Annotated in this window: 218 protein-coding genes, 2 tRNA genes, 1 pseudogene, 1 riboswitch and 3 other annotated features; of the genes and pseudogenes, 35 read left to right on the top strand and 186 right to left on the bottom strand. The window is 40.9% G+C overall.

What is annotated here, in order from left to right:
* Window positions 1-299, top strand: a 299-nt coding sequence (locus HMPREF1518_RS03750; protein ID WP_156025210.1) for an IS3 family transposase, incomplete at its 5' end; no start/stop codon positions are given.
* A 29-nt stretch (window positions 300-328) separates the two neighbouring features.
* Here HMPREF1518_RS03750 and HMPREF1518_RS03745 read toward each other — a convergent pair.
* The 12 genes from HMPREF1518_RS03745 to HMPREF1518_RS03690 all read right to left on the bottom strand — a co-directional run bounded on the left by HMPREF1518_RS03745 (window position 329) and on the right by HMPREF1518_RS03690 (window position 10,857).
* Window positions 329-1,132 (bottom strand): hypothetical protein, encoded by an 804-nt coding sequence (locus HMPREF1518_RS03745; protein ID WP_050589083.1) that lies wholly within the window; start codon window positions 1,130-1,132, stop codon window positions 329-331.
* Window positions 1,125-1,610, bottom strand: coding sequence for a Panacea domain-containing protein (locus HMPREF1518_RS03740; RefSeq protein WP_033584222.1), 486 nt, complete (start codon window positions 1,608-1,610; stop codon window positions 1,125-1,127). Before HMPREF1518_RS03740 ends, HMPREF1518_RS03745 begins: the two co-directional genes overlap by 8 nt.
* A gap of 325 nt (window positions 1,611-1,935) precedes the next feature.
* Complete coding sequence (gene rlmD, locus HMPREF1518_RS03735; protein WP_033584220.1) at window positions 1,936-3,297, bottom strand: 23S rRNA (uracil(1939)-C(5))-methyltransferase RlmD; 1,362 nt, start codon at window positions 3,295-3,297, stop codon at window positions 1,936-1,938.
* Between the two features lie 75 nt (window positions 3,298-3,372).
* Complete coding sequence (locus HMPREF1518_RS03730; RefSeq protein ID WP_033584218.1) at window positions 3,373-4,347, bottom strand: DUF1002 domain-containing protein; 975 nt, start codon at window positions 4,345-4,347, stop codon at window positions 3,373-3,375.
* A gap of 74 nt (window positions 4,348-4,421) precedes the next feature.
* Complete coding sequence (gene pmp23 / locus HMPREF1518_RS03725; RefSeq protein ID WP_033584216.1) at window positions 4,422-5,036, bottom strand: cell wall hydrolase Pmp23; 615 nt, start codon at window positions 5,034-5,036, stop codon at window positions 4,422-4,424.
* Window positions 5,036-6,010, bottom strand: coding sequence for a nucleoid-associated protein (locus HMPREF1518_RS03720; protein WP_033584214.1), 975 nt, complete (start codon window positions 6,008-6,010; stop codon window positions 5,036-5,038). The genes pmp23 and HMPREF1518_RS03720 overlap by 1 nt, the downstream gene beginning before the upstream one ends.
* Window positions 6,011-6,017: 7 nt before the next feature.
* On the bottom strand, window positions 6,018-7,274 hold the full coding sequence (gene glyA / locus HMPREF1518_RS03715) for a serine hydroxymethyltransferase (protein ID WP_033584212.1): 1,257 nt from the start codon (window positions 7,272-7,274) through the stop codon (window positions 6,018-6,020).
* A 61-nt stretch (window positions 7,275-7,335) separates the two neighbouring features.
* Window positions 7,336-7,767 (bottom strand): GNAT family N-acetyltransferase, encoded by a 432-nt coding sequence (locus HMPREF1518_RS03710; RefSeq protein WP_033584210.1) that lies wholly within the window; start codon window positions 7,765-7,767, stop codon window positions 7,336-7,338.
* A gap of 1 nt (window position 7,768) precedes the next feature.
* A complete protein-coding gene (locus tag HMPREF1518_RS03705) occupies window positions 7,769-8,371 on the bottom strand; it encodes an L-threonylcarbamoyladenylate synthase (protein ID WP_033584208.1) in 603 nt (200 codons plus the stop codon).
* Window positions 8,355-9,191: a peptide chain release factor N(5)-glutamine methyltransferase gene (prmC, locus tag HMPREF1518_RS03700; RefSeq protein WP_033584206.1), complete on the bottom strand. Its 837-nt coding sequence runs from the start codon at window positions 9,189-9,191 to the stop codon at window positions 8,355-8,357. The genes HMPREF1518_RS03705 and prmC overlap by 17 nt, the downstream gene beginning before the upstream one ends.
* Complete coding sequence (prfA, locus tag HMPREF1518_RS03695; protein WP_001028815.1) at window positions 9,191-10,270, bottom strand: peptide chain release factor 1; 1,080 nt, start codon at window positions 10,268-10,270, stop codon at window positions 9,191-9,193. The genes prmC and prfA overlap by 1 nt, the downstream gene beginning before the upstream one ends.
* The gene (locus HMPREF1518_RS03690; RefSeq protein WP_033584205.1) at window positions 10,267-10,857 is read right to left on the bottom strand and encodes a thymidine kinase; all 591 of its coding nucleotides are present in this window, start codon (window positions 10,855-10,857) and stop codon (window positions 10,267-10,269) included. Before HMPREF1518_RS03690 ends, prfA begins: the two co-directional genes overlap by 4 nt.
* Before the next feature lie 122 nt (window positions 10,858-10,979).
* On the opposite strand from HMPREF1518_RS03690, the gene HMPREF1518_RS03685 reads away from it, so the two are divergent.
* Window positions 10,980-11,162 (top strand): 4-oxalocrotonate tautomerase, encoded by a 183-nt coding sequence (locus HMPREF1518_RS03685; RefSeq protein ID WP_001117401.1) that lies wholly within the window; start codon window positions 10,980-10,982, stop codon window positions 11,160-11,162.
* A gap of 134 nt (window positions 11,163-11,296) precedes the next feature.
* Window positions 11,297-12,670: a tRNA uridine-5-carboxymethylaminomethyl(34) synthesis GTPase MnmE gene (mnmE, locus tag HMPREF1518_RS03680; RefSeq protein ID WP_033584204.1), complete on the top strand. Its 1,374-nt coding sequence runs from the start codon at window positions 11,297-11,299 to the stop codon at window positions 12,668-12,670.
* A gap of 46 nt (window positions 12,671-12,716) precedes the next feature.
* Here mnmE and dapA read toward each other — a convergent pair whose 3' ends face one another.
* The 4 genes from dapA to HMPREF1518_RS03660 all read right to left on the bottom strand — a co-directional run bounded on the left by dapA (window position 12,717) and on the right by HMPREF1518_RS03660 (window position 15,862).
* Entirely contained in the window at window positions 12,717-13,652 is a 936-nt protein-coding gene (gene dapA, locus HMPREF1518_RS03675; protein ID WP_033584202.1) for a 4-hydroxy-tetrahydrodipicolinate synthase, read from the bottom strand.
* Window positions 13,653-13,708: 56 nt separating this feature from the next.
* Window positions 13,709-14,785, bottom strand: coding sequence for an aspartate-semialdehyde dehydrogenase (locus HMPREF1518_RS03670; RefSeq protein ID WP_033584201.1), 1,077 nt, complete (start codon window positions 14,783-14,785; stop codon window positions 13,709-13,711).
* A gap of 389 nt (window positions 14,786-15,174) precedes the next feature.
* A tRNA-Thr gene (locus HMPREF1518_RS03665) sits at window positions 15,175-15,247 on the bottom strand.
* A 105-nt stretch (window positions 15,248-15,352) separates the two neighbouring features.
* Window positions 15,353-15,862, bottom strand: coding sequence for a QueT transporter family protein (locus tag HMPREF1518_RS03660; RefSeq protein WP_000737309.1), 510 nt, complete (start codon window positions 15,860-15,862; stop codon window positions 15,353-15,355).
* Window positions 15,860-15,956: riboswitch (PreQ1 riboswitch) on the bottom strand. (Overlaps the previous gene by 3 nt.)
* 28 nt (window positions 15,957-15,984) lie before the next feature.
* Here HMPREF1518_RS03660 and HMPREF1518_RS03655 point away from each other — a divergent pair.
* Together HMPREF1518_RS03655 and mscL are read left to right on the top strand one after the other, a co-directional pair.
* Entirely contained in the window at window positions 15,985-16,431 is a 447-nt protein-coding gene (locus HMPREF1518_RS03655) for a GtrA family protein (protein WP_033584234.1), read from the top strand.
* A 70-nt stretch (window positions 16,432-16,501) separates the two neighbouring features.
* Window positions 16,502-16,882, top strand: coding sequence for a large conductance mechanosensitive channel protein MscL (gene mscL / locus HMPREF1518_RS03650; RefSeq protein ID WP_033584199.1), 381 nt, complete (start codon window positions 16,502-16,504; stop codon window positions 16,880-16,882).
* A 41-nt stretch (window positions 16,883-16,923) separates the two neighbouring features.
* On the opposite strand, the gene hemH is transcribed toward mscL, so the two are convergent.
* From hemH to pitA, 6 genes are all read right to left on the bottom strand, one after another.
* Window positions 16,924-18,018, bottom strand: a complete 1,095-nt coding sequence (hemH, locus tag HMPREF1518_RS03645) for a ferrochelatase (protein WP_033584197.1) — start codon at window positions 18,016-18,018, stop codon at window positions 16,924-16,926.
* 77 nt (window positions 18,019-18,095) lie between these two features.
* A complete protein-coding gene (gene srtG2 / locus HMPREF1518_RS03640; protein ID WP_081730796.1) occupies window positions 18,096-18,968 on the bottom strand; it encodes a PI-2 pilus system class B sortase SrtG2 in 873 nt (290 codons plus the stop codon).
* A 73-nt stretch (window positions 18,969-19,041) separates the two neighbouring features.
* The gene (gene srtG1 / locus HMPREF1518_RS03635; RefSeq protein ID WP_033584195.1) at window positions 19,042-20,043 is read right to left on the bottom strand and encodes a PI-2 pilus system class B sortase SrtG1; all 1,002 of its coding nucleotides are present in this window, start codon (window positions 20,041-20,043) and stop codon (window positions 19,042-19,044) included.
* An 18-nt stretch (window positions 20,044-20,061) separates the two neighbouring features.
* A complete protein-coding gene (locus HMPREF1518_RS03630) occupies window positions 20,062-21,306 on the bottom strand; it encodes a DUF7601 domain-containing protein (RefSeq protein WP_033584193.1) in 1,245 nt (414 codons plus the stop codon).
* Window positions 21,306-21,857 (bottom strand): PI-2 pilus system signal peptidase SipA, encoded by a 552-nt coding sequence (sipA, locus tag HMPREF1518_RS03625; RefSeq protein ID WP_007516429.1) that lies wholly within the window; start codon window positions 21,855-21,857, stop codon window positions 21,306-21,308. Before sipA ends, HMPREF1518_RS03630 begins: the two co-directional genes overlap by 1 nt.
* Window positions 21,857-24,409: a PI-2 pilus tip adhesin PitA gene (pitA, locus tag HMPREF1518_RS03620; protein WP_033584190.1), complete on the bottom strand. Its 2,553-nt coding sequence runs from the start codon at window positions 24,407-24,409 to the stop codon at window positions 21,857-21,859. The genes sipA and pitA overlap by 1 nt, the downstream gene beginning before the upstream one ends.
* Window positions 24,410-24,767: 358 nt before the next feature.
* On the opposite strand from pitA, the gene pepT reads away from it, so the two are divergent.
* On the top strand, window positions 24,768-25,991 hold the full coding sequence (gene pepT, locus HMPREF1518_RS03615) for a peptidase T (RefSeq protein ID WP_033584188.1): 1,224 nt from the start codon (window positions 24,768-24,770) through the stop codon (window positions 25,989-25,991).
* A gap of 36 nt (window positions 25,992-26,027) precedes the next feature.
* On the opposite strand, the gene HMPREF1518_RS03610 is transcribed toward pepT, so the two are convergent.
* From HMPREF1518_RS03610 to HMPREF1518_RS03590, 5 genes are all read right to left on the bottom strand, one after another.
* Window positions 26,028-29,081: a pneumococcal-type histidine triad protein gene (locus HMPREF1518_RS03610; protein WP_033584186.1), complete on the bottom strand. Its 3,054-nt coding sequence runs from the start codon at window positions 29,079-29,081 to the stop codon at window positions 26,028-26,030.
* A 7-nt stretch (window positions 29,082-29,088) separates the two neighbouring features.
* The gene (locus tag HMPREF1518_RS03605; RefSeq protein ID WP_033584184.1) at window positions 29,089-30,006 is read right to left on the bottom strand and encodes a metal ABC transporter substrate-binding protein; all 918 of its coding nucleotides are present in this window, start codon (window positions 30,004-30,006) and stop codon (window positions 29,089-29,091) included.
* A gap of 195 nt (window positions 30,007-30,201) precedes the next feature.
* Complete coding sequence (locus HMPREF1518_RS03600; RefSeq protein WP_033584182.1) at window positions 30,202-32,721, bottom strand: pneumococcal-type histidine triad protein; 2,520 nt, start codon at window positions 32,719-32,721, stop codon at window positions 30,202-30,204.
* A 258-nt stretch (window positions 32,722-32,979) separates the two neighbouring features.
* A complete protein-coding gene (ptsP, locus tag HMPREF1518_RS03595) occupies window positions 32,980-34,713 on the bottom strand; it encodes a phosphoenolpyruvate--protein phosphotransferase (protein WP_000138125.1) in 1,734 nt (577 codons plus the stop codon).
* A gap of 5 nt (window positions 34,714-34,718) precedes the next feature.
* On the bottom strand, window positions 34,719-34,982 hold the full coding sequence (locus HMPREF1518_RS03590; protein ID WP_000146948.1) for a phosphocarrier protein HPr: 264 nt from the start codon (window positions 34,980-34,982) through the stop codon (window positions 34,719-34,721).
* A gap of 361 nt (window positions 34,983-35,343) precedes the next feature.
* Here HMPREF1518_RS03590 and nrdH point away from each other — a divergent pair, with 361 nt between their 5' ends.
* From nrdH to HMPREF1518_RS03570, 4 genes are all read left to right on the top strand, one after another.
* Complete coding sequence (nrdH, locus tag HMPREF1518_RS03585) at window positions 35,344-35,562, top strand: glutaredoxin-like protein NrdH (protein WP_000259240.1); 219 nt, start codon at window positions 35,344-35,346, stop codon at window positions 35,560-35,562.
* Window positions 35,563-35,642: 80 nt separating this feature from the next.
* Window positions 35,643-37,802 (top strand): class 1b ribonucleoside-diphosphate reductase subunit alpha, encoded by a 2,160-nt coding sequence (gene nrdE / locus HMPREF1518_RS03580; protein ID WP_033584179.1) that lies wholly within the window; start codon window positions 35,643-35,645, stop codon window positions 37,800-37,802.
* 194 nt (window positions 37,803-37,996) lie between these two features.
* Window positions 37,997-38,959, top strand: a complete 963-nt coding sequence (nrdF, locus tag HMPREF1518_RS03575; protein ID WP_000451378.1) for a class 1b ribonucleoside-diphosphate reductase subunit beta — start codon at window positions 37,997-37,999, stop codon at window positions 38,957-38,959.
* A gap of 139 nt (window positions 38,960-39,098) precedes the next feature.
* Window positions 39,099-39,866: a DeoR/GlpR family DNA-binding transcription regulator gene (locus tag HMPREF1518_RS03570; RefSeq protein ID WP_000917592.1), complete on the top strand. Its 768-nt coding sequence runs from the start codon at window positions 39,099-39,101 to the stop codon at window positions 39,864-39,866.
* A gap of 39 nt (window positions 39,867-39,905) precedes the next feature.
* On the opposite strand, the gene lacG is transcribed toward HMPREF1518_RS03570, so the two are convergent.
* From lacG to HMPREF1518_RS03485, 17 genes are all read right to left on the bottom strand, one after another.
* Window positions 39,906-41,312 carry a 6-phospho-beta-galactosidase gene (lacG, locus tag HMPREF1518_RS03565; RefSeq protein WP_033584177.1) on the bottom strand — a complete coding sequence of 469 codons (1,407 nt, stop codon included), beginning with the start codon at window positions 41,310-41,312 and terminating at the stop codon, window positions 39,906-39,908.
* 84 nt (window positions 41,313-41,396) lie between these two features.
* Complete coding sequence (locus tag HMPREF1518_RS03560) at window positions 41,397-43,091, bottom strand: lactose-specific PTS transporter subunit EIIC (RefSeq protein ID WP_001037312.1); 1,695 nt, start codon at window positions 43,089-43,091, stop codon at window positions 41,397-41,399.
* On the bottom strand, window positions 43,091-43,408 hold the full coding sequence (locus HMPREF1518_RS03555) for a PTS lactose/cellobiose transporter subunit IIA (RefSeq protein WP_001078324.1): 318 nt from the start codon (window positions 43,406-43,408) through the stop codon (window positions 43,091-43,093). Before HMPREF1518_RS03555 ends, HMPREF1518_RS03560 begins: the two co-directional genes overlap by 1 nt.
* A 35-nt stretch (window positions 43,409-43,443) precedes the next feature.
* On the bottom strand, window positions 43,444-44,280 hold the full coding sequence (locus HMPREF1518_RS03550) for a PRD domain-containing protein (protein ID WP_000285741.1): 837 nt from the start codon (window positions 44,278-44,280) through the stop codon (window positions 43,444-43,446).
* A gap of 235 nt (window positions 44,281-44,515) precedes the next feature.
* On the bottom strand, window positions 44,516-45,496 hold the full coding sequence (gene lacD, locus HMPREF1518_RS03545; RefSeq protein ID WP_001229129.1) for a tagatose-bisphosphate aldolase: 981 nt from the start codon (window positions 45,494-45,496) through the stop codon (window positions 44,516-44,518).
* A 1-nt stretch (window position 45,497) separates the two neighbouring features.
* Entirely contained in the window at window positions 45,498-46,427 is a 930-nt protein-coding gene (locus HMPREF1518_RS03540; RefSeq protein ID WP_000604257.1) for a tagatose-6-phosphate kinase, read from the bottom strand.
* A gap of 10 nt (window positions 46,428-46,437) precedes the next feature.
* Window positions 46,438-46,953: a galactose-6-phosphate isomerase subunit LacB gene (gene lacB / locus HMPREF1518_RS03535; protein ID WP_001216921.1), complete on the bottom strand. Its 516-nt coding sequence runs from the start codon at window positions 46,951-46,953 to the stop codon at window positions 46,438-46,440.
* Between the two features lie 30 nt (window positions 46,954-46,983).
* Complete coding sequence (gene lacA / locus HMPREF1518_RS03530; RefSeq protein WP_000029276.1) at window positions 46,984-47,409, bottom strand: galactose-6-phosphate isomerase subunit LacA; 426 nt, start codon at window positions 47,407-47,409, stop codon at window positions 46,984-46,986.
* Window positions 47,410-47,700: 291 nt separating this feature from the next.
* Window positions 47,701-48,597 (bottom strand): aldose 1-epimerase family protein, encoded by an 897-nt coding sequence (locus HMPREF1518_RS10595; RefSeq protein WP_000234165.1) that lies wholly within the window; start codon window positions 48,595-48,597, stop codon window positions 47,701-47,703.
* Between the two features lie 102 nt (window positions 48,598-48,699).
* The gene (locus tag HMPREF1518_RS03520) at window positions 48,700-50,175 is read right to left on the bottom strand and encodes a PTS galactitol transporter subunit IIC (protein ID WP_000382526.1); all 1,476 of its coding nucleotides are present in this window, start codon (window positions 50,173-50,175) and stop codon (window positions 48,700-48,702) included.
* A gap of 55 nt (window positions 50,176-50,230) precedes the next feature.
* Window positions 50,231-50,536: a PTS sugar transporter subunit IIB gene (locus tag HMPREF1518_RS03515; RefSeq protein WP_000590551.1), complete on the bottom strand. Its 306-nt coding sequence runs from the start codon at window positions 50,534-50,536 to the stop codon at window positions 50,231-50,233.
* Between the two features lie 37 nt (window positions 50,537-50,573).
* Entirely contained in the window at window positions 50,574-51,050 is a 477-nt protein-coding gene (locus HMPREF1518_RS03510) for a PTS sugar transporter subunit IIA (protein ID WP_000521983.1), read from the bottom strand.
* A gap of 191 nt (window positions 51,051-51,241) precedes the next feature.
* Window positions 51,242-51,931, bottom strand: a complete 690-nt coding sequence (locus HMPREF1518_RS03505) for a sugar phosphate nucleotidyltransferase (protein ID WP_000643949.1) — start codon at window positions 51,929-51,931, stop codon at window positions 51,242-51,244.
* 11 nt (window positions 51,932-51,942) lie between these two features.
* Window positions 51,943-52,821, bottom strand: coding sequence for a DMT family transporter (locus HMPREF1518_RS03500; RefSeq protein WP_000791835.1), 879 nt, complete (start codon window positions 52,819-52,821; stop codon window positions 51,943-51,945).
* A gap of 1 nt (window position 52,822) precedes the next feature.
* Window positions 52,823-53,680 (bottom strand): phosphotransferase family protein, encoded by an 858-nt coding sequence (locus tag HMPREF1518_RS03495; protein ID WP_000413106.1) that lies wholly within the window; start codon window positions 53,678-53,680, stop codon window positions 52,823-52,825.
* Between the two features lie 16 nt (window positions 53,681-53,696).
* Window positions 53,697-54,719, bottom strand: coding sequence for a ribitol-5-phosphate dehydrogenase (locus HMPREF1518_RS03490; protein WP_033584173.1), 1,023 nt, complete (start codon window positions 54,717-54,719; stop codon window positions 53,697-53,699).
* Window positions 54,720-54,723: 4 nt separating this feature from the next.
* A complete protein-coding gene (locus HMPREF1518_RS03485) occupies window positions 54,724-55,431 on the bottom strand; it encodes an IspD/TarI family cytidylyltransferase (protein ID WP_000638514.1) in 708 nt (235 codons plus the stop codon).
* 423 nt (window positions 55,432-55,854) lie between these two features.
* Here HMPREF1518_RS03485 and HMPREF1518_RS03480 point away from each other — a divergent pair, with 423 nt between their 5' ends.
* On the top strand, window positions 55,855-56,154 hold the full coding sequence (locus HMPREF1518_RS03480) for a YbaB/EbfC family nucleoid-associated protein (protein ID WP_000981516.1): 300 nt from the start codon (window positions 55,855-55,857) through the stop codon (window positions 56,152-56,154).
* A gap of 38 nt (window positions 56,155-56,192) precedes the next feature.
* Here HMPREF1518_RS03480 and HMPREF1518_RS03475 read toward each other — a convergent pair whose 3' ends face one another.
* The 7 genes from HMPREF1518_RS03475 to glmU form a co-directional block, all read right to left on the bottom strand.
* Complete coding sequence (locus tag HMPREF1518_RS03475) at window positions 56,193-57,956, bottom strand: glycerophosphoryl diester phosphodiesterase membrane domain-containing protein (protein ID WP_033584171.1); 1,764 nt, start codon at window positions 57,954-57,956, stop codon at window positions 56,193-56,195.
* Window positions 57,957-57,964: 8 nt separating this feature from the next.
* Window positions 57,965-58,558: a 3'-5' exonuclease gene (locus tag HMPREF1518_RS03470; RefSeq protein WP_033584169.1), complete on the bottom strand. Its 594-nt coding sequence runs from the start codon at window positions 58,556-58,558 to the stop codon at window positions 57,965-57,967.
* Between the two features lie 82 nt (window positions 58,559-58,640).
* Window positions 58,641-59,135, bottom strand: coding sequence for a chromosome segregation protein RocS (gene rocS / locus HMPREF1518_RS03465; protein ID WP_000021248.1), 495 nt, complete (start codon window positions 59,133-59,135; stop codon window positions 58,641-58,643).
* A 76-nt stretch (window positions 59,136-59,211) separates the two neighbouring features.
* The gene (locus tag HMPREF1518_RS03460) at window positions 59,212-59,904 is read right to left on the bottom strand and encodes a 5'-methylthioadenosine/adenosylhomocysteine nucleosidase (RefSeq protein ID WP_033584167.1); all 693 of its coding nucleotides are present in this window, start codon (window positions 59,902-59,904) and stop codon (window positions 59,212-59,214) included.
* Between the two features lie 16 nt (window positions 59,905-59,920).
* On the bottom strand, window positions 59,921-60,232 hold the full coding sequence (macP, locus tag HMPREF1518_RS03455; protein WP_000517856.1) for a cell wall synthase accessory phosphoprotein MacP: 312 nt from the start codon (window positions 60,230-60,232) through the stop codon (window positions 59,921-59,923).
* 11 nt (window positions 60,233-60,243) lie between these two features.
* Entirely contained in the window at window positions 60,244-60,789 is a 546-nt protein-coding gene (locus tag HMPREF1518_RS03450) for an NUDIX hydrolase (RefSeq protein ID WP_033584165.1), read from the bottom strand.
* A 9-nt stretch (window positions 60,790-60,798) separates the two neighbouring features.
* Complete coding sequence (gene glmU, locus HMPREF1518_RS03445; RefSeq protein ID WP_033584163.1) at window positions 60,799-62,178, bottom strand: bifunctional UDP-N-acetylglucosamine diphosphorylase/glucosamine-1-phosphate N-acetyltransferase GlmU; 1,380 nt, start codon at window positions 62,176-62,178, stop codon at window positions 60,799-60,801.
* A gap of 155 nt (window positions 62,179-62,333) precedes the next feature.
* Between glmU and HMPREF1518_RS03440 the strand changes: the two genes are divergently transcribed.
* From HMPREF1518_RS03440 to lysS, 5 genes are all read left to right on the top strand, one after another.
* Window positions 62,334-63,134: a glycoside hydrolase family 25 protein gene (locus HMPREF1518_RS03440; protein ID WP_033584162.1), complete on the top strand. Its 801-nt coding sequence runs from the start codon at window positions 62,334-62,336 to the stop codon at window positions 63,132-63,134.
* 105 nt (window positions 63,135-63,239) lie between these two features.
* On the top strand, window positions 63,240-64,082 hold the full coding sequence (locus tag HMPREF1518_RS03435) for a DUF368 domain-containing protein (protein WP_033584160.1): 843 nt from the start codon (window positions 63,240-63,242) through the stop codon (window positions 64,080-64,082).
* A complete protein-coding gene (locus HMPREF1518_RS03430; protein WP_033584158.1) occupies window positions 64,082-64,564 on the top strand; it encodes a YbaK/EbsC family protein in 483 nt (160 codons plus the stop codon). The genes HMPREF1518_RS03435 and HMPREF1518_RS03430 overlap by 1 nt, the downstream gene beginning before the upstream one ends.
* A complete protein-coding gene (locus HMPREF1518_RS03425) occupies window positions 64,564-65,187 on the top strand; it encodes a histidine phosphatase family protein (RefSeq protein WP_033584157.1) in 624 nt (207 codons plus the stop codon). The genes HMPREF1518_RS03430 and HMPREF1518_RS03425 overlap by 1 nt, the downstream gene beginning before the upstream one ends.
* Window positions 65,188-65,324: 137 nt before the next feature.
* A complete protein-coding gene (gene lysS / locus HMPREF1518_RS03420) occupies window positions 65,325-66,815 on the top strand; it encodes a lysine--tRNA ligase (protein WP_033584156.1) in 1,491 nt (496 codons plus the stop codon).
* Between the two features lie 74 nt (window positions 66,816-66,889).
* On the opposite strand, the gene HMPREF1518_RS03415 is transcribed toward lysS, so the two are convergent.
* The 6 genes from HMPREF1518_RS03415 to HMPREF1518_RS03390 all read right to left on the bottom strand — a co-directional run bounded on the left by HMPREF1518_RS03415 (window position 66,890) and on the right by HMPREF1518_RS03390 (window position 73,703).
* Complete coding sequence (locus HMPREF1518_RS03415; RefSeq protein WP_033584155.1) at window positions 66,890-67,729, bottom strand: amino acid ABC transporter substrate-binding protein; 840 nt, start codon at window positions 67,727-67,729, stop codon at window positions 66,890-66,892.
* Window positions 67,730-67,738: 9 nt separating this feature from the next.
* Window positions 67,739-68,368 carry an amino acid ABC transporter ATP-binding protein gene (locus HMPREF1518_RS03410; RefSeq protein WP_033584154.1) on the bottom strand — a complete coding sequence of 210 codons (630 nt, stop codon included), beginning with the start codon at window positions 68,366-68,368 and terminating at the stop codon, window positions 67,739-67,741.
* A 10-nt stretch (window positions 68,369-68,378) separates the two neighbouring features.
* Window positions 68,379-69,020 (bottom strand): amino acid ABC transporter permease, encoded by a 642-nt coding sequence (locus tag HMPREF1518_RS03405; protein ID WP_033584153.1) that lies wholly within the window; start codon window positions 69,018-69,020, stop codon window positions 68,379-68,381.
* Window positions 69,021-69,167: 147 nt separating this feature from the next.
* Window positions 69,168-70,397 (bottom strand): tetratricopeptide repeat protein, encoded by a 1,230-nt coding sequence (locus tag HMPREF1518_RS03400; protein WP_033584152.1) that lies wholly within the window; start codon window positions 70,395-70,397, stop codon window positions 69,168-69,170.
* On the bottom strand, window positions 70,387-71,553 hold the full coding sequence (locus HMPREF1518_RS03395) for an AI-2E family transporter (RefSeq protein WP_000400294.1): 1,167 nt from the start codon (window positions 71,551-71,553) through the stop codon (window positions 70,387-70,389). Before HMPREF1518_RS03395 ends, HMPREF1518_RS03400 begins: the two co-directional genes overlap by 11 nt.
* 173 nt (window positions 71,554-71,726) lie before the next feature.
* Window positions 71,727-73,703 carry a peptide ABC transporter substrate-binding protein gene (locus HMPREF1518_RS03390; RefSeq protein WP_033584148.1) on the bottom strand — a complete coding sequence of 659 codons (1,977 nt, stop codon included), beginning with the start codon at window positions 73,701-73,703 and terminating at the stop codon, window positions 71,727-71,729.
* A gap of 176 nt (window positions 73,704-73,879) precedes the next feature.
* On the opposite strand from HMPREF1518_RS03390, the gene HMPREF1518_RS03385 reads away from it, so the two are divergent.
* A complete protein-coding gene (locus HMPREF1518_RS03385; protein WP_033584146.1) occupies window positions 73,880-74,893 on the top strand; it encodes a lactonase family protein in 1,014 nt (337 codons plus the stop codon).
* 43 nt (window positions 74,894-74,936) lie between these two features.
* On the opposite strand, the gene HMPREF1518_RS03380 is transcribed toward HMPREF1518_RS03385, so the two are convergent.
* The 11 genes from HMPREF1518_RS03380 to HMPREF1518_RS03330 all read right to left on the bottom strand — a co-directional run bounded on the left by HMPREF1518_RS03380 (window position 74,937) and on the right by HMPREF1518_RS03330 (window position 83,950).
* The gene (locus HMPREF1518_RS03380; RefSeq protein WP_000940837.1) at window positions 74,937-75,356 is read right to left on the bottom strand and encodes a F0F1 ATP synthase subunit epsilon; all 420 of its coding nucleotides are present in this window, start codon (window positions 75,354-75,356) and stop codon (window positions 74,937-74,939) included.
* A 10-nt stretch (window positions 75,357-75,366) separates the two neighbouring features.
* Window positions 75,367-76,773 carry a F0F1 ATP synthase subunit beta gene (gene atpD / locus HMPREF1518_RS03375; RefSeq protein ID WP_000094371.1) on the bottom strand — a complete coding sequence of 469 codons (1,407 nt, stop codon included), beginning with the start codon at window positions 76,771-76,773 and terminating at the stop codon, window positions 75,367-75,369.
* A gap of 85 nt (window positions 76,774-76,858) precedes the next feature.
* Complete coding sequence (locus HMPREF1518_RS03370) at window positions 76,859-77,737, bottom strand: F0F1 ATP synthase subunit gamma (RefSeq protein ID WP_000301227.1); 879 nt, start codon at window positions 77,735-77,737, stop codon at window positions 76,859-76,861.
* Between the two features lie 15 nt (window positions 77,738-77,752).
* Window positions 77,753-79,258 carry a F0F1 ATP synthase subunit alpha gene (atpA, locus tag HMPREF1518_RS03365; RefSeq protein WP_033584144.1) on the bottom strand — a complete coding sequence of 502 codons (1,506 nt, stop codon included), beginning with the start codon at window positions 79,256-79,258 and terminating at the stop codon, window positions 77,753-77,755.
* A 14-nt stretch (window positions 79,259-79,272) separates the two neighbouring features.
* Window positions 79,273-79,809: a F0F1 ATP synthase subunit delta gene (locus tag HMPREF1518_RS03360; protein ID WP_033584142.1), complete on the bottom strand. Its 537-nt coding sequence runs from the start codon at window positions 79,807-79,809 to the stop codon at window positions 79,273-79,275.
* On the bottom strand, window positions 79,809-80,303 hold the full coding sequence (atpF, locus tag HMPREF1518_RS03355; protein ID WP_033584140.1) for a F0F1 ATP synthase subunit B: 495 nt from the start codon (window positions 80,301-80,303) through the stop codon (window positions 79,809-79,811). The genes HMPREF1518_RS03360 and atpF overlap by 1 nt, the downstream gene beginning before the upstream one ends.
* An 18-nt stretch (window positions 80,304-80,321) precedes the next feature.
* Window positions 80,322-81,038: a F0F1 ATP synthase subunit A gene (gene atpB, locus HMPREF1518_RS03350; protein WP_000392938.1), complete on the bottom strand. Its 717-nt coding sequence runs from the start codon at window positions 81,036-81,038 to the stop codon at window positions 80,322-80,324.
* Window positions 81,039-81,070: 32 nt separating this feature from the next.
* A complete protein-coding gene (locus HMPREF1518_RS03345; RefSeq protein WP_001054551.1) occupies window positions 81,071-81,271 on the bottom strand; it encodes a F0F1 ATP synthase subunit C in 201 nt (66 codons plus the stop codon).
* A 231-nt stretch (window positions 81,272-81,502) separates the two neighbouring features.
* Window positions 81,503-81,814, bottom strand: coding sequence for a CHY zinc finger protein (locus HMPREF1518_RS10590; protein ID WP_081730795.1), 312 nt, complete (start codon window positions 81,812-81,814; stop codon window positions 81,503-81,505).
* Window positions 81,815-81,828: 14 nt separating this feature from the next.
* On the bottom strand, window positions 81,829-83,115 hold the full coding sequence (locus HMPREF1518_RS03335; protein ID WP_033584135.1) for a peptidase U32 family protein: 1,287 nt from the start codon (window positions 83,113-83,115) through the stop codon (window positions 81,829-81,831).
* A gap of 136 nt (window positions 83,116-83,251) precedes the next feature.
* Window positions 83,252-83,950 carry a GntR family transcriptional regulator gene (locus HMPREF1518_RS03330; RefSeq protein ID WP_033584133.1) on the bottom strand — a complete coding sequence of 233 codons (699 nt, stop codon included), beginning with the start codon at window positions 83,948-83,950 and terminating at the stop codon, window positions 83,252-83,254.
* A gap of 140 nt (window positions 83,951-84,090) precedes the next feature.
* Here HMPREF1518_RS03330 and guaA point away from each other — a divergent pair, with 140 nt between their 5' ends.
* Entirely contained in the window at window positions 84,091-85,653 is a 1,563-nt protein-coding gene (guaA, locus tag HMPREF1518_RS03325; RefSeq protein ID WP_033584131.1) for a glutamine-hydrolyzing GMP synthase, read from the top strand.
* Window positions 85,654-85,726: 73 nt separating this feature from the next.
* Here the strand turns inward: guaA and ffh are convergent, their stop codons facing one another.
* The 5 genes from ffh to HMPREF1518_RS03300 form a co-directional block, all read right to left on the bottom strand.
* Window positions 85,727-87,298, bottom strand: a complete 1,572-nt coding sequence (gene ffh, locus HMPREF1518_RS03320) for a signal recognition particle protein (RefSeq protein ID WP_033584129.1) — start codon at window positions 87,296-87,298, stop codon at window positions 85,727-85,729.
* Between the two features lie 17 nt (window positions 87,299-87,315).
* Complete coding sequence (locus tag HMPREF1518_RS10985; protein ID WP_000535219.1) at window positions 87,316-87,531, bottom strand: hypothetical protein; 216 nt, start codon at window positions 87,529-87,531, stop codon at window positions 87,316-87,318.
* A gap of 2 nt (window positions 87,532-87,533) precedes the next feature.
* Entirely contained in the window at window positions 87,534-87,866 is a 333-nt protein-coding gene (locus HMPREF1518_RS03310; protein WP_000402066.1) for a putative DNA-binding protein, read from the bottom strand.
* 140 nt (window positions 87,867-88,006) lie between these two features.
* Complete coding sequence (gene tuf / locus HMPREF1518_RS03305; protein WP_001040717.1) at window positions 88,007-89,203, bottom strand: elongation factor Tu; 1,197 nt, start codon at window positions 89,201-89,203, stop codon at window positions 88,007-88,009.
* 227 nt (window positions 89,204-89,430) lie between these two features.
* A complete protein-coding gene (locus HMPREF1518_RS03300; RefSeq protein WP_000489825.1) occupies window positions 89,431-90,540 on the bottom strand; it encodes an AI-2E family transporter in 1,110 nt (369 codons plus the stop codon).
* 103 nt (window positions 90,541-90,643) lie between these two features.
* Here HMPREF1518_RS03300 and pbp3 point away from each other — a divergent pair, with 103 nt between their 5' ends.
* Window positions 90,644-91,879, top strand: a complete 1,236-nt coding sequence (gene pbp3 / locus HMPREF1518_RS03295; RefSeq protein ID WP_033584128.1) for a D-alanyl-D-alanine carboxypeptidase PBP3 — start codon at window positions 90,644-90,646, stop codon at window positions 91,877-91,879.
* Between the two features lie 34 nt (window positions 91,880-91,913).
* On the opposite strand, the gene sdbB is transcribed toward pbp3, so the two are convergent.
* From sdbB to HMPREF1518_RS03250, 9 genes are all read right to left on the bottom strand, one after another.
* Complete coding sequence (gene sdbB / locus HMPREF1518_RS03290; protein WP_033584127.1) at window positions 91,914-92,459, bottom strand: thiol-disulfide oxidoreductase-associated lipoprotein SdbB; 546 nt, start codon at window positions 92,457-92,459, stop codon at window positions 91,914-91,916.
* Window positions 92,460-92,471: 12 nt separating this feature from the next.
* Window positions 92,472-93,179: a thiol-disulfide oxidoreductase-associated membrane protein CcdA2 gene (gene ccdA2 / locus HMPREF1518_RS03285; RefSeq protein ID WP_009730076.1), complete on the bottom strand. Its 708-nt coding sequence runs from the start codon at window positions 93,177-93,179 to the stop codon at window positions 92,472-92,474.
* Window positions 93,180-93,310: 131 nt separating this feature from the next.
* Window positions 93,311-94,171, bottom strand: coding sequence for a methionyl aminopeptidase (locus HMPREF1518_RS03280; RefSeq protein WP_000631555.1), 861 nt, complete (start codon window positions 94,169-94,171; stop codon window positions 93,311-93,313).
* A gap of 15 nt (window positions 94,172-94,186) precedes the next feature.
* Window positions 94,187-95,464, bottom strand: coding sequence for a CBS-HotDog domain-containing transcription factor SpxR (gene spxR / locus HMPREF1518_RS03275; protein ID WP_000033801.1), 1,278 nt, complete (start codon window positions 95,462-95,464; stop codon window positions 94,187-94,189).
* A complete protein-coding gene (locus tag HMPREF1518_RS03270; RefSeq protein ID WP_033584124.1) occupies window positions 95,457-96,008 on the bottom strand; it encodes a GNAT family N-acetyltransferase in 552 nt (183 codons plus the stop codon). Before HMPREF1518_RS03270 ends, spxR begins: the two co-directional genes overlap by 8 nt.
* Window positions 96,009-96,023: 15 nt before the next feature.
* The gene (locus HMPREF1518_RS03265) at window positions 96,024-97,283 is read right to left on the bottom strand and encodes a UDP-N-acetylglucosamine 1-carboxyvinyltransferase (protein ID WP_033584122.1); all 1,260 of its coding nucleotides are present in this window, start codon (window positions 97,281-97,283) and stop codon (window positions 96,024-96,026) included.
* A gap of 157 nt (window positions 97,284-97,440) precedes the next feature.
* Complete coding sequence (pyk, locus tag HMPREF1518_RS03260) at window positions 97,441-98,946, bottom strand: pyruvate kinase (protein ID WP_033584120.1); 1,506 nt, start codon at window positions 98,944-98,946, stop codon at window positions 97,441-97,443.
* Window positions 98,947-99,010: 64 nt separating this feature from the next.
* The gene (gene pfkA, locus HMPREF1518_RS03255; RefSeq protein WP_000820879.1) at window positions 99,011-100,018 is read right to left on the bottom strand and encodes a 6-phosphofructokinase; all 1,008 of its coding nucleotides are present in this window, start codon (window positions 100,016-100,018) and stop codon (window positions 99,011-99,013) included.
* An 81-nt stretch (window positions 100,019-100,099) separates the two neighbouring features.
* On the bottom strand, window positions 100,100-103,201 hold the full coding sequence (locus HMPREF1518_RS03250) for a DNA polymerase III subunit alpha (RefSeq protein ID WP_033584118.1): 3,102 nt from the start codon (window positions 103,199-103,201) through the stop codon (window positions 100,100-100,102).
* Between the two features lie 386 nt (window positions 103,202-103,587).
* Here HMPREF1518_RS03250 and HMPREF1518_RS03245 point away from each other — a divergent pair, with 386 nt between their 5' ends.
* Window positions 103,588-105,861: a Xaa-Pro dipeptidyl-peptidase gene (locus tag HMPREF1518_RS03245; protein ID WP_033584116.1), complete on the top strand. Its 2,274-nt coding sequence runs from the start codon at window positions 103,588-103,590 to the stop codon at window positions 105,859-105,861.
* Between the two features lie 18 nt (window positions 105,862-105,879).
* A complete protein-coding gene (locus HMPREF1518_RS03240; protein WP_007519472.1) occupies window positions 105,880-106,350 on the top strand; it encodes an arginine repressor in 471 nt (156 codons plus the stop codon).
* A 35-nt stretch (window positions 106,351-106,385) separates the two neighbouring features.
* On the opposite strand, the gene HMPREF1518_RS03235 is transcribed toward HMPREF1518_RS03240, so the two are convergent.
* From HMPREF1518_RS03235 to ybeY, 31 genes are all read right to left on the bottom strand, one after another.
* Window positions 106,386-106,550: a hypothetical protein gene (locus HMPREF1518_RS03235; protein WP_000502578.1), complete on the bottom strand. Its 165-nt coding sequence runs from the start codon at window positions 106,548-106,550 to the stop codon at window positions 106,386-106,388.
* A gap of 9 nt (window positions 106,551-106,559) precedes the next feature.
* Window positions 106,560-107,870 carry a GTPase ObgE gene (gene obgE, locus HMPREF1518_RS03230; protein WP_033584114.1) on the bottom strand — a complete coding sequence of 437 codons (1,311 nt, stop codon included), beginning with the start codon at window positions 107,868-107,870 and terminating at the stop codon, window positions 106,560-106,562.
* Between the two features lie 71 nt (window positions 107,871-107,941).
* Window positions 107,942-108,076 (bottom strand): DUF4044 domain-containing protein, encoded by a 135-nt coding sequence (locus HMPREF1518_RS03225; protein WP_000863851.1) that lies wholly within the window; start codon window positions 108,074-108,076, stop codon window positions 107,942-107,944.
* A 30-nt stretch (window positions 108,077-108,106) separates the two neighbouring features.
* Window positions 108,107-108,295 carry a PspC domain-containing protein gene (locus HMPREF1518_RS03220; RefSeq protein WP_000735791.1) on the bottom strand — a complete coding sequence of 63 codons (189 nt, stop codon included), beginning with the start codon at window positions 108,293-108,295 and terminating at the stop codon, window positions 108,107-108,109.
* Between the two features lie 20 nt (window positions 108,296-108,315).
* On the bottom strand, window positions 108,316-109,641 hold the full coding sequence (locus HMPREF1518_RS03215; RefSeq protein ID WP_033584112.1) for a glycosyltransferase family 4 protein: 1,326 nt from the start codon (window positions 109,639-109,641) through the stop codon (window positions 108,316-108,318).
* 8 nt (window positions 109,642-109,649) lie between these two features.
* Window positions 109,650-110,693: a glycosyltransferase family 4 protein gene (locus HMPREF1518_RS03210; RefSeq protein ID WP_000428259.1), complete on the bottom strand. Its 1,044-nt coding sequence runs from the start codon at window positions 110,691-110,693 to the stop codon at window positions 109,650-109,652.
* Between the two features lie 112 nt (window positions 110,694-110,805).
* Window positions 110,806-111,135 carry a metal-sulfur cluster assembly factor gene (locus tag HMPREF1518_RS03205; protein ID WP_033584109.1) on the bottom strand — a complete coding sequence of 110 codons (330 nt, stop codon included), beginning with the start codon at window positions 111,133-111,135 and terminating at the stop codon, window positions 110,806-110,808.
* Window positions 111,136-111,149: 14 nt separating this feature from the next.
* Entirely contained in the window at window positions 111,150-112,259 is a 1,110-nt protein-coding gene (gene rpoD, locus HMPREF1518_RS03200; RefSeq protein WP_000201893.1) for an RNA polymerase sigma factor RpoD, read from the bottom strand.
* Window positions 112,260-112,261: 2 nt separating this feature from the next.
* Complete coding sequence (gene dnaG, locus HMPREF1518_RS03195) at window positions 112,262-114,022, bottom strand: DNA primase (RefSeq protein WP_033584106.1); 1,761 nt, start codon at window positions 114,020-114,022, stop codon at window positions 112,262-112,264.
* A 193-nt stretch (window positions 114,023-114,215) separates the two neighbouring features.
* Entirely contained in the window at window positions 114,216-114,647 is a 432-nt protein-coding gene (locus tag HMPREF1518_RS03190; RefSeq protein ID WP_000222726.1) for a hypothetical protein, read from the bottom strand.
* Window positions 114,648-114,915: 268 nt separating this feature from the next.
* Window positions 114,916-115,674, bottom strand: coding sequence for an ABC transporter ATP-binding protein (locus HMPREF1518_RS03185; protein ID WP_033584104.1), 759 nt, complete (start codon window positions 115,672-115,674; stop codon window positions 114,916-114,918).
* Complete coding sequence (locus HMPREF1518_RS03180) at window positions 115,671-116,537, bottom strand: ABC transporter permease (protein WP_033584102.1); 867 nt, start codon at window positions 116,535-116,537, stop codon at window positions 115,671-115,673. The genes HMPREF1518_RS03185 and HMPREF1518_RS03180 overlap by 4 nt, the downstream gene beginning before the upstream one ends.
* Before the next feature lie 65 nt (window positions 116,538-116,602).
* On the bottom strand, window positions 116,603-117,598 hold the full coding sequence (gene trpX / locus HMPREF1518_RS03175; protein ID WP_033584100.1) for a tryptophan ABC transporter substrate-binding protein: 996 nt from the start codon (window positions 117,596-117,598) through the stop codon (window positions 116,603-116,605).
* 116 nt (window positions 117,599-117,714) lie between these two features.
* Window positions 117,715-117,930, bottom strand: a binding site (T-box leader).
* Between the two features lie 96 nt (window positions 117,931-118,026).
* Window positions 118,027-120,723, bottom strand: coding sequence for a phosphoenolpyruvate carboxylase (gene ppc, locus HMPREF1518_RS03170; RefSeq protein ID WP_000058163.1), 2,697 nt, complete (start codon window positions 120,721-120,723; stop codon window positions 118,027-118,029).
* 23 nt (window positions 120,724-120,746) lie between these two features.
* On the bottom strand, window positions 120,747-121,970 hold the full coding sequence (ftsW, locus tag HMPREF1518_RS03165) for a cell division peptidoglycan polymerase FtsW (protein ID WP_000703343.1): 1,224 nt from the start codon (window positions 121,968-121,970) through the stop codon (window positions 120,747-120,749).
* A 187-nt stretch (window positions 121,971-122,157) separates the two neighbouring features.
* Entirely contained in the window at window positions 122,158-123,099 is a 942-nt protein-coding gene (gene prsA, locus HMPREF1518_RS03160) for a peptidylprolyl isomerase PrsA (RefSeq protein WP_000728080.1), read from the bottom strand.
* Between the two features lie 67 nt (window positions 123,100-123,166).
* Window positions 123,167-123,880 carry an O-methyltransferase gene (locus tag HMPREF1518_RS03155; protein ID WP_000230412.1) on the bottom strand — a complete coding sequence of 238 codons (714 nt, stop codon included), beginning with the start codon at window positions 123,878-123,880 and terminating at the stop codon, window positions 123,167-123,169.
* Window position 123,881: 1 nt separating this feature from the next.
* Complete coding sequence (gene pepF / locus HMPREF1518_RS03150; protein WP_033584098.1) at window positions 123,882-125,684, bottom strand: oligoendopeptidase F; 1,803 nt, start codon at window positions 125,682-125,684, stop codon at window positions 123,882-123,884.
* Between the two features lie 18 nt (window positions 125,685-125,702).
* The gene (locus HMPREF1518_RS03145; RefSeq protein WP_033584097.1) at window positions 125,703-126,659 is read right to left on the bottom strand and encodes a competence protein CoiA; all 957 of its coding nucleotides are present in this window, start codon (window positions 126,657-126,659) and stop codon (window positions 125,703-125,705) included.
* A 76-nt stretch (window positions 126,660-126,735) separates the two neighbouring features.
* A complete protein-coding gene (locus HMPREF1518_RS03140) occupies window positions 126,736-127,884 on the bottom strand; it encodes a DUF1887 family protein (protein WP_033584095.1) in 1,149 nt (382 codons plus the stop codon).
* Between the two features lie 186 nt (window positions 127,885-128,070).
* On the bottom strand, window positions 128,071-128,931 hold the full coding sequence (tehB, locus tag HMPREF1518_RS03135) for an SAM-dependent methyltransferase TehB (RefSeq protein ID WP_033584093.1): 861 nt from the start codon (window positions 128,929-128,931) through the stop codon (window positions 128,071-128,073).
* Window positions 128,932-128,945: 14 nt separating this feature from the next.
* A complete protein-coding gene (gene smpB / locus HMPREF1518_RS03130; protein ID WP_001051742.1) occupies window positions 128,946-129,413 on the bottom strand; it encodes an SsrA-binding protein SmpB in 468 nt (155 codons plus the stop codon).
* The gene (gene rnr / locus HMPREF1518_RS03125; RefSeq protein WP_033584092.1) at window positions 129,376-131,730 is read right to left on the bottom strand and encodes a ribonuclease R; all 2,355 of its coding nucleotides are present in this window, start codon (window positions 131,728-131,730) and stop codon (window positions 129,376-129,378) included. Before rnr ends, smpB begins: the two co-directional genes overlap by 38 nt.
* A 96-nt stretch (window positions 131,731-131,826) precedes the next feature.
* Window positions 131,827-132,060 carry a preprotein translocase subunit SecG gene (secG, locus tag HMPREF1518_RS03120; RefSeq protein ID WP_000282517.1) on the bottom strand — a complete coding sequence of 78 codons (234 nt, stop codon included), beginning with the start codon at window positions 132,058-132,060 and terminating at the stop codon, window positions 131,827-131,829.
* Between the two features lie 39 nt (window positions 132,061-132,099).
* Window positions 132,100-132,249: a 50S ribosomal protein L33 gene (gene rpmG / locus HMPREF1518_RS03115; protein WP_007519517.1), complete on the bottom strand. Its 150-nt coding sequence runs from the start codon at window positions 132,247-132,249 to the stop codon at window positions 132,100-132,102.
* A complete protein-coding gene (locus HMPREF1518_RS03110; protein ID WP_033584091.1) occupies window positions 132,249-133,448 on the bottom strand; it encodes a multidrug efflux MFS transporter in 1,200 nt (399 codons plus the stop codon). Before HMPREF1518_RS03110 ends, rpmG begins: the two co-directional genes overlap by 1 nt.
* Window positions 133,435-134,040 (bottom strand): dephospho-CoA kinase, encoded by a 606-nt coding sequence (coaE, locus tag HMPREF1518_RS03105; RefSeq protein ID WP_033584090.1) that lies wholly within the window; start codon window positions 134,038-134,040, stop codon window positions 133,435-133,437. Before coaE ends, HMPREF1518_RS03110 begins: the two co-directional genes overlap by 14 nt.
* Window positions 134,040-134,864: a DNA-formamidopyrimidine glycosylase gene (gene mutM, locus HMPREF1518_RS03100; RefSeq protein ID WP_033584089.1), complete on the bottom strand. Its 825-nt coding sequence runs from the start codon at window positions 134,862-134,864 to the stop codon at window positions 134,040-134,042. Before mutM ends, coaE begins: the two co-directional genes overlap by 1 nt.
* A gap of 48 nt (window positions 134,865-134,912) precedes the next feature.
* Entirely contained in the window at window positions 134,913-135,812 is a 900-nt protein-coding gene (gene era, locus HMPREF1518_RS03095) for a GTPase Era (protein ID WP_033584087.1), read from the bottom strand.
* 16 nt (window positions 135,813-135,828) lie between these two features.
* Window positions 135,829-136,224 (bottom strand): diacylglycerol kinase family protein, encoded by a 396-nt coding sequence (locus HMPREF1518_RS03090; protein ID WP_009730050.1) that lies wholly within the window; start codon window positions 136,222-136,224, stop codon window positions 135,829-135,831.
* Window positions 136,205-136,702 (bottom strand): rRNA maturation RNase YbeY, encoded by a 498-nt coding sequence (ybeY, locus tag HMPREF1518_RS03085; protein WP_000275169.1) that lies wholly within the window; start codon window positions 136,700-136,702, stop codon window positions 136,205-136,207. The genes HMPREF1518_RS03090 and ybeY overlap by 20 nt, the downstream gene beginning before the upstream one ends.
* A 104-nt stretch (window positions 136,703-136,806) precedes the next feature.
* On the opposite strand from ybeY, the gene pavA reads away from it, so the two are divergent.
* Window positions 136,807-138,462: an Rqc2 family fibronectin-binding protein PavA gene (gene pavA / locus HMPREF1518_RS03080; RefSeq protein WP_033584085.1), complete on the top strand. Its 1,656-nt coding sequence runs from the start codon at window positions 136,807-136,809 to the stop codon at window positions 138,460-138,462.
* Window positions 138,463-138,669: 207 nt separating this feature from the next.
* On the opposite strand, the gene HMPREF1518_RS03075 is transcribed toward pavA, so the two are convergent.
* From HMPREF1518_RS03075 to HMPREF1518_RS03030, 10 genes are all read right to left on the bottom strand, one after another.
* Window positions 138,670-139,401 (bottom strand): NAD-dependent protein deacylase, encoded by a 732-nt coding sequence (locus tag HMPREF1518_RS03075; protein ID WP_009730048.1) that lies wholly within the window; start codon window positions 139,399-139,401, stop codon window positions 138,670-138,672.
* Window positions 139,402-139,554: 153 nt separating this feature from the next.
* Window positions 139,555-140,265: a purine-nucleoside phosphorylase gene (gene deoD, locus HMPREF1518_RS03070; RefSeq protein WP_025171735.1), complete on the bottom strand. Its 711-nt coding sequence runs from the start codon at window positions 140,263-140,265 to the stop codon at window positions 139,555-139,557.
* A 221-nt stretch (window positions 140,266-140,486) separates the two neighbouring features.
* Window positions 140,487-141,197 carry a type 1 glutamine amidotransferase gene (locus HMPREF1518_RS03065; protein ID WP_033584082.1) on the bottom strand — a complete coding sequence of 237 codons (711 nt, stop codon included), beginning with the start codon at window positions 141,195-141,197 and terminating at the stop codon, window positions 140,487-140,489.
* A 4-nt stretch (window positions 141,198-141,201) separates the two neighbouring features.
* Window positions 141,202-142,011, bottom strand: a complete 810-nt coding sequence (locus HMPREF1518_RS03060) for a purine-nucleoside phosphorylase (RefSeq protein ID WP_033584080.1) — start codon at window positions 142,009-142,011, stop codon at window positions 141,202-141,204.
* On the bottom strand, window positions 142,008-142,568 hold the full coding sequence (locus tag HMPREF1518_RS03055; RefSeq protein WP_033584078.1) for a DUF1697 domain-containing protein: 561 nt from the start codon (window positions 142,566-142,568) through the stop codon (window positions 142,008-142,010). Before HMPREF1518_RS03055 ends, HMPREF1518_RS03060 begins: the two co-directional genes overlap by 4 nt.
* A 1-nt stretch (window position 142,569) precedes the next feature.
* On the bottom strand, window positions 142,570-143,781 hold the full coding sequence (locus tag HMPREF1518_RS03050; RefSeq protein ID WP_033584076.1) for a phosphopentomutase: 1,212 nt from the start codon (window positions 143,779-143,781) through the stop codon (window positions 142,570-142,572).
* Window positions 143,782-143,804: 23 nt separating this feature from the next.
* The gene (rpiA, locus tag HMPREF1518_RS03045) at window positions 143,805-144,488 is read right to left on the bottom strand and encodes a ribose-5-phosphate isomerase RpiA (RefSeq protein ID WP_033584075.1); all 684 of its coding nucleotides are present in this window, start codon (window positions 144,486-144,488) and stop codon (window positions 143,805-143,807) included.
* Between the two features lie 105 nt (window positions 144,489-144,593).
* A complete protein-coding gene (locus tag HMPREF1518_RS03040; protein WP_033584073.1) occupies window positions 144,594-145,523 on the bottom strand; it encodes a peptidase U32 family protein in 930 nt (309 codons plus the stop codon).
* Between the two features lie 124 nt (window positions 145,524-145,647).
* Entirely contained in the window at window positions 145,648-146,328 is a 681-nt protein-coding gene (locus HMPREF1518_RS03035; protein ID WP_033584071.1) for an ABC transporter ATP-binding protein, read from the bottom strand.
* A 13-nt stretch (window positions 146,329-146,341) separates the two neighbouring features.
* Entirely contained in the window at window positions 146,342-147,397 is a 1,056-nt protein-coding gene (locus tag HMPREF1518_RS03030) for an ABC transporter permease (RefSeq protein WP_033584069.1), read from the bottom strand.
* A 384-nt stretch (window positions 147,398-147,781) separates the two neighbouring features.
* On the opposite strand from HMPREF1518_RS03030, the gene HMPREF1518_RS03025 reads away from it, so the two are divergent.
* Complete coding sequence (locus HMPREF1518_RS03025; RefSeq protein WP_001111515.1) at window positions 147,782-148,066, top strand: DUF3270 domain-containing protein; 285 nt, start codon at window positions 147,782-147,784, stop codon at window positions 148,064-148,066.
* 63 nt (window positions 148,067-148,129) lie between these two features.
* On the opposite strand, the gene HMPREF1518_RS03020 is transcribed toward HMPREF1518_RS03025, so the two are convergent.
* From HMPREF1518_RS03020 to HMPREF1518_RS02910, 24 genes are all read right to left on the bottom strand, one after another.
* On the bottom strand, window positions 148,130-149,467 hold the full coding sequence (locus HMPREF1518_RS03020; protein ID WP_033584067.1) for a sensor histidine kinase: 1,338 nt from the start codon (window positions 149,465-149,467) through the stop codon (window positions 148,130-148,132).
* A complete protein-coding gene (ciaR, locus tag HMPREF1518_RS03015) occupies window positions 149,457-150,131 on the bottom strand; it encodes a two-component system response regulator CiaR (protein WP_000590630.1) in 675 nt (224 codons plus the stop codon). The genes HMPREF1518_RS03020 and ciaR overlap by 11 nt, the downstream gene beginning before the upstream one ends.
* Window positions 150,132-150,240: 109 nt before the next feature.
* Window positions 150,241-152,787 carry a M1 family metallopeptidase gene (locus tag HMPREF1518_RS03010; protein ID WP_033584065.1) on the bottom strand — a complete coding sequence of 849 codons (2,547 nt, stop codon included), beginning with the start codon at window positions 152,785-152,787 and terminating at the stop codon, window positions 150,241-150,243.
* A gap of 120 nt (window positions 152,788-152,907) precedes the next feature.
* A complete protein-coding gene (locus HMPREF1518_RS03005) occupies window positions 152,908-153,348 on the bottom strand; it encodes an ASCH domain-containing protein (protein WP_033584063.1) in 441 nt (146 codons plus the stop codon).
* The gene (locus HMPREF1518_RS03000) at window positions 153,345-154,193 is read right to left on the bottom strand and encodes a putative PEP-binding protein (protein ID WP_033584228.1); all 849 of its coding nucleotides are present in this window, start codon (window positions 154,191-154,193) and stop codon (window positions 153,345-153,347) included. The genes HMPREF1518_RS03005 and HMPREF1518_RS03000 overlap by 4 nt, the downstream gene beginning before the upstream one ends.
* Before the next feature lie 43 nt (window positions 154,194-154,236).
* Window positions 154,237-154,842 (bottom strand): DUF6707 family protein, encoded by a 606-nt coding sequence (locus tag HMPREF1518_RS02995; RefSeq protein WP_033584061.1) that lies wholly within the window; start codon window positions 154,840-154,842, stop codon window positions 154,237-154,239.
* Window positions 154,843-154,903: 61 nt separating this feature from the next.
* Window positions 154,904-155,275, bottom strand: a complete 372-nt coding sequence (locus HMPREF1518_RS02990) for an Imm51 family immunity protein (protein ID WP_000568346.1) — start codon at window positions 155,273-155,275, stop codon at window positions 154,904-154,906.
* 242 nt (window positions 155,276-155,517) lie between these two features.
* Window positions 155,518-155,673 (bottom strand): hypothetical protein, encoded by a 156-nt coding sequence (locus HMPREF1518_RS10890; protein ID WP_197018556.1) that lies wholly within the window; start codon window positions 155,671-155,673, stop codon window positions 155,518-155,520.
* Between the two features lie 17 nt (window positions 155,674-155,690).
* Window positions 155,691-156,113 carry an SMI1/KNR4 family protein gene (locus HMPREF1518_RS02985; RefSeq protein ID WP_033584059.1) on the bottom strand — a complete coding sequence of 141 codons (423 nt, stop codon included), beginning with the start codon at window positions 156,111-156,113 and terminating at the stop codon, window positions 155,691-155,693.
* Between the two features lie 17 nt (window positions 156,114-156,130).
* Window positions 156,131-156,466: a hypothetical protein gene (locus tag HMPREF1518_RS02980; protein WP_033584057.1), complete on the bottom strand. Its 336-nt coding sequence runs from the start codon at window positions 156,464-156,466 to the stop codon at window positions 156,131-156,133.
* Between the two features lie 42 nt (window positions 156,467-156,508).
* On the bottom strand, window positions 156,509-157,207 hold the full coding sequence (locus HMPREF1518_RS02975; protein WP_033584055.1) for a 3-oxoacyl-ACP reductase: 699 nt from the start codon (window positions 157,205-157,207) through the stop codon (window positions 156,509-156,511).
* Window positions 157,200-157,436, bottom strand: a complete 237-nt coding sequence (locus HMPREF1518_RS02970) for a DUF2829 domain-containing protein (RefSeq protein WP_033584053.1) — start codon at window positions 157,434-157,436, stop codon at window positions 157,200-157,202. The genes HMPREF1518_RS02975 and HMPREF1518_RS02970 overlap by 8 nt, the downstream gene beginning before the upstream one ends.
* 114 nt (window positions 157,437-157,550) lie before the next feature.
* Window positions 157,551-158,366, bottom strand: a complete 816-nt coding sequence (locus tag HMPREF1518_RS02965; RefSeq protein ID WP_033584051.1) for a hypothetical protein — start codon at window positions 158,364-158,366, stop codon at window positions 157,551-157,553.
* Between the two features lie 114 nt (window positions 158,367-158,480).
* Window positions 158,481-159,530 (bottom strand): DNA/RNA non-specific endonuclease, encoded by a 1,050-nt coding sequence (locus tag HMPREF1518_RS02960; protein WP_033584049.1) that lies wholly within the window; start codon window positions 159,528-159,530, stop codon window positions 158,481-158,483.
* 167 nt (window positions 159,531-159,697) lie between these two features.
* Entirely contained in the window at window positions 159,698-161,767 is a 2,070-nt protein-coding gene (locus HMPREF1518_RS02955) for a glucosaminidase domain-containing protein (RefSeq protein ID WP_033584047.1), read from the bottom strand.
* Between the two features lie 110 nt (window positions 161,768-161,877).
* On the bottom strand, window positions 161,878-162,864 hold the full coding sequence (locus HMPREF1518_RS02950; protein WP_197018554.1) for a dihydroorotate dehydrogenase: 987 nt from the start codon (window positions 162,862-162,864) through the stop codon (window positions 161,878-161,880).
* Window positions 162,827-163,627: a dihydroorotate dehydrogenase electron transfer subunit gene (locus HMPREF1518_RS02945; protein WP_001070094.1), complete on the bottom strand. Its 801-nt coding sequence runs from the start codon at window positions 163,625-163,627 to the stop codon at window positions 162,827-162,829. Before HMPREF1518_RS02945 ends, HMPREF1518_RS02950 begins: the two co-directional genes overlap by 38 nt.
* 245 nt (window positions 163,628-163,872) lie before the next feature.
* A complete protein-coding gene (gene gloA, locus HMPREF1518_RS02940; RefSeq protein ID WP_000157153.1) occupies window positions 163,873-164,253 on the bottom strand; it encodes a lactoylglutathione lyase in 381 nt (126 codons plus the stop codon).
* A gap of 57 nt (window positions 164,254-164,310) precedes the next feature.
* Complete coding sequence (rplT, locus tag HMPREF1518_RS02935) at window positions 164,311-164,670, bottom strand: 50S ribosomal protein L20 (protein ID WP_000124830.1); 360 nt, start codon at window positions 164,668-164,670, stop codon at window positions 164,311-164,313.
* Between the two features lie 51 nt (window positions 164,671-164,721).
* The gene (gene rpmI, locus HMPREF1518_RS02930; RefSeq protein WP_001125942.1) at window positions 164,722-164,922 is read right to left on the bottom strand and encodes a 50S ribosomal protein L35; all 201 of its coding nucleotides are present in this window, start codon (window positions 164,920-164,922) and stop codon (window positions 164,722-164,724) included.
* Window positions 164,923-164,954: 32 nt separating this feature from the next.
* A complete protein-coding gene (gene infC / locus HMPREF1518_RS02925) occupies window positions 164,955-165,485 on the bottom strand; it encodes a translation initiation factor IF-3 (protein WP_000848184.1) in 531 nt (176 codons plus the stop codon).
* 15 nt (window positions 165,486-165,500) lie between these two features.
* Window positions 165,501-165,632: a sequence feature (ribosomal protein L20 leader region), on the bottom strand.
* A gap of 73 nt (window positions 165,633-165,705) precedes the next feature.
* The gene (locus tag HMPREF1518_RS02920; RefSeq protein ID WP_033584043.1) at window positions 165,706-167,946 is read right to left on the bottom strand and encodes a DNA internalization-related competence protein ComEC/Rec2; all 2,241 of its coding nucleotides are present in this window, start codon (window positions 167,944-167,946) and stop codon (window positions 165,706-165,708) included.
* Complete coding sequence (locus tag HMPREF1518_RS02915; protein ID WP_033584041.1) at window positions 167,930-168,583, bottom strand: helix-hairpin-helix domain-containing protein; 654 nt, start codon at window positions 168,581-168,583, stop codon at window positions 167,930-167,932. The genes HMPREF1518_RS02920 and HMPREF1518_RS02915 overlap by 17 nt, the downstream gene beginning before the upstream one ends.
* 66 nt (window positions 168,584-168,649) lie before the next feature.
* A complete protein-coding gene (locus tag HMPREF1518_RS02910; RefSeq protein WP_033584039.1) occupies window positions 168,650-169,219 on the bottom strand; it encodes a GNAT family N-acetyltransferase in 570 nt (189 codons plus the stop codon).
* A 176-nt stretch (window positions 169,220-169,395) separates the two neighbouring features.
* Here HMPREF1518_RS02910 and ald point away from each other — a divergent pair, with 176 nt between their 5' ends.
* Window positions 169,396-170,508, top strand: coding sequence for an alanine dehydrogenase (ald, locus tag HMPREF1518_RS02905; protein ID WP_033584037.1), 1,113 nt, complete (start codon window positions 169,396-169,398; stop codon window positions 170,506-170,508).
* 49 nt (window positions 170,509-170,557) lie between these two features.
* On the opposite strand, the gene HMPREF1518_RS02900 is transcribed toward ald, so the two are convergent.
* The 17 genes from HMPREF1518_RS02900 to HMPREF1518_RS02820 form a co-directional block, all read right to left on the bottom strand.
* Window positions 170,558-171,544 (bottom strand): PhoH family protein, encoded by a 987-nt coding sequence (locus HMPREF1518_RS02900; RefSeq protein ID WP_033584036.1) that lies wholly within the window; start codon window positions 171,542-171,544, stop codon window positions 170,558-170,560.
* Between the two features lie 80 nt (window positions 171,545-171,624).
* Complete coding sequence (locus HMPREF1518_RS02895) at window positions 171,625-171,840, bottom strand: YozE family protein (protein ID WP_001232084.1); 216 nt, start codon at window positions 171,838-171,840, stop codon at window positions 171,625-171,627.
* A 23-nt stretch (window positions 171,841-171,863) separates the two neighbouring features.
* A complete protein-coding gene (locus tag HMPREF1518_RS02890) occupies window positions 171,864-172,442 on the bottom strand; it encodes a GrpB family protein (protein ID WP_033584034.1) in 579 nt (192 codons plus the stop codon).
* A gap of 11 nt (window positions 172,443-172,453) precedes the next feature.
* On the bottom strand, window positions 172,454-173,308 hold the full coding sequence (gene cvfB / locus HMPREF1518_RS02885; protein WP_033584032.1) for an RNA-binding virulence regulatory protein CvfB: 855 nt from the start codon (window positions 173,306-173,308) through the stop codon (window positions 172,454-172,456).
* A gap of 59 nt (window positions 173,309-173,367) precedes the next feature.
* Window positions 173,368-173,925, bottom strand: coding sequence for a ribosome recycling factor (frr, locus tag HMPREF1518_RS02880; RefSeq protein WP_001262236.1), 558 nt, complete (start codon window positions 173,923-173,925; stop codon window positions 173,368-173,370).
* 7 nt (window positions 173,926-173,932) lie between these two features.
* Entirely contained in the window at window positions 173,933-174,670 is a 738-nt protein-coding gene (gene pyrH, locus HMPREF1518_RS02875; RefSeq protein ID WP_000002996.1) for a UMP kinase, read from the bottom strand.
* 83 nt (window positions 174,671-174,753) lie between these two features.
* Window positions 174,754-176,088, bottom strand: a complete 1,335-nt coding sequence (gene trmFO / locus HMPREF1518_RS02870) for a methylenetetrahydrofolate--tRNA-(uracil(54)-C(5))-methyltransferase (FADH(2)-oxidizing) TrmFO (RefSeq protein ID WP_033584030.1) — start codon at window positions 176,086-176,088, stop codon at window positions 174,754-174,756.
* A gap of 145 nt (window positions 176,089-176,233) precedes the next feature.
* Window positions 176,234-177,100, bottom strand: coding sequence for a 16S rRNA (cytidine(1402)-2'-O)-methyltransferase (gene rsmI, locus HMPREF1518_RS02865; RefSeq protein WP_033584028.1), 867 nt, complete (start codon window positions 177,098-177,100; stop codon window positions 176,234-176,236).
* 2 nt (window positions 177,101-177,102) lie between these two features.
* Window positions 177,103-177,420, bottom strand: a complete 318-nt coding sequence (gene yabA / locus HMPREF1518_RS02860; protein WP_000358227.1) for a DNA replication initiation control protein YabA — start codon at window positions 177,418-177,420, stop codon at window positions 177,103-177,105.
* Between the two features lie 36 nt (window positions 177,421-177,456).
* Entirely contained in the window at window positions 177,457-178,347 is an 891-nt protein-coding gene (locus HMPREF1518_RS02855; RefSeq protein ID WP_033584026.1) for a DNA polymerase III subunit delta', read from the bottom strand.
* Window positions 178,344-178,982, bottom strand: a complete 639-nt coding sequence (gene tmk, locus HMPREF1518_RS02850) for a dTMP kinase (RefSeq protein ID WP_033584024.1) — start codon at window positions 178,980-178,982, stop codon at window positions 178,344-178,346. The genes HMPREF1518_RS02855 and tmk overlap by 4 nt, the downstream gene beginning before the upstream one ends.
* Before the next feature lie 113 nt (window positions 178,983-179,095).
* Complete coding sequence (gene proC, locus HMPREF1518_RS02845; protein WP_033584022.1) at window positions 179,096-179,893, bottom strand: pyrroline-5-carboxylate reductase; 798 nt, start codon at window positions 179,891-179,893, stop codon at window positions 179,096-179,098.
* 3 nt (window positions 179,894-179,896) lie between these two features.
* Window positions 179,897-181,159 carry a glutamate-5-semialdehyde dehydrogenase gene (locus HMPREF1518_RS02840; RefSeq protein WP_033584020.1) on the bottom strand — a complete coding sequence of 421 codons (1,263 nt, stop codon included), beginning with the start codon at window positions 181,157-181,159 and terminating at the stop codon, window positions 179,897-179,899.
* 9 nt (window positions 181,160-181,168) lie between these two features.
* Window positions 181,169-182,278: a glutamate 5-kinase gene (gene proB, locus HMPREF1518_RS02835; RefSeq protein ID WP_033584018.1), complete on the bottom strand. Its 1,110-nt coding sequence runs from the start codon at window positions 182,276-182,278 to the stop codon at window positions 181,169-181,171.
* 101 nt (window positions 182,279-182,379) lie between these two features.
* Complete coding sequence (locus HMPREF1518_RS02830) at window positions 182,380-183,279, bottom strand: RluA family pseudouridine synthase (protein ID WP_033584016.1); 900 nt, start codon at window positions 183,277-183,279, stop codon at window positions 182,380-182,382.
* A complete protein-coding gene (lspA, locus tag HMPREF1518_RS02825) occupies window positions 183,263-183,730 on the bottom strand; it encodes a signal peptidase II (protein ID WP_033584015.1) in 468 nt (155 codons plus the stop codon). Before lspA ends, HMPREF1518_RS02830 begins: the two co-directional genes overlap by 17 nt.
* Window positions 183,727-184,635, bottom strand: coding sequence for a LysR family transcriptional regulator (locus HMPREF1518_RS02820; RefSeq protein WP_001025717.1), 909 nt, complete (start codon window positions 184,633-184,635; stop codon window positions 183,727-183,729). Before HMPREF1518_RS02820 ends, lspA begins: the two co-directional genes overlap by 4 nt.
* Here HMPREF1518_RS02820 and HMPREF1518_RS10980 point away from each other — a divergent pair.
* Window positions 184,628-184,699, top strand: a pseudogene (locus HMPREF1518_RS10980) (AraC family transcriptional regulator); the annotation flags it as partial. The gene HMPREF1518_RS02820 and the pseudogene HMPREF1518_RS10980 overlap by 8 nt on opposite strands.
* Before the next feature lie 165 nt (window positions 184,700-184,864).
* On the opposite strand, the gene rpmA reads toward HMPREF1518_RS10980, so the two are convergent.
* From rpmA to HMPREF1518_RS02800, 4 genes are all read right to left on the bottom strand, one after another.
* Complete coding sequence (gene rpmA / locus HMPREF1518_RS02815; protein WP_000916509.1) at window positions 184,865-185,158, bottom strand: 50S ribosomal protein L27; 294 nt, start codon at window positions 185,156-185,158, stop codon at window positions 184,865-184,867.
* 16 nt (window positions 185,159-185,174) lie between these two features.
* The gene (locus HMPREF1518_RS02810; protein ID WP_033584014.1) at window positions 185,175-185,519 is read right to left on the bottom strand and encodes a ribosomal-processing cysteine protease Prp; all 345 of its coding nucleotides are present in this window, start codon (window positions 185,517-185,519) and stop codon (window positions 185,175-185,177) included.
* A 16-nt stretch (window positions 185,520-185,535) separates the two neighbouring features.
* Window positions 185,536-185,850 carry a 50S ribosomal protein L21 gene (gene rplU, locus HMPREF1518_RS02805; protein ID WP_000109141.1) on the bottom strand — a complete coding sequence of 105 codons (315 nt, stop codon included), beginning with the start codon at window positions 185,848-185,850 and terminating at the stop codon, window positions 185,536-185,538.
* A 34-nt stretch (window positions 185,851-185,884) separates the two neighbouring features.
* Window positions 185,885-186,004: a sequence feature (ribosomal protein L21 leader region), on the bottom strand.
* Window positions 186,005-186,068: 64 nt separating this feature from the next.
* Complete coding sequence (locus HMPREF1518_RS02800; protein ID WP_033584012.1) at window positions 186,069-186,755, bottom strand: YoaK family protein; 687 nt, start codon at window positions 186,753-186,755, stop codon at window positions 186,069-186,071.
* A gap of 155 nt (window positions 186,756-186,910) precedes the next feature.
* On the opposite strand from HMPREF1518_RS02800, the gene HMPREF1518_RS02795 reads away from it, so the two are divergent.
* Window positions 186,911-187,888, top strand: coding sequence for a Gfo/Idh/MocA family protein (locus HMPREF1518_RS02795; protein ID WP_033584010.1), 978 nt, complete (start codon window positions 186,911-186,913; stop codon window positions 187,886-187,888).
* On the top strand, window positions 187,885-188,967 hold the full coding sequence (locus HMPREF1518_RS02790) for a DEAD/DEAH box helicase (RefSeq protein ID WP_033584008.1): 1,083 nt from the start codon (window positions 187,885-187,887) through the stop codon (window positions 188,965-188,967). The genes HMPREF1518_RS02795 and HMPREF1518_RS02790 overlap by 4 nt, the downstream gene beginning before the upstream one ends.
* 24 nt (window positions 188,968-188,991) lie before the next feature.
* Here HMPREF1518_RS02790 and HMPREF1518_RS02785 read toward each other — a convergent pair whose 3' ends face one another.
* Entirely contained in the window at window positions 188,992-189,369 is a 378-nt protein-coding gene (locus HMPREF1518_RS02785; RefSeq protein WP_081730791.1) for a DUF1934 domain-containing protein, read from the bottom strand.
* A 71-nt stretch (window positions 189,370-189,440) separates the two neighbouring features.
* Here HMPREF1518_RS02785 and HMPREF1518_RS02780 point away from each other — a divergent pair, with 71 nt between their 5' ends.
* The 3 genes from HMPREF1518_RS02780 (at window position 189,441) to HMPREF1518_RS02770 (ending at window position 191,888) form a co-directional block, all read left to right on the top strand.
* The gene (locus HMPREF1518_RS02780; RefSeq protein WP_033584005.1) at window positions 189,441-190,745 is read left to right on the top strand and encodes an HD domain-containing protein; all 1,305 of its coding nucleotides are present in this window, start codon (window positions 189,441-189,443) and stop codon (window positions 190,743-190,745) included.
* 12 nt (window positions 190,746-190,757) lie between these two features.
* On the top strand, window positions 190,758-191,564 hold the full coding sequence (gene yidA / locus HMPREF1518_RS02775) for a sugar-phosphatase (protein ID WP_033584003.1): 807 nt from the start codon (window positions 190,758-190,760) through the stop codon (window positions 191,562-191,564).
* A gap of 144 nt (window positions 191,565-191,708) precedes the next feature.
* On the top strand, window positions 191,709-191,888 hold the full coding sequence (locus HMPREF1518_RS02770; protein WP_033584002.1) for a hypothetical protein: 180 nt from the start codon (window positions 191,709-191,711) through the stop codon (window positions 191,886-191,888).
* A gap of 376 nt (window positions 191,889-192,264) precedes the next feature.
* Here the strand turns inward: HMPREF1518_RS02770 and HMPREF1518_RS02765 are convergent, their stop codons facing one another.
* From HMPREF1518_RS02765 to HMPREF1518_RS02735, 7 genes are all read right to left on the bottom strand, one after another.
* Window positions 192,265-194,034 carry a DUF4365 domain-containing protein gene (locus HMPREF1518_RS02765; protein WP_033584000.1) on the bottom strand — a complete coding sequence of 590 codons (1,770 nt, stop codon included), beginning with the start codon at window positions 194,032-194,034 and terminating at the stop codon, window positions 192,265-192,267.
* Window positions 194,035-194,340: 306 nt separating this feature from the next.
* A tRNA-Arg gene (locus tag HMPREF1518_RS02760) sits at window positions 194,341-194,412 on the bottom strand.
* Between the two features lie 42 nt (window positions 194,413-194,454).
* Window positions 194,455-194,802, bottom strand: a complete 348-nt coding sequence (gene rplS, locus HMPREF1518_RS02755) for a 50S ribosomal protein L19 (protein WP_001068669.1) — start codon at window positions 194,800-194,802, stop codon at window positions 194,455-194,457.
* 118 nt (window positions 194,803-194,920) lie between these two features.
* Complete coding sequence (gene crcB, locus HMPREF1518_RS02750; protein ID WP_033583998.1) at window positions 194,921-195,250, bottom strand: fluoride efflux transporter CrcB; 330 nt, start codon at window positions 195,248-195,250, stop codon at window positions 194,921-194,923.
* Window positions 195,244-195,618, bottom strand: a complete 375-nt coding sequence (gene crcB, locus HMPREF1518_RS02745) for a fluoride efflux transporter CrcB (protein WP_000712109.1) — start codon at window positions 195,616-195,618, stop codon at window positions 195,244-195,246. Before crcB (HMPREF1518_RS02745) ends, crcB (HMPREF1518_RS02750) begins: the two co-directional genes overlap by 7 nt.
* The gene (locus tag HMPREF1518_RS02740) at window positions 195,615-195,881 is read right to left on the bottom strand and encodes a chorismate mutase (protein ID WP_033583996.1); all 267 of its coding nucleotides are present in this window, start codon (window positions 195,879-195,881) and stop codon (window positions 195,615-195,617) included. The genes crcB (HMPREF1518_RS02745) and HMPREF1518_RS02740 overlap by 4 nt, the downstream gene beginning before the upstream one ends.
* Before the next feature lie 117 nt (window positions 195,882-195,998).
* Window positions 195,999-196,442 (bottom strand): flavodoxin, encoded by a 444-nt coding sequence (locus HMPREF1518_RS02735; protein WP_001162125.1) that lies wholly within the window; start codon window positions 196,440-196,442, stop codon window positions 195,999-196,001.
* 103 nt (window positions 196,443-196,545) lie between these two features.
* On the opposite strand from HMPREF1518_RS02735, the gene HMPREF1518_RS02730 reads away from it, so the two are divergent.
* Both HMPREF1518_RS02730 and HMPREF1518_RS02725 read left to right on the top strand, forming a co-directional pair.
* On the top strand, window positions 196,546-197,481 hold the full coding sequence (locus tag HMPREF1518_RS02730) for a DHH family phosphoesterase (RefSeq protein ID WP_033583994.1): 936 nt from the start codon (window positions 196,546-196,548) through the stop codon (window positions 197,479-197,481).
* Window positions 197,482-197,576: 95 nt separating this feature from the next.
* Window positions 197,577-197,819 (top strand): type B 50S ribosomal protein L31, encoded by a 243-nt coding sequence (locus HMPREF1518_RS02725; RefSeq protein ID WP_000710762.1) that lies wholly within the window; start codon window positions 197,577-197,579, stop codon window positions 197,817-197,819.
* A 113-nt stretch (window positions 197,820-197,932) separates the two neighbouring features.
* Here the strand turns inward: HMPREF1518_RS02725 and HMPREF1518_RS02720 are convergent, their stop codons facing one another.
* The 7 genes from HMPREF1518_RS02720 to HMPREF1518_RS02690 all read right to left on the bottom strand — a co-directional run bounded on the left by HMPREF1518_RS02720 (window position 197,933) and on the right by HMPREF1518_RS02690 (window position 207,089).
* Window positions 197,933-199,267 carry an Nramp family divalent metal transporter gene (locus HMPREF1518_RS02720; protein ID WP_033583992.1) on the bottom strand — a complete coding sequence of 445 codons (1,335 nt, stop codon included), beginning with the start codon at window positions 199,265-199,267 and terminating at the stop codon, window positions 197,933-197,935.
* Between the two features lie 220 nt (window positions 199,268-199,487).
* Window positions 199,488-202,664 carry a carbamoyl-phosphate synthase large subunit gene (carB, locus tag HMPREF1518_RS02715; RefSeq protein WP_033583991.1) on the bottom strand — a complete coding sequence of 1,059 codons (3,177 nt, stop codon included), beginning with the start codon at window positions 202,662-202,664 and terminating at the stop codon, window positions 199,488-199,490.
* A gap of 448 nt (window positions 202,665-203,112) precedes the next feature.
* Window positions 203,113-204,192 carry a carbamoyl phosphate synthase small subunit gene (locus tag HMPREF1518_RS02710; protein ID WP_000166847.1) on the bottom strand — a complete coding sequence of 360 codons (1,080 nt, stop codon included), beginning with the start codon at window positions 204,190-204,192 and terminating at the stop codon, window positions 203,113-203,115.
* A 34-nt stretch (window positions 204,193-204,226) separates the two neighbouring features.
* Window positions 204,227-205,165, bottom strand: coding sequence for an aspartate carbamoyltransferase catalytic subunit (locus HMPREF1518_RS02705; RefSeq protein WP_033583988.1), 939 nt, complete (start codon window positions 205,163-205,165; stop codon window positions 204,227-204,229).
* An 18-nt stretch (window positions 205,166-205,183) separates the two neighbouring features.
* Window positions 205,184-205,705 (bottom strand): bifunctional pyr operon transcriptional regulator/uracil phosphoribosyltransferase PyrR, encoded by a 522-nt coding sequence (gene pyrR, locus HMPREF1518_RS02700; RefSeq protein WP_000850018.1) that lies wholly within the window; start codon window positions 205,703-205,705, stop codon window positions 205,184-205,186.
* Window positions 205,706-205,916: 211 nt separating this feature from the next.
* On the bottom strand, window positions 205,917-206,546 hold the full coding sequence (gene nth, locus HMPREF1518_RS02695; RefSeq protein WP_000244435.1) for an endonuclease III: 630 nt from the start codon (window positions 206,544-206,546) through the stop codon (window positions 205,917-205,919).
* The gene (locus HMPREF1518_RS02690) at window positions 206,547-207,089 is read right to left on the bottom strand and encodes a YceD family protein (protein WP_000773191.1); all 543 of its coding nucleotides are present in this window, start codon (window positions 207,087-207,089) and stop codon (window positions 206,547-206,549) included. It abuts the gene before it with no gap.
* A 168-nt stretch (window positions 207,090-207,257) separates the two neighbouring features.
* Between HMPREF1518_RS02690 and HMPREF1518_RS02685 the strand changes: the two genes are divergently transcribed.
* Complete coding sequence (locus HMPREF1518_RS02685; RefSeq protein WP_033583983.1) at window positions 207,258-207,587, top strand: hypothetical protein; 330 nt, start codon at window positions 207,258-207,260, stop codon at window positions 207,585-207,587.
* Window positions 207,588-207,916: 329 nt separating this feature from the next.
* Window positions 207,917-209,476, top strand: coding sequence for an ATP-binding cassette domain-containing protein (locus HMPREF1518_RS02680; RefSeq protein WP_033583980.1), 1,560 nt, complete (start codon window positions 207,917-207,919; stop codon window positions 209,474-209,476).
* Window positions 209,477-209,665: 189 nt separating this feature from the next.
* Here HMPREF1518_RS02680 and HMPREF1518_RS02675 read toward each other — a convergent pair whose 3' ends face one another.
* From HMPREF1518_RS02675 to HMPREF1518_RS02665, 3 genes are all read right to left on the bottom strand, one after another.
* Window positions 209,666-210,265 (bottom strand): CPBP family intramembrane glutamic endopeptidase, encoded by a 600-nt coding sequence (locus HMPREF1518_RS02675; protein WP_223326387.1) that lies wholly within the window; start codon window positions 210,263-210,265, stop codon window positions 209,666-209,668.
* Window positions 210,266-210,372: 107 nt separating this feature from the next.
* Window positions 210,373-211,272, bottom strand: coding sequence for a zinc metalloprotease HtpX (gene htpX / locus HMPREF1518_RS02670; protein ID WP_033583979.1), 900 nt, complete (start codon window positions 211,270-211,272; stop codon window positions 210,373-210,375).
* A 1-nt stretch (window position 211,273) separates the two neighbouring features.
* On the bottom strand, window positions 211,274-211,834 hold the full coding sequence (locus HMPREF1518_RS02665; RefSeq protein ID WP_033583977.1) for a LemA family protein: 561 nt from the start codon (window positions 211,832-211,834) through the stop codon (window positions 211,274-211,276).
* A 93-nt stretch (window positions 211,835-211,927) separates the two neighbouring features.
* On the opposite strand from HMPREF1518_RS02665, the gene rsmG reads away from it, so the two are divergent.
* Window positions 211,928-212,641 (top strand): 16S rRNA (guanine(527)-N(7))-methyltransferase RsmG, encoded by a 714-nt coding sequence (gene rsmG, locus HMPREF1518_RS02660; RefSeq protein WP_033583975.1) that lies wholly within the window; start codon window positions 211,928-211,930, stop codon window positions 212,639-212,641.
* Window positions 212,642-213,040: the final 399 nt, after the last annotated feature.

Below are 213,040 nucleotides of genomic sequence, written 5' to 3'. Positions count from 1 at the left end.
AAAAATTCGTTTACAAAACGAACGATTCTTATCATCGGTTCCTAGAGAGTAAGGGAATCCAACCATCTATGTCACGCAAGTGCAACAGCTCAGACAATGGTATGATGGAGTCCTTCTTTGGCATTCTTAAGTCTGAGATGTTTTATGGATATGAGAAGAATTTTAGGTCTTTAGAAGACCTTGAAGAAGCTATTGTAGACTATATTGATTACTACAACAATAAACAAATTAAGGTAAAACTAAAAGGACTTAGCCCTGTACAATACAGAACTGAATCCTTTCAATTATTATTTTTCTAACTTTTTGGGGTCAGTACATAGACGAATGGTTATGATTTACTCCAAGGTAAAAACTGAGAAATAAAGTCTCGAATCTGGTTTGCATTGAGTGTCCATGAAATCACAATAATTATAGCAATAGCTAAACATGCAATATTCAACGCCTTAATATTAAAGAGCTTTGCATCCTTCTCGTTAATTGTAAAAATAAATTTTACCAAAATATATATTACATTAATAAGAACAAATGCCAAGAAATCAACTACCAGCAGTAGTCTAAATACGCTTACCACAGAAATATTCTGCAGAACGGATGTTGAAAATGTTATTCCTCCAACAAATGCCAATACAATTGCGGCGAATATCCCAAGTATGGAGATATATTCTTTTTCAACACCTTTTATTTGCTTTTGTAGGTTCTCTTTTGCCTCTTCAATACTATTAGCAAAAATATTATTAACGTTTTCAATCTGATGTAATGCCAGCTGAAAATGGTCGTAAATCTTTACAATCATCTTCTTACAGTCATCATTTACATCATTTTTATCATCAAGTGAATAAAGCAACAACTTTTCTAAATTTGTAGCAAAAATCCCTCGTTCTGACATTTCCAATGAATAGACATAATTACTTATCTCCGAATAAAGGATTCTGTCTAACTTGTTGCTTGATGAAATATATGATTCTATATTTTCGACTGTTTTTTGTGGCTCGTAATTCTGAGTCTTTAGAGACAATGCTTTACAAATACTGTTAATTTTTCTTTTGGTGTATGTAAATTTTTTTGACTGCTCCAGCGATATTATTGTATTATCTGTCGTTCGGAGCAATACATCCAAATTAGCATCAGCCATTAAAATACTCCCTTATTGTCTTGATTGTTATCTCGTTATTCTGATACGGAGTGTATGCGTCGATCCATGGCGATTGTCTGTGCGTCAATGACACAAGGTCTGTCGCTGAATAATCTGCAAATTTATCTACGACTTTATCAATAAGAGATTTATCATCATCCGAAATTGCTGTGTCCTCAAACTCAACTCTTTTAGAATTCCAAACATCATCTTCATCAAACATAATAAAAGATTCTATCGTAGGAATATCTCCACTTCCATACTGTTTATATTCATGGTATGCTTCTGGCACAACTGGTCCAAAATCCCATGCTTCAATTTTCTCATCAAAACAAGGAGTGTGGTCTTTCTTTTTTGTCAGAAAATAAGCCTGAATAAAATAAAGTACCTTCTGAAGTTTTAAATTTGAGATTCCGTAGTCGTGCTCATTGCTATAATTAATCACATGACGACATACATCTAAAACTTTATAGCTCATTGTCTCTACCTCCCTCCTTTATAACTATTTATTATATCACTATTTATATGTTTTGGGTGAACATTTTTAAAATTTTGTTGTCATCTATTCCACTGCCGAGGCTACCCCTTAATATAGAGTGGCTTGAACTACGGTCAGCCTTGTTATCCAAATCACTATCACAACTCCTGACATCTAATCCACAGCCTAAACCGTACCACTTATTTTTGAGCCTCGGCAAATTCGATTAGTAGATATATTTCCATATAAGAAAACCGAGCTTCCCGTCAGGCTTCTCTGATGATAACAACCTTACAAAAAACGAAAATACGCCACTTTTCAGCCTTTATTTATCCTCCCTTGACATCAACGCTACTGCCTCCACATGGTGCGTTTGCGGAAAAAGATCAAACGGCTGGACTTTCTTCAACTCATATCCCAACTCTTGGTAGAGTTTGATGTCACGCGCCATGGTTGCGACATTACAGGAGATATAAGCAATACGGTCAGCTCCTGTTTGGCTACTTGCCTTGATAAAGCTTTCGGTCAAACCCTTGCGTGGTGGGTCGACCAAGATAACGGTTGGTTGAATACCTTTCTTGAGCCAGTTCTTCATGGCATTTTCAGCAGTGTCACAGACATAGTGGGCATTTGTGATATTGTTTAATGCAGCATTCTTCTGGCTATTCCCTACTGCTTCTGGGATGACCTCAACTCCATAGACTTCCTTGACGTGCTTGGCGACTGATAAGCCAATGGTTCCAATACCAGAATAAGCATCGATCACCACATCATCTGCTTTTAATCCTGCAAAATCAATAGCTGTTTGATAAAGTTTTTCAGCCATTTCAGTATTTACTTGATAAAAAGCTGGCCCAGCGATTTGGTAGTCATTTCCCAACATCTGGTCGGTAATATAGTCTTGACCATAAAGAGTCTTCCACTCCTTACCAAAAATCGCATTGGTATTTCGGTCGTTGATATTTTGCATGACAGACACAATCTCTGGGAACTGCTTGATAAGTTGTTCAATCAACTGCTCCACTCGGAAAACTTTTGGACGAGTTGTTACTAAAATGACCATGATTTGTCCTGAATAGTGCCCACGTCGCACCACAAGATTCCGAATCAAGCCAGACTGTTCCTTTTCGTCATAAGGTTTCAAATCATAACGACGGAGCATGTCTCGAAGAGCTACTACGACTTGGTCAATGACAGGATCCTGGATAAAGAAATCTTCAAGAGGCATGAGGTCGTGCGAATTTTTACGGAAAAAGCCAGTTTCCAAGACACCATTCACTCGACGAACGGGAACCTGAGCCTTATTTCGGTACTTGACTGGATGTTCCATACCGAGCGTTTCGGCGACCTCTACATCGGTAATACCAGCAATCTTGTAGAGACTGTCTTTGACTTGCTTGGTTTTAAACTTGAGCTGCTCTGGATAGGCAAGATGCCCCAAGTCAGCGATGCCTGAACGCAGATAAGCTAGGTCAAGGTCTTGGTTACGGTGTGGAGAGTAAGTAAGGTATTCTTCAACTTTCCCGTAGCCAATCTTTTTATTGACCTTAAGGACACGCATGAGGATTTTCTCAGTTGGTAGAGCATTTTCTACAAAGAAAACCAAACCATCTACCTTAGCAACCCCAGCACCTTCATAGGTCAAATCGACAACTTCAACTTCTACAATATCATTTTTCTTTAACATATTATTCACTTTCTATCAGCCGACAAAAAAAGGACGGCAACATTTCTGTTACCATCTATTATATCATGAAATGACCTAAGCACCAAAACTCTTGAAGAAGTTGACAATGGCTTGCCAAAGAGAACTCAAGAAATTGCCACCGTCTTCTAGCGCTTTATTGGCATCAAAGTTGAGGTTGATATTTTTGAAGCTATCTCCAGCTTGGGAGACAATGCTTTGCTTAAGGTCATTTAGGGTTTTAGTGAAATCAGCATTATTCAAGATGTCACTCTTTGAGAGGTTGAGTGCAAAATTGATGATGATATTGACCTGGTTTCCTGTTATAACCTGATCGAGTTTGTAGTTTTTTAGTGTGTCTTCTACAATTTTGCGGACATCCTCTTCTGTCAAATTACCTTTGGCTTCTTTTGCTTTTGCGATTCCTGTCTTGATATCTGCCAAAGCGACATTGAGTTTATTGGCATCGTAGCCTGATTTGTCCTTATTTTCAGCATTAATATCGGATAGGGCTTTTAGTTCCTCTTGGGCCAAGTCTTTATTGGCTTGCGGTACTTTAGCACCATTGGCCTCTAACGAGTAGTAAATCCCTGCCAGGGCACTTTCACCTGTAACTGGAATAGGAGCTGCGACTGTGATTTTAGCATGCTCTACTCCCAAGGTCACCGCTGCATTACGATACATATCCTGCGTCACCTTGGTGATATTTTCAGGCGTTTCAATCTTGACTTCTAGAGGCGACTTATCACCTAGCTTTTGAATCTTAGCTGATGAATAGAGCTGTAGACTAGCATCATTAGCCACATTCATAATTTTCGAATAGATATCAGGTGTCATAGTTTTGATATCTTTGGTGTCTTTTGATGCGTCATAGCCAAGTTTGCTAAGAGTTTGATTTTTCTGGTCTTCAGATAGAGAAGAACCTAGAACATATTCAGGTTGTACATAGGTTTCATCGATTACTTTTTGAACATCGGTTGCTGCGTGGACGCTCGTCATAGCTGTTGCGGCCCACAATACTGCAGCACTTATTAGAAAGAATTTCTTTCTCATGGGATATTCCCTCCTTTACCTTTCTAGATTAATAAAACAATCTTAAAGAAAACTTATAGCAAAAAACACCTGGTCTAACCAGATGTCGAAAAGAAAGTGAAACATTTTATGATATAAAGGTTCAGTTGTACCTGTCTAGAATAGTAATAGTTTCCACCATTTACATAGAGTTCAGCTCCGTGAAAGATAGAAATAGGGTGAATATAACTATAGGTCTTTCCAGTGGTATTGCCAAGGATTGGGGCAACAGTCTCACGGGAATAACGCTTGGCCAGCGCTAGTGTATTTTTCTTGCCATTCTGAGCGATAAAGTCTATATAGGCAGGTCCAAAATTATAGGCTTGAACGGCAGTCCAGATATCTACCCCCTTGCTCTGAGCCAGATAGAGGTTATCTGTTAGAGTTTGAATCCCTTGACGAATACTGGAGGCATTGTCATTGATGGTGTTGGTTGAGCCACTTGCAGACTCACTAGACTGCATGACATCCCCTTCTTTTCCTTTTGTTTCGGTATAAATCATGGCAAGCACCAACTCTTCATTGGCTGGAGTATCTTTTTCACTCAAGATTTCTCGAACCATGGGTTGGTAGGTCATGACTTGTTTAACATCCTGATGGATATGATAAGCTTTATATCCTGCGAAAAGGAAGACTGCTAGCACAAGCACTCTTCTTATAAATTTAAACATTATTTACTTTGAATATCCTCGATATTTTTGATTAAGATAGAGTAGGTTCCATTGTCATTTTGGATAAACTCGACCGATTCTGCGTCTTGATAGACGTTATTGGGAACGATGAGCTCGATTCCATTTGACAAGGAAAGCTTTTGGTTTTCAAATTTCTTGAGCTGACGACTGGCATCAATTTCATCGAACTGGACTGGTTCTGGTACGGCTTCCTTTACTTGGTCGATAAAGCTCAAACGAGCTGTCAGATTGTTGTCAAAAAGGTCATTAGCCAATTTCTCAGGAGACAACTCATTGTTTTCTTCAAGATTGTTGAAAATCGCTGATTTGACCTTGGATTGAAATTGAAAATCATCTGTGTTAAAAGATTCAGCAATTCTCTGGGCCGTTTTTTCCAGTTCCTTGATGGATTTTTTTGGCGAAATCTTAGGAGCAACAGCTAAGAGATTATCTGAAAAATAGTTCAAAAAAGTCCCATTGTACTTGATGCGTTTTTCGATGAGATGGTACTTGCGACTTTGAAGATTGACCACCAAGGCCTCATCAGCCCCCGTTCCAAATCCAGGAAGGTTATTCTGAGTTAGCTTGATTGGGTTATCAACTTCTCCACCAAGGTGAGTCAAGGTCTCACGTAGAGCAATTCGCAAGAAAGCAAAATGTTCAACGCCTTCTTTAGAAAACTGAACAAAAACCAAGTCATTGGTCTTGAGATTTTCAGAAATACTAAACTCCTTTTTCCAGAGATTAGCCAGTGTTACTGATGTCTCCAACAAATCGTCTGTGATGTGATTGAAGAAGGGATTTTCTTCTTCGAAAATCCCAGTCTTAGCTTCATCTGAATACACACGTTCGATTTTTTTGCGCAAGTATTCCTCGATTTTTGGAGTAATATTGAGAAACTTATCCGCTAGGAACAACTCCGTATCATCTGGGCTGAACTGATGGATAATAGCTTTCTTAATATAAATGTCCATAAAAGTATTAGTCCTCGTATAATGGGAAGGCATCTGTCAACGCTTTGACTTCACTTCTCACTTCTTCTAATACAGCTTCATTTTCTGCATTCTTAAGAGTTTTAATGATGAGTTCAGCCACTTTACGGCATTCTTCTTCACCAAATCCACGTGCAGTGATGGCTGCTGCTCCGATACGAATCCCACTTGTCTTGAATGGTGACAAAGTTTCGTAAGGGATTGAGTTTTTATTTAGGGTAATATTAACCTCATCCAGCAAGTTTTGAGCCACTTTTCCGTTTTCAACAACCTTAGTAACATCGACTAAGAAGAGGTGGTTTTCAGTACCGCCAGAAATGATACGGAAATCAGGGTCTTGCAAGAAGACAGCTGCCATAGCCTTGCTGTTTTTGATGACATTAGCAGCATATTCCTTGAAGGCTGGATCTAAAACTTCTTTGAATGACACAGCCTTGGCAGCAATAACATGCTCCAAAGGTCCACCCTGAATACCAGGGAAAATAGCTGAATTGATTTTCTTAGCAAGTTCTTCGTCATTAGTCAAAATCAAACCACCACGTGGTCCACGAAGGGTTTTGTGGGTCGTTGTTGTTGTGATATGAGCGTATGGAACTGGGCTTGGATGTAGACCAGCAGCAACCAAACCAGCGATATGAGCCATATCTACCATGAGCTTAGCCCCGACAGCGTCTGCGATTTCACGGAATTTTGAGAAGTCGATAATTTGAGAATAGGCTGAAGCACCTGCTACGATTAGTTTTGGTTTTACTTCTTGGGCTTGTTTCAAGATAGCATCAAAGTCCAAAAGTTCTGTTTCAGGATCCACGCTATAAGAAACAAAGTTGTAGGTTTGACCAGAGAAGCTAACAGGAGCTCCGTGGGTCAAGTGCCCACCAGCAGCCAAATCCATTCCCATAACCGTATCACCTGGCTCAATCAAGGCCATGTAAGCAGCACAGTTGGCTTGGCTCCCTGAGTGAGGTTGGACATTGGCAAATTTAGCCCCGAAAATTTCTTTCGCGCGTTCAATAGCTAAAGTTTCTACAACGTCTACCACATCTGTACCACCATAATAACGGCGTCCTGGGTAACCCTCGGCATATTTGTTTGTCAAGATAGACCCTTGAGCTGCCATAACAGCCTTGGAAACCACGTTTTCCGAAGCAATCAACTCGATATTGTTTTGTTGGCGTTCTTCTTCTTTGGCAATAGCATTCCAGAGATCAGCATCGTATGCTTTAAAATCGTCTTTATCAAAAATCATAGGTCTTCTCCTTTTTAGTGTGACTGGTCCTTTAGTTTGTTTTTACAAGGAAGAAAATAAACTAAAGAATGCGAATAAACCGTTTCTGCACTTTATCACAAGTATAACCAACTTTTTCATAAAATGCATGAGCACCCTGACGGTGATCGGCAGAATTTAAGCGGATAAACTCATAACCCCGTCTTTTTGCTTCTTGATCCAACCCTTGCAACAAGGATTTACCGATACCTCGCCCTTGTGCTTGAGGTGAAACCGCTAAGCCTAAGATATTAAATCCTGCTTTGGAATAAAGGGATTCATAAACTTCAGCATGGACATATCCAAGTAGGACATGGCTGGCTGCATCCTCATAGCCAAGTAGGAAATGATGGGAATCCTGAGATAGTCTAGCTAGTTGACTAGCTGTGTCCTCTGGACTAAAAGAATAACCCAAAGCCTCTTGGTTAATCTCACATATAGCATTCACATCTGTTGCTTGCAAATCTCTTAGCATCTCATTCCTCCTCAAAAGAAATCTCTGGCAACCGAGCAAGAATATCCTCTCGCTTAATGGCCCCTTGGCGCAAGATTTTCACCTTGTCTCCAGACAAATCCAAAATAGTTGAATCCTGTCCAGTTAGAAAAGCATCATCCTCCAGACCCAGAACCTCTTGGTCAAAATCCTCTAAAATTTGAGCAAAGGTCACTCCACTTGCCTGACCTGAGATATTGGCAGACGGACCAATCAAAGGACCTGTCTCTCGAATCAAATCAAGTGTAATGGGGTGACTCGGCATCCGAAATCCCACCGTTGCAAGACCAGAGTTGACCCAATAGGGAACTCGGTCATTAGCTTCGAGAATAATGGTCAAGGGACCTGGTAAAAAGGTTTCTACAAGTTTTTGTAGATAAGTTGGCTGTTTCTTTGAAAAGTGCAAGATGTCCTCTAGAGAAGCAACATTAAGATTGAGCGCCTTATCTCTGGGACGACGTTTGAGTTGGTAAACATGGTCGACAGCCTTTTCATCTAAGGCCTTAGCAAATAGGCCGTAAACCGTCTCTGTAGGCAAAACAACAGCTCCGCCCTTTTCCAACTCTTGTCTAATCCTGTCCATCATCAACTACAACCATCCTATCTTGACCAAATTGGTCCTTGAGTGTTCGTACCCGTTTTTCAGGAAGATGTTTCCTAAAAAGCGCAGGAACACTTTGACCTTGCTTGTATCCAATTTCAAGGTAAATCTTACCACCATCTGTGAGATAGTCTTTTGCATCTTCCGCAATTCTGCGATAAATAGCTAGGCCATCCTCATCTGCAAAGAGAGCTAGATGAGGCTCCGAATGTAAAACATTCAAACCGACCTCTGACTCATCTTCACGAGAGATATAGGGTGGATTGGATACAATTATATCATATTTTTCAGAAATTTCTGCAAAACAATCAGATTTTTTAAAAAATATATTAAGATTTTGATTTTTAGCATTCTCTGATGCAAGCTCTAAGGCATCTTGGGAAATATCTGCTGCTGTCACTGACCAATCTGGTCTATTTTTAGCTAATCCAAGAGCTATAGCACCACTTCCAGTCCCGATATCAAGAACTGAAAGGTTCGTCTCAAGATTTTCGGCTAGGATGAGTTCCACCAACTCTTCTGTTTCTGGACGAGGAATCAAAACCCGCTCATCTACTTTTAACTGCATTCCAAAAAAATCTGCGTGACCAATGATGTACTGTGCCGATTTGTGAGCCACTAACTGCTGGTAAATTTCTTCTACAAATTGTTTTTCTTCCTCTGTTACCTCTTGTTGAAGAGCAAAGACAAAGTCCGTAAAAGAGAGATTTTTTAAGCTACGATAGACAAAAGAGAGGCTTTCTGCTTCCTCTCCTTGTCTTATCAACTCTTCTTCAAAATCTGAAAATAATTGAGCTAATTTCATTATTTGTTTAATTCTTCTAATTTTTGTGTTTGGTCATAAAGAACCAAGGCATCCACAACTTCATCCAATTTACCAGACAAAATGGTATCTAGTTTTTGGAGAGTCAAGCCAATACGGTGGTCTGTGACACGGTTTTGTGGGAAGTTATAAGTACGGATACGTTCAGAACGGTCACCAGTACCGATAGTAGACTTACGTTCAGCGTCTTGTTCATCTTGAGCAATCTGAGCAAAATGGTCAGCAACACGGGCACGGATGATCTTCATGGCTTTCTCACGGTTTTTCTGCTGGGTACGTTCTTCCTGCATCTCAACCTTGATATTGGTTGGCAAGTGAACGATACGAACGGCAGTCGCAACCTTATTGACGTTCTGTCCACCAGCACCTGATGCGTGGTAGATATCAACACGAAGGTCTTTTGGATCAATATCGTATTCTACTTCTTCCACTTCAGGCATGACAAGGACTGTCGCTGTCGAAGTATGTACACGGCCTTGGCTTTCTGTCACAGGGACACGTTGCACACGGTGGGCACCAGACTCATACTTGAGTTTAGAGTATACAGATTGACCAGAAACCATAGCAACCACTTCTTTGAATCCACCGACACCATTCATAGAGGCTTCCATGACTTCAAAGCGCCAGCCTTGGGCTTCCGCATACTTTTGGTACATAGTTAACAAATCTCCAGCGAAAAGTGCTGCTTCGTCTCCACCGGCTGCTCCACGGATTTCAAGGATGATGTTCTTATCATCGTTTGGATCCTTTGGAAGGAGCAAGATTTTGAGTTTTTCTTCGTATTCTTCTTTTTCAGCCTTGGCATCTTTGAGTTCTTGCTTGGCCATTTCCTCCAAGTCCGCATCTCCACCTGATTCCTTAATCATCTCTTCGGCGTCAACGATGTTTTGAAGGACTTGTTTGTACTCACGGTAGGCTGTTACCGTATCACGAGTTGAAGCTTCTTCTTTTGAAAGCTCCATGAAACGCTTGGTGTCAGACACTACATCTGGGTCACTGAGCAATTCTCCTAATTCTTCATAACGGTCTTCTACAGCTTGTAGTTGATCATAGATGTTCATTTTTCTTCATTCTCCTTATTGATTTCAGGCGCAAAATAATGTTTTCGGCAGACTGAGATATAGGTTTCATTTCCACCGATCTGAATTTGTTCGCCATCATAGACTGGCACACCATCTTGAGTTCGCAACACCATAGTCGCCTTTTTCTTACAGTACTGACAGATGGTCTTGATTTCTTCAATCTTGTCTGCTAAGAGCAAGAGGTATTTTGAACCTTCGAACAAGTCATTGCGAAAGTCATTCTTCAAACCAAAAGCCATGACAGGTATGTCTAGCTCATCAACAACACGAGCTAGGTCATAAACATGGTGACGCTTGAGAAACTGGGCCTCATCGACCAACACACAGTAAGGTTTTTCAGGTAAGTCTCGGATATAACCAAAGATATCCGTCGTTTCCTCAATCGCAATGGCTGGGCGTTTCATACCGATTCGACTCGACACATAGCCAACACCGTCACGCGTATCCAGAGCCGAAGTCATAATCACAACTCCCTTTCCTTGCTCCTCGTAGTTATAGGCCACCTTAAGAATCTCAATCGTCTTACCAGAGTTCATGGTCCCATAACGATAATACAACTGTGCCATGCTTCTATTTCACGTCCATTTCTAAATTTTTGCTACATTCTAGTATATCATAATTTTCTGAAGCTTTAAACGGCAAAATGTGGTAAAATAGAAGAAATAAAAAACTAGTGGAGGAAGCTATTATGCCATTTGTACGCATCGATTTATTTGAAGGTCGCACGCTCGAGCAAAAGAAAGCTCTTGCTAAGGAAGTAACGGAAGCTGTTGTCCGTAACACTGGAGCACCTCAATCTGCCGTTCATGTCATCATCAACGATATGCCAGAAGGAACTTACTTCCCACAAGGGGAAATGCGTACCAAATAAGCTAGCTTAAGCAGAATTGCTTAGGCTTTTTCAATCTCCAAGTAGCATCCATTGAAGAAATAACCTAAATTTGTTACAATTTGAAGAGATGCTTGGATACATGTCCTAAGAAAAGAAATACAAAAGGAATTAGTATGATTACACGTGAATTTGATACCATCGCTGCTATCTCTACTCCACTAGGTGAAGGGGCTATCGGTATTGTCCGCCTGAGCGGAACTGACAGTTTTGCCATTGCGCAAAAGATTTTTAAAGGAAAAGACTTGAGCAAGGTTGCTAGCCACACTCTCAACTATGGTCACATTGTTGACCCTTTGACTGGTAAGGTCATGGACGAGGTTATGGTTGGGGCTATGAAGTCTCCAAAAACCTTCACTCGTGAGGATATTATCGAGATTAACACCCACGGTGGGATTGCAGTGACCAATGAAATTCTCCAACTAGCTATCCGTGAAGGAGCTCGGTTGGCAGAACCCGGTGAATTTACCAAGCGCGCCTTTCTAAACGGTCGTGTGGACTTGACTCAGGCTGAAGCGGTGATGGACATCATCCGTGCCAAGACAGACAAGGCCATGAATATTGCAGTCAAACAATTGGATGGTTCTCTTTCCGACCTCATTAATAATACTCGCCAAGAAATCCTCAATACACTTGCCCAAGTTGAGGTCAATATCGACTATCCTGAGTATGACGATGTTGAGGAAGCCACTACTGCAGTCGTCCGTGAGAAAACTATGGAGTTTGAGCAATTGTTAACCAATCTCCTTAGAACAGCTCGTCGTGGTAAAATCCTTCGTGAAGGAATTTCCACTGCTATCATCGGACGCCCCAACGTTGGGAAATCCAGTCTTCTCAACAATCTCCTTCGTGAAGACAAGGCTATTGTAACAGATATCGCTGGTACGACACGAGATGTTATCGAAGAATACGTCAACATTAACGGGGTTCCTCTCAAATTGATTGATACTGCTGGTATTCGAGAAACAGATGATATCGTGGAACAAATCGGTGTTGAGCGTTCGAAAAAAGCCCTTAAAGAAGCCGACTTGGTACTACTAGTACTAAATGCCAGTGAACCACTGACCGCCCAAGATCGCCAACTCTTAGAAATCAGCCAAGATACCAACCGCATTATTCTACTTAATAAAACTGATCTGCCTGAATCGATTGAAACTTCGGAACTACCTGAAGATGTCATCCGTATTTCAGTTCTTAAAAACCAAAACATCGATAAGATTGAAGAGAGCATCAACAATCTCTTCTTTGAAAATGCTGGTTTGGTTGAGCAAGATGCTACTTACTTGTCAAATGCCCGTCATATTTCCTTGATTGAAAAGGCCGTTGAAAGCTTACAAGCTGTTAATGAAGGTCTGGAACTGGGGATGCCAGTTGATTTGTTGCAAGTTGACTTGACTCGTACTTGGGAAATTCTCGGAGAAATCACTGGAGATGCCGCACCTGATGAACTCATTACCCAACTCTTTAGCCAATTCTGTTTAGGAAAATAAGAAAAATCCATGATCGTTCTTGCGGTCATGGATTTTATTGTCTTTATTAGTAATCTGGTCTAAGGACGCCTGTTACAGTTGCCTTAGTCGCCTCGTAGTCGCCATCTACGACAACCTTGATAATGCGTTTAGCATCTTCTTCTGGTGCTGGAACAAGAGGTAGGCGAGTTGGACCAGCTTCAAATCCCATGTAGTTCAAAACTGCCTTAACAGGTGCAGGACTTGGATAAGAGAAGAGGGCATTGACTTTAGGGATGAATTTACGTTGAATAGCTGCTGCTTTCTTCATATCGCTTTCTGCAATGGCAGTGAGCATCTCGTGCATCTCATCTCCATTTGTATGGGAGGCAACAGAAATAACCCCATCCGCACCAAGATTCATAGCATGGAAAGCGTCTCCATCCTCACCAGTATAGATCAAGAACTCTTCTGGCTTGTGCTCAATCAAGTAAGCCATATTTGCCAAGCTGGTACATTCTTTAACACCGATGATATTTGGATGGTCAGCCAAGCGAAGCATGGTTTCTGGAGTTAATTCCACTACTACACGCCCTGGAATGTTATAGATGATAATAGGCAAGTCAGAAGCATCTGCAATCACTTTAAAGTGCTGATACATGCCTTCTTGTGAAGGTTTGTTATAGTAAGGTACGATTGCAAGCCCAGCAGCGAAACCGCCAAAGTCTGCGACTTCTTTGACAAACTCAATTGAGTCTCGGGTATCATTGGTACCTACACCCGCAATCAAAGGAACACGTCCATTAACAATCTTTTGTACAGCCGCAAAGAGTTCCAACTCCTCATCGTGGGTCAAGGTCGGACTCTCAGCAGTCGTTCCAGCTAGAAGAATGCCGTCTGTGTGATGGGCCAATAAATGCTCAATCAAGGCTGGAATGGCATCAAAGTTGATGGAACCATCCTCATGAAAAGGGGTAATAAAGGCTGTGATGATTTTACACTCTTTTAAATCTTGATAAGACATGAGAAACACCTCTCTATTTCAAAGAAGGAGTTCATCTGAACTCCTAAACGATATGACTATTTTAATTCAAATTTCAACTCAGCTGTTGGACGAACCAATCCACGTTCGTGAAGCGTTTCTGCAATCTGAACTGAGTTCCAAGCAGCACCTTTGAGAAGGTTATCTGAAACAACCCACATGTGGATTCCTTTTTCTGCATCTAGGTCTTTACGGATACGACCAACAAAAGTATCACGCGAACCCACTGCATTGACGGCTTGAGGATAGATTTGGTGCGCTACGTCATCCTCAAGAACAGCACCCGGGAAGGCTGCGATAGCTGCTTTCACTTCTTCGATTGGAGCCACTTCTTTTGTTTCGATATAAACAGATTCAGAGTGAGCTGACAAGACTGGAATACGTACACAGGTTGCAGATACCGCAATGCTATCGTCTTCCATGATTTTCTTCGTTTCCTTGGTCATCTTCATCTCTTCGTATGTGTAGTCGTTGTCAGTGAAGACATCGATTTGTGGAAGAGCGTTAAAGGCGATAGGATAGTGTTTCTTATCACCACCTGAAGGCAAGATTTCCGCATGCAAATCACGTGGATTCACACCGTCATTCAAGACTTCACGAAGTTCACGTTGTGTTTCAAGGATCGCTCCCATACCAGCACCTGAGACCGCTTGGTAAGTTGAAACGATGATACGATCCAAGCCCCATTTTTGACGAACTGGCTCAAGAGCCACCATCATTTGGATTGTTGAACAGTTAGGGCAGGCAATAATCCCGTTGTGGGCATCAAGTGCATGAGCATTGACCTCTGGAACAACCAAAGGAACATCTGGATTTTGACGGAAATAAGATGTGTTATCTACTACTACCGCTCCAGCTTGAACTGCGTATGGTGCATACCTAGCTGATGTCGAACCACCTGCTGAGAAGAGTGCAATATCAACACCCTCAAAAGCTGTCTCAGTTGTCTCTTCAATCGTAATATCTTGGTCTTTAAATTTCAAAGTCTTGCCTGCTGAACGTGCAGAAGCAAGGTAACGAATTTTATCGATTGGAAGTGTTGATTCTTCCAACATTTTTATCATCTGAGCTCCGACAGCACCTGTCGCGCCGACTACAGCAACTGTATATCCCATAAATAACCTCTTTCGGAATTTTCTAAAAATTTCTATAATAGATGTATTATACTACTTTTTCCAGAAATTGAAAAGCATTTTTGGGTTATATTTTCTGAAAATTAAAAATCCCTAGTCATTGACCAGGGACTAAGAGGCATCTTCATGTGATGAGCAGGTTCACACAACTCATCAAGGTCCGCTCCTGCGTTATGACCTCCTTATGTTCAATAGTAGTCCGAAGACTACCTATCGACTCATCGCACCTACTATTCTACTAGATAGAGTCACTTTTGTCAACAGACAAAACTCTTTGCTTCATTTATACAGGTGCATAAGAAATATCTTTGAAAAATTTGGGGCAGACATAACAAAAACCCTTGTAAATCAGGGTTTTTTCGTCTCTATCATGCTAATTGCCGGGATTGAACCGGCGACCTCATCCTTACCATGGATGCGCTCTGCCAACTGAGCTAAATCAGCTTACCTAAAAAGTATACTATAGTTCCTAGTTCTTGTCAAGCGCTCTCTTTTAATTTTATGGAATGAAAAAAGCTAGATTTAGCAAGAATCTAGCTTATAAACTTCTTATCTTGTTAGATCAATTCGGCGTCCTAATTTTCCGATTAAAATAGCACCTACGATGAGTGATGCAAACTCACCAATCCCCGTAGAGAACCATGTAAAGAAGAATGGAGCTTCTGCAACAATATAGAGTTCTGCTGCAATGGTAATCATTGAAATAGAGAAGAGAATTGAAAAGAAGAAATGGTCTTTTCGAATCAAACCATTGAACAGATAGTCTTTCTTGTACTTGCTAAAGAGCCATACACCTAGACTTAGGAAAACTAGGGTAGAGCCCCCTCCGACAAAGACATCTATTGGACCAAAGCTAAAGAAATTTGCAATCATACAACCAATCGTCACACCGATGATATATTTTGGATTGTAAAAGGCCAAGAAATTCATCATCTCTGAAATACGGAACTGGTAGGCGCCGTAGCTAATGGCATTCAGTGGTGGGGTAATGGTCAAAACCACATAAATAGCAGCGACAATAGCGATATCTGCCATATCACGAACAGTTAATTTTTTCATGTTTTCTCCTTTAGCGGTTTCCCGCGTAAAATATGCTTGGTGAAAGAAGTTAAGCACCAAGGGTTGAGATTATCAACCTTACTAGTATAGCACAATATATGACATTATGCTATACTAAAACCATGAAAAGAATAATAAAGGCATTCTTCGATAACGAAATTCTCTCCTATCTATTTTTCGGTGCTGCTACTACTTTGGTTTCTATTTTATCGCGCTTGGTTATTTACCACATCAGCCACCAGGAAATCCTAGCAACTGCACTCGCAAATTTTATCGGGATTCTCTTTGCCTTTCTCACAAATGATACAATCGTCTTTAAACAAGAGAGAAGGAATTGGTCAACTCGGCTGGCTAAGTTTTTCTTAGCTCGTCTCTCTACACTTGGACTTGACGTTCTTTTAACTTATATCTTCGTTACAACCTTTCCTGATCTTATTGGTCAGTTTGTCGAATATAATATAGATAGGGTTAATACGGTTGAAACTATCTTAGCACAAATCTTGATTATTGTGCTTAATTATATTTTCAGTAAAATCTATATTTTTAAAAGGAGTAACCGACTTCCTTAAGCATCCAGGTTGCTTTTTGTCACAATTTAGGATATAATTAGTTAGAAAATTAGAAAAGGAAATTATGAAAATGTTAAAGGACCTAAAAGAATTCTTGCTTCGCGGTAATGTTGTTGACCTTGCTGTCGGTGTAATCATCGCCTCTGCATTTGGTGCTATCGTAACTTCACTCGTTAACGATATCATCACTCCACTTATCTTGAATCCAGCCTTGGAAGCTGCGAAAGTACAAAACATCGCTGAGCTTGCATGGAATGGTGTTACATATGGTAAATTCTTGAGTGCTATTATCAACTTTCTCGTTGTAGGTACTGTGCTTTTCTTCGTTATTAAAGCTATGGAAAAAGCGCAAAACCTTCGTAAGAAAGAGGAAGTGGTTGAGGAAGCACCTGCTGCTCCAACTGAACTTGAAGTTCTTCAAGAAATCAAAGCTCTTCTTGAAAAAAAATAAGACAAATAAAGGATCTAGCTTAAAGCTAAATCCTTTTTTCTTTACTCTTTTGGTAACTTCCCAGCCTTTTCTAGCATTTTCTTAATTAAGTACGGCATCTTCACATTTTCACGGCCTTTTTTCTCAATGAGTTTTTTGACAAATTCTGGCATCTGAAGGTCGTCTGTCTCCTCCATAATGTCCTTGGTAGTTGCTGAAGGCGCTAACTCATCAAAGGTTTCTTCTTCTGGGAGAAAAGCTTTAAATTCTTTGTCTTCATTGGCTCTTACAGTAGCAACTAAAGCGTCAATTAAACGGCTATCCGTATTGGGCATAGGTGGACGATGGTAGGTGACACCTATTTCTTGACACAAATCATAACATTCCACATCATTATCAAACAAGACTTCGATGTGCTCACTGATAAAGCTAATCGGGACAAAAATATAATGCTCTGGATGTTGCTTTTGATCTCGTAAATATTCTAAGACATCTGGCTTGATCCAAGGGATTCCAATATCGCTTTCGCTCTGCCAAGTATTGGTATACTGGTCTGTCATTAGGCCGAGTTGTTCAGCAATTAGCTTGCTATTATCAAAAATCTGGTCAATATAAGGATCTCCATAGTCTAAGGCAAAAATGGGAACACTGTGAGCTGAAAAGATTACCTTGAAAGATTCTTCTCCCACATGGTTTCGTAAAATTTTTCTAATCTCATCTGTCCAGAAGTCCAGCAAAGCCTGTTGTTGATACCAGTCCTTAATGACTAAAAATCGTATCTGCTGACTTTCCAGAAACTTTTCATATCCCATGACTGAGTAAAAGGAATAATGAGGTTCCAAAATCAAACAGATACATTCTTCGACACCATCAGTTTCCATCTGTTTGATCACATCTGGAATAAAGGGACGAGAAAATTTGTTGGCAAAATAGATACCGTACTCCTCCCCTAATCGTTCCTTGACTAAATTGACCTCCTCACGTGTAATCCGCTGCAAAGGCGTCCCACCGATAAGGACGTAGTTGTCATAGAGGGTCTGGATCTCGTGGTCTTGGGGTCTAACTCCACGACGAATGTTTGTAAAAAATTCTGATACTCCTTCAAAACTAATCTCCTCTGGAGATCCAAAGGTCATCATTAACAGGGCTTTTTTCATATTATCATCCTTATGATATTATTTTCACCATCCATTCTATCATGAAAAACAAAAATAGTAAACGCTTCCGACGTCTACTATTTCTTTTGTTCTTTTGTATTTCTATCTCGTCTTATGATTAGAATAATAACTATTAGAAGCAAAATGACAATGATAAGAAGGAGTAAGGTTAGGATATAAATCCAATGCGTTGGAATCCCTTGGTCAAAATAACGTGTTCCTACGCTTTCTCCACTTTTATCCTGTGCTGCTTTTACTGGTGCATCCGTTATTTTTGCTAAAAGAATATGGCGGCCGTTGGTAATATTAAGAAAACAGGTGCTTAATAAAACAATCTTGTCCGTTGAAGTCAAGGAAACATCTCGCTTGTACTTGGCTTTACTCAACAGATACTGATAATAGGCCTGGTGTTCCTCATCGTTGGAACTCAAGGTTCGGTAAATTTCCGTATCATAGGCATCCACTTCTAAAATCCCAAAAATCTCAAGACCACGTTCTCGACCATTATAGTAGATAGAACCATAGCGATGCTGGTCGAAGAATTCCTTATCAGCAAATTTCTTAATCTCACCGAACATAGCCCCTGAAGCCATAGAGTGACCGTAGATGATGGTATTAAAATCAGTAAAGTTGGGATTAAAGCGATAGTCGAGAAAAATTGATCCTGTTATCGTATAATCGCCAAAGGCATTGCGGTCAAGGTATTTGACATTATCCTGACTTTGTAGAAGTGGATAGTCCACCTTTGTCCCATCAAGGCTAATCCAACCGCAAACATCATGATTAAGCTGTTGCAGGGTTTCAAATCCTGTGCTCGAAGCATCCTTTTCAATAGGATTATAGTGATCATAGTCACTCGCTTCCACTCTCTGCCAACTAAAAAGAGCTACAAAAACACAGAAGAATACCAGAAACACGTTTTTAAATCGCGCTCTTTTTTGAACCGTCATCGGCACTCCTTTCTATGCGAGATTTCTTAAAAGGAAAGGAGGCGGGACAAAACCGCCTCTTTTCTATTCACCCTTAGTCAGTAAAAGGGTCTGCTTCTTGCATTTTTTTACTCTCTCTTCTACGACGTAGGATCAAATAGAGGACAAGGAGTAAGAAAATCAAGAGCAAGAACAATACAAACAAGATAAGGTACCAAATCCATAGTGGGATTGATGAGAGGAAACGTCCAAGAGACGAGTCATCAAAGACACTGTATGGGAATGGTTTTGATTTTTTTGTATGGAAAGTATTTTTAGGGACGGTGTCTGTAATCTTTGCGGCCACAATATGACGACCATTGGTCACATCGAGAAAACAGGTACTGAGTAGGATGATACGATCACTTGGTGAGAGTGAGATATCCCGCTTGTGCATGGCGACTGAGAGCAGGTGGTCTAGATAGGCCTGCTGACGGTCCTCACCCTGTATTCCTAGATCATAGATGTTAAAGTCATAGGCATCGACCTCCAACATCTCAAAGATCTCGAGCCCTTTTTCCACACCATTGTAATATATACTACCGTAACGATGCTGGTCAAAAAATTCCTGATCAGCAAACTTAGCCACATCACCAAACATGACCCCGTTTTCTACGTGGTGCCCGTAGATAATGGTATTAAAGTCTTCGAACTTGGGATTATTTCGTGCATCGAGAAAGATAGCGCCTGTCGCTGCAAACTCACCTTTGGAGTCCTTGTTGAGATACTTTTCATTGTCCTTGGCTTGGACTAAGGGATAGTCGATATTGGTACCATAGACATTGATCCAACCGAGGACTTCGGGATTGAGTTCTTGGAGTTTGCTGAAGCCTGAAAAGCTAGCTAGCTCATCCTGTTGCGTCGTAACAGGTCGATAAGCTTCGTACTCACTTGACGAAGCCAAGGAGTAGACTTGGTTGGAATCCCAAAGGGCATAGAAACCAAAGAGAAAGATCAAAGCTGCAAAAATGAGCAACAAGTGATTGATCGTCCCATCTACAGCAAGAACGAGACGCCTAGACAGACTCTTTTTTGGCTTCTCACGCTTGGTTTTCATCGTCTATCCCCCAACCGTTTAGGCTTCTCTACGTTTTTTAGACAAGACAACAAATCCAGCTAAACCAAGACCAATCATCAAGATGAATGGAAGGTTATCAATCAAGAGACCAGTAGGAGTCACGTCATTAATTTTGTTGGTAACGGTGTTGTTGTTTGTTTTTTCACCAAGAAGGATATTCTCAACTTTATAATCTTGACCCAATTGTCCAGCCGCACCATTAGTTGATGTCCCGTTTGTCAAATATACTGATGATGCTGTATATCCTGGAACGCCAGTTTCTGTTACTGTGTATTTTGATCCCGCTGGTAATTGAGTGACTGTGAATGTTTCACCATGTTTCAAAGTAAAATCATAATCAACCGACTCTGATGCAGCAACAACAGCTAACTCATGTGATGCATTCCCATGTTGAACAACAATATTTTTTATTGGTTCTGCTGCAGTTTTATTTGTTGATGGAAGTTGAATACGAATATGGAAGTGGAAATCTTTTGTTTTATCCCCTGAGGCTCCGTCGACTTTTTTAGTAATTGTTAATGCGTTTGCAGTAGGGTCTACTTTACTAGGATCATCAGGCTTAGGGTCTCTGCTAGCATCTTTTGTATAGGTGTTGTCAAAGAGATTATAAACCCCTGTTTCACTCGGTTGAACCTTTGCTGTGTTGGATTGTTTATTTTCTTTGAAGTATACTGATGAAATATAGACACCACCATTGGCTTTATTTTTGACAATAACATGCATTTCATATGTGCGCTCATCATATCTCATTGCATCAATTTTTTTACTATCTTTTTCAATGGCTGTCCAACCTGATTTATCTTCTCTGACATCATAAACATATTCTCCGGCATGTTTATATGTTGTGTTGCCAAAAATATTTTCAGTCGTTTTTTCGATTTTATCATTTACTTGATTATCTGTTTTAGAATAAGTAACTGATATATCTGGGATATTCACTCCTTTCTCATAAGGAGCTCCATTAGAGGATGTACCAGACTTTTCAGTAAATTTAAAAGTAAATGTCGCATTCGGTGTTGTAATACCTTGTGCAATATTCAAGGTTTTTCTAATTTTCACAACAGCATTTGCTTCACCAGTTGCCATTGTTGTTGCTGAAGTATCATCCGCAAAGGTCGGAACACCTCTGAATACCGACAAAGCGGTTATAGCTGCAATACTTGCAGTGAATAGCTTTTTAAAGAATGTTTTTTTCATGATTATTCCTTTTGTTTTTTTATTTTCTTTTTTCATTATGATCATCAAAAGCCTCGTCTTCTAATGACTGTTACAACTTTGCCTTGAGTATCCTGTATAGGGATGGTTCCAAAAGCACGACTGTCTACAGCCGTTGTTCGATTGTCCCCGAGGACAAAGAGTTGTCCTGCTGGGACTTTCATCGGGAAGGTTGCCCCTTCCTTATAGAGCAGCGTTTCTTTGTAGATATCTTGCTCTTGTTGAGGAGAACCGTTGATGATGAGACCATTTTCGTTTATATCGATTGTACTTCCTTCGGTTGCGATGACACGCGCCACTCTTTCCTTGCCTTTATAACTATAGACTAGCAAATCACCAATCGAATAGCGTTTATCCAACCTATAATAGACGACCAGGTCGCCATCTTTTAAGGCTGGCTTCATGCCATCGTCATTGTATCTTAATAGTCCAAAGACGAAAAAGTAAAGGGTGGCTAGTACAAATCCAACCATCAGAAGTTTACTGACTAAGTATAGGATATCTCCCCAGACACTCGGCGGAGACTTATCCCGATTGACTTGCGTTACTGGTTTCTTATGTTTCTTTTTAAGCAGCATCACTTCCTCCTATTCACCACAAGGTGACCAAGTAAGATGATAAAGAAGATTCCTCCTAGAGGAAGAACAACTCCAAGCATGAGAGTGCTACTCAAGAAGTCAATTCCCGTTTCAGGTACGCTGTTTTTATTATTCGTGACTGTCGCAGACTTATCCCCATCAAGCTTGCCTTCTTTATTTTCATAAGAAACCCGATATCCACGAGACGAACTTGCTTCTTCTTCGATACTGTAACGAGCATTTAGAGGAAGGTCAAGAATCTTAACAGTTTTATCTTTCTTTAGATCGACTGTCGCCTTACCATTTGTAAATTTCAGGGTTGTTTTTTGATTATTTACTATTGCACTATACGATCCATTCAATGGTTTATTTTGCGCATCCTTTACGTTAATGGTAATCTTAAAGGATTGCAGAAGATTAGCAAAGGCACCTGTAACTTTTTTTGTAACTGAAAGTGTCGGAAGTCTGTGGTTGGTGACGATTGTTTGAACATCCTCTGACAAGGTCCCCTCTTGTTTTTCATAGGTAACATGATATCCCGCTCTAGATGTCTCTACTTCTTCTACCTTATAGTGGGTATCACGAGGCAGGTATTTGAGGACAGTTTCCTGACTATTTTTGAGAGAAATCTGCGCTTTCCCATTAGTCACTATTGTATTCCCAAACTTGCCGTCAATCGGATTGCCATCCTTATCTGAAAGGGTAACATTAATTGTGAAAGATTTATTAGGTGATTGTTCCCCTTCTAGGATTTTCTTTATGGTGAGGCTTGGAAGCTGTCGGTAAATAACTTTGAAGGATGGTTTCTCTTTCGTACCTGTATTTTGAACTTCGACTGTGTATCCCGGAGCGTCTGGTGCTTTCAGTTCGTAGTCATATCCCTTGGCTACCTTTGCAAAACTAGTATTTTCAGTAAAACTATTCGTTTGAACTGGACTAGTGACCTTTCGATAGGAATCCTTTGTACTTCCATCTTTCTTTTGGTTTAAGTTTAATTCGACACTAGGTGGACGATTTGCTGATGGATTTGATTTCCCATCCACACCTTTCCACTCAACTTCAACCGGAACTGTCAATGGATCTGACGGCTTGAAAGTGGGCTTCTCAGAATAATCTTTTGTCTTGGTATGTGAGGTCCCAATACCATAGGAGTAGGTAACACTAGCTCCCTTGTTGGAGTAGAGTTTAGTAGCATCGGCCCCTTCGGCATCACCACTAGTCAGTGTCTTATCACCCGCAATCGCATCAAAGGCCTCTTGGGTAGAGGTGACAGTAAACTTGAGAACGTACTTGGCATCATCCTCTAAAGTATAGCTCGGATTAAACTTGGCTGTTACTTCCACTAAGCCCTGTTCGTTCTTCTTACTCTCAACCGTAACTTGATTAGTTATCAGCTCTTCCTCATTACCATCCTTGATTTTGACGACACGAAAACCTGAAGAACCATTAGGTAATAATTGAACATATTTGGATAGTACATCCTTAATAGTCACATGGTGTACGCCTAAAGGTAGAATTTTATCAGTGATGTCTTTAAATTTTTGTTGCAAGTCATTTTCATTATTTGCAGAAAATATTTCGTTAGGAATATTGGGATTATATTGCCCTATGTATGATTTAATATTGGAAATACTGTCTCTATTATTAGTATACCTAAACTTAATCGAGTAAAATCCATCAATTCTAGGTGCTAAGCTTGATGAAAGCCCTAATACGAATTGCTTGAGATAGTCATTAAACCAGTCGGGAGCTGTTTCTGTTTTAGCATCGATATTATTCCAGTTATATATTGTATATCCTTGATTATCGTAATACATATTAGCGAAACCATCTGATAGTAAAATAACAACCTTTTTCGCATTGCTTCTCGCATTATTAAGGAGTGTATCTGCCTCCCACAAACCAGCTCCAATGTTTGTTCCAGTACCAATTCCTTGAGAAGCATTTTGAGGTATTGACATGTCATTTACTGAAGATATTGCCGCATTTCTATCACTACTCCATCCTAAAATTTGTTTAGAATCATCATATTTAGCAGCCCAACTATAATATCCAGCAAAGTCATCTGGCCACCTATAATATCGGCGCAAATTATAATTGTAACTTTCATATTGATTATCTATCTTTCCAGCAAAACCAACTATAGATAGACGGTTTTGAGAATTAGAAAGAATTGTATCAATTAAACCTTTTTGATTATTTGTGCCACGAAGTGTGTTTTTTAACGCTTCAATCCTACTGATGTATCTTCCACTAGAGTAAGACCACACATCTTGATTTTCCATACTTCCTGAAAGATCGGCGACTAGGACAACATCCAAGGGTTCTGACTGGGTCTCCGTCCCCAGTTTAGATGTGATATCCAGTGACAATTCATACTGGTCTTCCTGCCCTGATATCGGAGTAATCGTTTTGCGAAGGGTTGTCTGAGGTTCGGTTGTTGAATCTGCATGTAAAGAATTAATCGGTGCACACAAAAAAAGAATAGCTAGAAAGATAACTAAACGACTAGTGAAACATTGAATTTTCTTAAAATCATATTGAATGTTCATGCTATCTCCCTTACTAGAATATGTTTAAATCTGTTACTATATAAATCTGAAACATCCATAGGTTAATTATATAATAATGTTGAACTCATGTCAATCAATGTGTTTGAAAACATGTTATTATAAATCGCAAAAAAGTATGATTCTTCTTTGTTTTTCAATGTTTTCTGTGGTAAAATGGAAAAAATAGTAAAAAATTTCATAAAATAAAGATGCATATATTTTATTCTAATTGTTCGAAAATTTCTTTTGAAAGTCTTCTGAATTTGAATTATTATATTTTTTCAAAATTCATGAAATTTCTCAAATCATATTTTTCCGAAGTTTTGCATTCTATTTTATGATAAAAAAAGGAGTTTTTATGTCTTATCCGAACCTTTTGGAACGCTTTTTAACCTACGTTAAGGTCAACACGCGTTCTGATGAACACTCTACTACTACTCCAAGTACGCAGAGCCAGGTAGATTTTGCGACCAATGTTCTTCTTCCTGAAATGAAACGTGTCGGCCTGCAAAATGTTTACTACCTACCAAATGGTTTTGCTATTGGGACCTTGCCAGCTAATGATCCGAGCTTGACACGTAAGATTGGATTTATCTCCCACATGGATACAGCTGACTTTAATGCTGAGGGTGTTAATCCGCAAGTCATCGAAAATTACGATGGTGAAGCTATCAACTTAGGTGATTCTGGATTTAAACTAGATCCGGCTGACTTTAAGAGTCTTGAGAAATATACAGGCCAAACGCTTATCACAACTGATGGCACGACCTTGCTGGGGGCTGATGACAAGTCAGGGATTGCTGAAATTATGACTGCTATCGAATATCTGACTGCTCACCCTGAAATCAAACACTGTGAAATCCGTGTCGGTTTTGGACCAGATGAAGAAATTGGTGTCGGTGCTAATCAATTTGATGCAGAAGACTTTGATGTTGACTTTGCCTATACTGTTGATGGCGGTCCGCTAGGTGAGCTTCAATACGAAACTTTCTCAGCAGCTGCTGCTGAACTCCATTTCCAAGGGCGCAATGTTCACCCTGGTACTGCTAAAGGACAGATGGTCAACGCTTTACAGTTAGCGATTGATTTTCATAATCAACTTCCAGAGAATGACCGACCTGAACTGACAGATGGTTACCAAGGTTTCTATCATCTTATGGATGTGTCAGGTAGTGTCGAGGAGGCGCGTGCAAGCTACATCATTCGTGACTTTGAAAAGGATTCCTTTGAAGCACGTAAAGCAGCTATGCAGTCTATTGCTGACAAGATGAATCAAGAACTTGGGAATGATCGCGTGACCTTAACTCTGACCGACCAGTACTACAATATGAAGGAAGTCATTGAGAAAGACATGACGCCTGTTACCATTGCTAAAGCTGTTATGGAAGATTTAGGGATCACGCCTATTATCGAACCAATCCGTGGCGGAACAGATGGCTCTAAGATTTCCTTTATGGGTATCCCAACTCCAAATATCTTTGCAGGTGGTGAAAACATGCACGGACGTTTTGAATACGTCAGCCTTCAAACTATGGAGCGTGCGGTGGATACCATCATTGGCATTGTATCTTATAAAGACTAAAAAAGACGAGGTAGCTCAGCTACTTCGCCTTTCTTTTTATTCGTTTGGTTGAGCATTTGGCTCAGACTCACTTTGTGCTTGCTTTTCTGTTGGTTGAGAAGCAGCTGTTTCACTGTCTTTCTCGGACTTAGATTGGCTATCAGTTTCACTTGCTTTTGAACGGAGTTCCTGGTTCAAGCTAATGATTTCTTTAGCTAGAGTGAGGAGACCTTCTTTATCACTGCTTTTGGCTGCAAGTTGATCAAATAGGGCATCAACACGTTCAAAGTCAGCATCTGTTCCTTTGTTATCCTCTAAGTACTTGTGAAGAGAGAGCAAGACATTATAGAGTTTTTGGTAGATGATCACCGTTTGTGGATCTTGTTCCGCTTCTTTTTTCTCTCGTTGGATAGTCGCTGCAATACGATTCAAGAGATCCTCAAGTTGTGTTTTAGCTTCGTCAAGGTCTGCATTTTCCTTTTCAGTAGCCGCTTTGATATTAGCTGCTTCTTCAGCTAGGGATTGTTTGACACCATCTTCTTTGACACGTGCTAGGAGTTGGGCAGCTTTAGTTAGGAGAGCATCCACTTCTTCCTTCTTAACATGGCTAACCCGCTCTTCTGGCATAAAATCACCGTAGAGTTCTTTTAGGAATTCATAGATGGCTGTCTTAGCAGTTTGACTATCTACTTTTTCCGTATCTAGAATAGTCTTACCAGCTTTTGTAGATACGGGTTCTTCTTTGAGAGCTTCTTCTACTTCTAGCTTAGTTTGGTAAATAGTTGGGAATAGCTTGTTCAAGTCGGTTGCTTTGAGGAAAGATTGTGACTGGTAAAGTTCCCATGTCAACTTGGCAACACGGTTCCGAAGTTCTTCTCTCAAACGACCATCAGACACATGTTCATAGAAATACTTGATGTACTCTACTGTTGTAACCCCGGTCCGATCTCGGAAATCTTGCAAGGCCTGCAGTTTCGCTTCAATGGCAGCCAACTCTGTCTCATCCTGTGCTAGTTTTGCTTCCTGCAAATGTACCAAAAGATCTTTCTTAGGCAAGCCATAAGTATCTGTATCCAATGTATTGATCTTATCTACTAGAGCTTGGTACTTCTTATCTAAAGGTGAAGTTTCAACCGGTGCCACACTTTGATCCACATGGATATACTGTTTATCAAAGAGATCCAAGGCTGCTAGGTATCCAGCAGTTGAGTTTGTTGCCAGTTTTTTCATATTTTCGGTGAACTGCCCCAAAGCAAGTTCAACACGTCTCTGCATGATTGGCTGGTCTTTGTAGAGACTTCTGCTATCTGCTAACAGTTGATCCACTTTAGATAGAACAGTTTGTTCATCAAATGCTCCAGGTTGATAGGTCGATTGTAGGGCCGGAATCTTATTTTTCAAAGCTACTTCATAGCCCTTAGTTTGAACCTTGATGTAGTGATTGTGGTCTCCGTGAGGAATCACAAAACTACCATTTTCTACTTGCAAACTATAAGGAGACACCCCATCACGTAGGGCAGTCGTATAAAGTTCATTTAGGAAATCCAGTTCTGGATTTCCAGTTTGGAGAGGAATACGAACATGTTCTTTTCGAACGGCATAGGGATGGATATGGGTTGGATCATAGGCTTGATCCGGATTTCCAAAGACAAAGAATCCATTTGAAATACGAATCGCTTCGAGCGGAACCCCGTAGGTCTGTGAGATATACTTGATTTTTTCTTCATCGCTAGCATCTCTTGAGAAACTTTCCACAGTCTTTGCAAGTGGTTGAACGTGCTGCGGCTGATGATTTTCTTTCAAGTGATCTTGGGCAGCTTTGATTTGGGCTGCAGTCAAGTCCTTCTTAAAGAAATAATGAGCGTGATCTCCATGAGAAACTACAAAACCTTGCTCATCTTCACTAATAACACGGTCAGCTGCAAAACCATGATCATGTTCTTCACCGTGATGATGGTCATGCTCCTCTCCATCATGTTCATGATCTTCATGGTTGGTATCCTGACTTCCATGGTCACCGTCTTGGTCATGAGGATGTTCTGGTTGAGCTGGATGTTCTGCTGGTTTGCTTGGATTTTCCAAAGGTGTTGGCTTCCCACTGTCGCTATTTAAAGGAATCATACGAGCAATCTTTTCTTCCAAAGCAGAAAGCTTTGTATATGGAATAAAATGATAGTGATTTCCATGAGGAATCGCTACGCCACTCGGTGTTCTACTTGAAATCTTAGCAGGATCAAAAATCAAGCCATCTGATTCAGCATAACGTTGAGTGCTTGGAAGAGCATAGAGCTGTTGCAATAGACTCTGAAGACTCTCAACTTGATTACTTGGTGCTTCAGCCTGTTGACTTGGGTTGGTAGTTTGACCAGTTTCGTTTGGACTAGGACGATAGTTAGTCACACTTGCTTGTTTTCTAGTTCCAGAGAGGTAGGCTTGGGCAGCAGCCAATTCGCTAGCAGACAAGGAACTCTTTGGAATGTAGTGGTAATGTCCACCATGAGGAACGATATAAGCATCACCAGTATCTTCTATAATATCAGATGGATTAAAGATGTAGCCATCATCTGTAGTATAACGACCTTGAGATTGAGCAAGCGCCACTGCACTGTTAGAAGTTGGTGCATCATGAGTATGACCTTGTTTTTGGCGCTCAATTTCGTCCTTCGTACGAATATTATCAGCATGAGCCGCATCTTTAAGGTAGACATAATACTTGCCATCCACCTTGATAATATAACCACCTTTGATTTCGTTGACAATGTCAGCGTCTTTCAGTTGATAATTGGCATCTTTCATCAAAAGCTCTTCGCTGAAAATCGCGTCAAAAGGAACTTTCCCATTGTAATAATGGAAATGATCACCGTGTGAAGTCACATAACCTTGATCGGTGATTTTCACGACAATTTGCTCAGCCTGAATATCTTCTTTTTTGCTAACTTGATCTGGTGTCTGGGTCTCTGTTTTTTGAGAGTCTTGCTTCCCATCAACATAAGACACACGATTATTATCTTTGTTTCCTTCTAGCTGGTGTCGGTTCAGTGTATAGATGCAAAGACTCAGGGAAAGGACTAAAGCCGATCCTGCTGCAAGATATTTTTTCTTAATTTTCATAATCTCCTCATTTTAATTCTTCTGCAAGAACATTCATATTTTCTTCTAGATTTTCTAAGTAAGTTTTGTCATTTTCAGGGTCTGCTTCCAAAGGATTGAGAGTTTTCAGACTAACTCCTGTTGATTTGACTAAGGTTTCAGCAACTTTAGAGGACGCATTGCTCTCAGTAAAGATGGTTTTGACATTATAAGTTTTGACAAATTCTTGGATTTCTGTCAACTGTCTCGGACTTGGCTCTTGTTCAGGGGAAATCCCTGCTATACCAAGTTGTTTCAATCCAAACCGTTTAGCGAGATAAGAAAAGGCTGTGTGTTGCGTAACAAAGGTCTTTTGACTCGCTTTTTCAAAAATAGGCTGGTACTTCTTAGTCAATTCTTGGGATTTAGTAATAAAGTTTTTAGCATTCTTTTGATACGTTTCCTTATTGGCACTATCAAGTTCCGAAAGTTTGTCTGCAATAATCTGTGCCTCTTCACCTGCTTTTTCTGGATCTAACCAAGTGTGAGGGTCGTAGAGTGTTTTTTCATCGATGCCGTCACCAGCTTCAACATCTTCCAAACCTGGTACACGCTCCAACGTCATTCCTTCAGAAGCTTCTAAAACCTTAACTTTTGAGTTTTTTAAGTTTGGATCTAGACTTCCCGCCCAAGATTCGAGCGTATGAGAATGGTAGACAAAGACATCCGCGTCATAGATAGCAGCAATGTCATTTGCTGACGGTTCAAAGGAGTGAATCCCACTACTTGACTGAATCATCCGTACGTCATTCAAGTCACCTGATACCTCTTTGACCATGGCATAGATTGGGTAAAAACTTGTTACAATCTTCATTCCTTTTGCTTCTTGTTTTTCTTTTTGACTACATGCTCCTAAGACAAGAACCAAGAGACCTACCACTAATAATAGAAATGTTCTTTTTTTCATTGTTACTCCTTAACTAGTATTTAACCATTCAATTAACTAGTAAATAGTTTATCTTTATTTACACTATATGTCAAGATATTTTACATATTTTCATGAAAAAAATGAGAACTAGAACTTACATTCTGTTCTCATTTTCGATTTTAACTTTTCTAGTTCTCCTATCCTGTTTTTAGGATCTAGAAAATGCTACTACCTTTACTTGCTCTCCTTTAATAAAGCCAACAACTTTTCAGCTTCAGCCATAATGGTATTGTTATCCTGAGCACCAAATAGCAGGTTATTTTTTAAGCCAGTGAGAGTTTCTTTGGCATTGGACTTGATAATGGGGTCTTGGATCTTTGCAAGTAGCTCTTCAGCCTCTCTCAACTTCGCTTCAACCTTTTCAGTCTCGACCTGAGGTTCTTCTGGTTCCTCTGGTGATTCTTCCTCCGGCTTCTCAGTTGGTTTTGGAGATTCTGGTTTCTCACTTTGAGGCTTCTCTTCGCGAGGTTTTTCTTCCTCAGGTTTGTCTGTCCGAGGTTTCTCCTCTGATGGTTTTTCCGTTTGATTGGTATCAGCTTGACCGTTTTGGTTTCTTTGAACATGGTCACTTGCATTTCCCCAACCACTATCTGAATGCGGACGTTCGTTTGGATGTTCGACATAGTACTTGACAGTCGCAAAGAGATCCTCTAGACTATAACCCTTAGGTGCCTCATAAAGTCCTTCGTCAAACCACTCAAATTTGATGTTATGGTAATGATCATAATGAGGAATGATTAAACTACCGTTTTTAACTTCCACGGTATGTTGGAGATTGTAAGGCATACGATCAAGCGGCACCTTCTTAGCTGCTTTCACGCGGTTGTAGATAGCTTCTGCTCCTTTAGCTTCAGTATTTCCTGGATTCTGATGGTCTGTTGAAGGAGGAGTCAAACCTTTCTCTTTAGCATAAGCCTGGGCTGCCGCTCTTTCGGCTTCAGACAAACTATCTTTCTTAATCCAATGACTATGGGTCATATGCGGAGTTACATATGCATCCCCCTCATCACTGGTGATATCATGAGGATCAAAGATATAGCCATCTTCTGTTGTATACTTGCCTGCCAACTTGGCTACCTGAATCTCATCATCAGTGTAGGTAATTTGCGCATTTGGTTTTCCTAGACGCTCTGGATGACGAATCGGCGCCAGAAAGGCCAAGATATCATCCACCAACTGGACTTTATCACTTGAGGCATCATTGAGACGTTCCAACAGTTTATCTAATGCATCAAAATCAGCTTGGCGCCCTCTATTATCAAGTAAGTCTTGATGAATTTTTGCTAGTAAATCATAAGCCTTATTGTAAAATCCTCGATCACTAGACGAGAGGTTTGTTTTCTTAACTCCTAGCTTATGAACTAAACTTTCTTGCTTGGCTAGTTTACCATCAATGGCTGCTGCTGTTTCTGCTGAAAGTTCCTTGGCAGGAATATAACGTGAGATTCCATTCTCCTCAAATACATAGCCATCAGCTACTTTTCTAACCGCCTGTTTGACCAATTTTTCGTCAATTGGATTGCTTGGAGCTGGTTGAGGATTTGGTGCAGGTTGCGGAGTCGGTTGTGGACTTGGTTGTTCTGGTCTTGAATCCGGCACCCAATGGTTCGAACGATAGCGAAGTGGGATGATGCGAGCGATTCGTTCTTCCAATTCAGACATTTGTTCGTAAGGGATGAAATGGTAATGGTTTCCATGAGGCACAGCAACTCCTCTGGCTGTTCGACTTGTAATCTGCGCTGGGTCAAAAACAAGGCCATCAGATTCTACGTGTCGTCGACTGAGTGGCAAGGCATAAAGTTGTTTCAGAAGGCCATCAATATCCTCATCACTTTGATTGACTTGACTGTTAGTGTTGCTGTTGTTGGTTGTGTTCGTATAGCTATAGCTGTTGCCTTGATTATTATAGGATGGGGTCCATCTATCTACATCGCTGCTAGCACTGTTGTTATTGGTACGGCGATAAGTAGGCGTATTTGATTGACCACTTCTACCAGATAGGAAGGCTTCTGCTGCAGCCAATTCGCTGGCTGATAACTCACTCTTAGGAATGTAATGGTAATGGTTCCCATGAGGGACGATATAAGCATCACCAGTATCCTCAATGATATCAGAGGCATTAAAGATATAACCATCATCTGTGGTGTAGCGTCCCTGTGAACGTGCCAAGGCTACCGCACCATCGTTTGCTGAAGTTCCTCCTTCACGATGCTGACTATGCTCTTGTTTTTGTCGATTGATTTCTTCTTTCGTACGGACATTATCCGCATGGGCCGCATCCTTAAGGTAGACATAGTATTTCCCATCTACCTTGATGACATAACCACCCTTGATTTCACTGACAATATCCTCATCTTTTAGTGTATAGTTTGGATCCTTCATCAGCAACTCTTCACTGATGATAGCGTCGTAAGGAACCTTACCATTGTAATAATGATAGTGGTCACCGTGTGAAGTGACATATCCCTGGTCTGTAATCTTGATGACGATTTGTTCGGCATTGATGCCTTCTTTTTTGCTGACCTCATCAGGAGTCAGATTCTCTGTTTTTTGCACAGCCTGTTTTCCATCAACGTAAGACACACGGTTATTTTCTTTGACCGTTCTGGCTTGATACAGTCCCAACTCGTAAGAGCAAACACTTAAAATTAAAGCTGCCGCAGAAGCAGCAAGGTATTTTTTATTAATTTTCATCGAAACTCTCTTTCTTTTTGATATTTCTAGTTGCAATTCATTTCTAAATTGCAGAAACTCCTCTCTAAAAGTTAACTGGTTAATAGTTTACTCCTAAATTTTCAACTTGTCAAGAATTTTATGAACCAGTTAATGATTTTTTTGTTTTCTACACTATCTTCTATCTGAACAGTCTGATTTGAGAATCCTATATTGAAAATCAATCACCAAATTTTTAAAACAAAAAATCCCTGCAACTGAGTTGCAAGGACCTTTCAATTAATCAAAGTCAACGTATTCTTTTTGAAGTTCAAGAACTTCTTCCATTGTTGAGCATTCTGTAAGGGCACGGTTTGCGTACTCTTCCATCTTAGCTGTGTCGAGTTTCTTCATCAAGCTACGTGTACGAAGGACAGATGTTGCTGACATAGAGAACTCATCTAAGCCCATTCCGACAAGAAGTGGAACAGCTTTTTGGTCACCAGCCATCTCACCACACATACCTGCCCATTTACCTTCAGCGTGAGCTGCTTTGATAACGTTGTTAATCAAACGTAGGATTGATGGGTTATATGGTTGGTAAAGGTATGAAACTTGCTCATTCATACGGTCTGCTGCCATTGTGTATTGGATCAAGTCGTTTGTACCAATTGAGAAGAAGTCAACTTCTTTTGCAAATTGGTCTGCAAGCATTGCTGCTGCTGGGATTTCGATCATGATACCAACTTGGATATTATCCGCAACTGCAACACCTTCAGCAAGAAGGTTTGCTTTTTCTTCGTCAAAGACTGCCTTCGCTGCACGGAATTCTTTCAAGAGCGCAACCATCGGGAACATGATACGCAATTGACCGTGTACAGACGCACGAAGAAGAGCACGGATTTGTGTGCGGAACATAGCATCTCCAGTTTCAGAAATAGAGATACGAAGGGCACGGAATCCAAGGAATGGGTTCATTTCATGAGGCATATCGAAGTAAGGAAGTTCCTTATCTCCACCGATATCCATTGTACGAACAACAACAGGCTTACCGTTCATTCCTTCAAGTACAGCTTTGTATGCTTCGTACTGCTCGTCTTCTGTTGGGAAGTCTTGAGAATCCATGTACAAGAACTCTGTACGGTAAAGACCAACAGCTTCGGCACCGTTGACATTGACACCTTCAACGTCTTTTGGAGTACCGATGTTAGCAGCCAATTCAAAGTGTTTACCATCAGCAGTTACTGTCTTAGCATCTTTCAAGAGAGCCCATTCAGCTTTTTGTTTCGCATAAGCTTCACCAGCTGCCTTGAATTCTGCCGCTTGCTCATCAGTTGGGTTGATAATCACTTCACCAGTGATACCGTTAACAGCAAGGATATCACCATCTTTAACAATTTCAGTGATGTTGTTTGTACCCAATACTGCAGCTATTTCAAGTGTACGCGCCATGATAGCTGAGTGGCTCGTACGTCCACCGATGTTGGTTACAAAAGCTTTTACAAAGTTTTTGTCCAATTGAGCTGTATCTGAAGGAGTCAAGTCATGCGCAATCACGATCACTTCTTCATTGATAGAAGCTGGGTTTGGCAATTTCTTACCAAGGAGATTTGCCAATACACGTTTCGTCACGTCGCGGATATCCGCTGCACGTTCTTGCATGTATGGGTTGTCTTCCATACCTTCAAAGATAGTGATAAACATGTCTGTCACTTCTTTCAGACCTGCTTCTGCATTCACTTTCTTCGCACGGATTGTTTCCTTAATTTGGCTGATCATTTCTGGGTCAGCAAGAACCATTAAGTGAGCGTCAAAAACTTGAGCAGCTTCTTCACCGAGCGTACCTACTGCTTTCTCACGAATAACAGAAAGCTCGTCTTGTGATGCTTTTAGAGCGGCATCAAGGCGAGCTTCTTCTGCGTTTGTATCTTCGACTGTAATAGTCTCAAATGACAAATCCGGTTGAACGAGTAGATATGCTTTTGCAACTGCAACACCGTCTGATGCTGCGATTCCTTTAAGCATTTCTGTCATTTTCCTTATGCCAATCCTTCTTTTTCCATAGTTTCAGTGATAGCAGCGATTGCGTCGTCAGCATCTGCACCTTCAGCTGAAATTGTAACGTCAGCACCTTGGCCAACACCAAGACTCATAACACCCATGATAGATTTAAGGTTTACTGATTTACCTTTGTATTCAAGAGTGATATCTGAAGCAAATTTGCTAGCTGTTTGAACCAACAATGTTGCTGGACGTGCGTGAATACCTGTTTCTGCCACTACGTGGAAATCTTTAGAAGCCATAGTTTGACTCTCCTTTAGTTATTTCTTTTTTGGATTATATGTGATAACCCTTACAAGACTGTATTATATCACCTTCTAGATAATTTTTCAAGTATTTTATGGATTTTCTTCGTTTTCCTTTCTGATAACTTGCTGAAAATCTTCTATTTATATTGCCAATATACAGTATGTAGTTTTTTTATTTTGAGAAAGTTTGACAGTTCAACGGAAGTCAAAATTTATGTTTCAAAAAACACTATATCTTGTGTTTTGATTTCAAAACTGTAACTTTTTAGCACAAGATTTAGTTTAAAAAGTTTGACAAAGTTTTTTTTTCTGATATACTAAGAAAGTAATCTATTTTGAAAGAGGAGTTACGAAAATGGTAACCGTTTATTCTAAAAATAACTGCGTCCAATGTAAGATGACCAAACGTTTCTTGGACAGCAACAATGTCGCTTATCGTGAGATCAATCTCGACGAGCAACCAGAGTACATAGATCAAGTTAAAGAGCTTGGTTTCAGCGCTGCTCCTGTTATCCAAACACCAACTGAAGTCTTTTCAGGTTTCCAACCAGGAAAACTGAAACAATTAGCATAATCTTAGTACATCATCCAGAAGAGATTGCTTCTAGGGCTAACTTAGAGGCCTTTCTTTTGTAATTAGATAAAGGAAATTTTATGGGATTAAAACATCTTGAGGACGTGACTTACTTCCGTCTCAATAACGAAATCAACCGTCCTGTCAATGGACAAATCATGCTTCATAAAGATAAAGAAGCCTTGGATGCCTTCTTTAAAGAAAATGTAGTTCCAAACACTATGGTTTTTGATTCAATTACTGATAAAATCAACTACCTTATTGAACATAACTATATTGAAACTGCATTTCTCAAGAAGTACCGTCCAGAGTTTTTGGAAGAACTGCATCAATTCATCAAAGACCAAAACTTCCAATTCAAATCATTCATGGCAGCCTATAAGTTTTACAACCAGTACGCCTTGAAGACTAATGACGGTGAATATTACCTTGAAAGTATGGAAGACCGTGTCTTCTTTAATGCACTTTACTTTGCTGACGGGGATGAAGCGATCGCGACTGATATTGCCAATGAAATCATCCACCAACGCTACCAACCAGCTACTCCTTCCTTTTTGAACGCAGGCCGTGCTCGTCGTGGGGAGTTGGTCTCTTGTTTCTTGATTCAAGTAACTGATGACATGAACTCTATCGGACGTTCTATCAACTCTGCTCTTCAACTTTCACGTATCGGTGGTGGTGTGGGAATTTCCCTCAGCAACCTTCGTGAAGCTGGAGCTCCTATCAAAGGTTATGAAGGTGCTGCTTCTGGTGTCGTACCAGTTATGAAGCTTTTTGAAGACAGCTTCTCTTACTCAAACCAACTCGGGCAACGTCAAGGTGCCGGGGTTGTCTACCTCAACGTCTTTCACCCAGATATCATCGCTTTCCTTTCAACTAAGAAAGAAAATGCCGATGAAAAGGTTCGTGTTAAGACCCTCTCACTTGGAGTTGTGGTACCAGATAAATTCTACGAATTAGCTCGTAAAAATGAAGAAATGTATCTCTTTAGCCCTTACTCTGTAGAGCTTGAGTACGGTGTACCATTCAACTACATCGACATCACTGAAAAATACGATGAATTAGTCGCAAATCCAAATATCCGCAAGACAAAAATCAAGGCGCGTGATTTGGAAACTGAAATCTCTAAATTGCAACAAGAATCTGGTTACCCTTATGTAGTCAACATTGATACAGCCAACCGTGCTAATCCAGTAGATGGTAAGATTATCATGAGTAACTTGTGTTCTGAGATTCTTCAAGTTCAAAAACCAAGCTTGATCAACGATGCTCAAGAATTCCTTCAAATGGGAACAGACGTTTCATGTAACCTTGGATCAACCAACGTGGTCAACATGATGACTTCACCTGACTTTGGTCGTTCTATTCGCGCGATGGTTCGTGCCCTTACTTTCGTTACAGATAGTTCACACATCGTAGCTGTCCCTACTATCGACCACGGAAACAGTTTGGCTCACACCTTTGGCCTTGGTGCCATGGGACTTCATAGTTACCTTGCCCAACAACTGATTGAGTACGGATCACCTGAGTCAATTGAATTTACAAGCATCTACTTTATGCTTATGAACTACTGGACCTTGGTGGAATCAAACAATATCGCACGCGAACGTGGTATCACCTTCCACAACTTTGAAAAATCAGACTATGCTAACGGTAGCTACTTTGACAAGTATGTGACAGGCGAATTTGTTCCAAAATCAGGCCGTGTTAAAGAACTCTTCAAAGATGTCTTTATCCCAAGTGCTGCTGATTGGGCTGAACTTCGCGAAAAGGTTCAAGCAGATGGACTTTACCACCAAAACCGTCTAGCTGTTGCTCCAAATGGTTCTATCAGCTACATCAACGATGTTTCTGCTTCTATCCACCCGATTACGCAACGTATCGAAGAACGTCAGGAAAAGAAAATTGGTAAGATCTACTACCCTGCCGCAGGTTTGTCAACAGATACTATCCCTTACTACACTTCTGCCTACGACATGGATATGCGTAAGGTGATTGATGTTTACGCTGCTGCAACTGAACACGTGGATCAAGGGCTTTCACTCACTCTCTTCATGCGTAGCGACATTCCAAAAGGTCTTTACGAATGGAAGAAAGAAAACAAACAAACGACACGTGACTTGTCTATTCTTCGTAACTATGCCTTTAACAAGGGTATCAAGTCTATCTACTACGTCCGTACCTTTACAGACGACGGTGGGGAAGTTGGTGCTAACCAATGTGAAAGCTGTGTGATTTAATTTTTGCTTGAGGAAACTACATTTTCTCAGACTACTGATTAAGTTACCCGCCAGACAAAACTTGATAAGTATCTTAAATACCATGAAAAACTAAAAAGTCGGGCTTCCGACTTTTTGTGCGATACTCTTCTCAGACTATGATAAAATAGAGATGATTCGACAATCGCATTATTACATACAGAAAGAGATTTCAAATGGAAACTTACTACAAAGCCATTAACTGGAATGCCATCGAAGATGTCATCGACAAATCAACTTGGGAAAAGCTAACGGAGCAATTCTGGCTCGATACGCGTATTCCCTTGTCAAATGACCTTGATGACTGGAGAAAACTATCAAACAAGGAAAAGGACTTGGTAGGAAAAGTCTTTGGTGGTTTAACGCTTCTTGATACCATGCAATCTGAAACAGGGGTTCAGGCTCTTCGTTCTGACATCCGTACACCGCATGAGGAAGCTGTTTTTAACAACATCCAATTTATGGAATCTGTCCATGCAAAATCTTATTCTTCTATCTTTTCAACCTTGAATACCAAGGCTGAAATTGAAGAAATCTTTGAATGGACCAACACTAATCCCTACCTACAAAGAAAAGCGGAAATTATCAATGAAATCTATCTCAATGGTAGCCCACTAGAAAAGAAAGTTGCCAGCGTTTTCCTTGAAACCTTCCTCTTCTACTCTGGTTTCTTTACACCACTCTACTATCTCGGTAACAACAAACTGGCCAACGTTGCGGAAATCATTAAACTAATCATCCGTGATGAGTCTGTTCACGGAACTTACATTGGTTACAAATTCCAACTTGGTTTCAATGAATTGCCTGAAGAAGAGCAAGAAAAACTTAAAGAATGGATGTACGATCTGCTCTATACCCTCTACGAGAACGAAGAGGGCTATACTGAAAGTCTCTATGACGGTGTTGGTTGGACCGAAGAAGTTAAAACCTTCCTTCGTTACAATGCCAATAAGGCCCTTATGAACCTAGGACAAGATCCTCTCTTCCCAGATTCAGCTGATGATGTCAATCCTATCGTCATGAACGGTATTTCAACAGGAACTTCTAACCACGACTTCTTCTCTCAAGTCGGAAATGGTTACCTCCTTGGTGAAGTTGAAGCCATGCAAGACGAGGATTACAACTACGGTTTAGACTAATTTGACCAATCATTCAAAATATCATGGTCTGTTTAAAACAGCCATGATGTTTTTGTTTTTGTTTTATTTTGTTTTTTTCTATTTGATTGATTGAGCGTTTTATGGTAAGATAATAATAGTAGAAATCGAGGTGATAAGGATGCTAAAGCAAGAAAAGCTAGATAGTATTTTAGAAACAGTGAATACTAAAGGAACCATTACTGTAAAAGAGATTATGGAGAGTCTTGATGTATCAGATATGACTGCTCGTCGCTACTTACAAGAATTGGCAGATAAGGATTTGCTGGTTCGTGTGCATGGTGGTGCTGAAAAACTTCGTACAGGTTCTCTCTTAAACAACGAACGCTCAAACGTCGAAAAACAAGGCTTGCAGATTGCTGAAAAACAAGAAATTAGCCGTTTTGCAGGTCATTTGATTGACGAAGGTGAAACCATTTTTATCGGACCAGGAACAACCTTAGAATGTTTTGCTCGTGAGCTCCCTATCGATAATATTCGTGTTGTAACAAACAGTCTTCCAGTTTTTCTCATCCTAAACGAACGAAAACTAACAGATTTGATCTTGATTGGCGGAAATTATCGCTCTATCACTGGTGCTTTTGTAGGGACACTTACCTTACAGGATTTGACAAACCTTCAGTTTTCTAAGGCATTTGTTAGCTGTAATGGTATTAAGGATAAGGCAATTGCTACTTTCAGTGAAGAAGAGGGCGAGGTACAACGAATCGCCCTGAATAATGCCAATAAAAAATACTTACTGGCAGACCACAGTAAGTTTAATAAGTTTGATTTTTACACTTTTTACAATATCTCAGAGATTGATACCATCGTTTCAGATTCCAAACTGAGTCAGGAGACATTTGAAGATCTGTCGAAACAAACAACCATTCTTTTATCAAAACCATAAAAATTCCCCTGCCTTTTGGCGGGGAATTTTTGTTGAATTTTAATCAATAAGTTGTGTCTCAGCTAGTTTCTTGTACCAGTGAGCTGATTTCTTTGGATAGCGCTCCTGGGTTTCAAAATCAACATAGAAGAGGCCGTAACGCTTTTCGTAACCATTTGACCAAGAAAAGACATCCATCAGAGACCAGATAAAGTAGCCTTTGACATTGGCTCCATCAGAGATTGCATCTGCAATCACTTCCATATGTTTCTTAACATAATCAATCCGTCCATCATCGTAGACTGTTCCATCCACAAACTCATCTTTGTATCCGAGACCATTCTCTGTGATGTAGATTTTCTTGTAATTTGGGTAATCTTTCTTCACGCGCATGATTTGATCATACAAACCTTTAGGATAGATAATCCAGTCCCAGTCCGTACGTGGGACATAGTCAGGCGCCACTCGACGTCCAACTCCCTTAATCTGATATTTAGAACTTCCTTTTTCACCTTTTCCATTGTGGATGATTTCCGTCTCTCCGTCAAAGGCTTGCATCCAATCACTCATGTAGTAGTTAATGCCGAGGAAGTCATTCAAGTCTTTTGCAGCTTCTAGCACGGCGAAGTCTTCTTCACGCAGATCTAAGCTTCCACCGTTGACGGATAAAATATGGTTGACGCCTTCCATGGTTTCTTCGGAATATCGTCCTAGATAAGTCGCATCCAAAATAAATTTATTGTGAATGATATCTTCTAACTCGGCTGCACAAACATCTGCTGGATTATCTGGATCCAGAGGATACTTAGTAGGCAGGGCATGAACAACACCAATTTCCCCTTTATAGCTTTTCTCTTTGTACAATTTTACCGCGCGTGCATGCGACACCATCATATTGTGATGAGATTGGAAGACTTTGGCAAGGTCGTACTGAATACCTGGAGGGAATTTCCCAACCAAGTATTGACCATCTCCTATCGGCCCAATTTCATTAAAGGTTGTCCAAAAGTTAACTTCAGGAAATTCTTCAAAACAGAAGGCCGCATAATCCACAAAGTGATCAATGTTTTCTCTGTTCAGGAAATCTCCGTTTGAATGAAGCGCCTCGGGTGTATCAAAGTGATGAAGAGTTACAAAGGGCTCAACATGCCGTTTGTGACATTCTGCAAATAGATTATGATAGAACTCAACCCCCTTGTCATTAACCTTCCCATAACCAGTTGGAAAGATACGTGACCAAGCGATTGAAATACGGATACCATTGACACCATACTCTTCTGCTAGTTTGAGGTCAACTGGGTATTTGTGATAGAAATCACTGGCTGGTTCAGCAGTGTACCAGTAGTTATCTTTGAGGTATTTGTCCCAGGCAACTGGTCCTTTACCATCGGTATTGGTCGCACCTTCTGCTTGATAGGCGGCTGTTGCTCCGCCAAAAATAAAGTCTTTTGGAAGTGTTTTTGTCATTTGATTCACCTTTCAAGAAATAGAAATGAGATGGGGGTATAGTTGGGAGGAGTTCCTCCATCTCACTTCTTCGCTATTTACATTTTATTCTTCGAACTGCGCTTGAACAAAGGCAAGAGCGCCTTTTCCATCGCGAGTCAATTTAATGTATTGGCCACCTTCTGTCTTGGCAAGTTTGATACCAAGTTTGTCGGTTTCGGCCTTCATGTCTTCAAAGTTTGAAGCAACTTGAGGAGCAAGGATGACCAGATCAAACTCAGGCAACATTTCACGGTGAGCACCATAGCCACCAGCTGCTGCTTTAACAGGAACTTTGTACTCTGCAGCTGCCTTGTTTAGAGCATTTGCAAGAAGACCACTTGTACCTCCTCCTGCACAGAGAACGAGAACATTTGTTTCTTCTGTGATTGTGTTTTGCGCTGCTTCTACACCTGCTTTTTCAAGAATAGCATCTGCTTTGGCAGTATTGAAGTTTGCAGCTACTTTTTCTTTTAATTCATCATTAACTTTACCAGAACGCTCTTCTTCAAGGATTTGTTCATCATAGACTTTAAGGAATGGATAGTAAATGACAATGTCAACAACGATTAGAAGGGCAGCAAGGATGAACGATAGAACTTGGAAGTTTGTACCGAGAACAATACCGAGCGGACCTGGTGTTGTCCAAGGAAGGTTGGCAGTAAATGAGTTCATGCCGAGCGTTTCAATGAAGAATTTAAAGATCCATACGTTTGCGATTGGAGCAAAGATGAATGGAATAAAGAAGATTGGGTTCAAGACTAGCGGAGCACCAAACAGGATTGGTTCGTTCACACCGAAGAAGGTTGGTACTACTGACGCACGTCCGATTGCACGGTTTCGTTTCGATTTGGTCAACCACATGAACATGAATGGAACAACCAGTGTCGCACCAGTACCACCCATGGTAACGATAAACATTTGTGTACCAGAAGTAAGGATCTTGTCAGCGTGCATCCCTTGTTGGAGAAGGTTCAAGTTGACTTCAGCATTTGCATAGGTAATAGCTGCGATTGCTGGCTCGACGATTGAAGGACCGTGGATACCAACAAACCAGAAGAAGGCAAAGGCACCAAAGATAATCGTAATACCTAGATAACCATCAGCAGCAGAGAATAATGGTGCAAAGAATTTACCGATTGATTCAGCTACGCTTGCACCAACAAAATGACGAGCTAGTAAATCAAGAGCATAAAGAGAAACCACTGATAGAGTGAATGGAATCACATCTTTAAATACTTGTGAGATATTTGGTGGAACTTCGTCAGGCATACGAATAGTGACGTTGTTCTTAACACAAACCTTATAGATGGCTACAGTAACAAAGGCAGCAAGGAAGGCTGAAAGCAAACCTTTTGTCCCCAAGAATCCAGTAGCTAGGCCATTTTCGATAGGATCAGCTGCCAACATCAACAAACCAACAATTGCTGCCAAAAGTGTTGACATATAGTTGATTTGATTGGTTTTCTCCATGCTACGGTTTACTGAGTCGGTCAATGACTTAGCTGTTGTACCAGCTACCAAGAGAGCTAGAATCCCCATTGAATAGCTATAAGGTTTCATGAGGAGATTAACAACATCATCAGACCATTTAAAGCCCCATGAGTTTGGTACAAAAGCAATCAAGATAAAGATACTTGAGAAGAGAATAACAGGCATACCTGCAATGAAACCATCACGAATAGCACGAAGATAGATATTACGAGATAATTTCTCAAAGAAAGGTTTTCCTTTCTCAATAAATGCAATTAATTTATTCATTACTTAACTCCTCTCTTATAGAGTTCGATTAAATGGTGCATCAAATCTTTTAACAAGATAGTTGTCATCAAGTGGTCTTGGCCATGCATCATGGTTACACTATAAGCTAAGTCCTCACCTGAAGCTTCCTTAGTTAATAGACTTGTTTGCGCGTGGTGAGCCTCTGCAATGCAAGAACCAGCTTCCTCGACTAAGCTATCTGCTTTCGCAAAATCGCCAGCTTCAGCAGCCTTCAAGGCTTCCAATAGTTTTGAACGAGCATCGCCAGCATAGGCTACGATTTCAAAACCTAACAATGTTACTTCTTCTCTATTCATGATAGAATTCTCCTTATGTATTTTTAATTAAATTTTTATGACAATAAACGTTGGATATGTAGAACTAGATAAACTCGTTCACTTTTATACAGATCAAGACCCGTATGTTGCGTAATCACATCATAGATCTTGGAACCAATCTCGAACGCTTTTGGATAGGATTGTTTAATATGATCTTCCATATCCAGAAGTGATTGGTTATCATCTCTAGATCTGTCTAAATAATCCAAGAAATAATTCAAATGAATCATAAAACGATCATAGAAATGATTATTCTCTTTGGTTCGTTGAATTGCATAACCCTTTAGCACTTCTTCGACATTCCTGAGAATTTCTTTCCTCTTATCAATCGACTCCACAAGTTCCACTTCATTTTCACCTTCGGCATTGATGAAATGATAAGCAATCCGAATAATTTCATCCTCAGGGAAATGATCTGTCAACTTCTGACGATAGATTTCAAAGGCTTCCTTTGCGATTTGAAAAGCGACAGGATACTTAGTGGAAATATCTGGTAGATTGCTATCCTTGTACCTTCCTTGTGTTAGAGCTTGATAGGAACAGTAAATATGATCTGTCAAGGTCACATAGAGATATTCTTGAATCGGATAGTGATATTTCTTAGAAAGATTATCAATGATCTCGTAGGTCACTGTGATAAAATCAAGCGGAACATCTTTGAGAAGAGCCATAAAGTTTTCTCTGGACTCTTCGGTCTTCATCCGAAAAATTTTCTCAACCTGATTTTCAGCAATCAAATCCCCCTTCTTCTTTCCAAATGTAATCCCTTTACCAATTACAATCACCTCTTCTCCTTTATCATTTCTGACAAGTGAAACATTGTGATTCATTGGATTTAGAATTCGATACATGTCAACCTCCTTTTATATATTAAAGGTATATAAGTACAAAAAATGACCACAAATGAACTAGAAAATCCTTTGATTTCTAATCCACCTGTGATCATGCCTAATATTACTTAGTAACACTCACCTTGTATTAACTTGTGATTTAAGTATAGCACAAGTAAGTTATTTTGTAAACCTTTACATGTAACTTTTTTTAAAAATTTTTTTAGATTCATGTTCCTAAACTAGGAGAAAGATTTTACACGCGTTCTTTCCATGAAGTCGCTGTTGTTTGAAGAACCTTGTTGAGTTCGTCAATGTTCTCAAATCCAGTTGTACGCAACCACTCACGAGCTGCTGCTTCACCGTCTTTGATGTAGGCTTCAACTGATCCAGCCCATGTAGCACGGCCACAAAGAACTCCGTTGAAGTTTGCGCCTGATTCATGAGCAAATACAAGAGTATCTTGGAAAAGTTTAGCTGATACACCAGCACTCAAGTAGATGTATGGCAAGTTAGTCGCTTCATCTTGTGCTTTGAAGAAGGCTGCAGCTTCTTCACGTGTATATACTACTTCACCTTCAGCGAAGCCTTCAACATATTTAATGTTAACAGGAACTTCTACTTTCAAGACATCGATGTTAAAGCGTGGGTCTGAGAAGACCTTCATAGCACCAATAACCTTGTGTGGTTTTACTTTGGCGTATTCTGCAGAACCTGCGTCAGCAATTTTTTCATCGTAAGCGAGGATTTCAAGGAAGAATGGGATATCTTCAGCCACACACTCAGAACCAATACGTTCGATGTAGGCTTGTTTTTCTTGGTTGAGTTCGTCAGCGCTGTCTACGTCATAGTAAAGCAAGAACTTCACAGCGTCTGCACCTTGCTCCTTGATACGTTTTGCAGACCAAACATCCAAGCAGTCAGGCAAGCGTTTGGTGCTTGTTGTATCGTAACCAGTTTTCTCATAAGCAAGGAGAAGACCAGCATTTGGATCAAGCGCTTTTGTAGCTGGAAGTCCATACTCTGGGTCAAGAAGCATAGAAGAAGCGTATTTAGTCAATTCATCTGCAACCAAGACTTTGAGTTCTTCCATTTGAGCTACTGTTGGCTCTTCCGTTTGGTATTGAGCCATGAGGCGTTTCAAAGCACCACGTTGGTCAAAGGCAAGAGCTGAAATGATTCCATTTTCATCTGAAAGTTTTTCTAAGCGTGCACGTTTTTGTTCTGTTAAAGCCATTTTATACCTCTTTTACTATTAATTGATCATATAGAGCTTGATAGTTGGTCATGTTGACATGACCAGTCATTTTTTCTTGAGCATTGAGCATACCAAGGACATTTGCCTTGATGAGGAGTTCTGCATCTGATTCTTTGTGAAGAAGACCTGAAGAAATTCCTGCAACAGTAGAATCTCCAGACCCGACAGGATTGACTACCTGAATTCTAGGAATATCTACCTTGTAGAAAGTATCACCATGTTTTGCAAAAGCACCATTTGCACCAAGTGAAACAATTATCCACTCAATCCCTGCAAATAAAGGCTCTTGAAGAACTTCTTTTAATTCATCCAAATCCTCAGAAACTTCTTTCCCAAGAAGCTGAGACAATTCTTCGTTATTTGGTTTGATTACTGTTGGTTTATGTGGTGATTCAAGAACCTCCTGAAGGGCAGCACCTGAGCAATCCAGAACAACTGGTTTTCCTGCGCGATTAGCAAGTTCTACTAAGCTCGCATAGTAATCAACTGGAAGACCTGCTGGCAGACTACCAGAGATAGCAACTACTTCCACAGTGTCAAGAAGATTTTCGAAATGAACCAAGAAATCTTGCCCTTCTTGTTCAAGAACTTCGGGACCTTTTTCAAGGATTTCTGTTTGGTTTTCACCGTGTAGAATAGCGATACAGTTACGAGTCTCTCCTTGAATGGAGAAGAAACGTTTCGTTACTTTATCGTCAATATGCTCTACTAAAAACTCACCAAGTTTACCACCGACCAAACCAGTAGCAGCAACAGAATCACCAAATTCTGAAAGAACTCGTGTAACATTGAGACCTTTACCACCAGCTGTCTTGGTCACGTCCACCACACGGTTGACAGTGTCAATTTTTAATTCATCCAAAGGATAAGAAATATCAATGGATGGATTCATTGTGACTGTTAAAATCATGCGTCACCTCTTAGTCGTGGTATTCACCGCGATCCCATTTTTCAAGGAATTCTGTAAAGAAGTTTGCATCTGCTTGATGAGCATTGTGAGTTTCAACGTGCTCAATTTTCGCAATCAATTTTTTGTTTTCTTCTGATGGTTTGTATTCAGCATTGATGAAAGCTTCAATGATGTCGCACATGAGCAATTCACCAGTGATTTTACCACCAAAACCAATAACGTTGGCATTCAATTGTTCTTTTGCATAAAGAGCTGTTGTCATATCACGAACCAAGGCAGAACGAACTCCTGGAACTTTATTTACAGCGTTGTTGATACCAACACCAGTACCACAGATACATACCCCAAGATCAGCTTGACCGCTTGTAACGGCTTCACCAACTTTTTTACCAAAGATTGGGTAGTGAGTACGTGTGTGGTCATAGGTACCAAAGTCGATGACTTCATATCCTTTTGATTTCAAAAATTCTGAAACCGCCATTTTTTCATCTGTTACGATGTGGTCACATCCAATTGCAATTCTCATTTTTAACTTACCTTTCTTACTGTAATCTAATTAGCACATTTTGTTCAACATATCCACACGAATTTGGTGACGTCCACCGTCGTATTTACCGTTAACAAAACCTTTAGCAATGTTCTTAGCCAATTCATCACCAACGATTTCTGCACCCATAGTGATCATACGTGAGTTGTTGTGACCACGAGTCATATAAGCTGAACGTTCATCTGAAACTTCTGCAGCAACCATTCCTTTGATTTTAGTTGCGACCATGAATGGACCAGCCCCATAAGCATCAATCACGATACCAAGATTTTGTTCTTCTTTGTTTACTTCTGCAGCAACAGCAAGAGTCACATCAACAAAGTCTTGACCTTCAGCTGTAACATCCACAACGTGGAAGTTTTCTTTTTCCAAGAAGTCTTTCACAACTTCTTTCAATCTCAAACCTGCAGCATCTGCACCGATAACAATAGACATATTGTTTACTCCTTTTTATTATTCTAGGCTAGTAAAGACTTTTATAGCTAGCAGTTTACCTACAAAAGATTTTCTAGCAGTTTATTGACAAATTTGATTGAATGAGATGAATAACACCTTATCCAAGTCCAGGAAATCAAGTTCCTAGAAACAAACTTTCTCCTCGAAAGAGAATATAACAAGTGATTTTTTGTTTGTTATAAACATCATTTGTTGTTTACAAACATAATATACTCCTATTTTTAGAAAAAGTCAACACCTAATGTTTGTTTTTGTGTTTTATTTTTTAATCTAAAAGATTTCAATATCAAAGCCAATCTGATCGAATTGGCCTGGTTCCAAGAGCCGAACATTCTTCTTATCTTCTAGATGATCTCCTTCTTCAAGTGAAGTTGATAAGCCTGACCAGGGTTCAAAAGCGATGAAAGGTCCCTTATTCAAAGTTGACCAAATGATGAGATTTGAGAACTCTTGGAAGTGTACTTTTAATCCCTTCTCATGCTTACGAGAACGAAGGGCAATTGTTCTGGATTGCAACTCATCCAAAGTCACTGCATCTGTGCTAAACAAATCATAGCTAAGGTCCAATTCTTTTTGCCCATCTAGCCATGGACTTCTATCTTGAAAATCCAACATACCTGTTTCTGGGAATGGACGCGGAACAGAGCAAGTCTCTTCTTTCTCAAACTCTAAATAGTAATCTTCATAAGTTTCGCCATCTAGCAGAGGACAATTAAAGCCTGGATGTCCTCCTATAAAGAATGGCATTACTTTATTGGTTTCTTTATTAAAGACTTTGTATTGAGTACGAACTGTCTTGCCAGTAACCTTATAAGTGATTTCAAGGCGGAAATGATAAGGATAGTTTTGATAAGTATTCTCATCATCTTCGATAGCAAAGGTTACGCTGTTTTCTGTTTGATCAACCAAGTCAAATTCTTTTTTGCGAACCAAACCATGACGAGGAATGTTTCCTTTCGTCTCCGTTCCATCTGCATAACTGTATAAGGCTGTATCTTCTCTTAAAGAGCCACAGATTGGGAAAAGTACTGGAGCTTGCCCACTCCAATAGGTGGCATCTCCTTGCCATAAGTACTCAACGCCATCTCGATCCCTGATCGACGACAAGGCACCACCAAAAGTTTTAAATTGGACCGTCAATTGCTCTGATTTTATTTCAATTACCATTATTTTCTCCGATTTCTTGATAGTTTATAAAAAACTAGGCTGTCACTCCCTATTAGGAAACTGACAACCTAGTTTTCACAATTTACATTTTATAGGAGCGAATTATTTAGCATTTGCTGCGTATTCTTCATTACGTTTAATCATTTGTTTTCTATACCAAGCAAAGATACCTACATAGAATACAAGGAATACTACTGCGCCAAGGATTGCTTTGATATCACCTGTTGTGGCATTACCAATTGCCCAACCAAGAAGTTTTTCGATTGGTCCTTCAAGAGTTGAGTGAGTAATCAATTGAGTTTGACTCACACCTTCTGGGAAGGCACCTACACCTTTAGCAAGTTCAGTTGCAAATGGTGCAATAAGTGTACCTGATAGAAGGAAGAGTGGCAACAAGAGAGTTCCGAAGATGATCATACGGAGCAATTTACCACGAGTAACAACCAAGAGAGCTGGAGTTACACCCATTGCGATGATACCTGCAAGTGGCAAGATACCATTTCCGACTTTAGAAAGAAGTACAGCTTCTACTAGCATGATTGGAGCAAGTACGTTGGCACAAGCCCAGATTTCAGCACGACCAGCGATGAAAGGCCAGTCAAGACCGATGTTGAATTTACGTCCTTGGAGACGTTTAGTAGCAACGTTTGTAATACCTTGTGAAAGTGGTTCTACGGCTGCAATGAACCAAGATCCGATAAGTGAGAAGAGCTCCAAGGAGACACCGGCTGTCAAACCAAGGCTCAACCAACCTTTAATAACAAGTTCCCAAGATGCTGCTTCTTCTACTCCAGCAACTGGATGTGGAGTTCCCATCAAACCGATAACGATACCAAGGATGAAACCGATGAAGAATTTAGATCCCCAGAAACCGATTTTTTTGTTCAATTTAGCAGCGTCAAAGTCGTATTTATCAAGACCAGGCAATACTTTATCAAAAATCTTATCCAAAACCATGATAACTGGGTTCATCATGTAGTTCATGTGAGTTGAAGTCATTGGAGATGAACTTGGTGCGTTAAGAAGGTCGTCGAATGTTGGTTTCATCAGGTCAGAGTTGATGATTTTCAAAACACCTACAAGGACAACTGCTGCAGTTGCGATGAAAAGTGAAACCCCTTGGCTAACTCCATTGTTGTCTGCGTACCATTTAATCAAAAGACCAGTGATTGACAAGTGCCAGATATCGAAGATATCAACGTCAAGTGTGTCTGTTTTCTTCATTGCAAGCATCACAACGTTGACAATCAACATCACAAGCAAGAAGTAAAGTGTCCAGGCAGATCCCCAAGTGATGGTAGCAAGTGGTGCCCAACCAACGTCAGTGATGTTCAATTGAATACCAGTGTTTTCAACGAATTTCGCAAGTGATGCTGAGAAAGCTCCGTTGAGCATACCGATAATAGCACCGATACCAGTAAGAGCGATGGCAAGTTTGATACCACCTTCAAGCGCTTTGGAGAATTTCACTCCAAAAAGTAGGGCCAATACTGTCAAAATGATCAGCATGATGATAGGGCCACCCATAGCCAAGATAGGTTTGAAGATATCGTTGGCCAGATTGATAATGACATCCATAATAGTTCCTCCCGTTTTTCTAAGTTATATGAATGTTAACAAGATAAAGGATAAATTAGCTTAGTCCATGTTCTTTGATAGCTGCTTCAATATTGTCAAATACTGGAGCACTCATCGCTGGAATACGGAACAAGATTGGTCCAGCTTCAATTACTGGAATTCCTGGTTCAAAACCAAGGTCAGTTGCAGCGATTGGCGTGAAGATATCGTATCCCTTGATAAGGTCTTCGTTTACATCTTTCACCATGACTGCATCACAGTGAACATCATAACCACGATTTGATAGTTCTTCTTCTAGAGCACTTTTAATTTGGTGACTTGAGTTAACACCTGCACCGCAGGCAGCAAGAATTTTAATCATTTGGATTTCCTCCGATTTTATATTTTAATAGACAAGATTAAGCTGTTGCTTCAGCAATATAAGCATAAAGTTTTTCTGGTTCAGAAATTTTTGATAGATCTTCTAGATGATCCTTCCCTGTAAAGAAATCCATCAACTGAGCCAGAATATTCGTTTGACTTGAACTTGAATTGTTAATGATAAAGAAGAGCAGTGAAACTTCAACCTCTCTATCAGGAGCAATCATATTGTGAAAAGTTACTGGTTTTTCTAATCGAACAACCACTACTTTCTCAGCTAGATTATGGACAATATCTGTATGAGGAATCGCAACATTTGGTAGATCTTTCCCCAAAAATTCCATATCTAAGCCAGTTGGAAATGACTTCTCACGCGCGATCAAGGCTTCACGATAAGTTGGAGTAACGATTTCTCGTTCTTCCAATAAGGTTGCCACCTGATTAAACAGTTGTTCTTGATTATCCGCTTCTAAGCAAAACACCAGGTTTTTGTCAAAGAAATGATCTAATCCCATAACCTTTTCCCTTCTTTCAATTATCTTTTATGGTATAAGTATAACACTATATGAAATCGTTGTCAATATTTTTTTGTTTTATTTTGTTCATTTTTTTGTAATTTTTGTTTTGTTTAAAGAATATAATCAATATCAAACATTTCTATTTTAAAATCTACAAAAAAAGAAGGCTCAAGCCTTCTTCTCTTTCCTTACTCAATAGTAGATAAAATCTCTTCTAACTTATGGTAATCTTTTACACTATCAATTTCATAAATGCTATTGTCTTCTAATTCTTCAACATACACATCTAATTCTTTGATATTATCCTTAACCATGTTGTCCCAGTAGAGATCTACAAATTCACCACTTGCATATGCTTTGTCAATAAAGCCAACAATCTTCTCTGCAGTTGGAGCATCCCAGAATGAAACCCCACTCAAAATGCGACCAGCTTTGCTGTCAACAATGATGTCTTGAACCTTATAGTCATCACCATAAACCAAGAACCACTCGTTCGTACAGTCTTCACGATAAACGCTGAAATAGGTAGAACGTTTGAGATCGTTTCTAAACATATTTTTGAAAAGATAGTTATCTGCATCGATGACGTAGCTGTTAGCCAAATCTTCTTTTACTAGATAAAGTGAGTAAAAGTTATTGTAATCAGCATACTTGTCGTTAAAGACTAAACGGACACCATATTTTTCTTTTAGGTAGTCAAATTGTTCTTTGAGGTAACCGACAACGATGATAATCTCATCAATTCCTCTCTCTTTCAAAAACTCGATTTGGTATTCTACCAAAGGTTTTTGATTAACCTTAACCAAAGCTTTTGGGGTATTTTCAGTCATAGGGCGCAGACGAGTTCCTAATCCCGCTGCTAAAATAATCGCTTTCACATGAATCTCCTTTATTCTTTAATAATAATATAAACACCAGCCATAACAATAAGTGAAGTGATAATTGTCAGCATATCTAGCGGTGCACCTAAGAAAATAGCTGCAAATAAGACAGTCCAAACTACATAGCTCACATTCAAACCTGTTGCTTTCGCAGGTTGCAAACGATTAATAGCGATATAATAAGCTAAGTAGGAAATCATATCAAAGGCCGCAAAGACAATCAAGAGGCCGAATAATTGCCCATCTGCCACTTCTGCAAATGAATGGTGAGAAAAGAGCACAATCACAAGATAGGACAAGAATGAGGTTACTTGTCGGATTAACAAGGCTTCAATTTCACTTAATTCACTTTCCATGGCGTAGGAACTAAGAACACTTTCACTCCCCCAGGCAATGGCACAGATAAGGGCACAAAGAATCCCAATGTAAAACGAGTTTACTTGTTCAACCTTGTAAGTCTGAGCAATGATCGCTGCAATAATCAAGAAAACACCGAATACTGTATTCTTTGAAACCTTGTGTTTCAAAATGAAGAAGGCGAGCAAAACTGAAATTGCTGGGTAAATAGCCGATACAGATGAAGCTAGAGAACTACCGATATATTTAACCGCATAAAGATTGGCCTGCATGCCTATTGGTCCTGCTAGTAAAGCTCCGATAATTACACTTACATTTCGAATATTTAAGAAAATCGAGAGGCGAACTTTTCCTTCTTTTACCAAAAGAAAAGCTAACAAGATAAAGATACTCAAGAAATCATGAGCAGCAGCCACCACAAAAGGCGAAAGATTTGTAAAAATTGAAAAGATATAAGCACTAATCGTTAGACCTAATCCCCAGAAGATACCAGAGAGCAGACCAAAGGAAACACCATTTTTATTCTTCATCCTAACCTCCATAATAAGTCAAACCTTCGACAGCTCTTTGGTAACGGTTGATACCATAATCTCCAAAATCAGCTCCTTGAGCTTCTTTGTACACTGTCCACAAACTCCAGATAGTATCTTGCAAGATTTTATAGATACGAATCTTCTCACGTGATACAGGCGTTTTGTCACTTTCATAGTAGGAAAGGAAATCATCTTCCTCTTGCTTTGTAAATTCAGACTCTAAGAAAAGAGCTGCCAAATCCCACATCGGGTCATTCATAGAAGAGTATTCCCAGTCAATCAAATACAAACGACCTTGTGGTGACTCGATAAAGTTTTCTGGTACCAAATCGATATGACAGGATTTTCTATCAACACCCAAATCAGCCAATCTCTTTTCTAGTGAAAATACATCTTTTCTTACAGCTTCATAGTTTTCATAAGGGATAGCTCCCTCAATCAAGGATTCATATTTGCTGATTTCCTCAAAAGGAGCAAACTCTCCTCTTAATTCTTTCCCTGAAGCATGGATGGTTTGTAAAATTGGTGCAATCTTTTCAAACTTGGACTTGATTGATGTTGAATCAAGAGTTACTGCTGATTCGATGTACTCATTTACTTTAATCCCTGACTCAATATCAAAAAGATAATTTTTGACATCTAAATCTAAATCCTCTAAAAGTTCAAGATTGTACTTTTCATTTTGACGATTGATGAGTTTTTCAGTCCCTTTACCAAAAAATTTCACAATATACTGTTTGTTGGTTGTTTTAACCAAATAGTTTTGATTGGTCATGCCTCCCAGCTGTTCAACACTGAGTACTTCCTCTTCATTAGATAGCAAAGAAGAAATTTTTTCTCTGATGAGTTTCTCCACAATTAACCTCCATCTTCTACACTTCCCACTTAAATACTGTTTTGAAAGCAGTATTTAAGTCTGTAGCAAAGACACGGTGAATGTCCTTGATTTCTCTCACTGGTTCTTCGATATAAAGGATATTCTTCAGACGATTAGCAAACTTTTTGACTTCCATCATTTGAATGGCCTTCTCAAAATCGACGCGTCCTGAGCGAGACGATCCCACTAATAACAATCCTTTTTCCAAAGCATCTCGTGTATTGATATTAACCTTGTATTCGCTCACTCCCATCATGAGAATCGTTCCCTGTGGACGAATATAGCGAATCAAGTCATTGATAGCTGGGCCTGTTCCATCGCCACCACAACATTCAAATCCATGATCAAAGGTCAGATCCTCGGGAATATTATCCGTGATGTAGCACTCTTTTGCAAAAGAGAAAAGCTCCAATTTTTCCCAATGACGGCCAATCACGATAATCTCTGCTTCTGGTAGAGTGTAATTGATAACATTGGCAACCACAAAGGCCAAACTACCATCTCCGATAACAGCAATGCGCTCTCGCTTGCTATGAGCGAGATTCAAGAAACGATCCATGGCGTGCATACCAACACTTACAAACTCGGTAATGGCAGCAACTGTGTCCTCAATGGAATTATAAGACACGACACGATCTTTTGGAAGAGAGACAAATTCTCGCATAAAGCCATCATAACCACTAGATAGGAAGTAGGTCCCTATCATGTAGTTTTCGTAGAACTCCTTGTCACTCTGCATAGGCGGTTGATTAGGAATCATAACTACCTTTTGACCGACTTCATAAGTCCCGGTTGGATCTGAAATAACAGTTCCACAAGACTCGTGAATCATAGCCATAGGAAGCTTTTTAGCCAATATCTTTGGATCGCGTTTCCCTTGATAGTAACGTTGATCCGCATGACAAACCGCCATAAAATTTGGACGGATAAGGATATGATTCTCTTGATCAATGTCCTCTTCTTGGTATTTTACATTGATAAACTTTGGTTTGGTCAGTTGATAAATTTGATTAATCATAGCCTTAGTCTTTCTCAATCATACTTTTCGCGATTTTCAAGTCTGTTACAGTTGTGATTTTAAGGTTTGAGTATTCGCCTTTAGCTAGGGCAACGTCTTTCCCTTTGATAACAAAAATCTTACATGCATCCGTCAGGATTTCCTTTTCTTGATCAGATAGGGAACCATACAAATCCATGAAATCCTTGCAGCGGAAGGTTTGAGGTGTTTGACCCTGATAGAGGTGAGCACGATTTGGAATATCCGTGATAAACTGACCATTAGTACTTTCAACAATGGTATCAACTGCTTCTACTACTGTGTCAACCGCATCATGATTTTGCGCCAGTTTGATATTGTCCTGAATCATGCGAAGTGTGATAAAAGGACGAACAGAGTCGTGGGTAATCACAATATCTTCTGGAGTGATTGGACGATAGGCATCAATGGCTTCTATAATCTTCTCGATACTGGTATTGCGATCAGCACCACCCTTTGTAATGATGATGCGATCCTTGTGGAGAGAAAGATACTTGTCAACTAGGTCCTCAGCGTGTGACACCCAGTCTCCATGAACTCCAACTACAATTTTTTCAATACTTGGTTCCAAAACAAATTTTTCGATTGTGTGGATCAAAATAGGTCGATCACCCAACTCCAAGAATTGTTTTGGTAAATTACTGATTCCCATGCGCGTGCCAGTTCCTCCGGCTAGGATTCCTGCATAGATCATTTATATTCTCCTTTAGTTTATTCTAAAAAACTCATTACTATCTATTATATCACAATATATGCCTATCATGAAGAAAAGATAAAGAACCACCATGTGAATCGGCTCATTATTTAGGATGAAAAATGAACAATATTCAACAAAGTCTGAAAAATTATAATAAATTAAGAAATAAATTTAGGTTATTCTCTATATCCCTCATTCAACGTTCGGTTAATATAGAGTTCTTTAGAATATAATAGAAACCTTAAAGAAAACTTAAACATATTTTTAGAAATACAAAGAAAAGCTAGGAGAATTGTGGCATCCATTTTTGTAAATTTAAGAAAGCAATCTCTACGATGTTTTAAACTATTGTTAGACTTTTGCTCCTAAAATTGGTAAAATAAAAAAGAAAATAATAGAAAAAGGAAACTATAAACCGCTATGATGAACATGCAGAACATGATGCGCCAAGCACAAAAACTTCAAAAACAAATGGAACAAAGTCAAGCAGAACTCGCTGCCATGGAATTTGTTGGAAAATCAGCTCAAGACCTTGTCCAAGCAACTCTAACTGGTGATAAGAAAGTGGTCAGCATTGACTTTAACCCAGCAGTTGTAGATCCAGAAGATCTTGAAACCCTTTCTGACATGACTGTTCAAGCGATTAACGCTGCACTTGAACAAATTGATGAAACGACTAAGAAGAAACTCGGTGCTTTCGCTGGAAAATTGCCTTTCTAATCCACAAAAAAAGAGAAACATCTGTTTCTCTTTTTTTCTTAGAAATCAAAGAATTCCATTGCTTTCTTTAAGAGTAATTCCGTGTATTCCGGATCATCTTGAGCCATTGTGACTTGTGACTGGACCATTTCAAGATCATCCGTTATCATTCCATCTGCTCCAAGTCTGACTGCCTTATCAAAGGACTCAGAACTATTCACAGTCCAAACATATAGTTTCTGATCTGTTGTCCAAAGTTTATTGACAAAGTATTCATCCAAAGTTGAATATTCCATGGTATAACCAGTCGCCTTGGTTCTCGGAAACACACTATTATATGGCAGGATGAAGTACACTGGAATTTCAGGATCGTAAGCCAAGACCTTATCAATCACATGATAGTCTAGTGACTGCATCTGGTGGCCATATTTCTTGATCGTCGTTCCATACTTTTCAAGGAAATGGTCCATCATTTGTGGGCTATCTTTTTTACTGGTTTTAATCTCAATCAACAATTTTTGGTTTAAAGCATTTGCTCGCCCTAAATAGGCATCAAAACTTGAAATCTTTGTTTGATAACCATTCTCGTAAATATCTGTATTTGTTAATTCATCCAGAGTTAAGTCTTGCGGTGTAGCATTAATTCTTGCAAGCGATTTAAGGTTAGCATCGTGCATCATCACGAACTGACCGTCTTTCGTTTCCTGAACATCCATTTCAATGAGATCTGGTTTTAGTTGAGCTGTCTTTTCCAAAGACTGCACAGTATTTTGAACACCATTTTTATTACTTACTCCTCTGTGCGAAATCACTAAAGGTGTATTGGTATCCGGAGACTCCAAATAGATGTAACCTTCTAAAGCAAAGAAGATACTTGCACACCCCATGACTCCCCACCTCATCAAATGGTCTTTCTTTCGCCTTGGCATGATCTCCAACTCTTCTCCTGTCAGGAAGGAAACAAACTTCACTAGGAAATAAGTCAGAGTCATGTAATGGAGGTTTTTAATCAAGACAAAATTAATCACACCAAGAATCAAGGATTCTTTTTGAGTAAAATTATCCATTACTGCCTGAGCAAAGAGCAAGGGGATTAACAAGACAAAGAAGAAGAGATAGGTTTTAATGATAATGAGTAGGAGATGCCAAGAGAAGAAAAGGACGTTTTTCTTCGTCTTTTGGAGACTATATTTCACACTTTCTCTTACTGTCTTTCTTTCAAAGAGAATCTTAGGAAGGGCAAACATGAAGCGAACAGAAATGTAGAGAAAGATCCAAGCGGATGCTATGATCAACAGCCCTACCAGCCAGTTCTTATCTTCTAGGTATGTAACGATAAAATCAGGGATAATAATCTTATTGAGATAGTAGATTTTTAAAATTTTCCTAATAAAAGGAAAAAGTAGAGCTACATAAAAGAAGACAAAGGCCATCTTACAAAAGCTCAATCGTTTGACAAATAGAAAGCTCTGGTGAAAGACTTTTCTACTATACTCAATCAAGGTTCTCTTTTCATGGTAGAGAAGGTGCCGCGCCCCGATAAACAAAAGACAAATCTGGAAATAGGCGACCAGGAGATTGATTGCAATTAAGATGAGAAAGGCTAAACTGATAAAAGGCGAGCCTTGTATAATCGCCCAAAAGTTATTGTAGGAGATAAACAAATAACCAGTTTGTCTCAGAAGGATGCCAGCAATCCATGAATTTAATGGTAGCCAGACAAACTCAACCATCATAAATATCAAGAAAAATAGAAATAAAATCTTATCTAGGTTATAGTATATCTTCCTAAAACCTAGCTTTTTAGGTTTTTCAGGTTTCATAAGCACTCCTAGTCTAAAAATTGGGATAAATCTAAGCCATCGAAAGGATTATTCATCGAAAAACTACTCTGGTCTTCTATTAATAGCTTTCCGTCATCCGAGTCCAAAAAGGCTTCGTAAACACGCGCCGTCATGCGGGCGTCTTCTAAACTGTTATGAGACTTCCCGTGAAAGCCTAAAAAATTTGCTACAGTTTGTAATTTAAGATTGGCTATGCCGTGTAGATCAGAACTACGGCGTTCAAAAGCCTCCTCATATAGATCAACCTTATACCGGTCACGATAATCAATACCATGCTCCAAAAGAATAGGCAAATCACTCTTAGCCGCATTGTAACCAACGATAGGTGATTTACCAACAAAGGCCTGAAAGTCTTTTAAAACTTGCTCGACTTTCGGCGCATCTTTCAATGTCTCGGCTGTAATTCCAGTCAAACCATTGATAAAACTCTTTAAAGGTACTGTAGTATGGACATAAGAATCAAAAGCTGCACTTTCTTTACCATCTTGAAAACGGACTGCTGACACTTGAATTAAATGGGTAACCCCTTCGTGTTGATTGAATTCTAAGTCAAAGGCAATATAATCTCTTAATTTTTCCATCTTTTCCCTCAATTTCAACTCGATTTAAAACTATAAATAATAAAAGAAGCCATTAGGTTAGTGAATAACCCAAACAGCTTCTTTATTTTCCTCCAAATAGGCGAGCAAAAAAGCCTTTTTTGGTTGCTTGGACTTCTTCTTTTGCTTGATCCAACTCTAGTTTCAAGGTTTCTTGATCCTTCATAGCTTGAAGAGTTAACTGTTGCTGTTGGTCCAACTGTTTGTCCTTTTCTGCAATCTGACGGTCTTTGATGCGCATCTGCTCATCTTTTTCTGCCAACTGCTGGTCCTTGGCCTTGAGTTGCTCGTACAATCGAAGAATTTCAGCATTTTTCTCATCGACCAAGATTTCCATCAGTTCACGTTGTTTGACATCATCACTGACTGGTTCATCTTCAAAAATCGTTTTTTTATAGATTTCTTCTAGCTTGATTAAGCCACTTCGAGTAACTACAGTTACACCTTTGTCATTTTTTTTCGTGTCCTCTTCGGGAAGTTCTTTGACACGATTGTTGATTGCCTGACGAGATAGGCCTAAGACCTCTGCAATCTCACTGACGGTCATTTCTATACTCATAATATCCTCTGAAACGTTTTCTAGCTTTTCTTTATTTAAATCTTATCATAAGCTAGATAAACTGTCAAATTTCCGCTTAATCCATAACCTTTAAAAAGGCCAGTAAAACTTGGGCAGAACGACGTCCAGCTTCAATGATAAACTCATCAAAAGAGATAGAAGCCTCGTGATTGGCATTGTCGCTCATGGCACGAATGACTAGGAAAGGTAGGCCAAGAGCCTGAGCTGCCTGTGCAATCGCTGCCCCTTCCATTTCAACTGCTAAAACATCCGGAAAGTGGGATTTGATACTAGCAATCTTATCATCTCCAGCTATAAAGCTATCCCCTGTGGCAATCAATCCTAGGTGCCAGGTCTGTTCTAATTGAGATAAATTCTCTTTAATCCTAGCGATAAAGTTCTTATCGGATTCAAAGTAAAGAGGTTGACCAGCCATCTGACCATAAGCATAGCCAAAAGCAGTTACATCCACATCATGGTAAGCCAATTTATCCGCAATCACTACATCTCCAACGGCAATCCCTTCTGCAACTGCACCTGCTGATCCTGTATTGATAACGGCATCCACTTGGAAATGGTCAGCTAACACCGCTACACTCATAGCTGACATGACCTTTCCAATCCCACTCTGAACCAGAACAACTTCTGTCTTGCCAACAGTGCCAGTGTAGTAAGTATTTCCGAGGACTTGGACTTCTTGCGCTCGATCTAAATTCTGAGTCAAGTGTAGGAGCTCTTCTGGCATTGCTGCAATGATTCCAATTTTCATTTTATTTCCTTTTCTATTACAAAAGTTTCATCGCCAACACAAGTAAAATCAAGAGAAGGATGACTGTAAATAAGATTCTGTTTAGTTTCGAGTTAAAAACATTCCTCTTAGTATTCTCAATGCGACGGCTCTTATGAATCGTTGGCTCTACTTCAATTGTTAAAGTATCTTGAATAGAATTATAGTCTCTAGAACGTGAATAACCAAAGTTTTGTGAAGAAGTTGATAAAATTTTAGTTTCCTCATCATCTTGAAGAGGTGGCCCAGAGATTTTCTCCCCACGATTGGCACGTTCGATTATTTCATCTGTTAACAAAGGTTTTCCCATGGGCTACTCCTCTATTTCTTTTGCAATTCCCAGTACTGGATTGCCATAATCGTCTTAGCATCACAGATATGGCCAGACTGAATTAAGTTTTTTGCTTCCTCAAGGCTGACCTCTAGAACTTCCAAGGTTTCATCATCATCTTGCGGACGAGGATTTTCCACCTTAGTTAAATCTCTTGCAAGATAGAGTTTTAATTTTTCATTACAAAAACCAATAGCAGAGTAGAAATCATATAGAAGCTCTAACTTACCCGTATGGGCAACTTCCTCCTCCAATTCACGAAGAGCCGCCGACATGGGATCTGCATTTTCACCAATTTCCAGTTTACCAGCAGGAATTTCATAAGAGATAGCTTCAATAGCTTTCCGGTATTGCTTAACAAGGACGATTTTATCCTCAGCTGTCACAGCTAGAACACATACGCCTCCATTGTGAAAAATCAGATCACGTTGGGCAGTTCCCTTCCCTTCGGGTAGTTCCACCTGATCTTGCACTAGCTTAAAAATAGGACCTTGATAGATTTCCTTCCGGCTAATCGTTTTTTCTTCAAATTCCATGATAGACTCCTACTGATTCTTAGGATGATGAGGCAAACGTAATGCATATTCATCTTTATTAACTTGACGTCCACGTCCAATAGCAATGGCGTCAGCTGGAACATCTTTTGTAATCGTTGAACCAGCTCCAACTAGTGAATTATCACCAAGTTCCACTGGAGCAATGATAGTTGAGTTTGATCCAACAAAGACATTGTTACCAATGACAGTCTTGTACTTATTCTTCCCGTCGTAGTTAACTGTAATCGTGCCTGCGCCAAAGTTAACATGGCTACCTACCTCACAGTTTCCGATATAGGTCAAATGACCTGCCTTGGTATTTTCACCGATTGAAGATCCTTTTACTTCAACAAAGTTTCCAATGTGAACTTGGGAAGCTAGACTTGAGCCTGGACGAATATGAGCATACGGACCGACTGTCACACCATCTGCAACTGTACTTTCCTCAATCATGGAATTCGTAATCACAGCTCCAGCTCCGATAGCACTATCCACGATATAAGTTCCATTTGTTAAAACAGTTTCCGCCCCAATCTTCGTTTGACCTTTCAAGGTAACGTTGGCTTCGATTTGGACTTCAGGAGCAATCTCAACATCAACATCGATGTATGTTGCTTCAGGATTGACAAAGCTAACACCATTAACCATATGCTTTTGGTTGATACGACGGCGCATCACTGCTTCCGCAGTAGCAAGAGCTACACGGTCATTTACCCCAAGACTTTCATCAAAATCCTTGAGAGTATAGGCGCCAACCTTCTCACCCGCATTACGGAAAATACCAATCACATCAGTAATATAGTATTCACCTTGGGCATTGTTGGTGTTGATGTTTTTAAGAGCCTCAAAAAGACGTTGGTTATCAAAAACGTAAGTTCCTGTATTGATTTCCTTGATTTGTTTTTCAAAATCTGTGGCATCTTTCTGCTCAACAATTCGAAGGACTTCTGCGTTATCGTTGCGGACAATTCGACCGTATCCAAAAGGATTTGCCGCTTCAGCTGTCAGGATAGTCGCAACATTTTTGTGATTGATATGGAAATCCAAGAGATTTTTCAAGCTTTCACCCGTAATCAGAGGTGTATCACCAGCGATAACCAAGGTATGGCCAGTCAGGCCTTCTAAGATTGGCTCTGCCATCATAACAGCATGACCAGTTCCTAATTGTTCTGACTGAGTTACAAAGTCTGTCTGTCCAGCCAAGACTTGCTCAACTAACTCTGCCTTGTGTCCCACTACAGTAACAGTTTTTTCAGGTTGAATAGCTTCAACACTACGAAAAACGTGTTCCAACATCGAAATTCCTGCTACTTTATGAAGTACCTTTGGAAGATCTGATTTCATGCGAGTACCCTTACCCGCTGCTAAAATAATGGCATAATTTGACATACTATTCTCTTTTCTGTGAAAATTCCCTTATATTATACCATAATTTACCTCCTTAGGAGTAAACAAACAGAGAAATAGGGGAAAACATGCTAGTTCATTCATCTTTTCAACGTTTTCTTTGATTTTTTTATCTATTTACGTTAAACTAATTAGATATGAGAAAAGAGATTCATCCAGCTATTATTTGTAGTCTATTCACCATTGTTATAGCTATTTTAATCTTTAATAAACCAGCTTATGAAGACCATTCGGTCAAGTCAAAAAGCAACACTGCTCAAGTTGAAAACCAGGCCTTGCATAATCTTGATAAACCCATTATTGACATTTCTGGTTGGCAAAGACCGGAGGAGATAAACTACGATATTTTATCTCAAAACATTTCTGGTGTTATCGTTCGCGTGCACAATGGGGCACAGCACACTGAAACAAATGATGCTGCCTTTATCAATGGGGTCGATAAAGCCTATAAAAATCACATTGCAGAATTTCAAAAGCGCAATGTCCCCGTAGCCGTTTATGCTTATCTAGCTGGTACGAACAAAGAAGAAATGGAGAAAGCGGCTGAAGTTTTCTACAATTCTGCTTCTCCATACAATCCTAGTTATTACTGGCTTGACGTTGAAGAAAAAACAATGTCCAATATGAATGAAGGTGTTGAAGCTTTTCGTGCCAAACTGGAATTTTTGGGTGCTAAAAACATTGGCATCTATATTGGAGTTTACTTCATGCAAGAACACAGTATCAATACAGATAAGTTCACTGCTATTTGGATTCCTTCCTATGGAACTGACTCTGGTTATTTTGAAACTAAGCCAAATACTGATTTAGATTATGACCTCCATCAGTATACTTCCAAAGGAAAAATTGCAGGATTTGAACATCACCTAGACATCAATCTCATTTCTACTGATAAGGAAAAAGAAGAAACCTTCAGAAAGCTATTTTTAAGACCGTAAAGCAAGTGAAAGTCGCAACTTTTTCACTTGCTTTTTCATTTTTTTGCTGTCTGTGTTATAATTGATGGGATAGAGAAAGAAATTTATGAAATTGAGGAGTCTAATATGTTTTCATGGATTGCAAGAGTTATCAAAGGAATCGTCATTGCCTTAGGATTTATCCTACCTGGAATTTCTGGTGGTGTTCTGGCTGCAATTTTGGGTATCTACGAGCGAATGATTGCTTTTCTAGCTCATCCTTTTAAGGATTTCAAATCAAATGTCCTTTACTTTATCCCAGTAGCTATCGGGATGCTACTCGGAATTGGGCTATTTTCATATCCAATCGAGTATTTATTAGAAAATTACCAAGTCTATGTTTTATGGAGTTTTGCTGGAGCTATCATTGGTACAGTTCCTAGCCTCCTTAAAGAATCTACTCGAGAATCTGATCGTGATAAGGTTGACCTAGTCTGGTTCTGGACTACCTTTATCCTTTCAGGACTAGGGCTCTACGCACTAAACTTTGTTGTTGGATCTCTCAGCGCCAGTTTCGCTAGTTTCATCTTGGCAGGTGTTCTTTTAGCTCTTGGTGTCTTGGTGCCTGGTTTAAGTCCATCAAATCTACTCTTGATTTTAGGACTGTACGCTCCAATGCTAACTGGCTTTAAGACCTTTGATTTATTTGGTACCTTCCTTCCTATCGGGATTGGTGCAGGAGCAACTCTCATTATCTTTTCAAAATTAATGGACCATGCCTTGAACAATTACCACTCCCGTGTTTATCACTTCATCATTGGGATTGTGCTATCAAGCACCCTCTTGATTTTGATTCCAAATGCTGGAAGTGCTGAAAGTATCCAATACACTGGACTTTCTATCGTGAGTTATGTTCTCATCGCCTTCTTCTTTGCACTTGGCATTTGGCTTGGTATCTGGATGAGTCAATTGGAGGATAAGTATAAATAATGGCAAAAAAAGTAAAGATTAAAAAAACTCTTGTCGAGCAAATTTTAACCAAAGCAGGAATTGAGCACACAGGGATTCAAATCAATGCGCTTGAGGGAGAACTTCCTTCGGAATATGATCGAACACATATCTTTAAAACCTTGACTCTGCTGGGTGATAAGACGGGGCCAATCATCGGAATCATTCCCATAACAGAACACCTCGCTGAGAAAAAACTAGCAAAGGTTTCTGGTAATAAAAAAGTGAGCATGATTCCACAAAAAGACCTAGAAAAAACGACAGGCTATATTCATGGGGCTAATAACCCCGTCGGCATTCGCCAAAAACACAATTATCCTATTTTTATTGATCAGACTGCTTTGGATTTAGACCAAATGATTGTCTCTGCTGGAGAAGTCGGGCACAGTATCATCATCCAACCTCAAGACTTAGCCAGCTTTGTAAAAGCAGATTTTGCTGACATCTTGGAGGAAAACAACTGATGAAACTCTATTTTGTCCGTCATGGTCGGACTGTCTGGAATCTTGAAGGACGTTTCCAAGGTGCCGGAGGGGACTCACCTCTTCTTCCTGAGTCTATTGATACCTTAAAGGCTCTCGGTCAATATCTCAGCAATATTCCTTTCGATGAGATTTATTCAAGTGATTTACCAAGGGCGGTCAAATCTGCTGAAATTATCCAAAGTCAACTCCAGATACAATGTCCTTTAGAGACTATTCCTGACCTGCGTGAATGGCATCTCGGAAAACTAGAGGGATTAAAAATTGCAACATTAGAGGCCATATACCCACAACAAATCAAGGCTTTTCGTACGAACTTAGCTAAGTTCGATACGAGAATGTTTGAAGCGGAATCCCTCTACTCTACAACTCAACGCACCATTCAATTTATCAAATCTCTGAAGAAGAGTCAGGCTGAGAGAGTTCTAATTGTTGGTCATGGTGCAAATCTCACTGCTAGTCTTCGTACCCTTCTAGGTTATAAAGAGCCCCTTCTTCGAAAAGATGGTGGTTTAGCCAATGCTAGTCTAACAGTTTTAGAAACCAAGGATTTTGAAACCTTCACTCTGGAAAGGTGGAATGACATTTCCTATCAGGGAAAATAATGGAACTTGATCTTAATGGTCAAGTTCTTTTTAGTTTTCAAAGAATATCCGTGAATTTCTTGACTATTTATGATAAAATGGGAGTATCGCAAAAAAGACTCATCGTATCAAATTTTGAGTAAAATTAGGAGGATTTCATGTCTACAGAACATATGGAAGAACTAAATGACCAGCAGATCGTTCGCCGTGAAAAAATGGCTGCGCTCCGTGAACAAGGAATTGATCCTTTCGGTAAACGTTTTGAACGTACTGCTAACTCTCAAGAACTAAAAGACAAATTTGCAGAACTCGATAAAGAACAATTACATGAATTAAACGAAACTGCTACTATCGCTGGACGTTTAGTTAGTAAACGTGGTAAAGGTAAAGTCGGCTTCGCCCATCTTCAAGACCGAGAAGGTCAAATCCAAATCTACGTTCGTAAAGATGCTGTTGGTGAAGAAAACTACGAAATCTTTAAGAAGGCTGACCTCGGTGACTTCCTCGGTGTCGAAGGTGAAGTCATGCGTACAGATATGGGAGAGCTCTCTATCAAGGCAACTCACATTACACACTTGTCTAAAGCACTTCGCCCACTTCCAGAGAAATTCCACGGTTTGACTGACGTTGAAACCATCTATCGTAAACGTTACCTTGACTTGATTTCTAACCGTGAAAGCTTTGAACGTTTTGTCACTCGTTCAAAAATCATCTCTGAAATCCGTCGTTATCTAGACCAAAAAGGTTTCCTTGAAGTGGAAACACCTGTTCTTCATAATGAAGCCGGTGGTGCTGCTGCTCGTCCATTTATCACTCACCACAATGCACAAAACATTGACATGGTGCTTCGTATTGCGACTGAGCTTCACTTGAAACGCCTTATCGTTGGTGGTATGGAACGTGTTTATGAAATTGGCCGTATCTTCCGTAACGAAGGAATGGATGCTACACATAACCCTGAGTTCACTTCTATCGAAGTTTACCAAGCTTATGCGGACTTCCAAGATATCATGGACTTGACGGAAGGTATTATCCAACACGCTGCTAAAGCTGTTAAAGGTGACGGCCCAGTCAACTACCAAGGAACTGAAATCAAAATCAATGAACCATTTAAACGTGTTCACATGGTGGATGCTATCAAAGAAATTACTGGTGTAGATTTCTGGCAAGACATGACTTTCGAGGAAGCCAAAGCTATCGCTGCTGAGAAGAAAGTTCCAGTTGAGAAACACTACACTGAAGTTGGTCACATCATCAACGCTTTCTTTGAAGAGTTTGTCGAAGAAACCTTAATCCAACCAACCTTTGTCTACGGACATCCAGTAGCTGTGTCTCCACTCGCTAAGAAAAATCCTGAAGACGACCGCTTTACTGACCGTTTTGAGCTCTTCATCATGACTAAGGAGTACGGTAATGCCTTTACTGAGTTGAACGACCCAATCGACCAACTTAGCCGTTTTGAAGCCCAAGCAAAAGCCAAAGAACTTGGTGACGACGAAGCAACTGGTATTGACTACGATTACATCGAGGCCCTTGAATACGGTATGCCACCAACAGGTGGTTTGGGTATCGGTATCGACCGTCTCTGCATGCTCCTTACTGATACAACTACTATCCGTGATGTATTGCTCTTCCCAACAATGAAATAAACTCTTATCCTCTGGTACTTGCCAGAGGATTTTCTGATGCAAAAAGAGATTGAGTTTCTCCTCAATCTCTTTTCTTATTCTTGATTTTTAACTTGACTGGTGGCTACATCTTCCCCAAACCATTTTTGGCTGATTTCCTGGAATTTTCCTTCTTGGTATAGTGAGATAAAGGCTTGGTTCAAAGTGGCTAACAAAGTTTTATCAGCAGGTCTAACACCCACTGCAAAAGCTTCACTTTCAAATCCAGCTGAAAAGACATTGTAGTCACTTAATATCCCTTCAGACTGGAGATAATAATTAGCATATACCCGGTCAATCAACAAGGCATCAATCCGGTCATTTTTCAAATCAATTAAGGCTTCATTGAAACTTTGGTATTGATTAGCCTTCTGGTCTTTCACTCGGTTCTTGAGTAGTTCTGGTTGTCCTTCAAAATTCAAATAGCCAGAAGATCCAGCCTGGGCCCCTAAAATTTTGTCTGTCATATCCTGAATTGAGTGGATATTTTGAGACTTTTTAGAGACCAAAACTTGTTGATTTTCCATGTAAGGAATAGTAAAGGCAACCTTCTCTTTCCGTTCATCTGTTGCTGTATAGCCATTCCAGATGGCATCAATGGTACCATTTTGTAGTTCGGTTTCTTTCATATCCCAGTCGATGGGTTGAAATTTAATCTGAATTCCTAGCTTTTCAGAAACAGCTTGGGCTAGGTCGATATCAAAGCCCGCATACTGGCCATTCTTTTCCTCAAATCCCATGGGAACAAAGGTATTGTCAAAGCCAATGGTAATGCTTCCCTGTTTTTGATATTTGGCCCAATTATCCTGATTTGGATCACTTGCCTTCTGAGTACAAGCCGTCAGGACGAAGCTAAAGAACAGAGCAAGTACAAGGGCAATTTTCTTTCTCTTCATAGGCACCTCCTACTTTGGATCAACCTTAAGGATCTGATCAGCAATGTTTTCCGCAAACTGAAGATCGTGGGTCACAACAATCTGAGTCATCCCACGCTCTTTATTTTGAAGGATAAGTTTTTCCACTTCCAATCGTAACTCAGGATCTAAGGCTGATGTCGGCTCATCATACCCGATAATTTCGGGATCAATCATCATGGCACGCGCTAAGGCGACACGCTGCTTTTGTCCACCAGATAAGGAAAACGGATAAGCATCCGCATGTCCGGCTAATCCAAGCTGTTCTAGCAAACCACGCGCCTTCTTCTCAGCAGCTTCCTTATCCATATCCATAGTTTTAATAGGTGACAAGGTTAAGTTTTCGAGAACTGACAAATGCGGAAAGAGTTGAAAGTCTTGGAAAACAAATCCTAGTAGATTACGCTTTTCCAATTCATCTATAGCTAGAGATTCACCATTATAGTAGATTTCTCCAGAATCGATGGTCTCCAGTCCAGCTAGCATACGTAACAAGGTGGTCTTTCCGCCTCCTGATGGACCTACGATTGCGAGGATTTTCTTTTCAGGAATAGATAGACTGAAATTTGTTAAGATTTGTTTGCCGCCAAAGCCTTTATTGATCTTTCGTAATTCTAACATAACAATCCTCCTATCTGTAATAGCTGTACTTCTTCTCAAGTTTTTTCGCTACAATGGTTACAAGACCAATCATAATCAAATAAATCGCCCCGGCTAAGAACATAGGAACAAGACTAGCATCTCGATTGGCTGCTGTCCGACTTGCCAAAATCAAATCTGAAATCCCAAGGGCATAAACCAATGAAGTATCCTTGACCAAACTCATAATTTCATTAAAGACACTCGGTAAGACAATCTTTGTAACCTGAGGAAGAATGATATAACGAACTGTTGCAAAGGGGCTAAATTTTAACACTTTTGCAGCTTCATACTGCCCTTTGGGTATGGTTTCAATCCCACCACGAAAGATTTCAGCAAAGTAGGCTGCATAGTTCAATACAAAAGCAATCACAGCAGCAGGCAAACGATCTAAACGTATCCCAATGCTAGGGAGAACATAGTAAATAAAGATTAATTGCAAGAGCAAGGGAGTGCCTCGCATCACCCAGATATAGAGATTAATCAGATAATGGAGGGGTTTCCAATGGACTTGCAAGGCAAAGGCGATGATAATCCCTAAAGGAATAGAAAAGATTAAGACAAGAGCAAAGACTTGAATTGTCATACTTGCACCGTTTAACAAACTTGGTAAAATCTCGAATATATAAGACATACTAAACCTCCTAAAAATAATTATTCCCATTATAGCATAAATAAACAATTTAGCAAGAGAAATAGGGGAATAATTCTATTATTTTCAGAAAAAGAAAAACTGTATCTTTCAAAAATGATGAGATACAGTTTTGTATTCTAACAAAGTTTAAAGTATTTCCAGGAGTTCTTGCATCTGAACATCATCTGGAACGAGTTTTAAATAGGCTTCAACTTGTATCTTGGCCTCTTCAAAATATCCCAATTCACGCAATAGATAGCTATACTGCTCCAGAAACTCTGGATTGTCTTTAAGGTCAGATGACAATTCTTGATAGAGCTCATGAGCCTTATCTAAATCCTCGATTTCCTGGTAAGAACGGGCAATCATCCACTTAGTAAGGAGATTTTCAGGTTCTTGACTTTGAAGAGCGATGATATCTTCATACCGCTCTTGTTCCATATAAATCGTTGCAAGGCGAAGGAAAATTTCTTCTGTATCCTCTGCATCTTCTTTTGCAGTAAGGAGAAACTGCTCAGCACCACTAGGATCATGCAATTCATACGAAAACTGAGAAGCAGCCAGTAAGAGCCGAGTTTCAAATGGATTTTTCTCCAAACCTTGTTTAACGATACGAAGGGCCTCTTCCACCTGATGTTCCTTGTGCAATGCTTGACTATAACCATATTCATATCCTTCAAAATCAGGTGAAATGGTATCAATTTGCTTAAAGTAAAGAACAGATTTTTGATACTCTTCTTGGTCAAAGTAAAGGCTAGCCAGTTCAAAGGCAGTTTGGTCATCGTATTCCAATTCTAAAGCTTTTTCTAAGAATTCAGTTGCGGCTTCAAACTTGCCTAACTGGGCATAAGCGTAACCAATTCGTTGATAGGTTGAGACACCCGTTTGCTCATAGATGGAGCGATTGTCTAATTGAGCATAGCCCTGAATAGCTTCCTGATAATTCCCTAACTCGCTATCCAACTCAGCCAAACCAAAAACTAATAAGGCATCATCTGAGTAATTTAAGGCTTCCAGTAACTTTTCACGCGCTACATCTGTCAATCCTTCCAACTGATAGAGGTCAGCCTTCAAGGCCAAAGCCGACACGTACCAGTCACTTTCGGGTGTGATTTCCTCAAGGTAAGCAAAGGCTTCCTCAACATTGCCATCCTCACTAGTAATGCTTGCTAAATTCAGATTCACTTCTGGAAATTCTGAAACGATATGTTGGTAAATTTCTTTTGCTTGAGGATAAAAGCCAATTCCCTCTAGATAGCTTGCTAGTTCATAGAGAACTTCACTTGAATCTGTTTCGAGGGCTTTGTGAAAATACTGATCCGCTTTGGTTAAATCCTGTTCATCCAAAGCCTGGAGCATGCGTTGACTATTGTTCACTCTTGATTTCCTCCCCTTCTTCTTCATACAGACCGCTGACTTTTTTATACCAGTTAAAGATAGCTGAGATAACGACCTTGGCAGAAGCATAGACAGGAATTCCCAGCAAGACTCCCCAAATACCAAACATAGAACCTGAAGTTAGGAGAACAAATAGGACATTTATCGGATGGATGTTTAACTGACTACCTAAAATAAGCGGAGAAACGAAGCGACCTTCAATCGTTTGTTCAACAATAAAGACAATAATTACTTTCAAAAGCATCACAGGTCCTGCTATCAAGCCCAAAACCAAAGCAGGCAACATCGCTAGAAAACTACCTAGATAAGGTACTAGATTAAGGATACCAGCCGTGATCCCTAGAGTCACAGCATATCTGAGACCAATAATCTTAAAGAAGATAATAAACATAATTGCCACGATAATAGCAACTGTAACCTGCCCTCTAACATAGTTTGACAACTGTTTATTAACATCTGACAAAACTTGTCCGACAGGTTCTTTTAACTTGTTTGGGATGAATTTAGTCAGGTAATCTCGCAAGCCTTTCCCATCTCTCAAAAGATAAAAGAGCATGAAGGGTACGATAATAACCGCAACAATGACCTGGGAAACGCTACTGATAAAGGCGCTAACCCAGTTAACAGCTTGAGAAGAGATTTTGCTGGCCCACATGGTCGCCTCACTAGAAACATTGGAAAGAACCTGCTCCAACTGTGGTCTAAAATCATCTGGCAAGCGTTTGGTTACAAGGTCATTGATCACCTTATCAGCATCTTCCAGGTATGTCGGCACATTCTTCGCAAAATTTAAGACTTGACGTTGCAGATTAGGAATTGCGACTGCCAGCCCCCAAATGATAAAGAGTCCAATAATAACAAAAACAATACTAATGGCAAGGACACGATTGATCTTGTGCTTCTCCATCCAGTCCACAATCGGATTGAGGAGGTAATAAAGTAAACCAGATAAAATAACTGGCAACATGACAACTCCTAGAAAATCCAAAACTGGTAAAAAGATAAAACTAATCTTACTTAGAATAAAAATGTTTAGCCCCAGTAACAAGGTTACTAAAAATACAGTGATGGCTTTATTATCCAAAAACCACTTGAAGAACCAAGATAGGCTAAAATGTTTCTCTTTATGTTCCATAAATACATCCTTTCTGTCATCCTCTCATTATACCATTTTTAGACTAAAATAACTCTTTTTTAAAGTGCTTACATGAATAGACAAAAAGAAAAATCTCCTCTATTGAACTGCACCCCAAAAGTTAGATTTTTCTGTCTAACTTTTAGGGTGCAAATCAAATTGAGGAGATTTATTTAATCTTTAATATGACTTGATAGTTGTTTTTGGTATTCTTCGTTTGATTTTGCTTTTTCTTCAGCAAATTTCTTGCGGAATTCTTCCATTTCTTTACTTGTCACAATCTTATCTTGAATCTTCAGATATTTATAACTGTTTTCGCCTGTTTTATCGCCGACCCAACCATCTGCTCCTGTTCCTGGAACTTTCTTTGTAACAAGCATTTGGGCACCATCAGAGTTAACAGGGATGATCAAAGCACTGTCTGTCAACCATGCTTGAGCTTTAGCATATTTTGAATAGCGTTTTTCGAGATCTGTTTTCTCACTGTTAGCATCATCAAGTAATTCTTTGTATTTATCCAATCCTACTGCCTTAATGGCTGAACTATCTGATCCTGGTGCAATACCAAGTGCTCCAAGAAGAGTTGGTCCAGATGTTGGATCAAATGCATCAAGATAGGTTGATGGATCTGCATAGTCTGGGCTCCATCCACTGTTTGGATTGATATCCCAGTCGATATTGTCTTTTGAAGTTGCAAGAACGGTCATACTTCCCAATTCATCATCAGAAACTTGTTGGATATCAACCACTACATTTTCAGCTCCAAGAGCTTCCTCTATTGATTGTTTATACGATTGAGCTTGACGTACAAAATCTGTTTGAGTAGAGGATACTGGCAAGTCCAAATGAATAGGGAACTGAACACCGTCGGCTTGAAGAGTTTTCTTAGCCGCTTCAAGTTTAGTTTTAGCTTTCTCTACATTATGAAGTGAATCTTGTGCATCATCTAAGCTAACATCGCTCCAAGCAGTATCCAACTTGTCAAGTTCTGTTTTTGTTACTTGACCAAAAGATTGATCCCCAATTTGAACAAATGTTGGAGGTGTAAAGCTAGTACGTAATTTACGAGGGGCAACTTCATCACCAAATACTTGAGAGACAGCAGCCTTACGATCTGCTCCAAAAGCCAAGGCTTGGCGGAAATCTTTGTTCAACAAAGCTTTCTTAGTAGATGTCTTTTCTTCGTCCGTTGTTTTAGAAGTATGGTTATAGGCTACACGGTCAATATTAGTTGAAATGTAGTAGCTACCTCCTCTTTGTTGACCATACACAATGTTGTCTTTGTATTTTTCTTTGAATCGCTCATAGTTTGCAGAATTCTTAAAGAGGGGAGCTGCTGGGTAGTGGCCTTCATCAAAACCACGACCAAGAGAGTCTGCATCTTGACCATCAAAGAAGGTCAATTTTATATCATCAATGAAGACATTTCCTTTATCCCAATAGTTTTGGTTTTTTGTCATCTCGATTGAAGATTTCGATGTGAGACCTTTCAGAAGGTAAGGACCATTGTATAGAATACTTGTAACATCAGTAGGTTTACCAAAATCATCCCCCTTAGAGGCTAAAAAGTCTTCATTGATTGGTGCTAAAACACCCATCGTTGTCTTGGAATTCCAGAAAGATTCAGGATTATTAAGCGTATAAACAAGAGTATAATCATCTGTCGCCTTAATTCCAACAGTAGAAAAATCATTTGTTTTTCCGTTAATATAATCATCCAACCCTTTGATTGAATCCTGTACGAGATAGAGGGCTTGTGATTTCTTAGCGACAGCATGTTTCAAACCTGTCACGAAATCCTGAGCCTTTACTTCACCATATTCTTCGCCTTCATTAGTGTACCACTTAATCCCTTTCCGGATTTTATAGGTGTAAGTCAAACCATCTTTAGAAACACTCCAGTCCTCTGCTACAGAGGGCACAAGATTTCCATATTGGTCATTCTCAAGCAAACCATCGATGACATTCCCAGTCACCTGTTTGGTACTGGAATTTCCAGAAACTGTATAGTCCAAAGTTGCAGGATCCGATGAGAAGACATAAGTATAAGTCACAGGTTGGTTGGCATTTTTACCACCAGACGAACAAGCTGCTAGTAGTGCTGATGACAACACTGCTACTGCAGCCGTTAGAAAAATACGTTTTTTCATAAGACACTCCTTTAAATCAAATATATGATTATTATATCACTTTGATTTTTGAAAGCAAGGTAAAAACTAAATAAATCTTCCTAAGATGTTTTCTGTAATTTTCAAAAAATGATGAAAGTCAGTTAAGAATTTCATTTTGTGGTATAATAAATTTATCATTATTAAGAGGTATGGACATGAAAGAAACTGTTTATTTTGGAACTTACACTCGTCGCTTATCTAAAGGGATTTACAAAGCTGATTTTAATACAGAAACAGGCCAGCTTGCAAATCTTGAACTCTTTGCTGCTGAACCAAGTCCGACCTACCTTGCCTTTGACCAACAGCAACACTTATACACCGTAGGGAGTCAGGATGGTTTGGGTGGAATCGCTGCTTACAAGGCAGATGGCACTTTGTTAAATCATGTAGTGGAAGAAGGCGCTCCTCATTGTTATGTGGCAGTAGATGAAAAACGTGGTCTCGTTTATGGGGCCAACTATCATAAAGGTCAAGTTCTAGTTTATAAACGTCAATCGGATGGTAGCCTCATCCAAACAGATCTAGATCAGCATAGCGGACAAGGTCCTCATGAAAACCAATCTTCCCCACATATACACTTTACGGATCTAACACCTGACCAATATCTCGTCACATGTGATCTAGGAACGGATGAAGTAACGACCTACGATGTTAGCCCAGAAGGAAAACTAAGTAAACTCTACACTTATCACAGCCAAGCTGGAGCAGGTGCTCGCCACATCGTTTTCCATCATCATTATAAGATTGCCTACCTCATCTGTGAACTCAACAGTACCATTGAAGTCTTGATTTACGATGGTGTTGGTGAATTTGAACGCATGCAAGTCATTTCGACTTTGCCAGATGGATATGAGGGATTTAATGCTACTGCTGCCATTCGTCTTTCAAAAGACGGTAAATACCTCTATGCATCCAACCGAGGTCATGATTCCATTGCAGTATTTAGCATCCTAGCTGATGGTAGTTTGGAATTATTAGAGATCGTTCCAAGTCATGGTAAAACACCACGTGATTTTGATATCACACCTGATCAGGAATTTTTGATTGCTGTTCACCAAGATTCTGATAATGCAACGGTCTTTAAGCGCAATCCTGAAACTGGTCGATTAGCTGAGCTTTCTAACGATTTCCAAGTTCCCGAAGCCGTTTGCATCACATTTAAACATTAATGTAAAATAAAAATGAACTTGCTTAAGCAAGTTCATTTTTATTTTATAGTTTATTTCCGACATTGATACGGTTAATGGCACGTTGTAAAGCAACCTTAGCTCGCCGTTCTTGGTCAATCAAGTGTTTATCTTGTGCTTCTTCAATCTCACGTTCAGCACGAAGTTTAGCACGTTGGGCACGGCTAATATCGATATCACGAGCACGTTCTGCTGAGTCTGCTACAATAGTAATGATGTCATTGGCAATCTCGATAATTCCTCCGTTCACTGCAATCCAGTTCACATGAGTATCGTCATCGATTCGTTTTACCTTTACTTCATCAACCGCTAAAACCGCAATCATATTTTCATGTCGTGGCAAGATCCCCATCTCACCATCCAGAGTTCGTACCGATACAAAGCTGGCATGGTGATCATAGACGAGGCCATCTGGTGTCACGATCTGGACAGTTAAATGAGCCATAGATCACCTCTTAAAATCCCATTTTCTCAGCCTTAGCAATGACGTCTTCGATTGAACCGACACCACGGAAGGCATCTTCCGGTAGATGGTCATGTTTTCCTTCAAGGATTTCCTTAAAGCCGCGAACTGTTTCCGCTACTGGTACATAAGAACCAGGTTGACCAGTAAATTGTTCGGCAACGTTGAAGTTTTGAGACAAGAAGAACTGGATACGACGGGCACGAGCAACCAAAGTCTTTTCTTCATCAGAGAGTTCATCCATACCAAGGATAGCAATGATATCTTGCAATTCATGGTAACGTTGAAGGACACGTTTGACTTCAGCAGCAACTGCATAGTGCTCCTCACCAACAATCTCAGGTGCCAAGGCACGAGAGCTTGAAGCAAGTGGGTCAACGGCTGGGTAAATCCCCAACTGTACCAACTTACGTTCCAAGTTAGTTGTTGAATCCAAGTGAGCGAAGGCCGTTGCTGGCGCAGGGTCAGTATAGTCATCCGCTGGCACATAGATAGCCTGGATAGAAGTTACAGAACCCTTCTTAGTTGAAGTGATACGCTCTTGCAATTGACCCATTTCCGTAGCAAGGGTTGGTTGGTAACCAACGGCTGAAGGCATCCGACCCAAAAGGGCAGATACTTCTGAACCAGCTTGGGTGAAACGGAAGATATTATCGATAAAGAGAAGCACATCTTGGCCTTCTACATCACGGAAATATTCGGCGATTGTCAAGCCAGTAAGGGCAACACGCATACGTGCTCCAGGTGGTTCATTCATCTGACCAAATACCATGGCTGTTTTCTCGATAACACCTGATTCTTTCATTTCCCAGTAAAGGTCGTTCCCTTCACGAGTACGTTCCCCAACACCGGTAAATACTGAAATACCACCGTGTTCTTGGGCAATATTGTGAATCAATTCTTGAATCAAGACGGTTTTACCAACTCCGGCACCACCGAAAAGTCCAACTTTACCACCTTTTAGGTAAGGGGCAAGAAGGTCGATAACCTTGATCCCTGTTTCCAAGATTTCAGATGAGGTAGACAATTCATCAAAAGTTGGAGCTTTCTTATGAATTGGCTGACGCTCAGCGTCTTCAGCGAAAGGAGCATCCAAGTCGATGGTATCTCCCAAAACGTTGAAGACACGTCCCAAAGTTTCTTTACCTACTGGAACAGAGATTGGACGGCCTGTGTCCAAAACTTCCATACCACGAGTCAAACCATCTGTTGATTCCATGGCGATGGTACGAACCATACCATCACCTAACTCCAAGGCTACTTCAAGGACGATTTTTGTTTTTCTTTCGTCATTTTTGTAGACGACAAGTGCATTATTAATCTCAGGAAGTGTTTCCCCTGCTGCGAACAAGACGTCGACAACGGGTCCAATAACCTGAGCAATTTTACCTGAACTCATCTCCTTCTCCTATTCTATATAAGATACTGTCGGTTCCTAGTTCAACTAGGGCCTAAGTTCATTTTGATATGAGGGAGGCAAAGCCTTATTCTAAGGCACTAGCCCCCGCTACAATTTCTGTAATTTCTTGTGTAATCGCCGCCTGTCTGGCACGGTTATACTGGATTGTCAAATCATTGATGACTTTCTTGGCATTATCAGTCGCCGTTTGCATGGCTGTCATACCTGCAGCATTCTCAGCTGTCTTGGCATCAATGATAGCCCCGTATATCATACTTTCTGCAAACTGAGGTAACAACTGCTCTAGAATCTCATCACGACTCGTTTCCAACTCAAATGTCAAGCTATACTCTTCATCCGCTTCATTTGGATCTAAGTCAACGATTGGAAGCATTTGTTCTACACGCATTTGACTTGTGAGAGTATTGACATGATGATTGTAGCAGACGTATAATTCATCAAAAAGTTCGTTTTGATACATTTCAATCGTTTTTGAAATAATTTTACGAACTTCATCAAAACTAGGTTGATCTGCCAAGCCACGTAGTTCATAGATTGGCTGAATACCACGAGCCTTAAAGAAATCAGCTCCCATCCCACCGATACAGATGATCTCAAAACCTTTACCATCTGGATGGTATTCATCTTTCAACTCCATAACGGCTTTAAGGATGGAAGCATTATAACCTCCAACCAAGCCACGGTCTGAAGTGATAACGATATAGCCTGTTTTCTTAACTGGGCGACTGATGAGCATCGGATTGGTTGAACCACCAGATCCGTTACCATGCAGAATATCCGTCAAAAGCTTACGAACTTTCTGAGCGTAAACTTGGAAGTTGCGCGCTGCTTCTTCAGAGCGACCTAGTTTAGCAGCCGATACCATTTGCATGGCATTAGTGATTTGACTAGTATTTTTTGTTGAGGCGATTTTTGTTTTAATATCATTTAGAGATACTGCCATCTGACACCTCTATTCTTATTGGAAGCTGGATTGTTTGAGAAACTCTGTAATCGCAGCATCCAAGACTGCTTCTTCTGGCAAGTCTTTTGTTTCACGAATAGTTTCCAAAATCTCTGGATGTTGTGCATCAAAGAAATCATGAAACTCTTCCTCAAAACGAACAATGTCATCTACAGGAATCGTATCCAAGAAACCATGTGTCAAAGCATAGAGAATGGTTACTTGTTTCTCAACAGGTAGTGGTTTATGAACAGGTTGTTTCAATACTTCTACAGTACGACGTCCACGGTTCAACTTAGCCTGTGTTGCTGCATCCAAGTCAGAACCAAACTTAGTGAAGGCTTCCAACTCACGGTATGAAGCAAGGTCGATACGAAGTGTACCAGCAACCTTTTTCATGGCTTTGATTTGTGCAGAACCACCTACACGGGATACAGATGAACCCGCATCGATGGCTGGACGAATACCCGCATTGAAGAGACCATCACCGAGGAAGATTTGACCATCTGTGATTGAAATCACGTTGGTTGCGATATAAGCAGAGATATCTCCTGCTTGTGTCTCGATAAATGGTAGAGCTGTGATTGAACCACCACCAAGTTCATCAGAAACTTTAGCTGAGCGCTCAAGCAAACGGCTGTGGAGGTAGAAAACATCCCCTGGGAAGGCTTCACGACCTGGTGGACGACGAAGCAAGAGAGAAAGTTCACGATAAGCGACCGCTTGTTTTGAAAGATCATCATAAACGATCAAAACATGCTTCCCTTGGTACATAAACTCTTCTGCCATGGCAACCCCAGCATAAGGAGCTAGGAAGAGCAATGGAGAAGGTTGTGAAGCAGAAGCTGTCACAACGATTGTGTAGTCCAAGGCACCGTACTGACGAAGTGTTTCAACTTGCGTACGAACAGTTGACTCTTTTTGTCCAATCGCTACATAGATACAGATCATATCTTGACCTTTTTGGTTCAAAATAGCATCAATAGCGATGGTTGTTTTCCCTGTCTGACGGTCACCGATAATCAACTCACGTTGACCACGACCAATCGGAACAAGGGCATCAATAGCTTTCAAACCTGTTTGCAATGGTTCTGATACAGACTTACGTTGCATAACACCAGGAGCCGACGCTTCTACTGGACGAGACTTATCAGTATGGATTTCTCCAAGACCGTCAACTGGACGACCAAGTGGATCCACAACACGTCCAATAAGGCTCTCACCAACAGGAACTTCCATGATTTTACCTGTACGACGAATGGTATCGCCTTCACGAATATCTGTAAAGTCACCTAGGATGATAATCCCAACGTCTGTTGACTCCAAGTTTTGCGCCATCCCATAAGAGCCATTTTCAAAAATCAACAGCTCTCCACTCATGGCATTTTCAAGGCCGTGAGCACGCGCAATTCCGTCCCCGATATAGGTTACAACACCTGTTTCAGATACATCAAAATTGGGTTTGAAATTTTCAATTTGTTGCTTAATTAAAGCGCTGATTTCTTGTGCGTTAATTGCCAAAAGAACACCACTTTCTATTTCAAATTTTCTTTAACAACTCGAAGTTGTTGTTTAATACTCACATCAATTGTCTTGTGATTAGCAAAAATGACAAAACCACCAATGAGTCCTTCATCAATTTGTTCTTTGACGCTCCGCACTTTCAGAGACATTTTTTTCTCTATCAATGGGAGCAGACGTTCCTTCTGTTCATCTGTTAAAGGATGGGCTGAAGAAATAGTTACTACAAAACGATTGGTCTCTTTTTCAAGGCGATTCAAACAATCTGCAATTACTTCATAAAAAAGATTTGCTCTGTGATTGTAAACCAGAACTTGAATAAAGTTTTGCATTAAAGGTGAGACAGAGTCTTGAAAGAAACCAACTGTTTTTTCCTTATCAGACTCATCAACTGCCACCTGAGCTAAAAAAGAAGGTAAGCCCGTTTCTTCTGCGACTTGCTTGATTTGATCCAAGTCTGAAAAAATCCGGTCCTCTTCTCCTTTTTCAATCACTAATTGGACAAAAGGCATGCTGTATTTTTCAATTACCTTTGCTGTCTTCTTGTCCATTAGGCTTCTCCTAGCTGATCGATATACTGATCAATGAGTTCCTTATGGGCATGACTGTCAAGGTTTTGTGAGATGATTTTCCCAGCTAGACTAACTGTCAAATCTGCCACCTCGCCCTTAACACTTTGTAAAGCATCAGCTTTATTTTGAGCAATTTCTTGGTTGGCTTTTTCTTTTAAGCGCCCTGCTTCAAGTTTAGCTTCGGCTAAAATATCGGCTTTACTTTTCTCAGCAGTTCCCTTTGCATTCTCGATAATCGTTTTAGCTTCGGTACGGCTACCTGCTAACTCAGCTTCACGTTTGTTAGCTAGTTCCTCAGCCTTTTTACGGGCTTCCTCGGCACCATCAATATCTGAAGAAATCTTTTCAGCACGTTCATCCAAGATGCTGGAAATATTTCCCCAAGCATATTTTTTCACTAAAAAGATCAATAAAAGGAAGGAACCAGCGATAAGAATAAAGTCACCGATAATGGTACTAATAGTTAAATCCATCTTCTAATCCTCCTCTACTTACTCTTCCCCTTCATTTATTTTTTTACCAATGTACATAGATGACAACATGGTAAATACATAAGCCTGAATACATGAAATGAAAATTGAAAAGGCTGTCCATAACATGTTTGCGATAAAGGCAAAAGGATACCAATACAAAGCATTTTGTGACAAGGCTAATAGCAATCCAGCTAAGACCTCACCGGCAAAAATATTTCCGTAGATCCGAATCGCCAAGGAAGCAAAATTGGTGAACTCTTCTAAAATGTTCATCGGAGTCATAAAGCCAGGTGTAACAAATGCTCTCAAATATTCTTTAACGCCTCTACGACGAACTCCTTCTACATGGGCGATCAAAGTGATCAAGAATGATAGGGATAAATCGTATCCAAGGTTGGCTGTTGGGGAAGTCCACAAGTTATAACCGTTTGTTGTTTGTACTTTTGCCATTAAGCCGATATTATTGGCAACCAAGATAAACAGAAATAGAGAAAACAGAAATAAGGAATAATCCTTGATGTATGATTCTCCAATGTTTGGTTTGGTAAAACCAATCACAAAGTCGTAAATCATCTCAAGAGCATTTTGTTTGCCCTTTGGACGGATGGTCATTTTACGACTTGCCCAGTAGACAAAGGCAAAAACCATCAAAACAGTTACAAGAGACATGGCAAGCAGGGTCAAATCAAAGGATATTGGTCCAATATTAACGGTTGGATTCAAACTTTCTTCCATGGTTTGACACCTCCATTTCTAAATAGAGTTGTCTATTTAATGACAAATGACATCGCCAAGGTTACAAAGAATGTTCCTTCGATAAAGGCAATCCCCATGATCATCAAACTACGCAATTGTGGGATGATGTCTGGTTGGCGTGCTGCAGACTTGAACAAACCGTTCATCAAAAATCCTTCTGCAAGAGATACACCCATACAGGCAAGACATAGACCGAAAAATGTTAAATTCATGATGAATTCTCCTTTTATTTAAAATTTACTTACTTAGTTTAGTCCTAAAATTTGTTTTTGTCAACTTTTTACTTACGTTGGAAGCGTTTCAGATGATTTATTTCTATTTTTGCTATTTTTATACCACTGTATAGATAAGTTTCTCATTTTATGATGAAATGTGTTTCCACTTTTTCTATATTTTCCGAAATAAATTGAAAAATCTAAGTTTAGAACTTGGATAGATTCATTTTATTTGAAATGGTAGGAATAGTGTTGTTTACACCCTGGATTAAATGGAGCGCTACAATAAGGACAAGCTATCTGTTCTTGATATTCTTGAAAAGTCATTGTCCTTTTACAGGCCCCACATAAAATCGGTTGATCCTCAGAAAGCGCCAAGGGGTAGGGAGAAAATACATGTGTTTCCAGAGCATTGTGACACTGATAGCATGCGTAATATTTCTTGCATTCATAACACTGGAGTGAAACAATATCCCTTTCACTATGATAATGAACACATCTGCTTTCATCATCTACCAATAAACCTTGAGCTTGAATCATTCCCTTTTCCTTATCTAAGCACGAACTGTGACACTTGTCCCGTCTTCCTTATAGAGGTTGATAAGCCCTTCTTTCAGAGCACGTACCATATCCCCAGCTTGTACAGGTTGCGGAACCTTGATTGTCAAGAGTTCCATTGGATTTGGAGCGCGATCGATTTTATTTCCCTTGGCATCGTGAAGATCCTCGATATAGGTTTCAAAATGACGGAAACCTGGTCCATAAAACTCCACTTGGTCGCCTTCGTTGATGACATTCCGTTGACGAATGGTTGCCGTTTGAGTCGTATCATCGTACGCAACCACTTCAGCGACAAACTTGTATTCAGGGATTTTACGACGTGCACCAAACAACTGTTCATTTTCTGTAGGTGTACTATAGTAGAAACCTGTTGCCAATTCACGTTGGGCAACCTTCCACATCTCATCTACCAGGTCTTGTTTAATAGCTTCAAATTTTTCTGGGCTTTCAAGGTAAGCATCCACAGCCGCCTTGTAACAGTTGGTTACAGTTGAAACATAGTGGATTGACTTCATACGACCTTCAATTTTTAGACTATCCACACCATTTTCAATCATATCTGGAATATGGTCAATCATGGACATGTCAACGGCTGACATCGAAAATTCTTCAGGAATTTCACCTTTAAGACTCTTGCGTTCTTGACCAAAAGGCATGTCGTAAAGGTCGTATTTCCAACGGCAAGACTGCGAACAACCACCACGGTTGGCGTCACGCATACTCATGTGGTTTGAAAGCGTACAGCGACCTGAGTAAGAAATACACATGGCTCCATGGACAAAGGCTTCAATCTCTACGTCTGTGCGTTTGCGAATCTCTGCCAATTCTTCCATTGAAACTTCACGCGCCAAAACGACACGAGTCAAGCCCAGTTCTTTCCAGAACTCTAGCGTTTCATAGTTCGTCGCACTGGCTTGGGTAGAGAGGTGGATTTCAAGACCTGGTGCTTCTGTTGCTGCAATCATAATCAAGGCCGGATCTGACACGATAACTGCCGCAATACCAATGTCACGCAACTTACGGAACCACTCACCAGCCCCAGCTTCATTTCCTTCGTGCATAACCATGTTGGCAGCTACATAGACCTTGGCACCATACTTGGCAGCGAATTGCACACCTTCTTCCATCTGTTCAAAGGTGAAGTTTCCTGCACGGCTACGAAGACCATAAGCCTGTCCACCTATAAAAACAGCATCAGCTCCATACCGAACAGCCACTTTTAGTTTCTCTAAAGTCCCTGCAGGCGATAAAACCTCAGGACGTTTTAATGTTTTTGTCATTTTTTCTCCTATTTGCAATATAAAAGTTTGACGTTTTTCCTTCTCATTTTATAGTAAATAAAGGATAAAATCAAGCCTAGACAGATTGTTTTGACAATTCTAATCTTTTAAAAAACAAAAAACTAGCCTTTCTAAACTAGTTATTTTCAAGATAAAATTCAAAGCGTTCGCCCACGTATTGACTCTTTACATATTCGAAAGCTGTCCCATCTTCAAGATAAGAAACCTGAGTCAAAGCTAAAATGGCATGCCCCTTTTCAACTTCCAGATAGTGAGCAATTTTTTCCTTAGCTAATCTCGCATAAATGGTCTGTTGGGATTTGCCAATCCGGTAGCCATACTGCTGCAAGGTTTGAAAGAAGTGACTGGTGATTTCTTCTTTTTTGAAATCCTTAATGAATTTCTCAGGAATGGATGCGACTTCATAGACTAGCGGAACTTGGTCAGCGTAACGCACCCGTTCCATACGGATAATATTCTCTGTCGGAGTAATCCCTAGCTTTGCGACCTCTTGCTCATTTGGAATGGTTCTTCTGTAAGAAATGAGTTGACTAGAAGGGACTTTCCCCTGAGATTTGACAATCTCCGTAAAACTGGTTGTCCCCCGCATTTTTTCTTGGACACGAGTGCTAGAGACAAAAGTCCCACTTCCTACACGACGCTCCAAAACTCCTTCCTCAACCAAGAGAGAGATAGCCTGGCGTAATGTCATCCGGCTAACTTGAAACTGTTCAGCTAAATCTCGCTCACTTGGAAGCCTCTCACCAATTTTCCAATGATGCTCATCTATATCCTTTTTGATCTGATCGTGGATTTTCATATAAGCTGGTAACATGATTCTCACTTCTTTTCTTTATTTTCTCCATTGTACCGTATTTGCTAAGAAAAAGTCAAACTTTGCCTTGTTTAGTTGGTAATTCGCCCCTATTTGTGATAAAATATTGAAAAAGATATTTCTTTTGAGAAAGGAAAAAGATGAGCAACATTTCAACTGATTTGCAAGATGTCGAAAAAATCATCGTGCTGGACTATGGTAGCCAATACAACCAGCTGATTTCACGCCGTATTCGTGAAATTGGTGTTTTTTCTGAGCTAAAAAGTCACAAAATCTCAGCTGCAGAGGTTCGTGCGATTAACCCTGTAGGGATCATCCTCTCTGGTGGACCAAACTCTGTATACGAAGATGGTTCATTTGATATTGACCCAGAAATTTTTGAACTTGGCATTCCAATTTTAGGAATCTGCTATGGTATGCAACTTTTAACTCATAAACTTGGAGGAAAAGTTGTCCCTGCTAGTGATGCTGGTAACCGTGAGTATGGTCAATCACCACTTACCCATACCACTTCTGCCCTCTTTGAAGGAACTCCTGAAGAACAGATCGTTTTGATGAGCCATGGCGATGCTGTTACAGAGATTCCAGCCGATTTTGTTCGTACTGGTACTTCTGCTGACTGTCCTTATGCAGCCATTGAAAACCCAGAAAAGCACATCTATGGTATCCAATTCCACCCAGAAGTTCGCCATTCTGTATACGGGAATGATATCCTTCGCAACTTTGCCCTTAACATCTGTAAGGCTAAAGGTGACTGGTCAATGGACAACTTTATCGATATGCAGATCAAGAAAATCCGTGAAACTGTAGGCGACAAGCGTGTTCTTCTCGGTCTATCAGGTGGTGTTGACTCTTCTGTTGTTGGGGTTCTTCTTCAAAAAGCAATCGGTGATCAATTGATCTGTATCTTTGTAGACCACGGTCTTCTCCGTAAGGGAGAGACTGACCAAGTTATGGACATGCTTGGTGGTCAGTTTGGTTTGAATATTGTCAAAGCTGATGCTTCAAAACGTTTCCTTGACAAACTTGCTGGCGTTTCTGACCCTGAACAAAAACGTAAAATCATCGGTAACGAATTTGTTTATGTCTTTGATGACGAAGCTAGCAAGCTAAAAGATGTAAAATTCCTTGCTCAGGGAACGCTTTACACTGACGTGATTGAGTCTGGTACAGATACTGCTCAAACCATCAAATCACACCACAATGTTGGTGGTCTTCCAGAAGACATGCAATTTGAATTGATTGAACCATTGAACACTCTTTATAAAGACGAAGTCCGTGCCCTCGGTACAGAGCTTGGTATGCCAGACCACATCGTATGGCGCCAACCATTCCCAGGACCAGGACTTGCTATCCGTGTCATGGGTGAAATCACTGAAGAAAAACTAGAAACTGTTCGTGAGTCTGATGCTATCCTGCGTGAAGAAATCGCTAAAGCTGGTCTTGACCGCGATATCTGGCAATACTTCACTGTCAACACAGGCGTTCGTTCAGTTGGTGTTATGGGTGATGGTCGTACTTATGACTACACAATCGCCATTCGTGCAATCACTTCTATCGATGGTATGACAGCAGACTTTGCCAAAATTCCTTGGGAAGTCCTTCAAAAGATTTCCGTACGAATCGTAAATGAAGTGGATCACGTTAACCGTATCGTCTACGATATTACAAGTAAACCACCTGCAACTGTAGAGTGGGAATAAACCAATCAAACACAAAAGAACTCTGAATCGGATTCAGAGTTCTTTTTTAGGTAAGCACTTCTACTTTCCTTTTTTATTTACGTTTTTTCTTCGCTTTTTTCATTTTGTTGGCCATACGTTTCATAGACTGTTTCATGGCAAATTCACCGATTTTACCTTTGAGACCTCCACCAAACATCTGGCTCATATCTGGCATGCCTGCTCCTCCGAGAGCTGACATATCCGGCATTCCACCTTGTCCCATCATGCTTTCAAGGGCAGACATATCCATTCCTCCCATATTTGGCATATTTTTAGGAAAGTTATTTGGATTGATTCCCATCTGCTTCATCATCTTGTTCATATCTCCAGACATGACACCTTGCATGAGCTGTTTGGCCTGGTTAAAGTCTTTGATGAATTTATTCACTTCAATAAAAGTATTTCCAGATCCAGCAGCGATACGACGACGACGACTTGGATTTAACAAATCAGGATTTTCACGTTCTTCAGGTGTCATGGAAGACACGATAGCACGTTTACGAGCAATCTGATGCTCATCTACCTTCATGTTTTGAAGGGCTGGATTGTTAGCCATACCTGGAATCATCTTGAGCAAGTCTTCCATTGGCCCCATGTTTTGCACCTGATCCAACTGATCGATGAAATCATTGAAATCAAAGGTGTTTTCACGCATCTTCTCAGCCATTTCAAGGGCCTTTTGCTCATCGTACTCTTGAGAAGCTTTCTCAATAAGAGTGAGCATATCCCCCATACCAAGGATACGGCTTGACATACGGTCTGGGTGGAAGGTTTCAATATCTGTAATCTTTTCACCCGTACCAGTGAACTTGATTGGTTTACCAGTGATGTGACGAACCGATAGGGCCGCACCTCCACGTGTATCCCCATCAATCTTGGTAAGGATAACCCCAGTCACTTCTAACTGAGCATTAAACTCACGAGCAACATTAGCTGCTTCCTGACCAATCATAGCATCAACGACGAGCAGAATTTCATTTGGTTGAGCCAAAGCTTTTACGTCACGAAGCTCATTCATGAGGAGTTCGTCAATCTGCAAACGCCCTGCCGTATCAATCAAGACATAGTCGTTGTGATTGGTTTGTGCTTGCTCCAAACCTTGACGAACAATCTCAACAGCTGGCACTTCTGTTCCAAGTGCAAAGACAGGAACATCAATTTGCTGTCCAAGTGTTTTCAACTGATCAATGGCAGCTGGACGATAAATATCCGCCGCAATCATCAAAGGACGTGCATTTTCTTCCTTCTTGAGTTTGTTAGCCAGCTTACCAGCAAAGGTTGTTTTACCAGCCCCCTGCAAACCGACCATCATGATAATCGTAGGAATCTTAGGTGACTTAATAATTTCTGCCGTATCAGAACCTAAAACAGCTGTCAGTTCCTCGTCAACGATTTTGATAATCTGTTGGGCAGGATTAAGGGTATCAATGACCTCGTGTCCGACTGCACGTTCACGAACCTTCTTGATAAAGTCCTTTACAACAGGTAAGGCAACGTCGGCTTCCAGCAAGGCCAAGCGAATCTCTTTGGTTGCTTCCTGGACATCAGCCTCAGTGATTTTTCCCTTTTTACGTAGATTTTTAAAAACGTTCTGTAAACGTTCTGTTAAACTTTCAAATGCCATTTTTTTCTCCTATTTTCTCAATTCAGTGGAAATCGTCCGAAATGTTGCAAACACTCAAGTTCTTCGGGTGTGATTTCTTTCATGATTTCATTTGGATATCCCCAACAGCTAAAACCTATTTGCATAGCTTTGGAGATATCATTGGGCGAGATAATCTGTAGTCGAGTAGGAAATGGTTCCTCTGCGGCTAATAGTTTGCAAGGTAATCCTTGATAAATAACTAGACTGCCCATGATTACTCCCGATTGTCAATGCTTGTTAAAATTTCAATCTGCTCCTGCAGAAAGTCATCCTTGGGATAACGCTCCAAGATCTGGTCAAAAATCTGACTGCGGACAATGTAGTCCGAATACATGTGCAATTTCATCTCATAATCTTCTAGAATCTTTTCTGTCCGCTTGATATTATCATAAACAGCTTGACGACTGACACCGAACTCTTCAGCAATCTCAGCAAGACTGTAGTCATCAGCATAGTAGAGTTCAATATAGTTCATCTGCTTGTCTGTCAAAAGCGCAGCATAAAATTCAAAAAGCGCATTCATACGATTGGTTTTTTCGATTTCCATAACCTTTATTATACCAAAAAAACGATTATACTGCTAGAGTAGAAGCACTTCAAATAGAACAAGAAGAAAAAAGAACCTTGCAAGGCAAGATTCTTTTAGTGTCTGACTTAAATAATTGTTCTTCTGGGAACTTAATCGAATTAAGCTTCGATTTCTGTAACCATACCTGAACCAACAGTACGTCCACCCTCACGGATAGAGAATGTAGTACCTTGCTCTACGGCGATTGGGTGGATCAACTCAACGTCGATAGTCACGTTATCACCAGGCATTACCATTTCAGTACCTGCTGGAAGTTCGATTGAACCTGTAACGTCAGTAGTACGGAAGTAGAATTGTGGGCGGTAGTTGTTGAAGAATGGAGTGTGACGTCCACCTTCTTCTTTAGTAAGGATGTAGACTTCACCTTTGAATTTAGTGTGTGGGTTGATTGAACCTGGTTTAGCGATAACTTGTCCACGTTCGATTTCGTCACGTTGAATACCACGAAGAAGGACACCTACGTTATCTCCGGCAAGACCTTCATCAAGTTGTTTACGGAACATTTCAACACCAGTAACAACTGCTTTTTGAGTTTCGTCTTTGATACCAACGATTTCGATTTCGTCGTTGACACGAACAGTACCACGGTCGATACGTCCTGAAGCAACAGTACCACGTCCAGTGATTGAGAATACGTCTTCGACTGGGAGAAGCAATGGTTTATCTGTATCACGTTCTGGTTCTGGGATGTACTCATCAACAGTATCCATCAATTCCATGATGATATCTTCGTATTTAGTATCACCTTCAAGTGCTTTAAGAGCTGAACCTTGGATAACTGGAAGATCATCACCTGGGAAGTCGTATTCTGACAAGAGGTCACGGATTTCCATTTCAACCAATTCAAGCAATTCTTCGTCGTCTACCAAGTCAACTTTGTTCATGAAGACGATAAGGTGTTTAACACCAACTTGACGTGAAAGAAGGATGTGTTCACGAGTTTGTGGCATTGGTCCGTCAGTTGAAGCTACTACAAGGATAGCTCCGTCCATTTGAGCGGCACCAGTGATCATGTTTTTAACGTAGTCCGCGTGTCCTGGAGCGTCGATGTGAGCATAGTGACGTTTTGCAGTTTCATACTCAACGTGCGCAGTGTTGATAGTGATACCGCGTTCGCGTTCTTCTGGAGCAGCATCGATAGACGCATAGTCTTTAGGTTGGTTAACTGCTGAAGGCAAGCGACGTGCCAAAACAGTTGTGATAGCTGCAGTCAAAGTAGTTTTACCGTGGTCAACGTGTCCGATAGTACCAATGTTAACGTGTGGTTTACTACGATCGTATTTTTCTTTTGCCATTTGAGTAAAAGCCTCCAATAAAATATATTTTATAGATAGACAGTAGGCAATACAGTCTAACTTTCCTTACTATTTTATCAAATTTCTGCTAAATTGCAAGTGTTTTACACATATTTTGTGAATTAATCTGAATCTTACAAAGTGCTGTTCTTCTGCTTCTTTATACAATTCAAGCTTATTTCATTCTAGCAGTATTATGCTCACAAAAAAATCAGGTTTCCCTGATTCTAAATGGATTCTGATTTTTCCAGTTCTTTAGCTTCCTTATGATTTTCATATAATTTTGCCAAGAACTTAGTGATTTCTTTGAGAATAGAGTAGGTTGGTACTGCTACAATCATCCCTATGACGCCGTAGATATTACTTGACAATAAGAGAAGTACCAAAATCGTAATCGGGTGTACTTTCATAACCCCTCCAACGATACGTGGATAGAGAACATTTCCATCAATCTGCTGAATAATAAGCATATAGGCAACCGCAATCAGCATACGATGAGGATCCGTGAATACATTCGCAATCACCATCGGAATCAAGCCAATACTTGGACCAACATAAGGAATCAAATTTGCGATTCCAGAGAAAATAGCAAAAACAAGAGCGTACTTTAATCCGATAACGCTATAACCAATATAGGCTAAACATCCAATAATAACCGCATCAATCGCAATTCCGCTGATATAACGTGCTATGGTTGTATTGAGATTGGTTAAAAGGCTAGAAAGATTTAATTTATCATGTTTTAAGACAGTTCGTTCCAACATGGGCAGCAACTTATGTCCATCTAACAAGAAATAAATCAAGAAGACGGGGGTCATAATGAGAATCAAAACCGTGCTAAACAAGGCTGAAAGGACGCTTCCTAAACTGTTGCTGACGCTATTAAGAATATTCTGTAGGATATCCACATAGGAGAGATTTAACTGTTGAATTGTTTGTTGAATATCGATATTCTGGAAAATAGGGTTCATCGACAAATCAATAACCAAATCCTGCAATCTACTATAGATGTTTTGACTAGAAATAATCAAGCTAGTCAACTGATTAATCAGAATCGGCAAGAGATAGACGACCCCTACAACGATGGCACCAATTAAAGCACAAAGAGTGACCAAGACACCAATTAGACGATTAATCTTACATCTCTTTTCCAAAAAGGTAACGATTGGATTGGTAATGTAGTAAAAAAATCCACCTAACAAAAATGGAATCATGATGGTATTAACAACCGTCACGAAAGGGGTAATAATCGCTCCCATCTCTCTCCAAAGATAGAAAATCAGTGTTAATAATAAAATTTCAGCTGTCCAAAAAAATAATTTGTTTCTACGGAACATAGGCATCCTCCTCTATTTATTTTATCATATTTCTTCAAAAGATAAGTTGGCTTTAGTATAAAAGCGAGAATATTTTTTTTCTTTATGATAAAATAAAGCTAATATGAAAAAAATAATTCTATCTTTTATAACACTTTTTGTTTTTGGAACAGTTTCTACTGTTTCTGCTCAGGAGTTTGATGTTGCTGCTAAACATGCCATTGCTGTCGAGGCTACAACTGGAAAAATCCTCTACGAGAAAGATGCAAATCAGCCTGTAGAAATTGCTTCTATTACCAAACTTGTTACAGTCTATTTGGTCTATGAGGCCTTGGAACAAGGAACCATCAGCCTATCTACACCTGTCGATATTTCGGACTACCCTTACAAACTTACAACCAATTCTGAGGCGAGTAACGTCCCTATGGAAGCTCGAAATTATACTGTTGAACAATTATTAGAGGCTACAATGGTATCCAGTGCAAACAGTGCTGCGATTGCGCTAGCAGAAAAAATTGCTGGTTCTGAGAAAGATTTCGTTGATAAAATGAGGGCTAAACTTCTTGAATGGGGAATTCAAGATGCAACTATTGTAAATACAACTGGTTTAAATAATGAGACCCTTGGTGATAATATCTATCCCGGTTCTAAAAAAGATGATGAAAACAAGTTGAGTGCCTACGACGTTGCAATAGTCGCTCGTAATCTCATCCGAGATTATCCTCAAGTTTTGGAAATCACCAAAAAGCCAACTTCTACTTTTGCTGGACTTGAAATCCACTCAACCAACTATATGTTGGAAGGAATGCCAGCCTATCGTGGTGGTGTCGACGGTTTGAAAACAGGTACTACCGACAAAGCTGGTGCTTCTTTCGTTGGAACAACCGTTGAAAAAGGGATGCGTATCATTACGGTTGTTTTAAATGCAGACCAGCAAGATAGCAACCCTTATGCACGTTTTACTGCAACTTCTTCACTTTTAGATTATGTTTCTGCGAACTTTGCTTTAAAAACTGTCGTTCAGAAAGGCGAAACCTATAAAGATAGCAAAGTGACAGTCCTTGATGGGAAAGAAGATAAGGTAGCTGCAATTGCTAAGTCAGATATTGCAATCGTCCAACGAGTTGGAAGTGAAACAACATCAGCTCTTCAATTCACACCAAAATCAGAAATAGCCCCACTGGAAGAAGGCAAGGTTGTCGGTACTCTAACCTATGACGATCAGGATTTGGTCGGTCAAGGTTATCTCACTTCTGAAAAACCTTCTTTTGAAATGGTCGCTGAAAAGAAAGTAGAAAAAGCCTTCTTTTTGAAGGTTTGGTGGAATCAATTTATCCGCTTTATCAATGAGAAACTATAAAAAAATCGCGAACAATCGCGATTTTTTCTTTATTTCATTTCATCTCTTTAAAAGCTGCTTCCGCATCTGCATTACTAATAGCACCAAATTGGATTTTTCCGATTTTACCCTGACTGTCAATCAAGTATTCCGTTGGAATACTACGAATTTGGTAGGCTTGGAAGGTAGTTGCTTGCGTATCATATAGAACTGGAATATCCTTGTAGCCTTGTTCTTGGTACCATTTTGGAAAGTCTTGAACTGTTTTTTCACCTTGTAGACCAGGTGCAATGACACTCAAAATTTCAAAGTCTCGATCTTGTTTGGCAGCTAATTCCATCAACTCAGGCATGCTTTTTTTACATGGCCCACACCAAGATGCCCAGAATTTCAAATAGACCTTTTTCCCTTTGTAGTCTGATAACTTCACTTCTTTGCCATCCATAGACTGCAAGGTAAAGTCTGGCGCATCCTTACCCACTGCGATTTGTTGTACAGCAGGTTGTTTTGGACTGCTTGTCTGTTTGGTTTCTTTTTCACCACAGGCAATCAGTAGAAATAGAGACATAATACTCAATCCTGTAAAAATAACTTTTTTCATCTTTTTCTCCTTTTATCCAAGAATTCCTGACAAGGCATTTAACTGCCCTAGCATTAATAATAATCCCATCAAAATAATCAAAGCTCCCCCGATTTTCTTTAGTAGAATCATATGGGGTTTTAATTTACTAAAATAGGGCATAATCCAGCCCGAAGCTAAGGCCAAAACAAGGAAAGGAAGAGCCATCCCCAATGTGTACACTAAGGTTAGTATGGCTCCTTGCCAAGCACCACTCCCTCCTGAAGCCGCTAGAGCTAAGACCGAACTTAATACTGGTCCGATACAAGGGGTCCAACCAAAACTAAAGGTTATCCCAAGTAAAAAGGCTGATAGATAGTGATTTGACTTTGATTGTTTGAAGGTGACTGTCTTTTGAACTTCCAGTTTATTGAAATGCAAGATTTCCATCTGGTGAAGCCCTAAAAGAATAATGACTGTCCCCATAGCATAACGAAACCAGTCTGCATAGAGCATGTGCCCTAGGAATCCGGCTCCAAATCCTAGAATAAAGAAAATGAGGGAGATTCCTGCAATAAAACACAAGGTCCGAATTAAGCCTGACCAGGCAACGTCTCTTCCAAAAAAGCGGAAACTTTTCGAATTTCCTTGATCATCCAGTAAAATACCAGCATAGACAGGTAGCAAAGGAAAGATGCAGGGTGAAAAGAAGGACAGAATACCTGCTAAAAAAACGGATACTAGAAATATAATCGACTCCAACGAATTACCTACTTTCTCAAAATTCTAATCTTATTTTACTATAAAAGAAAAAAATTGTAAGAAGTTTGCTACGCTTGTTTATTTTATCTACATTTGACACAAAAAAAGGAGCTAAGCTCCCTTTTATCGTTCTAATAAGTTCCTTCTTCACCTTGACTAGTCAAGATAACAGGACCGTCTTTGGTAATCACGAATTGATGTTCATATTGGCAAGATAGGCCACCATCTATAGTCTTATGAGCCCAGCCAGTCTTCATATCTGTATCAATTTCCCAGTCACCAGTATTGATCATGGGTTCAATGGTTAGTACCATTCCTTCACGGAGACGGAGTCCACGACCTGCAATACCGTAGTTAGGAACCATTGGCTCCTCGTGCATAGTTGGACCAACACCATGACCAACCAAATCACGAACGACACCGTAACCGCGACTTTCAGCGTATTCTTGAATGGCTGCACCGATATCACCGATACGATTGCCGACAACCGCTTTCTCAATCCCTATATACATAGCTTCCTTGGTCACGTCCATCAAGTTTTTCACTTCTTCAGACGGTGTACCAACCGCATAAGCCCAACATGAGTCTGCTAAACCACCAGTATAGCTTTGGGTGTATTTTTTCATTTGCTCAACATTGTTGAAGTTAAGTTTAGATACATTGAGGTCGGATTTGGCAATCGGACCACCCAGTACCATGTCAACCTTGAGCAAGTCTCCATCTTTCAAGATGTAATGACGTGGAAAAGCATGAGCAACTTCATCGTTGAGAGAGCAACAGGTAGCGTATGGGTAATCCATGACTGCGCCATCCACGCCAATCTGTAAAGGAAGGAAATTTTCCTCTTTACAACGTCGACGAACATACTCTTCAACTTCCCACATATCTACACCTGGCTTAATCAAATCACGTAAGCCGATATGGATACTTGCTAGGAAATCACCAGCCTTGTCCATGGCTTCGATTTCACGTGCTGATTTTAAAGTTATCATTTTTTCTCCTAGATTCTAATTAATTTTAACCGTAACATTTGCTTTTGAAACAATCTGATGACCATGATAAATATCATAATCAATAATAGCTGAGCGTCTCGTGTGGTGAATAATACGAGCCTGAATCCGCAAAGTATCATCTATCTGTACAGCCTGCAAGAAATAAATCAACATCTGTTCAATGATGAGATTACGTCCGCTATTGACAACGAGGTCTTGGGTCATATGGTTGAGGATTTCAGCCAAAACCCCATTAGCAAGGACACCATTTTTCTCCAACATGAAGGGTTCAACAGTTATGACGACTTCATCATGATGATAAGAGAGTTTTTGCCCAATTTGCTCTGAAAAAGTCGGCAAAGCAGAAACCTGAGAACGGCTCATCTTTTCCATGACATCTCGTCGTGTTACAACACCGAGTAGGGTTTGGTTGCTTCTGACTACCGGAACCATCTCAAAGTCTTCTGCAATCATTCGTTGACTAACATTGGCAATATTGGTCGCCAATCCTGTTACGAAGATGCTGCGCGTCATCACCTTGTCAATCGTCGTGCTGGGAGACTTGTCTCCTGCGTCACGCATAGTAACAACCCCAACAACCACTTGGTGTTGGTTAACAACTGGAAAACGGCTACTTCTGTTCTTACGAACCAAGTCTAGATAGTCTTTGACTGTATCGGTTTCTCTCAAAAAACCATACTCATGACTGGGACGATAGAGCTTTTCAACTGTCAGAATATCGGTTTTGATTTGAACGTTTGAGAGAGCTTTGTTAATCATGGTCGCTACTGTAAAAGTGTCATCTTTACTTCTTAGAACTGGAATCCCTTTTTTATTGGCCAACTCAAGAACATCATCCTGAACATGAAAACCACCTGTCACGAGGACCGCATTTTCATTTTCCAAGGCTAGAAGTTGAATACGAGTACGGTCACCTACGATCACAAGACCACCATCATGGAGATAGGATCGGATATTCTGCTCTGTCATGGCCCCAATGGAAAATTTGCTAAACTCTCTCTCCAGCCCTTCCTGACCGGCTAAAACCTCAGAGGAGGTGACTTCAGCGATTTCAGCATAGGTTAGCCGTTCAATAGCCACTTTCTTTGGCTTAACTCGTATGGTTCCACTACGTGGCCGAGTTTCAACGATGCCACGATTTTCAGCTTCTTTGATAGCTCGGTAGGCGGTTCCATCACTAACACCTAGGTGATTAGAGATACTGCGAACACTAACTCTTTTCCCAATTGGCAACTCTTCCAGATAGGACAAAATTTCCTGGTGTTTACTCATTGAATTCTCCTTTTATGTATCGAAATTCAAGATAGTCCCTCATTTTTCGTGTATAGCGATCGCTCCCCTTAAACTGTCGGAAGAGACTAAATCCCGATTTTAAGGCTACTTTTTGGCTAGCTTGATTTTCCAAATGAGTGATGATGGATAATTGTTTTAAACCAAATTCTTCAAAGGAAAGCTGACAAAGCTTGGTAACCACTTCTGTCATATAACCTTGTGACCAAGAATCCTTTTTTAAGAAATAACCAATTTCTGCTTCTTTTTTGATTTCATCAATCTTTTCAAATTTAATGGAGCCAATCATTTCCTGATTTCCTTGGAGACAAATAGCCCAAACACCTAGAGGAGTCTTCATAAAATAGTTAGCAAGTGCGTACTGACTTTCTTCTAAACTTGCTTGACTGGGAAAAATAAACTGTAAATTTTCAGGATTGGAAGCAATCTCGAAAAACGCTTGACTGTCACTAAAAAAGAAAGGACGCAAATACAAGCGCTCCGTTTCAAAAAAAGAAAACATTGCTAATTTGGTCCAAATATTCATAATCACCTCAACGGCTTAGTCTTCAACGAGTGTAATATCTGCTCCAAGACTACGCAATTTTTCAATAATATCTGAGTAGCCACGAAGGATAAACTCAATATTCGTAATTTCAGTTTTACCTTCAGCCATCAAACCAGCAATAACAAGCGCTGCACCAGCTCGCAAGTCTGTAGCTTTTACGCTTGCCCCGTGCAATCTACGACCACCGTTGTAGATAATGTGATCATTTGTAGTCGTAATATCCGCATCCATTTTTGCTAACTCAAAGACATGATTGACACGTTTCTCATAAATCGTATCAATAATGGTTCCACGACCTTGGGCAGTTAGTAAAAGTGGCGTGATAGGCTGTTGCAAATCGGTTGCAAATCCAGGATAAGGAGCTGTTTTGATATTGATGGCCTTCAAATCAGACTGTTCTTCAACGAAGATACTGTCTTCTGAGACTGTCATATGAACGCCCATTTCCTCTAGTTTGGCGATAAACCCTTCTAAGTGCTCATAGAGAACGTTGTTAATGCGAATTCCTTTTCCTACCGCTGCAGCAAGTGAAATATAGGTTCCAGCTTCGATACGGTCTGGAATGACTTGGTGACGCGTTCCATGAAGTTTCTCAACACCATCAATAATGATAATATCAGTCCCCGCACCACGAATGTGGGCCCCCATATTGTTCAAAAGGGTAGCGACATCAATAATTTCCGGTTCACGAGCCGCATTTTCAATGACAGTGCGTCCCTTAGCTTTAACCGCAGCAATCATAGTGTTAATCGTTGCACCAACGCTGACGGTATCCATGTAAATACTTGCTCCGTGAAGTCCCTTACCTTGGGCAGATAAATTCATATTATCTCCCTCATAGCTGACCTTAGCACCCATGGCTTCAAAGGCTTTTAAGTGAAGGTCAATCGGACGAGGCCCCAGATCACATCCACCAGGAAGTCCAACTGTAGCTTCACCAAAGCGACCTAAAAGACTTCCGTAGAAATAATAAGAAGCACGCAAGCTATTAATCTTACCATAAGGCATAGGAATGTTTTGAACGCCTCTTGGATCAATCTCCAAGACATCCTCATAACGCTTAACAGTCGCCCCCATAATTTCCATGATTTCGACAAGACTAGCAACGTCTGAAATGTCTGGAACACAATCTAAAGTGACAATATCATCTGATAAGATAATAGCTGGAATAAGTGCTACAACACTATTTTTAGCACCACTAATGGTGATCTCACCTTGCAATGGACGTCCACCATTGATGACAATTTTTCTCATGTTTTACTCTTTCAAAATTTACTAAAAAGGTCTTTTCGTTCTATTATACCACAATTTTCAATTTTTTCCCATTCCTATTGATTAAACATTCCATTTCGATAAAAAAACCTATCATTCAAGCTGAACAGCTTGATATGATAGGCTTTGTAATGTTAGATTAGCGTACAGTGCGGATGCGCATTGTGTTTGTACGAACAGCTTCGCCAAGTGGCACACCTGCAACGATAACAATATCATCACCAGATTCTACCAAACCTTGCTCAACTGCAATTCTTTCAGCGAGATCAAACATATCATCAGTGTTTGATGGGCGATCAGTGGTTACTGGAATAACTCCCCAGTTCAACATCAAACCACGCTGAGTCAATTCATCGAAAGTGATTGCCAAGATATCAGCATCTGGACGGTATTTAGAAATCAAACGAGCAGTGTGACCTGTCTTAGTAAGAGTAACCACCAACTTGATATTCATAGAATTTGTCGCATCCTTAACAGCTGAAGCCATAACCTCAGTCTTAGAATTACGTGGCAAGTTAACAAACGACAAGCGACCGTATTCTTTTAAAAGAGTTTGAGCATTTTTGTCAATAGTTGCCATCGTAGTAACTGACTCAAGTGGATATTTACCATTTGCAGACTCACCTGAAAGCATTGTAGCGTCAGTTCCGTCGATAACAGCGTTAAACACATCTGATACTTCTGAACGCGTTGCACGTGGTTTTTCAGTCATAGTTTCAAGCATGTTTGTTGCTGTGATAGCGACTTTACCAGCTGCGTTCACTTTAGTGATGATCATTTTTTGGTAAACTGGAACCATTTCGAATGGTACTTCGATACCCATGTCACCACGAGCGATCATGATACCGTCAGCAGCTTCAATGATTTCATCCAAGTTGTCGATACCTTGTTGGTTTTCGATTTTAGCGAACAATTGAACGTGACCGTTACCAGTTTCTTCACAGATTGCACGAACTTCGTTAACGTCTTTTGCAGTACGTACGAATGAAATCGCGATGAAGTTAATACCTTGTTCAAGACCAAAGCGGATATCATCGTTATCACGTTCAGCAAGAGCTGGGAAAGGAATTTTAGTGTTAGGGATATTTACACCTTTTTGTTTAGCAATCACACCGTCATTTTCCACTTCAACTACAAATTCACGAGTTGCATCGTCTTTTTCTACAACGCGAAGACCAAGTTTACCATCGTCAACCAATACTTGGCGACCAACTTCAACGTCATCATAGATGTCAAGAGCACCAGCAACGTTCAAAGCAATCACTTCACGAGTTGATTTGATTCCTTGTTTAGTTGCAACACGGATTTTTTCACCAGTTTTGTATGAGTACTCTTTAGCTTCACCTTCGAACAACTCAGTACGGATTTCTGGTCCTTTAGTATCAAGAAGGAAACCAACTTTCTTACCTGCAAGTTTTTCTGCAAGTTTAACAGTTGCCATACGTTCACCTTGTTCTTGGTGGTCACCGTGTGAGAAGTTGAAACGGAAAGTGTTAGCTCCCGCTTCAATCAATTTAGCAATGTTTTTTGCTGAAGCTTCAACGTCAAGTTTTTCACCCCAGTATCCGTCATCACCGAATTTCTTTCCACCACGGATTTCAACCGCAGGACCCAAAGTTGCAACGATTTTTACACGTTTATTCATGATTTGTGACTCCTTTATATAATTTGACCTTTTATGGTCATTTTACCAGATTAGTTAAAGTTGATTATGACAAGCTCTTATTCAAGCTAGCAAGTTCAAGGTCAGCTTTGTGAGGGTTGTTAACAACGATTTTGCCATCAGCTGTTAGGCTGAACAAGGCTCCTTCTTCTGCTGTTCCAAGAATTGGGTTTTCAACCATTTTTTCGTTACGGATACCAACAGCGACACCACCGATTCCTTGTTTGAGAAGTTTAACAGCGTGTGCTCCCATACGTGACGCTAATACACGGTCACGAGCGGTTGGTGAACCACCACGTTGGATATGTCCAAGCTCAGTCACACGAAGGTCACTAGTATCTCCTGCTTCCTTTAGTTTCTTACCAAATTCATCGGCAGACATAACCCCCTCGGCCAAAACGATGATGTTGTGTTTTTTACCACATTCATAACCAGCTTTGATACTAGCTACGATATCTTCCATCTTGAAGCCTTCTTCAGGGATAATGATTTCATCAGCACCAGTTGCAATACCTGCCCAAAGTGCGATATCGCCAGCATTACGTCCCATTACTTCAACAACGAAAGTACGACGGTGACTTGATGATGTATCACGAATCTTATCGATTGCATCCATTGCAGTAGTAACTGCAGTATCAAATCCGATTGTGAAGTCAGTACCTACGATATCGTTATCGATTGTACCTGGAAGTCCGATAGCAGGGAATCCATGCTCAGTCAAGCGCATAGCTCCGTGATAAGAACCGTCACCACCGATAACAACGACACCTTCGATACCGTGTTTTTTCAACTGCTCAATCCCTTTAAGTTGACCTTCAAGTTGTGCAAACTCAGGGTAACGAGCAGAGTGAAGGAAAGTACCACCACGGGAAATGATGTCTCCTACTGAAGCAGCATCAAGTGGATAAATTTCGCCGGCAACCATACCTGCATACCCATCATAGATACCGAAAACTTCCATTCCTTCTGAGATTGCTTGGCGAACTACTGCACGGATGGCAGCATTCATACCAGGGGCGTCTCCACCACTGGTCAAAACAGCAATACGTTTCATTTGGTTTTTGCTCCTTTTCCTTTTAACATTCTTACTGATTATACCACATTTAAATCGAAAATTCTTCTATTTTTCGTATTTTTAGCGATAAATCGTTTTCATGGTAATTTCCTTTAATTTCTCCTGTAAAGCAGGCTCTTTTTTTACAAAATGCCGTGTAGAAACAACTGTTTTTTGCTCCTCTTCATACCTGATAATCACAGGAGTTGGGCCTTTGTATTGTTCTAGGATATTTGAAATCTCTTTATCGTATTCATGATTTTTAACTTGAATCCAGAATCGTTCCGCCACTGCTTCTTTCAAATCTTGTGCAATCATTTGCAAACGGCCATCTCGAGATTGAACCTTCCCATTGATATAGTAAAATTTCCCTTCGGAGAGGATGGGGGCGAATTTTCTATATTGATCTGAAAATACAGTCACATCCATCCGAGACTTACTGTCATGAACCTGTAGGAAAGCCATGTTCTCTCCCTTCTTGGTTCGAATCACTTTTAGTTTTTGCACTTCAACTAGGAGAGTAGCTTGAGCTCCCTCAGTAAGATTAGCAATCGGGGTCGTCGGATATAGGGCTTGTTTGGCAAGAGTTTGGAGAGGATGGGCACTGATACCTACCCCAATCAATTCCTGCTCCTTGTAAAATTTCTCCGTCTCAGTAAAATCATCAGCTTCAGTCCAACTATAGGTTGTATCCGCAAAGAGTCCACCTAACTCCTCAACAAAAACAAATAAGTTTGGTAGGTTCACTAAGATTTTCTGGCGATTCTTGTCAAATTCATCAAAGAGCCCTAGTTCAACCAAAGGAGTCAAAAGCGACAGTTTCTTGTAATTCTTGGGAAGACGTGTGACAAAATCTTCAATGCTTGAGAAAGGACGATTTTCGATGATCCAGTAAGAAAAATCTCTTGGGATGCCCTTAATGGCTTTTAGACCAAGATATATTTTCTTCTGAGCAATTTTATCGTGATAGGGAATGCTATTGATTGCTAACGGGGCTACTTCAAAGCCCATCTGCAATGCATCCACAATGTAATCGCTACTGGAATAATTCAACATGACTTGGAAGAAAATAGCGGGATAATGCGTCTTGAAATAAGCTAGCTGGAAAGCCAGCGCTGAGTAGGCATAGGCGTGGGATCTGTTAAATCCATAGCCTGCAAATTTTTCCATCACTGCAAATACTTGGTTGGCTTTTTCTTCTGTATGCCCCAATTTCATAGCTCCTGTGATAAAATCTTCCTTCATCAAATGCATCTCTTTAGCATTTTTCTTACCCATGGCTCGTCTGAGAATATCAGCTTTACCAAGGCTGAAGCCTCCAAATCGCTGAGCTACCTGCATGACCTGCTCTTGATAGAGCATAATACCATAAGTTGATGACAGAATATCCTCCAAGACAGGATCCAGCACCGTCACCTTTTCTTTGCCGTGCTTCCGAGCGACAAAGTTATCAATATAATCACTAGCTCCTGGTCTGTTGAGGGAGGTTGTGGCTACTACCTCTTCAAAGACTTGTGGCTGAACTCGTTTCAAGAGTCGAATGGCACCAGGTTGTTCAAATTGGAAAATCCCCTTGGTATTTCCAGCAGCAAAGAGGGCAAGAGTTTCCTTGTCTTCCAAATCAATCTCTTCGATTCTCAGATGAATACCTTCTGATTCTGCTAGTAATTCCTGCATTTTTTGTACAAAAGTTAGGTTACGCAGACCTAGGAAATCCATTTTTAAAAGGCCATTTGCTTCAACTGCATGTGCATCGTACTGGGTGATCAGCATATCCTCACCGTATTTTAGCGGGATATAGTCTGTCAGGTCCTGGTCACTCATAACGACTCCTGCAGCATGAATAGAGGTCTGACGAGGATAACCTTCTATCTTTCGAGCAATCTCAAAAGCTTTTTGATATTCCATTTTGCTATTGATGACCTGCCTAAACTGTAAATTCTTTTCATAGGCTGTCGTTAGCGTATCTCGGAAACTGATTTTTTTCGTAATATTTGTTAATTCGTACTCTGGAACGCCATAGCGTTTAAAAACATCACGAATTGCTTGTTTTGCCCCAAAGGTCGAATAAGTGACAATTTGCGCCACATGCTGACTACCATAGCGATCACGAACATAGCGAATAAACTCCGGCCTATAAAGGTCAGGGATGTCGATATCGATATCAGGCATGGTGTAACGCTCACGATTTAAAAAGCGTTCGAAAATCAAGTTCTTTTCAACCGGGTCAATTCCTGTAATATCCAGTGAGTAAGCTACTAGACTACCAACCGCAGAACCACGCCCCATTCCCATGTAATATCCTTGGGAACGTCCAAAACGGAGCAAATCCCAAACTACAAGAAAATAGTCGTCAAAGCCCATATCATGAATCACAGCTAATTCTTCATTTAGTCGCTCACGATAGATAGCTGAGGTTAGCCCCTTGTCACTCAAGCCTTGCTCAGCCCTCTCTCGAAGTTCTTCTACTGCTGGTCTTTCAGGATTAAAGCGAGGGAGTTTTAAACTTGGGTCGATTTGATAGCTTACATTCTCTATCAAATCCTGGAGATTGGCAAGCGCCTGAGGGAAGCGATTCATAAAACGTGCTTCCAAGCCTGAGGCAGGTAGAAAGATTCCTTGTTGTGAATGCAGATCCACTTCTCTTAGGCTGACATTATCCTTGACTGCTGACAAGATTTGTAAAACCTGTAGGTCTTCTTTTTCAAAAGAGTTGACTTGATAGAGTGGAAGAATAGATCTAGTAAAGACTTCTTGAGGAGTATCTGGACTGACACCGATAAAATAATCATGCCCCAAATCCAGTTGTTCGACCCCATTAAAATAGGGAACAATAATGGCCACATCTTCGAGGTGGGAGGTGAAGTCAGACCAATTTTTCCATCCAGTCATTTTTAAAGTGGATAACTTCATCAACTCTTGATAGCCTTTAGTGGATAGGGCTAGAAAACGAAGAGAAATATTCTCCTCATCTTTGATCAAGGTCATTTCAAGACCAATTAAAGGTTGGATGCCATACTTACGAGTCACTTCTAGAAAATGATAGGCTCCATAGAGATTATCCACATCCATAATAGCAAGGTGAGAATAGCCATACTCTTTAGCTGTTTGTACATATTTTTCAATCGAAACCACACTTTCCATAAAACTGTAAACAGTCTTGGTGTCGAGCTGCGCAATCATTTCTTCTCCTCCTTGCTTTCGTTTTACTACTATTATACCATTTTAAGTTGGATATTGAAGCAACTCGGATGCTTTCTTTTCAACATCAGCATTTACAACCTTTCCGTCTTTCTTCCCTTTAATTTTTAATATTATAAGATGGATTTGAATATCATTTTAGATATTTTTATACTAAGTAAAGTATAATAAAGTCAGACTCTATATGCAATTTCACATATAAAAAATTCTAAGAAAGGGCTTTTTATTATAGTATTTATTCATCATTTTATAATAACTTACTAAATAGGTATTCCGCTTCACGAAATTTCTTGCATCAAAGTTTATTTATTCCATTTTTCCTTATTTTTTGATATAATAAATTCAGTCTGTTTTCAAAGGAGAGAACCATGCGTTTTAATCAATTTAGCTATCTTCCGACCTCTAGTTCTCAACAATTAGATGAATTAGCAAGTCTTGGTCTGGAATTGTCCCCTCAACTGCCCTTAAAAAAGCAATTTGAAGACTTCATCCGTTGGAGTTTTTTCACTTATTCTAACACGGATTATGCCTTATCCACTTTGGCCGCGGATAACGAAACAGATCTATTAACTTTTTTCCAATCAGAGCGTGATTTAACTGCTGATGTTTTCTACACGGTAGTTTTTCAACTTTTAGGGTTTAACTATCTTGTTGACTTTGAGGACGCCGAACAATTCCGTAAAGAAACTGGATTTCCTATTGTTTATGGAGATCTCATCGAAAATCTTTATCAGTTACTCAATACGCGAACGAAAAAAGGAAATACGCTCATCGACCAACTTGTTAGTGACGGTCTCATTTCAGAAGACAATCACTACCACTACTTTAACGGTAAGAGCTTGGCAACCTTCTCTACTCATGATGTCATTCGTGAAGTCGTGTATGTCGAGAGCCGTGTGGATACCGATAAAGACGGTCTCCCTGACTTAGTCAAGGTCAGCATTATTCGCCCGTGTTATGATGGACAAATTCCTTCAGTTATGACTGCCAGCCCTTATCACCAAGGGACCAACGGCAAAGCTAGCGATAAAGCTCTCTACAAAATGGAAGGGGAGTTTGAGGTCAAACCTGCCCACACCATTCAGCTTGAGGAGCCCAAGCTGAATTTAGTCGAGCCTATCGGCCAAGCTGAACTCGTCTCTGAAGCTAAAGAAAAGTTAGCTCATATCAATAGCTCATACACTCTCAACGACTACTTCCTCCCACGAGGATTTGCCAATCTCTATGTATCGGGTGTTGGAACTAAAGATTCTCAAGGTCTCATGACCAATGGGGACTACCAGCAAATTGAAGCATATAAAAACGTGATTGACTGGCTTAATGGTCGTTGCCGTGCTTTCACAGACCACACGCGCAAACGTCAAGTCAAGGCTGATTGGTCAAACGGCAAAGTTGCAACAACAGGAATTTCCTATCTAGGCACCATGTCCAATGGTCTCGCCACCACTGGTGTTGATGGCTTAGAGGTCATTATCGCTGAAGCAGGTATTTCCTCTTGGTACAACTACTATCGGGAAAATGGTTTGGTGACTAGCCCAGGTGGTTATCCAGGTGAGGATTTTGACTCACTTGCTGAATTGACCTACTCCCGTAATCTCCTAGCTGGTGATTATATTCGTGGTAATGGAGTTCATCAGGCAGACTTAGAGAAGGTAAAAGAACAATTAGATCGCAAGACTGGTGACTACAATCAGTTTTGGCATGACCGCAACTATCTACTCAATGCTCACAAGGTTCAAGCTGAGGTCGTCTTTACGCATGGTTCTCAGGATTGGAATGTCAAACCTCTTCATGTTTACCAGATGTTTCATGCTCTTCCAACTCATATCAACAAGCACCTCTTTTTCCATCATGGTGCCCATGTCTATATGAACAACTGGCAGTCAATTGACTTCCGCGAGTCCATGAATGCCTTGTTAAGTAAAAAATTGTTAGGACTTGACTCAAACTATCAACTTCCTACTGTCATCTGGCAGGACAATACTACACCGCAAACTTGGCAGAGACTTGATGACTTTGGCAAACAGGACGAACTGCATACCTTCTCTCTTGGAGTTGAAGAAAAGGTAATTCAAAACCAGTATGATCAAAAAGATTTTGAACGTTATGGAAAGACTTACCAGACCTTCAACACTGAACTTTACCAGGGAAAAGCCAATCAAATCACCATTGACCTTCCAGTAAGTCAAGACATTCACTTAAATGGTCGAGTGGAGCTGAAACTTCGTGTCAAATCAAGTACGAATAAGGGATTATTGTCTGCTCAACTTCTCCAACTAGGACAACAGAAGTACCTTCAACCCTATCCAGCGGTTCAATCAGTCCGAACCATTGACAATGGTCGTTACCACATGTTAGAAAATCTCTGTGAACTGCCATTCAACCCAAGTGCCCAACGTGTCATCACCAAAGGCTACCTCAATCTTCAAAACCGAGATGATCTCTTGACAATCGAAGAAATTCAACCAAATGAATGGATGGACTTCAAGCTAGAACTTCAACCAACTATTTACAAACTTAAAGAAGGAGACATTCTCCGCTTAGTGCTCTACACAACAGACTTTGAGATTACAATTCGAGATAATACAGACTATCGCTTGACTGTTGATTTAGCACAGTCTACTATCACTATTCCCTCATAAAAGGAGCTATTAACACTTATGAACAAATCTGAACACAGACACCAACTTATTCGTGCCCTCGTTTCAAAAAATAAAATCCATACCCAAGCGGAATTGCAAGCCTTGTTAGCCGAAAACGATATCCAAGTTACACAGGCAACCTTATCACGCGATATCAAAACCATGAACCTTTCAAAAGTACGAGAAGAAGATAATTCTTACTACGTGTTAAATACAGGCTCTATCTCCAAGTGGGAAAAACGTCTTGAAAATTATATGGAAGATGCTCTTGTTATGTTGCGTCCTGTCCAACACCAAGTTATTTTGAAAACTTTACCCGGTTTAGCCCAATCATTTGGATCTGTAATTGATTCCTTGGACTTTCCAGATGTCATTGCAACGCTTTGTGGAGATGATGTCTGCATGATTATCTGTGAAGATGCTACAAAAGCGCAAGCTTGTTTTGAAAGCCTTAAAAAATACGCACCACCATTTTTCTTTGGCGAATAACACAAATCCCGTGATCAAAAGATCACGGGAATTTTTTATTTCTTGGACTGTGTTTCTTCTTTCTTTGTGCGTGCCAATCGAAGAGCACGTTTAGGGTTGAGACGATTAAACAATTCTTCTAGTTTCTTTTCATTCCACACATCTGCTGCAGAAACAAAATTTCCATCTGCATCTCGGAATGATATCGGTTTATCTCCCATATCAATCTCCTAGTCTACAAATTCAAACTCAAATTTACCGATGCGAACCAAGTCGCCATCTTTAGCTCCACGCGCACGAAGGGCTTCGTCAACCCCCATACCACGAAGCTGGCGGGCAAATTTCATAACTGATTCGTCACGGTCAAAGTTGGTCATGTTAAAGAGTTTCATGAGTTTTTCACCAGAAAGTACCCATGTCGCATCATCATCACGACTAATCTCAAAGGCCTTTTCTTCCTCGTCAAAGCCGTAGTAAGCCTCTTCTTCCATATCGGATTCATCATAAATCGGAAATTCTGGAGTCTTGTCCAACAATTCAGCTGTCGCATCTAAAAGAGTTGCCAAACCTTGCTTGGTCAATCCAGAAATAGGGAAGATAGCTGGAAGTTCCTCAAACTCGTCGTAGTTTGCTGCCAACTTTTCCTTGAAAGTTTTAAGATTTTCCTGACTTTCAGGCATATCCATCTTGTTGGCTACGATGATCTGCGGACGTTCCATGAGACGAAGGTTGTAGGATTCCAATTCCTTATTGATAGCAAGGTAATCCTCATAAGGATCACGACCTTCGCTAGCAGACATATCGATGACATGGAGGATAACTCGTGTACGTTCGATATGACGGAGAAACTGGGTTCCAAGACCAACCCCTTGACTGGCCCCTTCAATCAAACCTGGAAGGTCTGCTACTGCAAAAGATTCACCTGACTGTGTACGAACCATACCCAAATTAGGGACAATCGTCGTAAAGTGGTAAGCACCGATTTTAGGTTTAGCTGAAGTGATGACACTAAGCAAAGTTGACTTTCCAACAGATGGGAAACCGACCAAGCCGACATCTGCTAAGATTTTCAATTCCAGTTGCAACTCACGTTCTTGCCCCGGTTCTCCATTCTCAGAGATTTCAGGTGCAGGATTTTTGGGAGTGGCAAAACGGATATTTCCACGACCACCTCGACCGCCATGAGCCACGATAAATTCCTGACCATGTGCAATCAAGTCGGTAATGACTTTTCCTGTTTCCGCATCACGTACAGTAGTCCCCTGTGGTACGCGAACACGAAGATCTTCTGCACCACGTCCATGCATTCCTTTGGTCATCCCTTTTTCACCGGAATCAGCCTTGAAATGACGGTTATAGCGGAAATCCATCAAGGTACGTAAGCCTTCGTCTACCACGAAAACAACGTTACCTCCACGTCCACCATCACCACCCCACGGACCGCCATTAGGGACATATTTTTCACGACGAAAGGCAACCATGCCATCGCCACCATTACCAGCCTTGACCTTGATCTTGGCTGTATCTAAAAACATACTCATATTTTCTTCTCACTTTAAAAAGGCTGGGGAGAACCCAGTCATTAGTTATTGTTTCTATTCTCGCAGCTTGCTTAGAATCTGCTAAAAGCTCCAAGCGCAGTTGCAAAGATACCAGCAAGGGTTACAAACAACATGATGAGCACGACAACAAGTGTCACTTTCTCAAACAATGTTTTTTTACGTTTTCCATTATCTCCAAAAGCCATAACTTCTCCTTTTCACTTTATAATTCTAAATTAATAGTCTGTTGAAACCGGTGCAACCACCCATAAAATGATGTAAGCAAGGATTCCTGCTCCATAACAAAATGCAAGAACACCCCAAACAACACGAACAATTGTTGGGTCAATATCAAAATAATGGGCAACTCCTGCACAGACTCCACCAATTATTTGGTTTTTTCCACTTCGCATTAATTTTTTCATAATATTTTCCTCTTATTCTATTATTTGAATTCATCTTTCCAATAATCTCTGATTCTGGATAATTGCTTCCGAGAAGCCCGCAAAATACGCTTAGACTCTTTTACTGGACTTGTAACAGCCTGTTGGGGTAGATATAAAATCGTTTTTAAAAAGCGCTGACTGACAGGTTTTCCATCATGCAATTCATGTTCAAAGTTATTTGAGATAATGGCATCAAGGTAAAACTCATGTACTCGTTTTCCAAAGTTCTCAGCCGAAATTTCGTACAACTTATCCGCCAACTTTTGTTCAGACATATCAGGAGTAGCAATCAAGGCTTCAAGGATAGCTCCTGCAAGCTCTCGTTCTCCATAGTAGAGGGTACCAAACATTTTATCACTGATCAGGTTATCAAGATAGGGGTTGCCATGAGCGATAACAGGCGTTCCACTGGCTAGACTTTCTAGATAGGTTAAGCCCTGAGTTTCACTCGTTGAGGCAGAGATGAAGAAATCTGCAGCCTTATAGTATAAGGCTGTCTCGCTTGGAGCAATCATACCTGTAAAAATCACATGTTTTTGCAGGTTTAATTTCACTGCTTGCTCTTTCAGACTGTCCAGATAAGGACCGTCTCCAGCAACGACCAGCTTCACTTTATCTTCTTCTTTTAATACTTCAGCAAAAGCATCTAGGACTGCTTGGATATTCTTCTCATAAGAAATACGCGAAAGGCTCAGTAGCATTTTCTCGTCTTCCTGAATACCTAACTTCGAACGAAGTTCTTGCAAGTTTTCCTCTTTAATCTCAGGTCGTTCAAACTTAGCTAGCTCAATTCCGGTTGGAATGACACGTTTTTCAACCTTCACTTTGTATTTAGATAAAAGGTCCCGAACAATCTCGCTAGGACAGATTACTCCGTCTACATCACGAAGGAAACCACGTACCAGATATTTTACCATACTTGGACGAATCAACATCCCCTTAGCAATATAATGCACATAGTCTTCGTACTGGGTATGGTAGGTATGGATAACAGGAATTCTCAATTCTCGTGCGATCCAAATCCCTAATAATCCAAGTGAAAATTCTGTCTGGGTATGAATGATATCGAGTTGATACTGCTTGGCGATTTCAAGTGCCTTTGTAAAACCTCGATAGGCAAATCGTCGATCTTTAAATGCAAAGAAAGGGACACTTGGAATTCGAATAATTTGCCAATCCTCGTAGCGGTTCACATCTTTATCTGTTGTTGTAAAGATAAAAACTGCATGGCCTTGCTTCTCAAGCTCTGTCTTCAAGGTTCGAATACTGGTCGCAACCCCGGAAACCTGAGGAAAATAGGTGTCTGTAAATAAACCAATTCGCATAGATTACCTCACTTTTTACCTAGAGCAGCCTGTTCCCGATAAAATTTTAACCAAATTCCCAGTAAACGCTCTTCTGAATACTGCTTGGATATCCTTTTAGCTTTTTCTTTCAATTCTTTCAACGCTTCAGGGTTTTCTTTATATTCTAGGATTGCTTCTCTCATCTCAGAGACATCACTTGTAGCACGATAATCTCCCTCAAGAATGACCTTATACAGGTCCAAATCCCTTAACATAATAGGAGCCTCGCAACTAGCTGCCTCTAAGATGGTCATAGGGAATAGTTCATTATAGCTAGGTAGTAAGAACAAATCAGCTAAAGCATACAGTTCCCGCATCCTCTCCGGTGACACAATACCTGGGAAAATTAGATTTTTAGGTGGATTGTCCATAATCTTCTTATAGCGTTCATAACCATCTGTTATTCCACCAAATGAAAAACCACCAGCCCAGATAAAGGTAATTTCTGGCAATTCTTCAGCAAGACGGATAAAATCATCTATCCCTTTTCGTTTCTGAACCTGGCCCGCACCAACCACGACAAACTGATCTTTTGCGAGATCCATTTCTTCACGAAGTTGTGCAACTTGTTCAGCTGGTAATGGATGCCATTTTTCTTTGTTTACAAAATTGGGAATATAAGTTATTTTTTCTCGTGGAATACCCGCAGCAACTAGATCCTCGATAAACATGGGATTGACCACCACCAAGTGTTCCATCCGATTGTAAAAGGAAAAAACATAGCGTTTGACAATTCCTTTTAGGAAAAATGGAATTTTCAAACTCCCTTCGAGTGTCTCAGGCAAGAAATGCACATAGCCAACTTTTCTCCCAGAGCGTTTCTTTTGAAATGTGGATAAATAATAAGGGAAATCAATGGTGTGAAAGTGGGTTACGTCTGCCTCTACAGGAAGATTCTCCGTAACAATTAACTGATCTTTGGCATCACGGTGAAGGAGACTAACCAATTCTCTATAAGCTCCTGATACTCCTTGACCAGCCACTTTTTCACTTGAACTTAGCATATTAATACGCAATTTTTTGTTTTCCATATTACTCATTATACCATTTTATTTCAAGAAAATCAGTAAAAGAAAGAAGAGACCAGAGGAAAATGGAGGAGCCCCTCTCTTTTCCAATCGTCTCTCGTAATTTTCCAATCGATTACTTAATTCCTAGGGCGATACGCGCATAGCGACTCATTTTTTCAACCGTCCAGGCTGGATACCAGACCAATTTGACTTCGATATTGGTTACCTCAGGCACCTCTGTCATCGCATCGTGTATCTGGTCTGTTAAGAGGTCAGCCAGTGGGCAACCCATAGTTGTCAAGGTCATATCAATTTCCGTGTGACCTGTTTCACCATCAAAACGAATCTCGTAAATCAAACCTAGGTTGACAATATCAATTCCCAACTCAGGGTCGATGACCTCTTCCAAGGCATTTAAAATGCGTGTTTTGATCGTTTCAATTTGCTCTTCTGTATAAGTCATGTTATTCCTCACTCTTAGTCTTCAATAAAATCACGAAGTGGTTTGCTGCGACTTGGTTGACGCAATTTTCTCAAAGCCTTGGCTTCAATCTGACGAATACGCTCACGAGTCACGTTAAAGACTTTACCAACATCTTCAAGAGTACGCATTTTCCCATCATCTAGTCCGAAACGCAAGCGCAAGACGTTTTCTTCACGGTCTGTAAGAGTATCCAAGACTTCATCCAACTGCTCACGCAAAACGATACGAGTTGTGTAGTCTACTGGATTTTCAATCACTTCGTCTTCGATAAAGTCCCCAAGATGGCTATCGTCCTCTTCACCAATCGGTGTTTCAAGTGATACTGGTTCTTGGGCGATTTTCAAGATTTCACGGACCTTGTCAGGTGTCATATCCATACGCTCAGCGATTTGTTCAGGAGTTGGATCTTGCCCTAATTCTTGAAGGAGATTCCGCTGTTCACGGACAAGCTTGTTAATGGTTTCAACCATGTGGACAGGGATACGAATGGTACGAGCCTGGTCAGCGATGGCACGAGTGATTGCCTGACGAATCCACCAAGTTGCGTAAGTTGAAAACTTAAATCCTTTTGAATAGTCAAACTTGTCAACAGCCTTCATCAAGCCCATGTTTCCTTCTTGGATCAAGTCAAGAAACTGCATGCCACGCCCTACGTAGCGCTTAGCGATAGAAACCACCAAACGAAGGTTGGCTTCGGCAAGACGTTGTTTGGCCTCGATATCACCAGCCTCAACAGCTAGGGCCAATTCTTTTTCCTCTTCGTTGGTTAGGAGAGGAACGACCCCGATTTCCTTCAAATACATACGGACTGGGTCATTAACCTTGGCAGAAGTTGAGCCAATCAAGTCCTCATCACTGAGTTCTGGTTCTTCTTCTGTACTAAGAACACGCGCACTTGGATTTCCTTCATTATCTGTGATAGAAATTCCAGCATCCTGAATCCGTTGCAAAAGGTCTTCAATGCCGTCTGCATCTAAGGTAAAAGGAATAACCAGACTTGAATTGATTTCATCGTCTGTTGCTGTTCCTGTTTTTTTGTGGTTACGGATAAAGTCTGCTACTTGCACATCAAATGTCGTTACTTCTTTTTGTTTTGTTGCCATTATTACTCCATTCTTCTCTTTTGGGAAATCAATCGTTGCAATTCTTCCAAGGCTGTGTCCGTATCTCCTACATGACTAGCTTCCTGCACTTTCTTTTTAATTCTTAAGTTGTCCTTGCTGAGGAGGGCACGGTTTCGAGTCGCTTCGACTTCCGCTAGCTCTTGAGGCGACATATCAGCTGGCAAATCCAGACTAAGCACGTGGTACCAAGCATTTTCAACCTCAGGTGTCTGATGAGAAAGCTCCTCTGAGCCGATTTCTCCCTGCTCACTTAATAATTCGTAAAGAATCTGAAATTCTGGGGTATCAAAGAAAAAATCTTCTCTTAATCTGTAGTCATTTAGAACAACTGGATTCTCGGCCATTCTATAAAGGAGATGAGCCTCTGCTCTCATGACTGCTGTTAGTTGCCGAGTCACAGGCAAACTAATCGCTGCTGGAGGTTGCTCCTCTTTGACTCTTTCCTGCCTTTGAACAATGCGACTTTCATTTACAATCTGCTCCACCTGCTGGTAATCAAAAGAAGGTAGATTATCCGCCAGAATGTGGATATAAGAATTCTGGGCAGTGATAGACTTTTCTTTGGCGATTAGGGGTGCAATCTTTTCAATGAACTCGATTTGCGCCTGTAAGTTATCACTATTTTCAGGCTTTAGCTGGTGAATATAGAACTCTATAGGACTAATCCGAGTCTTGGTTAAAAGGTAAGCCAGGTCTTCAGCAGAATTCTTTTGTAGATACTCATCGGGGTCCATGGCATCAGGTACTCGGACAACTTCCACTGAGAAATCTTTTAATTCTTCCAGAGCTTTGACTGTTGCTGCCTGCCCTGCCTTGTCACCATCATAGCTAAGAACAATCTTTTTGGTAAAGCGTTTAAGATGATCAACATGTTCCTTGCTCAGGGCTGTTCCCATGGAAGCTACAGCATTTTCTATACCAGCACGGTAGGCTGCGATCACATCCATGAAGCCTTCCATCAGATAGAGCTCTGTAATCTTACCTGTTCCCTTTTTTGCCTTGTCCAAATGATACAATTCGTAACTCTTGTTAAAAATTGCAGTCGAGCGACTATTTTTATATTTGGCAGTCTGACTGTCCGTTTCTTGCCAGATACGACCTGAAAATGCAATAACCTGCCCCTTGTCATTGGTCAATGGAAAGATGATCCGTCCAAAAAAAGTATCATAAAATTGATTACCATCTGACAGATAAAACAAGCCCGAATCCAATAAATCCTTTTCCTCAAACTTGTCAGCCAAACGTTGATAGAGATAAGTTCTCTCTGCTGGAGCTAGTCCAATCTGGAAGTGCTTCAGAACATCGTCTGTCAATCCGCGTTTGTAGAGATAAGCCCTTGCTTCTTCTCCCATCTTTGTCGTCATGAGGATGGCATGGTAAAAACGGGCAGCTTCTCCATGCATATCATATAGAGCTTGATGAGGGGAAGCTTGTTGAGGACGAGACTGGACAGGCATGGCTAGTTGAATACCGACGCGCTCCCCTAAGAGCTGAACGGCTTCCATAAAGGACACACCTTGGTATTCTTCGATGAACTTAAAAACATCTCCTGAACGACCACAGCCGAAGCAATGATAAAACTGCTTGTCTTCCACAACGTTGAAAGAGGGGGTCTTCTCACCATGAAAAGGACAGAGCCCTAAATAGTTCCGTCCAGCCTTTTGTAAAGAAATCACGTCGCCTATGACTTCCACAATGTTGGTATTGTTTTTGATTTCTTCAATAACTTGCTTGTCAACCATACACAATACCTCCATGTTATCATAGTTTTACGTTAACTAGTATAGCTTATTTCTGAAAAAAAGTAAACCATTTCATACGCTTTCCCTACTTATATTTCATAAAAACTCACTGTTATCATGTTATCGGGAATCTTCTCCTTAACTCCTCCAACTTATCCTTTTATTTTCTTGTAAGATTGCTCATAAGTTACTTTTATTTTACTTGTTCTTGAAGATTATTTTTCAGTATTCTGCTAATATATTGTCCATCTTTTCTGCTGATACAAGCCGTTGCAAAAGTCATGGGTGCTATATATACTTCTCCTCGATAGGAAGGATCAACCAACACAGGCATGGAATAATAAGCATTCTTTTTATTCTTTAGGTCAATGAACCACTTGCCACCTAAGTGCTTGCGGAAGGTTTCTCCGATATAGACTGTTAAATAATCCAAGAGTTTTTTATCCTCTATCAAGACATGGTGATTTTCATAATGAGCCAAAATCCAAGCCTCCAAATCATCCAAGGACTGCATGCTATAGTCCAAGATTAAATTTTGCTCTTGGGCAAAATCCTTAGTAAAATAATCCATTTTAAATTCAATCTGGAAAATCCATTCCTGAAAGTCTTCTTGTGTGTAAGTCATTTTTTACCTCCATAAACAATATGTTTTATTGAATTTTTTTCACTTTGAATGACTTATTATTATCCTAGATATCCTTGATTTTGATATTTTCTTAAAAGGCTAGGAATAATCTTGTATTTATACTCCATGTTGATACTTATTATACTATAAAATGAAGCAACTTGGACAAGTGCACCAATCGATCTAATTATGTCACTAAAAAAACTAGAAACATCTGCGTGCTTCTAAGTTTTGATTTTATATAGTCTCAGGAAGTTCCTGCCGTCTCCTATTCAAACAGTTGATAGTAGTCTGAAATTTTCATCTTAGCTTTTTCTTCTTTATTGAGGTCTTGGATGATTCGACCTTCTTTCATGACTATCAGACGATTTCCATACTTCAGTGCATCTTCCATATGGTGAGTAATCATCAAAGCTGTTAGATGATCCTTGTTGACAAAGTCATCTGTTAATTCCATCAAGGCTACACTCGTTTTTGGGTCAAGGGCTGCTGTGTGTTCATCCAACAAGAGCAACTCTGGTCGCTTCAAGGTTGCCATCAAGAGACTCAAGGCCTGACGTTGTCCACCTGAAAGAAACTCAATCGGAGTGTCCAGATGTTTTTCAAGGCCATTTCCCACTTTTTCAATGGTTGTCTGAAACTCTTCCCGATGGCTTGAAAGTCTTCTAGGAAGGAGTCCTCTCTTCTCACCACGAAACTTGGCAATTAAGAGATTTTCCGCCACTGTCATACGGGGAGCCGTCCCCATCTTAGGATCCTGAAAGACACGAGACAAATACTTAGCCCGCTTTTCAGGTGAAAAATGCGTCACGTCCTCACCCATGATACGAATACTTCCACTTGTTAAAGGTAAGGTACCTGCAATCGTGTTAAAAAGCGTTGACTTCCCTGCTCCATTTCCACCTAGAATAGTAATGAAATCATGTTCGAAAATTTCAAGAGAAACATCATTCAGAATGATTTTTTCCTCATCAAAGCCATTCGTGATGACTTTGGTAGCATTTTTTAATTCTACAATTGCTGTCATTTGCTAAACTTGACTCCTTTCAGGTATTTGCTTTTGAAGGTTGGAATCATAAGGCAAACTGCCAAAATCAAGGCGCTGTACAAACGAAGATAACTTGTATTAAACCCAAGAGCAATCACTCCCCAAACGAGGAACTGATAAGCGATAGAGCCTACGACAATGGTCATGAGACGCTCTGCCAAGGTCAAACTCTTGAACAATACCTCACCAATAATCAAGCTGGCAAGCCCTACGACAATCACACCGATTCCTCGAGAAACATCTGCATATCCTTCTTGTTGAGCAATTAAGGCTCCTGCAAGCGCGATAATCCCATTTGAGAGAACCAAGCCCATGAGTTCCATACGTCCCGTATTGATACCAAAGCTACGAGCCATATCAGGATTGTCACCTGTAGCGATGTAGGCTTGGCCTAGTTTGGTATCAAGGAAAAAGAGCATGAGGCCAATAACAAGAGCTACAAAGATTAATCCAGTCAGGAGTTGGTTAAGGTCTGAATCAAAAGGCAAGACATCCTGAATTTGCTTGGTTCCAAGAATCCCCAGATTGGCACGTCCCATAATCATGAGCATGATGGAATGGCAAGAAGTCATTACTAAAATTCCTGATAAGAGGGTTGGAATGTTTCCTTTAGTATATAAGAGTCCCGTCGCCATTCCAGCTAGACAGCCCGCCCCTACTGCAGCTAGGGTTGCTAAAAATGGGTTGGCTCCCTGCGTTATCAAGGTTACAGCTACTGCTCCCCCTAGAGGAAAAGAGCCCTCAGTAGTCATATCTGGAAAATTCAAAATTCGGAAAGTCATAAAGATTCCCAAACCTAGAATCGCCCAGACCATCCCCTGAGAAATAATGGATACTATCATAATCTTTCACTCATTTCTTTCTTTAGTAAAAATGGGAGGAGATGTGTCCAGCTCCTCCTTTATCTTTATTCTATCACTTGTCCTGCTTCTTTTAGAACAGACTCAGGAATGGTGATACCAAGTTCCTGCGCTAGTTTTTTGTTAATCACTGACTTACCAGTTGAAAAGACATTGACTGGCGTATCAGCTGGTTTTTCACCTTTCAAAACTTTGGCAATCATTTTACCAGTAGCCACTCCAAGATCGTGTTGGTCAACTACTACAGATGCTAATCCACCTGCTTCTACCATGGCAGTGGCACTTGGGTAGATTGGCTTTTTAGCTGTTTGGTTGCTTGAAACAACTGTTGAAAATGCGGATGCGATGGTGTTGTCAATTGGAACCCAAATCGCATCGACCTTGCTTGTCATAACATTGACTGTTGAAGCAATTTCATTTGTTGAAGGAACGGCAAATGTTTCGACTGTCAAACCTGCTTTTTCAGCATAAGCCTTGAATTCTTCTACCTGTGTTTTTGAGTTATCTTCGCTACTTGAGTAGAGAGCGCCGATTGTTTTGACATTTGGTGTCAAAGTTTTAATCAATTCCACTTGCTGTTCAGCGGGGTTGTGGTCTGATACCCCTGTGATGTTGCCACCTGGTTTTTTCAAATCCTTGACCAAGTTAGCACCGATTGGGTCTGTAATAGCAGCCATGATAACTGGTAGGTCTTTTGTAGCACTTGCGAGCCCTTGAGCTGCTGGTGTTGCAATCCCAACAACTACATCGTTTCCATTTGCTATCAATTGTTTACTCATGGTTGCAACCTTGCTCTGATCTCCTTCAGAGTTCATAAAGTCGATTTTTACTTGGTCGTCCTTATAGCCTTCTTCAGCTAGTCCATCTTGAATCCCCTGATAAATCAAGTCCAAAGATGGGTGACTAACAAATTGAAGGACCCCAACCTTAGCAACCTTTTGATCTTCCTTAGCTGCAGGCTTGTTCATTGATGAATAAATCAAACTAGCCACCACCAATACTGCTAATCCAGCGATGATTCCAATTAAACGTTTATTTTTCATATTCTTTCTCCTTTTAAATCACTTGTATAATACTCTTTTCACTCAAAACAAGCGACGCCATCGTTTAAATTTCATAATCTTTCCTCCCATAAAAAAATCCTCACACAAAAAACTTGTGTGAGGACGTCGATGCGCGGTACCACCTCAATTATAGGGAATATCCCTATCGCTCTTTCTCGCAATAACGAGTTGCACTGTAAGGTGTGCTCACCGAATTTTTATGATTTCAAATTCTTAATAAGATTCAGCCCAATTTCATCAATTTCATCTATCTGCTTTCACCAACCACAGACTCTCTAAAAAATGAGCATGATTACTTTCTGAATGTTTAAATTATATCATTTTTCAACTACTTGTCAAGGCTATTTTTAGAATTTTTTAAACAATTCAAAAACTTCCCCTTTATAAAAGAGGAAGTTTGTAGAATATCAGCCTGAATTACGTAAACCGGTTGCAATTCCGTTGATAGTTGTATGGATCAGTTTTTCTTCGTCAGCCGACAATTCGCCGCGACGTTGACGTTTGATCAACTCCAACTGGATGTAGTTCAGGATATTAAAGTAAGGCATACGATAGTTTAGACTGTCTTTTAGGTAAGAGTTTTCTGCCAAGAGTTCGTCATAACCTTCGATAGCTAAAATAACGTCCTTAGTCAACTGCCATTCATCTAAAATAGTGTAGTAGATAGCTTGTACTTCCTCGTCTTCACAGAGCTTGGCATATTCAAAAGCAATGTTCATATTAGACTTAGACAAGACCATGTCTACATTGGAAAGCAAAGATTGGAAGAAAGGCCAGTTTTGGTACATATCACGAAGAAACTCGATATTCTTTGGATCTTGATCTATAAACTCTTTAAAGCTGGATCCTACTCCATACCATCCAGGGAACATGACACGGCTTTGTGACCATGAGAAGACCCAAGGAATGGCACGCAAACCGCCAATTTCAGTGATGGTCTTACGAGCTGCTGGACGCGAACCGATATTGAAGCTTGAAATAGCCTTGATTGGACTTGATTCAAAGAAATAGTCATAGAAATGTTCATTTCCAAAGACCAAATCACGGTAGATATCATAACTACGGTCTACTACTTGATCCATGATGGCTTCGTAACGATTTGACGTATTGGTATCACTCTTCTTCTTTGTAATCATACGGTTAATGGCTGCAGAAACCAGCATTTCAAGGTTGTAATAAGCAGCGTCTTTGTTTCCGTATTTATTTCCAATGACTTCTCCTTGCTCAGTCAGACGGATACGGTCCTTAATAGACTTGAGCGGTTGAGATGTGATAGCTTCATAAGTTGGTCCACCACCACGACCCACAGTACCACCACGACCGTGGAAGAAAGTGACCTTAACGCCAAATTCATCTCCAATAGCAGTCAGTTGTTGTTGCGCTTTATAGAGAGTCCAACATGATGATAAATAACCACCGTCTTTGTTACTATCAGAGTAGCCAAGCATGATTTCTTGGTAGTTGTCTTTTGAAGCAATCCATTTTTTAGCCAAAGGTAGAGAGAAATATCTTCTCATGGTTTCTTCTGAGTGATCCAAGTCTTCGATTGTTTCAAAGAGGGGAACAATCTGAACGCGGGCTTTTTGGGCATCTACCAAGCCGACTTCCTTAAGCATAATAGCTAGTTCGAGCATATCGGATACACTGGTTGCGTGCGAAATGATGGTTTGACGAATGACGTTTTCACCCAGTTTATCCTTCAACTTACGCGCAGCTTTAAAGATAGATAGTTCTTTTTCAAGCAGTTCTGACTTTTCAGCATGAGTCGCTGAGAGGATACGAGGATCTTCTTCCAACTCTTTTAAGAGGAGGGCGCATTTTTCGTCTTCAGACAGATCGCTATAGTGGTCGTTGATACCAGCAGATGCAAGCAATTCTGCTACACAGGCTTCATGAACACTAGAGTCTTGGCGCATATCAATAGAAGCAAGGTAGAAACCAAAAATTTCGACAGCTTGCATCAACTCGACAAATTCTCCTGAAATCAGGTATTCCCCTTTGTTCTCAAGGAGAGAGTCGCGAATGGCCAACAAATCTTGATAAAATTCATCTGCAGTGGCATATCTTGGCTGAAGGTCCTTGTCTTCAATGAGATAAGCCTTGGTTGCCTGCATCTTAGCTTGGATGTCAAAAAGAGCACGACGATAGAGTTCTTTTTCACGGTAAATCGAGTTATCTTGTGACTTCAGCGCCATCTCACGGACCTTGTCGCTGACATTCACGATGCTGGTTGACAGTGAAAACTCACGATAAAGATTATAAATCTTTTCATCATAGTAGTTCATGATGACTTCACACTGAGTCAAAGCTGATTTGTTGAGGGTTTCCGCAGTTACGAAAGGATTTCCATCACGGTCTCCTCCGATCCACATCCCCATAGTAATCGGTTTTGGATGCTCAAGCTCGATACCTTGTTCTTTAGCTAGTTTCTTATACTCAGCCGTCAAACGTGGAACAGCATTCAGGAAAGAACTTTGGTAATACTCCATCACGTTGGTGATTTCGTTCGTTACTTTCAATTTTTTCTCACGAATCATGTCCGTTTGCATGATAATCTCAATGTAACGGCGGAGATCTGTGTGCCATTTTTCTTTATTAATCAAGCCGAGTTTGACATCACGGTACTTGCGCAAGAGCGTATGGATGTGGTTGGTTAAATCCAGCATACTCTTGCGTTGTACTTGCGTTGGATGGGCGGTTAAGACAGGAACGACATTTAACTTTTCTAAAATTTCGGCTGCATTTTCTTTTTCAGCTACCATCTTAATCGTTGTAGATAATTTTCCTAAATAGTCTTGGTCCACATTGTTTTGGTGATTGATTTCATAGGCCAAATCCACATCCTCAGAGATATTAATCAAAAGTGGAAGGATAGAGAAATAGCGTGAAATGTAAATCATTTCTTCATTCGAAAGACTGGTCACTAGGTCATTGAGCCCTTGATAATTCTCGCTAGTTGATAATTCCTTCAACTGGATAATCTTTTCAAAGGTTTCTGGCGCCAGCATATTTTTTGTGATATCTTCTAATAGCTCAGTCAGAATCAAGACTTCCTCTTGGACGACTGCTTTATTACTATAGTTTTCTAATTTTTGAAGAGACATATACTTTCCTTTCCATTCAATCCTTACAGACTTTCATCGGTTTGATTTTCGTATTCTCTGATAAGTTTGGCACGTTTTTCACTGGCATCAATATTCAGTACAAGCGCGATGGCCACGGATAATACCAATAGACTGTTCCCACCTTGTGAAAGGAAGGGGAAGGTTACCCCTGTAGAAGGAATCAACCCTGAAATCCCACCAATATTGACAAAGACCTGAACAAGGATCATTCCTCCGACACCAATAGCAACCATAGAGTTAAAGGGGTCCTTTGCTCGAATACCAACCAAGATGATTCGCAAAATCAAGAAGAAGAGTAGAGCCAAAATCATACTGGCTCCTACGAATCCAAACTCCTCGATGACAATCGAAAAGACGAAATCCGTATGGGCTTCTGGCAGATAACCACGCTTCTCGATAGAATTCCCTAGTCCCAGTCCGAACCAGCCACCATTAACCATGGCATAGTAGGAATTTGCGAGCTGGTGTCCTGCACCCGCCAAGTCATTAAAGGGATTAAAGAAGGCACTAAAACGTTTAGCAACGTAACCAAATACAGGAATTTGAGAGAACTTTTCAACCCCAACAAAGCGAATGACAGACAAGACTAACATTGAACTTCCTGCCAAGAGAGCTAGAATGGTCGAGAACCAACGATAGGCAATCCCACTAACCGTATACATGATGAGCGCCACCAAGACCAAGATGGTCGCATTACCCAAGTCTGGGAAAATTCCCAAGCTACCAATCAGAACCAGCAGAACAAAACGCCAGTCATTAAAAGCTCGAGGTAGCCACTGATTCTGTGTCAAAACCTGGAAGTCATAAACCGCAATCTCATCTTGTTGTTTTGAAAAACGATGTGCCAGGTACCAGATGATGATAATCTTAAGGTACTCCGCAGGCTGAATCGTTACAGGTCCTACAGAAATCCATCCGTATGCTCCATTGACAGGTGTTCCGACCAGTCGCGCCAGAGCTAAAAGAACCATCTCCACAATCATTACGATAAAGATGAGACGTCCGTTTCTTAGGAAACCTAATTTTAATTTATAGATTAAGGCAATCAGAATCAAACTAGCTATCCAGAAGATCCCCTGGTTACGCACCAATTGAAAGGCGCTTTTTCCTTCTTCAATCAAGGTTGCACTCGTTGTCGAGTACACCACAATCAGTCCCAAAATCGATAAAAGGAAATAAGGAATCAAAATGGAATAGTTTAGTAGGTGCCTTTTACTAATTTTCATATTTCACCACTCTAATAGGAACAGACGCTTCTGTTCCCAATTCCGTTTTATTTTCTAGTTTTGATTGTTATTATACCACTTTTTCAGAAAGAAAAAAACTCTTATCCTTTAATCCTTCGAATTTTACTCATTTTCTAGTATCAGGTATAAAAAAACAAATCTCTTTTGAGATTTGTTTTTTGCCTTCTTAGTTAGATGAAGAGCTGCTGCTTGAGCTTGAGTCACCACCACCGATGTATTGGGTGAAGATGTTTTGGAAGGCTTGATCCTTAACCTTGATGTTTGCCGCTTGCAATTCTTTACCAATTACTCCTTGAACAAAGGCTGAATCATTTTGTTTCTGAGTCAAGATGATGGTCTTCAATTTTTCTTTGTAATCCTCAATATTAGAAGATTTTTCTGTTTTCTTCGTTACTTTGATGATGTAGAACTGACTGCTGTAGGCTTGTGTTCCGGTAGCTGTAATCACATCAGAAACCCCATTCACATCCAAGGCAAAGGCTGCTTTCTTAACTTGTTCTGGAAGTTCTGTAGAAGCAGAGTCAAAAGTGATTTCTCCACCATTTTCTTTTGTCTTGTCATCGTTAGAGTTGTCTTTTGCCAACTGAGCAAAATCCGCACCTTCTGCTTTAGCTTTCTCAAGTACTTCTTTTGCCTTGTCTTCATTATCCAAACGGATGATTTGAGCTGTCACATCTGGTGTATAAGACTCAAAAGCTTTTTGGTAGGCTTCGTCTGTCAACTCGCTCTCTGCAGCCTTCTTAACCGCTAATTCAACCAATTTGCTGGTACGGATTTGAGCTTTACGAGTCTCAGGTGTCATACCTGCACGTTGAAGCACGCTGTTGTAGCTATCGCCGTATTTCTTTTGTTCTTCAGCAACAGCATCATCCACATCTTTATCCGTTACTTCTGATCCATATTGTTGTTCAAATACTTTTTGGATGGTCATATTGAGCAAGACTTGTTGTGCAGTTGGATTGTTCTTTACTTCTTCAAAGAATTGATGCTCTGTAATCACATCGCCCTTCATGCTGATCAAATCTTTTCCTTCAGAACTGTTTGAACAAGCTGCAAGTGTTGCTACTGATAAAAGTGTGATGGCTCCTGCCATAAGTTTTTTCTTCATTTTTACTCCTTTTACGGTAAGTGTTACCTTATCTATTTTACTATAATTTCTTAAATTTTTCTGAAAATCATTCGCTCTCAGGAAGCTCTACTTCTGCTAGATTCTTTCGTAGCATGAGAATACCATCTCCAAGTGGAACTAGAGTTGCTGTTAGACCTGGATTGTCCAAAGTTGCGTCGAAAAGTCTTTGCAAACCACGGTAAATGGTGCGTTGACCTCGGCGGACTTCCATGATGTCCTTGGCAACATCTCCTCCTTGGAAAATATCATCCAAGACCACTACTCCACCGACTTCCAAGTGCTTGAGGATTTCAGGCAGAAAGACGATATACTTGGACTTGGCCGAATCCATAAAGACAAAGTCATAAGTTTCTGTCAGACTGGATAAAACATCGACTGCATCTCCCTCTAAAAGAGTGATTTGCTGACGACTGTCAAACTGGGCAAAGTTTTCCTTGGCAAAGCCAATCATCTCAGGATTACGGTCAATGGTTGTAATCTTAGCATCTGGCGCATGCTCCGCCATCAAGAGAGCAGAAAAACCGATAGCTGTCCCAATTTCCAAAATGTTCTTAGGTTGCATAGTTTCCATAAGAAAACGGAAGTAGGCAACTGTTTCATGGGGAATGATGGGAATGTTCTCCTTGCGAGCAAAGGTCTCCAATTCTTTCAAAGAACCTGTCACCTGCTTTTGACGCTGGCGCATGAGTTCAACGATTTCTTCCTTGACGACGGGCCGACGCATATTGTGATTGGCATTTTTACTATAAGACTCTACCATCTTAAGCTAGTCCCAATTTTTCAACAAGGGCTTCAAACTCGTTCAAGCGACGTTCAAAGACTGCAAAGGCATCGTTGAGATAGTCTTCCTTCTCCATATCCACTCCCGCTTTTCTCATGACATTGAGTGGATAGTCTGACTTACCTGCCTTGAGGTAGTCGATATAGCGGTCACGATCTTCTTGACTACCATGGACAATCTTTTCAGCTAAGGCTGAAGCAGCTGCAAAACCAGTTGAATACTGATAAACATAGTAGTTATAGTAGAAGTGAGGAATGCGTGCCCACTCGTATTGGATCTGAGGATTGTCTTCCTTGCTGAGTCCATAGTACTCTTGGTTCAAGTCAGCGTAGAGTTTATTGAGGAAATCACTTGTCAAGACTTCTCCATTTTGGTCTGCTTGGTGGATAGCATGTTCAAACTCAGCGAATTGAGTTTGACGGAAGACTGTTCCACGGAAACCGTCTAGGAAGTTATTGAGAATAGCAAAGCGAGTTGCGTCGTCTTCCACTTCTTCCAACAATTTCTCTGTCAAGATATTTTCGTTTGTGGTTGAGGCAATCTCCGCCAAGAAGATAGAGTAATCCCCGTAAACATAAGGCTGGGTTTCACGAGTATAGCTTGAGTGCATACTGTGACCTGTTTCATGGACAAGGGTAAAGAGATTGTCTAGATTGTCCTGCCAGTTGAGAAGCATGAAGGCATTGGTATCATAAGAACCACCAGAGTAGGCACCAGAACGCTTGCCTTGGTTTTCATAAACATCAATCCAACGCTCACTGAAGGCACGTTTGACACGGCTCAAGTAGTCGTCACCTAAAACTGCCAAGGCTTCTTCTGCCTTTTTCAAGGCTTCTTGATAGGTAAAGCTGTATTCTACTGAAGACAGTGGTGTGTAGACATCGTACATCTTGAGATCAGAAATACCCAAGATTTTAGAACGAAGTTCTAGGTAACGATGCAAGAGTGGCAAATGCTTGCGAACTGCTGCTACTAGATTGTCATAGACACTTTCTGGAACAAAGTTTGCTGCGAGGGCTGCATGGCGAGCACTCTTATAGTTGCGAACTTTTGCTCGGTAGTTTTGCACCTTAACATTTGTCTGCAAAGTCTTAGCGTAAGTATGTTGGAATTGCTCGTATGTCGCATAAAGGGCTTCATAGGCACCACGACGCACTTCACGGTTTTTAGACTCCATCAAACGGATGTAAGTACCGTGTGAGAGTTGTACTTCATTGCCTTCGTCATCAAGAACGTATGGGAAGCTAATATCCGCATTATCCAAAATAGCAAAGGTTTCACTAGCAGCGCCAAAGATTTCTCCTGCTCCAGCAAGCAATTCTTCCTCACGTTGTGAAAGAACATGATCTTTCTTTTGCAAGAGCTTGTCAAAAAAGTGCTTGTAAACTTGGAGTTTTGGTTGAGCTTCTAGGAAGGCAGCATACTGCTTTTCGCTAACCTCCATAAACTCAGGTTCATAGAATGAAAAGGCTTGTTCTAACTGACTGTACAGGGTCATTGCCTTAGCATAGTACTCTTGATACTTGGCTTCACGCGTGTCCTGATCATTTTTCATATGCGCATAGACATAAAGCTTTTCAACTTGGCGTTCCAAGTCAAGTGAGAATTCTGTAATCTCAAGCAAACTGTCTGCACTATCCAAGAGATGCCCTTCATACTGAGATGCTGTTTGTACTTTTTCAGTTAAATCTTTCAAGGCTTCTTCCCAAGCCTGGTCTGTTGGGTAGATTGTTGAAAGATCCCATGTATCTTTTTCATTTATTTCATGTCGTTGTAATACCATAAGATTCCTCCATCCTTTCTATTTTACCACATTTTTTGAGAAATATAAGCGATAAAAGGCTGGCGGATAGAGCTTTTGGCGATTATTTTTCGGATTTTTTTGATAGTAAGCCTGAAAATTTCTATAATAGCTAGTCAAATCCGTTTCAATCTGCAAAAAATCACCTGATTCTATCGGCTTGACTTGAGGATACCAGTCGTCTAGTTGATGGTTTAATAGATTGTCTCCTTGATAATAAGCTTCCTCCTGCTTCTTCATCCAGTAGGGCGTTTGATAGTACAACTGCTGGCGAATGTAGTGACAGATAGTGGAATCTTGCACAACTGCAAAACGAGGCAGTTTTTGTTTTTGATAAGGAAATCGTAGAATTTCCAAGAGATTTCCTTGGCCATAGGGAAATTCCTTGACCTGAAAATGAAGCTTGCCACGTAGATCCTGATGCAAAAGATATTTGAGTCTCAAAACTTGCTTTTTGAGATCCAGTTCCCAAACATAGAAACCCATATTTTGACTAATATAGAGGAATCCTCTTTGCAGTTGTGTTAACCGCTCTTTTAACCAGAGTTTTTCTCCCAGTAGCCAGATAACCTGATAGCCCTGGCTGCGGTATCCTTGACTTCTATCGCCTAAAAGCTTTTGAGACAAGGGACTGCACTGAACCTCCAGAGCTAATTTCTCATTGACGAGAACATCCGCAACCTGCTGGATCTCGGGCAAACTATATTCTAAGGCGACCTGATTGTCCTTCTTGGCCCAGTAATAAAGGGCCTCTTTGTTGCCTAAGTGTTCTGGACTTTCATTTTCAAAAATGGCAATACAATCTCTTAACCTTTCATGAGCAAAATGCGTTCGAATACTCTGTCCTTGGCGTAATCGTAGTCCGCCCCCACAGGCGGGGCAGGTATAAGCTTGCTTGGTCACATCTTTTTCAAGGGCATTCACCAAATTCCCCTTGGCATCTCTGGCTACAAACATGATCTACCTCCTTTTCTCATTTATTCGAAAAAGAAGCAAAAAAGACTGGATTCCCAGTCTTTCATGATATTATTTCTTATCTTTTTTGTCTCTTAGAATATTTTTTTAGCATGGGAATGAGATTGGGAATCTGCTCACTTCTAATGACCAGCACCCCGTATTCCTGACAACGATTGGCATAAACGGGATTGATTTTCCCCGTACAGACAATTAACTTGAGGCAACTCTCCCCAGCAAAATGATTGGCGTAGACTTCTAGTTCATTGATGGCTTCGACTGATAAATCTGTCATCTTGCAAGAGATAAAGGTAATCGAGCGTCCCTTTCTCAGAATGACATCAATCTCATTTTGAACATTGTCCGCCTCTGGAAAGATGCCATTCCAATCAATCTCACCGCCTATCATGCACTCATCAAACAGCTGAGATTCAAGCGCCAAGAGATAGAGATATACCTCTAAAATATGCCCCTTGTTGCGACAAAAGACCTGAGCTTCTTGACTTGGAAAACTGTAAGCTACTCGCTTCTTGTCTTCGCTTTCAATACTAAGCATCCCCGCTTCCACAAGTAAGGGGATAAGGGATTCTGGATAGTGATAATACTTGCCGTTGTTTTCCAGTATCTTTTCAGTTTCAGCATGCAGATCATTGGTCTTTGCTAGAGAGAAAAATTGGGTCACTTGATACCAGTTGGCAGGATTGGAAATGGCAGAGCTGGCTAGCTTTTTGATGGCTGCAACTTGTTGAACTGAGTGGATAGGGCGTTTTGATTTGAGTATTTTCCCACCACGCAAGGCTATCAACTGTTGGATGCTTAAAGTTGGAATGTCCAAATCTTCTTTTTCTAACTGGCCGGCTACCCACTTATATTGTTTTCCTCGCTCGACATCCATGGCAACGATGGGAAGGTCCCGATCCAAGCCATATTGATAGAGAGATAAGGCTAGTAGCGAATCCCCACCAAAAACATCAAGAAGAACCTGGTCATAGCCTGCTAGACAATAATCTAACTGGTCCGCTAGTTGTTCTAAGGATAGCTGACGAAAGGTCACTCGTTGGATATGAGGCACCTCTTCCATGATGAATTGACGGAGGGAGACTTTCTCTTCATTGCTTATTTTCGTTAAAGATAGAAAAAGAATCTCGTCACAATCACTGATAAAGGCTTGGTAGACATTCTTTTCCAATACATGCCGATCATACAATTCCACCAAAAGACTCGTCATTCGACCACCTCCATCATCTACAACATCTTGCGCTGAGAGCGACAGCAATACAGCTCTACTGCTCAGATTTTCTACTTCTAGTATAGCATAAAATTAAGCTTGTCCCAATCACCCAACGCAAACAAAAACGAATAGAAACCTTGCAAAGTGGTCTCTATTCGCTTGTTGGTGTTTGATTTACTTGATTTACTTTATTTTTCTGGCTAGCATAGTCGCAAATCGTAGTTGAATACGATTGCCATTTTCATCACGACGGTGCAGATGCCCTGGATTTTCATTGTACTTAATCAATTCCCAATCCTTGTAGTAGTCCGCCAACTCCCCTTCTTTAAAGGTGAATGGGAAGTTGACTGAGCAAGGATAATCCTCCGTGTCTATAGCACAGACGATAAGGTTATAACCACCAACCGTGGTGTGCTCCTGCATATTTTGGATAATAGCTGGAATGCGGTCCGCTTGTAGGAACATGAGAACAACAGTTGATACGATAAAATCATAGGCTTGCCCGATGCTGGCTGAATTGATATCATAAAGTCCGACAGGCATGTCTAGATCCTCTTGTTCCACAATGCTTTGCAAGATTTCAAGGGACAATTCATTTTGATCAACAGCTGTCACATCAAAACCATTCTGTGCGAGAAAGAGAGAGTTACGTCCTTGACCACAACCCAAATCCAAGGCTCTTCCTGGTTTCACCGTCTGCATAGCCTCTAGGACCTCTGAATGGACTGGATTGGTCTGGTATTTCTTAGGGAAATAATCCTCAGGTTTACAATAAAATTCCAAGTACCACTCTACATCGTCTGTTGCAGCCTCTACTCGGTGCCAGGCTTGCGGTTGCGCCATGGGATTGTCTGCTCCTGCCTCAAAGAGGTGCTCAGCTAGAACCTCACCATCTTCTGTTAACTCAATAAACTTGAGTACCCCCTTCAAGACAGTAATTTTTCCCCAAGTGCCGACCTTAGTATTGTGCTTTTGCTGGACAGCTTCTGGCATGGTCTGTTTATTCCACAAGGGCATCCGTTTATAGGCAATTAATTTTTCCATTTTACTTCCTCTTCTTAACGCTGGTTGACAGCTTTCATCACACGCGCGATGTCGCGGTTTTGTTCACGACGCTTGATGGATTCGCGTTTGTCATAGTCATGTTTCCCTTTTGCAAGTCCTAAAAGGAGTTTGGCGTAGCCATCTTTGATATAGACTTTAAGGGGAACAAGGGTCATCCCTGTTCCTTTGGTCTCTTGTTCCAATTTTTGAATTTGCTTCTTATGGAGCAGGAGTTTACGGCGGCGTTCTGGTTCCTGGTTCCAGATATTACCCTCTTCGTAAGGGGCAATATGAACATTGCTCAGCCAGACTTCCCCATTTTTTACTTGGGCAAAGCCATCCTTGAGATTGATTCGAGCAGCTCGAACGCTCTTGATTTCAGTTCCAGTCAGGACCATCCCTGCTTCTAGCGTATCTACGATTGTATAGTCGTGGTGCGCCTTTTTATTTTGTGCGACGACCTTTCCCTCGCCCTTTGCCATGCTTGGCTCCTTTCTTAGCTACTTCCTTGTAAAAAGGTTTCTTGCCTTTTTTCTTTTTATCTTTTTGTGAATGCTTGTGCTTATCATTTGAGCGCCCTGATTTTCTCTTGTCTTCCTTCTTGTCTGAACGACGACTTGAACCACGACCTCTTTCTTTGCGACCAGCTTGTTTCAAGCCTTTTTCAATGACATCAAACTCACTTGGGATATAAGAGAAGTCAATCTCACCTGTCATCTTATCGGCTCTTTCAACTCGAATGCGAATCTGCTGTCCTACACGGAAGGTTGTTCCTGATTTTTCCCCACGGAGTGTCAAGTCACGCTCGTTAAAATGATAAAACTCAGGCAAATTGGTGATGTGAATCAAGCCCTCAACTGTATTTGGCAATTCGACAAAGAGACCGAATTTGACGATGCTGGATACAACCGCATCATACTCTTCTCCCACGTATTCTTCCATGTACTCAGCCTTTTTCATGGCTTCGACTTCACGCTCTGCCTCAATGGCACGACGCTCACGATTGGAAGACTGGGTTGCAATCTCTGGAATCACTTGTTCAAAATGCTCTGCTATTTCCTTAGAACGGCCGTAATCCCGAATCATTCGATGGACTAGAAGGTCTGGATAACGGCGAATCGGACTGGTGAAGTGAGTGTAATAGTTAGCGGCTAGTCCATAGTGACCGTGATTGTGCTCAGAATAGCGAGCCTGTTGCATAGAACGGAGAAGCATCATGGATAATACATCCGCATAAGGTTCTCCCTCAACAGCACGCATGATGTCTTGGAGGGCCTCTTGGCTAATCTCACTAGCAGTCCCATAAATCCGCAAACCAAAGCTTGAAGCATAATCAATAAACTTCTGAACTTTTTCAGCCTTGGGCTCCTCGTGGATTCGATAAATGAAAGGTAGATCCAGCTTGCTAAAGTGCTCGGCAACCGTTTCGTTTGCAATCAGCATAAAGGACTCAATCATCCGCTCAGCAACACCACGCTGACGAAGAACGATATCCACAGGCTTACCTTTTTTATCCACTAGAATCTTTGCTTCGCTGGTATCAAAGTTAAGGGCGCCACGCTTCTCACGCATGCTTTCTAGCCTTTCATGAAGCTTGGCCATGAGTTCGATACTAGGAACAATTTTCTTATACTCTTGTCTTTTTTCCTCGTCACCTGCTAGGATATCATTGACAGCGCTATAGGTCATACGAAAGCTAGTCTTGATAACTGTTTGGGTAATGGTGTAATTAACCACACGACCGTGTTTATCAATTTCCATAATAGCAGACTGGGTCAAGCGATCTACTTGAGGATTGAGAGAGCAGATGCCATTTGACAGTCGTTCTGGAAGCATTGGTACCACACGGTCTGTCACGTAGACAGAAGTCGCGCGGTTAAGAGCTTCCTTATCAAGGGCAGAACCCTCGGTCACATAGTAGGAAACATCTGCGATGTGAACTCCAAGCTCGATATTGCCATTTTTCAAAGCCTTGATGTGTACTGCGTCGTCCAAGTCCTTGGCATCCGCACCGTCAATGGTAAAGGCGATTTCATCTCTCAGGTCCAGACGACCTTCCATATCCTTTTGAGACGGAGCTTCTGGCACACTTTCTGCTTCCTTGAGAACAGCTTCTGGAAATTCTGAAACAATATCCATGGATTCCAAGACTTCAAGAACGTCAATCCCAGCATCAGTCGAGTGCCCCACCACGTCTAGCACACTAGCGACAAAGAAATCATGTTTCTTACTTGGGTATTTGTCAATAAAGACCTTGAGAACTTCAGTACCTTCCAACTTGATAGCCGGTTTCTTCACATAAATCGGTTGGCTGATTTTCTGATTCTTTGAACGAATGTAGCCCGCATACTTGGGCTTTTCCTGATCCAGAACGATTTGCCCGACAACGGTTGTCAGGCTGTGTTCTAAGATATCAATAATTTTGGCTTCTGCAGCAGTTCCCTTGTTGCGGTCAGCGACTTTCTTGATGACCACCTCTACGGTATCACCATCAATGGCATAGTTGACATCGTTTTTTCCTACAAAAAGGTCGTCCTCTTCGCCTTCTATACTGACAAAGCCAAAGCCGTTTTTATGGGCATGAAAAATCCCTTTGAGGGTGATTTCATGTTTCTTCTTTTGGTCCAGACATAAACTGCCATCATCTTCAAAGCGAATCTGGTGCTTTCTTTCCATCAGAGACAGGGTTTTAATCAACTCACGGAAATCCTTGGATCTATCCTTTCCGAGAGCCTGAGCTAGGTCATTTACCGTCACTCGCCCCTTCTCTTGCAAATAATCTTTAATTTTATCTTTCATGTTTTCTTTCTAGATTTTTATAATTTCTTTTTGAGTGATAACTTTCTAAGTGTCATTTAAAATAAAAATAGGCTAAGACCTAGTCTCGCCCATTTCTTATCTACTTGATAATACCGTCAATGCTAAGGCAATGGCTAGCCAGAAAAAGACTAAAATACCTGTCAAACGTTGCATCACAGCTTCAAAACCACGCGCCTTACTACGTTCAAACAAATCACCTGAGCTGGCATCAAATACATTGCTGGATTGGTTCTTAGTTGGTTGCATGAAAATCGCAATCACAATCACAACAGATAATACTAATAAAATGGTTAACAATAGGTTATACATATCAAACTCCTTAAAATCCCTATTATTTTACCATAAAATCTACTTAGATTCAAGATGTAGGGTTACTTTTCTTTCCTTGGGACAATACTTTAACACCTCAATCTTGTCTGGATGAGTTTTGGAGTTCTTACTGGTTAGATAATTCATGCTGCCACAAGAGGAGCACTTGAGATTGATTTTTACTCGCACTAGATTTCCTTTACTTTTAATAACGATCTAAATTGCACTAAGTTACATAAACAACTGAAAGCCACACAAGCTGCTGTCGCATAAAAGACAGCATGGTAGCCCAAATATCCTGCAACTGCGGATCCCGCCATAGGTCCGATCACTCCACCAAGGTAAAAAAAGACTTGGTTGAAGGCGAAAATCCTTGAAATACCTGATTTTGGAGTCATTTTGCTAAGAAGGGCATTGACTCCTGGTATGAGAGCTCCCGTTCCCAAACCAAAGAGAAAACGATACAAGCCAAGTTGAAGGGGGCTGGTTGCATGGGCACAAAGAAGGTAAATGATGACGGAATAAATCTGCGCTGCAACTAACAATCTATGATTCCCTACCTTATCGCCAAGTTTTCCTAGAATTCCTGCACTCATCATGCTAGAAAATCCCATGCTAGATACGATCAATCCTGATACAAAGAGGAGATTCTCAGTCTGCCCTAAGTCCCGCACATAGAGAGCTAAAATGGGACCAATTGATTGAGCTGAAAATTGAATGACAAAGCTCGTCAAAAATAGGTTTACTAAGAGCCTAGGATACTTGAAAGAAGAAAATACTTCTTTCGTTGGAATAGCCTTCTCCTTAGCCACGGGCTGAAAATCTTCCTTGATAAAGAAAATGGTTAGGATTGCAGCTAAAAATAAGAAAGCACCTACCAATAAAAAGACATTACGAATGCCAAAAATTTCAGCAATAAAGCCTCCAACAAAGGGACCCGTCAGTGTTCCTGCAACAACACCTGTAGATAGAGTTCCCAGAGCCGCTCCCGACTTATCTTTCGGTACCTGACTAGCAATCAAGGCTGTTGCATTGGGGACAAAACCAGTAAATACACCATTGAGCAAGCGCAAAAAGAGTAGCCAATAGATATTTGGCACGAAGGCCAAACCTCCCATAGTGATGGTCATGGCAAGACCTGCTCGAATCATCATGGGTTTTCGACCGTACTTATCAGCAAGAATACCCCAGATGGGAGAAACTAGAGCTGCTGAAACAGCGGAAACTGAGATGGCTAATCCAGCATAAAAAGCAACTTGGTCCCCTTCAATTCCCAACTGTTCTACAAAGATAGGCATGAAAGGAACGACCAAGGAAATGCTGGCGCCCGTTAGAAAACTACCGAACCAGGCGACACGAAGATTCTCTTTCCAACTAATCTCTTGCACAGCTATCGCCTCCTTCAAGTAACTTCACTACTTGAGTCACAAGCTGATCACGACTGCCATTGTTGTCTAGAACATGACTGGCCAAATCTTTCTTTTTCTCTAAAGACCATTGGGCGGCCAAACGCGACTCTGCTACTTCCTTAGAAAGTTGATCCCGTTTCATGAAACGTTCCACCTGAACATCTCGGTCCACATAGACCAGCCACGTTTCATCAAACCAAGCACCGTAGTCCTGTTCAAAAAGTAGGGGAATATCCATGAAAAAAATCGCTTCTGTCTGAGCCAACTGGTCTCTCAGTGCAGCCAATTCCTCACGAATAATCTCTCCTTGGGTTTGTTTAGACCATTCTCGTTCTTCAGGGTTTGAAAAGATGAGACTAGCCAGGAGAGGGCGATTGAGTTCTCCATTTTCAAGGATTATTTTTTGTCCAAAGTGCTGAACTAAGAGCTGATAAAGACGACCACCAGGTTTTTGTAGCTGGTGGACGACTGCGTCAGCATCAACCACTTGAAAGCCTTTTTCTCTTAGGAAATTTGTCACAGTTGACTTACCAGAAGCAATTCCTCCTGTGATTCCGATGATTTTTCCCATCAGCCCCTCCTTTGACACTGAGGACAAAAATGAGTTCCCCGTCCACCGAGCTGGAATTTCTCAATCACTGTCCCACAGCGCGAACATGCTTGTCCAGTCTTATCATAGACCTGATGGAAGTCCTGCATGGTTCCGTCTTCCCCAAAGGCATTGGTATAGGTCCGAATGGTGGAACCGCCCTTTTCGACTGCCTGTCCCAAAACAGCAATGGTCTGGTCATGAATAGCTGTCGCTTCTTCTGCTGTCAAAGTCTGGGAAGGTCTTGCTGGATGAATCTGAGCTCGCCAGAGAACCTCATCCACATAGATATTGCCAAGGCCAGCTACCAAGGTCTGGTCTAGGAGATGGGATTTGATAGGCTTTTTAGACTTGGATAGAGCAGCTTGAAAGACCTGCAAATCAACGTCCTGCTTTCTTGGCTCAGGCCCTAGTTTTTTAGATACAAAGTAGGCATCCAAAAGGTCGGGTGCCAAGAGTTCCATGGTGCCAAACTTGCGTACATCCTCATAAACAAGCATCCCACCATCCTCAAAATGGAAGAAAACATGGGCGTGTTTACGTTCAGGAACCTGATCCGGATAGTAGAAATACTTGCCCTCCATCCGCAAATGGGAAATCAAGACCTTGTCTGTCAGGAAAAAAAGCAAATATTTTCCACGACGCCCCATGGACTCAATTACTTGACCAGGCACTTCCTTTCGAAACTCGTCCAAATCTGTCTTAATCATCTTGGGATAAGCAATCTCAATATTAGAAATCTTCTTTCCCAAGATCAATTTTTCTAAGCCACGACGAACCGTTTCAACCTCAGGTAATTCAGGCATAAATCCTCCTTCTGTAAAAACAAGAAGCAGGCATGAGCCCACCTCTACTTAGTATTCTTTTTCATTATAGCCAAAGTCAGCCAAATCTAGCTTTTTATCACGCCAGTTTTTCTTGACCTTGACCCAGGTTTCTAGGAAAACCTTGTCCCCTAGCATGAGTTCGATATCACGACGGGCCAGGCTACCAATTTTCTTAAGCATGGCGCCACCTTTACCGATGATGATACCTTTTTGACTATCACGCTCGACCATGATGGTTGCACGGATATGAACCTTGTCTGTCTCTTCATCACGCTTCATGGAGTCAACTACCACTGCAACTGAGTGAGGAATCTCTTCTCGAGTTAGGTGCAAGACTTTCTCACGAATCATCTCTGAAACCAAGAAACGCTCAGGGTGGTCTGTGATTTGATCAGATGGGAAATACTGGAACCCTTCCTCCAGATTTTCACTCAAAATATCGATTAGACGAGAAACGTTATTTCCCTGAAGGGCTGAGATAGGAACAATTTCCTTGAAGTCCATCTGATTACGGAAGTCATCAATCTGAGCCAAAAGCTGGTCTGGGTGGACCTTGTCAATCTTATTCACCACCAGAATCACAGGAACCTTGGCAGCCTTGAGACGCTCGATAATCATGTCGTCGCCCTTACCACGTGGCTCATCAGCTGGCACCATGAAGAGAACAGTATCCACTTCACGAAGGGTGCTGTAGGCAGATTCCACCATAAAATCGCCAAGGGCTGTTTTAGGCTTGTGAATTCCTGGTGTGTCAATAAAGACGATTTGCTCCTTATCCGTGGTGTAAATCCCCATGATTTTATTGCGCGTTGTTTGCGCCTTGTCACTCATAATGGCAATCTTTTGCCCCATGACGTGATTTAAAAAGGTTGACTTCCCAACATTGGGACGTCCTAAAATGGCTACAAAGCCTGATTTAAATGTCATAATTTCCTCTTATAGTTTAAAAAAGTATATCCCAAATGCGTGGGAGAAAGATAAGTGCACCTGTCACTGCAGCAAAAAGAGAGACCACCAGCACGGCACCTGCTGCCATGTCCTTGGCTTTCTTTGCCAACATAGAAAAGTGATAGTGACTGGCTAAATCCACTACATTTTCAATAGCAGAGTTAATAATCTCAAATGCTACTACCAAGAAAATGCTCATTAGGAGAAAGAGCCATTCGATCCGTGACACCTGAAAAACAAAACCTGCAAGGACGACTACTAGTGCCGTCACTGCATGTTTGCGCATATTACGTTCGTCCTTGATAGCGGTAAAAATACCTGTCAAAGCAAATTCTAAACTAGATACCAGGTCACGATTTTTCCATTTTCGTTTATTGTCTTGTGAGTCCATAGGCTGTCAAAATTTCTTCTTGTAAACCGAACATCTCCGCTTCTTCTTCCGGAGTGTAGTGATCATAGCCGTTAATGTGTAAAAAGCCGTGTACTGCCAAGAAGCCCATCTCACGCTCAAAGCTGTGACCGTATTCCTCAGCCTGCTCATGCGCTTTATCGATAGAGATAAAAAGCTCCCCAATGTAGGCATCAAACTCAGACATCATTTCTGCCAATTCTGGATTTTCCAGCAAATCCTCTTCGTCAAAGGCAATGTCCAACTCTGGCTTATACTCAAGGCTGATGACATCCGTCGGACGATCGGTATCACGGTACTCGAGATTGAGTTCGTGGCTACGCTCGTTGGTCACAAAAGTGACTGCCATCTCCTTGTCTTCTTTTCCTATTTTTTGGGCTGCAAATTCCAAAATTTCTTGGGTTTGTTGTAAGATTTCTTGTGAAACTTGACCAGTTTCATCTACCATTTCAATATACATGTACTTCTCGATTCTCTTTACTTGGCTTTATTATACCACATTTCCATGATTTTATTCTACCTTTTTGATATAATACTATGGAACACAATCACAAGGAGAGAACGATGTCATTTGACGGATTTTTTTTACACCACATGATTGAGGAATTGCGAAGCGAGTTGGTCAATGGTCGCATCCAGAAAATCAATCAACCTTTTGAACAAGAGTTGGTCTTGCAAATCCGCAGCAATCGCCAAAGCCATCGCCTGCTCCTCTCTGCCCATCCTGTTTTTGGGCGCATCCAGCTAACCCAAACGACTTTTGAAAATCCAGCCCAACCTTCGACTTTTATCATGGTTTTGAGAAAGTATTTGCAGGGTGCCGTGATTGAGTCGATTGAGCAAGTGGAAAACGACCGTATTGTGGAAATTACCGTTTCCAATAAAAACGAGATTGGGGACCACATTCAGGCTACCTTGATTATCGAGATCATGGGCAAACACAGCAATATTCTACTAGTTGATAAAAGCAGCCATAAAATCCTCGAAGTTATCAAACACGTCGGCTTTTCACAAAATAGTTACCGCACCTTGCTACCAGGCTCAAGCTATATCGCTCCGCCAAGTACAGAATCTCTCAATCCTTTTACTGTCAAGGATGAAAAGCTCTTTGAAATCCTGCAGACCCAAGAACTAACAGCAAAAAATCTTCAAAGTCTCTTTCAAGGTCTAGGACGTGATACGGCAAATGAATTGGAAAACATTCTTGTCAGTGATAAACTGTCTACTTTTCGAAACTTCTTCAGGCAAGAAACCAAGCCATGCTTAACAGAGACTTCCTTCAGTCCAGTTCCTTTTGCGAATCGTGTAGGAGAGCCTTTTGCCAGTCTTTCGAATCTCTTAGATACCTATTATAAGGATAAAGCCGAGCGCGACCGCGTTAAACAGCAAGCCAGTGAACTCATTCGTCGTGTTGAAAATGAGCTTCAAAAAAATCGCCATAAGCTTAAAAAACAAGAAAAAGAGTTACTAGCGACAGACAATGCTGAGGAATTTCGCCAAAAAGGAGAATTGTTGACAACCTTCCTCCACCAAGTTCCGAATGACCAAGACCAGGTAGTCTTGGATAACTACTACACCAATCAACCTATCACCATTGCGCTGGATAAGGCCTTGACTCCCAGCCAAAATGCTCAACGCTATTTTAAACGTTACCAGAAACTCAAAGAAGCTGTCAAATACTTGACTGAGTTGATTGAAGAAACCAAGGCCACCATTCTTTATCTAGAAAGTGTCGAGACTGTCCTCAACCAAGCAGGGCTGGAGGAAATCGCTGAAATCCGTGAAGAATTGATCCAAACAGGCTTCATTAGAAGACGCCAACGTGAAAAAATCCAGAAGCGCAAAAAACCAGAGCAGTATCTAGCAAGCGATGGCAAAACCATCATCTATGTAGGTCGAAACAATCTTCAAAACGAAGAATTGACCTTTAAAATGGCCCGCAAGGAGGAACTTTGGTTCCATGCCAAGGACATCCCTGGAAGTCATGTCGTCATCTCAGGAAATCTCAATCCTTCTGACGAAGTCAAGACAGACGCAGCAGAGTTAGCTGCCTACTTCTCCAAAGGGCGCCTGTCAAATCTCGTGCAAGTGGATATGATTGAAGTGAAAAAACTCAACAAACCAACTGGTGGCAAACCCGGTTTTGTAACCTACACAGGACAAAAGACCCTCCGCGTTACACCAGACCCAGAAAAAATCGCATCTATGAAAAAATCCTGATTTCAAGTGAATTCAGGATTTTCTTTTACATTTTACTCTGCAATCAAGGTTTCCAAACCAACCTTCATCATATCGGTGAAGGTGTTTTGATTTTCTCAGCCAGTTTTTAATAACTCTAAAAGAGCGAGATAGTGGTCAATAAATCAATAAATGAGATAGTTTTCTCTTTCAAGTAACAAGGTTTTGTTGCTATCTTCTAAAATTCTTTTATTGTCTCAATTTCGAAAAGACTTCCCCAATCTTACCTTCAATGACCAATGTAGCTTGGCTGTCTTGTGGAATACTGGTTTTATTGATAAGGACCAGATTTGTCCCAGAAAAATAGTTTACTAGGCTAGCTGCAGGATAAACAACCAAGGAAGTCCCACCAATAATCAGCAAGTCTGCTTGCCGAATAGCTTGTGCAGCTTGACTAAAAACATCCATGTCAAGTGATTCTTCATACAAGGTCACGTCAGGCTTGACCACCTTGCCACAGTCTAAGCAGTGGGGAACAGGTCCCTCGAGGGCAAGAAAAGCAGTTAAGTCATAGAAATGTTGACAACCTAGGCAGTAATTCCGGTCCGCACTCCCATGCAATTTAAAGACTTTTTGGGAGCCAGCCATTTCATGAAGACTATCGATATTTTGTGTCACAACAGCCTTTAGCTTACCTGTCTTTTCCAAAGTAGCCAGATAAGTGTGAGCAGCATTAGGCTTTGCTTCTGGATAAATCAGGTATTTTTTATAGAAGTCAAAAAAATCTTCTGGATAGCGCTCAAACATGGTTCGAGAAACGAGTTGCTCTGCCGTAAAATGACGGCCTAACTGATGACTATAAACACCATCTGAACTACGAAAATCTGGGATATTAGACTCGGTTGACACTCCTGCCCCTCCAAAGAAAACAATCCGTTGGCTTTGATCTATCAAGTCTTGTAATTGTTCAATTTTATCCATCACATTTCTCCTTAAGCTGGGTTCTAAAAAAGTTGAAAACCAATAGCTCCAGCAATCTGATTTTCAACTCTTCCTTTATCATTACTGATATATTTGAGATTAAAGCATTTGAATCAATCTTAGAAATAACCTTATCTCAAAGTAATACGATGTTTACTCTGCAATCAAGGTTTCCAAACCAACCTTCATCATATCAGTGAAGGTGTTTTGGCGTTCTTCTGCAGTAGTGTCTTCATCTGGATTGACCAAGCTATCAGAAATGGTCATGATAGCAAGTGCGTCAACGTGGTGTTGGGCAGCAAGATAGTAAAGAGCCGCTGCTTCCATTTCCACAGCCTTGACTCCCCATTTACCAAGCTCGATGTTCTTTTCAAAGTAGTTTGAGTAAAAGACATCAGATGACAAAACGTTCCCAACGTGGGTGGTCATACCGAGATCTTTGGCGATATGGTAGGCCTTGTCTAGCAAGTCAAAACTAGCGATTTGTGGGAAATCATACTGTGGCCAGTCGTTGCGAATGATGTTTGAGTTGGTTGCAGCTGCTTGCGCCAAAACCAATTCACGGACGTGGACATCTTCATTCAAAGAGCCCGCAGTTCCCACACGGATCAATTTCTTCACTCCGTAGTCTACAATCAACTCACGCGCATATATAGAAATGGACGGCATTCCCATACCAGTTCCCATGACCGATACACGGTGGCCCTTGTAAGTACCAGTGTAGCCAAACATGTTACGCACTTCATTAAAACAAACAGCATCTTCAAGGAAATTCTCCGCAATAAACTTAGCACGAAGAGGATCCCCCGGAAGAAGAATTTTATCAGCAATTTCACCCTGCTGAGCAGCAATATGGATAGACATAGTTAAGATATAAAGGGCGACAGAGAACAATGTAAAAATAGGAAACTGACGAAGCATCGCAGATGCTAGACAGTTTATCTTTTTTACACAGTTCTCCGCCCGTATTCAGTTCAACAAATACGGTTTACCCATCCTTTCTTTCTTGATTTTAAAATTAAATATTTCGCAAAACAGTTAGCCCGAGTTTGACTATAGCTCAGATACTCTGCTTTCTGTAGTTCCTAGTTTACCAATGAATCTAAAAATGCATACAGTTTTGCATTCATTTCAGAATAATCGTTTCCACGTAATTCTTCTGGTGTTTGAACGAAAGTGAACTTTTCACTTTGCTCTCTTAATTGCTCCCCACCATCCGCAGTAATTAAGAGTTCTATTATTTCTGCACCAAATTCCAAATGGGCTTGAAATGCATAATGCTTCGGACTAAAGCGAATAATTTGGCGTGGACAACCTTGACTCGTCGCAAGAACAACAGCATCCTCTGTCAGCCCTGGCATATCACCGTGCCAGTGGCCGGTTTCTAAGGTTTCTCCGAACAAGCTGACATGAGGATCTGTTAGGCCTTGCATCGTCAATGTCACAGGATAAACGCCGATCTCGCGCTCTGGACTATGTTCATACTTCGCACCATAGGCAACAGACAGGAGCTGCGCACCAAGACAGACACCAACAATATAGATATCTGCAGCAATCGCTTCTTTCATAAAAGCAAGCTCAGCCTTAGGGTCGTAGTATGGGAAGTTTTCTCTATCCTCATCAGGAGATTGGGGACCACCCATGACAATCAGAAAATCAATCCCGTCAATTGTTTCAGGAAGAGGTTCTTTTTCGTAAACCTTTGTTGATGTAATGTGATGCCCTCGTGCCAGAGCCCATTTTAGATAAGCACCTGGAACTTCAAAGGTCTCATGTAAAATAAAGTGAACTCTCATGCCACTACAATTCAGCAAGAATAGCTTTCAGCAAACCTTTGAAATCACCCTTGACACGTTCAGTCACTTCCACAACTTCTTCGTGGTTGAGTTCTTCTTGGAAACCAGCCGCAAAGTTAGTAATACATGAAATTCCTAGAACTTTCAAGCCAGAGTGGGCTGCCACGATAACTTCAGGAACAGTAGACATACCAACTGCATCTGCTCCAAGGGTCTTATAGGCACGAATCTCTGCTGGTGTTTCATAAGTTGGACCAGTTACACCGATATAGACACCTTCATCAAGCTTGATACCAAGTTTTTTAGCTACTTGATGAGCTACAGCACGGTATTCAGGTGTGTAAGCTTTAGACATATCAGGGAAACGAGGACCGAAATCATCCAAGTTTTCACCCATCAACGGATTTTGACCCGTAAAGTTGATATGGTCTGAGATAGCCATCAAAGTACCAGGACCATAACCAATACCTCCTGCAGCATTGGTTACAATGACACCTTCGCATCCGAGAACTTTCATCACACGTACTGGGAAAGTCACGACTTCCAGAGGATTTCCTTCGTAGAAATGGAAACGACCTTGAAGAGCCAAGACCTTGCGACCTGCAAGTTCTCCATATACCAATTTACCAGCGTGACCGACTACTGTCGAACGGCCCCAGTTTGGAATATCTGCATAGTCTACTACAACTGGATTTCCAATTTCTTCTGCCAATTCTCCAAGACCTGATCCAAGGATTAAACCAAATTCAGGCGCTTTGATTCCTTTATCTTTCAGAAAAGCAGCTGTTTCCTTGATTTTATCTAAGAATGTCATTCTGTGTCTCCTTTATTATTTTTTAGCATTTGACCGATTTTGTCAAAGGTTTTTGCGTTGCGAATGGTGATGTTGCGATAAAAAGGTATCTTGAGCAAGTACTTGTGATAGGCAGTTGCATAGTAGGATTCTTCAGAGAATTTCCCCCAGAAAATCCCAAGTCTTCCAAAATGAACCACTTCATCTTTCAGTTCCAAACTTTCAACTTTCTCAATGACTTGAGCCACATCCAAGCTCTCCGTGTAGAAGAGCACATCCTTTCGTGCCAAATCTTTGGTCCACCATTCAGGCAGATTCTTCAGCTCTGCTTCATAATCTTCCTGACTCAGCAAAGAAAAGCTCTGAATAAATGGATAATGGATTTCAAAGAAAGCCTCTAACTTTTCAACCAATTGGGCTTTGGGAGCTATCGAAGTAAAGAAAATGTTGCCACTGTTGATGTAGGTTTCAATCTTTTCCAGTCCCAACTCTATCAGTTCTTGACGAAGTTGCGACATAACAACCTTATTCTTCCCACCGACATTAATGCCCCTAACCAGTAAAGCATAGTGTGTCATCTTATACCAATTTATCTAAGAAACTTTCACCAATCATGGCAGTTTCCACACCAAAGTTATCGGCAACTGTCGCTGAGATATCTGCGAAATGTCCAACTGGAATGACACCATTTCCTTTAAAGCTAGGGCTGTATGCTAAAAGTGGGATATATTCACGAGTGTGGTCTGTTCCTGCATAGGTTGGGTCATTTCCATGGTCCGCAGTAATCAAGAGAAGGTCGTTCTCTCTCATGGCTGCGATAATTTCAGGCAAGCGCTCATCGAACTCATGCAAGCAATCACGGTAACCATGAGCATTGCGGCGGTGGCCGTAAAGGGCATCAAAGTCCACCAAGTTTGTGAAGGAGAATCCTTTTTCAAATTCAGCAAGTCCCATTGTCTTCAATAGTGTATCAATTCCGTGGCTGTTTGACTTGTTGTGGCCCATGTCATGATTGATACCCGCGCCGTTAAAGATATCGTTGATTTTACCAACAGCATAAGTATCGATGCCAGCGTCATTCAATTTATCCAAAACAGTTGGTGCAAATGGGGAAACGGCCAAGTCACGACGATTTGCTGTGCGAGTGAAGTTACCTGGTTCACCAACATACGGACGGGCAATGATACGACCTAGAAGGGCAGGACGTTCAAGTGTAATCGAACGAGCGTATTCACAGATACGGTACAATTCATCCAAAGGAATGATGTCTTCGTGGGCAGCAATTTGCAAAACAGGGTCAGCTGAAGTATAGATAATCAACTCCCCAGTTTCCATTTGACGTGGTCCGAAATCATCGATAACAGCTGTACCTGAGTAAGGTTTGTTGGCTTCACGAATGACCTTACGTCCTGAGAATTCTTCGATTTTTGTCAAGATTTCTTCTGGGAATCCGTTCCAGAAAGTATCAAAAGGCTCGGTAATATTGAGTCCCATGATTTCCCAGTGTCCAGTCATGGTATCCTTACCAAGTGATACTTCTTCCAATTTTGTTGCATAACCTGTTGGGTTGCTTTCAGCTGGTACCGTCTTCAGAGGAGTTTCACGAGGAATATTTCCTAGACCGATTTTAGCCATGTTTGGCACATTCAAACCAACTGTTTTTGAAATGTGCCCCAGTGTGTCAGAAGCTCCATCTGGAACTCCTGCATTGACAAAGTTATTGGCATCTGGTGCGGCACCGATTCCTACAGAATCGAGTACTACCAAGTGAATACGATTAAATTTTGACATAGTGTATCTCCTTACTATCTTAGTTATCTTGCTTTTGTTGAAGTTAAAATCTGAACCCCATCTCGTCCCGCTACGATGACCTTATCCACCATTTGGTTAAACAAGCCGTGCTCTACGACACCAACGACATGGTCCAATTCTTGCCCGAAGGCAATTGGATCTTCAATGACATCCAAGGCTAGGTCAATGATAAAGTTCTGCATATCGGTCACAAAACGTTGGCCGTCTTTTTCACGGAAACTTGGTTTGTAGCCAGCTCGCTCAAACCGACGAAAGACCTGTTCTCCACCATACTGAACCACTTCTACAGGCAATTTAAAAGCACCTAGTTTCTTGACCAGTTTGCTTTCATCGACCACCCAAATGTATTCTTTTGAGGGCGTTGCGACAACCTTCTCCATCAGAAGGGCACCACCACCACCTTTGATTCCGTTAAACTGACTATCTACTTCATCCGCCCCGTCAACCGTCACATCGACAAAGTCTACTTGATCAATCGACTTGAGCGGGATGTTAAGACCTTCAGCCTGTTTACTGGTCACACTGGAAGTCGTTACAGCAGTAATCTGCAAACCTTCTTCCTTAATCCGACGACCGATTTCTTCTACGAAATAGTAGGCAGTAGAGCCAGTTCCCAGACCGACTACCATACCATCCTTGACAAACTCAGCAGCCTTGATACCTGCCATCTTTTTCAGATTCTCCACTTAAACACCTCCATTAAAGAGCTACTTTTATTATAACATGTATCCGTTTTTATTTCATGAATACACTTGAAAAACCCGAACATTTTTATTTCGGGTTTTGGTGTCCTATTTAACCATATCAGGATCGTAATCATAGAATCCTGTATCAAGGAAACGGTTTTTAGGGTGTAACTTGCGCACTTCCTCATCTAACAAGAAAGCTTGGTCATGGCTGAAATTTCCCTCTTGGATCAAGCTACGCGCTTGAATAAAGAGTTTGGCAATTTCTACAAAATTTTGACCTGGGGTGTAGAGACCTTCTAGCTTCCAATGAGTAAAGCCGTGATCCACCAACTCTGTCAATTTGGTCATCAAATCAAGGTCATTGTTGGCAAAGATATGGGTACCATGATTGTCTTCAAAGATAGAGTAATGGCTCTCTGGGTCACTTGGCTCTGCCAAGAAGAGGTCACGTTTACGCGTCTTTTCGTCATCGATATGCGTAAAGTTATAGTAGTTTTGCAAGAGCGGACGCTTAGAATGGTGGATGACGCTAGCTCCGTAAACCAAGACTTCAGCAGGAATTGCCAAAATCTCAGGCATCTTGAAGAGCTCGGCAGATGGAATTTCACGCGCCAAAACCGCCTCAGATGCGCCAGCCTTTTGACCCCAGAAGTTAATCTGACGACTGCTTGTCACCATAGTTGAAGCATCGTAGATGGTCTTAAAGGAATAGCCATCACGGTTGACTACGTAAAAAACACCTGCATCCCCAACAGTAATATAGTCTGTCTTGATTTCTTCCAAGAAATCTAGGAAAGGCTTGATACGGTCCATCATATCTTGGTGCATGAGGGCATTAACCGCGACAATCAATTCCTTGCCTGCTTCATGAACCAACTTAGCAATCTCACGCAATTGGTCATGACTAAAAGTCGTTGGCAGACGAAGACCAAAATCTTTCTCACCGACATAGATACGGTCTACACCAGCTTCAAGCAGTTGTTCAACTTGTTCAATACTTTCAGCAGTTGCTGTAATAATAATCTTTTCCATAAGGAAAATTATACCACAATTCTCAAAAATCAGCTATGAATACTAGTAGTTTTATAAAAAGTCAAAGTCTTTTTTAAAGTTTGCAATCAAAAAGTGAACAGTAACTTGTACCATTCACTCTATTTTATGCATGTACTTCTTCAACTAGGTGGCCATCGTTCATGACATAAATACGATCAACCTTATCAAGAAGGCGAGTATCATGCGTAATCATAACAACTCCTCTACCTTGTTCATGGGCAATAGCAGCCAGCATCTCCGTTACTTGGTAAGCACGCTCGGTGTCTAGACTTGCTGTCGGCTCATCTGCAAGCACAATGCTTGGATTGTTATAGAGCGCTCTAGCAATCGCGGCACGCTGACGTTCGCCACCCGATAGAGCTTTGGGATAATGATTTTGAACTTTTTCCAAATCCAACAACTCAAAGAGCTCTTTTCGGTCACTTTTACTATTTTTTCCCTTATCCAGTCTGTCAATCAAATCCAACTGTTCCTTAACTGTTAGGAAAGGAATTAGGTTTGAAGCCTGGAGAATGAAACCAAACTCTCTAAAACGGAGATCTGTTTTTTCCTTCTCCGTCAAACTGCCTGTTTCCTTCCCCTTTACTAGAATCTTTCCACTCGATGCTTCCTGAAGTTGTCCTAGAGTTGTTAAAAAGGTTGTCTTGCCAGAGCCAGAAGGTCCAACAATAGCTACGAACTCTCCCGCATTTAGCTGAAAATTCGTCTCATGCAGGGCAACGACTTTCATCTTTCCTTCCCCGTAGGTTTTTGTCACTTGAGTCATTTCAATCAATGCTGTCATACTATTCTCCTTATCACTCTGCAATCGCAGTAATCGGGTCCACCTTTAGCAAGCGTGGAAGTGAAATGACACCACCTAGAAGGGCCATCAAGGAAATTACCAAGCTTAGAATAGAGTAGGCTATCCAACTTGGGTAGAAAAAGAAGGTAGCTGGTAAGACAAAAATCACCCCTCCGATTGCCAGCAAGGCTAAAGTAATCCCCATACCAGCTAGGAGGAAGATTTGACAGAAAAGAGACCATACAATGGTTTTGATCTGTATTCCTTGAGCTCGCATTATTCCATAAAGTCCTAGTTTTTGGATAGTAATGATATAAACAAAAATCCCCACAATCAAGCCAGTGATGACAATCATAGCGAGAATCATCCCTGAAAATACATTAACCTGAGGTGTGTAGCCAGGAATTTTCGATATCATTTTTGGAATGGAAATCTGTTTCAGTCCGTCGCCAGTCACTTCTCTGTCATTTTTCAATACCAAGGCAGAGATGGAACGATTGGCTTTCAAGGTTCCTTGTAAGGTCCAATAAGTTGTCAGACTCGTAAAGACAACAGGCTCGGTGAAAAACTTATTTCCTTGAGTCAGGCCTACAATCTTGTAGCTTGCCTCGCTTCCATTGAGCTGAATGGCATCACCTAGCTTCATCCCATAGTTCCCAAAAGACTGATCCACAACAACCTCATCATCTCCTTCAGGATAACGTCCCTCCGTCAAACTAGGAGAGATAAAAGAGTCCCAGTCTTGAGCAAAAATGGAAACATTGACCTTTTCACTACCATCGACTAGATTGGTTACAGCGAACATATAGCCCAATGGAGCAGCCTCTTCAGATCTCTTATCCTTGTAGTCCTTTTCAGGAATAAAGGATGCCGTCAAATTATCATTTGCGTAGTCGGATAAAACGATACCCGTTGCTTGCCAATTATCAATAGCTGCTCGGTTATTTCGCACAAGACCAAGAGCTAGACTGGTCATAAAAAAGACCATAAAAGCGATAAGAAAAATGGTAGTTAGAATCAAACTATATCGAAGTTTGTTTCTTACTATTTCTTTGATAGCAAGATACATGCTTATCTCCTTTAACTTTCCCCAGAGGTAGTAAAAAGCCTCCCAGTCCAATAGACAGAATCTCTGTCTTATCATCCATTCAAAACAACTCCTACCTATTCTTTTAAAATGAATCAAGGTAGCAACTTAACAAATCATCTTAGGAAAAAGCCTCAGCTTGCTATCAATTTATATAAGTTATCCTTTCCTTTCTCAGTATATTTATAATAGAGAAAGTCAGGTCATCTGTTTTAAGTGTAACATCCATGCTATCACTTTCTCTAGTGGGTGTCAAGAAGAGTGACTTAAAAGATGATAAGAGACTTTAGTAGTTTTGTAACAATCCTGTAATAATTCTCTGCATAAAAAATGATAAAATAGTTAGGTACTGTTAAGGAGAGAATCATGCCCGCAAGAAAATTAGAAGCTTATGAGTTTGAACAAACTTCCGAATCGAATCAAACTCCGCTTTATCAAGACTATACACTGGAAGCTCCTGTTAGCTCCAATTTAAAAGAAATTTTATTTTTTGTAAATATTGCTTGTTTTTGTATTTTTATGGTGTTTTTTAGTTTTATCTTTTTAGCCTTAAAATTGAACACAGCTTTATCATTTGTTGCTGCTATAGGGGCAAGCTTGGCACTCCTCCAACTCCAACGAAAGATCATTAAACGAAAAATTTCAAAATAAAGGTTGGTAGTGGTACCAACCTCTTTTCTAGTTATCAAAAAAGACAGTTTTAAAACTGTCTTTTTATTTATTCTTACGTTTGGGAGGAGATTGGATAGCAATCTTAATTTCAAAAATCGTTCCTCTAGGCTTGTTATCTTTAACGGTAATCGTTCCTCGTAAGGCATCAACGATTTGCTTGGCCAAAGACAAACCTAGACCAAAACCGCCTTTCTGACGAGTTCTCGCCTTGTCTACACGATAAAAGCGGTCAAAGATTTTCTTCTTATCGGTAGCTGAGATCCCAATTCCGTTATCCGTTACGGATAGATAGAGGTGGCGATCCGTAGCATGGACCACAAACTCAATTTTCCCATCTTCTTCAGTATACTTAATGGCATTATCAAATAAGATAGTCATGAGCTGTTTTAGAAGCAACTGATCGGTCATAAAGGAACGATAAATCCGATTTTCATACTCAAAAATACGATCATTTTCAGAAGCAATCAACTCATAGTTGGCAAAGGTAGTCTTAAAAAACTGTGGTGATACTTCTGCTATTTCTGGTTTGATTCCATCATCTCGACGTGCAAGGTTGAGAAGATTGGTCGTGAGGAAACGCATGTTCCGAACTTCTTCGAGGCTAGAAGCAATGCTTTCGCTGGATTCCATGATCGTCGCTTCCGGTTTTCGAAAGAGATTCTCTAAACGATTTTGTAAAACGGCCAAAGGTGTTCTCAGTTCGTGGCTCGCATTTTCAACAAAGGACTTCTGCTTTTGCATACTTTCCAGCAATGGTTTGACACTGACACGTGCCAGGTAAACACTAGCAATTAAAGACAGAAGCCAGAAACTGGCCATGACCACTACGATTAAATGCTCATGGTTTTGGCTGATTTGCTCGAGCTGACTGGTATTGATTAAAACCGCCGCATATTTGACGTTGCTTGAAACAGTGGACGAATTTGTTTCCATCAAGATCATCCGGTAGGTTTCTTCCTGACCGTAGCTATTGACAACTTGGATTTGCCGAATATGATTCAACTCTTTCTTGTCCAGTTTGATCTTGTCCAAGCCTAAAAAGCGATTGCCCAGTAAGAGTTGGTTAAAATCCTTGTCAAAGAGCAAGACTTCTGTATTGGAGCTAACATTGGGCTTGATTTCAGCCTTGCTGGCATCCGCTGTTGCTGGTTGAATATCCTTGACTTCCTCAGTTGCCCGATTAAGGGCTAATTGGATAACAGCTTGAGGGCTAGTGCTAAGGGCTTGGAGTTTTTCATCTACAGAAGTGTAGAGACTCGAGTGCATGACCTGAAGGATAATCAAGGTCATAGCAGAGAAGATCAGGGTGAACACTCCAAAGTTTCGAATGAAATAGCTGAAATCATCCGCATACCATGTTTTTTTTAGTTTATTGAACATCTTTTAAAATATACCCGACACTACGCAAGGTTTGAAGATTTTCAGCAAAGGCTGTTCCCTTCAATTTCTTACGAACTTTTGAGACATAGACTTCTACAACGGAAATCGTCGTATCGCTATCAAATCCCCATAGGCGGTCAAAAATTTGCGTCTTGGGAAGAATAACATTTTGATTTTGAAGGAAGTAAACCAATAACTCAAACTCTTTTCCGAGTAGTTCCACAGGAGTATCTTCCACCTTCACTTCATTCGTTGAAAGGTTGACGACAATATCCCCATAGGTCAAGGTGTTTTCGTTAAACTTACCTGAACGTTTGAGAAGGGCTTGGATCCGCATTTTAAGTTCTTCTAGATAGAAAGGTTTGGTGAGGTAGTCATCCGCTCCCAACTCAAAACCATGTCCCTTGTCATCCAAACTTTCCTTAGCAGTCATGATAAGGACTGGTGTCGTAATTCCTTTTTCGCGCAACTCTTTCAAGACTTGGAAGCCATTTTTTTCAGGCAACATCAGGTCAAGCAAAATCAAGTCATAGACGCCACTTTCAGCTTCGTAGAGACCTTCTTCTCCATCAAAGACCTGCATGACATCTGCAAAATCATCTAAAAAGTCAAATACTGAATTTGACAGGCCCAGGTCATCTTCTACTAATAAGATTTTTATCATCAGAAACTCCTCCTTGTTATGATTATTATACCAAAATTGCCTTAAAAAAAACTCAACTCTCTCTCGTTTTCAGATAGAAAGTTGAGTTTTTGTTTACATTTCAAACGAATTAAGCTTTGGCATATTGGGCTACAACAGCTTCGACTGCTGCTTTCTCACGCTTAATCAAGTCAACACGCGCTGCGATATCTTTGATCCCCATGCGGATGTTACGGCTAAGAGCAAGGTCAGAGAGTTGTGGCTCAAAGAATTCCTTGTACTCTGCCAAGCGTTGCTCAGTTTTAAAGATGTGTGATGGGAAGATGACAAAGCTATCAAAACTCATGTCGCCACCGAGAGCTGCCTTGATCCAATCCCAGTTTTCACGCGCCCAAACCCAAACAGTTTCTTGGGTAGCTTGGTGTCCTAGGAATTGAAGGTACCAAGAAGAAAGGTCCTGTGGTTTGACTACAAATTTATCTTTCCATGAGTCAATCAAGGTTTGGATATTGTCGGCATCTGTGCTATATGCTAGAGCAGCTGCCAACTGGCGTTTAAAGACCGCATCTGTGGCATGAGTGTAGAGGTCCAGATAAGCTGCAACCAAATCCTTTGTCTCATGGTGTTTCATCTCATTGATGAGCACTTGAGCACGAATTGCTGCTGGAAGTCCTGCAAGATTTTCCTTGTGAGCTGCAAAGATTTGGCTAGCGACTTGACTAGCTTCTGCATCATTAGAGCGAATCATCATGGAAATGGTCAACTGACGAACCAATTCGTCTTCATCTGATTCACCATCTTTAGCTTCAAAACCAAGACGGTCATAGTTGTGACGAGCCAATTTAGCAACGAGTGTATTAAAGGCTTTCTCAGTTGCTGTTCCTTCATCGATAAAGCGCTCAAGGGCAGCAATCACTTGATATACAGCTGAAACTACCAAGTAAGACTCTTCCTTAGCTAGTTTATCAAGGACTGGAAGCAAGTCTGCATAAGAAATGTGCCCTGCTTCAGCCAACAAACGACGTTCTTGAACAATTTGCTGTTTGCTTGTGTTATCAAGTGTCTCTAGCTCAGCAAGAACAGCTTCTAACAAGTCTCCTTGATAGTCGGTAATATAGTGGGCAGTATTTTCAGTGTTGAGACGAAGAGCTCCTTCATTTTCAGCAAGAAGCGCTGCATAACCTGGAATTTCGATGCTTTCAGTTTCGAGTGTATCTGGCAAACCTTTCCAGTTACTGTTAAGGGGTACTACCCAAAGACGATTCTTGTCTTCGTGCTCACCGATGAAGAATTGTTTTTGTGAAATCTTCAAGACATCATTTTCAACTTTGACAGTGAGAACTGGATATCCAGGCTGTTCCAACCAAGAATCCATGAAGGCTGCGACATCACGACCTGATGCTTGTCCGAGGGCATTCCAAAGGTCACGACCGATGGTGTTGCTGTACTGGTGCTTTTCAAAGTAAGCATGCAAGCCTTTAGCAAAATCAGCATCACCTAGCCAACGACGAAGCATGTGCATGAGACGGCTTCCTTTGGCATAGACGATAGCTCCGTCAAAGAGGGTATTGATTTCATCTGGGTGTTTAACTTCAACATGGACAGACTGAACACCATCCGTCGCATCGCGTTTAAGTGCCGCTGGAACACCACCTGTTTGGAAATCTTCAAAAATATTCCAACTTGGCTCGATGGCATCGACACAGACGTATTCCATCATGTTAGCGAAGCTTTCATTGAGCCAGAGGTCATCCCACCATTTCATAGTCACGAGGTTACCAAACCATTGGTGAGCCAACTCATGTGCTACAACTAGGGCAACTTGTTGACGGCTAGCAAAGGTTGAGTTCTCATCCACAACCAAGTAAACTTCACGGTAGGTTACCAGACCCCAGTTTTCCATGGCACCTGCTGAGAAGTCAGGGAGGGCGATATGGAGAGATTGAGGGATTGGGTACTTAACTCCGTAGTAATCTTCGTAAAACTCGATTGAGCGAACGGCAATGTCCAATGAGAAATCAAGGTTTGATAGTGGATGTGCTTTGGTTGAGTATACTCCTACGAGGGTACCATTCTTGGTTTTAGCGGTCACCCCTTGCAAGTCACCAGCAACAAAAGCCAATAAGTAAGATGACATGCGAGGTGTTGTCGCAAACTTCCAGATGCCTGTTTGCTTGCGGTTTTCAACATCTATTTCTGGCATGTTAGACAAGGCCAACTCACCTTCTGCTTGGTCAAAACGGAGAGCGAGATCAAAGGTTGCTTTGGCTTCTGGCTCATCCACACACGGAAAGGCTTCACGCGCAAAATGGCTTTCAAACTGAGTAGACAATACTTCCTTCTTGACACCATCCACTGTGTAGTAAGAAGGGTAAATACCTGTCATGTTGTCTGTGATTTTTCCTGAAAAAGCGATGACTAATTCAACTTGACCAGCCTCAGCCAATTCGACATGAAGGGCTTCATTTTCATGATCAACTGAAAATGGACGAGCTTGACCCGCAACTTCTACAGAAGCGATTTCCAAATCTTTTTGGTGAAGGGAAATACGGTCACTCTTGGCTTGACCAGTGATGGTCACCTTCCCAGAAAATGTCTTGGTCTCACGACTCAAGTCCAAAAATAAATCATAATGTTCAGGAACAAATTGCGTAATAAAATGTTCAACTGCTTGCATAGTTTTCTCCTATTCTAAGTTTAAGAGTTTTACTCTTCTTCAAACAAACATATTATATCATGTTTTGCTTTAGAAAAAAGGATTGGACGGTAATTTCCAAAACTTTCTTCCTTCTACAGTCTACAGTGGGTAGACCTTGCGAAATTCTTCCAAAACGACCTTGCTGTCAGGTGTAAAAGTCAGTCCAGCCTCCCTCATCCACTCGGTGAAAAAGTCCTCATGAACCTGGCGCCAATAGGCTAAAGATTTGTCTCCCTCACCTTCCTTGTAGGCATGGTCTGCAGAAACTTGATTGAAAGGCTGAACGGAAACCTTGGTAATTTCGACAATGCAGACAGCCTGATTTTGACTGTCTAAAATGACATCGAAGGTTCCTTCTTGTGGAAGAGATTCGTCTTCTAGTGCGTAGAGGTCGTAGACTGAGGCGGTTGCTGTCTTTTCGCCTTTTAAAACCAAATCTGCCAAGGCATCGGCTTCCACTCCAAAAGCCCAGGCATCTATCTCATCTCCAATCGAGGGGTTAATTTGCTTGTATGCATTCCACATTTCTTGCGGTGTCATGGGTTGCTCCTTTGTAATTTTTTACTTTCTTCTTTTACACGTTTGAGGTGGTCTGGATGATCAATCTCTAAATCAAAAATCTCTGGAATAGAACTGTAGTGGATAATACACTTGATACCCATCTGATTCATTTTTTGTATGAAAGAAGCATTCAGATAGCCTGCTACAGCAAAGTCAATCTTTTTCATCTTCGCTTTATCCTGCATCTGTCTTAGCATATCTAACATAATGGGACTTTCCATATCATGCCATTGACTATTTCTCACAGTCGCAAAAACAAAAGAAGTCAAATCATTCATTCCAACTATAATCTTTGAAATACCCGTTTCCAGTATCCTGTACAAGTCAAAATAAGCTGACGGTAATTCAATCATTGTGCCGATTTTCCCAGTAAAACCATGCTGACGTAATACTGTAATAGCTTGTTTTAATTGGTCGGCATCATTGACAAAAGGAAAGATAACAGACAGATTGGGATTTGTATGATAAACTTCTGTAACGACATTTGCCTCAGCCTGAAATTCATTCGGACACGCCAGCAAACGCCTTATCCCTCTATATCCAAATAAGGGATGATTTTCATCAAAATACTCTTTAGTCCCCTTTAGACAATTAGCTTCTGTATTCGTTAATTCTGAAAAACGATACCACACCTCTTCACCAGAGTACAAGGAGCAAATGGTATCTAGATAATCTTTTACAAATTGCTGACAACTTGCTAATAGGATGTTTTGATTGAGCTCTCTCAGTAAGTATTCCCCACGAATCATACCGACGTGGTGCAATAACTGAGGAAAAACTTTTTCAGCGATTTTCTCGCCGCTAAGGGCTAGCTGGTTCTTCATAGCCATTCACCTCTTTCCATCCTTTAAATTTAGCCACACTTCCTCATCCCTTAAAAGGGAAAAGGCTAACAATACCTTGCTCCTTGATAAAGCTTTGTAATCTTTCGATTTGTTCTTCTATTTTAGACTGGATATCCGCCTCGTCCAGAGTTGATTCCGCACTAAATAACTCGAGTTTTAACAAGTCTGCTAAGTAAAGTAAGCGCCATTCAATTTCAGATGTAAAGGTCGAAGCTTGCTCGATTTTTGCAAGCTTTTGTTCCAAAGTATCACCATTCAAAAATCTCTGATGTACTCTCCTTCTTATTTTTCTAGTTGATTTCTCCCCAGAATCTAGTGGACTTAAAAGGAGATTTTGATAGATGGATACCTGATTTTCCGTCTGCTTTTCCATATAGGCCAACAAGACTATCGAACTCTCAACAAAGGTCCAACTATTATAATCTCCTTCAAAGGGAATTTGTAGCAAAATATCTAACAACTTTTTAGCTAGTTCTTTTTGACCATATAGATAGAGTAAATAAGCAAGGTGATTAAGAGACTCAAGATAGGAACAGTTGGTCTTCTTGTACTTTTTTAATATTTTTTCTACATAGGGTTTTAAATCAGAATGATTTTCCACTAGCTCAAATACTTCTATCAGCTTCATCTTAACTCCTTTGTGTCTTTTCCCTAGTCAAATATCTAGTAGTTAAAGCTTTTCTAATCAGCTAATCTAACTCTGCTCGACTAAACAAGTCTATCATAGACTCAGAATCGTCGCAAAACTCCTTAAAACCTAAAGCAAATGTTGCTAAGGCATCAATATTGGAAGAATAGGCACAAAACATACTCCCTTCTGGATCAAAGTCAATAGATTCGCTTAATTCAGGCATTTTTTCCTCTAAAAATATCAAAGCAAGAGATGCCCAATCGTATCCATTTCCTTCGAATCCCTCATCTTCCCGAGTGTCGAATACTTCCTGTCTGTATTCTCCATCAGGATAATAAATGAGCGACCCTCGAACACTTTGTGTCTCTTCATCATGGACTAAAAATTTAAAAGGTGAAATTTTTTTATTTACCATTTTGTAATCTATCATTTCTTGACTCCTTACTGTATTCGCTTATGTTTAATAGAACTATGCAAATCCAGCTTAGTTACTAGGCAAAGGGAATAAAAGTATCATGTTGATTATAATAAATTAAGGCATCGACCAAGTATTCAGGGCTTGCGTCTGGCTTTTCATCCAATGCACTAGAAGGACATCTATCAGATGCTCACCATAATATACCAGATTAAGATTTCTCTCTACTACTTCCCACAGGGTAGACATCTTTATCATCAACTACAACTGGATAATCCGACACCAAAATAAAGGCTATCGAAAGCCAAATTCCCTTCATCATTGTCATAGAGGCAAAAGTCATCTTGAGTACATTGTTCTAACTTAACTTGCTCTAAAATATCTGCTAGTGAAAAGAATTGGTATTTACGCATGATTGCTCCTTTTATTTCTACTCACCTTCCACAAAACTAGTCAGAAAAGCCTCAAATGAAAGCCATTGACCAAAAATCTCAGCTCTTTCTTCTAAAACATAGTAGTAAACCTTGCCATAATCTTCTTCCCTTAGAGACAGAGCATAGTTTCCAGACCCAGGATCATAGGCAAAATGAAGGAGGTCTTTAGCCTGAAATCCAGCAGGAACAACCTCATCGTCAAACCAGTTGAGGGCCTTCTCCATCTCCTCTAATGAATAAAAAGCATTGAAAGGAAAGAGATGTTTGTCATCATGAACACCAGACACACAAGATTGACCACCATTGTACTTGAGATAAAAGTTTAACATGGCTTCCGGCAATTTCTTTCCGAGGTTCTCCTCAAATTGTAAAAGGTCTTCTCTTGTAATTGGCTCATTCGCATCTGTTGCTCTCAGCATAATTATCCCTCCGGTTTTTACAATCTTTCTTCTAAGACCTTGTCAATAAAGTCATAGACAGTTGCAGCAACTTTTTGCATTTCTAAAGAGCCCAAAGCACCCAAATCATTTTCATAAATGCAATCATCAGCATTTTTCTTGATAAAGTAGGCCAAATCTCCCTCTTGACCAATCATAAAGAAGTCTGGTTCATCTACTTCTATCTGATAGGTCTCATTACGCTCTAAGAGATCCTCCTTAGAATATAAACAGATACCTGAGTCACCAATCTCATAAGGATCCACTTCGTCCCATTCCAATAAAAACTGATGGTAGAAACTTGGAAACTCAAATCCAAATATATCTTGTTCCATCTTTAACCTCCAATAGTGAACAATGCAAACTGTACCAAAGCATCACTTCAAACTCCAGCCACCATCCACTGTCAGGACTTGTCCTTGCATGGCGCTCGCCTTTTCACTTGCTAAGAAAAGGCTAATCTCTGCTACTTCCTCTGGCTCAATCCAGCGCTTGATTGGCGTTTCACTAGCCACCCAGTCAGCCAATCCACCTGGTTCAAAGTCCGCAGCGGTCATAGCTGTCTTGACTGCTCCTGGAGCAATCCCAAAGACCTGAATACCAGCCTCAGCATAGTCTAGAGCCAACTGCTTGGTAAAGCCAGCTAAGGCGTGCTTAGACGAGGTATAGGCGTGACCACCTCCGCCAGCTAGACTTGAAGCAATCGAACACATATTGATGATGATTCCTTTTTTATTTTCCAGCATTTGCGTCAAATAATAACGAGTCAACTCGACAGGAGTCATATAGTTGATTTCAAAAATCTCTTGAATTTCCTGGGCTGATTGTTCCAATAGGGGTTTGTAAGCATCCAAAACTCCTGCAGTATTGCACAAAACATCCACCCGAGGGCACCAGTCAAAAACAGGTTTCAAGTCCAAGGTCAAATCTCTCTGTAAAAAGTAGAAATCACCCTCCAAGAATGGATTTTCACCTTGATCAACTCCATATACTTGATAACCCTTCTCTAAAAAGAGGCGGGCTTGAGCCAGACCAATCCCTGAACTTACTCCCGTAATCAATACACGTCTAGTCATGGACTTCTACCCAGTCCGTCGCCAAAATATCACAAGGTGTCGGGCTCCACATGGAAAAACCTTCCCCTTCTCCAGACACGTTGATTAGGAAATAAGGCGTCACTTCAAGTGCAACCCCGTTTTGCTCGATGGTGTCAAAAAGTTGGACATAGTTTTCTGCCCCTCCCCAACCAGTTCGTACATATTTTTTCTTAGCCTTTAACCCAGGCAGGATTTCTTCAAAAGTCATGATGTTCTCCTTTAATTCTACATTCTTCATTTAATTATAACAAAAAACCGTTTTCCAACGGCTTTTTGACTGTGTCTTAATTCAATAAAACAAATAGCTATCCAATTTTTTTTATTATTTCAGTTCAATTAATTTATTGTAGATTTTCTCAGTCAGTTCTTTCTGTTGCGTTCCTGTTAAATGGTGCGAAGTGCGAATTAATATGGTTCCATAAACATAGTGTGATCCCGGATTCAAAGCAGTTCCATCAAAAGCACTAATATAAGTATTGCGTTTCTCTGCATCTTCTTTTGTCTTATAAACCTCTATATTTCCACCAGCATCATTACCTTTTTGAACAATATCTGAGCCTTCTACAGATTCATTCACTTGCTTGTCAACAAAATATACAGACGCTGTATACCCACCTTGTTTATTTAATTTTTTATTAGGGTCATTATCCTCCGTAACAGATTGTACTCCAGTAATTGATTCAATTTCTTTGAGTCTTTCTTCAATAAAAGAACTTGAAGGATTTGTAATTTGTTTTAATTGAAGAATGCTATTTTGATAGTGAATCAATTTTTCAGATAAATTCTTTTTTGTTTCACTATAATCTAATGGTTGACTTAATTCTTCAATTTGCTTCTCAATCTTAGCAGTCGCTTTCTCCATTTCTGGTGCTTTACGAAGTGAATCTTTGCTATCCTTTATAGTTGATTTCAATTCTTCCAATGTCTTAGAATCAAGAGGTTCTTCATCATTATCAACAACCTTTTCAGCCTCAGCTATTTGATCTTCAACTTCTTTATTTTTTTCATTTAAATCCTTTACTACATCTTCAAACTTAGTCACAGCAGCTTGATGTGGCGCATAGGACAAGAAATAGTAGCCCAGACCAGAAATTCCTATGATGAGACACATTGACAATATCATTATTTTTTTCTTCATTTCAATCTCCAAAAAGTATTTAATATCTTCACAATTTTACTATAATACATCAAAACAAGCAACAAAAAAACCGTTTTCCAACGGCTTTTTGACTGTATATCTACTAAATTCTTCCTACCACTGCAATCCAGCTTCTCTGATTTCTTTCTTAGAAGCAAATTTACCATTTGGTCTGTGCCATCTCCCTTTTCTATCTCTGAAGTAGCCACCTGAATTTGTTGATTGCGAGTTTGATTCCTGGCTTTCTTCCTTTTCTTGTGCGGCTTGGCGAGCTTTTTCTTGCTCTTCTTCTTTTGCTTTCTTTTCAGCTGCTTCTTTTTCCTCAGCCTCTTTCTTGGCTTTTTCCTCAGCTTCCTTCTTGGCTTTTTCCTCAGCTTCCTTCTTAGCCTTTTCTTTTATCTTTGCATTTTCAACTGTATTTTTAGCAGTACCATCCAAATAATTGATTTCCGCATTAACTGAAACATTGTCTAAAACGACATGCGTCACAGAATACTGATCAACCTTTTCTTTACTACCACCCAGCTTGATTTCCAAAAGTTTGCCATTTTCATCTATTCCCACATACTGCAATTCAATCTGTCTCGGAATCAATTCATCTTTTTGATAGATTGGGGTCACCTTGTAGTCAAGATAGTAGTTTGGGTGATTAGCCAGCCAAGAGTCCAACCGATTTTCATAATAAAGCATGCTACTTTGGTTTTGGTCATCTGTTCCAGAATAATTTCCAGCATTGAGCCAGTTAGTCATAGGAACCAAGTTTTTCTTTTCATCGTTTAATCCACTAAACTGGTACCCAACCAAATGACCACGACTCATCAACCAAGCTTCTTTTTTACCATCACCATAAAAGAATTTATAATTGTGCCAACCAACCGGGTTATAACTTATCTTAGGCTCTCTCTTCTCTTTTGGTTCATCACTGTCCTTAAGTTGAATATGAGCACCTGTTGCGCGTGATTTAGAATCTAATTCTCCAAGTTCTAGTTGCTTCTCATTTTTAAAAGGCAAGAGTCCAGCTTCTTTAAACAACTTCTCATCAAACTTGATTTGCTTCTGTTCAATTTTTTCTTCTGGGACCTTTGATTCCGCCTTATGTCCAGAACAAGCAACTAGTGTTGTGATTGAAATCAAGGCAATTGAGAAGGATAGTAGCTTTTTCATAAAAATCTCCTTTTTATATGGTGATTAGATTAATATCTCCTATTACATTTTACCATCATTTTGTTAATTGTTCAAGAATAAATATACTGTTATTATACTATTTCTCCCCCGATGTCCAAAACAAAAACGATAACCACTTTTCAGTAGTTACCGTTGATTTCTTTTGATTAGTCTTTCCCACCAAGTTTGCTATTGATGGTCATCATGATGCTGGCTATCTTCTCACCCCAGTATGGATCAGAAGCATAGCGAACATTCATACCAGAAGCTTTGTTCCCAAGGTGGTCTCTGCCATAGTCGATGTAGTTCTCACGAATCCACTTGGCTGCTCCGAGAATTCCTTTGTCCACATTATCAAAGCTCTTGGCTGAGAGATATGGGCTAGTATCATAAGCAGCAATACCAAAGAAGTTGTTCTTATCTCTGGCAATTTGACTGCGTCCCCACGCACTTTCAAGAGCACTATGCGCCATCAAGTAAAGGGCATTGACACCATAGCGTTCCTCAGCTTCTTTGAAAGTCGCTCCTTTACCTGCTAGAGGACTATCCTGCAAGTTCATCAACGAATACAGTTTATCCAATTCAGCTGCACTATAATTACTTGGTTCTCTCAAGTTTTTATAAAGGAAAGGATTTTTAATGGTAAAACCATCAAAATGCTCTCCATCAGTTGAGTAGTACTTCTTACCAATAACCATGGCAGAGGTGTGTGGAGCTACTTTGATACTCGTATATGGAGAGAGTTCATGGTAGAGGAATTTCCCATCAGTAGTATAATGAGGGATAAATTCGCTTCCTTCATCCACTGCTGTCAAATCACTTTGATTCATATAGCCAGACAAGCCAGAAATCGAAACTGCAAGTCGGCCACCTTTTCGAGTAGAGCTATCCAGTGAGACAATGCTTCCTTGGTTGATATAACTCAAGATTTCTCCAGATGCACTGTAGACATAGGCTGTGATAGGTTTAACTTTGTAATATTTGGTTTTATCCGCAACATGCCATTTACCGGAAGCATCCAAGGTATGACCATCTACAGTCTCGTTTTTTGCCATATAACCGCCTGATTTAAGGTAATACCATGATTGGTCGGATGAATCGTAGATAAGCTCTTTCTCAGCCATCTTCCCGTTTGACTTGAGGTAGAACCAATTGTTCTTGTACCATACCCACTCACTCGCAGCCATATAACCGCCAGATTTGAGATAGTAGTAACCATTATCCCAGAGCCATTCTTTATTGGCATAATTTCCATCAGAGTTAATATAGAACCAAGAGTTATAATTCTTGTCAAAGAGCCAACCTTTACCTGCTTTTGCTCCACTGCTCGTCACATAGCTACGGTCAATCCAAGTTTCTGTGGAGAGGTAGCCACCGGATTTGAAATGGTAATCCTTGCCTTTGATCGTTTCCCAGCCTTTTTCAGCATAGGTTCCGTCTGCTTGCAAGTAAAACCACGAGTTATAATTCTTGTCAAAGAGCCATTCGGATTTCAGTTTAGCTCCACTCTTTGCAACATAGAAGCGGCCAATCCAGCGCTCGGTAGAAAGATAGCCTCCAAATTTGAAATGGTAGTCCTTTCCATCTATGGTTTGCCAGCCATTTTCAGCATAGGTACCATCTTGTTGAATGTAGAACCAACTGCTATAGTTGTCATCATAAATCCAACCTTGTTTGACCTTATTACCATTTTCTGACAAATAGTTCTTACCAAGCCAAGTACCTCTCAGCATTTTACCTTGAGAATTAACGTAGTACTCGTTTCCACCTTGAGTGACCCACTCATCTTTGGCCATCTTGCCATCTTCTTTAAGGTAATATTTTTCCTGACCTTGTTGAATCCACTCATTTTGAGCTTTTTGACCATCAGACTTGAGATAATACCAGGATTGTTTTTCTTGGTCAAACACCCATTGATTCTTGACCCTAGCACCACTTTCAGCCACATAGTACTGGTTAATCCAAGCTTTTGTGGCTAATTTCCCGGTCTCGTTAAAATAGTAATCCTTACCACCAACAGTCAGCCAGCCGTTTTCTGCACGTTGTCCATCAGCCTTAAGATAAAACCAATTCTGATACGTTTGGTCAAAGATCCACTGGTTGGTTGCTGGTTTTCCATCAGCTTTGAGGTAGGTCTTTCCTTTCCAAGTCCCTTCATCTGCTTTAGCTGTTTCTAGTACAGTAAAAAAACACCCCAATAAGCCAGCACTTACTAGGGCCACTTTCCATCGTTTCATTTAAATGCTCCAATAACGTTTTCTAAACCCTATTGTAACATAGTTAACCGACGAAAATATTACAAATTGATGAAGATTCTATTTCTTGTTGACAATAAGGAAGACCTAGCTTATCTCAGACTGGCTTTGACTTCCTTACGGAGATCTTCCAAACTGCTAATGCCATATTTGTCCATAACTTTTGGTAAATTTTCGATGATATCAGGACAGGCATAAGGATTGGTAAAGTTGGCTGTTCCAACTCCGATGGCAGACGCTCCAGCCAGATACATTTCTAGTGCAGCCTCTGCCGAATCCACTCCTCCCATTCCAATGATGGGAAGGTCTGTTGTTTGGGCGACTTGACGAATGAGTTTGAGGGCTACTGGAAAGACTGCTGGACCAGACATTCCACCTGTTCCATTGGCTAGGATTGGTTTTCTGGTTTTAAGGTCAAAGCGCATACCGACTAGAGTATTGATCATGGTTAAGCCACTTGCCCCTGCATACTCTGCTGCTTTTGCGACGGTGACAATATCCGTCACGCTAGGGGTTAACTTAACATAAACTGGCACATCAGAGGCTTCCACAGCTGCCTTTACCACTTCATAAGCTAGATCAGGATCTTGCCCAATCAAAAGTCCATGATTGCCATGATCCACATTCGGACAAGAGATATTGAGCTCGATAGCTTTTACATTTGTAGCCTTGGAAATCCCCTGAGAAACGGCAGCGTACTCTTGTTTTGAAAAGCCAGCTACATTAGCGATGATAGGAAGATTTGGGTATTCTCTTTCCAACCAAGGAAGTTTTTCAGCCAAAACAGCTTCTAAACCAGGATTTTGTAAACCGATTGCGTTGAGCATACCAGCAGGTGTCTCTGCCACCCTTGGAGTTGGATTGCCAAAACGGGGTTCAAGTGTCGTCGCCTTGATCATAATAGAGCCTAAAAGGTCTAAATCATAGTACTTGGCATACTCTTGACCAAAACCAAAACAGCCTGATGCTGGTATAATTGGATTTTTCAAATCCAAACCAGGAAGAGAAACTTGTAAACGATTTTTAGTCATAATTTTCTCCTTATAACACAACTGTTCCTGTGCGGAAAACAGGGCCATCTTCACAGACGCGTTGACTGACAGTCTCACTATCTGGCACTTTTAGAACGCAGGCATAGCAAGCCCCCATCCCACAAGCCATACGAGATTCCAGAGATAGGTAGGCTCTTGGGTGGTCATAAAAGGTTTGATTGATGTACTTCATCATTCCAGGTGCCCCACATGAGTAAACCGCATCAAATTGACTACCTAAATCATTGATAACAACAGAAACATTTCCCTTGATGCTATAAGAACCATCATCTGTCGTTACAAATACCTGACCATATTGGGCCAATTCGGTTTCGAGAATAACAGCATCCTTAGTCGCAAAACCGAGGACTGTCACTACTGTCACCCCACGCGCATGCAATTCCTTAGCCACCTCAAGCAAGGGTGGAACACCGATCCCACCACCAACGAGGAGAACTTGGCTCTGATTGTCTAAATCAGACAAGTCAAAACCATTTCCCTGAGGCCCCATCACATCAAGAGTATCTCCCTGACTTAAGGTTGAAAAAATAGCGGTTCCAGCACCCTCTATCCGATAAATGAGATGACACTGCTTATTTGCCTTGTCAATAGACGAAATTGAAATAGGACGGCGCAAGAGATGGGCATCATCAGGCACACGTAGATGTAGAAATTGGCCTGCTCGCATAGCTTCAACCATTTCTCCTTCTAGAACTAATTCAAAGATTGCTGGCGCAATTTCCTCCTGTTCAACCACCTTCATGGTTTCCAAACGAATGGCACCCAAACGCTTCTTACATGTGGGATTCATGATTTTCCTCCTTAAATTTAAGGGGACCAGATAAAGAAAAGGCCTTGCTAATGCAAGGCCTCAGTTAGGTTAGGCTAGAACTCATGCGCACACTTAAAAAGTCTCCACAGAGAGTCCCCTATCCCTTTTATCTGACACCTTGTGAGTCTCTCTGGACTCCCCTTAAAGGTTAAATTTGTATTAGTATACCCTTTCAAAGAAAAAAAGTCAAGTAGAAAACGAACATTCTACTTGACATTACTCGATTATTTTTCACGAATCACTTCGACTTTGTAGCCATCAGGATCCTTGACAAAGTAATAGTTTGGTGCAGTTCCTGGTAGACCATTTGGCTCAGTCACTTCATATCCTTTTGCACTGTGCTCTTGATGAAGCGCTTCAAGGTCAGGTGTACTGAGGGCGATATGTGCAAAACCATCTCCCACCACATAAGGGCCGTGATCGTAGTTATAAGTCAATTCCAACTCATAGTCGTCACCCTCAAGTCCTAGATAGACAATCGTGAAGGCATGATCTGGAAAATCTCTGCGACGCAATTCTTTAAATCCAAAAGCATCTTGATAAAATGCGATTGATTTTTCAAGGTTTTCTACTCGCAAACAAGTGTGTAGCATTTTTGAAGCCATATATTCTCCTTTATTTTTAAAAAGACTGGGACAATCCTGTTCCAGTCTTATCAATTATTATTTACCAAGTTTTGCTTTAGCTGCATCTGCAAGAGCTGTGAAAGCTGCTGCATCATTAACAGCCAAATCAGCAAGCATTTTACGGTTAACTTCGATTTCAGCCAATTTCAAACCATGCATCAATTGTGAGTATGAAAGTCCGTTCAAACGAGCTGCCGCATTGATACGAGTGATCCACAATTTGCGGAAGTCACGTTTTTTCTGACGACGGTCACGGTATGCATAGTAGTAAGAGTTCATTACTTGTTCTTTTGCAGTACGGAACAAGATGTGTTTAGCTCCATAGTAACCTTTTGCTAATTTAAGAATACGTTTACGACGTTTGCGTGATACAACGCCACCTTTAACACGTGCCATGTTTTATTTCCTCCAAATATTTCCTAGAATTGTTTACTTACTATTAGGCTATTATTTCAAGCGAGTAAGCATTGCTTTGATACGTTTGAAATCTCCTGAATGCACCATAGATGCTTTACGAAGATGACGACGTTGTTTCTTAGTTTTTCCGTGGAAACGGTGAGAAGTGTAAGCACGGAAACGTTTAAGTCCACCAGAACCTGTACGTTTGAAACGTTTAGCTGATGCGCGGTGTGTTTTTTGTTTTGGCATGATTTTTTCTCCTTTATTTAACTTTCTGACAATTATTTTTTGTCAGTTGCTGGCGCCAACTGCATGAACATTTGGCGTCCATCCATCTTAGCTCGTTGTTCGATGATTGCAATATCTTGTGTTGCTTCAGCAAACTCGGCTAAAACTTTTGCACCAATCTCTTTATGGGTGATCATACGCCCTTTAAAGCGAATGGATACCTTAACTTTATTTCCTTTTTCAAGGAACTTGCGTGCATTGCGAAGTTTTGTGTCAAAGTCACCCTTGTCAATAGTTGGACTCAGACGAACTTCTTTCACAGTAACAACACTTTGTTTTTTACGTTGTTCTTTTTGCTTTTTCTGATACTCAAATTTGAACTTACCGTAGTCCATAATTTTAGCAACAGGTGGTTTTGCTTGGGGTTGAATCAATACTAAGTCAACATTTGCACTATCAGCCAATGCTTGCGCTTCGCTGAGTGGCTTGATGCCTAGCTGTTCTCCCTCAAGACCGATCAAGCGAACTTCACGTACACGAATTTCATCATTGATGAATAAGTCTTGCTTTGCTATGGTTTTCACCTCTTTTTTATTATTAGAGAAAAACAATAGCGGACTCGTAATGATACAAGCCCGCACGTTATGATAGCGTTTCTTAGAAACTTTTCATCCGTAGGGCCAGGCAACTTGATGTCACAAGGCGAGAAGCTCTCACTTCTGCTTTTCTCAACTTTTATATGATACCAAGTTTTCTATCCCTTGTCAAGATAAAAAGTCAATTTTTCGAAAAACTTTGTCTATTTTATCGCACCGTTTCAATTCGCCAACTATTCCATCCTTTAAAGCGGATAGCCCCTTGCTGGTCAGTTCTGTAAATCTTACTCTTGATACTTTCCATTCGTGTCAAGGTTTCCTGATGGGGAAGTTTCGCACGATTGTTTTTTCCAACTGAGATGAGAGTAATTTCTGGTTTGATTTTTTCTATGAAAGCTGGATTGGATGATGTTTTAGCACCATGTTGGCTTGCTTTCAAGACATCCACCTCTAAGTCAGGATATTGCTTTAGAAGATCCTTCTCTCCCTTCTCTTTCAAGTTTCCAGTAAAGAGAAAATGCTTATCCAAGAGTTTTCCATAAAGAACCAGAGAATCATCACGATTCCTATCTCCAATCTTCCTTGGAGATAGGACTTCTAAGTAACTGCCAAAAATCGGCAAGTTCTCCCCTGCTGCCACACTGCGCACCTCGGTTTGGCTTGCTTCTAGCTCCGCTACAAATTCCTTCTGTGTCAGACTTCCTTTTGATACTAAAATCTCTCCGACATGGAAAGCCTTTGTTACTTCTAGCAAATCGCCAACATGCTCCTTGTCTGTATTGGTCAAAACCAGCTGGTCAATCTTGTCTACTCCTCGACTTTTAAGATAGGGAATCAAGGTTCTCTGGGCATTGCTGGTCGTCGCCTTTTCTTGCCATTTTTCAATTTTCTTATCAGACTCTGCCTTGCCTCCCACGTCTATGAGAATGGTTTTTCCAGTTACATCCCGTAGGAAAATACTTTCTCCCTGCCCTACATCCAGCATGGTAATTTCATTTTCCAGAGGATGCTTGATTAAGAAAAAGAGCCCTATGACAAAGAGACTGAATCCTGCTAGTCTTTTGATGTTTTTCCTAAAATCATACAGTATTGCCAAGGAAATTAACAGTAGAATCAACAGCCATGCGTTGGGTTGTCCAAAGACCAAGGGCCTACTTGCCATCTGTGAAACCAAGCGAATGATGCCCTCCAACCACTCAAAGACAAAGTTAAACTGAGTGACTGGGTAAACAAAAGACAGAATGAATAAGATGGACAAAAGCGGTAAGAATACCACATCAAACAGAAAAGAAAAGACAAAGGTCAAAAGGATAGACCAAGGCTGAAATTCTGCAAAATAGAAGGATAGAATGGGCAATATTCCCAAGGAAATGACCAGACTTTCTCTAGCAACAGCCTTGATCCCCTCCCCTTCTTTGCTGGTCATGGTCAAGATAAAAGCATAAGCACAAGACAAGACCCCTCCAGCTGTCAAGAAAAAGTTGGGCATGATGATAAAGAGGACAAGGATCGTCAAGGCAAAATTATCCAAGCCCTTAATACCATGTTGTGCTAGTAACTTTTGCAAGAGACTGCGAATGACCGAAGCTGAAAATCCTGTCAGACCTGCATAGATAAGAGAAAAGGGATAAGTTAGCCACTTCAACTTTTCTTGAGTTAAGCCCAATCGCAAGAGGAGTTTCTTAAAGGCATCCATGAAAAAGCCCACCTGCATACCCGACAAGGCAAAGAGATGGATAATTCCAAGACTGGAATAGAGCTCATTCATTTCCTCAAAGTCCGTGTCCAAATGTCCTAAAAGAAGACCTGTCATATAATTGCGCATAGGATCTGGAAAGCGCTTCTTGATCCAAACTACAGCCTTCCGACGTAAACCAGACAGATTTTCTCCTATATCCCAACTTCTAACCTGTTTCATTGACTGGATACTCTTGATAGTCAAAGTTTGGTAAATTCCTTGAGTCTTTAGATAGGCTTGATAGTCAAATCCACCAAAATTCCTCTGACCTTCAGGCTCTGAAAGTTTTCCTTCTATCTCTATCTCGTGAAGGTCTGTTAAGGCCTGAAAGAGCTTTTTCTCCTCCTCAGACTGGAGTTTATAGTAAACTTGTAAGGTGCGGCCGTCAGCCTTGCCCCGAAAGGACAGACTATCTCCATTGACCTTAATAGTGTCAGGCAAAATCCGTACCCTCTTAACAGAATCCACTAGGTTTTGACTAGCTTGTGTCTGTTGCCAAGTTTGAAACAGAAACCAAAATCCAAAAACTCCACAAATAGCTAGAACTTTACCAGTCGATTTCCAAGGAAATTGAAAAAAGAGACAGACAAGCAAAAAAACAAAACCTAGCAGTGCGAGATAGGACGCTCCAAAAATGGCATAGTAAAGCCAGAGTAACAGAAAACTCAAATAGATTAGGGGGATAGGGAAATTCTTAATCCACTGTAACATAGTCTTTTAGCTTTTCTATGGTCTTAGCGCCAATGCCAGAGACCTTCTTGAGTTCATCTACCGACTTGAATTTACCATTTGCCTCACGATGATCGATAATATCCTGGGCTCGTTTTCCTCCCAAGCCTTTGACCTGCTTGAGTTCTTCCAGACTAGCTTTATTGAGGTTGACCTTCTTTTCTTTACTTGTCGAAGGAGTCGTTCCAGAGGCAGCCTGCTGCTGACTAGCTGCTTCTTCTCCCTTAGTTGGAACATAGACAAGAGCCTCGTCACTGACTTTCTGAGCGAGATTTAGCGATTTACTATCTGCTTCCTCTGTCAGTCCACCAGCTTTCTGAACGGCATCATGAACCCTACTGCCAACTGGCAAATCATAAATCCCTGGTGATTTGACAGCACCTTTGACATCCACTGTGATCAGATCTTGTTCAGGAGACTCTTCCTTTTCCTCCTTCTTCACTTCTTTTTCAGCCGATGAATCCTTTGAAACGGCCGCAACTTCGGTCTGCAAATTTGTTTCTTTCACAGATGTTTGTGTAGCTGGCTTTAGCAGGAAAAATCCGCCTAAGGCCAGACCCAAACCTGCACAGATGACAATGATTTTATACTCTTTGATTTTCTCGATAATTGCTTCCATATTTTCTCCTCTCTTAAGTTATTCGCAAGAGAAAGAAAAAACAGTCGAAAATTTCTTTTCAACTGCTTATTTATTTGCAAAATAATCTTCCTTGGTCAAGACATAATGAACTCTTGTGATGATTCGACCTGGTTCTTTTTTGTCCATTCTGGCATATGGTTCTTCGTGGGAAAAGCGCATACCTGATTTCTGCATGACCTTTCCTGACGCGGGATTATCCTTATCGTGTAAAGCAACTAACTTGTTCATTCCAATCTTCTCAAAAGTCAGCTCAATCACGGCACGATTGGCTTCTGTCGTCAATCCTTGATTCCAATACTTTTGGTTAATAATGTAACCAATAGCTGCTTTTTTGAGAATGGGGTCAATCTTGTGCAAATCAATAGTTCCAATAAACTGACCATTGCTTTTTAATTCGATTCCCCAACGGCCCAAGGGATTAGACAAGTAAAACTGAGCAATGTTGTTCTTAGTTTCTTCTAAGCTTTGATTTGTTGGAAAAGTGTATCGTGTATTTTCTCTGTCTGAAGCATACTCAAACATAGCTTCTGCATCATCCAAGGTTACAGGTCGGAGCAATAAACGCTTCGTTTCTATAGTTGGGTACTGGGCAAATTTCACAAATATTGATTCCATACTTTTCCCTCCATTAGAGCTTGATTCTCACTAGTCTAGCATAAATAAATTTGGATGACAAGTTTTTCTTGATTTTTGAAGCGGTTTCATATACAATAAAACCATCACATTTTTGATTTATGAACTGGAATGTGACAACCAAAACAAGACCGTCAATTGAAAGGTAGGTTATCTCTATGTTAATCGGAATCCCAAAAGAAATTAAAAATAATGAAAACCGTGTTGCCCTCACTCCTGCTGGCGTCCACAGTTTAGTCAGTCGTGGACATCGTGTTCTCATCGAAACAAATGCTGGTCTCGGTTCAGGATTTACTGATGCAGACTATCAAAAGCAAGGAGCTGAGATTGTCGCAACTGCTGCTGAAGCCTGGGCAGCCGAATTAGTCGTGAAAGTAAAAGAACCACTAGCTTCTGAATACGGTTATTTGCGCGATGATCTTCTCCTCTTCACTTACTTGCACATGGCCGCTGCACCAGAATTAGCAGGTGCTATGTTAGCAGCCAAAACAACAGGAATTGCCTATGAAACTGTTCGTGACAATCAAGGACAACTACCACTCCTCGTTCCTATGAGTGAGGTTGCAGGTCGTATGGCTGTTCAAATCGGAGCTCACTTCCTTACTAAGCAAGCTGGTGGTTCTGGTGTCCTACTAGGTGGTGTACCAGGTGTTCCAAAAGGAAAAGTAACCATCATCGGTGGTGGTGTCGTCGGTACACATGCTGCCCGCATCGCCCTTGGTCTTGGTGCTCAAGTAACTATTTTAGATATCAGTGCTAAGCGTCTCTCAGCTCTAGAAGAAGTCTTTGGAAACCAAATCCAAACTCTTATGTCTAATTCATTCAACATCGAAGCAAGTGTGAGAGATGCTGATGTGGTGATTGGTGCGGTTCTCATCCCTGGTGCCAAAGCACCAAAATTGGTGACAGAAGAGATGGTCAAACAAATGCGTCCAGGCTCTGTCATCGTTGATGTTGCCGTTGACCAAGGTGGCGTTATCGAGACAGCTGACCGTGTGACAACACACGATGAACCCGTCTATGAAAAACACGGTGTTCTCCACTATGCCGTTGCCAATATCCCTGGTGCGGTTGCCCGTACTTCAACCATCGCCCTAACCAATGTCACTCTTCCTTATATCGAAGCTCTTGCTGGCAAAGGATTCGCACAAGCAATTGCTGAAGATGAGGGCTTGCGTCAAGGTGTGACCACTTATCAAGGTTACTTAACTAGCCTCCCAGTTGCTCAAGGCCTCGATAAAGAGCACACGTCTATCGACGAACTTGTTTAAAGCTAGACACTCATTAAAAAAAGCAGTTCACATCTGAACTGCTTTTTTGCTATTCTGTTTCTTGGTTCTTTTCTTCAACCTTAACTGGAGCGGGTTCATAAGCTCGAATAATCTGAGCGACAACCGGATGGCGAACCACATCTTTGGCTGAAAAATGAACAAAGTCAATTTGGTGAATGTTCTTAAGCTTTTCTTGGGCATCAATCAAACCTGACTTGACATTACGTGGTAGGTCAATCTGGCTGATATCTCCATTGACAATCATCTTCGAATTAAAGCCTAAACGAGTCAGGAACATCTTCATCTGCATGATGGTTGTATTTTGTGCTTCATCCAAGATGACAAAGGCATCATCTAAGGTCCGACCACGCATGTAGGCAAGGGGCGCTATTTCAATGATTTCACGCTCCATGAGACGAGTCGTCTGGTCTTTCCCGAGAATCTGGTACAAAGCATCGTAAACAGGTCGAAGATAAGGATCCACCTTCTCCTTGAGATCACCCGGAAGAAATCCTAGACTCTCACCTGCTTCCACTGCTGGACGAGTAAGGATAATCCGCTTGACTTGCCCACGTTTAAGAGCAGTCACTGCCAAGGTCACTGCAAGAAAGGTCTTCCCTGTCCCTGCAGGTCCGATTCCAAAGGTCACATCATGCTGTTTGACACTGTCCACATAAAGCTTTTGACCTAAGGTTTTGACACGGATCGGTTTCCCAGTATTGTCTTTGATAATTTCTTCTTCGTAAAGGGCGACAAACTTGTCGATTTCATCGTTTTTGACCATGCTAATCGCAGTGACCACATCTGGTGTGCCAACCGTCATTCCTCGATTAACCAAAACCATCAAGGCTTGGATAACCTGACGGGCTTCCTCACAGGCAGGCTCTTCTCCCAAAACCTGTACAATCTCCGTACGGGCATGAATGACAACATCGAGCTCTTCTTCCATCAAACGAAGATGGCGCTCGTTGGATCCAAAAAGATGAAACAAGTCATCTGGATGACTTAGTTGAATGTCAATTGAATGTTCCTTCAAATAAAGAACCTCTCTAATCCGTTTATTTCTTTTTATTATAGCAAAGAGAACAATAAAATACTAGCCTCATCTCATTGTCTCTAGTGTTCTAAGTATTCTTGCCAGATGGCGTCAAAGTCTCCTAGGTTAAAAGAGAAACTGGCATGCTCCTCCAAAAAGCGACTCACCTCATCAAAATCATCCGTGTGTTTTGGGAAGGCTGACTCCTCAAAAGCGAGGTCTGCCAAGATGGCTTTAGGGCTGTTACTTTTAGGATTGCGCTCGGTCATGAGCCAAGTGTAAAATGATTTTCTCAATTCTTTCTCCTATCAAGAGTTTTTTAATGACACTTTTCTGATTCTTGAAAATTACTGGACTTAGCCTTTGATACGTAGTGGTTTATAAAATCCGTTTTCGCATCTGTATAGGCGTCTCGGTTGTGTTCAAATTTTTTCCACAAACTTAGTTTTAATTCCTGATACGCTTGGGCAATATCTGGATGCTGGCAGAGATAATCTCTAAAATAAATCTCGTCATGATCTCCCGTCATTCGTAAATGTAAATGAAAAACTTTCTCAGCAAATCCCTGCTCTGTATATCCTTTATTTAGCGAAATTCTGTTAGGACTCTCCGACATCACTAGCCACCCATTCTTCACCAATAAATCCCTAACTCTTGCTAAATCCTCTATTCTACCTACTTCTAACAGAATATCAACGATATTTTTGGCCCAAATATTAGGGATAGCAGTGCTACCGATATGTTCTATTCTTTGAATAACATTTGCACCCAATATTGTTTTCACATTTGTTTTTTCCAATTCATACCAGTCTTTCCACTCTGACTTGTGCTCTACTAGAAAAATAGGAAAAAGTTGCCAGAGTTCCTCTAAACTCATTTCTTCAAGTTTCTTTATCATGTCTATAAGACCTAAATCAACTCTGTCCCAAACTGGTCTTGCTTGATTTTACCAGCCTTCATCAATCCACCGAGTGCTTTCTTGAACTGACCTTTAGAAATGCCAAAGGTTGCCTTGATGTCTTCAGGAGATGACTTATCATTTAAGGTCATGAACCCACCATTGCTTTCCAAGTAGGTCAAAATCATCTGAGCATCATTTTCCAACATTTCAAAGGAACGTGGTTTGAGGGATAGGTTCAAGGTACGGTCCACTTCACGGAAACCGATAACACGCGCATCTAGCACTTGGCCTAAACGTGGCTCTGCATAGCGCTCACTTGGGTGAATGAAACCAAGCATGTTATTCTCTGGTAGGTATACAAAAGTTCCTGATAGCTTGAGGCGGTAAACAATGGCTGGCCAGTTTTGGTTCTGCATGTTGTTGTAAGCAGGACGCGCCAGACGTTGGAAGTCTTCCTGATACGCCAAGAGTCCCCAGATTCGGTCTTTCTTGTCCACTTCAAGGCGGATGTAAAGTTTATCACCCTTCTTAGGCCAGAGTTCCTTGAGCTCAGGGAGGATATCGAGTGACACAACGATTTCCTTATCAGGTAGACCGGTATCGACAAAGACGCCCAAGTCCTTACGAACTTCTGTTACGGTTCCCCAACCAAATTGGTCCTGAGTGGCAGTGACTTCTAGAGTAGTCAAGCGGAGTTTTTGCTTCATATCTGTGTAAGCAAAACCTTTGACTGTATCACCTACCGTATGCTGACCTTCTTCCTTGGCAAGAGCATAGGTCTGACCATCCTTTTGCACAAAGTAAAAACGGTCATTTTCATCGATGATGAGTCCAACGATAAAATTTGCAAGATTTGTGTTCATATTTCCTTCTTTCGAATAAAACTCAGCCAGCAATGCCAACTGAGTTTTTCTGTTTATTTTTAGACTTCCAAAAGTTCTTTTTCCTTGTTGGCAGTCATATCGTCGATGTGTTTCACAGCATCGTCTGTTACTTTTTGAATATCTTTTTCAAGGGTCTTCAATTCGTCTTCAGTGATTTCTTTTGCTTTTTCTTGTTTCTTAGCTTCGTCCATAGCATCACGGCGGATATTGCGGACAGCCACTTTAGCATTTTCACCAACCTTCTTCACTTCTTTAGCAAGGTCACGACGAGTCTCTTCTGTAAGAGCTGGGATAACCAAGCGGATCACAGAGCCGTCATTAGCTGGTGTGATACCAAGGTCAGAAGCGTTCAAGGCACGTTCGATGTCTTTCAATGAAGACTTGTCAAATGGTGTTACCAACAAGACACGCGCTTCTGGAATGGTAATTGAAGCGATTTGGTTAAGAGGAGTTTCGACTCCGTAGTATTCTACGTGGATACGGTCTAGCAAGCTTGCGTTGGCACGACCGGCACGGATACCACCAAATTCACGAGCAAGTGATTGGTGAGACTGGGTCATTCTCTCTTTAGCTTTTTCTACAATTGCATTAGCCATAATTTTCTTATTCCTTTTCTTCGATATTGTTTGAAACTGTTGTTCCGATATTTTCACCAAATACGACACGTTTGATGTTGCCTGGTTGGTTCATGTTGAAGACAACCAAGTCAATGTCGTTGTCCATAGAGAGGGTTGAGGCAGTTGAATCCATGATACGAAGACCTTTATTGATAACATCACGGTGGGTCAATTCTTCAAACTTAACAGCTGTCTTGTCTTTCTTAGGATCGGCATTGTAAACACCGTCTACGCCATTTTTAGCCATAAGGATGGCATCCGCTTCGATTTCAGCTGCACGAAGGGCTGCTGTTGTATCTGTTGAGAAGTAAGGTGAACCAATACCAGCACCAAAGATAACGATGCGGCCTTTTTCAAGATGACGAAGGGCACGTCCACGTACGTACGGCTCTGCCACTTGTTGCATCGCAATGGCTGTTTGTACACGCGTATCGACACCAACTTGTTGCAATGAATCTGCCATCACAAGAGCATTCATCACGGTCCCAAGCATTCCAGTGTAATCTGCCTGAACGCGGTCCATTCCTGCTTCTGCAGCAGGTTCACCACGCCAGAGATTTCCTCCACCAATAACAAGGGCAATTTCGATACCTAAGCTATGAACTTCTTGAATCTCTTTTGCGATTGTTTGAACTGTTTGGATATCAATCCCTACGCCACGTTCACCGGCAAGGGCTTCACCTGATAACTTGATTAAAATACGTTTATACTTGGGATTCGCCATTTTTACTCTCCTTTTTTTATCCTACCTATTTTATCACAATTTCTAAGATTTTTATAGTATCATGAGCAATTCTTTGAAAAAAATTAGACCGTTAAAAATTCCTCTAAGTCGGTAAGAGCACGCTCTGCAATTTTTTCATAACGAGCCTTCTTATCACGGATACGCTCGCCTTCTAACTCCTTTATAATCCCAAAATTGACATTCATCGGTTGGAAATGCTTGCTATCTGCATGAGTGATGTAATGAGCCAGACTTCCAATCGCTGTGGTCTCTGGGAAGATAGCCTCACTTTCACCCTTGAAGAGACGAGCCGCGTTAATACCCGCAACTAAGCCTGAAGCTGCTGACTCAACATAGCCTTCCACACCCGTCATTTGACCAGCAAAGAAGAGGTTGGGCTGTTTCTTAGAACGGTAAGTCTGTTCAAGAAGATTTGGTGAATCCATATAAGAATTGCGGTGCATGACCCCATAACGGACAAACTCAGCATTTTCAAGACCTGGAATCATTTGGAAAACACGCTTTTGTTCTCCCCATTTGAGGTGGGTTTGGAAACCGACGATATTGTAGAGGCTACCAGCCGCATTGTCCTGACGAAGTTGAACAACTGCATAAGGGGTTTTGAATTCGCCATCACGAGGTCCTGTGTAATCTTCTGGATACTCCAAACCGACTGGCTTCATAGGACCATAGAGCATGGTTTTAATGCCACGTTTGGCCATGACTTCGATTGGCATACATCCTTCAAAGTACTTTTCTTTTTCAAACGAATTGAGCGGTGCTTCTTCCGCATCGACCAAGGCTTCATGGAAATCCATAAATTCTTTTTTAGTCATAGGCGCATTGAGGTAGGCCGCCTCTCCCTTGTCATAACGAGACTTGAGATAGACCTTACTCATATCGATGGTGTTAACGTCGATAATCGGCGCCGCCGCGTCGTAGAAATAGAAACCATCACCGTCATTAAGGGCATGAATCTTTTCAGCTAGGGCATCACTGGTCAAAGGACCAGTAGCGACAACTGTAATAACATCAGTCGGCAATTCTGTAATTTCATCACGAACCACTTCAATCAAGGGGTGGTTGGCCACTTTTTCGGTCACCATTTGGGAGAAACCATCACGGTCCACCGCAAGGGCACCGCCTGCAGGAACACGTGTAGCTTCAGCAGATTCCAATATGACAGAACCCAAGCGACGCATTTCTTCCTTGAGAAGACCGACAGCATTGGTCAAAGCATCCCCACGTAAGGAATTGGAACAAACCAACTCTGCAAAATTGTCTGTTTTGTGCTGGGGTGTAGGCTTTACACCACGCATTTCAAAAAGTTTAACTGGAATACCACGTTCTGCAATTTGATAAGCTGCTTCAGAACCTGCCAAACCTGCTCCGATAACATTGATATAAGATTGAGACACGACACTAATACCTCTTTGGGTGGAACCTAAGTTCATATCAAAACAAGCTACTAGACTGTTTGACACCCACAAATCTTTCTAAATTTTCTTTTACTAGTATAACAAAAAAAGGGAAGAAGGCAAACTTCCCTGTTTAGTCATTTTCTTAATTTTCTTCCCAGTCGTGGTAGGCAGCATAGAGCTGGCTTTTATTCCACTGGTAGAGTTTCGCAACTTCCTTTATGGCTTGATTTTTCTTCATACCTTGCTGGATACGAGCTTGGATTTCTAAGAACAAGTCCTCCTCGTCCTTTTCTTCCACATCCTGACTGACGCCTTCAACGATGAGAAGGCATTCACCCTTGAGTGGCGTTTCAGCTATGTTTTCTAATAACTCAGAAATGGTACCTCGTTGGTATTCTTCATAGATTTTAGTCAATTCTCTCACCAAGACCACCGAGCGGTCGCCGTAGACTTCTAGCATATTTTCTAACGTATCCGCTACACGGTGGGGCGATTCATAGAAAATCTGAGTTTCTGGATAATCTTTTTTCAAGTCGAAAAATTGCTTTTGCTGACCTGATTTTCTCGGTAAGAAACCGTAAAAGATATGTGGCTGTGGCGCCAATCCGCTAGCAATCAAGGCAGAAATCCCTGCAGAGGCACCTGGAACTGTGACAACAGCAATATCTTCTTCGATGGCTGCCTTGACCAAATCGTGACCAGGGTCCGAGATGCTAGGCAGACCCGCATCAGAAACCTGAGCAATACTTTGCCCCGCCTTCAATAAACCGATCAAATCAGGAATTTTTTCCTTGGCATTGTGCTCATGAAAACTGATCTGTTTGGTCGGAATGTCAAAATGCTTGAGCAAAAGACCCGTATTGCGCGTGTCCTCCGCAGCAATCCAGTCCACCTCTTTCAAGGTCTGTATGGCACGAAAAGTCATATCATCTAGATTGCCAATCGGCGTTGCCACTAGGTAAAGCTTGCCATAGGGAGATTGCCCCTTAAAACTTTTTTGAATCTGCATGCTTACTCCCTGTACAACAACTCGTCACAGAACATACATTCCTCGTCCTGCTCTCGGCGTTGCCCATAAAAATCATTACAAACGTGAAAACCATCTTTATAGATTCGTCGGACGCTTTCACGAACATGCTTGGCCTTGACGGGAGCATCTGCTTCCACCTCGCCTAAGCGTTCGCGCAACTTACTATTTTCCAAACGAAGAGCTGTATTTTCCTCTACCAAGCTCTTGAGATTTTTCTTAATGGCTTCCACATCGGCCAAGGTCACCAATAACTGTTGGGAAAAATCGTCCAGCGCATCAAATAATTCTTTCTTATCCATAAACCAGCCCTTTCCTTTCTTTATCCTTCATTGAGTTTATATTTCTTTCAAGACCAGATATTCCATGGCATTTTGAAAGCTAACATTGGCTTGCCACATTTTTCTAGCTTCTAGCAAATCTTGTAGAATCTGTCGAATCCTTGCTTGCAAGAGATCCTGTCCACAGAGCACTTCGAGGATTCGCAAGACCTGATCCTGTTTTTCCTTGTCATCTGCCAAGTTGGCTAATTTAGCAACTTGGAGATAACTTTCTTTTTTCTTAGTTAATAACCAGGTCAGCAGACGTTCACTCTCATCCACCAAATTCCAAAAACTGGCTTGATTGGCCAGCTTTTCTGCTTCAGCACGCGATTGACTAAACTGTGCTAAAAGAGTCGCTTTTTTCTTAACGAGACCTGCTTGTTCTAATTGATGAATGAGCTTTTCTTCTTGCTTTTTAAAGTGGAAAATTTGGGTCCGACTTCGGATAGTTGGTAAAATCTTTTCCTCATCGCTAGTCAAGAAGAAAATATAAACCTCACTCTGGGGTTCTTCGATGACCTTGAGCAGAGAATTAGCCGCGTTGGGATGCATTTTCTCCGCCTGCTCGATAATAAAGACCTGTTGCTGACTTTCAATCCCTGCTTGGGAAAACTGACCCACCAATTCCCGAATGCGTTCTGTCTTGATGACCTGATTGACTGGCTTAATCAAGGTAACATCGGGAAATTCTTCCTGCTCAATCAGCTTGCAGTTTCGGCATTTCTCACATGGTAGAACGCCTACTTTATCCCTACAAAAGAGGCTCTTAGCCAAAAACTGCGCCATTTCCAAGCTTCCAAAGAAACCTGAAAAAAGATAGGCGTGATTGAGCTGGTCTTGTTCTAGGATACGGACAAAGCGGTCAAACTGGTCTGGTTGCCAAGCCTTTAGTTGATCTTGTTTCATTTATCCAAGCCCATTCTGTCAAATAAGACAGCCTTAGTTGTTTCCACAACTTGCTCCAAAGGAAGACTCGCATCAATCTTGACAATGCGATTTCCATCTTTGTCCAGAAGAGAAAGATAACCTTGACGGACTTTTTTGTGCAAGTCTAAGCCTTCCAAGTCCAAACGATTGACCTCGCGATCACTATTGGCAGCAATGCGAGCCAGCCCCTCTTCCACCTCAATGTCAAAATAGAGTGTCAAATCGGGTTTGAGGCCATCTGTCGCAAAGTGATTGAGCCAATCAATGGCATCAATATCCAAGCCTCGGCCAAATCCCTGATAAGCAAGGGAACTATCGATGAAGCGGTCCATAATGACCAACTTGCCAGCTGCAAGTGCTGGGAGAACTTTTTCCACCAAGTGCTGTCTGCGACTGGCAATATAGAGAAGGAGTTCCGTTTTAGGATCCATCTGAGTATGACTTGGATCCAAAATCACTTGACGAATTTTCTCCCCAATCAAGACTCCGCCAGGTTCACGGGTCGTCAGCACCTCTACTCCTTTTTCCTCTAAAATTGGGAGCAGAGCCTCTAAAACACTGGTCTTGCCTGCTCCCTCTGGTCCCTCAAGAGAGACTAAAAATCCTTTTAACATGTCTAACTCATTTCTTTTTTACTACTTCTATTCTATCAAAAAAATAGGGGTTTGTGACAATCTTTTTGTCTTCTTATTCCATGCACTATAAAAGAGGCAGTCAAAGCCACCTCTTATTTACCTAATTCTTGTGTTCGTTTATAGGCTTGCTGAACTGCATCCATGACTGTTCCTCGAAAAGCATGCGCTTCTAAACTCGCTACACCAGCGATAGTCGAACCACCTGGACTACAAACTTGGTCTTTCAAAACTCCAGGATGTTGCTGGCTTTCGAGAACCATTTGCCCAGCGCCGACTACTGTTTGGGCTGCCATTTTCAAGGCCCTTTCTCGGGGCAATCCTGTCTGCACACCCGCATCTGCTAAAGCCTCGATAAAAAGGTAGACAAAGGCTGGTCCACAACCTGCAAGACCTGTCGCAGCATCGATTAAGCCATCCCCCAGCTCAACCAAGAGACCAGCCTTGGCTAAAAGCTGACAAAAGAGCTCCCTGTCCTCAGCACAACAGTTTTCTGATAAAGCGTAACTAATCACTCCTTGGCCGATAGCCACTGGTGTATTGGGCATGATGCGAATAATTCGGTGTTGACTTGGCAGAAGACTTGCCAGTTTTTCCAAGGTCAATCCAGCCGCCATGGAAATCAAAAGAAGACTTTCTCTCTTTTCAAGGATGGTCTGGTATTGAGAAAGCAAGTCTGAGAACTGAGCAGGCTTAACACCTAGAAAAATCACATCTGCTTCTGCGAAGATTTCGTCATTGCTGGAAGCCTGACCACCAAAGTTGGCAATGAAAGCATCTACTTTTGCTTGACTACGATTGGCAAGGAGAATCTGAGCACCCGTCTTGGCCTGCACAACAGCCTTAGCCAAGCTAGCTCCCATATTCCCCAAACCGATAAATCCAATCTTCATCTCTTACTCCCTTATCTGTCCATCACCAGTAACCACATACTTGTAGCTGGTCAACTCTTTCAAGCCCATAGGCCCACGCGCATGCAGTTTCTGAGTAGAAATCCCCATCTCACATCCAAGACCAAACTGGCCACCATCAGTGAAACGAGTCGAGGCATTGACATAAACCGCGGCAGAGTCCACTTGATCTGTAAAGTAAGCTGCAGCTTCAGCATTTTCCGTCACAATCGCATCCGAATGATGGGTACTGTGGGCTTCAATATGCGCAACCGCTTCTTCTAAACTGCTCACAACCTTAACAGCTAGGACATAGTCTAAAAACTCGGTATCAAAGTCTTGAGCCTCAGCTGCTCGACCTGAAACAAACTGACTTGCTGTGCTATCCAAACGAAATTGAATTGGTTCCAACTCAGCTTCTTTTCGATCTGCAACCAGCACTTTCTCCAAGCGAGGAAGGAAGCTTGCTGCCTTGTCTTCATGAACCAGCAAGACCTCCATAGCATTGCAGACAGAAGGACGACTGGTTTTAGCATTGTTGATGATAGACAGAGCCTTGTCTTCATCGGCATCCTTATCCACATAGACATGGACAATTCCAGTTCCTGTCTCGATAACGGGCACGATAGCATTTTCAACCACAGCATTGATCAAACCAGCCCCTCCACGAGGAATGAGAAGATCTAAATAGCCCTTAGCCTTCATCATAGCATAGCTACTTTCACGACTGGTATCTTCTACCAGTTGAATCACCTCTGGATGAATGGTAGTCGTCTCCAAGCCCTTCTTTAAAGCTGTGACAATAGCATGGGCAGTTTGATAGGCGTCCTTCCCACTACGAAGAACAACCGCATTCCCACTCTTGAGTGCCAAAGCAGCCGCATCAGATGTCACATTTGGACGACTTTCATAGATAATACCGATGATCCCCATAGCCACACGCTTCTTAGTAATAACCAAGCCATTTTCAAGCTGACTTGTTTCTAGGACTTCACCAATAGGATCTGGTAAAGCAACCACTTCACGAATCCCATTTGCCATCGCTTCTATACGTCCCGCATCCAAATAAAGACGATCTAGCATAACATCTGAGATTTTCCCCTTGGCCGCTTCCATATCGAGGGCATTGGCCGCTAAAATCTCCTCAGTAGCAGCCACTAAGTGATCAGCCATAGCTAGCAAGGCTTGGTTTTTCACTGCTTCACTAGCAGTATTGATTGATTTCTTAACAGCCTGTACCTGTTCAAATTGTTCTTGTGTACTTACCATCGTTCACCTCTAAAATTCTGTAAAGAGCAGCTGGATTTCAGGAGTGATGGAAATCCAGTCATCACGGTGAATCAAGACTCCCTTAGCTTTTTGAGAACGGAGCATATCTTCTAGGGCTGAGACACCAAATTGGACACGTCCCTTTCCAAGAGATTGACCTGTTTCTTTATCTGCTACTGTGACAATATCGTGGTAAGAGAAGTTTCCTTCCACTTCTACAACACCCGATAAAAGGAGACTTTTCCCGTTTTTTGAAAGTGCCTCTGCAGCTCCACCATCTACCCAAATCGTTCCCTGACTTTGAGCATAGAAGGCCAGCCATTGTTTCTGGGTACGAAGTCCCTTCTCTTGCGCAACAAAGAAGGAACCATCCCTAGTCTCCTCCGCTGCTTCGATCAAGGCATCTGATTTCAAGGAAGAGCAGATATAGACTGGCACACCTGACTCCGTAGCAATCGTAGCCGCCTTGATTTTTGTCAGCATACCCCCAGTTCCGTTTGACGAACCTGCTCCACCAGCCATATCAATAATCTCATGATTGATGGTCTCAATTCTCTCCAAACGTTTGGCTGTTGGATCTGAGTTGGGATTGCCAGTATAGAGACCGTCCACATCGGTCAAGAGAACTAAAAGGTCTGCTTGAACCATCGCCGCTACCTGGGCACTCAGAGTGTCATTATCACCCACCTTGAGCTCATCAATAACGACACTGTCATTCTCGTTGATGTTGGGGATTGCACCACGATGAAGCAATACAGACAATGCCTGATGAGCATTCTTATAGCGACGTTTATCTACAAAATCATCCTGGGTCAGCAAAATTTGTGCAGAAACGATTTGGCGCATGAGGAGGTTGGTTGTGTATTCCTCCAACAAAAGTCCCTGACCAACTGCAGCCGAAGCTTGTTTATCTGCAATCTTGGTCGGACGTTTTTTAAAGCCCAAAGCTCCAAATCCAGCGGCAACTGCCCCAGATGACACCAAAATCAACTCATGTCCGGCTTCATGAAGCATAGCCAATTGCTGGGTAATTGCCTTTACTTTACTTCTTGATAAACTCCCGTCTTCATTTGTCAAGGAGGAGGTCCCTACCTTAAAGACGATTCGTTTGTACTTCATATTCTCACTCCGATTCTTCATATTTATCCATTATAACATGAATACTTTAAAATAGAAAAGACTTGAAATGAAAAAGGTTGAGACAAGGCATCTCAACTCTTTTATCTATTCTCAGTTTTACGCAATCTTTCCAGCGTTTCTTTAAAAATCTCTGGAATATCTGCTGTGAACTCCAAGGTTTCACCTGTTCTCGGATGGGTAAAGCCTAGAGTCTTGGCATGGAGAAATTGTCCATGTCCTTTCAGGGTTTTACGAGGACCATAGACTTCATCACCAGCGACTGGATGGCCAATATAAGCCATATGAACACGGATTTGGTGGGTACGTCCTGTTTCCAGTTGCAACTCCACTAAGCTATAATCTCCAAAGCGTTCCAAGACGTGGAAACGCGTTACTGCAGGCTTTCCTTTAGCAGTCACAGCCTGTTTCTTACGGTCTTTTTCACTACGACCAATCGGAGCTTCAATCACACCACGATCATTGGGAAGATTACCATGAACAATCGCCCAGTATTTACGGAGAGACTTCTTGTCCTTGAGTTCTTGCGCGAGTGCTAAGTGGGCCTCATCATTCTTAGCAATCATGAGGAGACCAGACGTGTCCTTGTCAATGCGGTGAACGATTCCTGGACGCAGAACCCCATTGATACCTGACAAGTCCTTGATATGGTACATGAGGGCATTGACCAAGGTTCCACTGGTATGACCGGCGCTGGGATGAACCACCATTCCCTGAGGTTTGTTAACGACTGCTACATCCTCATCTTGGTAGATGATTTCGAGTGGCAAATTCTCAGCTACATATTCTAAAACCTCTGGTTCTGGCACATGATAAGTGACCACATCGCCCTCTTGGACAGTGTATTTTGCTTTCTTGGCTTGCCCATTAACCAAAACTTGTCCAGCCTTGATTTGTTCATTCACGAGACTACGTGACAATTCTGTCAGGTCCGACAGAGCCTTGTCTAGACGTTGCCCCCCAGTTTCAATTTTTATTTCCATTTACTTCCTCTTTAAGCATTGCAATCAATAAAACAATCACACCAACTGTCAAATAGCTGTCAGCAACATTGAAAATCGCAAAGTTGATAAAGTCTAAGTGAAACATATCCACCACAAAACCTTGACTCATTCTATCGATAAAGTTGCCCAGACCTCCCGCTATTATCAGGGTCAGTCCAAAAACCAACCAGAGAGAATCCTCCATGTGTTTATGTAAATACCAAATGGCACCTACCATGACGATCAGTGTAATGACAGCAAATAACCACTGCTGATCTTGTAGCATGGAGAAGGCTGCCCCACGATTTTGCAGGTAGGTCAAGCTAACGAGATTGGGAATCCACGAACGCACTTCACCCAGTGGAATCTGCTGGACAACATAATTTTTGACCAACTGATCCAACCCAATCAAAAGCAGTATAATGACTGCTACTATTCCTCTTTTTTTCATGATTTCCTCTTTTGATCAAAATATTCTTGCATGACTTCTACGAAGAGAGTCCCAGCTTGGCTAAGCTCCACTTCCTCACGTTTGACGTAGACCATGCGGTTATCTAGATTATCCTTGAGACGAATAACTGTGATCCCATTAACACTGTCACTATCTAAAAATCCTGAACCTGTCGCATAGGCATCTGTCCGCTCCAAAATACCATTCAAAGTGGCACGGTCGGTCACATTAAACATCTGGGAGCTCGCGCTGGTGTCGACAAAGTTCTCTGAATAGTATAGGTACTCATCCTTTTCCTGGGTGAAACGAACTGTTGGTAGATCCGCTAAATCCTCCATAACCAATTCCTCTTTCTGTGCTAAAGGATGTCCTTCACGAAGATAAATGTGAGTCTGGAAAGGAATTAGTTCAATAACTTCTAAACCAAGCTTTTCAACCCGTTGCATGATGCCCTTTTTATTTTGGTTGTTGAGGTAGATAATCCCAATCTCACTATGCCCTTGGGCTACTTCGTCTAATATTTGAACTGTAGTAGACTCAAAAATACGAAAGTTCTTATAATCAGGATAACGTTCTGAAAAGGCCGTAATCGTTGGTGGCAAGAAGTCATAGTGCTGACTGGCAATGGAAAATTCATCCTTTTCTTCCTCAGGATTGGCATACTGATTTTGAAAAACATCAAAGCCTTTGACCAACTCCTGCGCTTTCTCATAAAATTCCATACCACGACGGGTCAAAAACGTTCCCGAACTCGTCCGACGGAAAATTTTAAAACCTAACTCTTTTTCCAAATCGCGCACAGAAATAGACAGACTGGGCTGACTCACATACATCTTTTCAGCAGCTTCACGGAAAGTACCACTATTGGCAATAGCAACAACATAGCGTAATTGTTGAATATTCATCTTCTACCCCCAACTTCTCTATCTGTTCATTATACCATATTTTAGAAGTTTTCCACCTAGGAAAAATAATGTCGCTCACAAAATTCATCTACACTAGTAACAAAAAATTGTGGGTATCAAAACAAAAAAATAGGCTCTCCGAAAACTCGGAAAGCCTTATTTAATGCTACTTCTAGCTTCCTCGCCTTTTCATTTTAAGGCTCGGGATAAAAAGGTTCACTGGACCTTTTTATTTTGCGATTGGGTAAACAGAAACCTGCTTTTTATCGCGTCCTTTACGTTCAAAGCGTACTACGCCTTCAACTTTAGCGAACAAAGTATCGTCTCCACCACGTCCAACGTTTACACCTGGATAGATGTGCGTACCACGTTGACGGTAAAGGATTGATCCACCTGTTACAGTTTGTCCGTCAGCCGCTTTAGCTCCAAGACGTTTCGCTTGTGAATCGCGTCCGTTTGATGTAGAACCTCCACCTTTTTTGTGGGCGAAAAGTTGCAAGTTGTTAAGAGTCATTTTTAACATAATGTTTTCCTCCGTGTTAGTTTTCTGTGATAACTCTGGTTTGGACGAACTCAGAAGAGTTCTCCGATAAGTTTGCCATACCTAAGAAAAATGATTCAAAGAATAACTGGGTCATTTCTCTCTGGTGCGAAGGAAGATCCTCTGGTATTTCAACCTTTAGATAACCACCTTCATCTTCGTTTAATTCTAGGATTGGTTCGTAGCCTGCAAATTTCTCAATGGAATTGATAAAGTTAATGGCAAGCGTAGAAACCGATGCACACACGACATCTAAGCCGTATTCGCCACTTTCGGCGTGTCCAGTAATTTCCGCACTCCTCAGCTCGCCATCTTCGGCTCTCTCAAAGACTGCTTGTATCATGTGTTCTCCTTAAAAATTAAGCGTTGATCGCGTTGATGACAACTTTTGTATATGGTTGACGGTGACCTTGTTTGCGGTGGCTACCTTTCTTAGGTTTGTACTTGTAAGTAACAACTTTCTTTTGTTTTCCTTGTTTTTCAACAGTTCCAACTACAGTAGCTCCAGCAACAAGTGGAGTTCCGACAACAGTGTTTTCACCACCAACAAGAACAACTTCGTTAAAAGTAACTTCTTGACCAGCTTCAACGTTCAATTTTTCAACGTAAACTGCTTGACCAACTTCAACTTTAACTTGTTTTCCGCCAGTTTTGATAATTGCGTATGTGCTCATTATGCACCTCCTATGATTTTTAGGGTTTCCCCGTATTTTTGTGAAGACTCGCCTAGCATCGTGGGACGAACCACTTAAAAGAAGAGCTCTAAGTATAACAAAGTTTAAATTTTGTATACGATGAGCAACGATGTTCGTGCGGTTGCACAGGACTGTGCATAGTCAACTCTTCGATTATAGCATATCTTCTTTTTTCTTACAAGTAAAATCAATTAAAATTAAGCTTTTTCTTTCCCTTTTTTTCTCCAAGAAGCAAAAAGCATGCTGAAGTAAAAGATACTCATCATAAGAGGAACACCTAGAATTGTCTTCTCCTGATAGTAAATCGTCAAATAAGCTGAAAAAACAACTCCGAAGACAAAACTGCTAAGCAAGCTAACAAAAATCAAGCCCTCTCGTAGGAAAGGCGTATGCTTGGTCCGAAAATAATCTCCAAAAGCTAACATGGTTCGTTTGATATTCCCGGTCATAAAAGCATTATTATAGGCAATACCAGACACTTCTCCAAAAGCAGTTGTCACCAGTCCCATACAGAAGGCCAAGGGCGGTACGAGATAGATATTCTCTACAGTTTGCGGCACAAAGCCAATAATTAGGGACAAGACTGCAAGTGGAATTACAGACAAAATTGGCTTTTTAACAATTCTCAATTTTTCCTTATAGACAGTTAATAAAAGGACCCCCATCATAAAAGCTAGCAATGTCATTACTTTGGCACTGGCATCTGACACATTGTGTTGAATGAGTCCTACTGATAGAAAAACCACATTCCCAGTCTGTCCTGCCACAAGAGTATTTCCTCGCACGATAAAGGTATAGGCATCTACATATCCTGCGCAAAAAGTCAAAAAAAGCGCTAGCCTCTTAGACTGACGTGATATTTTTCTTATTGGTAATAATCTCATTTTCTCCCCCTCTTCATTTCATCTACTTATCTAAATATTGTACCACTTTCTCCAAGAAATGCGTAGTCCATTTGAAAATTTTTACCATCTGTTGGATAGTCCTTCTTTTCTGTGTTATAATGAAGGAAGGTTTTAAAATCGGAAAAGGAGTATTTATGCTAAAATTAGGTGTCATCGGAACAGGTGCTATTAGCCATCACTTCATAGAAGCAGCCCATACCAGCGGAGAATACCAGCTGGTCGCAGTCTATTCTAGAAAACTAGAAACTGCCGCAACCTTTGCTTCCCGCTATCAAAATGTCCAACTCTTTGATCAATTAGAAGACTTCTTTAAGTCTTCCTTTGATGTAGTCTATATCGCCAGTCCAAACTCCTTGCATTTTGTTCAAGCCAAGGCTGCCTTGTCTGCTGGTAAGCACGTCATTCTTGAAAAGCCAGCTGTCACTCAGCCACAAGAATGGCTTAATCTGATTCAAACGGCTGAGAAAAATCACTGTTTTATCTTTGAGGCAGCTCGTAATTACCACGAGGAAGCTTTTACCACTATCAAGAATTTTTTAGCAGACAAGCAAGTGCTGGGAGCAGATTTCAACTATGCCAAGTATTCTTCCAAGATGCCTGACTTATTAGCTGGACAGACGCCAAATGTCTTTTCAGATCGTTTTGCTGGTGGAGCCCTTATGGATTTGGGGATTTATCCTCTCTATGCTGCTATTCGCCTCTTTGGAAAGGCTCAGGACGCGACTTATCAGGCTCAACAGCTTGACAATAGCATTGACCTAAATGGTGATGGTATCTTCTTCTACCCAGAATTTCAAGTTCACATTAAGGCTGGGAAAAACATCACTTCCAATCTTCCTTGTGAGATTTACACAGCAGATGGAACCTTGACCCTTAACACGATTGAACATGTCCGCTCAGCTATTTTTAGAGACCACCAAGGAAATCAAGTCCAACTTCCTATCCAACAGGCTCCTCATACAATGACTGAGGAAGCAGCTGCATTTGCACAGATGATCCAGCGGCCAGACCAGACGCTTTACCAGAACTGGCTGAATGATGCAGGTTCTGTTCATGACCTATTATATACCATGCGCCAGACTGCTGGCATTAGATTTGAGGCAGAAAAATGAAAACCAAACTACCGACTGAATGGCAGAAATTGAGCGACCAGCTCGGTTTCCAAGAATTTACCCCCATTCAAATTCAACTATTTGAGCCCATTCTTGCTGGAGAAAACCTCCTGGGAGTAAGCCCAACAGGAACTGGTAAGACGCTAGCTTACCTCCTGCCAAGTCTTCTAAGGTTGAAAAAGAAAAAAGCCCAGCAGCTCTTGATTCTAGCACCAAATACTGAACTAGCTGGACAGATTTTTGACGTATGTAAAACGTGGGCTGAAGCTATCGGCTTGACTGCTCAGCTCTTCCTATCAGGTTCCAGTCAGAAACGCCAGATTGAACGCCTTAAAAAAGGACCAGAAATTCTCATCGGAACTCCTGGCCGTGTCTTTGAATTAATTAAATTGAAGAAAATCAAGATGATGAATGTGGAAACCATCATCCTGGATGAATTTGACCAATTGCTCGATGATTCTCAGATTCACTTTGTCGAGAAAATTACCCACTACGCACCTCGTGACCACCAACTCATCTACATGAGTGCGACGACCAAGTTTGACCAAGAAAAGATTGCACCAAACACGCGCACCATCGACCTTTCTGACCAAAAGTTGGACAACATTCAACACTTCTACATGCAGGTAGACCAACGCCATCGTGTGGATATGCTACGAAAACTGGCTCATGTAGAGGATTTCCGCGGACTAGTTTTCTTTAATAGCCTATCAGATCTTGGAAGTGCGGAGGAAAAACTACAGTATCGCGATGTCTTGGCCGTTTCCCTCGCTAGCGATGTTAATGTTAAGTTTCGAAAAGTCATCTTAGAAAAGTTTAAAGATAAGCAGCTAACCCTGCTCCTTGCAACTGACCTTTTGGCACGTGGAATTGATATTGATAGCCTAGAATGTGTCGTAAACTTTGATGTTCCTAGAGATATCGAAACCTACACTCACCGCGCTGGCCGTACAGGTCGCATGGGTAAAGAGGGCTATGTTATCACTCTCGTAACCCATCCTGAAGAACTTAAAAAACTCAAGAAATTCGCAAGTGTTCGTGAAATTGTGCTAAAAAATCAAGAACTCTATATCAAATAAGGTTGGCTTCCGCCAACCTTTTTCTTATCCCCAAGTAATTTCTAATTGATAGCTGGCAAAGGGGTGTCCCTCTTGGTTTTGCAGTTGATAGGCGAGCTCAATCTTTTGCCCATCCACTTGATAACGATTCGTTTGAATGATAAATTCCTGCATGCCCATAGGTGTAGGAATATAGGCTAAACTATCGCTATCCTTTAGAAATCTCATAATGGTCTTCGGATTGGAAAAACGGGTCATCACCAGTTCTTGACCATGAAACTTGAGAACCACTTTTTCCTTTTCCTCATTGTAGAAAAGCAGATAGCTATAATCGCCCTTTTCACGCACTTTCACGTCATAGAGTTGGTCAACGACTTCCAACTGCTCATCAAACTGAATCCTATTTCGCATCCGAATCTTCACATCAAATCCTCTTTCTTGTCTCTTGTCCTACTATTTTACCAAAAAGAGCAGGATTTTGCTATAATGGTCATATGAACGAAAAAGTATTCCGTGACCCAGTTCACAACTATATCCACGTCAATAATCAGGTCATATACGACTTGATCAATACAAAAGAATTTCAACGTTTGCGTCGAATCAAGCAACTAGGGACTTCCAGCTATACCTTCCATGGTGGGGAGCACAGTCGCTTTTCCCACTGTTTGGGGGTCTATGAGATTGCACGACGCATCACGGAGATTTTTGAAGAAAAATATCCTAAAGAATGGGATCCTGCTGAGTCTCTCTTGACCATGACCGCTGCGCTCCTTCATGACCTCGGGCATGGTGCCTACTCCCATACTTTTGAACATCTCTTTGATACAGATCATGAGGCCATTACCCAGGAAATCATCCAAAGTCCTGAGACAGAGATTCACCAAGTCCTGCTACAAGTGGCACCTGATTTCCCCAAAAAGGTGGCTAGCGTTATCGACCATACCTATCCTAACAAGCAGGTCGTACAACTCATTTCTAGTCAGATTGATGCAGACCGCATGGACTATCTCTTGCGCGACTCCTATTTTACAGGAGCATCTTATGGGGAATTTGACTTGACTCGAATTCTCCGAGTGATTCGCCCAGTCGAAAATGGGATCGCCTTTCAGCGCAATGGCATGCATGCCATCGAAGACTACGTGCTCAGTCGCTATCAGATGTATATGCAGGTTTATTTCCACCCAGCAACACGCGCCATGGAAGTTCTTCTACAGAATCTCCTCAAACGCGCTAAGGAACTCTATCCTGAAGACAAAGATTTCTTTGCACGAACTTCTCCACATCTCCTTCCTTTCTTTGAAAAAAATGTGACCTTGTCTGACTATCTAGCTCTGGATGATGGCGTGATGAATACCTACTTCCAACTCTGGATGACCAGTCCTGACAAGATACTAGCCGACTTGTCGCAACGCTTTGTCAACCGCAAGGTCTTTAAATCCATTACTTTTTCAGAAAAAGACCAAGACCAACTCGCAACCATGAGACAACTGGTTGAAGATATCGGTTTTGATCCAGACTACTATACTGCTATTCATAAGAACTTTGACCTACCTTATGATATCTATCGACCCGAATCTGAAAATCCAAGGACACAGATTGAGATTTTACAAAAAAATGGTGAACTGGCAGAACTATCTAGCCTGTCCCCTATCGTCCAATCCCTTGCTGGCAGCCGCCACGGTGACAATCGTTTCTATTTTCCAAAAGAAATGTTGGATCAAAATAGCATCTTCGCAAGTATCACCCAGCAATTTTTACACTTGATTGAGAACGATCATTTTACCCCAAATAAAAACTAGAAGAGGAAATTTATGAGTATTAAACTAATCGCTGTCGATATCGATGGTACCCTGGTTAACAGTAAAAAGGAAATCACTCCTGAAGTCTTTTCTGCCATCCAAGATGCCAAACAAGCTGGCGTCAAAGTCGTGATTGCAACTGGCCGCCCTATCGCAGGTGTTGCTAAACTTCTGGACGACTTGCAGTTGAGAGACAAGGGTGACTATGTGGTAACCTTCAACGGTGCCCTTGTCCAAGAAACTGCTACTGGCCATGAGATTATCAGCGAATCTTTAGCCTATGAGGACTATCTCGATATGGAATTTCTCAGTCGCAAACTCGGTGTCCACATGCACGCTATTACCAAGAACGGTATCTATACTGCCAATCGCAATATCGGAAAATACACAGTGCACGAATCAACCCTCGTCAACATGCCTATCTTTTACCGCACTCCTGAAGAAATGGCTGACAAGGAAATCGTCAAGTGTATGTTTATCGATGAACCGGAAATTCTCGACGTTGCGATTGAAAAGATACCAGCAGAATTTTACGAACGCTACTCCATCAACAAATCTGCTCCTTTCTACCTCGAACTCCTTAAAAAGAATGTAGACAAGGGTTCAGCCATCACTCACCTAGCTGAAAAACTCGGATTGACCACAGATGAAACCATGGCAATCGGAGACGAAGAAAATGACCGTGCCATGCTGGAAGTCGTTGGCAACCCTGTAGTCATGGAAAACGGAAATCCAGAACTCAAAAAAATCGCCAAATACATCACTAAAACAAATGATGAATCTGGCGTTGCCCATGCCATCCGTACGTGGGTATTGTAAAAAAGTAAGAATAGACGAAACCCGCTCAACTGAGCGGGTTTTATCTATTTCATCTTAGAATTAGAAATAATTTATCAAAACACTTGACATCTCGGTTCTCCGTTATATAATATGATTAAGATAAAAATTGAGGTAAAGAAAAATATGAGAAAAATTATTCAAGAATTACTTAATAGTTCTATTTCTACATCTGCTATTTCACAAGGTGCCGGTGTGCCATGGACTACCGTTTCTGACCTCAGAAAAGGAAAAACAAGCATGGACAAAATGGCACTTCTCACAGCAGAAAAACTTTATGAATTTGCTACAGCTGATAAGCAGTGATTTCCGTCACTGCTTTTATTATTGCAAACAAAAAAGCCCGCAAGCCTGAGCCTGCGGTTACAATTCGAACAATATTTTAGAAAATTTCCTTTCTATTTTTAAAAAATTATTTTGTAGTGATCAATCCGTCAGGCTCGATGTTGAAACTTTCTTTTTCAGCCAATCGGCCATCTTCAAGCATGAGGTGTTGTACAGTTACTTAAATCTTGAGAGTACAAAAACCGTCATAACGCCTAGAGCCACAAGGGTTCAGTTGTACAGTTACTTAAATCTTGAGAGTACAAAAAATAGGCATTGCTTCCTTAATTTGTGGTACTGAATTGTAATAAATCACTCTCTATTTCTATATGTTATCTCTTTATAATCTCTTTTAATTTTACGATAATTTCATATACAAAGTATAAATAGGAAAGTCTTTATATCTTTCTTTTGTCTCATTATCCAGTTTATTCCAAAACAAATCAGCTTGTGGTTTCGATTTTAATAACACTGATGAACCGAAACAAAGTTCATAGTTATCATTACTATTTACTAAAATATTGCTCAGAATCTCCATTTCTTTGCTGTTTAATTTACGAACTCTAGATTTTATTTGAAGGTCATTTATTATAGCTATCTCACTATTTTGGGAGTATTTTAAGTTCCAATTAGAAAGACATTGTGCCCAATTAAGCAATAACTCTCTTCTAGAAGCATCTTCTGCCATGTCAGCAGCAATAACTATTTTTATAATAGTGTTGTTAGCATCTTCAAATTTCAAGTCATTATCAACTAATCTTTGATATGAGGCAATAACCGAATCAAAATTACAATTATCTATTTTTAGCCAATCGTTAGGTTCAAAAACTTCAAAAATTGAAATATCTGAAGAATCCTTCCCCTCACCTCTCCTACACCAGGGAATTTCAGTAAAGATATCAATCATAGTTCCGTTCTTATCTATTGTAAAATCATATAAGGCAATAATATGGATATTAGCAATTCTTAGATGAAGTAATTTAGATTCATTATAATCAAAGGCATCCTTCTTCTTTAGAACAAGACCTGAATTAAGGATATTTAGATTTTTTTGAGATTGTTTATCAAAGTAGTTTAGATCAAGATCCTTTTGTACACCCATATTTTCCAAGAAGTTAGAAATCTGTCTCAAATCCTTTATATCGCTATCTAAATTCCGTGAAGTAATATCCGATATTGACTGATTATCTAGTTCTATTTTATTTCCATTGAGATTAAAATATCCTACTCTTCCTAGCTCTTGAAGTACCTCCGTACACTCTATGGCTTTTGAGAGCATATTAGACCTTGTATAATTAAATTTAAATATTTTTTTATTTACATCAAAGGACATTTTAAAGCATTCACCAAAATGTAGTTGTACACTCCCATCAGGGAATCGATGTCTTTTTACATCTTGAAAAATAGTATCTCCAACTGTAATAATTAAATCTGTTTCCTCGTAAGTTTCGACAACCTTTATTGTATTTTCAAGTGGTACTTCAATACCAGTTAAAGGATCTTTATAATAAATGAAGAGATCATTTTCTTCCTGGTAGTTAAAGATTTCTCCCTTTCCTTGACCATAAAAATAGAATTTAAGGTTACTATCATCAGAGATATCTTCAACTGAAATACCATCAACATTTATGAAGCTATATTGCTTACGACTATTTGTTATAAAATCGACTAGCATGGGGTACAGTTTTTGTTCGTCTAATTCATGAATCTGTACAGAAAGTTTCTTATTGCTTGTTGTTTTATTTTTTAAATTATTTTTTTTGATTAGTTTTTTTATAGAAAGAGGAGGTAATGATTTATAGTAGATATTTCTTAAATCACCATTCTCACTTAACCAAACTACGAATAAAACTACACCACCATTTTTTGAATATAATTCTAAATCACTTATGTCTAACAAGAAGGATTTCAATTTATTCTTCTGTTGCCTTGTAGCTTTAATTTGAACAGGTACTTTACCAAATATTTCACTTTTTTTCTCACTAGAAGATTTAAGAACATGAATCTCACCATCCCAGACTGGAGTTTTATCATTACTATCAAAATAAGTCTGAAGTAAACTATGTCTATTTATGAATGTTGTCAGATATGAAACACCTAATGTCTCAATTTGTCTATTATTTGCCAAATCCGCACCTCGAAAAATAGCTCTATATACTTTATATTATACCATTAACAAAGAAAAACTTATATACTATAATTACAACTATTTAACTTAAACTGAATATTATAAACTTAAAAAATACTGTTCATTAATAATTACAAAATAAATAGACCAGTTTCCTGATCTACTTTATTCTATATTCATTGACTTTTGGTCACACTTTGGTCAAAAATTCCAAAAATACTAGGTTATTTTAAAAAACAAACTTGTGATGATTGCCTTTAAACTAACACTTTGAATTTTCTTTGTCTTTCTTTACATTACTAAAAATGCCCCCTGCAGGAATCGAACCTGCAACTACTCCTTAGGAGGGAGTTGTTATATCCATTGAACTAAGGGAGCTAGAGAAAAACCCTGCTGGGTAAGCAGAGTTTTTTAGTCGAATTAACGACGGATTTCTTTGATACGAGCTGCTTTACCTTGAAGAGCACGCAAGTAGTACAATTTCGCACGACGTACTTTACCGTAACGAACAACTTCGATCTTTTCAACACGTGGAGTGTGGATTGGGAAGATACGCTCAACACCTACACCGTTAGAGATTTTACGAACTGTGTAGTTTTCTGAGATGCCTGCACCTTTACGTGCAATAACAACACCTTCAAAAATCTGGATACGTTCACGGTTACCTTCGACAACTTTCGCGTGTACACGAACAGTGTCACCAGGACGGAATGATGGGATATCTGTACGAAGTTGACCTTCAGTCAAGCTTTGGATTAATGGATTCATTTTATTCTCCTATCTTTGTCAATCTTGAGGAACCTTCCTCAGCGGATAAACTGTATTTTTGTGCGTCCATTACACACAGGATATAGTTTACCAAATTTCTACCTAAAAGTAAAGAAATTTATAGCAGAATTCCTAAAAAAATCGCCACTAAGCCGCCTATGTAAGTTAAGAGAAAATAGCTATAAAATACCTTCTTGTCACTTAATAGTCTTTGCAGCTCGTCATTCAAGGTTGAAAAGGTCGTCAACCCTCCACAAAAACCTGTCGCTAGGATAGCATAGATTTCCTTGGACTCCACATGATTGTAGAGTAGGCCAATTAAAAAACATCCTAGAAGATTGGCAAGGAGAGTTCCTAGAGGTAATTTTGAAGCTTGATTATAGCGGGAAAAGAAATAACGCACCAGGGCTCCGAACCCGCAGGCGATTGCAAGATAAACGATTACCATTTCTTCCTCCCTAGAACATAAGCCAAGAGTAGACCTCCTCCAATACTCAAAAGCAGATAGATGATTAAGCTAAGATAACGCCCGGTATCAAGCAGTTTTACTGCATCAAGCATTAGGCTAGAAAAGGTTGTCAGGCCACCGCAAAAACCCGTCCCCAGCGCCAAAATTAAGCCTTTACTAGTTCTCTTATAGACCAAATAGCCTTTCACCAGATAGACTAGGCAGAATATTCCCAGATAATTGACGAGAAGGGTTCCCCAAGGAAATTCAGGACTGGCTGGCAACTGACTAGATACAAAGTAGCGGATAAGGCCTCCCACCATTGCAGCCAGAAAAATTCCAAGCGGATAAAATTGTTCTTTTTTCATTTGATATTTTGATCCTGATAATCACGCGAACGTTTGAGTATGTCAGAAAAAGTCGCAACAATAGTCTCCTGATAGCGCTTGTCCTCTACACGACTTCTAACCTTTTCAAAAATAACCGCTTCTCTCTTAGAATCTAAAATAGGTTTTCTTGAGGCTTTCTTATAGGCAACTACTCCCTCAACCAAATGCATCCGTTCTTCCAAGAGCTTGACGATTTGGTCGTCGATTTGATCAATTTCTTGCCGAATCATATCTAAGTTCATACAGTCTCCTCCTTTATTTGAATTATTGTATCAAAAACCCTCTAAATAGGCTAGTAAAATCCCCAAAAAACTAATAAAAAAACGCACTGACTTCTTCCAGTCAGCGCAGTTTGATTCTTATCCTACTTTTGCAGCCAATTCTTCTGCGAATTGTTCCAAACGTTCGATGTCTTCTTCTTCAGCAGAAAGATCAACTTTAACACACTCTGAACCTTTTTCTGCTCCTGTCGCTACAAAAACACGATCAAAGTCATCAACAGCCTTACAGAATTCGTCGTAGAAAGTATCTCCTGAACCGACCACTCCGTAGATTTTGCCATTCAAGTTGAGATCTGCTAGATCTTCATAGAAGTCCATCATCTCATCTGGCAATTCTCCGTCTCCGTAAGTATAAGTCGCAACGATTGCGATGTCCGCCTCCAAGAAGTCTGAAGCGTCAACAGTCGTACATTCATCCACATCGACATCCAAGCCCAAGTCACGCAATTTATCTGCTACAATATCTGCAATTTCTTCGGTATTACCGGTCATACTGGCAAATACAATTTTTGCTAATGCCATATCGTCCTCCTCAATTTATCTTTCTCCATTATATCATATCTTTTTCATTTTAAAAATAAAAATTCTTGTGCTACAATGAAATGAGAAAGAATTGAGGTTATTTATGGAAATTTGCCAGCAAATTTTAGAGAAAATCAAAGAATACGATACCATTATCATTCATCGTCATATGAAACCAGACCCTGATGCCTTGGGAAGTCAGGTGGGCTTGAAAACTCTTCTTACACACCATTTTCCAGAAAAGACTATCAAAGCGGTCGGTTTTAACGAACCCACTCTAACCTGGATGGCGGAAATGGATACTGTCCAAGACAGTGACTACCAAGGAGCTCTTGCTATTATTTGTGATACAGCGAATCGTCCTCGTATCGATGATAAACGCTACGAACAAGCTGCTTTCACCATCAAAATTGATCACCATCCAAACGATGATATCTATGGTGACCTATCTTGGGTGGATACAAGTTCAAGCAGTGCCAGTGAGATGATTGCATTATTTGCTCAAGAAAATCAGCTAGCTTTGTCTAGTGAAGCGGCACGACTTCTCTATGCAGGAATTGTCGGGGATACAGGGCGTTTTCTCTACCCGTCAACTAGTGCTCGTACCTTTAGAATAGCTGGCCAGCTCCGAGAAATTGATTTTGACTTTGCTGGATTATCTCGTCAAATGGATACCATGAGCTTCAAGATTGCAAAACTGCAAGGGTATGTTTATGATCACTTAGAAGTCGATGAGAATGGAGCTGCACGCGTTCTGCTTACTCAAGAAATCCTGGAAAAATATAAGGTTACGGATGCTGAAACGGCTGCGATTGTCGGAGCACCTGGCCGAATTGATACCGTTAAGGCTTGGGCTATCTTTGTTGAGCAAGCTGATGGTCACTTCCGTGTGCGAATGCGAAGTAAAATCGCCCCTATCAATGAGATTGCCAAACGACACGACGGGGGAGGGCATCCATTAGCCAGTGGCGCCAATTCCTATAGCTTAGAGGAAAACGAAATCATCTATCAAAAGTTAAAAAACTTGCTTAAAAACTAATAAAATACTTGCCAAACTTTTCAGAATCTGATAGACTAGTATGGTAACAATCTATGGCTCGCAAAGAGACCATGGCAGAAAGGAAATATTGCAAAATGAAAAAAGATATCCATCCAGAATATCGCCCAGTTGTCTTCATGGACACAACTACTGGTTACAAATTCCTTAGCGGTTCAACAAAACGCTCTAACGAAACTGTTGAGTTCGAAGGCGAAACTTACCCATTGATCCGTGTGGAAATTTCATCAGACTCACACCCATTCTACACTGGACGTCAAAAGTTCACTCAAGCAGATGGACGTGTGGATCGTTTCAACAAAAAATACGGTCTCAAATAATCATAAAAAGAACAGTTTCAACTGTTCTTTTTATGATTATTTTTATGAACCAACCACTACTACTTTCTCTTTGTCAAGCTTCACGCTGACACTATGATTGATTTCAAACGAGGTTAAAAAATATCGAAAAGAAGCTTGATATTGAGAATGGTCAAGATGATTGAAACTGCGTAACCTAGGATGGTGTTCCACTTGGCATTAGTGAATTCTCCCATCAGTGACTTCTTAGAGGTCAGATAGATTAAGGGAAAGATTGAAAACGGAAGAGCGATTGACAGAAAGACCTGTGAATAGACCAATAACTGATCCAAGGTTTTTTCTTGATATCCAAACAAAACGGCGACTATAATCACAGGTAGCAAGGCAAAAATACGTGTACCGATACGGATGAGCCACTGAGGCAATCTTAGATGTAAGAAGCCTTCCATGACAATCTGTCCTGTCAAAGTGCCTGTAATAGTCGAATTTTGGCCGCTTGCTAGGAGGGCTAGAGCAAATAAAGTTGACAAGGTTGAGCTGGCTATTGCTCCTGCTATTGTCGAATCCTGTAAAGCATTGTACATTTGAGAAAAAGCTGAAATTTCAGATGCATGACCAAAAAAGAGGGAGGCACCTAAAATGAGAAGCAAGGAATTGACAATGAAGGCTAGGGACAACTGAAGATTTGAATCCCAGGTCATAAAGCGAACTGCTTTTCGAACATCCTTCTTATCTTTGTGATTGATTTTCCTTGTTTGGGATAGAGAGGAATGGAGATAGAGATTATGGGGCATGACTGTCGCACCTACAATCCCTAAAGCCAAGGTCAATTGACTTTCATGGCCTGGTAACGGTGTTTCAAATAAAGTTGAAGTTGGTAAATAACCACCAATAATCCCCTGGATACTTGGATTGGATAAGGCCACAAGATAGGTAAAGATGGCTAATATGGTTAAAATAAGAGTCGTAACAATGGCTTCAATTTTTTTGAAGCCAAATTTCATCAATAAAAGTAACAAAAATACATCTAAAATGGTTAGAAGGATAGCAATCATAATCGGTATTTTAAACAAAAGATTTAAGGCAATCGCTGAACCTAGAACCTCAGCCAAGTCTGTCGCCATTAAAGCTAATTCTAAAATCACCCACAAACTATAGCGAAGCCACTTGGGAGCATGATTAGCTGTTGCCTGTGCTAGGTCCATCCTAGTCACGATACCGAGCTTTCCAGCCATCTGTTGTAGCTGCATGGCAATGATGGATGAAATTAAAATAACAAATAAAAGGCTGTACTTGTAGGAGGCACCACCAACCACGCTGGTGATCCAGTTTCCTGGATCCATGTAGCCAACTGCCACAAGTGCACCAGGTCCTAAGAATGCTTTTAGATTTTGCCAAAAATGATTGTTATTTGGAGTCTCAATAGATTGATTGATCTCAGAAAGAGAGACTTTTTCATAAGAGGACATAGGAATTTCCCACTTTCTAATCTGTCTTTACATATTTCTTAATAGAATATTTTTTGAAAGAATGATGAAAATAGTTTACCTATTTCCAATTCACCCTTATTATATCACATTTTGGAATGATTCCTAAGAAAAGAAATGATAGTTGAAATAAGCAATATCAGTATTGTAAAAGCCAGCGTCAGAAAACGCTGGCTTTAAAACTGTGAAAAATCTTTCTCAACTAGATCGCTTCTGTGACAAAACTACGGCTTTCTAGCACCTTGAGCATGGCATTAGCTGTATCTAGAGCTGTAAAGAGTGGCACTCCGTGTTCAATGGCTGAACGACGGATTTGCTCACCATCTTCGTCAGCAGTTCGTTTGGTTCCGACAGTATTGATGATAGCTTGGATTTTTCCTTTACGGACGTAGCTAGGAATATCATGTTCGTCATCACCGATTTTCCCAACTAGTTGAGCTTGAAGTCCATGATTTGCAAAGAACTCCGCTGTTCCTGCAGTTGCAAGGATTCCGTAACCAATGTTTTGGAAACGACGAGCTAAATCTAAAGCTTCTTCTTTTGCATCATCAGCGATGGTAAAGACAACATTACCAAAAGTAGGCAAGTGAAGGTATGAAGCTTCAAAAGCTTTATAGAGCGCTTTTTCAAGAGTTGTATCAGAACCCATGACTTCCCCTGTCGATTTCATTTCAGGACCGAGCAAGCTGTCTACTTTCGCTAGCTTGGTAAAGGAGAAGACTGGCGCTTTGATATGAACTCGTGTGCTTTCAGGGTAAAGTCCATCTTGGTAACCAAGTTCTTCGAGACTTTGACCAAGAATCAACTTAGTCGCTACCTGAGCCATAGGGATATTGGTTACCTTAGAAAGGAATGGAACCGTACGGCTGGCACGTGGGTTGACCTCGATAACATAGACTTTCTCATCCTTGATAACAAACTGAATGTTCATCATACCAAGACAGTTGAGACCAATTGCTAGGCGTTTGGTGTAGTCTGCGATGGTTTCCTGTACCTTTTGCGACAAGGTTTGTGGAGGATAAACGGCCATTGAGTCACCTGAGTGGACACCGGCACGTTCGATATGCTCCATGATACCAGGGATAAGGACATTTTCTCCGTCTGAGATGGCATCCACTTCACACTCTTGCCCAACGATGTAAGAGTCAACAAGAACTGGGTGGTCTGGACTAGCCTTAACAGCGGTACGCATGTAAGAACGGAGGTCTTCTTCGTTTTCAACGATTTCCATGGCACGTCCCCCCAAGACATAAGATGGGCGAACAAGGACTGGGAAACCAATCTTGCGAGCTGCAAGCACGGCTTCTTCTTCATTGGTAGCCGTTTGTCCTGGTGGCTGTGGAATATCCAAGTCTTTAAGGGCTTGCTCGAAGAGGTCACGGTCTTCGGCACGGTCTAAGTCAGCGACTTGCGTACCAAGGATGGTCACACCTGCTTTTGCCAGAGGCTCTGCAAGATTGATGGCTGTTTGACCACCAAACTGAACGATAACACCTTTTGGTTGCTCCAAGTCGATAACATTCATAACATCTTCGAAAGTCAATGGTTCAAAGTAGAGCTTGTCAGATACCGAGAAGTCTGTAGAAACGGTCTCTGGGTTTGAGTTCATGATGATCGCTTCATAGCCAGCTGCTTGAATCGCCTTAACAGAGTGAACTGTTGCGTAGTCAAACTCAACCCCTTGTCCGATACGGATTGGACCTGAACCTAGAACTAGGACGGATTCCTTATCAGACTTGATAGATTCATTTTCCCATCCATAGGTTGAATAGAAGTATGGTGTTTCAGAGTCAAATTCTGCCGCACAGGTATCGACCATCTTATAGACTGGAACAATCTTGTTTTCCAAGCGAAGTTGGCGAACTTGGTCAGCTGTCGTTTTCCAGAGTTCCGCAATCTTGCGGTCTGAAAATCCATTGAGTTTAGCTGTTTTCAAGACTTCTAGATCTTGTGGATGGGCACCTAATTCTTGCTCAATTTCAAAGATGTGCAAGAGTTTATCAAGGTAAAAGATATCAATCTTGGTCAATTCAGCAATTTCTTCTGGTGTGTAACCACGGCGAATAGCCTCTGATACGTAGAAGAGACGATCATCTTGGGCCTTGACAACTTTTTCAATCAAGGCATCATCTGAAACCGCTGCAAGCTCCGGCATTTCATTGTGGTGAACCCCAATTTCAAGTGAACGACAGGCTTTTAGAAGAGATTCCTCGATGTTACGACCAATGGCCATGACTTCCCCAGTCGCTTTCATCTGAGTTCCGAGACGACGCTCACCTTTTTCAAACTTGTCAAATGGGAAACGTGGAATCTTAGCAACGACGTAGTCAAGGGCCGGCTCAAACATGGCATAGGTTGAACCTGTGACTGGGTTGATGACCTCATCCAAGGTCAAACCGACAGCAATCTTAGCTGCCAATTTGGCAATTGGGTAACCAGTTGCCTTAGAAGCAAGGGCTGACGAACGCGATACACGAGGGTTTACTTCGATAACATAGTACTTGAAGCTGTGGGGATCAAGGGCCAGCTGAACGTTACACCCACCTTCAATCTTGAGAGCGCGGATAATGCTCAAGCTCGCGTCACGTAGCATTTGGTTTTCATAGTCTGACATGGTCTGCGCGGGGGCAAAGACAATGGAATCTCCTGTATGGATCCCAACTGGGTCAAAGTTTTCCATGTTACAAACAACGAGGGCATTGTCAGCTGAATCGCGCATGACTTCGTACTCGATTTCCTTGAAACCTGCGATTGAACGTTCAATCAAACATTGGGTAACAGGTGACAATTTCAAGCCATTTTCAGCTATTTCACGCAATTCTTCTTCGTTGGCACACATACCACCACCAGTACCACCAAGGGTAAAGGCTGGACGAACGATAACAGGGTAGCCGATTGATGCTGCAAAGGCAACAGCTTCTTCCACTGTGTTGACAATTTCAGATTCAGGGATTGGCTGCTCAAGCTCTTCCATCAATTGTTTAAAGAGGTCACGGTCCTCTGCTTGGTCAATAGCAGATAGTTTAGTACCCAGAAGTTCAACACCCAATTCATCTAGAATGCCATTCTTAGACAATTCCATGGCCATATTGAGCCCTGTCTGACCTCCAAGAGTTGGAAGCAAAGCATCCGGACGTTCCTTACGGAGAATACGAGTTACAAACTCAAGTGTGATTGGCTCGATGTAGACCTTGTCCGCAATCTCCTTGTCCGTCATGATAGTGGCAGGGTTTGAGTTCACCAAGACAACTTCATAACCTTCCTCTTTCAAAGACAAGCAGGCCTGGGTCCCCGCGTAGTCAAACTCAGCAGCCTGACCAATAATAATCGGACCAGAACCAATCACCATAATTTTTTGAATATCAGTACGTTTAGGCATTTATAAGATATTAAGGGCGTCAAGCGGACAAAGCTAAAATAGGAGTTATGACGAAGAACTATCAGTTCTAGGAATAACTATCTTTTTAGCACCGTCCGTAGCCCGTATTCAGTTCAGCAAATACGGACCACCCTTCTCCTTTCTATTCGTCGCCTCACAGAGCGACATTAAATAAATTCTCCGACGATTTTTTAGAGAAACGATCATTTTCGATAAAAAATCTAGTGCAGGAAGTTTTTAGTTCGCCTGATTGCGACTAAAAGAAACGACCTGCCTTTCTATTCGTCGCCTCACAGAACGACATTAAATAAGATACAAAGGACGAATAGAAAGCGATTGAATTTTAGGAAACCAAGGAAGGATTGACAATCCAAGTTGGTTTCTCTAAATTCCGAGCTTTCCGTCCGTGTTCAGTTACTTAAATTCTCCGACGAGCTTTTACTCGTTCTTAGTTTGCTTGTTTAAAAGCTTCCATCATCTCGATAAACTCGTCAAATAGGTAGCTAGCATCGTGTGGACCAGGAGCTGCATCTGGGTGGAATTGCACAGAGAAACCTGGTTGGTATCTGTGTCGAACTCCTTCAACTGACTTGTCATTGATTTCTTCGTGTGTAATAATCAAGTGCTCTGGCAAATCCTCACGGCTAACCGCATAACCATGGTTCTGGCTAGTAAAGTCTACTCGTCCTGTAGCAATCTCACGTACCGCGTGGTTAAATCCACGATGACCAAATTTCATCTTGTAGGTCTTAGCCCCATTTGCCATGGCAAAGAGTTGGTGTCCCATACAGATACCAAAAATTGGAATTTTTCCTTGCACACCACGAATCATGTCCAGTGCTTCTGGAACGTCTTCTGGGTTTCCTGGACCGTTTGACAACATAACTCCATCAGGATTAAGATGAAGAATTTCTTCAGCCGTTGTCGAATAAGGAACAACCGTCACGTTACAGTTGCGTTTAGAAAGTTCACGTAAGATTGAGTGCTTGAGACCAAAGTCCACTAGCACTACACTCAAACCAACTCCCGGAGCTGGATAGGAAGTTTTAGTAGAAACCTGCTTGATATTGTCTGTCGGCAAGACTGTTGCTTGGAGCTGGTCCGTCACATGGTCCATACTGTCCCCAACATGAGTCAAAGTTGCACGCATCGTACCATGCTTACGGATAATCTTGGTAAGTGCACGCGTATCAATCCCTGAAATACCCGGAATTTTCTTAGCTTTCAAAAATTCATCCAGCGTCATTTGGTTGCGCCAGTTGCTAGCTCGACGCGCCTCTTCGAAAACGACAACTCCCTTACAAGTTGGAATGATGGATTCATAATCATCACGGTTAATTCCATAATTTCCCACCAAAGGATAAGTAAAGGTCAAGATTTGTCCATTATAAGACTGGTCTGTAATGGATTCTTGATAGCCGGTCATCCCTGTGTTAAAGACGATTTCGCCTGTTACATCAATATCTGCTCCGAAGGCCTTGCCTTCAAAAACTGTGCCATCTTCTAATACTAGAAGTCTTTTTGTCATATTTTCACCTCTCGTGGACGCTCACTGGCGTCTTTTAACGTCTTGTGTTTTCATTGGCGTTTCTACTCGCCAATACGGATTCTAAGATTGCCATTCGAACAAAGACACCGTTGGTCATTTGTTGGACAATACGTGATTTTGGCGCTTCAACCAAGTGGTCAGCAATTTCCACATCTCGATTAACTGGAGCCGGATGCATAATAATGGCTTCTTCTTTTAAGCGATTATAGCGTTCTTGGTTCAAACCGTGTTGAGCATGGTAGGCTTCTTTTGAAAAAACTGCTCCACTATCATGGCGTTCATGTTGAACGCGGAGTAACATCAAAACATCCACCTGATCAACAATCTCATCAATAGTTACAAACTGTCCATAGTCCGCAAACTCTTGACTTCTCCATTCCTCAGGTCCTGCAAAGTAAAGTTCCGCTCCCAAGCGTTTCAAAATCTGCATATTGGACTTGGCAACACGTGAGTGGTCCAAGTCGCCTGCAATAGCAACCTTGAGACCCTCAAAGTGCCCAAATTCCTCATAAATGGTCATCAAATCAAGCAAGCTCTGGCTAGGATGTTGACCTGAGCCATCACCACCATTGATAATGGAAGTCGTAATCGACGGACTCGCAATCAACTCTCTGTAGTAGTCAACCTCTGGGTGCCGAATCACGCAGACATCTACACCAAGCGCAGACAAGGTTAAGATGGTATCATAAAGTGTCTCACCCTTATTTACTGAGCTGGTCTTCACATCAAAGTCAAGTCGCTCCAGCCCTAGCTTAATCTCTGCCACTTCAAAGGACTTATGTGTCCGTGTAGAATCCTCAAAGAAAAGATTTGAAACAATCGGATGGTCTTCATAAGGAAGCTGGGCTCCATTTTTAAACTCAATTCCTCGCTTAATCAATTTCATCACTTGATCGACAGTGAGGTCTTCCATAGAAACCACATGGTTCAATGCTTGTTGATTTTCTGACATAGCTACTCCTTCAGCTTTCTAAGCTTCTTCAGTAATCAGAACTCTATCTTGGCCATCAAGTTCTGTCATCTCTACGATGATTTCTTCAGAACGACTGGTTGGGATATTTTTCCCAACGTAATCTGGACGGATAGGCAATTCTCTATGTCCACGGTCAACTAGCACCGCAAGACTCACGCGCGCAGGACGACCATGTCCGACAATATTATCGATCGCAGCACGGATAGTACGGCCTGTATAGAGTACATCATCCACCAAGATAACTTCACGGTCTGTCACATCAACAGAAATCAAAGAAGTATCTTCTCCGCTTTTAACATCGTCACGGAAAGGCTTGGTGTCCAATTCCACAACAGGAACAGTGATATTTTCCAACTGCTCCAAGCGTTCTTTGATACGATGAGCGATGAAAACACCACGCGTTTTTATCCCCGCTAGGATAATTTTATTCAAATCTTTATTGCGCTCAATAATCTCATAAGTAATTCGCGTAATCGCTCGTTTGACAGTCAATTCGTCTACAACTTCTTTTGTCTTCATGACAAACCTCCAAAAAGAAAAGTCTCCTTCTACAAGGAGACTTGAAATGTATAGCCAAGCGAGCCCTACTATAAACAGTATAGACTTCACCCTTCTACTTTATCGCGCTCCTTGCCTGCCTCACGGGACAGGTTTAAAGGACTATTTAGTTACCATTTACTATAGCACAAAGCACCCTTAAAATCAAGCAAAAACTTTTTTCAGAGTCCTCTTAAACATTACTAAAATCATATAATTGGGGATAGTGATCGCATTCTGGATTTTTGGGATGACAGATAGCTCGTCCAAAGTAAATCATGGCCTGGTGGGCTGCTAACCACTCTTCTGGTGGTAGGACGTCCATGACACGTTTTTCTACTTCAAGTGGCGTAGCTGATTTTTTAACGATATCGTGATGCTTACAGATACGCTCCACATGAGTGTCCACTGCAAAAGCAGGAATTCCAAAGCCCACACTCAATACTACATTTGCTGTTTTACGACCAACACCAGCTAGACTTTCTAATTCCTCTCGAGTCTGAGGCACTTGACCATCAAAATCGTCTAGTAACTGTTGGGCACATTTTTTAAGGAATTTAGCCTTATTTCGATACAGTCCCAGGCGAGAAATGTGTGAAGCAATTTCACTCTCTGTCGCTACAGACATGGCTTGTGGTGTCGGAAAGGCAGCGAAGAGACCTGGTGTGGCCTTATTTACCGCTGCATCTGTCGTCTGAGCTGACAACATCACCGCAACCAGTAGTTCAAAATGATTAGTAAAATCAAGACTAGGCTTGGCATCTGGAAAGAGGGCAATAATTTCCTCAATGACATGACGGGCACGTTTCTTGGATAAAACCATCTACTCGTCTCCATCAAATAGTCCTTGCAAGCCAGCAAATGGACTGTTTTCTTCTTTCTTGACTGCTTGTTGAGCTTGGTATTCTTCCTCTGTCATGATTTGCCAGTCATTTCCGGACACAAAACCTTGACCCGCCTCTTCTTCTGCCGTCAAGACCTTGATTGGGATATTGAGCAGAATATTATCTGCTACGCTCTCAGCAAGGTCGATTTCCCCATTTTCGATAGGCAAGACCAAGTCATCATCTAGAACTTCCTGGTCTAGTTGGTTGGTCGCTCCTTCCATGAAAACTTCTGTGACTGGATAAGATTCAGCCAACTCAACTGGCTCCATACTGCGGCTGGAAGCAAGGACAATGGTATATGACAACTGATAGTCCAAGAAATACAGACGGTCTTCGTACTGTACCTTCCCCACTGCAAGGATATCTTTGACATCTAAAATCTCTTGGTTCCGTTTGCGCAAGTCTGCTGCCAGGTCTAAAGCTTGTTCAAAATGCAGACCTTCAGGTTGCTTACGAATTTCTTGAATATTTAACTTCATATTTCCTCCATAAAGATGTACTCACTTGATTATACCATGAAAAGGCTATAAGTCAGCTTTCCAAACTTTGATATTGAAATCTCATTTTTTAACATATTTACTATGACAAAACTTCCTATTAGTGCTATACTACAGGCAAGAATACATCAGAGCAAGGAGGATGCTCACATGGAAGACAAAGCACTCATCACTGAAGCTTACCAACTCCTTTCCGAGTTAAATAAAAGCTACCAAAGTTGCAAACAGGGAACAGCCGATGATCTTCGACTGCAAGAGCTGCTGAACACTACTCTTAAGGAACTAAAAAAAGCAGAAAAGCTAGACAACAGTATCTTAATCGACCTTGAGAAATTTTACCAACGTACTAGTCTGCTGATTGGACTAGGGAGCCTAAAACTAAACGATCAAGCTCGTTCTGCTTGGCGCAACTATGACAAGTTCCACTATGAACATGTCAAACACGTATTAACTCTCTATGGGCCTGTTTTTGGTTTTTAGAGCTTGAAATTACTTGTTTTCTATTGACAAAATTTCCTTAAAGGTATAGGATAGAGGTACTAATACTCGGAGGTATGGGAGACATGAACAACTAATCTATCAAATAAAGAACTTTATTTAGTAGATCTTGTTTTTGTCTCTTTTTGTGTGCTCTTTTTATACTAGATTTTCTAGTATCTTGTCCTCATTGAAAATCGAAAAACTAGAAAGCTATGCTCCTCTTGGGTTGGGTTAGGCAACTCCAAGCTAGTTTGACGAGTTTTTCAACGAGGATAATAGAGTTTTGACAGTGACTTTGGGCTCTACTAGATAAAGTAGAGCTTTTTGTTATGCACTATCGACATTCTAGAAAGGGCAACAATATGATAAAAATCAATCATCTAACCATCACGCAAAACAAAGATCTACGAGATCTTGTATCTGACCTAACCATGACTATCCAAGACGGGGAAAAGGTTGCTATTATTGGTGAAGAAGGAAATGGTAAATCGACTTTACTACGAGCTTTAATGGGAGAAGCATTATCTGATTTTACTATCAGGGGCGACATCCAGTCTGACCTTCAATCACTGGCCTACATTCCTCAAAAGTTACCTGAGGAGCTAAAAAATAGGACTCTACACGACTACTTCTTTTTGGATTCTGCTGATTTAGACTACAGTATTCTCTATCGCTTGGCGGAGGAGTTGCACTTTGATAGCGACCGTTTTGCTAGCGACCAAGAAATTGGCAGTCTATCAGGGGGCGAAGCTTTGAAAATTCAGCTCATTCACGAGTTAGCAAAACCTTTTGAGATTCTATTTTTAGATGAACCTTCAAATGACCTGGACCTTGAGACGGTTGATTGGCTAAAAAGGCAGATACAGAAGATGAAGCAAACAGTTATTTTCATTTCCCATGATGAAGACTTTCTTTCTCATACGGCTGATACTATTGTCCACTTGCGACTGGTCAAGCATCGGAAAGAAGCGGAAACGCTAGTCGAGCATTTAGACTATGATCGCTATAATGAGCAGAGAAAGGCTAATTTTGCAAGACAAAGCCAGCAAGCTGCTAACGACCAGAGAGCCTATGATAAAACCATAGAAAAACATCGCCGAGTTAAGCAAAATGTAGAAACTGCACTTCGAGCTACCAAAGACAGTACTGCCGGTCGCCTATTGGCTAAAAAGATGAAAACTGTTCTCTCTCAAGAAAAACGCTTTGAAAAGGAAGCTCAGTCCATGGCCCAAATGCCACTTGAAGAGGAACAAATCCAACTTTTCTTTTCAGACATCCAACCATTACCGGCTTCTAAAGTCTTAGTCCAACTGGAAAAAGAAAATTTGTCTATTGACGAGCGCATTTTAACTCAGGAGTTACGACTAACGGTCCGTGGCCAAGATAAAATCGGTATCATCGGGCCAAATGGTGTTGGGAAATCAACTCTGTTAGCCAAGTTTCAACAACTGCTCAGCGCCAGAAGAGAGATTTCGCTTGGTTTTATGCCACAAGATTACCATAAAAAACTGCAATTGGATTTATCTCCAGTAGCCTACCTCAGCCACACTGGACAAAAAGAAGAACTACAGAAAATCCAATCTCACCTAGCCAGTCTCAATTTCAGCTATCTAGAGATGCACCACCAAATCCGCTCCCTATCTGGCGGGCAACAAGGCAAACTCCTACTTTTGGATTTAGTGTTGCACAAACCAAACTTTCTCCTTCTGGATGAGCCTACACGTAATTTTTCTCCCACTTCTCAACCCGAAATCAGAAAACTCTTTGCCTCCTATCCCGGCGGTCTGATCACTGTTTCGCATGACAGACGCTTCTTAAAAGAGGTCTGTACGAGTATCTATCGTTTGACAGAAAATGGTTTGGAAGTTGTTGATTTACAAGATTTATAATTTTTGAACATAGCAAAAATCCAGAGACTTCTCTGGATTCTTTTTACATACGTCGCTCTTGGGAACATTGATATAAAGATCGCTGCTGGCATCATCGACGTGACAGATTATGCTCTGGCTTTTGTTTAAATTGTATAAGCTAGAAATCATTTTTTACTATCTTACAGCTCAAAGCATTCTAATGTAGCATTATCTCATGTACAAAAAGCAAAATGCAACCAGATTATTGAGGACATGCAAAAGAATGGAATTCCATAGGTTGTCAGAAGTCTTATACCTTACCCCAAATGCAAATCCCATACCTAAATAGCTGATAAAGCTAGGAATAGTATAGGGACCATGAAGATAAGCAAAAAGAAGCGATGTGGCAAACAATCCAAAATAGGTATTCTTAAATACTATCCCCTGTAACATACCTCGCATAAAGATTTCTTCCGTGACAGGTGCCAAAACACAGAGATCCACAAAAAGTACAGACCATGAAAGTGATAAACTTTGCACAGTTTGAGTTGTGTCTGATTGGGTAGGGCCTAAAAAATTGACCATAATATAAAACAGGAAAAGCAAGGCGTATGAAAGAAAACATTTAAGAATATCTTTTAGGCTGATTTGCCGAATGTGAAACAAGTCATACTTTTTTCCTACATATAAAAATAATGCAAGTTCAACAAGTGTAAAAAGGATTGATAGCGGTAATGAATTTATTCGCATGATTTTCTCTGCTATACTCAAATGAATCGGCATAAAAATCAAAATCAAGAAAAACGTCATCCAGCGCTTATACATCATTCACCTCAATTATATAGAATTACATATATTATACTATTTTTTGGAGAGATAACAAGTTAAAAGCGAGATACTAAAAGCAAAAATCCAGAGGTCATCTCTGGATTTTTTTACATCTGTTTCAAGCGTTCGATTCGTTCTGAGATAGGTGGGTGGGTATAAAAGAGTTTTTGAAGTCCCCCACCTTTCTTCGGATCATTGATATAAAGAGCGCTGCTGGCATCGTCAACATGGTGATGCATCGGCTCGCTATTTTCCAACTTACGCAAGGCATTGATCATCCCTTGAGGATTACGAGTCAGCTCCACACTGGATGCATCCGCCAGAAATTCCCTCTGACGGGAAATGGCTAATTGCACCAAGGTTGCTGCGAGAGGTGCTAGAACAATGGCTAAGAGAGAGATAACAAGCATGATAATCTCCAAACCATTTCCATCGCGATCATTATCACTCCGTCTGCGACCAGCGCCTCCCCACCACATCATCCGTCCTGCCATACTAGACAGAAGGGTAATGGCACTGGCGAGGGCGACAGCAATGGTCGAAATGCGGATATCGTAGTTTCGGATATGACTGACTTCATGACCCATAACAGCTTCTAGCTCCTCACGATTCATGATAGCCAGAAGACCCGAAGTGGCTGCGACTGCTGCATTCTGCGGGTTGGAACCTGTTGCAAAGGCATTTAAAGAAGAATCCTCAATAATGAAAACACGCGGCATAGGAATCTGAGCCACCATGGCCATATCTTCTACTACATGGTAGAGGTCTGGTGCTGTTTGCTCATCAACCTCACGCGCCCCATTCATGGACATGACAATCTCTGTCGATTGAAAGATCATGGTCAGAGCGTAGATAAGACCAATAATCAAGGCAATAATCATGCCACCAAGACCTGAGCGTATGAAGAGATAGCCAACCGCATAACCAACCAAGGCCAAGAGTAGGAAGAAAACCAGCAACAAAATCCAGGTTTTTCGTTTATTGCTCGCAATTTGATCAAACAACATCTTAGTCACCTAATCCGCTAAAGTCAACTTTAGGAACTGCCTTTTCCTCTTCAGGCGTTTGAAGGAAGTCTGCAGCTTTAAAGCCAAATAGTCCTGCGATGACATTACTTGGGAAACTTTCAAGTTTTACATTGTAGTTGCTGACAATACTGTTGTAGAGTTGGCGTGAGTAAGAAATTTTATTTTCTGTATTGGTCAACTCTTCTTGCAATTTGATAAAGTTAGCACTAGCTTTCAAGTCTGGGTAATTCTCTGCTACTGCAAAGATACCAGAAATCTGGCGGGTAAGGGCATCACTGGCCTTCATAGCTTCTGCCGGTGAAGTTGCTGCGGCTACTTGTCTACGAAGTTCTGTTACTTTTTCCAAAGTAGAACCTTCATATTTCGCATAGCCTTTAACTGTTTCAATCAAGTTTGGGAGGAGATCATTACGACGCTTCAACTGAACATCTATCTGGCTCCAAGCCTCCTTGGTCTGCATACGATTTTTAACCAAACCGTTATAGCTAACAATCACAAAAATAACAATCAGAGCCAAAACTCCAAGAATAATCCAAGTCATAATCTTATTCCTTTCTGCTTTTAGATTAATACCAGTATATCAAAATTTTAACGAATATGGTAAAATAAGATGATACTAGAGAAGGAAACGACTATGAAACCAGAAACATTTTACAGCCTACTAGCTGAGCAAAATCTTCCACTTTCTGACCAGCAAAAGAACCAATTTGAACGTTATTTTGAGCTCTTGGTCGAGTGGAATGAAAAGATTAATTTGACGGCTATTACAGACAAAGAAGAAGTTTATCTCAAACATTTTTATGATTCGATTGCTCCCATCCTGCAGGGTTTGATTCCCAATGAAGATATCAAACTTCTTGATATCGGAGCGGGGGCAGGATTTCCTAGTCTACCCATGAAAATTCTCTATCCTCAGCTAGATGTGACCATCATTGATTCGCTCAATAAGCGCATCAACTTCCTTCAGCTTTTGGCTCAGGAGTTGGATTTGGATGGTGTTCACTTCTACCATGGACGCGCTGAAGACTTTGCTCAAGACAAGAACTTCCGTGCCCAGTTTGATGTGGTGACGGCTCGTGCGGTTGCCCGTATGCAGGTCTTGTCTGAGCTGACCATTCCCTATCTTAAAGTCGGAGGAAAACTATTGGCACTCAAGGCCAGCAATGCTCCTGAGGAATTGCTTGAAGCCAAGAACGCTCTCAACCTCCTCTTTAGCAAAGTAGAGGACAACCTTAGCTACGCCCTTCCAAATGGAGATCCCCGTTATATCACTGTGGTAGAAAAGAAAAAGGAGACGCCTAACAAGTACCCAAGAAAGGCTGGCATGCCAAACAAACGCCCACTTTAATTTTTTTAGTAAAAAAATTATTTACAAATCTGCCTCGCTTTCTTATTTCTGGGCTCGGGAAAAAATACTTTACAAAATCATTCCTCGCTCTCACATTTCCAGGCTCGGGAAAAAATGATTTACAAAATCAAACCTCGCTCTCGCATTTCTAGGCTCGGGAAAAATTCGTTTACAAAACAACCTCGCTCTCACATTTCCAGGCTCGGGAAAAAATGATTTACAAAATCAAACCTCGCTCTCGCATTTCTAGGCTCGGGAAAAATTCGTTTACAAAACGAACCTCGCTCTCGCATTTCTAGGCTCGGGAAAAATTCGTTTACAAAACGAACCTCGCTCTCGCATTTCTAGGCTCGGGAAAAATTCGTTTACAAAACGAACCTCGCTCTCGCATTTCCGGGC

Origin of the sequence: Streptococcus sp. SR1 (assembly GCF_000526075.1) — a bacterium.
Classification (GTDB): domain Bacteria; phylum Bacillota; class Bacilli; order Lactobacillales; family Streptococcaceae; genus Streptococcus; species Streptococcus halitosis.
The sequence above is the reverse complement of the archived record's forward strand: the minus strand, read 5'-3'. Positions and strand labels throughout refer to the sequence as shown.

Excerpts from the sequence above, each read along its gene's own strand:
- yabA (WP_000358227.1), bottom strand. The coding sequence starts at position 177,420 with ATGGATAAGAAAGAATTATTTGATGCGCTGGACGATTTTTCCCAACAG.
- tmk (WP_033584024.1), bottom strand. The coding sequence starts at position 178,982 with ATGTTAAAAGGATTTTTAGTCTCTCTTGAGGGACCAGAGGGAGCAGGC.
- pyrH (WP_000002996.1), bottom strand. The coding sequence starts at position 174,670 with ATGGCGAATCCCAAGTATAAACGTATTTTAATCAAGTTATCAGGTGAA.
- HMPREF1518_RS03690 (WP_033584205.1), bottom strand. The coding sequence starts at position 10,857 with ATGGCACAGTTGTATTATCGTTATGGGACCATGAACTCTGGTAAGACG.
- HMPREF1518_RS03670 (WP_033584201.1), bottom strand. The coding sequence starts at position 14,785 with ATGGGATATACAGTTGCTGTAGTCGGCGCGACAGGTGCTGTCGGAGCT.
- HMPREF1518_RS03360 (WP_033584142.1), bottom strand. The coding sequence starts at position 79,809 with ATGGACAAGAAGACAGCAAAGGTAATTGAAAAATACAGCATGCCTTTT.
- crcB (WP_033583998.1), bottom strand. The coding sequence starts at position 195,250 with ATGGTAATCGTTTATCTTGCAATCGCCTGCGGGTTCGGAGCCCTGGTG.
- HMPREF1518_RS02965 (WP_033584051.1), bottom strand. The coding sequence starts at position 158,366 with ATGAAGAAAAAAATAATGATATTGTCAATGTGTCTCATCATAGGAATT.
- HMPREF1518_RS03440 (WP_033584162.1), top strand. The coding sequence starts at position 62,334 with ATGAGAAAAGAGATTCATCCAGCTATTATTTGTAGTCTATTCACCATT.
- frr (WP_001262236.1), bottom strand. The coding sequence starts at position 173,925 with ATGGCTAATGCAATTGTAGAAAAAGCTAAAGAGAGAATGACCCAGTCT.
- HMPREF1518_RS03205 (WP_033584109.1), bottom strand. The coding sequence starts at position 111,135 with ATGACTTATACAGAAGAGCAAATTGAAACGATCAAAACACGCATTTTA.
- ybeY (WP_000275169.1), bottom strand. The coding sequence starts at position 136,702 with ATGTATATTGAAATGGTAGATGAAACTGGTCAAGTTTCACAAGAAATC.
- HMPREF1518_RS02705 (WP_033583988.1), bottom strand. The coding sequence starts at position 205,165 with ATGTCAGAAAATCAACAAGCATTGAACCATGTGGTTTCTATGGAAGAC.
- cvfB (WP_033584032.1), bottom strand. The coding sequence starts at position 173,308 with ATGAACACAAATCTTGCAAATTTTATCGTTGGACTCATCATCGATGAA.
- srtG2 (WP_081730796.1), bottom strand. The coding sequence starts at position 18,968 with ATGACGGTTCAAAAAAGAGCGCGATTTAAAAACGTGTTTCTGGTATTC.
- HMPREF1518_RS02770 (WP_033584002.1), top strand. The coding sequence starts at position 191,709 with ATGAGAAAAATTATTCAAGAATTACTTAATAGTTCTATTTCTACATCT.
- hemH (WP_033584197.1), bottom strand. The coding sequence starts at position 18,018 with ATGAAAAAAGCCCTGTTAATGATGACCTTTGGATCTCCAGAGGAGATT.
- ald (WP_033584037.1), top strand. The coding sequence starts at position 169,396 with ATGTTAATCGGAATCCCAAAAGAAATTAAAAATAATGAAAACCGTGTT.
- HMPREF1518_RS03040 (WP_033584073.1), bottom strand. The coding sequence starts at position 145,523 with ATGGAAAAGATTATTATTACAGCAACTGCTGAAAGTATTGAACAAGTT.
- HMPREF1518_RS02685 (WP_033583983.1), top strand. The coding sequence starts at position 207,258 with ATGGAAGACAAAGCACTCATCACTGAAGCTTACCAACTCCTTTCCGAG.
- HMPREF1518_RS03515 (WP_000590551.1), bottom strand. The coding sequence starts at position 50,536 with ATGATTAAAATTCTTGCTGCCTGCGGTGCAGGTGTTAACTCAAGTCAC.
- HMPREF1518_RS02730 (WP_033583994.1), top strand. The coding sequence starts at position 196,546 with ATGGAAATTTGCCAGCAAATTTTAGAGAAAATCAAAGAATACGATACC.
- HMPREF1518_RS02800 (WP_033584012.1), bottom strand. The coding sequence starts at position 186,755 with ATGAGATTATTACCAATAAGAAAAATATCACGTCAGTCTAAGAGGCTA.
- HMPREF1518_RS02855 (WP_033584026.1), bottom strand. The coding sequence starts at position 178,347 with ATGAAACAAGATCAACTAAAGGCTTGGCAACCAGACCAGTTTGACCGC.
- HMPREF1518_RS03310 (WP_000402066.1), bottom strand. The coding sequence starts at position 87,866 with ATGGAAATCGAAAAAACCAATCGTATGAATGCGCTTTTTGAATTTTAT.
- gloA (WP_000157153.1), bottom strand. The coding sequence starts at position 164,253 with ATGGCTTCAAAAATGCTACACACTTGTTTGCGAGTAGAAAACCTTGAA.
- HMPREF1518_RS03590 (WP_000146948.1), bottom strand. The coding sequence starts at position 34,982 with ATGGCTTCTAAAGATTTCCACGTAGTGGCAGAAACAGGTATTCACGCA.
- HMPREF1518_RS02970 (WP_033584053.1), bottom strand. The coding sequence starts at position 157,436 with ATGACTTTTGAAGAAATCCTGCCTGGGTTAAAGGCTAAGAAAAAATAT.
- carB (WP_033583991.1), bottom strand. The coding sequence starts at position 202,664 with ATGCCTAAACGTACTGATATTCAAAAAATTATGGTGATTGGTTCTGGT.
- yidA (WP_033584003.1), top strand. The coding sequence starts at position 190,758 with ATGAGTATTAAACTAATCGCTGTCGATATCGATGGTACCCTGGTTAAC.
- HMPREF1518_RS02690 (WP_000773191.1), bottom strand. The coding sequence starts at position 207,089 with ATGAAGTTAAATATTCAAGAAATTCGTAAGCAACCTGAAGGTCTGCAT.
- HMPREF1518_RS03500 (WP_000791835.1), bottom strand. The coding sequence starts at position 52,821 with ATGAAGAATAAAAATGGTGTTTCCTTTGGTCTGCTCTCTGGTATCTTC.
- HMPREF1518_RS03520 (WP_000382526.1), bottom strand. The coding sequence starts at position 50,175 with ATGGATGTCATTATCAATCTGGCCAACGATATCTTCAAACCTATCTTG.
- crcB (WP_000712109.1), bottom strand. The coding sequence starts at position 195,618 with ATGAAAAAAGAACAATTTTATCCGCTTGGAATTTTTCTGGCTGCAATG.
- HMPREF1518_RS10890 (WP_197018556.1), bottom strand. The coding sequence starts at position 155,673 with ATGCGTAAATACCAATTCTTTTCACTAGCAGATATTTTAGAGCAAGTT.
- HMPREF1518_RS03385 (WP_033584146.1), top strand. The coding sequence starts at position 73,880 with ATGAAAGAAACTGTTTATTTTGGAACTTACACTCGTCGCTTATCTAAA.
- HMPREF1518_RS03055 (WP_033584078.1), bottom strand. The coding sequence starts at position 142,568 with ATGACACACTATGCTTTACTGGTTAGGGGCATTAATGTCGGTGGGAAG.
- HMPREF1518_RS03550 (WP_000285741.1), bottom strand. The coding sequence starts at position 44,280 with ATGTATCGAATTCTAAATCCAATGAATCACAATGTTTCACTTGTCAGA.
- HMPREF1518_RS02980 (WP_033584057.1), bottom strand. The coding sequence starts at position 156,466 with ATGGAACAAGATATATTTGGATTTGAGTTTCCAAGTTTCTACCATCAG.
- lacD (WP_001229129.1), bottom strand. The coding sequence starts at position 45,496 with ATGGCTTTAACAGAACAAAAACGTGCACGCTTAGAAAAACTTTCAGAT.
- HMPREF1518_RS03145 (WP_033584097.1), bottom strand. The coding sequence starts at position 126,659 with ATGTTTGTAGCCAGAGATGCCAAGGGGAATTTGGTGAATGCCCTTGAA.
- ftsW (WP_000703343.1), bottom strand. The coding sequence starts at position 121,970 with ATGAAAATTAGTAAAAGGCACCTACTAAACTATTCCATTTTGATTCCT.
- rpmI (WP_001125942.1), bottom strand. The coding sequence starts at position 164,922 with ATGCCAAAACAAAAAACACACCGCGCATCAGCTAAACGTTTCAAACGT.
- HMPREF1518_RS03180 (WP_033584102.1), bottom strand. The coding sequence starts at position 116,537 with ATGATAGTATCCATTATTTCTCAGGGGATGGTCTGGGCGATTCTAGGT.
- mnmE (WP_033584204.1), top strand. The coding sequence starts at position 11,297 with ATGATTACACGTGAATTTGATACCATCGCTGCTATCTCTACTCCACTA.
- HMPREF1518_RS03240 (WP_007519472.1), top strand. The coding sequence starts at position 105,880 with ATGAACAAATCTGAACACAGACACCAACTTATTCGTGCCCTCGTTTCA.
- HMPREF1518_RS03330 (WP_033584133.1), bottom strand. The coding sequence starts at position 83,950 with ATGTTACCAGCTTATATGAAAATCCACGATCAGATCAAAAAGGATATA.
- smpB (WP_001051742.1), bottom strand. The coding sequence starts at position 129,413 with ATGGCAAAGGGCGAGGGAAAGGTCGTCGCACAAAATAAAAAGGCGCAC.
- guaA (WP_033584131.1), top strand. The coding sequence starts at position 84,091 with ATGAGCAACATTTCAACTGATTTGCAAGATGTCGAAAAAATCATCGTG.
- HMPREF1518_RS03020 (WP_033584067.1), bottom strand. The coding sequence starts at position 149,467 with ATGTTCAATAAACTAAAAAAAACATGGTATGCGGATGATTTCAGCTAT.
- HMPREF1518_RS03090 (WP_009730050.1), bottom strand. The coding sequence starts at position 136,224 with ATGGACTCACAAGACAATAAACGAAAATGGAAAAATCGTGACCTGGTA.
- prfA (WP_001028815.1), bottom strand. The coding sequence starts at position 10,270 with ATGAACATCTATGATCAACTACAAGCTGTAGAAGACCGTTATGAAGAA.
- HMPREF1518_RS03630 (WP_033584193.1), bottom strand. The coding sequence starts at position 21,306 with ATGATCATAATGAAAAAAGAAAATAAAAAAACAAAAGGAATAATCATG.
- trpX (WP_033584100.1), bottom strand. The coding sequence starts at position 117,598 with ATGAAAAATAAACGTTTAATTGGAATCATCGCTGGATTAGCAGTATTG.
- HMPREF1518_RS02945 (WP_001070094.1), bottom strand. The coding sequence starts at position 163,627 with ATGAATCCCACATGTAAGAAGCGTTTGGGTGCCATTCGTTTGGAAACC.
- HMPREF1518_RS02720 (WP_033583992.1), bottom strand. The coding sequence starts at position 199,267 with ATGTCCTCTTATGAAAAAGTCTCTCTTTCTGAGATCAATCAATCTATT.
- nrdF (WP_000451378.1), top strand. The coding sequence starts at position 37,997 with ATGGAAACTTACTACAAAGCCATTAACTGGAATGCCATCGAAGATGTC.
- HMPREF1518_RS03605 (WP_033584184.1), bottom strand. The coding sequence starts at position 30,006 with ATGAAAAAAAGAACATTTCTATTATTAGTGGTAGGTCTCTTGGTTCTT.
- tehB (WP_033584093.1), bottom strand. The coding sequence starts at position 128,931 with ATGGAAAAATTAATTGCCTATAAACGGATGCCCTTGTGGAATAAACAG.
- HMPREF1518_RS03270 (WP_033584124.1), bottom strand. The coding sequence starts at position 96,008 with ATGAATATTTGGACCAAATTAGCAATGTTTTCTTTTTTTGAAACGGAG.
- HMPREF1518_RS03225 (WP_000863851.1), bottom strand. The coding sequence starts at position 108,076 with ATGGCTTTTGGAGATAATGGAAAACGTAAAAAAACATTGTTTGAGAAA.
- HMPREF1518_RS03705 (WP_033584208.1), bottom strand. The coding sequence starts at position 8,371 with ATGATGGACAGGATTAGACAAGAGTTGGAAAAGGGCGGAGCTGTTGTT.
- HMPREF1518_RS03555 (WP_001078324.1), bottom strand. The coding sequence starts at position 43,408 with ATGAATAGAGAAGAAGTAACATTGTTAGGTTTTGAAATCGTAGCCTAT.
- HMPREF1518_RS03060 (WP_033584080.1), bottom strand. The coding sequence starts at position 142,011 with ATGACATTCTTAGATAAAATCAAGGAAACAGCTGCTTTTCTGAAAGAT.
- pyk (WP_033584120.1), bottom strand. The coding sequence starts at position 98,946 with ATGAATAAACGTGTAAAAATCGTTGCAACTTTGGGTCCTGCGGTTGAA.
- proB (WP_033584018.1), bottom strand. The coding sequence starts at position 182,278 with ATGAAGTACAAACGAATCGTCTTTAAGGTAGGGACCTCCTCCTTGACA.
- HMPREF1518_RS03235 (WP_000502578.1), bottom strand. The coding sequence starts at position 106,550 with ATGGGAGATAAACCGATATCATTCCGAGATGCAGATGGAAATTTTGTT.
- spxR (WP_000033801.1), bottom strand. The coding sequence starts at position 95,464 with ATGAGTAAACACCAGGAAATTTTGTCCTATCTGGAAGAGTTGCCAATT.
- HMPREF1518_RS03560 (WP_001037312.1), bottom strand. The coding sequence starts at position 43,091 with ATGAATAAATTAATTGCATTTATTGAGAAAGGAAAACCTTTCTTTGAG.
- HMPREF1518_RS03540 (WP_000604257.1), bottom strand. The coding sequence starts at position 46,427 with ATGATTTTAACAGTCACAATGAATCCATCCATTGATATTTCTTATCCT.
- atpD (WP_000094371.1), bottom strand. The coding sequence starts at position 76,773 with ATGAGTTCAGGTAAAATTGCTCAGGTTATTGGACCCGTTGTCGACGTC.
- htpX (WP_033583979.1), bottom strand. The coding sequence starts at position 211,272 with ATGTTGTTTGATCAAATTGCGAGCAATAAACGAAAAACCTGGATTTTG.
- atpF (WP_033584140.1), bottom strand. The coding sequence starts at position 80,303 with ATGGATTTAACTATTAGTACCATTATCGGTGACTTTATTCTTATCGCT.
- HMPREF1518_RS03050 (WP_033584076.1), bottom strand. The coding sequence starts at position 143,781 with ATGTCAAAATTTAATCGTATTCACTTGGTAGTACTCGATTCTGTAGGA.
- HMPREF1518_RS02975 (WP_033584055.1), bottom strand. The coding sequence starts at position 157,207 with ATGACTAGACGTGTATTGATTACGGGAGTAAGTTCAGGGATTGGTCTG.
- pbp3 (WP_033584128.1), top strand. The coding sequence starts at position 90,644 with ATGAAAAAAATAATTCTATCTTTTATAACACTTTTTGTTTTTGGAACA.
- proC (WP_033584022.1), bottom strand. The coding sequence starts at position 179,893 with ATGAAGATTGGATTTATCGGTTTGGGGAATATGGGAGCTAGCTTGGCT.
- HMPREF1518_RS03490 (WP_033584173.1), bottom strand. The coding sequence starts at position 54,719 with ATGATTAATCAAATTTATCAACTGACCAAACCAAAGTTTATCAATGTA.
- HMPREF1518_RS03035 (WP_033584071.1), bottom strand. The coding sequence starts at position 146,328 with ATGACAGCATTGATTGAAATGACTCAAGTGACAAAAACCTACGGGGAA.
- HMPREF1518_RS03250 (WP_033584118.1), bottom strand. The coding sequence starts at position 103,201 with ATGATTGCGCAGCTCGACACCAAGACTGTTTACAGTTTTATGGAAAGT.
- HMPREF1518_RS02960 (WP_033584049.1), bottom strand. The coding sequence starts at position 159,530 with ATGAAAAAGCTACTATCCTTCTCAATTGCCTTGATTTCAATCACAACA.
- HMPREF1518_RS03450 (WP_033584165.1), bottom strand. The coding sequence starts at position 60,789 with ATGGAATTTGAAGAAAAAACGATTAGCCGGAAGGAAATCTATCAAGGT.
- pepF (WP_033584098.1), bottom strand. The coding sequence starts at position 125,684 with ATGGTATTACAACGACATGAAATAAATGAAAAAGATACATGGGATCTT.
- lacA (WP_000029276.1), bottom strand. The coding sequence starts at position 47,409 with ATGTCTATTGTTATCGGTGCAGATGCTGCAGGTTTGAGATTGAAAGAA.
- HMPREF1518_RS02665 (WP_033583977.1), bottom strand. The coding sequence starts at position 211,834 with ATGACTTGGATTATTCTTGGAGTTTTGGCTCTGATTGTTATTTTTGTG.
- HMPREF1518_RS03730 (WP_033584218.1), bottom strand. The coding sequence starts at position 4,347 with ATGAGAAAGAAATTCTTTCTAATAAGTGCTGCAGTATTGTGGGCCGCA.
- HMPREF1518_RS03415 (WP_033584155.1), bottom strand. The coding sequence starts at position 67,729 with ATGAAGAGAAAGAAAATTGCCCTTGTACTTGCTCTGTTCTTTAGCTTC.
- HMPREF1518_RS02920 (WP_033584043.1), bottom strand. The coding sequence starts at position 167,946 with ATGTTACAGTGGATTAAGAATTTCCCTATCCCCCTAATCTATTTGAGT.
- lacG (WP_033584177.1), bottom strand. The coding sequence starts at position 41,312 with ATGACAAAAACACTTCCAAAAGACTTTATTTTTGGCGGAGCAACAGCC.
- HMPREF1518_RS02820 (WP_001025717.1), bottom strand. The coding sequence starts at position 184,635 with ATGAATATTCAACAATTACGCTATGTTGTTGCTATTGCCAATAGTGGT.
- nth (WP_000244435.1), bottom strand. The coding sequence starts at position 206,546 with ATGGTTTTATCCAAGAAACGTGCCCGTCATGTCATTGAGGAAATTATT.
- HMPREF1518_RS03215 (WP_033584112.1), bottom strand. The coding sequence starts at position 109,641 with ATGCGAATTGGTTTATTTACAGACACCTATTTTCCTCAGGTTTCCGGG.
- HMPREF1518_RS03345 (WP_001054551.1), bottom strand. The coding sequence starts at position 81,271 with ATGAATTTAACATTTTTCGGTCTATGTCTTGCCTGTATGGGTGTATCT.
- rplU (WP_000109141.1), bottom strand. The coding sequence starts at position 185,850 with ATGAGCACATACGCAATTATCAAAACTGGCGGAAAACAAGTTAAAGTT.
- mutM (WP_033584089.1), bottom strand. The coding sequence starts at position 134,864 with ATGCCTGAATTACCTGAGGTTGAAACGGTTCGTCGTGGCTTAGAAAAA.
- HMPREF1518_RS02680 (WP_033583980.1), top strand. The coding sequence starts at position 207,917 with ATGCACTATCGACATTCTAGAAAGGGCAACAATATGATAAAAATCAAT.
- HMPREF1518_RS03300 (WP_000489825.1), bottom strand. The coding sequence starts at position 90,540 with ATGTTCCGTAGAAACAAATTATTTTTTTGGACAGCTGAAATTTTATTA.
- rpmA (WP_000916509.1), bottom strand. The coding sequence starts at position 185,158 with ATGTTAAAAATGACTCTTAACAACTTGCAACTTTTCGCCCACAAAAAA.
- HMPREF1518_RS02740 (WP_033583996.1), bottom strand. The coding sequence starts at position 195,881 with ATGAACTTAGATATGATTCGGCAAGAAATTGATCAAATCGACGACCAA.
- HMPREF1518_RS03740 (WP_033584222.1), bottom strand. The coding sequence starts at position 1,610 with ATGAGCTATAAAGTTTTAGATGTATGTCGTCATGTGATTAATTATAGC.
- HMPREF1518_RS03745 (WP_050589083.1), bottom strand. The coding sequence starts at position 1,132 with ATGGCTGATGCTAATTTGGATGTATTGCTCCGAACGACAGATAATACA.
- glmU (WP_033584163.1), bottom strand. The coding sequence starts at position 62,178 with ATGTCAAATTATGCCATTATTTTAGCAGCGGGTAAGGGTACTCGCATG.
- HMPREF1518_RS10590 (WP_081730795.1), bottom strand. The coding sequence starts at position 81,814 with ATGATTCAAGCTCAAGGTTTATTGGTAGATGATGAAAGCAGATGTGTT.
- rnr (WP_033584092.1), bottom strand. The coding sequence starts at position 131,730 with ATGAAAGATAAAATTAAAGATTATTTGCAAGAGAAGGGGCGAGTGACG.
- HMPREF1518_RS02990 (WP_000568346.1), bottom strand. The coding sequence starts at position 155,275 with ATGATAGATTACAAAATGGTAAATAAAAAAATTTCACCTTTTAAATTT.
- HMPREF1518_RS03065 (WP_033584082.1), bottom strand. The coding sequence starts at position 141,197 with ATGAGAGTTCACTTTATTTTACATGAGACCTTTGAAGTTCCAGGTGCT.
- pitA (WP_033584190.1), bottom strand. The coding sequence starts at position 24,409 with ATGAACATTCAATATGATTTTAAGAAAATTCAATGTTTCACTAGTCGT.
- pepT (WP_033584188.1), top strand. The coding sequence starts at position 24,768 with ATGTCTTATCCGAACCTTTTGGAACGCTTTTTAACCTACGTTAAGGTC.
- ptsP (WP_000138125.1), bottom strand. The coding sequence starts at position 34,713 with ATGACAGAAATGCTTAAAGGAATCGCAGCATCAGACGGTGTTGCAGTT.
- pmp23 (WP_033584216.1), bottom strand. The coding sequence starts at position 5,036 with ATGTTTAAATTTATAAGAAGAGTGCTTGTGCTAGCAGTCTTCCTTTTC.
- era (WP_033584087.1), bottom strand. The coding sequence starts at position 135,812 with ATGACATTTAAATCAGGCTTTGTAGCCATTTTAGGACGTCCCAATGTT.
- HMPREF1518_RS03245 (WP_033584116.1), top strand. The coding sequence starts at position 103,588 with ATGCGTTTTAATCAATTTAGCTATCTTCCGACCTCTAGTTCTCAACAA.
- HMPREF1518_RS02735 (WP_001162125.1), bottom strand. The coding sequence starts at position 196,442 with ATGGCATTAGCAAAAATTGTATTTGCCAGTATGACCGGTAATACCGAA.
- HMPREF1518_RS03570 (WP_000917592.1), top strand. The coding sequence starts at position 39,099 with ATGCTAAAGCAAGAAAAGCTAGATAGTATTTTAGAAACAGTGAATACT.
- HMPREF1518_RS03025 (WP_001111515.1), top strand. The coding sequence starts at position 147,782 with ATGCCCGCAAGAAAATTAGAAGCTTATGAGTTTGAACAAACTTCCGAA.
- HMPREF1518_RS03405 (WP_033584153.1), bottom strand. The coding sequence starts at position 69,020 with ATGTCTTATATATTCGAGATTTTACCAAGTTTGTTAAACGGTGCAAGT.
- prmC (WP_033584206.1), bottom strand. The coding sequence starts at position 9,191 with ATGAAATTAGCTCAATTATTTTCAGATTTTGAAGAAGAGTTGATAAGA.
- HMPREF1518_RS03480 (WP_000981516.1), top strand. The coding sequence starts at position 55,855 with ATGATGAACATGCAGAACATGATGCGCCAAGCACAAAAACTTCAAAAA.
- nrdE (WP_033584179.1), top strand. The coding sequence starts at position 35,643 with ATGGGATTAAAACATCTTGAGGACGTGACTTACTTCCGTCTCAATAAC.
- HMPREF1518_RS02985 (WP_033584059.1), bottom strand. The coding sequence starts at position 156,113 with ATGCTGAGAGCAACAGATGCGAATGAGCCAATTACAAGAGAAGACCTT.
- ppc (WP_000058163.1), bottom strand. The coding sequence starts at position 120,723 with ATGTCTCTTCAAAAATTAGAAAACTATAGTAATAAAGCAGTCGTCCAA.
- HMPREF1518_RS02675 (WP_223326387.1), bottom strand. The coding sequence starts at position 210,265 with ATGATGTATAAGCGCTGGATGACGTTTTTCTTGATTTTGATTTTTATG.
- HMPREF1518_RS03610 (WP_033584186.1), bottom strand. The coding sequence starts at position 29,081 with ATGAAAATTAAGAAAAAATATCTTGCAGCAGGATCGGCTTTAGTCCTT.
- HMPREF1518_RS02955 (WP_033584047.1), bottom strand. The coding sequence starts at position 161,767 with ATGAAACGATGGAAAGTGGCCCTAGTAAGTGCTGGCTTATTGGGGTGT.
- HMPREF1518_RS03370 (WP_000301227.1), bottom strand. The coding sequence starts at position 77,737 with ATGGCAGTATCTCTAAATGATATTAAAACAAAAATCGCCTCAACAAAA.
- sipA (WP_007516429.1), bottom strand. The coding sequence starts at position 21,857 with ATGCTGCTTAAAAAGAAACATAAGAAACCAGTAACGCAAGTCAATCGG.
- obgE (WP_033584114.1), bottom strand. The coding sequence starts at position 107,870 with ATGAGTATGTTTTTAGATACAGCCAAGATCAAGGTCAAGGCTGGTAAT.
- HMPREF1518_RS03280 (WP_000631555.1), bottom strand. The coding sequence starts at position 94,171 with ATGATAACTTTAAAATCAGCACGTGAAATCGAAGCCATGGACAAGGCT.
- deoD (WP_025171735.1), bottom strand. The coding sequence starts at position 140,265 with ATGTCTATCCATATTGCTGCTCAGCAGGGTGAAATTGCTGATAAAATT.
- rsmG (WP_033583975.1), top strand. The coding sequence starts at position 211,928 with ATGAAACCAGAAACATTTTACAGCCTACTAGCTGAGCAAAATCTTCCA.
- HMPREF1518_RS02915 (WP_033584041.1), bottom strand. The coding sequence starts at position 168,583 with ATGGAAGCAATTATCGAGAAAATCAAAGAGTATAAAATCATTGTCATC.
- macP (WP_000517856.1), bottom strand. The coding sequence starts at position 60,232 with ATGGGAAAACCTTTGTTAACAGATGAAATAATCGAACGTGCCAATCGT.
- ffh (WP_033584129.1), bottom strand. The coding sequence starts at position 87,298 with ATGGCATTTGAAAGTTTAACAGAACGTTTACAGAACGTTTTTAAAAAT.
- pyrR (WP_000850018.1), bottom strand. The coding sequence starts at position 205,705 with ATGAAGACAAAAGAAGTTGTAGACGAATTGACTGTCAAACGAGCGATT.
- rlmD (WP_033584220.1), bottom strand. The coding sequence starts at position 3,297 with ATGTTAAAGAAAAATGATATTGTAGAAGTTGAAGTTGTCGATTTGACC.
- lspA (WP_033584015.1), bottom strand. The coding sequence starts at position 183,730 with ATGAAAAAAAGAGGAATAGTAGCAGTCATTATACTGCTTTTGATTGGG.
- rplT (WP_000124830.1), bottom strand. The coding sequence starts at position 164,670 with ATGGCACGTGTTAAAGGTGGCGTTGTATCACGCAAACGTCGTAAACGT.
- HMPREF1518_RS03075 (WP_009730048.1), bottom strand. The coding sequence starts at position 139,401 with ATGGATAAAATTGAACAATTACAAGACTTGATAGATCAAAGCCAACGG.
- HMPREF1518_RS03380 (WP_000940837.1), bottom strand. The coding sequence starts at position 75,356 with ATGGCTCATTTAACTGTCCAGATCGTGACACCAGATGGCCTCGTCTAT.
- HMPREF1518_RS03265 (WP_033584122.1), bottom strand. The coding sequence starts at position 97,283 with ATGAGAAAAATTGTCATCAATGGTGGACGTCCATTGCAAGGTGAGATC.
- HMPREF1518_RS03140 (WP_033584095.1), bottom strand. The coding sequence starts at position 127,884 with ATGACGAGTCTTTTGGTGGAATTGTATGATCGGCATGTATTGGAAAAG.
- HMPREF1518_RS03000 (WP_033584228.1), bottom strand. The coding sequence starts at position 154,193 with ATGAAGAACCAGCTAGCCCTTAGCGGCGAGAAAATCGCTGAAAAAGTT.
- dapA (WP_033584202.1), bottom strand. The coding sequence starts at position 13,652 with ATGTCTTATCAAGATTTAAAAGAGTGTAAAATCATCACAGCCTTTATT.
- HMPREF1518_RS03600 (WP_033584182.1), bottom strand. The coding sequence starts at position 32,721 with ATGAAAATTAATAAAAAATACCTTGCTGCTTCTGCGGCAGCTTTAATT.
- HMPREF1518_RS03335 (WP_033584135.1), bottom strand. The coding sequence starts at position 83,115 with ATGACAAAAACATTAAAACGTCCTGAGGTTTTATCGCCTGCAGGGACT.
- nrdH (WP_000259240.1), top strand. The coding sequence starts at position 35,344 with ATGGTAACCGTTTATTCTAAAAATAACTGCGTCCAATGTAAGATGACC.
- HMPREF1518_RS02830 (WP_033584016.1), bottom strand. The coding sequence starts at position 183,279 with ATGGAAATAAAAATTGAAACTGGGGGGCAACGTCTAGACAAGGCTCTG.
- HMPREF1518_RS03185 (WP_033584104.1), bottom strand. The coding sequence starts at position 115,674 with ATGACAGCAATTGTAGAATTAAAAAATGCTACCAAAGTCATCACGAAT.
- HMPREF1518_RS03660 (WP_000737309.1), bottom strand. The coding sequence starts at position 15,862 with ATGAAAAAATTAACTGTTCGTGATATGGCAGATATCGCTATTGTCGCT.
- HMPREF1518_RS03390 (WP_033584148.1), bottom strand. The coding sequence starts at position 73,703 with ATGAAAAAACGTATTTTTCTAACGGCTGCAGTAGCAGTGTTGTCATCA.
- secG (WP_000282517.1), bottom strand. The coding sequence starts at position 132,060 with ATGTATAACCTATTGTTAACCATTTTATTAGTATTATCTGTTGTGATT.
- HMPREF1518_RS02725 (WP_000710762.1), top strand. The coding sequence starts at position 197,577 with ATGAAAAAAGATATCCATCCAGAATATCGCCCAGTTGTCTTCATGGAC.
- rpoD (WP_000201893.1), bottom strand. The coding sequence starts at position 112,259 with ATGGCAACAAAACAAAAAGAAGTAACGACATTTGATGTGCAAGTAGCA.
- HMPREF1518_RS03005 (WP_033584063.1), bottom strand. The coding sequence starts at position 153,348 with ATGACACCGCAAGAAATGTGGAATGCATACAAGCAAATTAACCCCTCG.
- HMPREF1518_RS02710 (WP_000166847.1), bottom strand. The coding sequence starts at position 204,192 with ATGACAAAAAGACTTCTAGTATTAGAAGATGGCACAGTTTTTGAAGGC.
- HMPREF1518_RS03470 (WP_033584169.1), bottom strand. The coding sequence starts at position 58,558 with ATGGAAAAATTAAGAGATTATATTGCCTTTGACTTAGAATTCAATCAA.
- HMPREF1518_RS02795 (WP_033584010.1), top strand. The coding sequence starts at position 186,911 with ATGCTAAAATTAGGTGTCATCGGAACAGGTGCTATTAGCCATCACTTC.
- glyA (WP_033584212.1), bottom strand. The coding sequence starts at position 7,274 with ATGATTTTTGATAAAGACGATTTTAAAGCATACGATGCTGATCTCTGG.
- rsmI (WP_033584028.1), bottom strand. The coding sequence starts at position 177,100 with ATGCAGATTCAAAAAAGTTTTAAGGGGCAATCTCCCTATGGCAAGCTT.
- HMPREF1518_RS03710 (WP_033584210.1), bottom strand. The coding sequence starts at position 7,767 with ATGCTAAGAGATTTGCAAGCAACAGATGTGAATGCTATATGTGAGATT.
- lacB (WP_001216921.1), bottom strand. The coding sequence starts at position 46,953 with ATGAGAATTGCAATTGGATGTGACCACATCGTAACAGATGAAAAAATG.
- atpB (WP_000392938.1), bottom strand. The coding sequence starts at position 81,038 with ATGGAAGAAAGTTTGAATCCAACCGTTAATATTGGACCAATATCCTTT.
- HMPREF1518_RS02995 (WP_033584061.1), bottom strand. The coding sequence starts at position 154,842 with ATGAAGCTGATAGAAGTATTTGAGCTAGTGGAAAATCATTCTGATTTA.
- HMPREF1518_RS03475 (WP_033584171.1), bottom strand. The coding sequence starts at position 57,956 with ATGAAACCTGAAAAACCTAAAAAGCTAGGTTTTAGGAAGATATACTAT.
- HMPREF1518_RS02790 (WP_033584008.1), top strand. The coding sequence starts at position 187,885 with ATGAAAACCAAACTACCGACTGAATGGCAGAAATTGAGCGACCAGCTC.
- HMPREF1518_RS03435 (WP_033584160.1), top strand. The coding sequence starts at position 63,240 with ATGTTTTCATGGATTGCAAGAGTTATCAAAGGAATCGTCATTGCCTTA.
- HMPREF1518_RS03210 (WP_000428259.1), bottom strand. The coding sequence starts at position 110,693 with ATGGAAAACAAAAAATTGCGTATTAATATGCTAAGTTCAAGTGAAAAA.
- HMPREF1518_RS03395 (WP_000400294.1), bottom strand. The coding sequence starts at position 71,553 with ATGGAACATAAAGAGAAACATTTTAGCCTATCTTGGTTCTTCAAGTGG.
- prsA (WP_000728080.1), bottom strand. The coding sequence starts at position 123,099 with ATGAAGAAAAAACTTATGGCAGGAGCCATCACACTTTTATCAGTAGCA.
- HMPREF1518_RS02950 (WP_197018554.1), bottom strand. The coding sequence starts at position 162,864 with ATGGCCCTGTTTTCCGCACAGGAACAGTTGTGTTATAAGGAGAAAATT.
- dnaG (WP_033584106.1), bottom strand. The coding sequence starts at position 114,022 with ATGGTTGACAAGCAAGTTATTGAAGAAATCAAAAACAATACCAACATT.
- HMPREF1518_RS03030 (WP_033584069.1), bottom strand. The coding sequence starts at position 147,397 with ATGTATCTTGCTATCAAAGAAATAGTAAGAAACAAACTTCGATATAGT.
- pfkA (WP_000820879.1), bottom strand. The coding sequence starts at position 100,018 with ATGAAACGTATTGCTGTTTTGACCAGTGGTGGAGACGCCCCTGGTATG.
- HMPREF1518_RS10985 (WP_000535219.1), bottom strand. The coding sequence starts at position 87,531 with ATGGGCAGTCTAGTTATTTATCAAGGATTACCTTGCAAACTATTAGCC.
- HMPREF1518_RS02890 (WP_033584034.1), bottom strand. The coding sequence starts at position 172,442 with ATGATAAAGAAACTTGAAGAAATGAGTTTAGAGGAACTCTGGCAACTT.
- HMPREF1518_RS02840 (WP_033584020.1), bottom strand. The coding sequence starts at position 181,159 with ATGGTAAGTACACAAGAACAATTTGAACAGGTACAGGCTGTTAAGAAA.
- HMPREF1518_RS03460 (WP_033584167.1), bottom strand. The coding sequence starts at position 59,904 with ATGAAAATTGGAATCATTGCAGCAATGCCAGAAGAGCTCCTACACTTG.
- HMPREF1518_RS03685 (WP_001117401.1), top strand. The coding sequence starts at position 10,980 with ATGCCATTTGTACGCATCGATTTATTTGAAGGTCGCACGCTCGAGCAA.
- HMPREF1518_RS03510 (WP_000521983.1), bottom strand. The coding sequence starts at position 51,050 with ATGGGATTAGATCATTTCTTTGACAAAAACCTGGTGTTTTGCTTAGAA.
- HMPREF1518_RS03485 (WP_000638514.1), bottom strand. The coding sequence starts at position 55,431 with ATGATCTATGCAGGAATCCTAGCCGGAGGAACTGGCACGCGCATGGGA.
- HMPREF1518_RS10595 (WP_000234165.1), bottom strand. The coding sequence starts at position 48,597 with ATGGTAATTGAAATAAAATCAGAGCAATTGACGGTCCAATTTAAAACT.
- HMPREF1518_RS03190 (WP_000222726.1), bottom strand. The coding sequence starts at position 114,647 with ATGACTTACACACAAGAAGACTTTCAGGAATGGATTTTCCAGATTGAA.
- rplS (WP_001068669.1), bottom strand. The coding sequence starts at position 194,802 with ATGAATCCATTAATCCAAAGCTTGACTGAAGGTCAACTTCGTACAGAT.
- HMPREF1518_RS03010 (WP_033584065.1), bottom strand. The coding sequence starts at position 152,787 with ATGCAAGCAGTTGAACATTTTATTACGCAATTTGTTCCTGAACATTAT.
- HMPREF1518_RS03155 (WP_000230412.1), bottom strand. The coding sequence starts at position 123,880 with ATGGTAGAGTCTTATAGTAAAAATGCCAATCACAATATGCGTCGGCCC.
- srtG1 (WP_033584195.1), bottom strand. The coding sequence starts at position 20,043 with ATGAAAACCAAGCGTGAGAAGCCAAAAAAGAGTCTGTCTAGGCGTCTC.
- HMPREF1518_RS03425 (WP_033584157.1), top strand. The coding sequence starts at position 64,564 with ATGAAACTCTATTTTGTCCGTCATGGTCGGACTGTCTGGAATCTTGAA.
- HMPREF1518_RS03655 (WP_033584234.1), top strand. The coding sequence starts at position 15,985 with ATGAAAAGAATAATAAAGGCATTCTTCGATAACGAAATTCTCTCCTAT.
- HMPREF1518_RS02810 (WP_033584014.1), bottom strand. The coding sequence starts at position 185,519 with ATGATACAAGCAGTCTTTGAGAGAGCCGAAGATGGCGAGCTGAGGAGT.
- HMPREF1518_RS03220 (WP_000735791.1), bottom strand. The coding sequence starts at position 108,295 with ATGAAAAAATTAATGCGAAGTGGAAAAAACCAAATAATTGGTGGAGTC.
- lysS (WP_033584156.1), top strand. The coding sequence starts at position 65,325 with ATGTCTACAGAACATATGGAAGAACTAAATGACCAGCAGATCGTTCGC.
- rocS (WP_000021248.1), bottom strand. The coding sequence starts at position 59,135 with ATGAGTATAGAAATGACCGTCAGTGAGATTGCAGAGGTCTTAGGCCTA.
- coaE (WP_033584090.1), bottom strand. The coding sequence starts at position 134,040 with ATGGGAAAAATCATCGGAATCACAGGAGGAATTGCTTCTGGTAAGTCA.
- pavA (WP_033584085.1), top strand. The coding sequence starts at position 136,807 with ATGTCATTTGACGGATTTTTTTTACACCACATGATTGAGGAATTGCGA.
- mscL (WP_033584199.1), top strand. The coding sequence starts at position 16,502 with ATGTTAAAGGACCTAAAAGAATTCTTGCTTCGCGGTAATGTTGTTGAC.
- HMPREF1518_RS02910 (WP_033584039.1), bottom strand. The coding sequence starts at position 169,219 with ATGGAATCAATATTTGTGAAATTTGCCCAGTACCCAACTATAGAAACG.
- HMPREF1518_RS03410 (WP_033584154.1), bottom strand. The coding sequence starts at position 68,368 with ATGTTAGAATTACGAAAGATCAATAAAGGCTTTGGCGGCAAACAAATC.
- sdbB (WP_033584127.1), bottom strand. The coding sequence starts at position 92,459 with ATGAAAAAAGTTATTTTTACAGGATTGAGTATTATGTCTCTATTTCTA.
- HMPREF1518_RS02780 (WP_033584005.1), top strand. The coding sequence starts at position 189,441 with ATGAACGAAAAAGTATTCCGTGACCCAGTTCACAACTATATCCACGTC.
- HMPREF1518_RS03720 (WP_033584214.1), bottom strand. The coding sequence starts at position 6,010 with ATGGACATTTATATTAAGAAAGCTATTATCCATCAGTTCAGCCCAGAT.
- tuf (WP_001040717.1), bottom strand. The coding sequence starts at position 89,203 with ATGGCAAAAGAAAAATACGATCGTAGTAAACCACACGTTAACATTGGT.
- HMPREF1518_RS03430 (WP_033584158.1), top strand. The coding sequence starts at position 64,082 with ATGGCAAAAAAAGTAAAGATTAAAAAAACTCTTGTCGAGCAAATTTTA.
- ciaR (WP_000590630.1), bottom strand. The coding sequence starts at position 150,131 with ATGATAAAAATCTTATTAGTAGAAGATGACCTGGGCCTGTCAAATTCA.